The sequence below is a fragment of the Methylobacterium sp. 142-1Y genome (genome assembly GCF_057747795.1).
Genome location: NZ_CM173224.1, coordinates 499682 through 662500 on the forward strand (window position 1 = coordinate 499682; position 162819 = coordinate 662500).

At 68.1% G+C, this 162819-nt stretch carries 148 protein-coding genes, 3 tRNA genes, 2 rRNA genes and 3 pseudogenes (2 of these 156 only partly in view); 63 read left to right on the top strand and 93 right to left on the bottom strand.

Annotated features, from left to right (window positions below):
• Nucleotides 1-315, top strand: partial view of an ABC transporter permease gene (locus AC3AOF_RS02280; RefSeq protein WP_236990931.1) — the 3' end only. Its footprint begins 441 nt before the window's first position; the window shows 315 of its 756 coding nt (coding positions 442-756); the start codon falls outside the window, past its left edge; its stop codon occupies nucleotides 313-315.
• A complete protein-coding gene (locus tag AC3AOF_RS02285) occupies nucleotides 303-1055 on the top strand; it encodes an ABC transporter ATP-binding protein (protein ID WP_488347578.1) in 753 nt (250 codons plus the stop codon). Before AC3AOF_RS02280 ends, AC3AOF_RS02285 begins: the two co-directional genes overlap by 13 nt.
• Before the next feature lie 348 nt (nucleotides 1056-1403).
• Here AC3AOF_RS02285 and AC3AOF_RS02290 read toward each other — a convergent pair whose 3' ends face one another.
• The 4 genes and pseudogenes from AC3AOF_RS02290 to AC3AOF_RS02305 all read right to left on the bottom strand — a co-directional run bounded on the left by AC3AOF_RS02290 (nucleotide 1404) and on the right by AC3AOF_RS02305 (nucleotide 7243).
• On the bottom strand, nucleotides 1404-3932 hold the full coding sequence (locus AC3AOF_RS02290) for a VWA domain-containing protein (protein ID WP_488348948.1): 2529 nt from the start codon (nucleotides 3930-3932) through the stop codon (nucleotides 1404-1406).
• A 411-nt stretch (nucleotides 3933-4343) separates the two neighbouring features.
• A pseudogene (locus tag AC3AOF_RS02295) lies at nucleotides 4344-4793 on the bottom strand (alpha/beta hydrolase family protein); the annotation flags it as partial.
• A gap of 435 nt (nucleotides 4794-5228) precedes the next feature.
• The gene (locus AC3AOF_RS02300; protein WP_488347579.1) at nucleotides 5229-6587 is read right to left on the bottom strand and encodes a pentapeptide repeat-containing protein; all 1359 of its coding nucleotides are present in this window, start codon (nucleotides 6585-6587) and stop codon (nucleotides 5229-5231) included.
• A gap of 2 nt (nucleotides 6588-6589) precedes the next feature.
• Nucleotides 6590-7243, bottom strand: a complete 654-nt coding sequence (locus AC3AOF_RS02305; protein WP_236990934.1) for a GntR family transcriptional regulator — start codon at nucleotides 7241-7243, stop codon at nucleotides 6590-6592.
• Between the two features lie 112 nt (nucleotides 7244-7355).
• Here AC3AOF_RS02305 and AC3AOF_RS02310 point away from each other — a divergent pair, with 112 nt between their 5' ends.
• Nucleotides 7356-7988 (top strand): FAD-binding protein, encoded by a 633-nt coding sequence (locus tag AC3AOF_RS02310; protein WP_236990935.1) that lies wholly within the window; start codon nucleotides 7356-7358, stop codon nucleotides 7986-7988.
• Between the two features lie 463 nt (nucleotides 7989-8451).
• Here the strand turns inward: AC3AOF_RS02310 and AC3AOF_RS02315 are convergent, their stop codons facing one another.
• Together AC3AOF_RS02315 and AC3AOF_RS02320 are read right to left on the bottom strand one after the other, a co-directional pair.
• Nucleotides 8452-9348 carry a dihydrodipicolinate synthase family protein gene (locus AC3AOF_RS02315; RefSeq protein ID WP_236990936.1) on the bottom strand — a complete coding sequence of 299 codons (897 nt, stop codon included), beginning with the start codon at nucleotides 9346-9348 and terminating at the stop codon, nucleotides 8452-8454.
• Nucleotides 9349-9375: 27 nt separating this feature from the next.
• Nucleotides 9376-9534, bottom strand: coding sequence for a hypothetical protein (locus tag AC3AOF_RS02320; protein ID WP_236990937.1), 159 nt, complete (start codon nucleotides 9532-9534; stop codon nucleotides 9376-9378).
• On the opposite strand from AC3AOF_RS02320, the gene AC3AOF_RS02325 reads away from it, so the two are divergent.
• Both AC3AOF_RS02325 and AC3AOF_RS02330 read left to right on the top strand, forming a co-directional pair.
• A complete protein-coding gene (locus AC3AOF_RS02325; protein WP_236990938.1) occupies nucleotides 9533-9820 on the top strand; it encodes a hypothetical protein in 288 nt (95 codons plus the stop codon). The two genes, AC3AOF_RS02320 and AC3AOF_RS02325, sit on opposite strands and share 2 nt — an antisense overlap.
• 214 nt (nucleotides 9821-10034) lie before the next feature.
• Nucleotides 10035-11375 carry a TRAFs-binding domain-containing protein gene (locus AC3AOF_RS02330; RefSeq protein ID WP_488347580.1) on the top strand — a complete coding sequence of 447 codons (1341 nt, stop codon included), beginning with the start codon at nucleotides 10035-10037 and terminating at the stop codon, nucleotides 11373-11375.
• 188 nt (nucleotides 11376-11563) lie between these two features.
• On the opposite strand, the gene AC3AOF_RS02335 is transcribed toward AC3AOF_RS02330, so the two are convergent.
• The 4 genes from AC3AOF_RS02335 to AC3AOF_RS02350 form a co-directional block, all read right to left on the bottom strand.
• Nucleotides 11564-11956, bottom strand: a complete 393-nt coding sequence (locus AC3AOF_RS02335; protein ID WP_488347581.1) for a hypothetical protein — start codon at nucleotides 11954-11956, stop codon at nucleotides 11564-11566.
• A gap of 13 nt (nucleotides 11957-11969) precedes the next feature.
• The gene (locus AC3AOF_RS02340; protein WP_236990941.1) at nucleotides 11970-12818 is read right to left on the bottom strand and encodes an SPFH domain-containing protein; all 849 of its coding nucleotides are present in this window, start codon (nucleotides 12816-12818) and stop codon (nucleotides 11970-11972) included.
• A gap of 71 nt (nucleotides 12819-12889) precedes the next feature.
• On the bottom strand, nucleotides 12890-13840 hold the full coding sequence (locus tag AC3AOF_RS02345) for a hypothetical protein (protein ID WP_488347582.1): 951 nt from the start codon (nucleotides 13838-13840) through the stop codon (nucleotides 12890-12892).
• A 68-nt stretch (nucleotides 13841-13908) separates the two neighbouring features.
• The gene (locus AC3AOF_RS02350) at nucleotides 13909-15612 is read right to left on the bottom strand and encodes a toll/interleukin-1 receptor domain-containing protein (protein WP_488347583.1); all 1704 of its coding nucleotides are present in this window, start codon (nucleotides 15610-15612) and stop codon (nucleotides 13909-13911) included.
• Nucleotides 15613-16087: 475 nt separating this feature from the next.
• On the opposite strand from AC3AOF_RS02350, the gene AC3AOF_RS02355 reads away from it, so the two are divergent.
• The 3 genes from AC3AOF_RS02355 (at nucleotide 16088) to AC3AOF_RS02365 (ending at nucleotide 19766) form a co-directional block, all read left to right on the top strand.
• A complete protein-coding gene (locus AC3AOF_RS02355; RefSeq protein ID WP_488347584.1) occupies nucleotides 16088-18259 on the top strand; it encodes a marine proteobacterial sortase target protein in 2172 nt (723 codons plus the stop codon).
• Nucleotides 18256-18828 (top strand): class GN sortase, encoded by a 573-nt coding sequence (locus AC3AOF_RS02360; RefSeq protein WP_488347585.1) that lies wholly within the window; start codon nucleotides 18256-18258, stop codon nucleotides 18826-18828. Before AC3AOF_RS02355 ends, AC3AOF_RS02360 begins: the two co-directional genes overlap by 4 nt.
• Before the next feature lie 134 nt (nucleotides 18829-18962).
• Nucleotides 18963-19766, top strand: coding sequence for a helix-turn-helix domain-containing protein (locus AC3AOF_RS02365; protein ID WP_488347586.1), 804 nt, complete (start codon nucleotides 18963-18965; stop codon nucleotides 19764-19766).
• A gap of 313 nt (nucleotides 19767-20079) precedes the next feature.
• On the opposite strand, the gene AC3AOF_RS02370 is transcribed toward AC3AOF_RS02365, so the two are convergent.
• A complete protein-coding gene (locus tag AC3AOF_RS02370; protein ID WP_488347587.1) occupies nucleotides 20080-20295 on the bottom strand; it encodes a hypothetical protein in 216 nt (71 codons plus the stop codon).
• 65 nt (nucleotides 20296-20360) lie between these two features.
• Between AC3AOF_RS02370 and AC3AOF_RS02375 the strand changes: the two genes are divergently transcribed.
• The 6 genes from AC3AOF_RS02375 (at nucleotide 20361) to AC3AOF_RS02400 (ending at nucleotide 25247) form a co-directional block, all read left to right on the top strand.
• Nucleotides 20361-20573, top strand: a complete 213-nt coding sequence (locus tag AC3AOF_RS02375; RefSeq protein WP_488347588.1) for a hypothetical protein — start codon at nucleotides 20361-20363, stop codon at nucleotides 20571-20573.
• A gap of 165 nt (nucleotides 20574-20738) precedes the next feature.
• Nucleotides 20739-22046, top strand: coding sequence for a quaternary amine ABC transporter ATP-binding protein (locus AC3AOF_RS02380; RefSeq protein WP_236990949.1), 1308 nt, complete (start codon nucleotides 20739-20741; stop codon nucleotides 22044-22046).
• On the top strand, nucleotides 21962-22813 hold the full coding sequence (locus tag AC3AOF_RS02385; protein ID WP_488347589.1) for an ABC transporter permease: 852 nt from the start codon (nucleotides 21962-21964) through the stop codon (nucleotides 22811-22813). The genes AC3AOF_RS02380 and AC3AOF_RS02385 overlap by 85 nt, the downstream gene beginning before the upstream one ends.
• Before the next feature lie 115 nt (nucleotides 22814-22928).
• Entirely contained in the window at nucleotides 22929-23765 is an 837-nt protein-coding gene (locus AC3AOF_RS02390; RefSeq protein ID WP_488347590.1) for a glycine betaine ABC transporter substrate-binding protein, read from the top strand.
• A gap of 406 nt (nucleotides 23766-24171) precedes the next feature.
• Nucleotides 24172-24744, top strand: a complete 573-nt coding sequence (locus tag AC3AOF_RS02395; protein WP_488347591.1) for a helix-turn-helix domain-containing protein — start codon at nucleotides 24172-24174, stop codon at nucleotides 24742-24744.
• The gene (locus AC3AOF_RS02400; protein ID WP_236993125.1) at nucleotides 24657-25247 is read left to right on the top strand and encodes an IS630 family transposase; all 591 of its coding nucleotides are present in this window, start codon (nucleotides 24657-24659) and stop codon (nucleotides 25245-25247) included. The genes AC3AOF_RS02395 and AC3AOF_RS02400 overlap by 88 nt, the downstream gene beginning before the upstream one ends.
• A gap of 265 nt (nucleotides 25248-25512) precedes the next feature.
• On the opposite strand, the gene AC3AOF_RS02405 is transcribed toward AC3AOF_RS02400, so the two are convergent.
• Nucleotides 25513-26442 (bottom strand): GlxA family transcriptional regulator, encoded by a 930-nt coding sequence (locus tag AC3AOF_RS02405; protein ID WP_488348949.1) that lies wholly within the window; start codon nucleotides 26440-26442, stop codon nucleotides 25513-25515.
• Between the two features lie 330 nt (nucleotides 26443-26772).
• On the opposite strand from AC3AOF_RS02405, the gene AC3AOF_RS02410 reads away from it, so the two are divergent.
• The 5 genes from AC3AOF_RS02410 to AC3AOF_RS02430 are packed head-to-tail and all read left to right on the top strand — an operon-like array spanning nucleotide 26773 to nucleotide 33279.
• On the top strand, nucleotides 26773-28026 hold the full coding sequence (locus tag AC3AOF_RS02410) for a sarcosine oxidase subunit beta family protein (protein WP_488347592.1): 1254 nt from the start codon (nucleotides 26773-26775) through the stop codon (nucleotides 28024-28026).
• A 34-nt stretch (nucleotides 28027-28060) separates the two neighbouring features.
• Nucleotides 28061-28369, top strand: a complete 309-nt coding sequence (locus AC3AOF_RS02415) for a sarcosine oxidase subunit delta (RefSeq protein WP_488347593.1) — start codon at nucleotides 28061-28063, stop codon at nucleotides 28367-28369.
• The gene (locus AC3AOF_RS02420; protein WP_488347594.1) at nucleotides 28369-31353 is read left to right on the top strand and encodes a sarcosine oxidase subunit alpha family protein; all 2985 of its coding nucleotides are present in this window, start codon (nucleotides 28369-28371) and stop codon (nucleotides 31351-31353) included. Before AC3AOF_RS02415 ends, AC3AOF_RS02420 begins: the two co-directional genes overlap by 1 nt.
• Nucleotides 31346-31930: a sarcosine oxidase subunit gamma gene (locus AC3AOF_RS02425; RefSeq protein ID WP_488347595.1), complete on the top strand. Its 585-nt coding sequence runs from the start codon at nucleotides 31346-31348 to the stop codon at nucleotides 31928-31930. Before AC3AOF_RS02420 ends, AC3AOF_RS02425 begins: the two co-directional genes overlap by 8 nt.
• On the top strand, nucleotides 31927-33279 hold the full coding sequence (locus tag AC3AOF_RS02430; RefSeq protein ID WP_488347596.1) for an L-serine ammonia-lyase: 1353 nt from the start codon (nucleotides 31927-31929) through the stop codon (nucleotides 33277-33279). The genes AC3AOF_RS02425 and AC3AOF_RS02430 overlap by 4 nt, the downstream gene beginning before the upstream one ends.
• Nucleotides 33280-33924: 645 nt before the next feature.
• Here the strand turns inward: AC3AOF_RS02430 and AC3AOF_RS02435 are convergent.
• From AC3AOF_RS02435 to AC3AOF_RS02540, 22 genes and pseudogenes are all read right to left on the bottom strand, one after another.
• On the bottom strand, nucleotides 33925-34440 hold the full coding sequence (locus tag AC3AOF_RS02435; RefSeq protein ID WP_488347597.1) for a prolyl-tRNA synthetase associated domain-containing protein: 516 nt from the start codon (nucleotides 34438-34440) through the stop codon (nucleotides 33925-33927).
• A 31-nt stretch (nucleotides 34441-34471) separates the two neighbouring features.
• Entirely contained in the window at nucleotides 34472-35299 is an 828-nt protein-coding gene (locus AC3AOF_RS02440) for an adenine nucleotide alpha hydrolase family protein (RefSeq protein WP_488347598.1), read from the bottom strand.
• A complete protein-coding gene (locus tag AC3AOF_RS02445) occupies nucleotides 35296-36519 on the bottom strand; it encodes an electron transfer flavoprotein subunit alpha/FixB family protein (RefSeq protein ID WP_488347599.1) in 1224 nt (407 codons plus the stop codon). Before AC3AOF_RS02445 ends, AC3AOF_RS02440 begins: the two co-directional genes overlap by 4 nt.
• Nucleotides 36516-38414: a DUF3483 domain-containing protein gene (locus tag AC3AOF_RS02450; RefSeq protein WP_488347600.1), complete on the bottom strand. Its 1899-nt coding sequence runs from the start codon at nucleotides 38412-38414 to the stop codon at nucleotides 36516-36518. Before AC3AOF_RS02450 ends, AC3AOF_RS02445 begins: the two co-directional genes overlap by 4 nt.
• Nucleotides 38415-38684: 270 nt before the next feature.
• Nucleotides 38685-40727 carry an oxidoreductase gene (locus tag AC3AOF_RS02455; protein WP_488347601.1) on the bottom strand — a complete coding sequence of 681 codons (2043 nt, stop codon included), beginning with the start codon at nucleotides 40725-40727 and terminating at the stop codon, nucleotides 38685-38687.
• 66 nt (nucleotides 40728-40793) lie between these two features.
• Entirely contained in the window at nucleotides 40794-41927 is a 1134-nt protein-coding gene (locus AC3AOF_RS02460; RefSeq protein WP_488347602.1) for an FAD-binding oxidoreductase, read from the bottom strand.
• A gap of 4 nt (nucleotides 41928-41931) precedes the next feature.
• Nucleotides 41932-43191, bottom strand: coding sequence for an aromatic ring-hydroxylating oxygenase subunit alpha (locus AC3AOF_RS02465; RefSeq protein WP_488347603.1), 1260 nt, complete (start codon nucleotides 43189-43191; stop codon nucleotides 41932-41934).
• Nucleotides 43192-43350: 159 nt separating this feature from the next.
• A complete protein-coding gene (locus tag AC3AOF_RS02470) occupies nucleotides 43351-44571 on the bottom strand; it encodes a DUF2252 family protein (RefSeq protein WP_488347604.1) in 1221 nt (406 codons plus the stop codon).
• A 158-nt stretch (nucleotides 44572-44729) separates the two neighbouring features.
• Nucleotides 44730-46367 (bottom strand): acyl-CoA synthetase, encoded by a 1638-nt coding sequence (locus tag AC3AOF_RS02475; RefSeq protein WP_488347605.1) that lies wholly within the window; start codon nucleotides 46365-46367, stop codon nucleotides 44730-44732.
• 156 nt (nucleotides 46368-46523) lie between these two features.
• The gene (locus AC3AOF_RS02480; RefSeq protein WP_236990966.1) at nucleotides 46524-47393 is read right to left on the bottom strand and encodes an alpha/beta fold hydrolase; all 870 of its coding nucleotides are present in this window, start codon (nucleotides 47391-47393) and stop codon (nucleotides 46524-46526) included.
• Between the two features lie 104 nt (nucleotides 47394-47497).
• Nucleotides 47498-48166, bottom strand: a complete 669-nt coding sequence (locus AC3AOF_RS02485; RefSeq protein WP_236990967.1) for a YoaK family protein — start codon at nucleotides 48164-48166, stop codon at nucleotides 47498-47500.
• 29 nt (nucleotides 48167-48195) lie between these two features.
• Nucleotides 48196-49575 (bottom strand): alginate export family protein, encoded by a 1380-nt coding sequence (locus AC3AOF_RS02490; RefSeq protein WP_236992843.1) that lies wholly within the window; start codon nucleotides 49573-49575, stop codon nucleotides 48196-48198.
• A gap of 17 nt (nucleotides 49576-49592) precedes the next feature.
• Complete coding sequence (locus tag AC3AOF_RS02495; RefSeq protein ID WP_488347606.1) at nucleotides 49593-50492, bottom strand: VOC family protein; 900 nt, start codon at nucleotides 50490-50492, stop codon at nucleotides 49593-49595.
• A gap of 500 nt (nucleotides 50493-50992) precedes the next feature.
• Nucleotides 50993-52882, bottom strand: coding sequence for an amidohydrolase (locus tag AC3AOF_RS02500; protein WP_488347607.1), 1890 nt, complete (start codon nucleotides 52880-52882; stop codon nucleotides 50993-50995).
• A gap of 73 nt (nucleotides 52883-52955) precedes the next feature.
• A complete protein-coding gene (locus AC3AOF_RS02505; protein WP_488347608.1) occupies nucleotides 52956-53189 on the bottom strand; it encodes a DUF1427 family protein in 234 nt (77 codons plus the stop codon).
• 19 nt (nucleotides 53190-53208) lie between these two features.
• Complete coding sequence (locus AC3AOF_RS02510; RefSeq protein WP_236992844.1) at nucleotides 53209-53859, bottom strand: hydrolase; 651 nt, start codon at nucleotides 53857-53859, stop codon at nucleotides 53209-53211.
• A gap of 732 nt (nucleotides 53860-54591) precedes the next feature.
• Entirely contained in the window at nucleotides 54592-55311 is a 720-nt protein-coding gene (locus AC3AOF_RS02515) for a hypothetical protein (RefSeq protein WP_488347609.1), read from the bottom strand.
• Nucleotides 55312-55472: 161 nt separating this feature from the next.
• Nucleotides 55473-55820 carry a carboxymuconolactone decarboxylase family protein gene (locus AC3AOF_RS02520; protein WP_488347610.1) on the bottom strand — a complete coding sequence of 116 codons (348 nt, stop codon included), beginning with the start codon at nucleotides 55818-55820 and terminating at the stop codon, nucleotides 55473-55475.
• A gap of 437 nt (nucleotides 55821-56257) precedes the next feature.
• Nucleotides 56258-58501 (bottom strand): annotated as a pseudogene (locus AC3AOF_RS02525) (xanthine dehydrogenase family protein molybdopterin-binding subunit).
• A 13-nt stretch (nucleotides 58502-58514) separates the two neighbouring features.
• Nucleotides 58515-58961, bottom strand: a complete 447-nt coding sequence (locus AC3AOF_RS02530; protein ID WP_488347611.1) for a (2Fe-2S)-binding protein — start codon at nucleotides 58959-58961, stop codon at nucleotides 58515-58517.
• 152 nt (nucleotides 58962-59113) lie between these two features.
• Nucleotides 59114-59257: a type 1 glutamine amidotransferase family protein gene (locus tag AC3AOF_RS02535; protein WP_236990975.1), complete on the bottom strand. Its 144-nt coding sequence runs from the start codon at nucleotides 59255-59257 to the stop codon at nucleotides 59114-59116.
• Between the two features lie 154 nt (nucleotides 59258-59411).
• The gene (locus AC3AOF_RS02540; RefSeq protein WP_488347612.1) at nucleotides 59412-60368 is read right to left on the bottom strand and encodes a GlxA family transcriptional regulator; all 957 of its coding nucleotides are present in this window, start codon (nucleotides 60366-60368) and stop codon (nucleotides 59412-59414) included.
• A 280-nt stretch (nucleotides 60369-60648) separates the two neighbouring features.
• On the opposite strand from AC3AOF_RS02540, the gene AC3AOF_RS02545 reads away from it, so the two are divergent.
• Together AC3AOF_RS02545 and AC3AOF_RS02550 are read left to right on the top strand one after the other, a co-directional pair.
• Nucleotides 60649-63522 (top strand): ATP-binding protein, encoded by a 2874-nt coding sequence (locus tag AC3AOF_RS02545; RefSeq protein WP_488347613.1) that lies wholly within the window; start codon nucleotides 60649-60651, stop codon nucleotides 63520-63522.
• A gap of 201 nt (nucleotides 63523-63723) precedes the next feature.
• Complete coding sequence (locus AC3AOF_RS02550) at nucleotides 63724-66237, top strand: MFS transporter (protein ID WP_488347614.1); 2514 nt, start codon at nucleotides 63724-63726, stop codon at nucleotides 66235-66237.
• An 8-nt stretch (nucleotides 66238-66245) separates the two neighbouring features.
• On the opposite strand, the gene AC3AOF_RS02555 is transcribed toward AC3AOF_RS02550, so the two are convergent.
• A complete protein-coding gene (locus AC3AOF_RS02555) occupies nucleotides 66246-67628 on the bottom strand; it encodes a mercuric reductase (RefSeq protein WP_488347615.1) in 1383 nt (460 codons plus the stop codon).
• Between the two features lie 64 nt (nucleotides 67629-67692).
• Entirely contained in the window at nucleotides 67693-68451 is a 759-nt protein-coding gene (locus tag AC3AOF_RS02560) for an SDR family oxidoreductase (RefSeq protein WP_236990980.1), read from the bottom strand.
• Between the two features lie 475 nt (nucleotides 68452-68926).
• Between AC3AOF_RS02560 and AC3AOF_RS02565 the strand changes: the two genes are divergently transcribed.
• Entirely contained in the window at nucleotides 68927-69595 is a 669-nt protein-coding gene (locus tag AC3AOF_RS02565) for a response regulator transcription factor (protein ID WP_236990981.1), read from the top strand.
• A 275-nt stretch (nucleotides 69596-69870) separates the two neighbouring features.
• Complete coding sequence (locus tag AC3AOF_RS02570; protein WP_488347616.1) at nucleotides 69871-70272, top strand: response regulator transcription factor; 402 nt, start codon at nucleotides 69871-69873, stop codon at nucleotides 70270-70272.
• Here AC3AOF_RS02570 and AC3AOF_RS02575 read toward each other — a convergent pair.
• On the bottom strand, nucleotides 70158-70799 hold the full coding sequence (locus AC3AOF_RS02575) for a transposase family protein (RefSeq protein WP_488347617.1): 642 nt from the start codon (nucleotides 70797-70799) through the stop codon (nucleotides 70158-70160). The genes AC3AOF_RS02570 and AC3AOF_RS02575 overlap by 115 nt on opposite strands.
• A 158-nt stretch (nucleotides 70800-70957) precedes the next feature.
• A protein-coding gene (locus AC3AOF_RS02580) for an IS5 family transposase (protein WP_488347618.1) occupies nucleotides 70958-71799 on the bottom strand; the annotation gives its coding sequence in 2 pieces (ribosomal slippage) (nucleotides 70958-71409 and nucleotides 71409-71799; 843 coding nt in all).
• Nucleotides 71800-72174: 375 nt separating this feature from the next.
• Here AC3AOF_RS02580 and AC3AOF_RS02585 point away from each other — a divergent pair.
• Entirely contained in the window at nucleotides 72175-73512 is a 1338-nt protein-coding gene (locus AC3AOF_RS02585; RefSeq protein WP_488347619.1) for a DUF6538 domain-containing protein, read from the top strand.
• Between the two features lie 31 nt (nucleotides 73513-73543).
• On the opposite strand, the gene AC3AOF_RS02590 is transcribed toward AC3AOF_RS02585, so the two are convergent.
• Nucleotides 73544-74143, bottom strand: a complete 600-nt coding sequence (locus AC3AOF_RS02590; RefSeq protein WP_488347620.1) for a recombinase family protein — start codon at nucleotides 74141-74143, stop codon at nucleotides 73544-73546.
• Nucleotides 74144-74491: 348 nt separating this feature from the next.
• Between AC3AOF_RS02590 and hsdR the strand changes: the two genes are divergently transcribed.
• From hsdR to AC3AOF_RS02615, 5 genes are all read left to right on the top strand, one after another.
• Entirely contained in the window at nucleotides 74492-77887 is a 3396-nt protein-coding gene (gene hsdR / locus AC3AOF_RS02595; RefSeq protein ID WP_488347621.1) for a type I restriction-modification system endonuclease, read from the top strand.
• Entirely contained in the window at nucleotides 77887-79377 is a 1491-nt protein-coding gene (locus tag AC3AOF_RS02600; RefSeq protein ID WP_488347622.1) for a class I SAM-dependent DNA methyltransferase, read from the top strand. Before hsdR ends, AC3AOF_RS02600 begins: the two co-directional genes overlap by 1 nt.
• A complete protein-coding gene (locus AC3AOF_RS02605) occupies nucleotides 79374-80837 on the top strand; it encodes a restriction endonuclease subunit S (protein ID WP_488347623.1) in 1464 nt (487 codons plus the stop codon). The genes AC3AOF_RS02600 and AC3AOF_RS02605 overlap by 4 nt, the downstream gene beginning before the upstream one ends.
• Complete coding sequence (locus tag AC3AOF_RS02610; RefSeq protein ID WP_488347624.1) at nucleotides 80837-81760, top strand: restriction endonuclease; 924 nt, start codon at nucleotides 80837-80839, stop codon at nucleotides 81758-81760. Before AC3AOF_RS02605 ends, AC3AOF_RS02610 begins: the two co-directional genes overlap by 1 nt.
• A 69-nt stretch (nucleotides 81761-81829) precedes the next feature.
• Complete coding sequence (locus tag AC3AOF_RS02615) at nucleotides 81830-82333, top strand: hypothetical protein (protein ID WP_488347625.1); 504 nt, start codon at nucleotides 81830-81832, stop codon at nucleotides 82331-82333.
• A gap of 287 nt (nucleotides 82334-82620) precedes the next feature.
• Here the strand turns inward: AC3AOF_RS02615 and AC3AOF_RS02620 are convergent, their stop codons facing one another.
• Nucleotides 82621-82917: a hypothetical protein gene (locus tag AC3AOF_RS02620; RefSeq protein WP_488347626.1), complete on the bottom strand. Its 297-nt coding sequence runs from the start codon at nucleotides 82915-82917 to the stop codon at nucleotides 82621-82623.
• Between the two features lie 168 nt (nucleotides 82918-83085).
• On the bottom strand, nucleotides 83086-84252 hold the full coding sequence (locus tag AC3AOF_RS02625; RefSeq protein WP_488347627.1) for a site-specific integrase: 1167 nt from the start codon (nucleotides 84250-84252) through the stop codon (nucleotides 83086-83088).
• A gap of 172 nt (nucleotides 84253-84424) precedes the next feature.
• On the opposite strand from AC3AOF_RS02625, the gene AC3AOF_RS02630 reads away from it, so the two are divergent.
• The 7 genes from AC3AOF_RS02630 to AC3AOF_RS02660 all read left to right on the top strand — a co-directional run bounded on the left by AC3AOF_RS02630 (nucleotide 84425) and on the right by AC3AOF_RS02660 (nucleotide 90395).
• Nucleotides 84425-84763, top strand: coding sequence for a hypothetical protein (locus AC3AOF_RS02630; protein ID WP_488347628.1), 339 nt, complete (start codon nucleotides 84425-84427; stop codon nucleotides 84761-84763).
• Nucleotides 84764-84879: 116 nt separating this feature from the next.
• A complete protein-coding gene (locus AC3AOF_RS02635) occupies nucleotides 84880-85191 on the top strand; it encodes a hypothetical protein (RefSeq protein WP_488347629.1) in 312 nt (103 codons plus the stop codon).
• A gap of 131 nt (nucleotides 85192-85322) precedes the next feature.
• Entirely contained in the window at nucleotides 85323-86747 is a 1425-nt protein-coding gene (locus tag AC3AOF_RS02640; protein WP_488347630.1) for an ADP-ribosylglycohydrolase family protein, read from the top strand.
• Between the two features lie 432 nt (nucleotides 86748-87179).
• Nucleotides 87180-88166, top strand: a complete 987-nt coding sequence (locus AC3AOF_RS02645; protein ID WP_488347631.1) for a hypothetical protein — start codon at nucleotides 87180-87182, stop codon at nucleotides 88164-88166.
• Nucleotides 88163-88444 (top strand): hypothetical protein, encoded by a 282-nt coding sequence (locus AC3AOF_RS02650; RefSeq protein WP_488347632.1) that lies wholly within the window; start codon nucleotides 88163-88165, stop codon nucleotides 88442-88444. Before AC3AOF_RS02645 ends, AC3AOF_RS02650 begins: the two co-directional genes overlap by 4 nt.
• Nucleotides 88445-88558: 114 nt before the next feature.
• Nucleotides 88559-89533, top strand: a complete 975-nt coding sequence (locus AC3AOF_RS02655; protein ID WP_488348950.1) for a 3'-5' exonuclease — start codon at nucleotides 88559-88561, stop codon at nucleotides 89531-89533.
• A 262-nt stretch (nucleotides 89534-89795) separates the two neighbouring features.
• Complete coding sequence (locus tag AC3AOF_RS02660) at nucleotides 89796-90395, top strand: recombinase family protein (RefSeq protein WP_488347620.1); 600 nt, start codon at nucleotides 89796-89798, stop codon at nucleotides 90393-90395.
• Between the two features lie 31 nt (nucleotides 90396-90426).
• Here AC3AOF_RS02660 and AC3AOF_RS02665 read toward each other — a convergent pair whose 3' ends face one another.
• Nucleotides 90427-91764, bottom strand: a complete 1338-nt coding sequence (locus AC3AOF_RS02665; RefSeq protein ID WP_488347619.1) for a DUF6538 domain-containing protein — start codon at nucleotides 91762-91764, stop codon at nucleotides 90427-90429.
• An 863-nt stretch (nucleotides 91765-92627) separates the two neighbouring features.
• On the opposite strand from AC3AOF_RS02665, the gene AC3AOF_RS02670 reads away from it, so the two are divergent.
• The 4 genes from AC3AOF_RS02670 (at nucleotide 92628) to AC3AOF_RS02685 (ending at nucleotide 95667) form a co-directional block, all read left to right on the top strand.
• Complete coding sequence (locus AC3AOF_RS02670; RefSeq protein ID WP_488347633.1) at nucleotides 92628-93152, top strand: hypothetical protein; 525 nt, start codon at nucleotides 92628-92630, stop codon at nucleotides 93150-93152.
• Nucleotides 93153-93568: 416 nt separating this feature from the next.
• The gene (locus AC3AOF_RS02675; protein WP_488347634.1) at nucleotides 93569-93991 is read left to right on the top strand and encodes a hypothetical protein; all 423 of its coding nucleotides are present in this window, start codon (nucleotides 93569-93571) and stop codon (nucleotides 93989-93991) included.
• Nucleotides 93992-94114: 123 nt separating this feature from the next.
• A complete protein-coding gene (locus AC3AOF_RS02680) occupies nucleotides 94115-95305 on the top strand; it encodes a hypothetical protein (RefSeq protein WP_488347635.1) in 1191 nt (396 codons plus the stop codon).
• Entirely contained in the window at nucleotides 95302-95667 is a 366-nt protein-coding gene (locus tag AC3AOF_RS02685) for a hypothetical protein (protein ID WP_203158424.1), read from the top strand. Before AC3AOF_RS02680 ends, AC3AOF_RS02685 begins: the two co-directional genes overlap by 4 nt.
• Before the next feature lie 25 nt (nucleotides 95668-95692).
• On the opposite strand, the gene AC3AOF_RS02690 is transcribed toward AC3AOF_RS02685, so the two are convergent.
• Entirely contained in the window at nucleotides 95693-95995 is a 303-nt protein-coding gene (locus tag AC3AOF_RS02690; RefSeq protein ID WP_488347636.1) for a hypothetical protein, read from the bottom strand.
• 66 nt (nucleotides 95996-96061) lie between these two features.
• Between AC3AOF_RS02690 and AC3AOF_RS02695 the strand changes: the two genes are divergently transcribed.
• Nucleotides 96062-96310 (top strand): hypothetical protein, encoded by a 249-nt coding sequence (locus AC3AOF_RS02695; protein ID WP_488347637.1) that lies wholly within the window; start codon nucleotides 96062-96064, stop codon nucleotides 96308-96310.
• Between the two features lie 185 nt (nucleotides 96311-96495).
• Nucleotides 96496-96660 carry a hypothetical protein gene (locus AC3AOF_RS02700; RefSeq protein WP_488347638.1) on the top strand — a complete coding sequence of 55 codons (165 nt, stop codon included), beginning with the start codon at nucleotides 96496-96498 and terminating at the stop codon, nucleotides 96658-96660.
• A gap of 7 nt (nucleotides 96661-96667) precedes the next feature.
• Here the strand turns inward: AC3AOF_RS02700 and AC3AOF_RS02705 are convergent, their stop codons facing one another.
• From AC3AOF_RS02705 to AC3AOF_RS02755, 11 genes and pseudogenes are all read right to left on the bottom strand, one after another.
• On the bottom strand, nucleotides 96668-97441 hold the full coding sequence (locus AC3AOF_RS02705; RefSeq protein ID WP_488347639.1) for a DUF5131 family protein: 774 nt from the start codon (nucleotides 97439-97441) through the stop codon (nucleotides 96668-96670).
• Nucleotides 97434-98486 carry a three-Cys-motif partner protein TcmP gene (locus AC3AOF_RS02710; protein ID WP_488347640.1) on the bottom strand — a complete coding sequence of 351 codons (1053 nt, stop codon included), beginning with the start codon at nucleotides 98484-98486 and terminating at the stop codon, nucleotides 97434-97436. The genes AC3AOF_RS02705 and AC3AOF_RS02710 overlap by 8 nt, the downstream gene beginning before the upstream one ends.
• Before the next feature lie 285 nt (nucleotides 98487-98771).
• Nucleotides 98772-98906, bottom strand: coding sequence for a hypothetical protein (locus AC3AOF_RS02715; protein ID WP_488347641.1), 135 nt, complete (start codon nucleotides 98904-98906; stop codon nucleotides 98772-98774).
• 1083 nt (nucleotides 98907-99989) lie between these two features.
• A complete protein-coding gene (locus tag AC3AOF_RS02720) occupies nucleotides 99990-100157 on the bottom strand; it encodes a hypothetical protein (RefSeq protein WP_488347642.1) in 168 nt (55 codons plus the stop codon).
• A 384-nt stretch (nucleotides 100158-100541) separates the two neighbouring features.
• Nucleotides 100542-100662: pseudogene (locus AC3AOF_RS02725) on the bottom strand (MFS transporter); the annotation flags it as partial.
• 197 nt (nucleotides 100663-100859) lie between these two features.
• The gene (locus AC3AOF_RS02730) at nucleotides 100860-101657 is read right to left on the bottom strand and encodes a phosphodiesterase (protein ID WP_488347643.1); all 798 of its coding nucleotides are present in this window, start codon (nucleotides 101655-101657) and stop codon (nucleotides 100860-100862) included.
• Between the two features lie 168 nt (nucleotides 101658-101825).
• Entirely contained in the window at nucleotides 101826-102872 is a 1047-nt protein-coding gene (locus AC3AOF_RS02735; RefSeq protein ID WP_488347644.1) for a HoxN/HupN/NixA family nickel/cobalt transporter, read from the bottom strand.
• A gap of 46 nt (nucleotides 102873-102918) precedes the next feature.
• Nucleotides 102919-105081: a TonB-dependent receptor gene (locus AC3AOF_RS02740; RefSeq protein ID WP_488347645.1), complete on the bottom strand. Its 2163-nt coding sequence runs from the start codon at nucleotides 105079-105081 to the stop codon at nucleotides 102919-102921.
• A 70-nt stretch (nucleotides 105082-105151) separates the two neighbouring features.
• On the bottom strand, nucleotides 105152-105601 hold the full coding sequence (gene nikR, locus AC3AOF_RS02745) for a nickel-responsive transcriptional regulator NikR (RefSeq protein WP_488347646.1): 450 nt from the start codon (nucleotides 105599-105601) through the stop codon (nucleotides 105152-105154).
• A 425-nt stretch (nucleotides 105602-106026) separates the two neighbouring features.
• Nucleotides 106027-106458: a hypothetical protein gene (locus AC3AOF_RS02750; RefSeq protein WP_488347647.1), complete on the bottom strand. Its 432-nt coding sequence runs from the start codon at nucleotides 106456-106458 to the stop codon at nucleotides 106027-106029.
• Nucleotides 106459-106522: 64 nt separating this feature from the next.
• Nucleotides 106523-107983, bottom strand: a complete 1461-nt coding sequence (locus AC3AOF_RS02755) for a hypothetical protein (RefSeq protein WP_488347648.1) — start codon at nucleotides 107981-107983, stop codon at nucleotides 106523-106525.
• Nucleotides 107984-108270: 287 nt separating this feature from the next.
• On the opposite strand from AC3AOF_RS02755, the gene AC3AOF_RS02760 reads away from it, so the two are divergent.
• Nucleotides 108271-108465 carry a hypothetical protein gene (locus AC3AOF_RS02760; protein ID WP_488347649.1) on the top strand — a complete coding sequence of 65 codons (195 nt, stop codon included), beginning with the start codon at nucleotides 108271-108273 and terminating at the stop codon, nucleotides 108463-108465.
• A gap of 193 nt (nucleotides 108466-108658) precedes the next feature.
• On the top strand, nucleotides 108659-109309 hold the full coding sequence (locus AC3AOF_RS02765) for a hypothetical protein (protein ID WP_488347650.1): 651 nt from the start codon (nucleotides 108659-108661) through the stop codon (nucleotides 109307-109309).
• A gap of 287 nt (nucleotides 109310-109596) precedes the next feature.
• Here AC3AOF_RS02765 and AC3AOF_RS02770 read toward each other — a convergent pair whose 3' ends face one another.
• Nucleotides 109597-110118, bottom strand: coding sequence for a DUF1697 domain-containing protein (locus tag AC3AOF_RS02770; RefSeq protein ID WP_488347651.1), 522 nt, complete (start codon nucleotides 110116-110118; stop codon nucleotides 109597-109599).
• A gap of 36 nt (nucleotides 110119-110154) precedes the next feature.
• Between AC3AOF_RS02770 and AC3AOF_RS02775 the strand changes: the two genes are divergently transcribed.
• Complete coding sequence (locus tag AC3AOF_RS02775) at nucleotides 110155-110964, top strand: transporter substrate-binding domain-containing protein (RefSeq protein WP_488347652.1); 810 nt, start codon at nucleotides 110155-110157, stop codon at nucleotides 110962-110964.
• Between the two features lie 346 nt (nucleotides 110965-111310).
• On the opposite strand, the gene AC3AOF_RS02780 is transcribed toward AC3AOF_RS02775, so the two are convergent.
• From AC3AOF_RS02780 to AC3AOF_RS02800, 5 genes are all read right to left on the bottom strand, one after another.
• Nucleotides 111311-112152, bottom strand: a protein-coding gene (locus AC3AOF_RS02780; protein ID WP_442919232.1) for an IS5 family transposase whose coding sequence is annotated in 2 segments (ribosomal slippage) — nucleotides 111311-111762 and nucleotides 111762-112152 — 843 coding nt in all. Because the reading frame shifts where the segments join, the coding sequence is not laid out codon by codon here.
• Entirely contained in the window at nucleotides 112089-113072 is a 984-nt protein-coding gene (locus AC3AOF_RS02785) for a PD-(D/E)XK nuclease family protein (RefSeq protein WP_488348951.1), read from the bottom strand. The genes AC3AOF_RS02780 and AC3AOF_RS02785 overlap by 64 nt, the downstream gene beginning before the upstream one ends.
• A gap of 317 nt (nucleotides 113073-113389) precedes the next feature.
• Nucleotides 113390-113488: a DUF4113 domain-containing protein gene (locus tag AC3AOF_RS02790; RefSeq protein WP_488347653.1), complete on the bottom strand. Its 99-nt coding sequence runs from the start codon at nucleotides 113486-113488 to the stop codon at nucleotides 113390-113392.
• A 244-nt stretch (nucleotides 113489-113732) separates the two neighbouring features.
• Complete coding sequence (locus AC3AOF_RS02795) at nucleotides 113733-114257, bottom strand: hypothetical protein (RefSeq protein WP_488347633.1); 525 nt, start codon at nucleotides 114255-114257, stop codon at nucleotides 113733-113735.
• A 739-nt stretch (nucleotides 114258-114996) separates the two neighbouring features.
• Nucleotides 114997-115072, bottom strand: a tRNA-Glu gene (locus tag AC3AOF_RS02800).
• 134 nt (nucleotides 115073-115206) lie between these two features.
• On the opposite strand from AC3AOF_RS02800, the gene rlmB reads away from it, so the two are divergent.
• The gene (gene rlmB / locus AC3AOF_RS02805) at nucleotides 115207-116040 is read left to right on the top strand and encodes a 23S rRNA (guanosine(2251)-2'-O)-methyltransferase RlmB (RefSeq protein WP_488347654.1); all 834 of its coding nucleotides are present in this window, start codon (nucleotides 115207-115209) and stop codon (nucleotides 116038-116040) included.
• 30 nt (nucleotides 116041-116070) lie between these two features.
• Here rlmB and AC3AOF_RS02810 read toward each other — a convergent pair whose 3' ends face one another.
• From AC3AOF_RS02810 to phnG, 10 genes are all read right to left on the bottom strand, one after another.
• Complete coding sequence (locus AC3AOF_RS02810; protein WP_236991009.1) at nucleotides 116071-117621, bottom strand: CYTH and CHAD domain-containing protein; 1551 nt, start codon at nucleotides 117619-117621, stop codon at nucleotides 116071-116073.
• A 146-nt stretch (nucleotides 117622-117767) separates the two neighbouring features.
• Entirely contained in the window at nucleotides 117768-118301 is a 534-nt protein-coding gene (gene phnN / locus AC3AOF_RS02815) for a phosphonate metabolism protein/1,5-bisphosphokinase (PRPP-forming) PhnN (protein ID WP_236991010.1), read from the bottom strand.
• Entirely contained in the window at nucleotides 118301-119437 is a 1137-nt protein-coding gene (locus AC3AOF_RS02820) for an alpha-D-ribose 1-methylphosphonate 5-triphosphate diphosphatase (protein WP_488347655.1), read from the bottom strand. Before AC3AOF_RS02820 ends, phnN begins: the two co-directional genes overlap by 1 nt.
• 10 nt (nucleotides 119438-119447) lie before the next feature.
• Complete coding sequence (phnL, locus tag AC3AOF_RS02825; protein WP_488347656.1) at nucleotides 119448-120152, bottom strand: phosphonate C-P lyase system protein PhnL; 705 nt, start codon at nucleotides 120150-120152, stop codon at nucleotides 119448-119450.
• Complete coding sequence (phnK, locus tag AC3AOF_RS02830; protein ID WP_488347657.1) at nucleotides 120149-120922, bottom strand: phosphonate C-P lyase system protein PhnK; 774 nt, start codon at nucleotides 120920-120922, stop codon at nucleotides 120149-120151. The genes phnL and phnK overlap by 4 nt, the downstream gene beginning before the upstream one ends.
• A complete protein-coding gene (locus tag AC3AOF_RS02835; RefSeq protein ID WP_488347658.1) occupies nucleotides 120919-121389 on the bottom strand; it encodes a GNAT family N-acetyltransferase in 471 nt (156 codons plus the stop codon). Before AC3AOF_RS02835 ends, phnK begins: the two co-directional genes overlap by 4 nt.
• Nucleotides 121382-122257 (bottom strand): alpha-D-ribose 1-methylphosphonate 5-phosphate C-P-lyase PhnJ, encoded by an 876-nt coding sequence (locus tag AC3AOF_RS02840; RefSeq protein ID WP_488347659.1) that lies wholly within the window; start codon nucleotides 122255-122257, stop codon nucleotides 121382-121384. Before AC3AOF_RS02840 ends, AC3AOF_RS02835 begins: the two co-directional genes overlap by 8 nt.
• Nucleotides 122254-123360 carry a carbon-phosphorus lyase complex subunit gene (locus AC3AOF_RS02845; protein ID WP_488347660.1) on the bottom strand — a complete coding sequence of 369 codons (1107 nt, stop codon included), beginning with the start codon at nucleotides 123358-123360 and terminating at the stop codon, nucleotides 122254-122256. The genes AC3AOF_RS02840 and AC3AOF_RS02845 overlap by 4 nt, the downstream gene beginning before the upstream one ends.
• Before the next feature lie 2 nt (nucleotides 123361-123362).
• Nucleotides 123363-123962 (bottom strand): phosphonate C-P lyase system protein PhnH, encoded by a 600-nt coding sequence (gene phnH, locus AC3AOF_RS02850; RefSeq protein ID WP_488347661.1) that lies wholly within the window; start codon nucleotides 123960-123962, stop codon nucleotides 123363-123365.
• Nucleotides 123962-124375, bottom strand: coding sequence for a phosphonate C-P lyase system protein PhnG (gene phnG / locus AC3AOF_RS02855; protein WP_488348952.1), 414 nt, complete (start codon nucleotides 124373-124375; stop codon nucleotides 123962-123964). The genes phnH and phnG overlap by 1 nt, the downstream gene beginning before the upstream one ends.
• Nucleotides 124376-124536: 161 nt before the next feature.
• Here phnG and phnF point away from each other — a divergent pair, with 161 nt between their 5' ends.
• Together phnF and AC3AOF_RS02865 are read left to right on the top strand one after the other, a co-directional pair.
• Complete coding sequence (phnF, locus tag AC3AOF_RS02860) at nucleotides 124537-125286, top strand: phosphonate metabolism transcriptional regulator PhnF (protein WP_488347662.1); 750 nt, start codon at nucleotides 124537-124539, stop codon at nucleotides 125284-125286.
• Nucleotides 125287-125372: 86 nt separating this feature from the next.
• Entirely contained in the window at nucleotides 125373-125603 is a 231-nt protein-coding gene (locus tag AC3AOF_RS02865; protein WP_236991019.1) for a hypothetical protein, read from the top strand.
• A 10-nt stretch (nucleotides 125604-125613) separates the two neighbouring features.
• On the opposite strand, the gene AC3AOF_RS02870 is transcribed toward AC3AOF_RS02865, so the two are convergent.
• The 3 genes from AC3AOF_RS02870 to ubiE all read right to left on the bottom strand — a co-directional run bounded on the left by AC3AOF_RS02870 (nucleotide 125614) and on the right by ubiE (nucleotide 129441).
• Nucleotides 125614-126846, bottom strand: a complete 1233-nt coding sequence (locus tag AC3AOF_RS02870) for an ABC transporter substrate-binding protein (RefSeq protein WP_488347663.1) — start codon at nucleotides 126844-126846, stop codon at nucleotides 125614-125616.
• A 275-nt stretch (nucleotides 126847-127121) separates the two neighbouring features.
• On the bottom strand, nucleotides 127122-128672 hold the full coding sequence (gene ubiB / locus AC3AOF_RS02875; RefSeq protein ID WP_488347664.1) for a 2-polyprenylphenol 6-hydroxylase: 1551 nt from the start codon (nucleotides 128670-128672) through the stop codon (nucleotides 127122-127124).
• Between the two features lie 10 nt (nucleotides 128673-128682).
• Nucleotides 128683-129441: a bifunctional demethylmenaquinone methyltransferase/2-methoxy-6-polyprenyl-1,4-benzoquinol methylase UbiE gene (gene ubiE, locus AC3AOF_RS02880; protein ID WP_488347665.1), complete on the bottom strand. Its 759-nt coding sequence runs from the start codon at nucleotides 129439-129441 to the stop codon at nucleotides 128683-128685.
• A 120-nt stretch (nucleotides 129442-129561) separates the two neighbouring features.
• Between ubiE and mutM the strand changes: the two genes are divergently transcribed.
• Both mutM and pip read left to right on the top strand, forming a co-directional pair.
• Nucleotides 129562-130452: a bifunctional DNA-formamidopyrimidine glycosylase/DNA-(apurinic or apyrimidinic site) lyase gene (gene mutM / locus AC3AOF_RS02885; RefSeq protein ID WP_488347666.1), complete on the top strand. Its 891-nt coding sequence runs from the start codon at nucleotides 129562-129564 to the stop codon at nucleotides 130450-130452.
• A 5-nt stretch (nucleotides 130453-130457) separates the two neighbouring features.
• On the top strand, nucleotides 130458-131399 hold the full coding sequence (gene pip / locus AC3AOF_RS02890) for a prolyl aminopeptidase (protein WP_488347667.1): 942 nt from the start codon (nucleotides 130458-130460) through the stop codon (nucleotides 131397-131399).
• Between the two features lie 329 nt (nucleotides 131400-131728).
• On the opposite strand, the gene AC3AOF_RS02895 is transcribed toward pip, so the two are convergent.
• From AC3AOF_RS02895 to AC3AOF_RS02920, 6 genes are read right to left on the bottom strand one after another with little or no spacing between them, the layout of a single operon-like run.
• The gene (locus tag AC3AOF_RS02895; protein ID WP_488347668.1) at nucleotides 131729-132478 is read right to left on the bottom strand and encodes an SDR family oxidoreductase; all 750 of its coding nucleotides are present in this window, start codon (nucleotides 132476-132478) and stop codon (nucleotides 131729-131731) included.
• 18 nt (nucleotides 132479-132496) lie between these two features.
• Nucleotides 132497-133153, bottom strand: coding sequence for an ABC transporter ATP-binding protein (locus AC3AOF_RS02900; protein WP_236991026.1), 657 nt, complete (start codon nucleotides 133151-133153; stop codon nucleotides 132497-132499).
• The gene (locus tag AC3AOF_RS02905) at nucleotides 133140-133910 is read right to left on the bottom strand and encodes an ABC transporter ATP-binding protein (RefSeq protein WP_236991027.1); all 771 of its coding nucleotides are present in this window, start codon (nucleotides 133908-133910) and stop codon (nucleotides 133140-133142) included. The genes AC3AOF_RS02900 and AC3AOF_RS02905 overlap by 14 nt, the downstream gene beginning before the upstream one ends.
• The gene (locus tag AC3AOF_RS02910; protein WP_488347669.1) at nucleotides 133907-134839 is read right to left on the bottom strand and encodes a branched-chain amino acid ABC transporter permease; all 933 of its coding nucleotides are present in this window, start codon (nucleotides 134837-134839) and stop codon (nucleotides 133907-133909) included. Before AC3AOF_RS02910 ends, AC3AOF_RS02905 begins: the two co-directional genes overlap by 4 nt.
• A gap of 31 nt (nucleotides 134840-134870) precedes the next feature.
• Nucleotides 134871-135803, bottom strand: a complete 933-nt coding sequence (locus tag AC3AOF_RS02915; RefSeq protein ID WP_488347670.1) for a branched-chain amino acid ABC transporter permease — start codon at nucleotides 135801-135803, stop codon at nucleotides 134871-134873.
• Entirely contained in the window at nucleotides 135803-137143 is a 1341-nt protein-coding gene (locus AC3AOF_RS02920; protein WP_236991030.1) for an ABC transporter substrate-binding protein, read from the bottom strand. Before AC3AOF_RS02920 ends, AC3AOF_RS02915 begins: the two co-directional genes overlap by 1 nt.
• Before the next feature lie 229 nt (nucleotides 137144-137372).
• Between AC3AOF_RS02920 and AC3AOF_RS02925 the strand changes: the two genes are divergently transcribed.
• From AC3AOF_RS02925 to AC3AOF_RS02935, 3 genes are all read left to right on the top strand, one after another.
• The gene (locus tag AC3AOF_RS02925) at nucleotides 137373-138371 is read left to right on the top strand and encodes an SDR family oxidoreductase (protein ID WP_488347671.1); all 999 of its coding nucleotides are present in this window, start codon (nucleotides 137373-137375) and stop codon (nucleotides 138369-138371) included.
• A 42-nt stretch (nucleotides 138372-138413) separates the two neighbouring features.
• A complete protein-coding gene (locus AC3AOF_RS02930) occupies nucleotides 138414-138737 on the top strand; it encodes a YnfA family protein (protein WP_488347672.1) in 324 nt (107 codons plus the stop codon).
• A 135-nt stretch (nucleotides 138738-138872) separates the two neighbouring features.
• On the top strand, nucleotides 138873-140078 hold the full coding sequence (locus tag AC3AOF_RS02935) for an adenylate/guanylate cyclase domain-containing protein (RefSeq protein WP_488347673.1): 1206 nt from the start codon (nucleotides 138873-138875) through the stop codon (nucleotides 140076-140078).
• A 33-nt stretch (nucleotides 140079-140111) separates the two neighbouring features.
• Here AC3AOF_RS02935 and AC3AOF_RS02940 read toward each other — a convergent pair whose 3' ends face one another.
• Nucleotides 140112-140927: an alpha/beta fold hydrolase gene (locus AC3AOF_RS02940; protein WP_488347674.1), complete on the bottom strand. Its 816-nt coding sequence runs from the start codon at nucleotides 140925-140927 to the stop codon at nucleotides 140112-140114.
• A 216-nt stretch (nucleotides 140928-141143) separates the two neighbouring features.
• Here AC3AOF_RS02940 and AC3AOF_RS02945 point away from each other — a divergent pair, with 216 nt between their 5' ends.
• Together AC3AOF_RS02945 and AC3AOF_RS02950 are read left to right on the top strand one after the other, a co-directional pair.
• The gene (locus AC3AOF_RS02945) at nucleotides 141144-142058 is read left to right on the top strand and encodes a helix-turn-helix transcriptional regulator (protein ID WP_236991035.1); all 915 of its coding nucleotides are present in this window, start codon (nucleotides 141144-141146) and stop codon (nucleotides 142056-142058) included.
• 79 nt (nucleotides 142059-142137) lie between these two features.
• Nucleotides 142138-143052 carry a LysR family transcriptional regulator gene (locus tag AC3AOF_RS02950; protein WP_488347675.1) on the top strand — a complete coding sequence of 305 codons (915 nt, stop codon included), beginning with the start codon at nucleotides 142138-142140 and terminating at the stop codon, nucleotides 143050-143052.
• 25 nt (nucleotides 143053-143077) lie between these two features.
• Here the strand turns inward: AC3AOF_RS02950 and AC3AOF_RS02955 are convergent, their stop codons facing one another.
• Together AC3AOF_RS02955 and AC3AOF_RS02960 are read right to left on the bottom strand one after the other, a co-directional pair.
• Entirely contained in the window at nucleotides 143078-144037 is a 960-nt protein-coding gene (locus AC3AOF_RS02955) for a helix-turn-helix domain-containing protein (RefSeq protein ID WP_488347676.1), read from the bottom strand.
• Between the two features lie 228 nt (nucleotides 144038-144265).
• Complete coding sequence (locus AC3AOF_RS02960; protein WP_488347677.1) at nucleotides 144266-145168, bottom strand: helix-turn-helix domain-containing protein; 903 nt, start codon at nucleotides 145166-145168, stop codon at nucleotides 144266-144268.
• A gap of 105 nt (nucleotides 145169-145273) precedes the next feature.
• Between AC3AOF_RS02960 and AC3AOF_RS02965 the strand changes: the two genes are divergently transcribed.
• The 3 genes from AC3AOF_RS02965 (at nucleotide 145274) to AC3AOF_RS02975 (ending at nucleotide 147905) form a co-directional block, all read left to right on the top strand.
• Entirely contained in the window at nucleotides 145274-146830 is a 1557-nt protein-coding gene (locus AC3AOF_RS02965) for a sensor histidine kinase (RefSeq protein ID WP_488347678.1), read from the top strand.
• On the top strand, nucleotides 146812-147195 hold the full coding sequence (locus AC3AOF_RS02970) for a response regulator (RefSeq protein WP_236991039.1): 384 nt from the start codon (nucleotides 146812-146814) through the stop codon (nucleotides 147193-147195). Before AC3AOF_RS02965 ends, AC3AOF_RS02970 begins: the two co-directional genes overlap by 19 nt.
• A gap of 86 nt (nucleotides 147196-147281) precedes the next feature.
• The gene (locus AC3AOF_RS02975) at nucleotides 147282-147905 is read left to right on the top strand and encodes a response regulator transcription factor (RefSeq protein WP_488347679.1); all 624 of its coding nucleotides are present in this window, start codon (nucleotides 147282-147284) and stop codon (nucleotides 147903-147905) included.
• A 43-nt stretch (nucleotides 147906-147948) separates the two neighbouring features.
• On the opposite strand, the gene AC3AOF_RS02980 is transcribed toward AC3AOF_RS02975, so the two are convergent.
• The 11 genes from AC3AOF_RS02980 to AC3AOF_RS03030 all read right to left on the bottom strand — a co-directional run bounded on the left by AC3AOF_RS02980 (nucleotide 147949) and on the right by AC3AOF_RS03030 (nucleotide 158596).
• Nucleotides 147949-149700, bottom strand: coding sequence for a chloride channel protein (locus tag AC3AOF_RS02980; RefSeq protein WP_488347680.1), 1752 nt, complete (start codon nucleotides 149698-149700; stop codon nucleotides 147949-147951).
• Nucleotides 149701-149710: 10 nt separating this feature from the next.
• Nucleotides 149711-150634 carry an aminotransferase class IV gene (locus AC3AOF_RS02985; RefSeq protein ID WP_236991042.1) on the bottom strand — a complete coding sequence of 308 codons (924 nt, stop codon included), beginning with the start codon at nucleotides 150632-150634 and terminating at the stop codon, nucleotides 149711-149713.
• A gap of 32 nt (nucleotides 150635-150666) precedes the next feature.
• Complete coding sequence (locus AC3AOF_RS02990) at nucleotides 150667-151446, bottom strand: amino acid ABC transporter ATP-binding protein (RefSeq protein WP_488347681.1); 780 nt, start codon at nucleotides 151444-151446, stop codon at nucleotides 150667-150669.
• Between the two features lie 15 nt (nucleotides 151447-151461).
• A complete protein-coding gene (locus AC3AOF_RS02995) occupies nucleotides 151462-152127 on the bottom strand; it encodes an amino acid ABC transporter permease (protein WP_488347682.1) in 666 nt (221 codons plus the stop codon).
• Nucleotides 152128-152137: 10 nt separating this feature from the next.
• Nucleotides 152138-152803 (bottom strand): amino acid ABC transporter permease, encoded by a 666-nt coding sequence (locus tag AC3AOF_RS03000; RefSeq protein WP_236991045.1) that lies wholly within the window; start codon nucleotides 152801-152803, stop codon nucleotides 152138-152140.
• A gap of 81 nt (nucleotides 152804-152884) precedes the next feature.
• Nucleotides 152885-153664, bottom strand: a complete 780-nt coding sequence (locus AC3AOF_RS03005; RefSeq protein ID WP_488347683.1) for a transporter substrate-binding domain-containing protein — start codon at nucleotides 153662-153664, stop codon at nucleotides 152885-152887.
• A gap of 107 nt (nucleotides 153665-153771) precedes the next feature.
• On the bottom strand, nucleotides 153772-154485 hold the full coding sequence (locus AC3AOF_RS03010) for a GntR family transcriptional regulator (protein WP_488347684.1): 714 nt from the start codon (nucleotides 154483-154485) through the stop codon (nucleotides 153772-153774).
• Between the two features lie 172 nt (nucleotides 154486-154657).
• On the bottom strand, nucleotides 154658-155080 hold the full coding sequence (locus AC3AOF_RS03015; RefSeq protein ID WP_236991048.1) for an acyl-CoA thioesterase: 423 nt from the start codon (nucleotides 155078-155080) through the stop codon (nucleotides 154658-154660).
• Between the two features lie 299 nt (nucleotides 155081-155379).
• Entirely contained in the window at nucleotides 155380-156246 is an 867-nt protein-coding gene (locus AC3AOF_RS03020) for a GNAT family N-acetyltransferase (RefSeq protein ID WP_488347685.1), read from the bottom strand.
• A gap of 84 nt (nucleotides 156247-156330) precedes the next feature.
• On the bottom strand, nucleotides 156331-157791 hold the full coding sequence (locus AC3AOF_RS03025; protein ID WP_488347686.1) for an NAD-dependent succinate-semialdehyde dehydrogenase: 1461 nt from the start codon (nucleotides 157789-157791) through the stop codon (nucleotides 156331-156333).
• 136 nt (nucleotides 157792-157927) lie between these two features.
• The gene (locus AC3AOF_RS03030) at nucleotides 157928-158596 is read right to left on the bottom strand and encodes a haloacid dehalogenase type II (RefSeq protein WP_236990300.1); all 669 of its coding nucleotides are present in this window, start codon (nucleotides 158594-158596) and stop codon (nucleotides 157928-157930) included.
• Nucleotides 158597-158891: 295 nt separating this feature from the next.
• On the opposite strand from AC3AOF_RS03030, the gene AC3AOF_RS03035 reads away from it, so the two are divergent.
• The 5 genes from AC3AOF_RS03035 to AC3AOF_RS03055 form a co-directional block, all read left to right on the top strand.
• Entirely contained in the window at nucleotides 158892-159842 is a 951-nt protein-coding gene (locus tag AC3AOF_RS03035; RefSeq protein ID WP_236990301.1) for a 2-hydroxyacid dehydrogenase, read from the top strand.
• A 457-nt stretch (nucleotides 159843-160299) separates the two neighbouring features.
• Nucleotides 160300-161783: ribosomal RNA gene (locus tag AC3AOF_RS03040) — 16S ribosomal RNA — on the top strand.
• A 150-nt stretch (nucleotides 161784-161933) separates the two neighbouring features.
• A tRNA-Ile gene (locus AC3AOF_RS03045) sits at nucleotides 161934-162010 on the top strand.
• 39 nt (nucleotides 162011-162049) lie between these two features.
• Nucleotides 162050-162125 (top strand) — tRNA-Ala (locus AC3AOF_RS03050).
• Between the two features lie 267 nt (nucleotides 162126-162392).
• Nucleotides 162393-162819: ribosomal RNA gene (locus AC3AOF_RS03055) — 23S ribosomal RNA — on the top strand (it continues 2376 nt past the right edge of the window).
• The 16S and 23S rRNA genes sit together here with 2 tRNA genes alongside, the layout of an rRNA operon.

Sequence of the window (162819 nt, forward strand, 5' to 3'; positions counted from 1 at the left end):
GACCGCGACCTGATCGAGCTCGCCGCCGCCTTCGGCTTCCGCTCCGCCCCCGAGCGGCTGGTCACGGTGGTGTGGCCGGCGGCGATGCCCGGCATCCTCGTCGGCGTGCGCACCGCCATCGGGCAGGCCTGGATGGCCGTGGTGGCCGCCGAAATCTTCGGCGTCGCGGGCCTAGGCCAGCGGATGATGCAGGCCTCGACCCTGCTCGCGACCGACATCGTCGTCGTCTACATGCTCACCATGGCGCTGCTCTACGGCGTGTTCGATGCCGGCTTCACCGCCCTCCAACGCTGGATTCTCAGATGGCGGGCCTGATCGCGATCCAGGGCCTCGCCCTGACCTTCACCCGCGACGGCATCCGCACCACGGTGCTGTCGGATCTCGACCTCGACATCGAGCCCGGCGAGTTCCTGGCGATCGTCGGCGCCTCCGGCGTCGGCAAGTCGACGCTGCTCCGCGTCATCGCCGACCTGGTCAACCCAAGCGCCGGCACCGTCTCGGTGAGCGAGCCGGAAGCAGGCCGCCGGGCGGTCGCCCTGGTGTTCCAGGATTCGCGCCTGCTGCCCTGGCGCCGCGTCCTCGACAACGTCGCCTTCGGGCTCGAGAAGCTGCGGTTGCCCCGGGCCGAGCGGCGCCGGCGGGCGCAAGCCGCCCTCGACCGGGTGGGCCTCGGTGCACTGGCCGGGCGCTGGCCGTTCCAGCTCTCCGGCGGCCAGCGCCAGCGGGTGTCGCTCGCCCGCGCGCTCGCGGTCGAGCCGCACGTGCTGCTGATGGACGAGCCGTTCTCGGCCCTCGACGCGCTCACTCGCGAAAACCTCCAGGACGAGCTCGCCCGGCTCTGCCGCGCCTCGGGCCAGACGGTCCTGTTCGTCACCCACGACATCGAGGAAGCGGTCTACCTCGCCGACCGGGTCGTGGTGCTGGCGGGGGCACCCGGGCGCATCGTCGCCGCCCACCGGATCGCGACGGCCCAGCCGCGCGACCGGGCGGCGCCGGAGCTGAAGGCGATGACGCAGGTGATCCGGGAGGAGTTGCTGGGGGCAGCCGGGGGATAGGGGTCGAATCCGCATGGCGTCCCTCGATGACGTCGGCGCGCGCGTACCGCGGATGACCGCTCCCGACCCGATCGCGAAAAAGGCCCCGGCAAGGCTGCCGCCGCCCACGCCCCGCAACGCTGCGGTGCCAGGTCTTGGTGTCAAATCAAGTCTTGGTGCCAAGTCGGGTCTTGGTGCCAAGTCGGGTCTTGGTGCCAAGTCGGGTCTTGATGCCAAGTCTTGCCAACGGTCGGCGAGGCCGACCGTTGGCTCCATGCTCGCGCCGTCATCGATCCCGTGCCCGAGCGTCGCTCCGGCACGATTCCGGATGTCGAGCGACATCCGGAGACCGGCGATCGGGTCTTCGGTTCAGACGAAGACGAAGTTGTCCTGGCTGAAGTTCTTGCCCGCGAGGTCCGACAGGGACGAGACGTCGCTGAAGCGGGCGATCGAAGCCGCTTCGTTCACATCCTGCACGTAGAGCAGATTGCCCGTCCCGACCGTCGTGTCGAAGTAGAGGATCAAGTCGCCGGTCTGCTCACCGGTGACCGCGGCCGCCGCGGCGGCGGCGGATGCGAAGCCCTGGTCGGTCAGAACCAGCACGCTCTCGCCTGTCGCTCCTGCCGCGGCGCCGGCGTAGAAGCTGTCGACCCGCGTGGAGGGGCCGCCCGACGCCTTGTTGACGAAGTTCGCTCCGGACTGATCGGCGCCGAGTCCCGCGGCATCGAAGTTCAGGCGGTCGTCCGATGCCTGGAAATCGGCGATCACGGTGTAGCCCGGCAGGAGCGCGCCACCGCCGAGCGCCAGCGGGTTGGCGAACTTGAACTCGAAGATGTCGCGCCCGCTGCCTCCGGTCAGGGTGTCGAACCCGTCGCCCTGATAGAGGATGTCGTCCCCGTCACCGCCGCCGAGACTGTCGTCGGCAAAGTCGCCACGCAGAGCCATGCGTCCGTCGTCGCCGTAGAGGATGTCGTTGCCGTCTCCCCCGTCGAGACGATCGGCACCGGCCCCGCCGATGAGGGTGTCGTTGTCCTGCTCGCCGAGCAGCAGATCGTCGCCCGCATTGCCGAACAGCAGATCGGAACCGAAGAAGCCGGTCACCGTGTCCGCACCGTCGCCGCCCGACACGACATCGTCGTCGACATCGCCGTAGAGCAGGTCGTTGCCCGCACCACCATCCAGCGTGTCGCGTCCGGCAAATCCGTGGAGGACGTCGTCGCCGTCGCCGCCGAGGCCCAGATCGGCACCGTCGCCGCCGTCGAGGTAATCGTTGCCCTGGCCGCCGAACAGCACGTCGTCGCCGTCGCCACCCTCCACGATGTCGTTGCCGTCCCCTCCGTCGAGCCAATCGGCATCCTGCTCGCCGCTGACGAGGTCGTTGCCCTCGCCTCCGCGCAGGGTGTCGCGGCCGAAGAAGCCCCGCAGGGTATCGTCGCCCGACCCGCCGTCGACGACGTCGTTGCCGACGTCACCGAAGAGGATGTCTCCTCCCGCGAGCCCGAAGATCGTATCGTCGCCGCCGAATCCGTGAATGAAATCGTCGAATTCTCCGCCGGTGAGCGAACTCGACGCGTCGGTATCGAGAATCGTCAGCGGCCGGTCGGTGTCGTCGTCCAGAATCGTCAGCACGGCGCTGCCGACGCCGATCGTCGACGGCTGGTTGACCGACACGATGCGCAGGCCGAAGGTTTCGTCGGCCTCGACCAGGCGGTCTCCCTGCACGGAGACCGTGACGGTCCGGGATGTCTCGCCGTCGGCGAAGCTGACCGAGACCGGGATGCCGGCGACATCCTCGGCATCGGCCGTGCCGAAGGCCGCGAGCGTGACGGTGGCGGCGCCGGAAGCGACGTCGCGCGAGACGGTGAACGAGACGTCGCGGGCTCCCGCGTCGCCCTCGGCCACCGATGCATCGCCGAGGCCGATCGAATAGATGGGGGCGGCGAGCACCTTCAGCAGCGTCTCGACCACCGTCGAGGCGTTCGAGGCCGTGAAGACGGCGCCGCCGGATTCCGTCGCGATCGTCCCGAAGGCGGCTGCCGTGCTCGGCTCGCTCCCGATGACGACGGTGTAGATCTGAACCGGCACGACGCCGCTCGATGCCTCCGTCGATGGATCCGCGACGGAGAAGCTGGTCACGAACAGACCGGGCGCCATCGACCGGGTCACCGGTGAGGTGGGCACGTCCACGTTGAGGTTGCGAGCCAGGCGATAAACCTGGGCGGCCAGATCGACGTCCTTCGGAGGAGCATCGCCGAACAGGATGATCCGGCGCGCCGCCGCATCCGTGCGCCAGGTGCCGGCGCGTCCGTCGAGCGCGCGCAGCAGCCCGGCATTGACGGCCTCCGGAAAATCGCCGCCGCCACCGACGCTGATGCGGTTGATCGCGGCGATCGCCGCGCTCTTGCGGTCGTCCGGGTCGGGCTGCTCGGTGAACCGCAGAAAGGTCTCGGTCGCCGGATCGTTGTAGCCGACGACGGCGACCCGCGAGTTCAGCAGCCCGCGGCCGGGATCGAAGATGCCGTTGAGGATGGCCGCCGACTGCGCTTTGACCGCGTCGATGTCGTCGAACATGCTGCCCGTCGTGTCGATCACGAAGGCGACGTCCTGGCCGGGCCGGAGATTGACGGTCAGGTCGGAGAAGCGCGCGAACTCGACGTCCTTGAGAGTATCGACGCCATCCCTGCCGGTTTTGGAGTCGGAAATCACGACCGACCCGTCGGTCATGTATTCGATGTCATAATCGCTATAGGCGCCTGCATATAGGGAGGTGTCGCTCCCAGATCCGCCCTCGATGGTATCGTCTCCTTCTCCGCCGACGATCAGATCGTTTCCTCCGCCGCCCCGGAGCTTGTCGGAACCCGAAAATCCTTCGATGGAATCATTGCCTGTGCCGGCCAAGATATCATCAGAGGCAGCCTCGCGGCCAATATAATAAGTTGCTTGGTTATGGTGACTCGAAGAAACTGATGCGAAATCTGTGACGGGCCCATCCGTATCGACAAAGACGACGTTCGAATCGGGGGTCATCTCGGAGAAGAATTTTGATTTTATGATAATTTCAAGTGCATCTACGTAATTGTTTTTATCGTGCGGCTCTGTGCGGGGAAATCCTGGGAAAGAATACGTATCGTCATACCATAACGTATTATCAGCAGTCGATGAAAATTCGTTACTGGATAAGGGGCTGCTCAACCGCGGCAATATCTTGTATACGATGTCATTTTCAAATCCAATATTCAATATATTTTGACTGTCTGCAACCTTTGGGGTCGCAAATGTGATGTAGCCCGCCGCACTAAATGCGCCGCCATACCTATCGAATGATACATCTCTTAGGATATTTGCAGCGGCCGCGCCAAGACTGTGACCGGTAACAAATAGATGGTTAAATCCAGCCGTTGTGGCATAAGAAGAAACCGCATCTAAAAACGAATTATAGGCATTTATATAGTTATTATTTCCAATGATATCTAAATATGTGACTGCATCAAATTTTTCGTCTGTTCCTCTAAAAGAAATTGTTAAACTGTCTCCTTTTTTAAAGACAGCGGCCGCTGGAAGTCCTAAAAATCCCAGGCCGGCCTCAAAATAATCACCAAAAGACCCGCTTAATACACCGGAAACAAAACCAACATCACTTCCCCTTACGCGCGTCCACTTCTCACCTGGCTCACCTCCATCTGTATATGCAGATCTCGCCAGTTTTGCCATCTCAGCGATTGTCTTAGGGTCTGCCGACAATCCCCCAAAATAGGGCATTTTTCTCTCCCTTGATGCTGAATTGGTCGCTTGTGTGAAATTTTGTCACGATACTGTTTCTGGATATCAGCGGAGGAGCTCACTTGCAAGTCCAGGCGAGAATGCTGGCAAGTTGCACCAATAATGACGACCAAAACAAATGCATTGTTATGGCTGAGACTTTTTAGAGAACATTCAAATTTTCGAAATAAATTTGAAATAAAAATTTAAAGACATGCATATAAAATACATGTAACAATTTATTTTAGATTTTTAATAGTAAAAAATAACATACACTTGTAACGCTTTCGGTTATTGCGGCGCCTACGAAAGACGCAAGGGCATGAGACTCGCCATCGATGTGCCTTTCGCTTTCAGGCAGTGGACCCGACACACGGGTTGCCGACATTTAGGCCTCTGAGGGGCACGGCTACCGCTCGTTCGACTCACGTCGACTCACCGCCGCAACCGGTTCCCCAGCACGAACCCGAACAGCCCCATCAGCACGATCCCGGTCCCGCCCTGCACCCCGACGAGCAGGTTGGTGACCCGGCCGACCGGCTTGATGCCGATCTCCGGCGGGTTCGCCGTCATCATGTTGAGGGCGCTGTAGCTCATGAGATCCAGGAGGTTGTAGGTCGCCGTCGTACCGCCCTCCGGGATCAGCCCGCCGGTGAGGCCGTAGAGCCCGCCGAAGACCGCGATCAGGATCGCGAAGGCGCGGAACAGCCGCGACAGGCTCTCGCCGTAATCGCACAGCCACTCGACGAAATGGTCGGCGAGCCAGCGATAGCCGTGGCGAAGGAATCCCTTGCGGTCGCGGGCGGCCTGAGCGGCGCGAAACAGCGCACCGGCATGGAGGCGGCCCATGCGGCGACGGCGACGATAGGCCCAGCCGGCCTCGTCGTGGCTGCCGATGCTCTGAAAATTCTGCTCGAGGGCGAGATAGCTCGCCTTCGCCGCCTCGTACTCGCCGGCCAGCTCCTCGCCCACCGCCTCGCCGATCTGGGCGGCGCGAAAGCGGGTGCCGTTGAGCCAGGCGCCGGCGAAGCGCGCATGGCGAAGACCGCAGGAGGAGAGATCGAGCCGTACCAGGGTTGCGGCGGAGAGATCCGCACCCGAGAGATCGGCCCCGTCGAGCTTGGCGCCGGTGAGCACGGCGCTGCGCAGGCGCGAGCCGGTGAGTCGCGCCTTGGTCAGGCTCGCTCCCTCGAAATCGGCGTGCGTCAGGTTGGTATCCGTCAGGTTCACCTCGTCGAGGCGCGCCCCGCGGAACTTGGTGTAATCGGCATCGGCGCCGGTGAAGTCGGCGCCCCACAGGTCGGCGCCGGAAAAATCCGCGCCGTCGAGGAGGCTGCGGGGCAGGCGCGCGAAGCGTAAGGCGGCATCGCGAAAACTCGCATCTTCCAGCATCGCCTCGGTGAAATCGGCCTGGCCGCCGGCCACCCCATTGAAGCGGGCGCCGCTGAGATCGGCCTTGCCGAAATCCGCCTCTTCGATCAGCGCGCCGGAAAAGTCCGCCGAGCGGGCGAGCGCGCCCGAGAGCCGCGCCCGCTTCAGGGTGGCGCCGGTGAGGTCGGCCTGTTCGAGGTCGCTGCCCGGGATCTCGGCGCGAGCGAGGTTCAGGCCCCGGCGCTCCGCATCCCACCAGCCCGAGCCGTCGGCGAGCGGCGCGAGACGGTCGCGGCTCAGGTCGGCGTCGCGCAGGTCGAGGGGGCGGCCGTCCCGGCAAAAGGGGCGGCCGTCCTGGCTCGCGATCTCGGCGAGGAGCGCGTCGGTGCGCGGGTCGAGCGGGGGAATCGGCCGGGTCTCCACTCTCACATTTCCTGGTGCAGGCGGATCCGCGCCTTGAACGCCGCCCGGATATGGGTCCGCGCCGCCGCCTCGGCACCGTCGCCGTCATGGGCGCGGATCCGCGCCACGATCGCCGCATGCTCGTCGATCACGGCCGCAGCCCGCTCTCCTTGCGCAAGGGTCGTGCCGGAGAGGAGCACGAGGGAGAGCCGCATCGTCTCCAGCGTGCCCTGTAGGAAGCGGTTATGGGCGCAGGCGTGGATCTGGCGGTGGAACAGGCGGTTGGTGCGTGCCAGCGCCGCCGCATCGCCGAGAAGGCCCCGGTCGCGCTCGACCATCTCCTCCAGGATCTCGACCTCGATCGCGCTGGCATGGATGGCGGCGAGCCGCGCCGCCGTGCCCTCCAGCACCTCGCGCAGGTCGTAGAGCTCGGTCACTTGCGCGTAGTCGAGCCGTGCCACGCTGGCGCCGCGATGCGGCTCGTGCCGCACCAGCCCCTGCGCCTCCAGCCGCGCCAGGGCCTCGCGCACCGGCGTGCGGCTGATCGCGAAGCGCTCGGCCAGCTCCGCCTCGCGCAGGCGGCTCCCGGGGGGCAGCTCGCCCTCCTCGATGGCGCCGAGCAGGCGGTCAAAGGCGCCTTGGGCCCCGCGCGGCCCGCCCGATCCCCGCTCCGTCATTCCACCCCGTCCTCGACCTCGCCCGGGATGTGCGCGAGGGCGCTCGCCGCGACAAGCCGGCAATCTTGCATACAGTCGCATACAATAGCATAACGGATGCAGGAAGAACGCCATGAACACCGGAAGGGACTTCGTCGTCGTCGGCTCCGGCAATGCCGCGATGAGCGCAGCCATCGCCGGGCGCGAGCAGGGACGCAGCGTCCTGGTGATCGAGAAGGCCGGGCGGGACCTCGCCGGCGGCAACACCGCCTACACGGCGGGCGCGATGCGCTTCGTCTATGACGGCGCCGAGGATCGGCTGCCGCGTCTCGGAGGCCCGGACGACCTGCGCTTGAGTCGCACCGATTTCGGCGCCTATCCGGCCGAGCGATTCGCCGCCGATCTCCTGGGCTTCAACGACGGCCGCCCCCGGAGCCGCGAGCAGCAGGCGCTGATCGCCGAGAGCGACGACGCCGTGCGCCGGCTCGCCTCGCGGGGGGTGAAGTTCGAGCCGATCTATGCCCGCCAGTCCTTCGAGAAGGACGGGCGCCACGTGTGCCGGGGCGGGCTGACCCTCGCGACCCGCGGAGGGGGCCACGGGCTCGCCGAATCCGGGCGCGCCGCCTTTCGAGGCGTCCCCGGCCTCCATGCCTGCGGCGAGATGGTCGGCGGCGTGTTCTTAACCGGCCATCCAGGCGGCTCGGGCCTCACCTCCGGCGTGGTGTTCGGGCGGCGGGCCGGGAAGGGGGCGGCGCGGGTGGGGTGAACGAGCGCTGGAGCCTTGCCCGACGGCACCGCCACGATGAATGACAGCGAGGTGCGTCCGCCAAGATCGGATTGTCCACTCGCGACCTCATCCTGAGGTGCCGCAGCGTAGCGAAGGCCTCGAAGGAGGGCTCCAGAGAGCCCTGAGACTTCTGGAGCCCTCCTTCGAGGCTCGCTTCGCTCACACCTCAGGATGAGGTCGAGGGTGGGAAGAGTCGGAGCCGGCCGGGAACGGGTCCCGCCATGGACCGTGTTGCAACGCCACCGGTCGGCGCTGCCGGTTTCGTCCTCCGGCGGCGCGGCGCTCTTATATCAACGATCGTTGAAAACGACCGTTGGTTCCGTTCTCGAATTTTCGCCAAGACTTTGGTTTGGTGTCGAAAATCCGAGATGGGTCAACGGTCCCGTCGATCTCGGGCTTGCCCGAGACCGAATCGATGCGTCAGCATCCTGGGCCGTCGGTATTACGCCTCGTCGAGTTCGAGCGCTCGGATCACCTCCGCCACCCGCCCCCGCGCCTCGTCGCCGAGCGGCAGGATCGGCCGCGGCGGCACGGACTGGGTCAGGCCGAGGAGGTCGGCGCAGGCATACATGACCCGCAGGCTCGAATACTGCCGGAACAGAGCCCAGAGCGGTTCGAGCCGGGCATCGAGCCGGCGCGCCTCGGCGACGTCCCCCCGCCGCACGGCCCGGACGATCGCGACGGCGGCTTCCGGGAACATCCCGGCCACCACGCTGTACCAGGCCTCCGCACCGGCGATCAGCGCCTCGGTCGCGGTCCAGTCGCCGCTATAGCCCAGCGAGAAGCCCGGCGGCACTGCCGCGCGCAACGCCGCGAGGTGACCCGCCACCGCCTGCGGCTCCTGCCCCGGGCTCTTCACCGCGACGATTCCGGGCACCCGGCTCAGGCGGCCGATCAGCTCCGGGCCGAACCGGAAATGGGTGGTCGAGGGATTGTCGTAGAGGCAGAGCGGCAGGCCGCTCTCCTGCGCCACCGTCGCGACATGCGCGAACACCTCGTCGTCGGTGAGCGGCGTGTAGGAGACCGCCGCGAGGAGGCCGGCCGCGGCCCCGGCCGCCCGGGCATCCTGGGCCAGCCGCAAAGCCTCGTCGGTCCGCAGCGCGCCGATTCCGGCCATCACCGGCACGCGGCCGGCCGCCTCGTCGAGCGCCGCCTCGAGCGCCCGGCGGCGCTCCTCTCGCGTGAGGTAGGGATAGGAGCCGGTGCTGCCGAGAAGGCCGATCGAATCGACCCCGCCTTCGCACAGCCGGGCGACGAGCCGGCGCAGGGCCGGGCCGTCGACGCGGCCCTCGGCATCGGCCGGCGTGATCGGAAAGGCGGAGAGTCCGGTCAGATGCATGGACGTCGTCCCTGGTTCGAGCGGGCGTCAGGCGGCGGGCCGCCGCGCGAGGGCGAGGCCGACCCCCAAGGCGATCATCGCGGCGCCCGAGGCCTCGCGCAGGCGGCGGACCGATGCGGGACCGGGCGTGACGGCGAGCACGAGGGCCGCCGCGCAGAAGAGGGCGAAGGAGGTCGGATCGGGCATGACCGTCTCGGACAGACTGGGCGCCGGCTGGCACCCGGCAACGGGGCCAATAGCGGCGATCCGGCGGGTCTCCCACGGCCAGTTCCGTGCGATCGCGCTGGTCCAGTTGACGGGAACGGCGAGCGCCCGGCGAAAGCCGTCTCGTGTGACGCCCGAGGCCGCCGGCCTCAGCGGCGCCGCGGGCCCTGGACGAGCCGATCATGCAACCCGGCCGGCGCCCATGCGATACGGCATTTTTACCGCATCGAAATTTTCGAACCATATTCTTTTATCTGAAATAATATGAATCATTCGCTCATATTCTATTTATAATCGTAAAATTCGGACCTTTCACTGCCGACGCCTCCCTCGAGATCGGCGCAGATTCTATCGCTGTCGAATCTCCTATCGTCATAGCGTGGACGGCGTCGATCGTGTAGACGATGGCCGCACCTCGATACGACCGATCTCGCTCATGGCGGACGATCCGCTCTGCGCTCTATTCTGCGGGAGACTCACTCATGAAGCCCCTCTGCTTCGTCCTGATGCCGTTCGGGACCAAGAAGGACGAGTCCGGCCGCATGATCGACTTCAATGCGATCTACAATCGTATCATCCATCCGGCGGTGATCGCGGCCGGGCTCGACGTCATTCGCGCGGACGAGGAGCATGTCGGCGGCTCGATCCACAAGACCATGTTCGAGCGGTTGATGCTGTGCGAATATGCCATCGCCGACCTGACCACGGCCAATCCCAACGTGTATTACGAGCTCGGCGTGCGCCACGCGCTGCGCCCGCGCTCGACCGTGATCCTGTTTGCCGAGGGGACCAAGCTGCCCTTCGACGTCAGTCCGGTGCGGGGGCTCCCCTACCGTATCGACAAGGGCGTACCGACGGATCCGCGCGCCTGTGCCGAGGCGATCACGCGACGGCTCGTCGTCTTGCGCGACGAGCAGGGCGACGACAGCCCGGTTTTTCAGCTCATCAAGGACATGTTGCCGAACCGCGCGGTCGATCACGAGAAGAGCGACCTGTTCCGCCTCTTCCGCCGGAGCGCCGAGACCGCGCACCGCATCACGGACAGGCTGGCGCAAGCCCGCCTCGCCGGCAAGCAGGCCGTGCTGGACGCCGCGGAGGATCAGGTCTTCGCGGATGTCTCGGTCCTGGAGACCGGCGTGGTGCTCGATCTCTACCTGTCGTTCCGCGACGTGGGGGCGTTCGCCGAGATGGTGTCGCTCTACGAAAAAATGGCCCGCCCGCTCCAGGGCACGCGGCTCGTGCAGGAGCAGTTCGGCTTCGCGCTCAACCGGCTCGGCCGGCACGAGAAGGCGGAGGCGGTGCTGAAGGGCGTGATCGCGCAATACGGGCCGAGCAGCGAGACCAACGGTCTCCTGGGCCGCATCTACAAGGACCGCTGGGAGAACGCCACGAAGGCCGGCAACCGGCCGCTCGCCGACGGTGCGCACCGGCAGGCGGTCGCCACCTATCTCGCCGGCTTCGAGGCCGACTGGCGCGACGCCTTTCCGGGCGTCAACGCGGTGACGATGATGGAAGTCGGGGAGGAGGCGGACCCGCGCCAGGACGTGATTGTCCCGGTCGTGCGCTACTCGGCGTCGCGGAAGGCGGCCGGTGCCTCCGCCGATTACTGGGACCACGCCACGCTGCTGGAGATCGCGGTGCTGGCCCGCGACCGCAAGGCGGCCGGGGCCGCGCTCGCCGACGCGCTGGCCTTCGCCAAGCCGGACGCCCCCTGGGAGCGGGAGACGACGGCCCGCAACCTGCGACTGATCCGAGAGACGCGGGAGAGACGGGGCGAGGAGGTGGAGTGGATCGCCGAGATCGTGGCGGCCTTGGCGCCCTGAGCCCCCGGGCCGGCTTTGCCGAACTGCGATTCCCCTCGCCGCTGCCCCGCCGTCGCGCGGGGCCCGCGGAGCTGGGCCGCACTCGCGAACGTGGCCGCCGGTCTTGCGGCGAAAAAATCCGCGACGCGGCACAATCGAAGATCCGGGGCGGCGCCCGATCGCACGGCGATCGGGCGCCGCTCTCGCGCTCACTGCCAGAGCTTCGTGATGACGAACGACCAGAACGTCTGGATCTGACCCCAGGCGCTCCCCGATGGCGGCTTGAGACCGTAGGCGAGCACGGCAAACCCGACCGTGCCGGCCACCAGGACGAATCCCATGAGCGCCACCCGCGACGGGACGACCGCCATGGCGTCGCCGAGCCAGTGCTGCAGGCCGGGCGGCGCCCCGCCCCGCCGCCGGATCGCGGTCGCGACGACGTAGTCCAGGCGACAATAGAGTGCCGCACCCACGCGCACGATGACGTAGAGATAGACGGCCAGCAGGATCGAGAAGACGACCGCCTGGCCGATGAGCGGCGCTGATCGGCTCACGCCGCGTATCAGATCGGCGATTCCGAACGGCGCGACGACCGACAGCATGGCCCCGCACCCGTCACGACTTCGCGGGCGCGGCGCCGGAGGCCGGCGGCAGGGCGAGGGAGCCCGGCGGGCGCAGGGCCCCGATCGCCGCCTCGATGAGGCCGCCGTAACGCTCGTGCAGGTCGTGCGGCTCGATCACCTTGATGTCGATCAGCAATTTCAGGAAATCGATCTGGCGCTGCCGGTCGCCGGCAAACTGCTCGAGCTTCATGTTGAGCGCGGCGCGGAAGTTCTCGTCCTTGGTCACCAGCGTCTGGGCCAGAAGCTCGTCGGGCGAGTCGAGCAGGCGCACGATCTCCTCGCGGCGGGCCTTGTTGATCCGGGCCTCGGCGGCGTCGGCCTCGCGGACGAGGGTTTCCTCCGCGATCCGGCGCAGGAGGGTCATCGCGTTGGCGTCGGGCCGGACGTCGGCCGTCGCGTCGATGACGCCGATGGCGGGATCGACGGCGAGCGCGCGCAGATCGGTCTCGATCGCGCGCTTGGCCTCGGCTGCGTGGCTCACGTCGGCCCGCAAGGCCCGATCCTCGGCGATGCGCCGGACGCGCTGGGCGAGGAAGCGCGCCGGATCGCCGAGGCCTTCGCTGACGGCCCGGGCCGGATCGACGATCTTCACGGTGAGCTGCACCGCGACGTCGAAGTCGATGCCGGCCCGGACGGAGGCGCAGCGGACCTTCGGCAGGTCGACGGCCTGAGGCCGGACGTCGACGTGGTAGTAGCTGGAATAGCCGCCGAACATGCGCTCGCCCCAGGTCAGGCGTGCACCGCCCGTGAGGGCCACGATGCCCTTGGCGCCGGCCGCCACCACGACGAAACCCGGTTTGTGCGCCGGCATGTCCGGCGTCGGCCCCTCGATCAGCATCATGGATTGCGCACCCTTCAAGAGATGGTCGATAGGATGCCGGCCCGTCCGCGACCGGCCTCGCGGAGGATGGATCAGGAACTGGCGCCGCCGCCGGGCGACGCGGCATCCGGTTTGCCGATTCTATTCGCGAGGCTCGCGATGACCTGTTCCGCCAGTTGTGGATACCGCACCTGGATCTCGTGGGCTTCGATGATGCCTTTCTCCATGGCGAAGGTGAGCATCTTGATCTGCTCGTCGCGCGTCCTCGCCGCGTCGGCGACCATGTCGAGATAGACCGCCCGATAGGTCTCGTCCTTCGTGGCGATCCAGGCCGCCAGGACTTCGCGGGGCGAGCGGAGCGTGTCGAGCACGCCGTCCCGCCTCGCCCGTCCGACGCGCGTCTCCGCACCGATCGCCTGGATGTGCAGGTCGGCCTCGCTCGACCGGCGCATGAGGTCCAGGGCCTTCTCGTCCGAGACGACGCGGCACGAGATGCTCGAGACGGAAACGATCCCGTCGGTCATGCCGTGGGCGAGGGCGCCCCGCAGCCTGTCGCGCACCTTGTCCATCTCCCAGGCGGGGATGGCGGCGGCGATGTCCCGCACCGCCCTGATCAGGGAGGCGGCGTGGTATCCGACGATGTCGCGGATGCCGTTGCGGACCACGGCGGCCGCGTCCTCGACCCGCGCCTCGAAGGACAGCGTCACCCTGAAGGATATGCCCGGGCTCGCCGAATCCACCTCCCACGTCAGTTCGGCCGCCTTCCGGCCGACATCGACCAGGAAGTACCGCTCGCCGCCGCCGAGCAGCCGTGTGCCGAGCGACGATTGCCGGAACGCCGATGCGACCTGCTGGCCGCCCGCCCTGGCCGCCCCGGCGCCGACTTCGGCCGCCTTGCGCATGAACGGCGTGAGCGTGGCCACGACGCGGTTCTCGGCATTGAACACCGACTCGCGCGGCGCGGCCGTCGTCGCGGTCGGGGGCTGCTGCGGCGCCGGGCGGGCGGCCCCGAGCACGCGGGCGCGTGCGCCGTCATAGGCCACGATGACGGTGCCCGGCCGGATGGCCGGCTTCGCGTCGCCGTCGGCGACGATCGGATCGAAGGCAGAGATCATGCGTCGTCAACCGGCGTTGCGGACAGGTCGAGGGAAGGTTCCGCCAGCCGGGTCCGCGTGTAGCGGCGGCGCAGCGTATGGACGAGCCGGTCGCGGTCCCGGTCGGTCGTGCAGGCCACGTAGATCGCGCGGGCCAGCGTGAGGAGCGGGTCCGGGCCGTCCGCTTCGGCGCCCTCCTCCTGCCAGTTCTTCAAGGTGGCCTGTGCCGATTCGCGCGGGCTGAAGGCATCGCTGCCGCCATCGCGCAGGGCCGCCTCGAACACCGCCGCGGTGGCGTTGCGCGTGTCCTCGCGCTCCATCAGAGCCTGGAGGGACAGCAGGCCGTCGACCGTCGCGGGCGCCGTCAGCGGCAGCAACTCCATGAGGTTCAGGAACAGATAGATCGGAAGCCGCTGAGGCGTGCCGTCGTCGGGACGGCATGCCCAGTCCGCCAGCTGGCCGATGAGCTTGCCGAAGTTGAACAAGCTCTGGTCTTCCGTTGCCATGCTCTGCTGGACAAGGTATTCGACCGCCGCCCGCATCACCTCAAGCACCTTAAAGTTTGTGTGCTTCGACTGCGCTACGCGCTTCAGGACGTCGAGGGACAAGCCTTCGATCCGTGAGCCAGTATAGCCGCAGGCGAGTTCGACCGCGGCACGAAGGTGCTTCTGGTCGCGGCTGCCGGTGAGGTCGCGCACGAGGTCCGACACCGCCGATCTCAGCGTCGCGTCGAAGACGGCGATCGACAGGGCGATGTCGGCGACATCCCGGGTCGCCGGATGCTCGTCGAGCATCCAGGGTCGGATGAGATTGTCGTAGACCGACGCGAAGCGATTGCGCGCCAGGGTCCCGATCATCAGCCCGATGCGCAGCCGGGTATCCGCGCCGACCGTATGGGTGAGATGGCCGAGCCAGTCGATCAGCGCGGGACGGAGGCCGTCGAACTCGTCCCAGACATGGAGAAGCAGGTCGTAGGCGCGGTGCGGATCGGCGAAGCGGACGCATTCGATCTCGATTCCGAGCCGGCCATGGGTCTCGGGATAGCGGACGGCGCCGACCGCGGCGAGGCGCTTGGTGCGCGAGGCCAGGATGGTACCGAGCGCTTTCTCGGCACCGGCTTGCGCCCCGAGAACCTCTCCGAGCCGCCTCTCCAGATCGCGGGCGAGGGGTGTCACCGTCGCCAGCGGCGCGCTTTCGGCCACGGCGATCGCGATCGCGGTCGACAGGTCGTCCAGCGATGGACTGGTCTCGAGCCAGTCGCTCGCCGTCTCGGTCTTCGGCTCCTGCGCGATCGTCGTGCCGCGGTTCAACAGACGGCAGACGCGCAAGAACCCTCTGCCCTGCACGAAGCTGTCGAAATCCGGCGTCAGGATGATCTGCCGGTCCTTGATGACCCCCTCGATCCCGATCGACATCGTGAACTCGCCGATCTTCACCGGGATGAGTTTGTCCTGCTTATGGGCCCGCTCGATTTCGACCGCGACGTAGGAATTGTCCGACGCGAACACATTCCGGCTGAGGAAGGCGATGACGTAGTCGGCCGCGTCGATCTCCCGTTCGAGCGCGTCGCTCCAGCGTCGCCCGGGGTCGATCAGCTCGTCCCACCACACGGACAGCCCGGCGCGCTCGAAGGTTTCGACGATCGGCCTGACCTGATCCTGGTCGGCCCTCGAGTAAGAGATGAATAAATTTGCCATGTCGGATTCCTCGATCTCCGCCATAAATTGTGTTTCATCGGGGAAAAAGACCCTTCCAAAAAACGAAAATTCCAGTCGAAAAATAATATGATACGGTGTGCGATTTTGGAAAAATCGTCGATCAAGCGGTTGTTATAATATTGATTTCATCAAAATATGTCTTTTTTGAGAAAAACCGAAGAAAAGAGAAATCGATCCGAAACGCTCGGCCGCCGCACGCCTCGGTCATGCTGACCGATCCCGGGCGCCCGCTGCGGAGCGCGACGGCGCGCGGTCGGCGGAAGGATTGTATGCCGCGAGGGACCGCCGGAAGCGGACACATCCGGACGGACCGGCACCGTCCCGCCGCGCTTGGGGCGGCATCCCGTACCGGCCTGGACCTCCGGTGCGGGAGCCGCCGGACGATTGGCGAAGCGTCCCGTGGCGGCGGGCCTCGGCCCGCGCGAGCCTCAGGATCGGCCGGTCCCCGAACCGGTGCCGACGACGAGGACGACATCCCGTGCCCCGATGCTCCCTTCCCGCCCCCCGCGCGATCCGCGAGCCGCTGCCTCGCAACCTCCTCATCGGCCCGATCGTCGCGGCTCTGCTCGCATTCCTCGGCGGGCCGCCGGCCCGGGCGGAGGAGGGCGGCGGCGGCACCCTGCTCCTGCGCCACGGCGGGCGTGAGCCGGTCGAGGCGCCGCGGCTTGCGACCGATGCGGCCATTGCGGTGAGCGGCCCGACGGCCCGGGCCACGATCACCCAGGCTTTTCGCAATACCACCAGGGAGTGGGTCGAGGGCTCCTACCTGTTTCCCCTGCCGGAGGACGCCGCCGTCGACGCGATGCGGCTCGTGGTCGGAGACCGGGTGATCGTCGCCGACATCCGCGAGCGGCAGGCGGCGCGGCGCGCCTATGAGGCCGCGCGGGACGAGGGCAAGGCGGCGGCCCTGACCGAGCAGCAGCGGCCGAACCTGTTCACCAACGCGGTCGCCAATATCGGCCCCGGCGAGACCGTGCTGGTGCAGATCCAGTACCAGCAGGGCGTGCGGCGCTCCGGCGACACCTACTCCTTGCGCCTGTCGACCGTCGCCGCCCCGCGCTACAATCCGGCCCCGCCGGTGCTGCTGCCTGCCGCGGACCGCCCCGATCGTCCCGAGGGCGAGCCCGACCCCGTGCCCGACCGGAACGCCATCGCAGGCCCGGTGCTCGATCCGGCGCGCCACGCGCCGGTCAACCCGCTGACGCTCTCGATCGACCTCAAGGCCGGCTTTCCCCTCGGCACGGTGGCAAGTGCCACCCATGCGATCACCGTCGAGGCGCCCTCGGCGAGCGAGCGCCGTATCGCCTTGCGCGACGGGGCCGCCGCGGCCGACCGGGATTTCGAGCTGACCTGGACGCCTGCCCCCGGGGCCGCACCGACGGCCGGCCTGTTCCGCGAGCGCAAGGCCGGCACGGACTTCATGCTCGCCGTCGTGACCCCGCCCACGGCGGCGCTCCCCGCCGCCCCGATGCCACGGGACGTGATCTTCGTCATCGACAATTCGGGCTCGATGGGCGGCACCTCGATCCGCCAGGCCAAGGCCAGCCTGCTGGTCGGCCTCGACCGGCTGCGTCCGGGTGATCGCTTCAACGTGGTCCGCTTCGACGACACGATGGAGACGGTGTTTTCCGACCTCGTGGCCGCCGACGAGGACCATCTCGACCGGGCCAAACGCTTCGTCGCCGGGCTCGAGGCGCGCGGCGGCACCGAGATGCTGGCCCCGCTCCGGGCGGCGCTCGAGGACGCGCATCCGGAGGAGACCGGGCGGGTGCGCCAGGTGGTGTTCCTCACCGACGGGGCGATCGGCGACGAGGCGCGGATCTTCAAGGCCATCGCCGAGGAACGCGGGCGCACCCGGCTGTTCATGGTCGGGATCGGCTCGGCCCCGAACGGTCACCTGATGCGCCACGCCGCCGAGCTCGGCCGGGGCACCTTCACGCAAATCTCTTCGGTGGGCGAGGTCGCCGACCGGATGCGCGACCTGCTGGTCAAGCTCGAGAGCCCGGTCGTCACCGATCTTTCCGCGACCTTCTCGGAGGCGGCCGAGGTGACGCCCGCGCAGCTGCCGGACCTCTATCGCGGCGAGCCGGTGACGATCGCGGCGCGGATGGGGCAGGCGAAAGGCACGCTCACCCTCACCGGCCGGACCGGCGACACGCCCTGGCGCACGGTGCTCGACCTCGACCGGGCGGGGGAGGGGGCCGGCATCGGCAAGGTCTGGGCCCGGGCCCGGATCGGCGAGGCGGAGACCGCGCGGATCACCGGCCGGATGACGCCGGAGGCCGCCGATGCGGCGATCCTTCAGCTCGCCCTCGACCACGGCCTGACGACCCGCCTGACCTCGCTCGTCGCCGTCGACGCCACCCCGCGCCGGCCGGGCGCCGCCCGCCTCGCGCGCACCGACCTGCCGCTCAACCTGCCGGCCGGCTGGGATTTCGAAACCCTGTTCGGGCAGGACGTCCCGCGCGGCATCGCGCCTTCGCCCCAGCGCAGAGCCGAAGGCGATCCGGCCGCGTTGATCCCGGCCGCCGCCCGCGGCATCGCCCTGCCGCAGACCGCGACGGACTACGAGGTCCGGCTGATCCTCGGTGCCGTCCTCCTCGGCCTCGCCCTGCTCCTGCGGCTCCGCGGCCGGAGGGTGATGCGGTGAGGGCACTTGCCGCTCTCCTCGCCGCCGCCGGCCTCGTCCTCACGGCCGAGGGTGCCTGGATCCCCGCCAAGGCCGCCCTGGCCCAAGCCCTGCTCGCCCGCGCCTTCGCCCGCAGCCTCGCGGAGGGCGGACCGGTTCGGCCCTGGCCCTGGGCCGACACCGCCCCGGTCGCCCGCATCGGTTTCCCGAGCCTCGGCGAATCCTACCTCGTGCTCGCCGGGGCGAGCGGGCAGGCCCTGGCCTTCGGGCCGGGCCATGTCGAGGGCACGAAGGAGGCGGGCGAGCCGGGCCTGGCGGTCTACGCCGCCCACCGCGACACCCAGTTCCGCAGCCTCGGCCGCCTCGCCCCCGGCGATCCGGTCGAGGTGCAACGGTGGGACGGGCGGATCGTCGCCTTCCGCGTCACCGGTGCGCGGGTCGTGCGCTTCGACCAGTCCGGCCTCGATCCGGACGCGCCGGGGCGGCGCCTCGCGCTGGCGACCTGCTGGCCGCTCGACGCTCTCGTCCCGGGCCCCGAGCGCCTGGTGGTCGAGGCGGTCGCCGAGGCGACGGGGAGGACCGAACCTTGACGGAGGGGAAGACGTGCGGTTTCGTGCGGGTTCGTCCGGAACCCGCCCGGATTCCCGTGAGGGGTCGCGCGGGTTTCACAGGAGCCGGCCCGGATTCGAGAGGAACCCGCCCGGATTCCGGAGGAATCCGCAGGATGCCGCCCCTCGACGCCGCCCCCGAGACCGACGAGGCCGCCCTGCCTGAGGGGCAGAGCCGGGCGGTGGCGGATGCGGTGCGGGAGGCCCTGGCCCGGCGCCGCCTGTCGCGCCAGGCCCTGGCGGATGCGGCGCGGATCAGCCTCTCGACCCTGGAGAAGGCCCTGTCCGGCCGCCGGCCGTTCACGCTCGCCACGACGATCCGCCTGGAGGAGGCGCTGGCGACGCCCCTGCGGCAGGCGCCGCCGCGCCGGGAGGCCGCGCCGCGCCCGGCGCCGGAGGCTTTCGGCTCCTATACCCGGGCGGCGGTGGCCTTCCTCGAAGGACGCTACCTCACGCTTCGGCCGTCCTTCGGGCAGGCCGGCGCGATCTTCGCCTACCGGACCGAGATCGCCTGGGACTCTGAGCGCGACCGGCTGGTCTTTCGCGAAGCCGAGCGGCTGGACGCGCCCTTCGCCCAGACCGGCACCGTCTCGGTGCCCAACCAGTCGGGCCACGTCTACCTCGTCACCGAGTTCCAGGGTCAGTACCGGCTGGCGATGCTCGGCCGGCCGACCATCCAGGGCGAGATGTTCGGCATCCTGACGACCCTCGTCTCAGGGAGAGGCGCGCAGCTCACGCCCGCCGCGACGCCGCTCGCCCTGATGCCGGAACGGACGACGCCGGAGGGCGCACAATACGGCCGGATCGCCGCCGGCATGCCGTGCGAGCCGGACTATCGCCGAATCCTCGACCGGGTGCGGGACGACGGCTTCGCGGCGTTCCCCGGCTGCGTCCCGCCGGGTCTTCCCGCAGGAAACTGAGTTCAGCAGAAACGAAGGATCAGCACGTTTCCCCATCCCCGACCTCATCCTGAGGCAGATAGCGGGATATCGCCTGTTATTCCAGGCATGATCGATGATGCTTGTCAGGCTAGATCATCTTCCGACGAATTTGGCGCCGGACCTTCGTAGAAATTGCGGCAATCAACGATCGAGAGGGCTTCGCGATTGCAGCACGATCGTGACGTGATCTTGCACGCAGCGCGGATTGGACCGGCACGAACATTCTCGCGGGTGGGATGGGCGCTGCCCGTCGTCGGACCGGATCCCGGGCCACCCATCAGACGGCTTGCTGTCAGGCCGCCTGCCGGGCGAGAATGACCACCTCGCAGCTATCGGCCCGCATGCGCCAGTCGGCGAGGCCGGCGGCCTCGCAGAATCGGGCTTGGGCGAGGGCGACGGCCGAGACCTCGCACGGCGCCGATACCACGGATTGCCGCTGGACGACGCGGCGATCATGGCCGAAATCGTCCGGAACGACCTTATGGAAGGTCACGAGATACTTGCGCATGGCGCATCTCCGTCGGCAGGATGCCGCGCCGGGAGGGAGCCTGGACGCGGCTGCGGCGAAGGGCCTTGATCCAGCGCAAGGCCGTCGCCGGCCCCCGGCGCCTGTGCGAAGCCGGTTTCCGCATCGCGACGCGATCAATCGGAAACCGTATGACTCAGGGGCATCGTGCAGAGGCCGGATGCGGGGCCTTGATTGCGCTGCACATCATGTGTTCATCCTCTGCGGATTCTTCCCGCAACATGACGAAACCCGCAGCAATGCTGCGCCGCACCAAATGATTCTCCCTGGCGAAACTCGCCCGTGTCGCCTTCGCGGCAAAAAATGTCGCAGCCGGACAAGCTGCGAGGCCTGCGCCAGCTAATTTTTCATAATACAAGGTAAAGGCCTTCGGTTCTTTCTAGTATCGATCGGCGAAGCACGCTGCTCCAAAGGGGTCATGAGCCATGAGCCACATCGTTTTGGAGGGAGTCAGCAAGATTTTCGGCCATAAGCAGGCCGAGGCGGTCGGTCTCATCGCGCAGGGCAAGCGCAAGGCCGAGATCGCGGCGGCCTGCGGCGCGGTGGTCGGCCTGTGCGACATCTCCTTCGATATCGTCGAGGGCGAGATCCTGACCCTGATGGGCCTGTCGGGCTCGGGCAAGTCGACGCTCCTGCGCTGCATGAACCGGCTGGTGGAGCCGAGCTGCGGCAGCATCCGCGTCGGCGACGTGGACGTGACGAAGCTCGGCCGCAAGGACCTGCTGGCGTTCCGCCAGAAGACCTTCGGCATGGTGTTCCAGCACTTTGCGCTGCTGCCGAACCGGACGATCCTGGCGAACGTGGCGTTCGGCCTGGAACTCAAGAACGTGCCGGTTGCGCGCCGGACCGAGGCGGCCATGCAGGCGATCGAGCTCGTCGGCCTGAAGGGCTGGCACGCCAAGTATCCGCATGAATTGTCGGGCGGCATGCAGCAGCGGGCCGGCCTGGCGCGGGCGCTCGCGGCCGATGCCGACATCCTCCTGATGGACGAGGCGTTCAGCGCCCTCGACCCGCTGATCCGCCGCGACATGCAGTCCGAGCTGCGCGAATTGCAGCGGAAGCTCAGGAAGACCATCGTCTTCGTCTCCCACGATCTCGACGAGGCGGTGGCCCTGGGCGGCCGCATCGTCTTGATGAAGGACGGGGAGGTCGTGCAGATCGGCCAGCCCGAGGACATCGTGGCCCGTCCGGCGACCGAGTACGTCGCGCGCTTCGTCGAGCATATCGACCTCGTGGCGGTGATGCGGGCGGGGCACGTCGCGGATCGCGCCGCGCCGGTCCTGGCGCCCACCCTCACCGTCGCCGAGGCGCGGGAGCGGGTGGCGGGCGAGGGCGGCGACGCCTGGCTGGTCGCCGACGACGAGCGGCGCTTCGTCGGCCGCCTGCGCGCCGGCGCGCTCGCGGGTGCCCGGCCGGCGGAGACCGTCGCCGGCCTGCTCGACCGGGGTGCCGAGCCCGTCGGGGCGGAGCTGCGCCTCGACGGGCTGCTCGCTCGGGTCGCGGCCGAGGGCTGCGTCGCCGTGGTCGACCCGGACGGGCGCCTGATCGGCGGCATCACCAGCCGGGACGTGGTGCGGGCGCTCGCCGCCCGCCCCGACCTGCACCCCACCGAAACCCCGACAATCCCCAAGCCGGCAGGAGCGGAGCGATGGACTGGAGCGTCCCAAAATTCCCCCTCGACACGCTCAGCGACCAAGGCCTCGACTGGCTCACCGACCATGGCGCTTGGCTGACCCGCGCGGTCAGCCGCTCGGTCTCCGACTGGATCGACGTGCTGACCACGGCGCTCGTCGCGGTCCCGCCCTGGCTCTTCATCGGGCTCGCCGCCTTCGGCACCTACAAGATCGGCGGGCGCAGGATCGGGCTGCTGACGCTGTTCGGCCTTCTGTTCCTCTGGGACCTGCGGTTGTGGCAGGCGACGGTCGAGACCCTCGTCCTCGTCACCCTGTCGACCGTCACCGCCCTGGTGATCGGCATTCCGGTCGGGATCTGGTTCGCCCTGAGCCAGCGCGCCTGGCGGGCCTTCTCGCCGATCCTCGACATGATGCAGACGCTGCCGAGCTTCGTGTACCTGATCCCGGCGCTTCCCTTTTTCGGCCTCGGCGCGGTGTCGGCGTGCTTTGCCACCATCGTGTTCTCGGTGCCGCCGGTGATCCGGCTGACGGCGCTCGGCATCCGCAACGTGCCCTCCGAGCTCGTCGAGGCCTCGGACGCCTTCGGCGGCTCGACCGCCCAGAAGCTGTTCAAGGTGCAGTTGCCGCTCGCGCTGCCGACCATCATGGCCGGCGTCAACCAGACGATGATGCTCGCCCTGTCGATGGTGGTCATCGCCGCGATGATCGGGGCCGGCGGCCTCGGCCGGGCGGTGTGGCAATCGATCCAGCGCCTCGAGGCCGGGGCGGGCTTCGAGGCCGGCATCGGCATCGTGATCCTGGCGGTCATCCTCGACCGCTCGACCCAGGCGCTCGCCGCCCGCGCCCGGCCGCACGGCAGCGCCTGAGACACCACCGGCCGTCCGCTTGGCGGGCGGCCTGGAGACAGGTTCCCGGCGCCCGCGGGCGTCGCGGCAGCGTGAAACCCCTCCCGACCACCACAGCCTTCGGATCGATCAGACCATGCGCGCGACAGCTCTCGGCGTCATCCTCTGCCTCGCCTTCGCCCAGATTCCGGCCGAGGCGGCCGGCAAGCAGGTGCGGATCGCCTATGTCGAGTGGAGCGATGCGGTGGTGGCGACCAACATCCTCAAGCAGGTGCTGGAGGAGAAGGGCTTTGATGTGAAGGCGATCCCGCTCGCCGCGGCGGCGATGTGGCAGGCGGTGGCGACGGGCGACGCCGATGCGAGCGTCGCGGCCTGGCTGCCGCTGACCCAGGCCGCCTATTACGAGAAGCTGAAGAACCGCCTCGAGCTGATCGGCCCGAACGTCACCGGCGCCAAGATCGGCTGGGCCGTGCCGGCCTATTCGAAGCTCAACTCGATCGAGGACCTGAAGACCCAGTCGGCCGACGTCGAGGGCAAGGTGATCGGCATCGATCCCGGCGCCGGCGTGATGAAGACCTCGGAAGCCGCGATCAAGGCCTACGGCCTTCCGGTCAAGCTCGTCGACGGCAGCGACGCCACGATGACCAGCGCCCTCAAGGATGCGATCCGCCAGAAGAAGGACATCGTCGTCACCGCCTGGACGCCGCACTGGATGTTCGCGCGCTACGAACTGAAGTATCTCGCCGACCCGAAGAAGGCCTTCGGCGACGACGAGACCGTGAACACGCTCGCCCGCAAGGGTCTGAAGGAGGACATGCCGGAGGTCTACGGCATCCTCAAGAAGTTCAAGCTGAGCATCAAGGACGAGGAAGCCATGATGGCGGAGAACGAGGAGAAGGGCGCCAAGCCCTCCGAGACCGCCGGCAAATGGATCAAGGCCAACCGGGCGACGGTGGATGGTTGGGTGAAGTAAGCCGGGGGATGAGGGTGGCTCCGGATGCGGAGGCCGGTGCCCGCCGATAATCTTTCCCATCCGCGACCTCATCCTGAGGTGCGGCTGAAAGGAGCCTTGAAGGAGGGCTACAGAAACTACGACGACCTCTGGAGCCCTCCTTCGAGGTCAGTCGATCTCTGATCGACTGACACCTCAGGATGAGGTGGATGACAGGATATCTCATACGAAATCCGGAAGATCACTTCCGGATTTCGTATCATCAGCCCGCGCGGCGCCTGAGCGAAGCCGCTTTCCGCATCGCGAAGCGATCAATCGGAAATCGTATGATGTCATACGATTTCCGTATGATTCGATCAGCTTAGCTGTGAACTGACGGGTGTGCTGGCGCATTTGTTGGGCATGCTGTTTGTCGAAGGAGGCGGCGATGGCTGGCCCGGTGGCCCACCTGAGCGTGTCGGAGTTGGCGGAGCGCTTCACGGCCTGCCGTGACGCGCGCACCGCCCGCCAGACCCAGGCGATCTGGCTTCTGGCCAAGGGCCACAGTTTCGCAGAAGCCGCCGCGGCGACCGCCTTCAGCGAACGCTGGGTGCGCCGTTTGTGCGAGCGCTACAACACTGAGGGGGTCGAGGCGCTGGGTGATCGGCGCCGCCACAACGGGGCCGCGGCCAGCCTCCTGACGCCAGATGTCCTCGAGCGATTGCGTCAGCGCCTGGCCGAGCCGCCGCCGGACGGGGGCGTGTGGACGAGCCGCACGGTGGCGGACGTCCTGGCCCAGGACCTGGGGCGCGAGCAGGTGGCGGTGCAGCGCGGCTGGGAGGCGCTCAAGGCGCTGGGCTGGTCGCTGCAACGGCCGCGCCCGCGCAACCCGCGCGCGGCCACGCCCGAGGCTGCGCAGGCTTTTAAAAAAAGTTGGCGCAGGCCGTCGACGAGGAGGAGGCCCGTGAGCCGCGCCTGCCGGTCGTCGTCTACGCGATGGACGAGCACCGCCTCGGCCTGAAGCCGGTCACGCGACGGGTCTGGGCGCCGGCGGGAGAGCGGCCGGTGGCGCTGGGCCAGCATCGCTTCAAGTGGCTGCACGTCACCGCCTTCGTGGCGCCGGCCATGGGCGAGACGGTGTGGTACCTCTCCAACGGCCTGTCCAAGCCGTTCTTCGAGCGACTCTTGGCCGACTTCGCGCGCGAGGTCGGAGCCGGCACGCGCTGCCGGGCGGTGGTGATGCTCGACAATGCCGGCTGGCACACGCAGCCCAATCTAAGCGTGCCCGAGGGTGTGCGGCTCGTCTACCTGCCGCCCTATACGCCCGAACTGCAGCCGGCCGAGACGTTGTGGCCGCTGGTCGATGAGCCGGTGGTCAATCGGTACATCGCCAACCTGGATGAGTTGGAACGCGTGGTCGAGCAGCGGTGCGCGACCTTAAGCGAGCAGCCCGGCCTCATCAGCTCACGCACAAGCTTCCACTGGCTGCCCAAAACCGCAAAGCCAAAGCCCAAGCTGGCCTAATCAACCGGAAAGCGTATCAGTCCCAACTTCAACTTTTCGCAGATCAATTTGCTAAAACAGGCTCTGAGGCGCGACCGTGAGTGAGCCTTGAAAGAGGACTTCCGATCTCACCGAGATCTCAGGAGGCCTCCTTCGAGGCATGTTTCGTGAAATATATATGATCAGCTCGACAATCCTCGCTCTCTCCTCGTCATTCCGGGGCCGCGATAGCGGAGCCCGGAATCCAGAACCACGGATGGTTCAGGATCGAGCGGAGAACGTACGATCACATCTTCCGCTCGCTGCTCGGCGGCCGGCCGAAATGGTCGACGTAGGATTTCGAGAAGTGCGAGGCCGAGGTGAAGCCGCACTCGATCGCGATCGACAGGAGCGGCATCGCGGTCTGGCGGATCAGGTGGCGAGCGTGTTCCAGGCGGATGCGCAGGTAGTGCTTGGCCGGTGAACGGCCGAGATATTTCAGGAACAGGCGCTCCAGCTGCCGCTTCGAGAGGTGGACCGACTCGGCCAGGTCCTGGCTGCCGAGCGGCTCGGCAAAGGTCTTCTCCATCAGGCCGACGACGTGCAGGAGCTTCGGATGCGCCACGCCGAGGCGCATCCGCAGGTCCATCCGCTGGCGCTCGCCCGCCTCGCGGATGCGGTGGTGGATGAGCTGGTCGGCGACGTCGGCGGCGATGTCGGCCCCGTGGTCGCGTACGATCAGGGACAGCATCATGTCGGCCGCAGCTGTCCCGCCCGCGCAGGTGAAGCGATTGCGGTCGATCTCGAACAGGTCGGAGCCGATCTCGAGCCCGTCATGCTCGGAGGCGAGGCTCGCCTGGTTCTCCCAGTGGATCGTCGCCCGGTAGCCGTCGAGGAGTCCGGCCTTGGCCAGCACGTAGGTGCCGGTACAGACCGCGCCGATCGCGCCGCCGCGGATGCAGGTCCGTCTTAGCAGCGTCTGCAAGGTCCGGTGATCCCGGCGCTGGATGTCGATGCCGCCGCAGACGATCGCCATGTCGAGGGCGGGATCGACTCCTTGCGCCTCGCTGAAGCTACCCGCCACCTGGACTTCGACACCGTTGGACGCGGTGCAGCGCGTGCCGTTCTCCGACCACAACGTGTAGCGGTAGAGGTCGCGCCGCGCCGCCCGGTTGGCGAGGCGCAAGGGCTCGATCGCCGACGAGAAGGCGATCATCGAGAAGTTCTCGACGAGCATGAACCCGACGGAGGTGACCTCGTCGGTCACGGCGGCGGTGCCCGCCGCCATGGTGCCGGTCATGCCGGCCGTCATCACCCGATCCATCGCCAGACCGTCATCGCTTCGTCACCCGAGAATGACTCCAGGAAAGAATGACTCCAGGAAAGTCTCGGGGCAAGCAAGATTCGCTCCCTTAGGGCAAGGGGCAGCGGGCTCCAGCCCCACCGGGCGCCCGCAATGTCGCGCCCGGCTCGTCGCCAAGTCGCAAATCCCAAACTCGCGGTCGCCAGCGCGAAAGCCGCGGGGCGCCGACGGCCCGATGATCGGACATCACAGCGAGGCCGACCGATGCGCCGATTTTCCCTCTCGTCGCTGCTCACGGAATCCCTCAAGGGGCACCGGGGCTGGGGCCGCCAGTGGCGGGACCCGCAGCCGAAATCCGCCTACGACGTCGTCATCGTCGGCGGCGGCGGTCACGGCCTCGCCACCGCCTATTACCTCGCCACCGTGCACGGCATCACCAATGTCGCGGTGCTGGAGAAGGGCTGGATCGGCGGCGGCAATACCGGCCGCAACACCACGATCATCCGCTCGAACTACCTCTACGACGAGAGCGCCGCGCTCTACGAGCATGCGCTCAAGCTCTGGGAGGGCCTGTCCCAGGAGCTGAACTACAACGTCATGTTCTCGCAGCGCGGCGTGCTGATGCTCGCCCACAACCTGCACGACGTTCAGAGCTTCAAGCGCCACGTCTATGCCAACCGTCTCAACGGCATCGACAACGAGTGGCTGACCAAGGAAGAGTGCAAGGAGTTCTGCCCGCCGATCGACATCTCGGGCAGCCTTCGCTACCCGGTCCTCGGCGGCGCGCTCCAGCGCCGGGCCGGCACCGCGCGCCACGACGCGGTCGCCTGGGGCTATGCCCGCGGGGCGGATGCCCGCGGCGTCGACATCATCCAGAATTGCGAGGTGAAGGGCATCCGCCGCGACGCCTCCGGCGCCGCGATCGGCGTCGAGACGACGCGGGGCTATATCGGCGCCAAGCGCATCGGCGTGGTCGCCGCCGGCCACACCTCGACCGTGATGGCGATGGCCGACGTGCGGATGCCGCTCGAGAGCTACCCGCTCCAGGCGCTGGTGTCGGAGCCGGTCAAGCCGATCTTCCCCTGCGTGGTGATGTCGAACGCCGTCCACGCCTACATCTCGCAATCGGACAAGGGCGAGCTGGTGATCGGGGCGGGCACCGACCAGTACACCTCCTACAGCCAGCAGGGCGGCCTCCACATCACCACCCACACGCTGGATGCGATCTGCGAGGTCTTCCCGCAATTCACCCGGATGCGGATGCTGCGCTCCTGGGGCGGCATCGTCGACGTGACGCCCGACCGCTCGCCGATCATCGGCACGACCCCGGTCGAGAACCTGTTCGTCAATTGCGGCTGGGGCACCGGCGGCTTCAAGGCGACGCCCGGCTCGGGCCACGTCTTCGCCTACACGCTGGCGACCGGCACGCCGCACGCGATCAACGCGCCCTTCACCCTCGAACGGTTCCGCACCGGTCGCCTCATCGACGAGGCGGCAGCCGCCGCCGTCGCGCACTGATCCCTTAAAAAACCCGGACGCGACGAGGCCCCCGATGCTGCTGATCGCCTGCCCTTATTGCGGCAACCGCCCGGAGACCGAGTTCCGCTGCGGCGGACAGGCCCATATCGCCCGGCCCACCGATCCGGGCACGCTCTCCGACGCGCAATGGGCCGAATTCCTGTTCGTGCGGTCCAACCCGCGCGGGGTGCATGCCGAGCGCTGGAACCACGTCCATGGCTGCGGCCGCTGGTTCAACGCGCGGCGCGACACGGTGAGCGACCGCTTCCTCGAGACCTACAAGATGGGCGAGACGCCCGCATCCACCGAAGCGACTTCCACCCAGGCAGAGGCGAGGGCGTGATGGCACAGCCGTTCAGATTGTCCCGCGGCGGTCGCATCGACCGCACGCGCCCGGTCCGCTTCACCTTCAACGGCCGCACGGTCGAGGGCTTCCACGGCGACAGCGTCGCCTCGGCGTTGCTCGCCAACGGCATCCACCTCGTGGGGCGCTCGTTCAAGTATCACCGCCCGCGCGGCATCCTGAGCCATGGCCCCGACGAGCCGAGCGCGCTGCTCTCGGTCGATCGCGGCCCCGGCCGGATCGACCCGAACAACCGCGCCTCGGTGGTCGAGGCCCGCGACGGGCTCAAGACCCTCTCGCAGAACCACTGGCCGTCGCTCGAGCACGACATCGGGGCGGTCAACGACCTGCTCTCGCCGGTCTTCGTCGCCGGCTTCTACTACAAGACCTTCATGTGGCCCCGGAAGTTCTGGGACAAGGTCTACGAGCCGTTCATCCGCGCCGCCGCGGGACTCGGCAAGGCCCCGGCCGTGCCCGATCCCGACCGTTACGCCAACCGTCACGCCCATTGCGACGTGCTGGTGGTCGGCGCCGGTCCCGCGGGCCTCGCCGCGGCGCTCGCCGCCGCCCGCACCGGCAAGCGGGTGATCCTCGCCGACGAGGGGCCGGAGCCTGGCGGCGCGCTCCTGCACGATGTGACTACCGAGATCGACGGTCGTCCGGCCGCCGAGTGGCTGAGCGCGACGCTCTCCGAGCTCGATTCCCGCGAGAACGTCATCCTGCTGCCGCGGACCACGGCGTTCGGCTACTACAACCACAACCACGTTGCGCTCGCCGAGCGGATCACCGACCATCTGCCCAATCCCGGCACGGCGCCGCGCGAGCGGCTGTGGCAGGTCCGGGCCGGCGAGGTGGTGCTGGCCGGCGGTTCCCACGAGCGCCCGCTGGTCTTTGCCGACAACGACCGCCCCGGTATCCTGCTCGCCGAGAGCGTGCGGGTCTTCATCAACCGCTACGGCGTCGCGCCGGGCCGGCGGATCGTCTTCGCGACGAGCGGCGCCTCGGCCTATGCGGCCGCCCTCGACGCCAAGGCGGCGGGGCTCGCCGTGACGCTCGTGGACCTGCGCAGCGACTCCGAATGCGGGCCCGAGCTGGCCCGCCTCAAGGCGGCCGGGGTGGAGGTCCTGACCGGCCACACCGTGATCGGCGCCAAGGGCTCCAAGCGCGTCACCGGCCTGATCGTCGCCCCCGTCGACCGGGCCGGACGCTGCGGCGCCCACCGCGTGCTCGACTGCGACTGCGTCGGCATGTCCGGCGGCTGGACCCCGGCGGTGCACCTGTTCTCGCAATCCCGCGGCAAGCTCGCCTACAATGAGGGTCTCGACGCCTTCCTGCCCGGTACCTCGGCGCAAGCCGAGCGTTCGGCGGGCGCCTCGAAGGGCACCTACGATCTCGCCGCGGTTCTCGCCGAAGGCTTTGCCGCCGGTGCGGAAGCGGCCGGCTCGCAGGAGCGCCAAAACTTCACCGCGAGCCCGACGCTGACCGGCTTCAAGCCGGTGCGCGCCATGCCGACCGATGCCGACCCGACCAAGGTCCGGGCCTTCGTCGACTTCCAGAACGACGTCACCGCCAAGGACATCAAGCTCGCGGTGCGTGAAGGCTTCCACTCGATCGAGCACGTCAAGCGGTACACCACGACCGGCATGGCGACCGACCAGGGCAAGACCTCGAACATGAACGCCCTCGGCATCGTCGCCGGGCAGCTCGACAAGACGCTGCCGGGTGTCGGCACCACGACCTTCCGGCCGCCCTATACCCCGGTGACCTTCGGCACCCTGGTCGGCCCGGCGCGCCACGCGCTGTTCGACCCGATCCGCACGACACCGATCCACGACTGGGCGGAAGAGCACGGCGCGACCTTCGAGAACGTCGCCCTGTGGCGCCGCGCCTGGTACTTCCCCAAGACCGGCGAGGACATCCACGCCGCGGTCGCCCGCGAATGCGAGGCGGTGCGCAAGGGGGTCGGCATCTTCGACGCCTCGACGCTGGGCAAGATCGAGGTGGTCGGCCCGGACGCGGCCGAGTTCATGAACCGGATCTACATCAACCCGTGGCTCAAGCTCGAGGTCGGGCGCTGCCGCTACGGGCTGATGCTGAAGGAGGACGGCTACATCCTCGACGACGGCGTCGTCGCCCGGATCGCGCCGGATTGCTTCCACGTCACCACCACCACCGGCGGCGCGCCCCGCGTGCTCGCCCACATGGAGGATTACCTCCAGACCGAGTGGCCGGACCTCGAGGTCTTCCTGACCTCGACCACCGAGCAATGGGCGGTGATCGCCCTCCAGGGCCCGAAGGCCCGCGAGGTCATCGCCCCCCTCGTCGACGGGATCGACCTGTCGCCGGAGGCTTTTCCCCACATGGCGATGCGGTCGGGCACGATCTGCGGCGTGCCGACCCGGCTGTTCCGGGTCTCGTTCACCGGTGAGCTCGGCTTCGAGATCAACGTCCCGTCCGACCACGCCCGCGCGGTGTGGGAGGCGATCTGGGAGGCCGGGCAGGCCCACGGCATCACCCCCTACGGCACCGAGACGATGCACGTGCTCCGGGCCGAGAAGGGCTACATCATCATCGGCCAGGAGACCGACGGCACGGTCACCCCGGACGATGTCGGCTTGGCCGGCATGATCGCCAAGGCCAAGAAGGACTTCGTCGGCAAGCGCTCGCTGACCCGGCCCGACGTGGTGGCGAGCGGCCGCAAGCAGCTCGTCGGCCTCGTCACCGACGATCCGAAGCTCGTCCTCGACGAGGGCGCGCAGATCGTCGACGATCCGGGCCAGCCGATCCCGATGCGGATGCTCGGCCACGTCACGTCGAGCTACTGGAGCCCGAATTGCGGCCGCTCCATCGCCATGGCCCTGGTGGCGGACGGGCGCGCGCTCCAGGGCCGCCCCCTCCACGTCACCACGCCGGAGGGTTTTGCCCGCGTCACCGTCGTCGATCCGGTCTTCTTCGATCCCAAAGGCGAGCGCATCCATGCTTGAGGCTCTGTACCGCACCGCCCGCGCGCTCCCCCTCGGCCGCGCGCCGGCCTCCGATCCGGCCCGCTCCGGGATCGTCATCAAGCCCGCCGGGGCCGAGGCGCGCTTCGCGCTCCGGGTCCGTGACGCCGGCGCCTCGGCCGCCGGTCTTCCGCTCGACGGACCGATCAACTCGCTGCGGGGCGACGACCGGCGCTGGATCGCCCGTCTCGGGCCCGACGAGTGGCTGATCGGCAGCGACGAAGCGGAAGCCGACCACCTGCCCTCGGCCATCGCGGCCGATCTCGGCGAGCGGGCGCACGCGATCGTCGACGTCTCGCACCGCAATGTCGGCATCGACGTGAGCGGCCCGCTGGCGGCGGCCGTCCTCAATGCCGGCTGCCCGCTCGATCTCGGAGACGCGGCCTTTCCGCCGGGCTCCGCCACCCGCACCCTGTTCGGCAAGGCGGAGATCGTCCTGATCCGTCATGACGGCGCGACGCCGCGCTACCGGGTCGAGTGCTGGCGCTCGTTCGCGACGTATGTCCACGGCCTCCTCGCCGAGGCCTCCCTCGGGGTCGGCGAAACGGCCCGGCGATGATCAGCGCCTTCGATCTGTTCAAGATCGGCATCGGCCCGTCGAGTTCGCACACGATCGGGCCGATGGTGGCGGCGCGCCGCTTCCGCGACCGCGTCGCCCTCCGCACGGACGTGGCGCGGGTGACGGCCGAGATCTTCGGCTCGCTCGCCTGGACCGGGCGGGGTCACGGCACCGATGTCGCGATCGCGCTCGGGCTCCTCGGGCACGACCCGGCGACCATCGACCCCGACCGGGTCGCCGGCTACACGCAAGGGCTGGCCGAGACCGGTCAGACCGGCCTTCCCGGAATCGCCTTCGCGCCGGACAAGGACCTGATCTTCAACTTCAAGGATCTGCTGCCGCGCCACACCAACGGCATGCGGTTCCGTGCCCACGGTTCCGACGGCGCGATCCTCGACGAGGTGGTGTGCTACTCGGTCGGCGGCGGCTTCGTCGAGAGCGAGGGCGAGGCGGTCGATGCCGGCATCGAGGCGGTGGCGGTCCCGCACCCGTTCGACAGCGGCGCCGACCTCCTGGCGATCTGCGCCGCGACCGGACTCACCATCCCGCAGGTGCAGCGGGAGAACGAGCGGGCACTCCGCTCCGATGAAGCGATCGACGCCGGGCTCGACGCGATCCGCGACGCGATGCTCGCCTGCATCGCCCGCGGCCTGCGGATGGACGGGGTGCTGCCCGGCGGCCTCAAGGTGCGCCGCCGCGCCCGGCGCCTGCATGCGACGCTCGACGCGAACCGGCTCTCCAACAGCCGGCCGGCCCACGAGGTGATGGACTGGATCAGCCTGTTCGCGCTGGCGGTCAACGAGGAGAACGCATCGGGCGGCCGGGTCGTCACCGCGCCGACCAACGGGGCGGCGGGCATCGTCCCGGCGGTCCTGCGCTACATCGTCGATTTCTGTCCCGGCTGGAGCGAGGAACGCGGCCGCGACTACCTGCTGGCGGCAGCGGCGATCGGCGGCCTGATCAAGCGCCGCGCCTCGATCTCCGGCGCCGAGGTCGGGTGCCAGGGCGAGGTCGGCTCGGCGGCGGCCATGGCGGCGGCGGGCCTCGCCACGGTGCTCGGCGGCTGCCCGCGCCAGGTGGCGAACGCCGCCGAGATCGCGATGGAGCACCATCTCGGCATGACCTGCGATCCCGTCGGCGGACTGGTCCAGGTGCCCTGCATCGAGCGCAACGCCTTCGGCGCCAACAAGGCGGTCGCCGCCGCCTCTCTGGCGCTCCACGGCGACGGCGTGCATTTCGTCAGCCTCGACCAAGTCATCGAGACGATGCGCCAGACCGGGCACGATATGCAGGACAAGTACAAGGAGACCTCGCTCGGGGGGCTCGCGGTGAACGTGGCGGCGTGCTGACGGGTGTTTTGCGCAATTATAGTATGTCCTCGGCGCAATATTGCGGAGAATCGGAACGGTCCACCGCGCCAGAACCCTCCCCCCTCTGCGGGGGAGGGTGCCCGGCGGAGCCGGGGCAGCGGGACGAAGTCCCGCCGAGAGGGGAACCCGCTTCCGGAAAGGTCGCGACCATGATGACGGGCGCCATACCCAGGATCGTCGCGCTGCCCCTCTCCTGCGAAGGCTAGCGTGTTCACACTTCTCGGTTCGAGAGCTTCTCCCGGTGAAGGTCGCGCGCCTCTCCTCCCCCCGGCGATCCCGGGCTTGCCCGGAATCGCTGCAAGTTGTGGGGAGGAGCTGGAGGTGGGGGTGGTGCCGGATAGAGCGCAGTGGTGCCTTCTGCACCACCCCCACGCGGGATCTTCGATCCCCATAACCCCTCCCCACAAGGGGGAGGGGAAAGCGCTCGAATCTACAATGAGTTAGGCTTCAGAGACGTTGTGTGAACACGCTAGCCCGCGGAGAGGGGAGGGTTCACGCTCTCGGCCGTCGTCCCGCACCGCACGACCTGCCGTGTCATGGGCAGTAGCGACCCGTGGGGGGCGCAGCGGAGCCCGGAACGAGGCAGCGGGTTCGAAATCGTCAAAGACCAACCGAAACAATCGCTCACGCACCGTCGGCGCGCGCCTCCGGCAGGGCGAACGGCGTCACCTCGTGCCCCTCGTCCCGCAGCGCGGTCACCAGGTCGCCCGGGACCAGGTTGAGGGTCCGGGTGCTCACGAGCGGGTGGACGTTGATTCGCACCTCGTCGAGCAGGCTGTCCTGGAGGAAGACTTTCACGCCGCCCGGCGCTGCGTTGAGGGCGGCGAGCGGCGAGACCGCGCCGCTCTCGACGCCGAGCTGCTCGCGCAACGCGTCGGCACTGGCGAAGGACAGCCCGCCCTTCGCGCCCAGCACCGACCGGAACGCCTTGAGGTCGACGGCCGCGTCGTGGTGGAGCGTGACCAGGAAGTAGGTCTTCTTGTTGTCGCGCAGGAAAAGATTCTTGGTATGGGCGCCGGCAATGTCGCCGCAGACCGCCATCATCGCCTCGACCGTCAGGACCGGCGGATGCTCGAACAGCGTGTAGGCGATGCCGCGCTCGCGCAGCCGGACCAGGAGATCGTCGGGAGTCAGGGGCATGGGTTCCTCGCGATGACGGGATGGACGGCGCTCAGCCGCGCGGAGAGCGGGCGGGGGCCACGACGCCGATCCCGCGCAGATAGGCCAAAATCTCCCGTGCCGCCTCGTCCGGGTCGGGATCGACGAGGAGGCGGCCGCTCGCGGCCGATCCGGACTCACCCGTCGCCGCCTTCAGGCGCTCGGCGGCCGAGCCGCCGGTGGGGGCGCCCTTCACCAGCTTGGGGCGGCGGCGGTAGGGCCGCTCCTCGCTCGCGACGGCCGGCACCGGTGTGTCGGCGGCGGCCGGATCGATTGTTCCGAGCGGCTCGATCGCTCCGCGCCGCGCCTGGCCGAAGGCGTAGGCGAGGGGGGGCGGGGCGTCGGGATGCACCGTCGCCACCACGGGGCCGCGCACCACGACGCGCCGCAAGGCGCCGCGGCCGAGGCTCTGGTTGAGGCGCAGGGTGCCGGCCTCCTCGCCCGGCGCAACCGAGACCACGTCGGGGATCAGCGGCCGGTCGAGCAAGGCTGCCAGCGCGTAGGGAAGGATCCCGCTCTCGCCGCCGCCCTGGCCGCGCCGGCCGGCGAGCACGAGGTCGGGCGCCGTGGCGGCGAGCCGGATGGCGAGCGCCGGCACCGGATCGGCGTCCTCGCCGAGCGCGATGTGCTCGATGCGCGGGAGGCCCTGGCCGAGGGCATCGGCAATGGCCGCGGCGTCCGGCCCGGCATGGAGGCCGTAAGGAGCTTCGAGCCCGTCACGCACTCCGTAGGCCTGAGCGAGCCCGGTCGCGATCCGGATCGCCTGCGCCTCGAGCCGCGGCAGCACGACCGCGCCGGAGACCGGGTGGCGGCCGGCGGAGAGAAGCACGGCGATCCTCACGAGTGATCTCCCGCCTCTTGCGCTTCCTGGGCCAGCAGCCGCAGCAGGGCCGGCATGACCGCTTGTGCGTCCTTCACGACCGCGAGCCCCGCCCGCTCGATCATCGCTGCATGCAGGTCGGTATTGACCGCGACCACATGCTCGCAGCCGGCCACGCCCTGGAGGTGCTGCGGCGCGCCGGAGATCCCGAGCGCGAAGTAGCAGGTCGCGGCGAGTACCGTGCCCGAGGCGCCGACCTGGGACTGGCGCGGCATCAGCCCGGCATCGCACAGGACGCGGCTGGCGCCCGGGGTGGCGTGCAGCGCCGCGACGAGCTGCCGGAAGGTGTCGAGGTCGTGGATGCCGTTGCCGGCCGAGACCACGAACTCGGCGAGGCTCAGCGGCACCGTCGCCGGATCGGCCGGGATGCGCTCGGCCGACAGGATGGCGGAGGCCGGTAGGGTCGCCGGGGCGAGGTCGACCGGGAGCGGCCGCGCCTCCCGGGGCGCGCCGGCGTAATCGGCCACCGCGTCCGGCGCCACGCTGGCAAGCAGGCCGGGTGCGGCGCGCTGCTCGACCCGGCGCCCACGGGCCGGGCGTACCAGGCCGTTGGCGGCGACCACCTCGGCATTGTCGAAGAGCGGCGCCCCCATCCGCACCGCGACCCGGCGGGCGAGGTCGCCGCCATCGAGGGATTCGGGGAACAGGACGTGGCGAGGAGAGATGACCGCGAGCGCCGCCGCGACCCGGGCGGCGCGCTGGTCGGGATCGGCCCTGGCCTCGTCGAGGTCGAAATGACGATCGGCGCCGGCCGGCCCGCAGTCGTCGCAGGGCCCGAGCGAGACGACGACCACGCCGCCCTCGCGCCCCGCCAGCGCCCGGGCGGCGCCGAGCACCTGGCGGTCATGGGCCGAGAGGCGGCCCCCGGCAGCATCCGGTACCACCGCGACGAGGAAGGCGGGATCCTCGACCACCAGGATCGTCGGAGCCGCCTCCGCCACCGGACGCTGCCGGGCCTCGGAGACGACCAGCCCCTCGCTGCGGACGATCTGGCCGAGATCGTAGCGCGGGCGGTCCGCGCCGGGGACGCGCTGGCCGGCGCGCTCGGCACGGGGATCGCGGCGCGGGCGCCCGCCCGCGGCCTTCCCCTTGGCCGTCCGGTCGTAGCGGGGCCGGGCAGTGCCGGAAGCGATCCGGATCGCCGCCCGCTCGGCGCGGGGATCGCGACGGGTCCGGGTCATCGTCCTGCCTCCACGGCCTGGAGCAGCAATTCGGCGACGTCGCGCACCTCGGCCTTGCGGTCGGTCACGCCCTCCAGCATCGCGGTGCAGGAGGGGCAGGCCACCGCCACGATGCCCGCACCCGTCTCCGCGGCCTGGGCCATGCGCAGGTCGGGGATGCGCCGCTCGCCCGGGATGTCGCTCACCGGCGCGCCGCCGCCGCCGCCGCAGCACATCGCCCGCTTGCCCGAGCGGGCCATCTCGATCCGGGACAGGCCGACCGCGTCGAGGATCGCGCGGGGAGCCTCGGTCTCGCCGTTGTAGCGGGCGAGGTAACAGGGATCGTGATAGGTCACCGAGAGGTCGGACAGTTTCCGGGGCGCGAGCTTGCCCGCGCGGATCAATTCCAGCAGCAGGGCGGTGTGGTGGACCACCGTATGATGCCCGCCGAAGGCCGGGTATTCGTTGCGGAGCGCATGCAGGGCGTGCGGGTCGGCGGTGACGATGCGGGTGAACCGATACTTCGCCAGCGTCGCGATGTTCTCCCGCGCCAGCGCCTGGAAGGTGGCCTCGTCGCCGAGCCGGCGGGCGAGGTCGCCGGTGTCGCGCTCCTCCGCGCCCAGAACCGCGAAATCGACGCCGGCCCGGCGCAAGAGCCGCACCAGGGCGCGGAGCGTCCGGCCGTAGCGCAGGTCGTAGGCGCCCTCGCCGAGCCAGAGCAGGATGTCGGCCTGGCCTTTGTCGGCCATCAGCGGCAGGTCGAGGCCGGCGGCGAAGTCGGTGCGGGCGGCGAGGGGACGGCCGCCGGGATCGCCGGCCTGGCGCAGCTCGGTCACCGGGCCGATCGCCTTCTCGGGCAACGCCGCGCGCTCCAGGGTCTGGTAGCGGCGCAACGACACCACCGCGTCGACATGCTCGATCATCATCGGGCATTCCTCGACGCAGGCCCGGCAGGTGGTGCAGGACCACAGCGTATCGGGATGGATGCGGGCATCCGGCCCGATCAGCCGGGCGAGGGGGCCGCGCTCGCCTTGCCCCTCGCGACCGCCCGGATAGGGATTGCCGGCATAAGGCGGCTCGGCGGGGTTGAGGCCGGCAACGAGGTCCTGGATCAGCCGCTTGGGGTTGAGGGGCTGCCCGGCGGCGAAGGCCGGGCAGGCGGTCTCGCAGCGGCCGCACGACACGCAGGCATCGTAGGAGAGGAGCCGGTTCCAGGTGAAATCGGCCGGCATCTCGGCGCCGAGCCGCGGGGCCTCGAGATCGAGGGGCTGGAGTGCGGTGTCGGGCCGGCCCTCGAACCGGCCGGGCCGCGGATGGGCGGCGAGATGCAGCGCGCCGGCGACGGCATGGCGCATCGGGCCTTGCCGCACCTCGAAGGCGAGGCCGAGGCCGCCGGCCGCCGCGAGGCCCAAGGTGAAGGGGAGGGCGATCCCGCCGGCACCCAGCGCCAGCAGCAGGGCGGTGAGCGTACCGCCGATTGCGTAGGCGAGGAGCAGGAGGGGCAGGATCTGGAAGCGCCCGGCCGAGAGGCGCTTCTGCTTAGCGGGGTACCGGCGGGCGCCGACGAGGATCGAGCCCGCCGCCGTCACCGCGAAGGCGATCGCCACGAGGAGCCAGTAGGCCCGGGAGCCGGCGAGCGGCGGCAGGATCGCCAGCGCCGTCAGGAGCGAGGCGGCGAGCAGCCCGCCCGCCACGACGGCATGCATCCGCGAGGCATAAGAATCGCGCGCCACGACGTGGTGGACGTCGACGAGGTAGCGGCGCGGGAGCCGCGAGAGGCCGTGGAGCCAGGCCACCGGTGCGGCCGATCCGACCCGCCACAACGCCGCGCGCCGCGAGGCCTGGACGAGAGCGAGCGCCGCCATGGCCCAGATGAGGCCGGGAAACACCGTGGTCAGGGGCATGAAGCTGGTCATGACGGTGGGCCTAAGGGCTTGGCGATAATGTCGAAATCATTCCTGAAGGCAGCCGCGCCCATACCCTCCCCCCTCTGCGGGGGAGGGTGCCCGGCGGAGCCGGGCGGGAGAGGGGACGCCGCTTCCGGATGAAGCGGAAGCGTTCTGAAGGGCGCCACCTGAATCAGCGTCGCGCTGCCCCTCTCCCGGCCCCCCTTTGGGGGCCACCCTCCCCCGCAGAGGGGGGAGGGTAGAGCGTGGCGCTGCCCGAGTTTTAGCGAGTCGCGGGGCTCACAGATCCTTGCACAATCTCAAGGCGTCATAGATCGCCGCATGGATGTTGCGCCCGGCCACCGCGTCGCCGATGCGATACAGCGCGTAGCCCTGGGAGAGGTCGAAGGGCTGCGGCTCGCCGCGCAGCATCGCGTCCTGGTCGGTCTGGCCGCGATTGACCGACGCGCCTTTCAGCCCGTGATAGAGCGCATCGACCGGCAGCGTGCCGTGATCGACCACGATGCGGTCGACGACCCGCTCCTCCTCGGCGTCGGTCATGGTGTTGCGGAGCGCCGCGACGAACCGGTTGCCCTCCGGATAGATCTCGATCAGCTCCATGTTCGGCGTCATCACGACGCCGAGCTTGTAGAGCTCGCGCAGGTGGATCGGCTGGTTGGTGGTGCCGACCTCCTCCGCCACCATGCGGTCATGGGTGGCGACCTCGACGAGGCAGCCGCGCTTGGCGAGCAGCTCCGCGACGGACGAGGCGTTGTGCTGGCCCATCTCGTCGTAGAGCAGGACCGAGCCGGTCGGCTCGACCGCGCCCGACAGCACCTCGGCCGTCGTCACCGCGTGCTGCGCCGCGCCCTTGGCGTGGCCGCGGGATGGCGTGCCGCCGGTCGCCACGATCACGACATCCGGTTTCTCCGCCAGCACCGCGGCTTGCGTCGCCTCGGTGTTGAGCCGGAGATCGACGCCGAGCTTGGTCACCTGCGCGACGAGCCAGCGCGGGATGCCCGACATCGCCTCGCGCCAGCCGGCCTTGGCCGCGAGCCCGATCTGGCCGCCGGCCTGGCCGCTCTTCTCGAACAGCACCACCGCGTGGCCGCGCTCGGCGCAGACCCGGGCCGCCTCGAGCCCGCCGGGCCCGGCGCCGATCACCACGACCCGCCGACGGACATCCGCCTTGCGGATCTCGTGCGGCATGGTGGCTTCGCGGCCGGTCGCGGCGTTCTGGATGCAGAGCGCATCACCGCCGACATAGATCCGGTCGATGCAGTAGCCGGCCCCGACGCATTGGCGGATGTCGTCGGCCCGTCCCTCGGAGAGCTTCTTGACGAGATGCGGGTCGGCGATGTGGGCGCGGGTCATCGCCACCATGTCGACATGGCCCTCGGCCACGGCGCGCGCCGCGGTCGCCAGGTCGGTGACGCGCTGGGCGTGGAAGACCGGAACATCCACTTCGCGCTTGATCGCGCTCGGCAGGAACAGGAACGGGGCCACTGGGAACGACATGTTCGGCAGCGAGATCGCGTGGGCGATGTGGTCGCGCGCCTGGCCGCCGAGCACGTTGAGGAAATCGACGAGGCCGCGCCTGGCGTATTCCGTGGCGATCGTCAGGCACTCCTCGTGGGAGAGCCCGTCGGCGATCATCTCGTCGCCGGACATGCGGATGCCGATGACGTAATCGTCGCCGGCCGCCGCCCGCATCGCCTCCAGCACCTCGATGCCGAAGCGCATCCGGTTCTCCAGGCTGCCGCCATACTTGTCGGTGCGTTGGTTGACCGAAGGCGACCAGAACTGGTCGATCAGGTGGCCGTGGGCGGCCGAGACCTCGCAGCCGTCGAGCCCGCCCTCGCGGCAACGGCGTGCGGCCTCGGCGAAGCTCTTCACCACCCGGGCGATGTCCTCCTCCTCCATCTCCTTGGGGATGGTGCGGGAGGCGGGCTCACGCCGGGGCGAGGGCGAGATCGTCGGCAGCCAATGCTCGGTGTCCCACTTGGTGCGCCGGCCCATATGGGTGAGCTGAATCATCAGCCTTCCGCCATGGGCGTGGACCCGGTCCGAGAATTCCCGGAAATACGGGATCACCGAATCGTCGGCGACCGAGATCTGATTCCAGGGCGCCGCCGGGCTGTCGGGGGCGACCGAGGAGGAGCCGCCGAACATGGTGAGCCCGATGCCGCCCTTCGCCTTCTCGGCGTGGTAGAGCTGGTAGCGCTCCTGGGGCTTGCCGTCGCGGCCGTAGCCGGGAGCGTGGCTCGTCGACATCACCCGGTTGCGGATGGTCAGGCCCTTGATGGTGAGCGGCTTCAGCAGCGCGTCGGCATTGGCGATCACGGGACGACTCCCGAAGGCAAGGGACCAGGGGTATTGGGCCGGGATTCTTGAGAGAGTGGCAGGCCGTCAGCGCTCGACGACGAGGTCGCTCGTCGGCTTGGAGCAGCAGAGCAGGGCCATGCCGGCATCGATCTCGCGCTGGCGGATGCCGCCGGCATGGGTCATCGCGACGGTGCCCTTGGTGACCTTCGACTTGCAGGTGCCGCACAGTCCCTTGGCGCAGGAGGACGGCAGGCGGATGCCGGCCTTGCGGGCGGCGTCGAGGACCGTCGAATCCTCCGGGCATTCGAGCACCCGGCGGGTCTTGGCGAACTCGACCCGGAAGGTGCGTACCGCCGCCGCCGGGGCTTCCTCGGCTTCGGCATCCAGGGCACGGCCGGCCTCCGCCGCCGCCTGCTGCTCGGCCTCCGGCAGGGCGCCGAAGTCGAAGCTCTCCTCGTGGTGGCGGGCCATGTCGAAGCCGGCCTCGCGCAGCATCGCGCGCACGGCGTCCATGTAGGGCTTCGGCCCGCAGACGAAGACCTCGCGCTCGCGGAAGTCCGGGACCGCTTGCGTCAGGATGTCGAGGGAGAGGCGTCCTTTGGGACCCGACCATGCCTCGTCCGGCGCGTCGGCCTCGCAGACCGCGTGAAAGCGGAAGGAGGGATCGAGCCGGGCCATCGTCTCCAGCTCGGCCCGGAACACGATATCGGCCGGGCTGCGGGCGGAATGGACGAAGGCGACGTCGCGGGGCTCACCCAGGTCGTGGAAGGTGCGCGCCATCGCCATCATCGGCGTCACGCCGCTACCGCCGGACAGGAGCAGGTATTTTTGCGCCGGATGGGTGAAGCAGGAAAAATCGCCCATCGGGCCGAGCGCCCGCACGGTGTCGCCGGCCTTCAGGTTGTCGTGCAGCCAGTTCGAGACCGGGCCGCCGGGCACCCGCTTGACGGTGATCGACAGGGCGTGCGGCCGCGTCGGCGCCGAGGAGATCGTGTAGCAGCGATGGATCGTCTCGGCCCCGACCTCGAAGGCGAAGGTCAGGAACTGGCCCGGCGCGTAGGCGAAGCGCCGGGGCTCAGGGGGGCTGAGCACGAAGGTCTTCACGTCGTGCGTCTCCTGGCGCACGGCGAGGCAGACCAGGGCGTCGTCGGCCTCCGCATCCCAGGAGGCTGAGGCCGCGAGGCGCGCGGCGGCCGGTTCGGTGGAGGCCGAATTCATGGCGCTAGCGCCCCAGATGCGCGGCCATGCGGCCGACATACCAGTTGCAGAACTTTTCCACGAGCATCTCGGTGTTCGGCGAGTACGGGCCGGGCTCGTAGGCCGGGCTCGCGACGCCCTGCTGGCAGATGCCGACGAGTTCGCTGTCCTGGTCGTTGGTGGCTTCCCAGACGCCGATCAGGTTGGCGAGGTCGTAATCGACGCCCTCGACCGCATCCTTGTGGACGAGCCACTTGGTGCGCAGGAGCGAGCGCTCGGCATCGAGCGGCAGCACCGAGAAGGTGACGATGTGGTCGCCGAGGAAGTGGTGCCAGGAATTCGGCTGCGTCCAGACCGAGAGGCCGCCGAGCTTAGGCTTGGTGAAGTCCCCGAGGAGCTTCTTGCAGGCGGCCTTGGTGTCGAGGGTGTGGGATTCGCCCTCGCCGTCGAGCGGCAGGCGCTCGGTGCGGAACGCCGTCACCATCGTGTCGAGTTCGTCGATCTCCCGCGACGGCAGGCCTTCGGCCTCCCATTCGCCGTGACGGGTCTTGAGCAGGCAGCCGTAGCGCTCGGCTTCAGCGCGGTCGTGCTCGCCCATCTCCTCGGGCGCGAAACCGAAGCCGTAGGCGAAGAGCGGCACGGTCAGCTCGGGATGGTTGGCCCCGCAATGATAGCACTCGCGGTTGTTCTCCATCGTGAGCTTCCAGTTGCCCGGCTCGATGATGTCCTTCTGGAACGCCACCTTCGTGTCGCGCACGTTGTGCGGCGCGATGTAGGGCCCGAGCCGCGCCGCCATCTCGTCGAAGTCGGACGGGGCCTCCTCGGCAAGGCAGATGAAGAGCAGGCCTTCGAGCGAGCGGAGATGCACGGGCTTCAGGCCGTGGCAGCCCTTTTTGAAATCCGGACCCATATGCTCGGCATGGATCAGTTCGCCGGTGAGGTCGTAGGTCCAGGAATGGTAGCGGCAGACCAGGTTGCCGACCGTCGACTTCTCGTCGTGGACCAGGCGCGCGCCGCGGTGGCGGCAGACGTTGTGGAAGGCGCGGACCTCGTTGTCGTCGTCGCGCACGATCGCCACGGAGGTCTTGCCGATATCGACGACCATCACGTCGCCGGCCTCCGGAACGTCGGGCTCCACGCCCGCATAGATCCAGTGGCGCCCGAAGATGACGTCCATGTCGGCCTCGAAGATCTCGGGGCTGAGATAGAACGGGGCCGGCAGGGTGTAGCCAGGGCGGCGCTCACGCAGGAGGCGCTGCAGCGGGGTCGGCGTCACGTCGAGCATGGGGCCTCGCAAAGCCATATCGAGCGAGGACGACTATCCCCGCCGGACCGGCTCTCCGCTGCCGCGCCAGCGACATTCCGTTGGCTCGCTGCGACGCCCGCCGATCCTCCCCGAAAAGCCCGGTCGTCCGGCTTCGGGACAGCCCTCGCGTCCGGAGCCTCACGCCACCAGGCGGATGGTGGGTGCCGGTGCGTCGCAGGCGTAACGGCGGCAATGCTGGAGGTAGCCGACCTCGTGGCGGCCGGCGAGTTCGACCACGCTCGACCACAGCCAGGACGGTGCCTCCCCGTCGCAACCCCGGGTGACCTCCTTGCGCCACGCGGCACGGACGCCCTCGTCCATCTGCCGGCCATGGGCCTCCCCGACCACGGTGGCGAGGTAATGGGCGGCCCGCACCGCCTCCTCGCGGCCGAACTGGTCGACGTCGAGCTTCAGGTCCTGAGGAGCCAGTTCGCGCATCACAGCAGGCTTGCCGAGGAGATGCACCGGCAGCATCCGCTCGCCGAGATTCGGCGAGAGCGCCCGGGCGCCGGCGACGACGCGCTCGGCGGCGTCCGCCGGCATCCGTGCGCCGGGGGCGGGCGGGGCCGCGGGTGCCACGGCCTCCTTGAGGTCGACGAGCGCCAGCCGGTCCTTGCCGTGCGGCCCCTCGACCCGCACCAGGGCGGCGTAGCGCAGGAAGCCGAGCGAGCTGCACCCCTTCATCCAGTAGGCCGCATCGATCAGGTGCAGGCCCCGCCCGCCGTCGCGGCCGTGCAGGGCGAGCACGAGGCGGCGCACGTCGTCGCGGCCGAACAGGTCGCGGAGGGCCTCCCGCTCGGCTGCGTCCAGCGCCCAGAACTTGCGGCCGAGGGGAATCTTGGGCTCGACATCCTTCAGCCGCTCGCGGGCGAGGTGCTTCCAGTGCCGGCCGAGCGCCCGGCGCCGCACGGTGTGCACCACCTCCGGCTCGGGCGGGGCCTCGCCGGCCCGCACGCCGCCGAGACCCTGCGCGTAGCCGCGGATCATCTCCTCCAGCATCCGCGCGGTGACGACGCCGGGCAGGTCCGAGCCGCGGGCCGCGCTTGCCAGGGACAGCCCGAGGCGGACGAGGTCGTGGGTCGGGTTGCCGACCACCGTCTGGTCGAGGTCGCGGATCTGGATGTCGACCCGGCCCTCGGCATCGGCGAGCGGCCCGAGATTGCCGAGATGGCAATCGCCGCAGATCCAGACCGGCGGACCCTCCGGCAGGGTGCCGCGGGCGAGTCCGTCGAGCCACTCGTAGAATTTCAGGGTGTTGCCGCGCACGTAGGCATGCGCCGAGCGCGCCATCTTCAGGGTGCGCTGACGCTCCAGGACGGCCGCACGCTCCTCGGGGCCGTAGCTTCGGATCTCGGGCATTCCATCACCTGCGCGAACGCGGCCGACACGCTACCTTGGCCGCACTCGACAACGCGCGAGACCGGCACGGCACCGCGCGTCGTTTCGTCTCCGGTGTGGATGACGGTGGATGGTTGGAACGTACACGGGGTACCCCCCAGGAGGGTCGTCTCGCCGGCTCACGCGCCCTGCCTCTCGTCCCCCGACCAGTCCAGCGCCGCATAGTGCGTCCGCAACTCGCGCTTGAGCAGCTTGCCGGCGGTGTTGCGGGGCAGGTCGTCCTGGAACAGGATCCGTTTCGGCACCTTGAACGGCGCCAGCCCGGTGCGGCAATGGGCGATCAGTTCCTCGGCGCCGGCGCTCGCCCCCGGCCGCAGCACCACGACCGCCGTCACGGCCTCGATCCAGCGCGGATGGGGCAGGGCGATCACCGCCACCTCCGACACGGCGGGATGGGTGAACAGCACCTCCTCGACCTCGCGGCTCGCCACGATGGTGCCGCCGGTCTTGATCACGTCCTTCACCCGGTCGACCACCGTGATGTAGCCGGCCTCGTCCATGATCCCGACGTCGCCCGAGTGGAACCAGCCGCCGCGAAAAGCCTCTTCCGTCTCCTGCGGCTTGTCCCAGTACCCGGCCATCAGCTGGGCCGAGCGGTGGACGATCTCGCCGCGCTCGCCCGGCGCCACGTCCTGCATCGCGTCGTCGACCACCCTCGTCTCGACGTTGAAGACCGGGCGGCCGCAGGAGGCCGGGCGGGCATCGTGCTCCTCGGGCCGCAGCACGGTGGCGAGCGGGGCGATCTCGCTCTGGCCGTAGCAATTGTAGGCGCCCGCGCCGGGTAGGCGGGCGCGCAGCTCCTCCAGCACTGGCACCGGCATGATCGAGGCGCCGTAATAGACCCGGGCCAGGGAGGACAGGTCGCGCCGGGCGAAATCGGGCGAGCGCAGCAGGCTGATCCAGACGGTCGGCGGTGCGAAGAACGAGGTGAGGCGGTGCTCCTCGATCAGGCGCAGGCAGGTCTCGGGCGCGGGCGCCTCGATCAGCACCGTCTCGGCGCCGGCGAGCAGCTGGGGCATGGTGAAGGCGTGCATCTGCGCCGTATGGTAGAGCGGCAGGGCGGCGAGCGCCCGGTCGCCGGGACCGAAATCGAGGGCGATGATGCAGCTCAGATATTCGGCGAGCAGGCCCCGGCTCGTCATCATGGCGCCCTTCGGCGCCGCGGTGGTGCCCGACGTGTAGAGAAGCTGCACCACGTCGTCGTCGGCGATGCGAGCCTCGACCGGCTCGACCGCGCCGTCGCCCTGCGCGAGCCGCAGCACGTCGAGGCCTTGAGCGCCCCCGGCAAAGTCTCGAGCACCGCCGAACAGGGTGCCGAACCACGGGGCCGCCGCCTCGTCCAGGGCCTCCCGGGCGTTCCCGGCGAGAGCCGGATCGACGATCAGCGCGCGGGCACCGGATTGCTCGACGATGTAGCGCAGCTCGCGCCCGGTCAGGGCGTAATTGACCGGGACGTGGATCAGGCCGGCGCGGGCGCAGGCGAGCCACAGGATCAGGTAGGCGTCCGAGTTGCGCCCCAGCGCCCCGAGCCGGTCGCCCCGGGTCAGCCCCGCCTCCGTGAGGCCGTGGGCGACCCGGTCGACGGCGCGGTCGAGGGCGGCAAAGCTCCAGCGCCGCTCGCCGAAGGACAGGGCGTTGCGGTCGCGGTGGCGCCGGGCCGTGCGCCGCAGGGCGTCGGAGATGGTATCGCGCCGTGCGCGCGCGGCCTCGTGCCCCGCACGCGTCTCCTGGCCGGCGAGCGTCCCGTCGGATCCCATGTGGCTCCTCCCTCACGGCTCCGTCGTGCCCCGTCTCCGTCACGGGGCCGCGTCGCTCGTCGGCTTTTGTACCGGCAAGTTGTACCGGCAAGTCGGCGCGGCCTGCCCTTAGACTAACGGCGGATGGCGCATCCCGCCGGTCGCCTCCCGGAGCCGTCAGGCGCCGCCGTCCCAGCCGGCCAGGAAATCGAGGAGGAGCCGGTTGACCTCGTCGGGCTGCTCCTCGTGGGGCAGGTGGCCGCACCGGGCGATCGCCGCCGTGCGCAGGTCGCTCGCCATCTCGGCCCACACCGCCTTCATGTCGAAGGCCTGGCCGACGGCACCGAAATCGGCGCCCCACAGCGACAGGACCGGGCAGGCGATCTTCACCTCGGCATCGACGAGGTCCTGCGCGTTGTCCTCCGCGTTGGCGCGGTAATCCGCCATCGCGCCGCGCACGGCGCCGGGCGCCCGGTAGGCCGCGACATAGGTGTCGAAGTCGGCCCCCGAGATGGCGTGCGGGTTGAAGCACCAATCGGAGAAGAAGTGGCGCAGCCACAGATCCTCGCGCCCGGCGATCAGCGCCTCCGGCAGGTCAGGCACCAGATGGAACAGGAAGAACCAGTAGGCCCGGGCGGTCTGGGCGTTCATGTGGCGCGCCACGATCCGGGTCGGCACGTTGTCCATCACGACCAGCCGGTCGAGGCGGTCCGGATGATCCTTGGCGAAGCGGGTGGCGACCCGCGCGCCGCGGTCGTGCCCGACGAGGGCGATTCTGTCGATCCCGAGGGCATCGAGGAGGGCGACGAGGTCCTGCGCCATCGTGCGCTTGTCGTAGCCGCTCGCCGGCTTGTCGGTCTCGCCGTAGCCGCGCAGGTCCGGAGCGATGACGCGGTAGTGCCGGCCGAGCGGCGGGATCTGGTGGCGCCAGGCGTAGCTCGTCTCGGGAAAACCGTGCAGCAGCACGACCGGCGGGCCCGATCCGGCCTCGAGGTAATGCTGCCGGATGCCGTTCGCCCGGATCGTGTGATGCGTGATCGCCGTCATGTCGCGTCCTTCCGCCTGGTCCGTTCTCGGCGGCCAGCATGGCGAAGGCCGCCGGGCGGTCTTTCAGGATCGCGCGGCGTTTTGGACGCCTCGCCGCTGCCGGGTCAGGCCGCCCGTGCCGGGCCGGAATCCAGGGCGGCGACGAGGATCAGCACCGGCGCGACCGCGATCGCGGCGGCACCGACGAGATAGAAGAACAGCGCCGCCAGCCCGCAGCCGAGGGCGAAGGCCGCGACGGCGGCGCTCATCCGGGCGATCCGGCGCCGCGCCGCGTGCTCGGCCGGCACGCCGCGCAGCAGGTCGGCGAGGTCGATCATGATCTGCGTCGTCGTGCCGGTCATCAGGGTCGAGGGCGGCGCCTCGGGCAGGTGCGCCCGGTGCGCCGCGTTCTGCACCGCCATCGCGACGACCAGCACCATGCCGGTGAGGAGCGCCGCCGGACGGTCGGCATCCGTGAACGGTCCGAGCGCGATGGCGAGGACCGTGCCGAGGGCCAGGAAGGCGCATTGGGTCAGGAGCAGCAGGCGCAAGACCGGGCGGCCGGTCTCCTCCAGGCGGCGGCCGGCGAGCCGGGTGGCCAGCACCGCGACGCAGAAGACCGGCAGCGCCAGGAGCTTCGCCCAGGCGCCGGTGGCGCCGTGCACCATCGCGGCGCCGAAGGTCACGAAGTTGCCGGTGACGTGGGCGGTGAACAGGCCCTGGAGGGCGAGGAAGCCGACCGTGTCGACATAGCCGCCGACGAAGCTCAGGATCTGGGCGGGGGAGGGGCGCATGGGGTCGTCCGTTCGAGGGGGAGGGCGGCTCACCAGGCGTAGCGCAGCTCGACGCCGAGATAGGTGCCGTCCTTGCCCCCGGCCTGGCGGATCGTGTCGCCGGCGGCAAAGCGCACCGCCTCGACCGCGCCGGTGAGGCCGGGAGCGAAGACGTAATCCGCGCGCAGCTGCCCGTAGGCGCCGGTCCAGAGATGCCCGCGCCCGGCAGTGCCCGGGACCGGGTTACTCGGCTGGACGTAGACCGCATCGGAAGTGGTCTGGCGCCATTGCAGGCCGAAGGCGGCGCTGACGGCGAGGCCTGCGGCCGGGTGGACCGTCAGCGACGGCTTGAGGTGGAGGAGGTTGGCGTAGCTCGTGTAGCCGGCGAGCGTGAAGTAGTAGCCGTTGGGGAAGAGCGGGTTGAAGGTGTTCAAGGTGGAATCGCCGCGGCGGGCGTCGCCCGAGGCGGCGTCGCCCTGGAGGCCGAGGCGCGGCCGCCAGGGCAGAGTGTCGAGCGTGTAGCCGACGCGGCTGCCGACCGCCCAGGCGGCGATGTCGGTCCGGCCGACGCTGCCGATCTGGCCCATCGCCTCCAGATCCCAGTCGAACCCGCCCGCGGCCCCCGCGTAGCGGATGTCGAGGACGTGGCGGGACTCGTTTCCGACGGCGTCGAGGAAGCGGGCGCCGTCGCGCTCGTAGAGACCCCAATAGGCGGACAATTCCTGATCGCCGAAGACCTTGCGTTCGACCCGCAGGGTGCTGAAGCGGAAGGCCTTGGTGGAGACGTCGTCGAAGGGCTCATAGATCCGGTATTGTACCGGCTGGCTGACGAAGCCGAGCACCCGCCAGGGCCCGGATTCCCAATCGGCCCAGAGCGCATCGAAGGACTGGCGCACGTTCGGTCCGTCGCGCGAGGAGACGAAGCGCTGCAGGTCGAAGGCGAAGTCCTGCCGCCCGGCCCGGGCCTTGAAGGTCCCGTCCTCGCCCGTCCGGCTGTAGGACAGGAAGGCGAGGCGCAGGTCGAGGATGTTCTCGTCGACCGAGGTGATGACGCGCTTGCCCGGTGCCCGTACATCCTCCACCTGCGCGAAGATCTGCCAGTTCTCGTTCAGCCGCGCGTCGAGGTGGATCTGCAGGCGTTGCAGCAGGTACGCATCGCCCCGCGGCCCGCCGATGCCGAAGGCGGGCGTGCGGTTGCTCTCGAAGCGTTCGCGCAGGGTCAGGCCGAGGGACAGGTAGCTCTTCGGATCGGCGGCGAAGAGCGGGATGTATTTCAGGTCGTCGAAGGGCTGGGTGCGCCGGGCCGGATCGGCCAGGGGCGACCAGTCCTCGGCCCAGCGGTTGGTCTTCGTCGCCGGCCGGGTGATCGGGTCGGAGGCGGCGTCCTCGGCGCACGCGCCCGCGCTCAGCAGGCAGAGCGCGACGAACATCCCCGGCCGGACGACGCTCACCGGGCCGCCATACCCGCTTGGTGGATCTCCGCGACGTAACCGCCGGGGAAGCGCACCATCGCGGCGCTCCGGTCACCGGCGGTGACAGGGGCAACCAGCACGCTCGCCCCGGCCGCCTTCGCCTTGGCCAGGGTGTCGGCGAGGTCCGCGACCTCGTAGCCGGTGGTCTCGTGGCCGTAGGGGTAGGGCAGGTGGCCGTCGGTCACCAGCACGGTCACGCGGCCGAAATCGGAGGCGAGGCGCAGACGGCGATAGGTGTCGCCCGGCCGGCCGATCTCGGCGCCGGGGGCCTTCGTGTCGTCGGAGACGACGCGTCCGTGGGAGAAGCGGCGGAAGCCCGCCACGAAGGCCTCGACGCTGTCGGGCGAGACGTAGACCCGGTTCTCCGGCACCGTCGCGAAGGGAGCGTAGTCCGGCTTCGTATTGTGCCAGTAGAGCTGCATGTTGACGCCGCCCGGCCACTGGATGACGGCGTCGCGGCCGATCGGGTCCGGAAAGGTCTGGACGATCACCGCGGCCCCCGCAGCTCGGGCGGAGGCGACCGCCGCATCCATGTCGGCGACGAGGTAGCCGGTGCGCTCGGTCCCGAAGGGATGGGGGATCGGCGTCTTGAAGCCGAACAGCGACACGGTGCCGACCGGCGTCTGGATCAGCTGCGAGGTGGTGCTCGACGGCGTCGGCGTCACGGTCGCGACGACCTGCTTCGTGCTCTTGCCGCCGAAGGTGGCGGTGAAGCTCCCGACGAAACGGTCGACATCCTCGGGGGCCACGTAGACGTGGGTGGTGTCGTATTGCGGCGCGACGGCGACCTTGGGCTCGGCCGCGGCGTCCCGAGCCCGTGCCGGGCCGGCGAGGAGGGCGGCCGCGAGGAGGGAGGCGGCGAGGATGCGCATCATGGAGGGCTCCAGGCGGTTGGCCGTACGAGGTATTTTCGAATATCGGTGAAGCCCATCCCCAACCCTCCCCCCTCTGCGCAGGGCTGTCCGGGGAAAAGAGTAGCGCGGGTTCTCTCCTCTCCCCGCGGGCGGGGAGAGGGCTGACGACACCTTGTCGTGTCGTCGGCAAGCGGAGGCGCAGCCGGAGCGAGGGTGAGGGGGTGTCTCAGGATGAGACTCCTCCGGAATCACCCCCTCACCCTCGCCCTTCGGGCTCACCGCGCTCCCTGAACGGGAGCGCAGTCCTCTCCCCGCCCGCGGGGAGAGGGGAAACCCGCGCCTTTTACTTTTCCCCGGACGATCCTGCCCTCTGCGGGGGAGGGTGGCGAACGGAGTGAGCCGGAAGAGGGGCAGCGCAACGGCGATCCAGAGGGCGCCCTTCAGAACGGTTCAGTCCTTTCCGGAAGCATAGTTCCCCCCTCCCGGCCTCCCCCGCAGAGTGGGGGGGTCGGGACGGCGCGTCACACCGCCCAGCAGGCACAGCCCAACGCCCCCCAGAAGCTCTTCAGATCCGAGACCGGCGCCTGCGACGACCAGGCGGTGGCATGAGCGTGGCCGTGCAGCCCGCAGGACAGCGCGCAGCCGCACGCCGCGCTCGCCTCCCGCGCCACCACGGCTTCCGCCCGCACCGGGCGCTCGCCCCAGGCGCCGTAGCCCTTGAAGGTGCGCACCGGCGACCAGTCCGGCATCGCCGGGGGCGGCGGGGTCTCGTCGAGGGCCGAGAAGGGGCCGGCGGCGTACACCACCCTGCCGCCGACCACCGTCAGGTCGCTCACCGTGTCGGCGATCTCGGCCTCGGCGCAGGCCAATACGTCGCGGTCCGGCACGATCAGGTCGGCGAGTTGGCCACTGGCGATCCGCCCCTTGCGGCCCTGCTCGTTCGAGAACCAGGTCACGTTCTCGGTCCACATCCGGAGCGCCGTCTCGCGGTCGAGGCAGTTGCGGCGGGGGTAGATCTGCATCCCGCCGACCGTGCGGCCGGTGACGAGCCAGGCGATCGAGACCCAAGGATTGTAGGAGGCGACGCGGGTCGCGTCGGTACCGGCCGAGACCGGCACGCCCTTCTCCAGCATGCGGGCGACCGGCGGGGTCGCCGCGGCGGCGCCGTGGCCGTAGCGCTCGACGAAGTACTCGCCCTGATAGGCCATCCGGTGCTGCACCGCGATGCCGCCGCCGAGCGCCGCGATGCGGTCGATCGAGGCCTCCGAGATCGTCTCGGCGTGGTCGAAGAACCAGTTGAGGCCCTCGAGCGGGATGTCCTGGTTCACGCGCTCGAACACGTCGAGGGCGCGGGAGATCGTCTCGTCGTAGGTGGCGTGCAGGCGCCAGGGCCAGCGGTTCTCGGCGAGCACCCGCACCACGCCCTCGAGCTCGTCCTCCATCTCCGGCGCCATGTCGGGCCGGGGCTGGCGAAAGTCCTCGAAATCGGCCGCCGAGAAGACCAGCATCTCGCCCGCGCCGTTGTGCCGGAAGTAGTCGTCGCCCTGCTTGTAGCGGGACGACCTGGTCCAGGCGAGGAAGTCCTCCTTCTCGGCCTTCGGCTTCTGGGTGAAGAGGTTGTAGGCGAGCCGCACGGTGAGCTGGCCGGCATCGGCCAGCGTCTGGACGACCTGGTAATCCTCCGGATAGTTCTGGAAGCCGCCGCCGGCATCGATCGCTCCGGTCACGCCGAGCCGGTTCAGCTCGCGCATGAAGTGGCGGGTCGAGTTGACCTGGTACTCGAAGGGGAGCTTCGGCCCCTTGGCCAGCGTCGCGTAGAGGATCGCGGCGTTGGGCTTGGCGAGCAGCAACCCGGTCGGGTTGCCCGCAGAATCGCGCAGGATCGATCCGCCCGGCGGCTCCGGCGTGTCCCGGGTATAGCCGACGGCCCGCAAAGCCGCCCCGTTGAGGAGCGCCCGGTCGTAGAGGTGGAGCAGGAAGACCGGGGTATCGGGGGCGACGGCGTTCAGCTCCTCGAGGGTCGGCAGGCGTTTCTCGGCGAACTGGTGCTCGGTGAAGCCGCCGACCACCCGCACCCATTGCGGCGGCGGCGTCACCGCCACCTGGCGCTTGAGCATCGCCATCGCGTCGGCGAGCGAGCGCACGCCGTCCCAGCGCAGCTCCATGTTGAAGTTGAGCCCGCCGCGGATCAGGTGGAGGTGGTTGTCGATGAGGCCGGGCAGCACCCGCCGCCCCTTGAGGTCGACCACCCGCGTTCCCGGCCCGGCGAGCCCCATCACCTCGTGGTCGGATCCGACCGCGGTGAAGACGCCATCGGAGATCGCCACCGCCGAGGCGGTGGGGCGCGAGGGGTCGAGCGTGGTGACGAGGCCGCCGCGCAGGATCAGGTCGGGGTGAGCCGCAAAGCTCATCGAAGCTCCTCGATCGAAAAGGAAAGGCGGTGCCGGCGGGGGGGCCGCCGGCACGCGATGTTGGCTCTGACGGTCAGGCCGGCGGGTTCGCCGGCGCTTTCTGCTCGACCGCGAAGCTCTTGCGGTGGAGCAGGCTCGACAGCACGGCCGGGTGGCCGCGCCAATACGAGACGGCCATCTCCCCGGCCAGGATGCCGAGGAGGCCGACGAGCGCGATGATCGGCGGCGCGGGCGACTTCACGCCGATCAGCCCGTAGGCGACGCCGACCGCGAGGCCGGCGGCAAGCGAGAGGAGGTACGGCAGCATCGCGTGCCGATCGTTCGGCTCAGTGGCCTTCGGAGGCGCCGAACATCGACTTGGCGTAGATGATGCCGAGGCCGTAGGCGCCGCCGTACTTCTTGGCGATGCCGGTGGTCATCTCGTAGGTCTCGGTGCGGGCCCAGTCGCGCTGCAGTTCGAGCATGTATTGCAGCGAGGTCATCGGCTGCACGCCGGCCTGGATCATCCGCTGCATGGCGCGCTCATGCGCCTCGTCGGAGACGTCGCCGCAGGCATCCGCGATGACGTAGACCTCGAAGCCCTGGTCGAGCGCCGACAGGGTCGGGCCGACGATGCAGACCGAGGTCCACAGGCCTGCGAAGACGAGCCGGTCCTTGCCGATCGCCGACACCCGGGCCACCACGGCGGCGTCCTCCCAGGTGTTCATCGAGGTGCGGTCGAGGAGCTTCTCTTCGGGGAAGGCCGAGGTGATCTCCTCGAACATCGGGCCCGAGAAGCTCTTCTCGGCCACCGTCGTCAGCACCGTGGACACGCCGAACCCGGCGGCGGCGCGCGACACCAGGGCGACGTTGTTGCGCAGGGTCACGGCGTCGATGGACTTCGTCGCGAAGGACATCTGCGACTGGAAGTCGATCATGATCAGCGTGTGATCATGCGGCGAGACGAGGCGCTTTCCGGGCGTCGGCGTCGCTTTGATGGCCATGAGTCGGGCTCCTTCACGCTCGTCCTGGCGGACGGTGACCGTTGCGCCACCGCTCATCGGATCGGCGGCAGTGCCCGGCTTCTAGTCCCCCCGGGGACATGCGGATTGGAGGCTTTGCGCGCGGGTTGGACGATTGCGCTGTCGTGAGCGGCAAGGGCGCGGGCCGCGGGGCCCTTTTCCCCGAGGGGCCCGACGGCGTGTCCCGCCGGATGAGGCGCAGACCCGATCTCCGTTTCAACGAGGATGTGCGCCGGGAAATGCCCGAAACCGAGCGGTCCGTGCCGCACCCCTGCATTCACCGCTACGGCATCGCCCCGGCAGCGCAGGTCGAGGAGGTGTTGCCGGTGCCGAGGCGTCTCGCACCCGCCACGGTGACCGTCCGCTCTCGGTCCGGCGGAGGCGGTTCGACGGCAGCCCGGACGCTCCGGCATCGATCCACATGAGCATCACGGCGTCGACCATCGGGGGTCTCCCGGGTACGGGGTTGATGTCGGCAACCCGATCCCGACCCGTCACCGCCGATGGCCATCCCCGCGTGAGATCACGCGAGCCACAGCGCTGGGAAGGCGCGCAGGCAAGCCCTCCCGCTTTCGGTCACGACGCCACTCCAGGGGACACGAGCCCTGGAGGAGTATCATCGTATGACCGGAACCTCGGTGCTGATCTGTCGATGGTGTCATGGGAAGAGCACCTCGGCTGGAGAAGTCTCGGTCGGACCTGAGCCCCTCAGCTCAGCGTGATGGCGGAGAGATCGATGGACACCACGAGCGGCTCGGGCATCGGCCGGCCGTCGGGCCGCCGCGGGAAGATCCGCCGCCGCGTCGGAACCTTGATCCCGGAAACGTCGACGTAATCCGAGAGAAAATGCGCGCCCGGCGTGCTTCCGGCGATCTCGACGTCGTAGTCGTGCCGGGCGATCAGGCCGTCGGCATCGACGTAGAGCGTCTGTACCCGGCTGTGTGTCGCAATGGTGGACGCGAAGGTCGCCCGCAGCCGACGCCAGACCGTATCGCCGTCGCGCCAGGGCTCGATCTCATGCGTCTCGACACCCGGATAGGCGAGCAGGAACGGCATGTTGAGGTAGGTCCACATCGCACAGCCGGCGAAGTAGGCGAGTTGCGGATCGCTCCAAGGCGTCTCCAGGGTGTGAGCCTGGAACGACGCGCGCGGGTCGACGAGTTCCTCGATCATCGACCCCGCCGCATCCTCGATCGAGACCCGATCGGGCGTGAAGCGGGAGCGCCGTCCGTCGCTCCCGAACGGCGCGTGCGAGGCCCATTCGTCGCGCAGGCCCACCGTCACGTCGACCGCATCGAGTAACCCCGCCTTCCCTTTTAGAGCCCAGAGCGCGCCGCCCTGCATGAGATGCGCGTTCATCGTCGAGAATCGGTTCCAGCGTGCGAGGCCGCCATGGGCGTCGAGCATGGTCGCGAGCAGAGTCGTCATGTCGTCAATCCGCTGTTTGGTGGTCGGCGAGGAAGCGGCTGCTCCCGGCAGTCAGGTCCGCCGTGAGCCCGGACCGTGCGGAAATCGAAGCTGGGCCCGGGACCGCGTCGAGGGGGGAGAAGAGCCGCTGGTTCATGGATGAGCGTCCGTTGCGTCCGGGATCAGGCTTCGGCCGAGGCCGCGAAGGCGTCGAGGGCGCGGGTGCCGTAGACGATGGCCGCTCCCGCCCCGAGGCTCGCGGCGCCCCCGAGCGCCTCGTCCAGCTCCGCTTGCGTCGCGCCGAGCTTGCGGGCGGCGTCGGCGTGGACGGTGATGCCGCCATCGCAGCGCAGCGTCACCGCGACGGCGACCGCGATCAGCTCGCGCACCTCGGCTTCGAGGTGATTGGTCTTCTGCCCCGCCGCGCTCAGTGCACCGTAGCCCCCGATCGTCTCCGGGCTGAGCTTGGCGAACCCGCCGACACCGGCCGTCACCTGCTGCCGGTAGAGGTTCCAATCCATCATGTGCATGTCGCTGTTCCCCCGGAGTGCAGCTGGCGGCTCGTCCATGGCCATCAGGGCTAAGCGGTCCGGCGGCCGCGGTCGTGAGAGGCGTCGTGAGACGTCGTGAGGGAGTGTACGGCACCGCTTCTCATGCCTCGCGGGCGCTCGCAGGTCCGAGGATGGCGGGGCGGATGCGACATCGGCGATCGGCCGGGATCGGCGGGAAGGCCGCGTATCGCCGAGGACGGATCAAGCGGAGCCGCGACCCGGAATCGTGCCGGGTCAGGCCGACGCGAGCCGGCGCAGCCCCATTGCGTCGTCACTCCACGATGGGGCATATGCCGGGCGCAGGCCGGGCCGCGGCGCCTTCATGCCACGGCCGGCACGAGAGCATCGGCCGTGACGCCGACGAGCAGGGATCCCTCCCGTCGGCGTATCGTTCGAATGTCGGGTCCTGCTGTCGCTCAGGCCCCGGCGAGCTTCGTGTTGGCGATCGGCAGCGACCGGATCCGCTGCCCGGTCAGCGCCGCGATGGCGTTGAGGATCGCCGGGGGCACGCCCGGCAGGCCCGGCTCGCCGACGCCCCCCATCGGGGCGCCGCTCTCGACGATGCGGACATGGACCGCCGGCATGTGCTCGCGGCGCAGGATCGGGTAGGTGTCGAAGTTCTGCGACTGGCGCAGGCCGTCGCGGTAGACGATCTGCTCGAACAGGACCGAGGAGGTGCCGAGCGCGGCCGCCGACTCGACCTGCGCCTTCACGATCGCCGGGTTGACCACCGAGCCCGGATCGAAGGCGATCCAGAGGTTGTGCACCCGGGCCTCGCCGCCCTCGACCGAGACTTCCGCGATCGTCGCGGTCTCCGACCCGAAGGGCGAGGCGAGCGAGATACCGCGAGCCCGCCGGCCAGCCCCGGCCGCGTAGGGGCCGCGCCGCCAACCGCCGGCGAGGTCGGCGACCTCGCGCAGGAGCCGCAAGTGGCGCGGCTTGTCCTTCAGGAGCGTCATCCGGAGTTCGAACGGGTCGTGCCCGCCGGCCAGCGCCACCTCGTCGAGGAAACTCTCGTAGAAGGTATCGTTCATCGAGTGGCCGACCGAGCGCCAGAACGCGATCGTCACCGGATGGGCGACCTTGGTGAAGGTCATCCGGCGGTTCGCGATCGCGTAGGGCTTCTCGACGATGCCCTCGACGGCGGAAGGGTCGACCGGCGTCTTCATCAGGGCACCGAAGTAGCGGCCGATCGGCCCCTCCCCGACGGTGCGCACCTCGATCGCCGTCGGGTTGCCGGCCGCGTCGAGGGCGGCGCGGAAGCGGCTGAAGCTCAGGGGACGCAGGCCGTCGCGGGCGAATTCCTCCTCGCGCGACCACAGCACCTTCACCGGCCGGCCGGTCGCCTTCGCGAGCAGGATCGCCTGCGGGAACGGGTTGCCGGACTCGTAGGGGAAGTGCCGGCCGAAGAACCCGCCGAGCATCGGCGAGTGGATGCGGACCTTGTCCGGCGACAGCCCCGCGACCTTCGCCGAGATGCCCTGGAACAGCTCCGGCATCTGGTTCGGCAGCCAGACGTCGAGGGTGCCGTCTTGGTTGAAGCGCGCGATCGACGAGGGCGGCTCGAGCTGGGCGTGGGCCAGGTAGGGGGCCGCGTACTCCGCCTCTACCACCTTGGCGGCACGCGCGAAGGCGCCGGCGGCGTCGCCTTCCGCCTCCGCCGCGTGGCCGGCCTCCGTCGCGCCCTTCAGCGCCGCGAGCAGCCCGTCGGAGGAGAAATCGGCCGCGACCGTGTCGAGGCCGGTCGCCTTCGGGGCGCTCCAGCGCACGGTCAGCGCCTCGACGGCCTTGCGCGCCCGCCACCAGCTGTCGGCGGCGACCGCCACCGCCCCGGGGAGGCGGTGGATCGAATGCACGCCCGGCATCGCCCGCACCCCCGCCTCGTTGTCGAGCCCGACCGGCTCGGTGCCGGGATGCGGCGCGTGCGCCACCGCGGCGTAGAGCATGCTCTCGACCTTCTGGTCGATGGCGTAGACGGCGCGGCCCGTCGCCTTGTCGCGCACGTCGATCCGGGCCACCGGCTTGCCGATGTAGCGGAAGGTCTTGGGGTCGCGCAGGGCTGCGGCCTCGTTGGGCTTGAGCGCCATCGCGTCGGCGGCGAGCGCGCCGTAGGCGAGCGTGCGGCCGGATGCGGCGTGGACCACGGTGCCGTCGCGGGTGGTGATCTCGGCCGCCTGCACCTTGAGCCGCGCGGCCGCCGCGCGCACCAGCATGTCGCGGGCGGTGGCCCCGAGCTGGCGCATCAGCGGATAGCTGGAGCGCGTCGAGAAGCTGCCGCCGGTCATGCGGATGCCGTTGACCACCGCCTAATCCGGGCCGGGCGGGGCGCACTCGACCACGAAGCGCGCCGGATCGACGTCCAGCTCCTCGCCGACGATCTGGGCCATGCCGGTGGCGATGCCCTGACCGCCCTCGACGAAGGGCGACAGGAAGCGGACCGTCCCGTCGGGGCGGATCTCCAGGAAGGCCGGGACCCGGGTGCCGGGCTTTTGCGCGATCGCGCCGGCGCCCTCGGCGGGTCCCTGCGCCTCCGCCCGGGCGCGGCCGGGCAGCGCGACGGCGAGCACCAGCGCGCCGGCCGCGGCGCCGATGAGATGGCGTCGCGAGAGGATCGCGGTGCCGGTGGTGGCCCGGGAGGGCGTGCGCAGGATCTGGTCCATGGGTCGCCTCCCCTCAGGCCGCAGCGTGCCGCACGGCGGCGGCGATGGCGTTGTAGGTGCCGCAGCGGCACAGGTTGGTCATCGCAGTGGCGATATCGTCGTCGCTGGGCTTCGGCGTCTCGCGCAGCAGCGCGGTCGCCGCCATCACCTGGCCCGACTGGCAGTAGCCGCATTGCGGCACCTGCGCGGCGATCCAGGCCGCCACCACCTTGCGGCCGACCGGATCGGCCTCCACCGCCTCGATCGTCTCGATCTTGGCCGCGCCGACCGAATCCACCGTGACCTGGCACGAGCGGGTTGCTTGGCCGTCCATCAGCACGGTGCAGGCGCCGCATTGCGCGATGCCGCAGCCGTACTTCGTGCCTGTCATGCCCAGCGTGTCGCGCAGGACCCAGAGCAGCGGCGTGTCGGGCTCGACATCGACGCGGTGGGACTGGCCGTTGATGGTCAGGTCGAACATGGCGGACCTCTCCTGGATGGCGAGAGTGGATGGTGGCCGGGGGTCCGAGCGCCCGCGGCCTGCCGGGATCGTGCGCGTGGAGCCTGTCGTAGGCGCCCTGCCGCGGGGGTGTCGTGCGAGGCCTCGTGAGATTCCGTGAGCCGGCGGCTCGATCAGACCTCGTCGCCACCCTCCGACACGAGGCGGGTCTCGTAGACGCGATCCTTCATCAGGACGTTGGCGGCCTGGAAGACCGCGAGCGCCGCGATCGACATGAGTTGCAGGCCCGGGGCGACCACAACTCCCACCTTCCGCATCGGTCCGCCTGCCTGCTGCCGGACCGGACGGGAGGCGGTCGGGCTTGGGCGTATGTTAGACCATCAAGCGAGGGCGGCAGCGGCGGATCCGGACGTAGACGTCACGATTCCAGACATTCGCGGTCGATCGGACCGGACCATCGGCTTTATCCGGTCACAGGGCGGCGACGGAGCCAGCCCCGGCGCGGACGCTGCGCGGCCCGGCTCCGTAGGCCCGCAGGAACGCCCGGCGCATCCGCTCGCGGTTGGAAAACCCCGTCTCGCGCGCGATCTCCTCGATCGGCAGGCGGCTTTGCTCCAGCATCAGCTTCGCCGCCTCCAGGCGGATGCGCTCCACCGCCTTGGACGGCGAGGTGCCGGTCTCCGCCCGGAACAGCCGGGTGAACTGGCGCGGGCTGAGGCAGGCCACCGCCGCCAGCGCCTCGGTCGTCAACGGCAGGTGGAGGTTGCGTCCCGCATAGGCCAGGACGGCCTGGATCCGGTCGGTGCGGGCGTCGAGATCGAGGAAGGCCGAGTGCTGCGCCTGGCCGCCGGCCCGACGGCGCTCCATCACGAGGCCGCGGGCCACGCTGACGGCGAGGTCGCGGCCGTGGTCGTGCTCGATCATTCCGACCGCGAGATCGATGGCGGCCGACATGCCGGCCGAGGTCCAGAGGGTGTCGTCGACGACGTAGATCTTGTCGATGTCGAGCCGGCAGGCCGGATAGCGCGCGCGGAACTGCGGCGCGAAATGCCAGTGGGTGGTCGCGCGCCGCCCGTCGAGCAGGCCGGCATCGCCCAGCATGAAGGCGCCCAGGCACAGCCCGGCGACCCGCCGCGTCGAGCGGGCGGCCGCGCGGAGATGGTCGGCGAGGACGGGGGAGGTCGTCGGCGGATTGATACCGGCCGCGACGAGGAGCGTGTCGAAGGCCGCCGGGTCACCGAGCGGCTCGGTGGCGAGGTCGGGGCCGAGGCCGGACCGGATCGGACCGCCGCGCTCCGACAGCAGGTGGACGTCGTAGAGCGCCGCCCCGGCGTAGCGGTTCGCCACCACGAACGGCGAGGTCACGGCGAGACCCATGAAGTCGAAGTCGGGGCCGATCACCAGCCCTATGCGGCGCGTCGTCGTCATCGGCTCCGTCCCCTTTCCCGCGTCGCACCATCGGCCCGGACTCCGGCCGTGGCAAGCATGGCGGCCGGAAACGAGGTATGATGATTCCCCGTGGGAAGGCAGGCGCTCAGGCGGAGGAATGTCCGGAAAGGTGGCATCTACGTCCGAGGACCCGGATGATCGGGGATACGGCTGCGCTATGGTGCGCCGGCCGGTTTCGTGCGCAGGGAGCGATCCCCGCCAGGGATGGAGCCGGCGGCGGCTCGGGCGATCGGCGTCGGGCGGATGCGGGAGCGGCGGCATGACGAAGGCAAGCGACGCCACGGCGGGCCCGCCCGGCGCGGCGCGGCCGGAGATCGTGTTCGGCGTCTTCACGCTGCTCCCCGAGCACCGGCGCCTTCTGGCGGGGGAGTCCGCCGTCAAGCTCGGCAGCCGCGCCCTCGATCTCCTGATCCACCTCGCGTCGCGGCCCGGCGAGGTGATCGGCCATCGCGAGCTGACGGCCGCCGCCTGGGCCGGGGCGCAGGTCGAGGAGAGCAACCTCCGATTCCAGATCGGGCAGCTGCGGAAGGCGCTCGCCGAGCATGCGGACGGGGCCGAGTACGTGACGAGCGTGCCCGGCCGCGGCTACTGCTTTACCGCGAAGATGACGCCCGCCGCGTCGGCCCAGCCGGTGCCCATGGTCCGGCTGGCCGGCGCGCCGCTCCTGCCGCCCGCGCCGTCGAACCTGATCGGCCGGTCCGCCGATGTCGAGATCCTGCTCGGATGCCTGGCGCGCCATCGGCTGGTGACGGTGGTCGGCACCGGCGGCGTCGGCAAGACGACGCTCGCCGCCGCGGTCATGCATCGGCTCGGCGGCCCTGCCGGGCCGTCGCCGTCCTTCGTCGACCTGACGACGCTGGACGATCCCGGCCTGGTGCCGAGCGCCGTCGCCTCGGCCCTGGGCGTTCCGGTCGGATCGGCCGATCCGCTGCCGCAGGTCGTCAAGGTGCTGGCGGATACGGACGCCCTCCTCGTCCTCGACAATTGCGAGCACGTCATTGATGCCGTCGCGCTCGCGGCCGAGGCCATCCTGCACGGCGCGCCCGCCGCGCGCATCCTCGCGACGAGCCGGGAACCGCTCCGGCTGTCCGGCGAGGCCGTCCACCACCTCCTGCCGCTGGCGGCGCCCTTCACCGACGCGGACGATCCGCTCGCCTTCTCGGCGGTCCAGCTCTTCTGCGACCGGGCCCGCCTGCAATCGCCCGACCTCGCCCTCGATCCGGCCCAGGCCCGGCTCGTCGGCGAGATCTGCCGGCAGGTCGACGGTCTTCCCCTGGCGATCGAACTCGTCGCGGCCCGCATGCGGACCCTGGGTCTCGCCGGCCTCGTCGAGCTTCTGCGCAACGGCGCCGAGCTCGCCCACCGCAGCGCCGTCCCCCGCCACCGCAGCCTTCAGGCCACCTTCGACTGGAGCTACGCCCTCCTGTCGGAGGCCGAGGCCCGCGCGCTGCGCGCCCTGTCGATCTTCACGGGCCACTTCTCGCTGAATGCGGCCCTGTCGGTCCTCGACGACGGCACGGACCGGTCCGATCACCTGGAGGTCCTCAGCGCGCTCGCCGACAAGTCCCATCTCGTGCTGGAGGCGGCACATGGTCCGGAGCCCGCCCAGGGCGGCGCCCGCTACCGCCTGCTCCAGATGACGCGCCAGTTCGCCCTCCGGAAGCTCCGTGCGGCGGACGAGGAAGCGGGCGTCGCCCGCCGGTACGTCGCCTGCTACGCAGGCCTGCTCGAAGGCGCCCGGGCGGCGAGCGGGACGCGGCACGGTGGCGACGGGGTGGCGGCCCTCGCCTTCGAGATCGGCAACGTCCGCGCCGCGCTGGTCTGGGCGTTCGGGCCGGACGGCGACGCGCGAGCGGCGGTCCGGCTCGCGGCCTGTTCCGCGCCCCTGTTCCTGCACCTGTCGCTGCTCGCCGAATGCGTCGACTGGACCGGGCGGGCGCTCGGGACGAAGGAATTCGCCGCGCTCGGGCCGAAGCTGCGGCTCGAACTGAAGGCGGCACGCAGCGTCGCCCTGCGCTACACCAAGGGCAACGGCGAGGACGCGCGAACCGCGCTCCACGAGGCCCTGGACCTGGCCGAGGCCGAGGGCGATCTCGCCTACCAGATCCGGTTGCTGGAGGGCCTGTACATCTTCGCGCTCCGCCTCGCGGACTTCAAGGCCGCGATGGCCTATGCGGAGCGCGGCCGCGCCGGAATTTGGCACTCGCTCAGCGATACCGGGCTGGCGACCGGCGACTGGATGGTCGGCGTCCTCGATCATTTCATGGGGCGTCAGGCCGAGGCGCGTCTGCGCTGCGGGCACGCCCTGCGCAACTTTCCGCTCCAGCGCCGGCCCGAGGTGGTCCGCTTCGGCATCGACCAGCGCATGCTGGCCCACTGCGCCATCGCCCGCGCGCTGTGGGTGCAGGGCCTTCCCGACCAGGCGGCGGCCGCCGTCGACGGGGTGGTCCGGGAGACCGAGGCGATCGGCCATCCCGTCTCGCTGTGCACGGCGTTGCTCTGGACGGCGCCGGTCGCCCTGTGGTCGGGCGATCTCGACCGGGCGGCGGAGGCGCTGGCTACGGGGCGGGTGCTGGCCTCGCGGCACTCGCTCGTCCCCTACGAGCTTCTCGCCCGGGCGCTGACCGGGCAGCTCCACGCGCTCCGCGGCGATCCGGAGAGCGGCGTCGCGCTCCTGTCCGAGGGCCTGGCGGGCCTCGTCGCGGTGTCGCACCTGACGATGAACTCGGCCCTGCAGCTCGCCCTCGCCGAGGCGCTGATCGAGGCGGGGCGGCCCGGCGAGGCCCTCGCCGAAGCCGGGTCCGCCCTGCTCCGCATCGAGCGCGACGAGGAGCTGACGCTCGTCCCCGAGGCGTGGCGGATCAAGGGCCGGGCCCTCGCAGCGCAGGAAGCGGACCGGGAGGCGGAGCGTGCGGAGGAGGCGTTCCGCCACGCCCTCCGGATCGCGCAGGATCAGGGGGCGTTGTCCTATCGCCTCCGAGCCGCGACGGATCTCGCCGAATACCTCTCCCGCCGGGGTCGTGCCGCCGAGGGAGCGGGCCTGCTCTCGCACGTCTGCGATGCGCTGACGGAGGGCCGTTCCACCCGGGATGTCCTGAGGGCGACGCGGCTTCTCGCGCGCCTGACCGCGTGACGGGGCCGGGCGTGCCAGCGCAGCTCGCTTCGTCCCGTCTCACGGGATCTCACGAGCCCTCTCGGTACATCTCCCGCCCCCGCCGATATCACCGGGGGACAGGTTCGAGCGGGTCGTGGTCACGGCAGACGGTCGCAGGCGGGGCGCCGCGATCCTGAGGGGCAATGAGCCGACCGAAGTGCGAGAGGACGAGGCGAGAGCATGACGGTATCGCACAAGCTGGCTTCCGGGCGGACCACGGCGCGCGTGCTCCTCGCCAGCCTGATCGGCACCACCGTCGAGTTCTACGACTTCTACATCTACGCCACCGCCGCGAGCCTGGTCTTCGGGCCGCTGTTCTTCCCGGCCACGCTGCAATCGGCCGAGCTGATCAGCGCCTATGCGAGCTTCGGCCTCGCCTTCGTGGCACGGCCGATCGGCGGTGCGGTGTTCGGGCATTTCGGCGACCGGGTCGGGCGCAAGGCGACGCTCGTCGCCTCGCTCCTGCTGATGGGACTCTCGACCTCGGCGATCGGCCTCTTGCCGACCTATGCGCTCGCCGGCTGGCTCGCGCCGGCGCTCCTCTGCCTCCTGCGTTTCGGGCAGGGCCTGGCGCTCGGCGGCGAGTGGAGCGGGGCCGCCCTCCTGGCGCTCGAGAACGCCCCGCCGGGTTGGCGGGCGCGCTACGCGATGTTCGCGCCGCTCGGCGCGCCCCTCGGCTTCTTCGTCGCCAACGGGCTGTTCCTGATCCTCACCCTGGCCCTGACGCCGGAGCAATTCGCCGAGTTGGGCTGGCGGGTGCCGTTCCTGCTCAGCGTGCCGCTGGTGTGGCTCGGGCTGTGGGTTCGCACCCATCTCGGCGAGACCGAGGAATTCGCCGCCTCAGTGAAGGAGGCCAAGCCCCCGCGCGCGCCGCTCGTCGAGCTGATGCGCCTCCATGCCGGCCAGGTGGTCGCCGGGATCTTCGGGGTCGTGGCCTGCTTCTCGCTGTTCTGGACCGCGACCGCCTTCGCGCTCGGCTACGGCACGACGACGCTCGGCCATTCCCGGGCGTCGTTCCTCCTCGTCGAGCTCGGCGCGATCCTGTTCATGGCCGCCGCGATCGTCACCGCGAGCTGGCTGTCCGACCGGGTCGACCCGACCCGCGTCCTCATCGTCGGCTGCGCAGGCACCATCGTCGCCGGCATCCTGCTGGCGCCGATGCTCGGCAGCGGATCGCTCGTCACGACCTTCGTGTTCCTGGCCTTCGCCCTCTGGGTGATGGGCTTCGTCAACGGGCCGCTCGGGGCCTGGCTGCCGAGCCTGTTTCCGCCGCGGGTGCGCTACTCGGGCACCTCGGTCGCCTTCAATGTCGGCGGCATCGTCGGCGGCGCGTTCTCGCCGATGATCGCTCAGGGACTTGCCGAGCGCAGCGGCCTGACCGCGGTCGGCTTCTACCTCGCGCTGACCGGCGGGATCAGCCTGATCGCCTTCGACGTGAGCGCCCGTCGGCGCACCCTCGGGGCGCTCGGCCGCAGCGAGCGGCGCTATCGCGGGCTGTTCGAGCAGGCCCACGTCGCGCTCTGCGAAATCGACCTGTCCGCCGCGCACGAGGCGGTGACGGCGTCGCGTGGAGTGCAGGATTCCGGCTCCATCCTCCACGACGCCATCGCGCGCCGCGATGCCTCGCCCGACGTGACGCTGGTCGACGCGAACGACGCGACGGTGCAGCTCCTCGGCGGCGTCTCGCGGGGGGCGGTGCTCGGCGCGATGACCCGCTTCCTGCCGCCGGGCAGCGACCTCCCCGCCATGCTCCTCGCGCGGCTCGGCCAGGGCGGCGGCCGGTTCGAGATGCAGGGGAAGCTCCTGCGGGCCGACGGCCGGGAGGTCACCGCGATCCTCGTCCTGGCGCTGCCCGACGACGATTCGGGCTACGACCGGGTCTCTTGCGCGATGATCGACGTGACCGAGCGCGAGCGCGCCAAGGAGGCGTTGCTCGCCGCCCAGAGCGAGCTCGCCCGGGCCGGCCGGGTCGCGACGGTGGGGGCGATCTCGGCCTCGATCGCCCACGAGGTCAACCAGCCGATCGGCGCCATGGTGATGAGCGCCGAGGCCTGCCTGCGCTGGCTGCGGCGCGAGGCACCCGACCTCGCGGCCGCCGAACGCGCGGCCGAGCGGGCGGTGCGCGACGGCCTGAGGGCGAGCCAGATCGTGCAGCGGACCCGCGAGCAGCTCGGGCGCGACCGGCGCCCTCCTGAGATCGTCGACCTGCGGGACGTCCTCGCCGAGGCCGCACACCTCCTCGACCGCGAGATCTCCGCCGCCTCGGCGAGCCTGCGCATGCGCGTCTCGGTGCCTGGGGCCCGGGTCCTCGGCGACCGGGTCGAGCTGCAGCAGGTCGTCGTCAACCTGGTCGTGAACGGCCTGCACGCGATGCGGGCGGTGCCGGAGGCCCGGCGACGGCTCGATGTCGCGCTCTCCGCCCCGTCTTCGGATCGGGTCCGGCTGTCAGTGAGCGATCACGGCACCGGCATCGCGCCCGACCAGCTGCCGAAGCTCTTCAGCCCCTTCTTCACCACCAAGCGCGACGGGATGGGCATCGGCCTGTCGATCTGCAAGGCGATCGTCGAGGCCCATGGCGGGACGCTCGGAGGCCACAACAACGAGGGACCGGGCGCGACCTTCACGGTCGAGCTGCCCCTTCACGAGGATGCGGCCTGCGCCGCGGCGGCCGAGCCGGCCACCGCGGACGCCTGACACCGCGCTCAGCGCGCCGGCACCGCCGCAAACAGAGCGTTCAGCCCCTCCGCCGTCGTCGGATGCGCCAGGATCGCGTCGCGCAAAGCGGTGTAGGGGAGCCCCGCCAGCATCGCGACCTGGACCGCCGCCATGACCTCGCCGGCGTCGGTCCCGAGCATCGCGAAGCCGAGGATGCGGTCGTCCGGCCCGATCACCGCCTTCATGAATCCCTCGGTCAGGCCCGTGGTCCGGGTGCGCAACACCGCCCGCATCGGCAGCTTGGCGACCCGGATCTCCGCGCCGCCCGCCCGTGCCTCCGTCTCGCTCAGGCCCACCCGGGCGAGTGGCGGGTCAGTGAACAGGCAGTAGGGCATCTGACGGCCGGCGGTGGAGCGCCCGCCGCCCTTCAGCGCGTCCCGCACCACCCGGTAATCGTCGGCCGAGGCGTGGGTGAAGGCGGGGCTGCCGGCGCATTCGCCGATCGCCCAGATCCCCGGCGCCGTCGTGGCGAGGCGATCGTCGACCCGGACCGTGCCGCGCTCCGTCATCGCGACGCCGGCACGATCGAGCCCGATCCCGTCGGTATTGGGCATGCGCCCCGCCGCGACCAGGATGTGGCTGCCCGCCACCACGGATTCGCCCTCGCTCGATCGCACCACGACCTCGACGGCATCGCCCGAGCGGCCGCGCACCCGCACCACGGCGGTGCCGGTCCGCAGCGCGATCCCCTCGGCCGTCAGCAGCCGCGCCAGCGCGTCCGCCACGTCCGCGTCCTCGCGGCCCGCGATCCGCTCGCCGCGCTCGATCACCGTGACGGTGCTGCCGAACCGGCGATAGGCCTGCGCCAGTTCGAGGCCGACATAGCCGCCGCCCAGGACGATCAGGTGGTCGGGCAGGACGTCGAGTTCGAGCGCCTCGATGTTGGTCAGCGGCTCCGCCTCGCGCAGGCCCGGAACGTCCGGGAGCGCCGGACGCGTGCCGAGGTTGAGCACGATGGTGTCGGCGGTGAGCACCCGCTCCCCGCCCGCGTTCAACGCGACCGCGACCGTCTTCGGGCCCGTGAACCGCGCGCTGCCCATGACCAGCTCGGCGCCGCTGTCGCGGTACTTGTCGAGGTGCATCTCGACGAGGCCGGCTACCATCGCCCGCTTGCGCTCGACCACGCGGCGCATGTCGACCCGGACCGGGCCGGTCTCGACGCCGTAGCGGCCCGCGTTGCGGGCGAGATGGGCGATCTCGGCGCTCCAGATCTCGTTCTTGCTCGGCAGGCAGTTGGTGTTGGGGCAGGAGCCGCCGATCCAGCGGCGCTCGACCACCGCGACCCGCTGCCCCGCTTTCGCCAGGTCCCAGGCCAGGAACTTGCCGCCCTCGCCGCTGCCGATCACCACGGCGTCGTATCGTTCGCTCATCGCGTGTCCTCCTCGAAGCGGGTTGTCGTGGGGCGGACCGCGGAAGGTCCGCCCGGGGCGGGTCTCAGACCGGGATCGGGTTGGCGACGAGGCCTGCGTTGAAGGCATTGACCATTGCGTGCTCCTTGGCGCCGGGATTGTCGCGCACGGAGCGCACAGCCTCGACGACGACCTCCTCGGCCTCGGTGCCGAGCCCGGTCATCGTCTCGGCGATGAAGGCGTCGAGGGGCATGGCGCGCGGATCGCCGCTCTTCTTGATGAGGTCGGTGTCGACCCAGGGCGGCGCGATCTCCTGGACGGTGACACGGGTGTTGCGCAGCATGAAGCGTTGCGAGAGCGTGTAGGCATGCAGGGCCGCCTTGCTGGCCGAGTAGACCGCCGTGCTCGCCAGCGGCAGGAAGGCGAGGATCGAGGTGTTGTTGACGATCGTCGCCCGCGGCTGCGCCTTCAGGTGCTCGATCAGGGCGGAGGTCATCCGGATCGGCCCGAGCAGGTTGGTGGTCAGGATCGCCTGCGCGACCGCATCGTCGATGAGTCCGGACGCGTCGTCGAACGGCATGATGCCGGCATTGTTGAACAGCACGTTGAGCGCCGGGAACTCGGCCACGACCCTGGCGGCGGCCGTCTTGATCGCCTCCGGATCATTGATGTCGAGGGCGATCGAGGCCATCCCGGGATTGGCCCGTGTCACCTCGTCGAGGAGCGCCTGGCGGCGGCCCGCGACGATCACCTGATTGCCGAGCCGGTGAAAGGCCTCGGCGAAGCCGCGGCCGATGCCGGAGGTGCCGCCGGTGATGAGGATGGTGTTGCCGGTGAGCTGCATCGTTTGGTCTCCAAGGGTATGGGCCGGATGGTCATGGACCGGACGACCGGAGGCACGCCGCTCGGGGCGGGTCCTCCCGGACGAGGGGATCGGTCGCGTGGCAGGTTCGAGGAGAGCCGGCCCCGTGGATCGATGCCTTGAGGCCGGCGACGAGGATCAGCTTACCGGTTCGGCCCGGCCGCGATATCGACGTCTGGTCTGAGCGCGATCACACCTTGCGCCAGCGTGATTATACAAAAGTGTCAGGCGATGCTCCGCACGCTTCGATTGACGCAAGGACACTTTTTGCTTTGGTGGGCTCGATCTCGTCGCGCGCGGAATCTCGGTCTCGTCGCGCGCGGAATGCGGTGTCACCACGACGAATACGGATCGTCCACCGGAACGGGACGAATAGCTTGGCCGTCACCTTGAGCCGGATTGGTCCGTTGACTATGCCGGTGGGCGAGGGCGCAGCGAGGCTCGCGAGGACTCGGCGATGACGGTGGCAGGCAACATCCGAGGCCCGGGCGCGAGCCCGCCCGCCGTGGCGGCGACGGCCCCGCTGGTGGTCATCGTCGAGGATGACGAGGGGATCCGCGAGGGTCTCCAGGACCTGCTGCGGTCGGTCGGCCTCGACGCGATCGCCTTCGGATCGACCGCCGACCTGCTCGCGGCGAGCCTGCCGGACAGGCCGGGCTGCCTCGTCCTCGATGTCCGGTTGCCCGGCACCAGCGGGCTCGATCTGCAGGCGAAGCTCGCCGCGACGGGCAGCCGCCTGCCGATCATCTTCATGACCGGCCACGGCGATATCCCGATGAGCGTCCGGGCGATGAAGGCGGGGGCGCTCGACTTCCTGACCAAGCCCTTTCGCGACCAGGACATGCTCGACGCGATCGCCGTCGCGATCGAGCGGGACAAGGCCCGGCGGACCGAGAGCGCGGGCACGGCCGAACTCGCCCGCCTGGCCGCGACCCTGACCACCCGCGAGGCCGAGGTGATGCAGCACGTCGTCCAGGGGCTGCTCAACAAGCAGATCGCCCACGCCCTCGGCATCAGCGAGATCACGGTGAAGATCCACCGCGGCAACGTCATGCGGAAGATGCAGGCGGGCTCCGTCGCCGACCTCGTGCGCAAGGCCGAGGCGCTGAAGGTGCCGGAGGGCTGACAGTCCTAAGCAGACTTGCGTTGGCAGGCCAACGCTTCGTCCGCTTAGATCCTTGTTTTATCGTAGATTTTTTCCGCAAAACCGGCGGCCGCTTTTGCGAAATCTGCTTAGCCGCATTTCGCACCCGGCGGGGTTCGTCGATTGTCCCTGCCGAGCGGCACGGGCGGCCGGGCACGATCCGGTCGCACCACACCATCGTATGATTCCGTTCGATCGGCACTTGGCCCATCTCGGGCAGGGCGAGCATGCCCATGGGACACCGGAAAGGACGCCCCTTGTCGGTCGGAAAGGCAACGGTTGCGGTCGTCGACGACGACGAGGGTGTGCTGGACGCGACGTCCGGCTTCCTCGAGTCGCTGGGCTACGAGGCTGTGGCGTTCAGTTCGGGCGCGGCGTTCCTGGCGTCCGACGCGTTTCTGGGCGCCGAGGCGCGGGTGCGAACGGCGGAAACTCTGGCCTGCCTCCTGACCGACGTGGACATGCCGGGCATCAACGGCCTGGAACTGCAGGAGCGCGTGCGGCGGATCCGGCCCGATCTGCCGATCATCATGATGACGGGGTTCTACGACGATGCGATCCGCCGGCGCGCCCTCGCCGGCGGGGCGCGGGACCTCCTGCGCAAGCCCCTCGCAGCCGACGCGCTGATCCGCTGCCTCGAGGACACCGTCCGGTCCTGACCGCGGCCATCCCATCGGATGCGCGGCTCGAACCCGGTCCTGGGCGTCGGTTCTCCCAACGCGGGTCCCCCGGACCGATGTCCGGTGAACCTGGGCATCGGGATGCGGGTGACGAGCCGCAGTACGGTCGCGCGGCTTGCCGGCATGTGGAGGTGCGTGAGGAGACGCGCGCCGCCTGCACCGCCGCAGGCGAGGCCGACCCTGGCCTGCGCCTCGCCAAGCCGCCGCGTGCGCCGGGCGCGCGGTGCGAGGATGGTCGTTGGCGTCTCGGCGAAGGTCCGGCGTCGGCAGGTCGGGTTGAGACAGTAGAACCGCCGCACCTCGATGCGGAGCCTTGTCTGCGATGCCAACACTGGCAGGTCGGCGGGCTCGCGGTGATAGCGGCCATGGACGGACCGGCTCGCATGCCCGCAATCGGGACATCGGCTGCTGTCGGCATCCAGCCTCATTGGGATGACGAGGTGATCCTCGTCTCGTTCAGCGAACCGCGCGACACGGCACTCGGGGATGGCAAGGGAGATATCCATGCCCTCCACTATGGGGGGAGGGCAGGCCTACCCTTCAGCGGCCCGAGTCGATCCACTACCATCCACGCAAAACGAGCAAGAACCCCTCGGTCTTGACGCGGCCGGTTCGCTCATTGACGAGAGCCGCCAGCGCCTCCGGCCAGAGTGTCTGTCCGGGATCATGCTGATTGTTGGCAGAGTTTTCTGAGCATGATGCGGATGGAAGCAAGGCGCAGGAAAGCCAGCGCCTTGCGGGTGCGGCACTCCCAATCCTTCGCCAGCCGCCGGCAGCGATTGAGCCAACCAATCGTCCGCTCCACGATCCAGCGCTTGGGCAGGACCTCGAACCCGACCGCCTGATCCGACCGCTTGACGATTTCCACCGTCACAGACCGGCAGACCCGTTCCAACGCCTCCCGGAACACCGGCCCCTGGTAGCCGCCATCTGCATACAGCTTCAGCAGGAACGGGTAGAGACTAAACAGCGTCGCCATGACCCATACGCCGCCATCACGATCCTGCACGTCGGCCGGATGCACCAGAGCATGCATCAGCAGACCTTGCGTATCGACGAGGAGATGGCGCTTCTTGCCTTTGATCTTCTTGCCCGCATCATAGCCGGACGGGTCGATCGTGCGCCCCCTTTTTCCGCGCTCTTGACGCTCTGGCTGTCAATGATCGCTGCCGTTGGGCTGGCCTCACGTCCTGCCTGTTCGCGGCAGAGAACGTAGAGGGTGTGATGGATGCGCAGGAGAGTTCCGTCGTAATCCCATAAATCGAAGTAACCATGTACCGTCGAGCGAGGCGGTAGATCTTTTGGGATAGCGCGCCATTGGCACCCCGTTACAAGGATATACATCAAGCCGTTGACCACCTCGCGCAGATCAACCGTTCGTTTGTTTCCCCCGCGTCGAGCCGGCGGGAGAAGGGGAGCAACAAGCGCCCATTCCTCATCCGTCAAATCAGTGGGATAGCGAAGCTTGCTGCGGTCGTACCGCTGGCGGTTCTCAGGCGTCCACATCGCTCAAGCATACGCCTGTCGGCGCGAACCGCAACGCGCTCCGAAAAAACAAATTCTTCCCGGACAGACTCAGAGAGGCGGGGCTGGTTTGCCAGCGAGATCGTCAGGCAGGGGAAAGCGAAACTCGTAACGGCCGGCGCGGTGCTGACCGAACTTCATGCGGCCCATCGTACTTGGTCCCGTAGCACGCGCCGACGGGTAAGCATCTGAAAACCAACAACTTCTGGGGTCGCAATGACTTAGCCGCCGCATGGCGCGCCCTACGGGACTCGGTCGCCTTGCTGGAAAATCTTGGGCTAGAGTCGGAAATTCGTTGCAGGATTTCCGATCGGGGGTAGCGTTTTTCGGGGCTGACATTGCGACGGCCCGTTGCCGTTGTCGATCATCGAGGGCCCGCGTTCAAGTATGCCGAGGTTCGCCCTGGTCCCGTTCACCCGGCAAGCGGTTCGGGGCGGCGTCTTTCGGTTTCGGCTTCAGCTTCCCGCCGATGTCGTTGCTCGGCTCGAAGCCCTCGACGTTCCCGATGTAAAGCGCACGGTGACGTTCTCGTTGAAGACCCGCGATCCGCTCGCAGCGCGTAGCCGAGCCTTGCGGGCTGCCGCCGATCTCGGCGACCTGATCCGAGAAGTTCGAGGCGGGGCATCGTTCCCGGCGTGGAGCTTCGACCCCAGCCCGTACCAGCGTGATACGATTGTCCGCCCGAGCGCCGAGCCCGAGCGGGTGGTGGTAGCGCAGCCCGCCGATGGCGACGCCGAGCGCAAAACGCCCGTCCGCACGAAGGCCATGACGCTGCGCCGAGCCTATGAGGAGGTCTACCTGCCTCGCCGGAGCGAGCGCAAAGGTGCTCCGCCTCGACGGCGTTCCCGGCTCGACATCGAGAAGGCGATCACCCGCTTCGAGGCTCAGATCGGCGACAAGGCGATCACCGCCATCACCCGCCAGGATGCCGAGCGCTTCGTGCGCGGCCTGCGCGTCGGCTCGGTCGCCACATTGAAGAAGACGGTGACGGGGCTCGCGACCATCTGCAACGCGGCGGTCGCCGCCGACCTGATCCCGGCGAATCCCTTCCGGGGCCTGGGTCCCGACCGCGCCACCATCACCGACGCGCGGCGCAGCTACCAGCGCTTCGACCTCGACCAACTCGCGCGCGTCTTTGCCAGGACCGAGCGCGAAAGCGGGGCCGTGCTGTGGCTGCCGCGCCTGCTGCTGCTCACGGGCGCCCGCCTGGAGGAGATGGCGCAGCTTCGTGCATCCTGGTTCGTGCGACGCGATGGAGTGGACGTGATCGACCTGCACGAAGCGCGGGTGAAGAGCGCGCACAACCGGCGGCTGATCCCTCTGCACCGGGACCTTCTCGAACTAGGGATCCTGGATCTGGTGAAGCGCGCCGACGATCGCCTCTTCCCCGAGTTGAAGTACCGGGCGTCGGCGGAGCGCTGGAGCGGGGCAATCAGCAGCAAGCTCAACCGCGAGATCGATGCCGCGCTCGGAGCCAATCGACGGCTGACGGTGCACTCACTGCGCAAGACGTTCGAGCACGCGGCCTATGCGGTGGGGGTCCCGAAGCCGTCGATCAACGCGATCACCGGGCACAAGCCCGCCGACGTCTCCGAGGAGCACTACCTGATGCTCCAGGATGACGTCCCGCTTCTCAAGAAGCACATCGACCAGATCACCTTCCCGTTCCTCGTTCGAGAGCGGGCCGCCGCCTAGATGTTGCTGAAAGCGGCCTTGACGTAGAAGGTTATGCTGCACGAACTTCTTCCCGCCCCGTGCGAAGGGCGGCGTAGTAGCTGGAACGGCTGATGCCGAGGACGCGGCAGGTCTCCGGCACCGTCGTCTCCGGATCGTCGTGGGCGAGTAGGACCTGCCGGATCAGGGCGGCGGTGAGCTTCGGCGGGCGGCCGAACCGCACTCCCCTCTCGCGGGCGAGGGCGGCGCCCGCCTTCGTGCGGGCGAGGATGAGGTCGCGTTCCAGGGCGGCGACGCTGCCGACGACGGTGATGAAGAAGCGGCCCATGGCCGAGCCCGTGTCGATCTGTTCGCGCAGGGAGACAAGCTTGGCGCCCTTGGCCTCGATCTCCTCGACGATCTGGAGCAGGTGCAGCGGCGAGCGGGCGAGGCGGTCGAGGGCGAAGACCGCGATCTGGTCGCCCTGACGGAGCAGGTCGAGGACGCGGCGAAGCTCGGTTCGATCGCGTCGGGCGCCACTGGCCTTCTCGCGGTAGACGTCGCGATCGTCGACGCCAGCCTTGGCGAGGGCGTCGAGTTGGATGGTCCAATCCTGGTCCGAGGTTGAGACCCGGCTGTATCCGTACCTACGCCCGACCGTAGCGCCGATCATCGTGCAGAAACTCCCGTACACCACTCCTGACTTTGTGCACGGACTTCCTGGACGATCGTCGCCTTGAGGGCGGGCGTGTTCCGGGCGGCGTGCGGAAAGCCAAGAGTTGTTGCACAGCCAGGGTCGCACGACACGGAAACACCGCAAGCATTTTTAAACCAGCAAGCGGCAAGGAGCGTGGCGAACAATGCCTACATCAGACGCAGCGCATGCCGGGATGAGGTCTCCTCGTCTGAGTGGCTTTTGAGTCGCGCAGTCGCCGAACAGATACCCGAGGGTTCGCATCAAGGTTGTTACGGCCAATCTGGATCGCTACGGTCTCGCTTGGGGTGGAGATGGCACCGTGCGATGCCCACGAACGCGAATTTCGGCTTTCTGGACGAGTACGACGCCACCCTGGTGGCGCTTCCGGCTCAGGCCGAGACCTACTTCCGCACCGATCCCTCGACGGCGCTGATCAAGCTGCGCCAGTTCGCGGAGCTTCTCACAAAGGAGATCGCGGCCCGCCACGGCGCCTATCAGCCTGAGCGCCGGGAGACCTTCGAGAGCATCCTCACCCGACTGTCCTACGAGCGCATTCTTCCGCGCGAGACGGCGGACCTGTTTCACGGCCTGCGTCGGCTCGGCAACGACGCCGTGCACGAGTCTAAAGGCACTCACGCCGATGCCCTGTCAGGTCTGAAGCTCGCCCGTCAGATCGCGATCTGGTTTCATCGCACCTACGGGCGACGCCCGGATTTCCGCCCGGGTCCCTTCGCGCCGCCCGCGCCGCCGATCGATGCGGCGGCGGCCCTGCGCGACGAGATCGTCGCGCTGCGGCAGCGCCTCGTCGAGACCCAGGACGCGGCCGAGGTGGCGAAGTACCGGGCCGAGCGGGAAGCGCGAGAACGCGAGGACCTGAACGCCCTGCTGGCTCAGGAGCAGGAGGAACGGGCGATCTGGGAGGCGCTCGCCCAGGAGAACGAAGCGGCCAAGACCGAGATGGCGGCTCGCCTCGCCACGCTCCAGGCCGACGCCGTTCAGACCCCGAAGGACGTTCGCCATCTGCTTCAGCGCGCCGAAGAGGCCGCCAAACAGATCGATCTCGACGAGGCGGACACCCGCGCCCTCATCGACAGGCAGTTGCGGGATTGCGGCTGGGAAGTCGACACCCACCTGCTGCGCTACAGCGAGGGCACGCGACCGACGAAAGGCCGTAACCTCGCCATCGCCGAGTGGCCGACCGCCAACGGCAAAGCCGATTACGCCCTGTTCGTCGGCACCACCCTCGTCGGCGTCGTTGAGGCGAAGCGCCAGCGCAAGAACGTCTCGGCCGCCATCGATCAGGCCGAGCGGTACGCCCGCGGGATCACGGCCGTCGAGGGTGGTGGGCTGGCGGCAGGCGCGCCGTGGATCGACGGGGCGCATCAGTACGGTGCGCCCTTCGTCTTCGCGGCGAACGGGCGCGTCTACCTCAAGCAGATCGAGACGGAGAGCGGCATCTGGTTCCGCGACGTGCGCAAGCCCACCAACCTGCGCCGCGCTCTCGTCGACTGGCCCACGCCACAAGGGCTTCTCGGCAAGCTGGAGGTCGACATCGAGGCAGCCTCCCAAGCCCTGAAGGCTCAGCCGTTGGAATTCGGCTTCTCACTGCGCCCCTGCCAGCGCGAGGCCATCGCGTCCGTCGAGCAGGCCCTCGAAGCGGGCCGCCGCAGCCTGCTCGTCGCGATGGCCACCGGCACTGGCAAGACGAAGACGGCCATCGCACTGCTTTACCGCCTCCTCGCGGCCAAGCGCTTCCGGCGGGTCTGCTTCGTCGTCGACCGCTCCGCCCTTGGCCTTCAGACCGAGGGCGAGTTCTCGACTACGAAGGTGATCGCGGGCCGCAGCTTCGCCGAGGTTTTCGGCCTCAAGGGGCTAAGGGACATAACCCCGGAGGACGAGACCAAGCTCCACATCTGTACGATCCAGAGCTTGGTCAAGCGCGTCCTGCTGGCGCCCGAGCCGTCGCTGGCGCCCGCGATCGACCAGTACGATCTCGTCGTCGTCGACGAATGTCACCGTGGCTACCTGCTCGACCGTGAACTCTCCGATGCCGAGTTGAGTTTTCGCGATGAGGCCGACTACATTTCCAAGTACCGCCGCGTGCTCGACTACTTCGACGCGGTCAAGATTGGTCTGACTGCCACGCCTGCTCTGCATACCACGGAAATTTTCGGCGCGCCGATCTTCACCTACTCATACCGTGATGCCGTGATCGACGATATCCTCATCGATCACGAGCCGCCGATCCGGATCGAGACGGCCCTGGCGCGCTCTGGCATCAGCTTCAGCAAGTCCGATCAATTGGAGATGTTCAACACGGCAACAGGCGAAGTTGATCTCGCGTATGCGCCGGATGATCTGCACTTTGAGATCGAACAATTTAATAAATCGGTTATCGCTCCAGAGTTCAACCGCGTCGTAGCTGAGGAACTCGCCCGGCACATCGACCCCGCGCTGCCGGGCAAGACCCTGATCTTCGCCGCGACCGACGCGCATGCCGACATTGTGGTAGACCGGATCAAGAGCGCTTTTGCCGCTGCCTTTGGTGAGATCGACGACGCCGCGGTGAAGAAGATCACCGGGAGCGTTGACAAGGTGCAGGATCTGATCCGCGCGTTTCGGAACGACGCCAACCCGAAAATCGTCGTGACCGTCGACCTGCTCACGACGGGGATCGACGTTCCCTCAATCACGAACCTCGTCTTCTTGCGGCGGGTCAATAGTCGCATCCTCTACGAGCAGATGGTCGGGCGCGCGACTCGGCTTTGCCCGAGCATCGGCAAGGAGGTGTTTCGCATCTTCGACGCGGTCGACCTCTACCCGCGCCTGCAAACGGTCACCGCGATGAAGCCCGTGGTCGTCAATCCGACCATCAGCTTCGCGCAACTCGTCGACGAACTCGCGAGCGCCGACACTGAGGTGCAGCGTGAGACCGTGCGAGCCCAGTTGCTGGTCAAACTTCGGCGACGCCTGAAGCACCTGTCCGAAGCTGCGCGGGGCGCCTACGAGGCCGCGGCCGGGGAGACGCCGGAAGCGACGCTCGCACGTCTCCACGCCGCGACAGGTGATGAGCTTATCGCCTGGGTCACAGCGCATCGGAGCATCGGGCCTGTCTTGGACGGGGTCACGCAGTACGGAGCACCGCCCACGGTGCCCATCTCCCCCCACCCCGACAAGGTAGTTGCCGTTACGCGTGGCTATGGGACAGCAGCCAAACCCGAGGATTTCCTCGACGGGTTCGCGGCGTTTGTGAGGGAGAACGTCAACACCATCGCGGCGCTGAAGGTCGTGGTGCAGCGCCCGCGCGACCTCACCCGTGCGCAGCTTCGTGCCCTCCGCCTGGAACTCGACCAGCGCGGCTTCTCTGAGGCCAACCTAAAACGGGCCTGGAACGACGCACGGAACGAGGAGATCGCAGCCTCGATCATCGGCTTCGTGCGACAGGCCGCCCTCGGCGACCCGCTCGTGCCTTATGCCGAGCGCGTCAGCGCGGCGATGCGCCGAATTCTCGGCCGTCGTCCCTGGACAGAGCCCCAGAAGCAGTGGCTCAAGCGCATTGGTGAGCAGCTCGCGACCGAGATCGTCGTGGACCGCGAGGCCCTCGACCAGGAGCCCTTCAAGAAGGATGGTGGCTTCAATCGCCTCAACCGAATTTTCGACGGCGGCATCGAGGCGGTGCTGGCCGACGTGAACGAAGAACTCTGGCAGCAGGCAAGTTGATGGATACGACTACCCCCACCACTCGCGATATCGTTGCCAAGCTCTGGTCGCTCTGCCATGTCCTGCGCGATGATGGCGTGAGCTACAACGAGTACGTGACGGAACTCACGTACCTGCTGTTCCTCAAGATGCTCGCCGAGACCGAGCGGGAGGATCGCCTCCCGGCATCGTACCGTTGGAACACGCTCGTTCAGCGTGAGGGGCTTGACCAACTCGACTACTACAAGCGGCTGCTCCTCGATCTCGGCAATCCGAAGATGGTCGGTGACGCCCTTGTGCTGGCGATCTTCGCCGACGCGCAGACGCGGCTGAAACGGCCGACGAACTTGAAGGCCCTCACCACCGCGATCGACAAGCTCGATTGGTTTTCAGCCCGGGAGGAAGGGCTCGGCAACCTCTACGAGGGTCTACTGGAGAAGAACGCGGCGGAGAAAAAGTCCGGGGCCGGGCAGTACTTCACGCCGCGCCCGCTCATCGACTGCATCGTGCGCTTAATGAAGCCGAAGGCGGGCGAGGAGATCCAGGACCCTGCCGCGGGCACGGGTGGCTTCCTGGTGGCAGCGGACTACTTCATCAAGCAGGCTACTGATAATCTCTACAAACTGTCCGAGGCCGGAGCATTTTTTCAGCGCCACAGCGCCTACAGCGGAGCGGAACTCGTCACCGATACGCACCGGCTCTGCCTGATGAACCTGATGCTGCACGGGATCGAGGGCGGTGTCGCTCACGTCGATACTCTCTCACCGGACGGCGAGGCGCTCGGAGTCGTGGACCTCATCCTCACAAACCCCCCCTTCGGCACGAAGAAGGGTGGCGGGCGGCCGACGCGGACCGATTTTTCGGTCACAGCCGAGACCTCGAACAAGCAGTTGGCGTTCGTCGAGCATGTCGTGCGGGCGCTTAAACCCGGCGGACGCGCGGCTGTGGTAGTGCCCGACAACGTGCTGTTCGAGGACAACACCGGACGCCGCCTGCGCACGTGGCTGATGGACCTGTGCAACGTTCATACGATCCTGCGGCTGCCGACCGGGATCTTCTACGCGCAGGGTGTGAAAACTAATGTGCTGTTCTTTCAGCGTGGGAAGACCGATAAGGGGAACACGAAGTCGGTATGGGTCTACGACCTACGCGCCGACATGCCTGCGTTCGGCAAGACCCGTCCACTCACGGTCTCCGATTTTGCCGATTTTGAGGACTGCTACGGCGCTGACCCGAACGGCGCAGCCAAGCGGATGGACACGGGGGAGGCGGGCAGGTTCCGTTGCTTCACCCGCGAGCAGATCACGACCCGCAATGACAACCTTGATCTCGCGTGGTTGCGCGACACAGAGGCCGACGCTGAAGAAGGTTTAACCGAGCCAGAGGACATCGCAGCGGCAATCATAGGCCACCTCAAGGCTGCCCTGGAGGATATTGAAGCGCTTTCGGACGAGTTGGAAGGTGATGAGAACGGAGAGTACGCGGGTGCATTTGCGGAGGCAGCAGAATGACCGAGCTTCCAAAGGGATGGTCGCAAGCGCCGTTAAGTAAAATAGTAACTCCTCGCTCAATGAAAATTGATCCATCGACAGCAGGCGACTGTCGGTTCGTTGGGCTGGAAGACGTTCAGGCACAAACCGGAGAAATCATAAAAACCCAGCCTATTGACAGCGTCAAAAGCTCGGTTGAGATCTTTCAGAAGCGCGATATTTTGTATGGTCGCCTCCGTCCGTATTTAAACAAAGTGGTCTATGCGCCGTTCGACGGCGCGGCCTCTGCCGAGTTCATTGTCCTGCCTCCAGGTAAGGTGCTGCGACAGGAATTTTTGCGCCACGTCCTCACATCCCTCCCATTCCTCAACTATACCTCAGTGGTGAGCAAAGGAGATCGTCCCCGAGTAACTTGGGAAGCGATCGGACAGTTTAACGTCGCCGTTCCACCAGCCGCAGAGCAACAGCGCATTGTTGCCAAGATCAATAATTTATCAAAGAGGTCAAAGCGTGCGACTGATCACCTGAAGATCATACCACGACTGATTGATAATTATAAAAAAAGATTACTAAATGCCGCCTTCCGGGGTGATCTTACGAAATTTGCTCGGGATAATTTCAGCTTCAATACGGAGGAGTTTTTCTCCACAAAAATCGAGGCGCAGCGCGCGTCGCGTAAGAATGCACCAAAAGGATTCGTAAGTCGGGAAGGTGTCGACTTTCCTGAAATCCCAGATAGTTGGAAGTATTTGACTGTTCATAAGCTTTATGAGCAGGGGTGGCTTCATGATTATGCAGATGGAAATCATGGGTCGCTTTATCCGCGATCAGAAGATTTTTCAGAGATCGGGGAAATATTTGTGACGGCGTCACAGATCGTTGGTGGCTGCATTGACTTCAATAATGCGCCGCGCCTCTCTCATGATAAATCCAAAATGCTTCGGAAAGGCTGGGCTAAGGGGGGAGATGTATTATTAACGCACAACGCTACAGTTGGGCGAGTTGCCGTTGTCGATAAATCGGTAGGAAGTTTTTTGCTGGGAACGTCCGTGACTTATTATAGGCCAGAGCCGTCCGTGCTATGTCCTGAATATTTGTCATTTGCTTTGCAAACTCCTTTATTTCAGAGGCAACTTCAAGTTGTGATGGCGCAAACTACTAGGAATCAAGTCCCAATAACGCAACAGGCGTTTCTAGAAATTCCGGTCGCTCCTGTATGGGAGCAAAAGGAAATCGTAAAAATCATCAATCGCGCCTTTGATTGGGTAGACCGAATTCATAGAGAAGCTGATAGTGCTCGCAAGCTGATCGCTCGCCTTGATCAAGCAGTCGTAGAAACGGCATTCCGCGGTGAACTTGTGCCGCAGGACCCAACCGACGAGCCTGCGAGCGTCCTGCTGGAGCGGATCAATGCGGAGAGGGCGGGCTCATCCCCTACCGAGAAGCGCCGTGGCCGACCGCGTGCGGCGCCCCTGCTCTGATGGCAATCCCGGACTTCCAGACCCTGATGCTGCCGGTTCTCCAGGAGGCCGCTACAGGCGAGGTGCGCATTGGCGACGTCGTCGAGCGCCTCGCCGATCAGTTCAGCCTCACGAGTGAGGAGCGCTCGCACCTGCTGCCGTCTGGGCGTCAGACCACCTTCGCCAATCGCACGCATTGGGCCAAGAGCTACCTGAGCAAGGCAGGGCTCGTCGATCTCACTCGGCGCGCGCACTTCAGGATCACAGCACGGGGTCAGAGCGTGCTGGATCAGTCGCCCGCACGGATCGACATCACCTACCTGAAGCGCTTCCCCGAATTCCAGGCGTTTCGCTTCGCGCAAGATGGGGCCGAGGAGCAAGCCGACACGCTCGTGGAAGCGAGTGGGGCAACGACGAGCCTCACGCCCGACGAGGTCATGCGGGCGGCGGGGCGCCAGCTTGAGGCCGCACTCGCCAGCGAGCTTCTCCAGCGGGTGATGGCGGGCACGCCTGCCTTCTTCGAGAGCCTCGTCGTGCAGCTTCTGATCGCCATGGGGTACGGCGGCTCGGTCAACGACCTTGACCGAGCCCTCGTCGGACGTTCGGGCGATGGGGGCGTCGATGGCGTCATCGATCAGGACCCGCTCGGCCTGGATCGGATCTACGTGCAAGCGAAGCGCTACGCCGAGGACAACAACGTCGGCGCCTCGGCCATCCGCGACTTCTTCGGTAGCCTCGACCGCTTCAAAGCCACGAAGGGCCTGTTCGTCACGACCTCGTCGTTCTCGGCCTCGGCCCGCGAGACCGCGGACCTGCTGAGCAAGCGCATCGTGCTGATCGACGGGCAGCAGCTTGCCCGCCTGATGATCCGGCACGAGGTCGGCTGCCGCGTCGAAGAGCGTCTCGCCATCAAGAAGTTGGACGAGGAGTTTTTCGATGCCTAAACAGCGGACCGTCGCGACTTCGCAAGCGACAATGAGAGCAAAATTAAATCAGGAAGCTCATCAGTTCAGATGATACAATTTGCTTTCCCCAACCAAATCGGCCCCTTCAAAAAGGGTCGTATTGTCTCACACGAAGCGACGCATCCAGGCGCTGGCTATGGAATAGCCTATCATGGCGATCTCGCAGGAGAGGCGACTGTTTACGTCTATGACAACCGGCTAACCAACATTCCTAGCGACCCTATGAGTGAGATCGTCCTTGGCGAGTTTCACGCGACAATGCACGATCTTTATCAGCATTATGTCTCGCAAGGGATCACGCCGGAACTGGTCGGCCAGTATGGCACGGGCTGCCCCACGCGAGGGCCCGAATTTTTGTGTGCAGAGTTTCTGATCCCGAGCACCTCCACCAGGACGTTCCTATATGTGACCGGCGCCGACAACCAGTTCGTCAAGCTAAGGGTGTCGTACCGGGATCGTGGCGAAGCGGATCCGACCGCGAGAAATTTCGCGGATCAGGTGGCCGAGATTTTATGGGCTAACCGCGATGGCGGCTTAGCACACGCACATTGAGCGGTGCCACGCGGGTGAGTGGGCGGTGATGGACACGCAAACCGACCTCCAGATCGGCTGGTGTCAGCGGACTCCCACAGGTTGGTGGATCGAGGAGGCGCTCGACGGGGGATAGGTAGCGGGCCCGTACCGAACCCTGAAGGGGGCGGCTTGGGCGGCCGAGGAGGTCCTCGCGGACCGATGCGGCCAGGGCAATCTGGGTGCGTAGGATTTGCGCGCCTCAAAAGTCTTCCACCTAGAACCCTGCCACTCCACGGCGCCCTCGCTGTCTCCGGACCGCAGAACGATCAGGGGTGCGCCGCGCGATGGCTCCGCCCATGGGCAGGCGTAGAATGGCAGGCGCCGTCCGTCTCGGTTCGGCTCGATTGAACGGTCGCCGTGTAGATCTCGACGAAGCGATCCCGATGGCACTCGCTGTGGAAGCCGACGCCGACCTCCGTCCCGTGGACGTAGACGCCCCAGGCCAACCGATCACCATCGGTCGCTTCGTCGGCCATGAAAGAGAAGGCACCGCAGGTGCTGGCGATGAGTTCGTAGCGGAGGTTCAATCCGATATCCACGGCGTAGGCAAACTCGATATTCATGGGCAATACTTGTTTTGGCTCGGCGCAACGGTGCCGATCAACAAGGCGGTGGTAGATGATAGGGCTACTCGAAATCGAAATTAAAAATCGTATCCCCGTCCGCGTGTCCGACGCTCTTCGCGCGCGGTCGGTAAGAAGGGGGTGCCCCGACTGCAACCCCGCCTGCGCTTAAAGCCCAATTTCCTCGGACAGGTTGCGGGCGAACAACTCGCCGTCCCGGATGTAGCGGCGGACGGTGGCGCTCGACCGATGCCGGGTCTGCTTCATGATCGCCCACTCCTCGACGCCCGCAGCGGCGGCGGCGGTGGCGAACCCCGCCCGGAGCGAGTGCCCGGAGAACTTCTCCCCCTCCAGCCCCGCCGCGGCGGCGCGACGGCGCACGATCTCGGCGACGGCGTCGGTGGAGAGCCGGGCGCCGAGGGTGCCGTGCCGTGTCACGCCCCGGAAAACGGCGCCCTCGCCGATCCCGGCGGCCGAGATCCAGGCCGCATAGGCGGCGGCGGGACAGGTCGCGGTGCCGGTGCGGCCGATGGCGATCACCTGCCCCTCGCCCTCCTGGTCGCTCTTCGAGCGGCGGATGACGATCCGAAGTCCCTCGGGCACGACTGCGACGTCGGGAAGATCGAGGGCAACCAGTTCAGAGCGGCGCAGGGCTGTCGCGAACCCGACCAGCACCAGGGCCTTGTCCCTCACGTCGATGAGGCGCGAGCCGCAGGTCTCGATCAGGCGCCGCACCAGCGGCACGGTCAGGGCCTCGGCGTTCTTCTGCGCGATGCCCTTCTCGCGACGAAGGCCGCGCATGACGTCGCGGATGCCGGGGTGGCGGGTATCAAGGGGGTGACCCGCGAGGCGGTGAGCGACAGCGATGGACGAGAGGCGGCGGGTCAGGGTCGCTATCGAGAACGCGTCGGAATGGGCAGTGAGGTAGAGCGCGATCGTCGACGGCGCCGCGGGCAGGGCGTCGAGGCCGACGCGCCCTGCCCACGCCTCGTAGTGCCGGAAGTCGGAGCGGTATGCCTTGCGGGTGTTTTCCGCCCGCGAGCCCTCGGCGAAGCGCTTGGCCCGCGCGGCGAGGGCGGTCAGGTCGTCGGGAACGCCGATGGTGCCGTCCGGGGTCACGAGCAGCAGGTTTTCGCGAAGGGGGAGCGGATCGTCGCGATCGAGGCGGGCGCGCACGTCGCGCTGGTCCCGCGCCGTCGCGGCGGCCCGGGCCTCGGCCTCGGTGGTGTCCTGCCCGCTCTCGCGCAGCAGGGTGATCAAGTGGGCCTGGGTCGCGGCAAGGTCGGTGAGGGCCGCGAGGCGACGCGCGGCGGCAGCGTGCTTGGTCTCGTCCATCGGCTGCCGTCTCGCCCTGCTGACCCCGGATACATCTTTGTTATCCGAGCCCAGCAAGCCTGTCCATATCGGATTTCAGAAATCTGCCTTCTGACACTTGATACGTAGAACCAACCGTGGCATTCTTCGTTTATCAGATGTCTGGCATCTGATTGCAGAAGGAGGCGAGCCCGTGAGCACCGTCGTGATCTCCGAACTCCAGGCCGTGGCCCGCGACGTCCGCGCCCTCGAAGACGCCGCCCGCCGACAGGCCGAGCGCATCGAACGCCTGCTCAACACTCTCACCCAGGAGGTGGAGCAGCCCGCCCCCGGCACCGACCCGTTCAAGCGCCCGGACGGCAGACTGACCGAAGCCGGGATTGCCGCCATCGAGGCCGCCTTCGCGGCGGGCGCGACCGTCACCGAAGTCTCAAACCAGTTCAAGATCCAGGTCAGCGCCGCCTCGAACCGGAAGAAGATCTGGGAGGTCAAGAAGGCGGAGCAGGAGAAGAAGGCCGCAGCCACCGCGTAGCCTGGATCACCTCCGACTACCATTCCGTTCGTCGGCGGCGCTGACGCGGCGCAACCCGGCGGATCCGCGCGGCCCCGATCGACACGGCCGCATCTCACCCCGAGGAGAGACCACGCATGAGCAGCAACCGCCCCTGGGACCTCGTCAGTGATCCGAACTACTTCCGCGGCGTCCTGGGAACCATGGTCGCGGCGGGCCTCGGCCCGAAGGAGGACGTCTGGGTCCGCATCGGCAAGACCGGAGAGGGCAAGAAGCCCAACTACCAAGTTCAGAGTGTCGACGGGCGCGTCATCCGCTTCAGCGGCGCCAACCACGGCCACTTCCACGAGAAGCCCACCGAGAGCTTCGAGCCCGAGAACCTCTCGGAGGAGGTCTTCACCTATCCCGACATCGTGAAGCTGCTCGCCCGCTGCCTACAGAAAGCGTGACGACGGCAGCTTGTGGCGCATCTCCGGCTAACTCGCCGGGCGCGCCCTGCCGCAGCCGGGCTCGATCGGGCCCGGCTCACTCCTGATCCAACCCGAGATACCCGCCGCCCCGCCGAGGAGACAGGATCCGCATGGCCTCACCCGTTGAAGATCGTGCCCGTGGCGCCTTGTTGGGGCTCGCCGTGGGTGACGCCCTCGGCGCCACCCTGGAATTCGAGCCGCGCGACGCTCATCCGCGGCACACCGATATGACCGGCGGCGGCCCGTTCGACCTGAAGCCCGGGCAGTGGACCGACGACACCAGCATGGCGCTCGCGCTCGCCGACAGCCTGATCGCCGATCCGGACTTCGACGCCGTCGACCTGATGACGCGCTTCGCGGCATGGCTGAAGCAGGGTGAGTATTCCTGCACGGGCACGTGCTTCGACGTCGGCATCACCACCCGGAATTCGATCGGCCTGTTCCGGCGCAGCGGCGATCCGTTCGCGGGCTCCGAGGCCCCCGACACGGCCGGGAACGGCTCGATCATGCGGGTGTCGCCGGTCGCCATCGCGGCCCTGAACGATCCCGCGCTGGCGGCGCGGCTTGCCCGAGACCAGAGCCGTACCACGCACGCCGCCGCCGAGGCTGTCGAGGCATGCGACCTGCTCGTGCTGATCCTGCGCGAGGCGATCCTGGGTCGCGGCAAGGAGGCGCTGCGCCCCCGCGAGTGGGTGGGCACCCGCGCCGTCCAGAGGATCGCCAAGGGTGGGTGGTCGACCAAGGATCGTGCGCAGATCAAGTCGACGGGCTACGTCATCGACACCCTGGAGGCGGCGCTCTGGTGCACGAGCAAGGCCGACAGCTTCGAGGAGGCGCTCGTGCTCGCGGTCAACCTCGCGGGCGACGCCGACACGGTCGGCGCCGTCACGGGCCAGATCGCCGGGGCGGTATTCGGGGCCTCGGCGATCCCAGAGCGCTGGCTTCGGCCGTTGGCGTGGCGGGAGCGGATCGAGGAGACGGCGGGGCGCCTGCTCACCGTGGCATCACGATCAGCGCGTCCCGCCGAGCAGGAGGAGGGTGAGGCGGTCGAAGACAGGACTTTGGGCTCGCCGTTCGCCGCGCCCTGGATGACGGGGGACTGGACGCTTCGGCAGCGCCTGGAAGCCCTGGCCTGCTTCCGACCCGTCTTCGACCGCGACGGGTTCGTATTCGCCGAGGAGATCCCCGCCCAGCACAACGGCAGCACCATGACGGTTGGATGGATGAGGCTCGGAGAGGAGGCGCAAGAGTTCCACCGAACCCTGTTCCGATACGGCTGGGTCCGCATCTGCAACTCGGTGGAGTGGCGCCAGTCCGAGGCTGCCGAGCGCCTGCTCACTGATCCCGAGGCACTCGCCCAGGCGAATGAGGATGATCTCGCCACTATCCTGACCTTCTGCGTCCGCGCCGACCGCTTCTCCGAGGGCTATCTTGCGGGCTGCTACGACTCGGGGCTGCTCGGCCGCGTGGTGGCGCGCGCCGACGTGCTGCTCGGGCTGCTGCGGGAGAAGTTCGTGCCCGATCTTCGCACATGAGACCGAGCGTGCGGGCCCGGGACGACCTCCTTAAGCTCGTGTTGGGCGTCGGCATCGATCTCTGCTGGCAGGAGGGCACCACGTTCCACCGCGAGGCATCCTTGGGACGACCGTCGACAGCCGAAGAAGTCGCGCCAGAGGTCTTAGGGATCGTGAAAGCCGTTTGAACGAGGGAGGATGCGGCCGAGGCGCGGGCAACCGACATCAGCATCACGGCAAAGGTGGCCTCGTAGGGCCGCCTTTTTCATGCCTACCGCCGAGGAGCCGTGACGGCGATGGCGCGCCGGAGCACGCCGCGACCGTTATCCGAGCTTAGAACGCAGGCCCGCGATCGGCCCGCCATTTTGATTATGAAAACGTGCAAAATGTTCGCGTGTATCTCTTGCGGAGCGATCGCCTGCGCCCCATTCTATGAACACGCAAAAATGATGCATGATGATCATGATGGACCGGTGCACCAAGGACCAGATGCGCGAGGAGTTGCGCACCATCCTGCTGGCTCAGGCAGGGGCGATCGGGGTAGCCGCCGGGCGCGACGCCGCTGCGGCCTTCATCGGGTTCGCACCCATCTCTGATGAGTACGCGCCCCAGGATGGGTCGGACGACCCGCTCGCGTTCTACGAACAGGATCCCAGCCGGGTGGATCTCACACGGTTTCCGATCAGCAACCTTTTCGATCTAGCCTACGACTTCGCCTTTCAGCCGAACAAGGCGAGCCATCATTTCGAGAAGGGCGTCGACCGCATCCTGCACTTCATGACAGGAGTTCCGCGCGGGGTGCCCCTGCTGCTCTCCGGACGCATCACCGAGGGCTACCTGAGCCCGGAGGGCTGCTGTCAGACCGTCGCGGACGCAGCCCAGGCCCGATGGAAGATCGAGTTTGCCGAGAATTTCTTCGAGGACGCCTCCACCATCACCTTCACGACACGAGAGCTTGCTCTCCTCGCGAACATGAGCGAAGGCGCGGTTCGGAACGCCATCGCCGATAAGGGTGACGGCGGCCTCACGGCCATTCCCGGCTCAAAGCCCGTCAAGGTCGAGTTCGGAGAGGCGAAGCGGTGGCTCGCAGGTCGGCGCGGCTTCGTTTCACTGGCCGAGGACCCGATCGAGGCTTCATCGGTAGCGGAGCGTCCGCTCGGCGACGTGATCTTCGTCCCCGTCGCCAAGGACGGTAGTTGGTTCGATCCGAAGACCTGCCGCAACCAGCGCGGCTACACCATTGGTCCCAAGGGCGCCGAAATCCCGGTCAGTGACTACCGGGATGCCCTCGCCCAACTCGCCCGGATGCCAACGCCGTATTGGCGGCGCCCGAACGCGGCAGGAAATTGGGGCATCGTCGCCGGAATTTCGTGGCAGCGGCGCGAGATCAGCGATCTTGATCAGGCCCTGTCCGCGAATGCCGCGAGCACCCGCACGTGAGCAGCAGGCTGACACGTCATGCGCGCGAGCGTCTCCAGCAGCGCGCCATCCCGCCAATGATGGTGGAACTGCTGGAGCGGTTCGGCTCACCGGTTCGGTGCGGCAAGGCCGAGCGCCTGATCTTCGACAAGGCGGCGACCCGTCGCCTTCGCCACTACCTCGGCGGCGAACGCGGCATGAAGACCGTCGAGCGCTGGCTGAACGTCTCCATCATCATCGCCGATGGCGGCCACGTCATCAGCACCATGCACCAGGACCGCCGCGTTCGGCGTCCCTGAATTTCTTCCTGCCCGTTCACTCCCCCATTCGAGGTTCACACCGCATGGACATTCAGTCCACGATCACTCGCGCCCAATTTCCGGCTCTACGAGTGGCGCGGCGCCGTGAACGCCATGGAGGCAATCGACACCGACGCCGAGTCCTTCCTCACCACCTCGTTCCGCTTCGGAACGGGTATTGCTGAGGGAGCAACGAAGCTTCTCACCCTCTTGGGCGAGAACCGTCCTTTGCGGGGAAATTCCAGCATCACGAGCCATATCGCGCCGACGCCGTCTGCGAGCACGGTGTTGGCTCGCACGAACGCCTCCACCATCACCGCCGTGATCGAGGCCCTCGATGCGGGGCAGCGCCCTCACCTCGTGGGCGGACCCAAGGACCTCATGGAGATGCTGCGCGGCGTCGCCGACCTGAAGCGCGGCGAGCCGAGCGACGTGCCGGAGTTCTTCGGCTTCGCCAACTGGCCGGAGGTGGTCGAATTTGGATGCAGCGATGAGGGCGAACACCTTCGCACCTTCGTCAACCTCGTCGAGATGCGCGGCGAACGACAACTCATGTGGGCGCTCGGCCGCGTGGCCGAGGCGGATGCGTGTGATCTGATGGTCTCCACAGCGCACAAGGCGAAGGGCCGGGAGTGGCCCAAGGTCCGCCTGATGGACGACTTCTTGAAGAGCAAACCGAGGTGGGAGCGGGATGAGCGCGGCGGCGAGAGGCTGCTGTACGACCCCGGGGAACTGAGGCTGCTGTACGTCGCGCTCACGCGCGCCAAGGTATCCGTGGAGGTGCCGCCCCCGTTGCTGACGCTCCTGGGTCTGTCAGCCTCGCAGGACGCGAACGCTCCTTTGAGTGCAGCCTCTCCGAGCCGCCCGGAACCCACGCCTGAGACGCGATCCGCAGTGTCCCACGCCACCCCGATCCAAGCTGAGGCGCCCCCTGTGGTCCAACCGGCATGGGTGCCGCCTGAGAACTGGAAACCGGAGCCGGTAATGGCTCCAGCGGAGCATCCAATACAGCACCGTTTAGATCGGCCCACGCCAGAGCCCGCTTCCCGCAAACGCGGAGGGTTCCTCGGCTGGCTACTCGGTCGATGAACAGCCTTAGCCAGGGCGACCACGTTAAAGCTCCATCAGCGCCCTTGTAAGCCCGAGTTGACCGCTGCTGATAGTTGTTCTGGCCGCTCCTTGCCGCTTGCTGGTTTAAAAATGCTTGCGGTGTTTCCGTGTCGTGCGACCCTGGCTGTGCAACAACTCTTGGCTTTCCGCACGCCGCCCGGAACACGCCCGCCCTCAAGGCGACGATCGTCCAGGAAGTCCGTGCACAAAGTCAGGAGTGGTGTACGGGAGTTTCTGCACGATGATCGGCGCTACGGTCGGGCGTAGGTACGGATACAGCCGGGTCTCAACCTCGGACCAGGATTGGACCATCCAACTCGACGCCCTCGCCAAGGCTGGCGTCGACGATCGCGACGTCTACCGCGAGAAGGCCAGTGGCGCCCGACGCGATCGAACCGAGCTTCGCCGCGTCCTCGACCTGCTCCGTCAGGGCGACCAGATCGCGGTCTTCGCCCTCGACCGCCTCGCCCGCTCGCCGCTGCACCTGCTCCAGATCGTCGAGGAGATCGAGGCCAAGGGCGCCAAGCTTGTCTCCCTGCGCGAACAGATCGACACGGGCTCGGCCATGGGCCGCTTCTTCATCACCGTCGTCGGCAGCGTCGCCGCCCTGGAACGCGACCTCATCCTCGCCCGCACGAAGGCGGGCGCCGCCCTCGCCCGCGAGAGGGGAGTGCGGTTCGGCCGCCCGCCGAAGCTCACCGCCGCCCTGATCCGGCAGGTCCTACTCGCCCACGACGATCCGGAGACGACGGTGCCGGAGACCTGCCGCGTCCTCGGCATCAGCCGTTCCAGCTACTACGCCGCCCTTCGCACGGGGCGGGAAGAAGTTCGTGCAGCATAACCTTCTACGTCAAGGCCGCTTTCAGCAACATCTAGGCGGCGGCCCGCTCTCGAACGAGGAACGGGAAGGTGATCTGGTCGATGTGCTTCTTGAGAAGCGGGACGTCATCCTGGAGCATCAGGTAGTGCTCCTCGGAGACGTCGGCGGGCTTGTGCCCGGTGATCGCGTTGATCGACGGCTTCGGGACCCCCACCGCATAGGCCGCGTGCTCGAACGTCTTGCGCAGTGAGTGCACCGTCAGCCGTCGATTGGCTCCGAGCGCGGCATCGATCTCGCGGTTGAGCTTGCTGCTGATTGCCCCGCTCCAGCGCTCCGCCGACGCCCGGTACTTCAACTCGGGGAAGAGGCGATCGTCGGCGCGCTTCACCAGATCCAGGATCCCTAGTTCGAGAAGGTCCCGGTGCAGAGGGATCAGCCGCCGGTTGTGCGCGCTCTTCACCCGCGCTTCGTGCAGGTCGATCACGTCCACTCCATCGCGTCGCACGAACCAGGATGCACGAAGCTGCGCCATCTCCTCCAGGCGGGCGCCCGTGAGCAGCAGCAGGCGCGGCAGCCACAGCACGGCCCCGCTTTCGCGCTCGGTCCTGGCAAAGACGCGCGCGAGTTGGTCGAGGTCGAAGCGCTGGTAGCTGCGCCGCGCGTCGGTGATGGTGGCGCGGTCGGGACCCAGGCCCCGGAAGGGATTCGCCGGGATCAGGTCGGCGGCGACCGCCGCGTTGCAGATGGTCGCGAGCCCCGTCACCGTCTTCTTCAATGTGGCGACCGAGCCGACGCGCAGGCCGCGCACGAAGCGCTCGGCATCCTGGCGGGTGATGGCGGTGATCGCCTTGTCGCCGATCTGAGCCTCGAAGCGGGTGATCGCCTTCTCGATGTCGAGCCGGGAACGCCGTCGAGGCGGAGCACCTTTGCGCTCGCTCCGGCGAGGCAGGTAGACCTCCTCATAGGCTCGGCGCAGCGTCATGGCCTTCGTGCGGACGGGCGTTTTGCGCTCGGCGTCGCCATCGGCGGGCTGCGCTACCACCACCCGCTCGGGCTCGGCGCTCGGGCGGACAATCGTATCACGCTGGTACGGGCTGGGGTCGAAGCTCCACGCCGGGAACGATGCCCCGCCTCGAACTTCTCGGATCAGGTCGCCGAGATCGGCGGCAGCCCGCAAGGCTCGGCTACGCGCTGCGAGCGGATCGCGGGTCTTCAACGAGAACGTCACCGTGCGCTTTACATCGGGAACGTCGAGGGCTTCGAGCCGAGCAACGACATCGGCGGGAAGCTGAAGCCGAAACCGAAAGACGCCGCCCCGAACCGCTTGCCGGGTGAACGGGACCAGGGCGAACCTCGGCATACTTGAACGCGGGCCCTCGATGATCGACAACGGCAACGGGCCGTCGCAATGTCAGCCCCGAAAAACGCTACCCCCGATCGGAAATCCTGCAACGAATTTCCGACTCTAGCCCAAGATTTTCCAGCAAGGCGACCGAGTCCCGTAGGGCGCGCCAGCGGTTGTTTTCATTGGCTTTTTTGCTGTTTTTCGGACTCCCCCTAGGGGGGCGTTAGGACTGGTTTTTAGGACCGGTCAGGCGAGTCACGAACAAGCCCTCATCTCGATCGTCAGGCCACTGCGGCCCGCGGGCCCGGTAAGCGGGCCTCCAGCGACAGAAGCATCAGCGTTGCGGCATCCCGCCACGCGCTGATCACCGTCCCCGCGACGATCGCACCTACCGTCCCCACCAACGTCCTGCCGAGCGCACTGCGCGCTACCTTCGACGTTCTCCGCGACGGCCCCGGCACGCTCTTATGACGGCGGAGCCAGGGGTCGGGGGCACGCACGTCCCAGGTGACGAAGGTGCCGACGATCTCGCGGGGGCTACCGACGATCGTCGCCCCGAGCGGCCGGTGCCCATCTCCGGCTTCATGACAGCGCGACGCTCGACGTCGACGATCAGCCAGCTACGCGCGGGCGGCTGGATCGGCCGCCGCATCGCACATCGTGGGGCAGGACGATCCGAGGAGCCTCGCTACGATCGTGGCCGAATCGATCGAAGCGAGGCGCGTGAGATCGCCGCCGCAACGAACTATGCGGATTCCCCGCCTTGATACGACTGGGATTGGTTCGATCAGGGATACAACGTAGCCATCATCCCAATAGGTAGTACCGGGGTTGATGACCTCTTGGAAGGACCGAAAGATCCTGTTACAAACCCGTCCGTGTTGATCGGTAGTACCAGGGAGTAGGACGTGGTGGAGATGAAGCGGAAGGGTCGGGCCAAGGCTGTCCCGAAGGACGACCGGCAGCGGCACGTCTCGATTCTTCTGAAGGGCAAAGACCACCTCTATGCCGCGTTGAAGGACGTGCGGTGCGAGAAGCGGGTCGACCGAGAGGGGCTCTCCCGGGCCGAGCGCATCGACATGATCTGCGAACGCTACCGGTACATGGTCGAGGACGAGATGCCGACCCTCACCGTCTCAGAATGGCTCGGGGTCATGGACGCGTGCAATCCGCGTATGGACTTCAGAAGGGTTTCCCGCCTGGAGGAAGGGGTGGTCGATATGATGAAGGCGGCCCATGATGAAGGTGTTGCCGTCCGCCATGGCTATGACCCCGACGAGTTACTTGCAAAAATCTCCAACAGAACTCCCTACATCGTTCCGATTGCGGAGGTTGCCGACCGCTTCTGGGGTTCTGATTTCGAGGACGAACGCTCGCACGAAGACCGCCTGCGCGACGCCGGAGCGCGGATCGACAAACGAGCGGTCAAGTAGGACCCAGTGTACTACCGCCTGTGAATCGGCCTTCGTCGGCTTCAACGAAGGTGGAGCCTCATGGGTCGGCGCCACGCGATGATCGAGACGGCCGTCGAGACGTAGCGCTCGATGCAGAGGAGTTAAGTCTTTATGGCTTCAGCCTTGCCGCCGCGCTCAAGAGCGCGGGCCTCGACGAGGTCGGGATCAAGGCGAGGCTCTACGAGGAAGCCCAGTACGGCCACTCGCCTCGGGAGCGGAGGGGCGAGATCAAGGGCATCCTCCAGAACCTGCGAAAGGTCGGCAACTCCACCCGAGGGTCGGCGAACCAGTTGGAACGGGCCGCAGCCTGAGCACTAGAAGCCCAACAGCGGGTCACAGAGGCGGGCGCACGATCGAAAGGTCGTCTCGATCGCCTTCCAATGAGAACGTCGAGCATGATGGTCGCCACCCTGGCCGACGCCGCCACCGAGCTTCTCATCACCGGCGAACACGACCTCGGCGGAGTCGTCCTCGTTGATGTGGAGCAAGATCAGTTCACCCCGCTGTTGAGAGTGACCGCCGAGCTATCCGCCGAGCTTCAGCAGGTGATCGTCGCCCTTGCTGCGGCGGGCGTTCATCGCGCTCAGCGCGTCCTATCGGCTTACGTGGCAGCCAGATGCATCCTTGAGGATCCGCCGCCGAAAGCGAAGATGAAGAGCATGGCTCGGGTCCTATCCCACCTCCTCCGGTTCGAAGAAGTGGCAGCGCGAGAGCCCGATCTTGACCGTATCCTGGCGCAAGCGCGAGTGATAGCCAGACGGGTTAAGGCCCGCAAGCTGGCAATCGACTGGAGCTTGTCGAAGCCTATCGCCCGATAGGCTTCATGCCGTCGCGGGACCCAGATCGAGCGGGCGCTATGTAGTTTCTACGTGCTCGAAAATCGTTGCGGAAATTCGGGATTATATCACGCTGGTTCAAGCGGAACATCCACGGAGCTACGCTTGAACCCGACAGGCGCACGTAAGTTTGGGCCCCGCCCCTTCAGCGGGACCTACCTTCAAATCGCCGTGGAACTTGACGCGGTGCATCCTGGACACCTTGGGCTGGCTCTTCACGGATCCGATCTGGCCCGCCAGACGAGGTTCCTGGCGTATGCGGAGATTGCGGCCGGGGGTGCCGCGGCACTCGCAAACCGCCTTGGCAGTGCCGAGGTATCGTCCGCCATCAGGAACGCCGACTCCGATCAGGCGGTGATCGGCAGGGCCCTTGCGGTATTCAAGCCTCGCGAGATCGTCGAGGCCATCTTCAAGGTCGTCCCGAACGCCTTCCTCGGCACTCTCAAGCGCCTCGGCCCCGATCCGCTACCCAACCCCGCTCTGTATCGAGAGCTTTACCAACTTTTCGCGTCTCGCATTCCCGCCGACCGCGCCCGAGTTCGCGTTCTACGGCAGTTGCCGGGCACCATCTCGCCGATGCAGATCGCGATCGTGATGGTCATCGACCCCGTCCTCCTGCATCCCCGCTTCGTGATGAAGATCGAGACGGTCGAGGAGGCTCGCGACCTCAGCGACGCCTTTGCTTACATTCGCGCCCACTGCTCAGCCGCCACCGACGAGGCGATCTGGCAGTCAGTTTCGTCCTTCCCCGAGCAGAAGATCGTCGAAGCATTAGTGCGGCGGTGGGCGAAACGGTTTGACCGATTGCCATTTCCCCTCGAACTTGCCGACCCGTCCCTGGTGGTGTTGAACACGGGGGCTGCGCTACTCGACGCCGGGCGCCGCTACGATAACTGCCTCTCGACCAAAATCCCTGACGTGCTGGTAGGCCGCAATTTGTATGTTGAGGTCAAAACTGGCCGCAGCCGCGGTCTGATTGCCGAACTGAGACGAACCTCTCGATGCTGGGTCCTTCACATGCTCCATCAACGCGGCAATGGGCGGGTCCCCCGAGATCTTGCGGCGGCAGTTCGTAGCAAGCTCGCGGCCCACGGTATCGCAATCTACGACCGCCCCGCGAACGGCATCGCTGGCGTAAATGCGGCAGCCAAGCTGCTTGACATCTACGATTGGAATATCGCGGACGTCAATGAATTTGACACCCCGGAGCCACTCAGTCTCGCAGAGATCGAGGAAGAACTCGACAGCCTTGTTCGGGAATTTGGAGTGGCGGCATCGGTGGCCGAGTTTGCATGATGAAGGCATGGCCGCCGTTCGGCTTAAAGGTCTTTGAGAGAGCGGAAGTTGTTCGAACAAGGCTTCAGCGTCCAGAAGACCATACGACGGTCATGCGGCACAACCTCGAAGTTCTTCGGGGTCTGGTGGATGTTCTTCGAGCACGCGCCAGCACACAGATAGAACTGGAAGCGCTACGCGTCGAGGTCCTTGAAGCGGAGGCGACGATCGCCTCTCTTGTCACTGATCTGGAGCACGAACGTGCATACGCCTCCCACCTAGAAAAGCGGCTTGCCGAATTCGAGGACGCCGCCGAGGCTGCTCAAAGATCACGCCCGCCACTGAGGATCGTGACTTTCAAGAAGGAGCCGAAGGACACCTAAGTTTTCGACCGAGCCGCAAGTCGGATCAACGGTACGAGCGACGACCCAGGAGATTGGCCACACGCATATCCCTGACGATCGCCACGTCGATCTTCTCGATCTCGGAGGCGAGATCTGGGCGAAGGGAAGCCGCTTCGGCCAAGCATGACCTGACCGACAGCACTGTGTGGGGAGAGACCCGGGCCGTCGCGCCCCCGCGCCGTTTGAAGTCGCGAAGGTAGCTGCGATCCCGTCCGCAGAAGTGAACGGAGAACGACTGATGCGAATTTGCCAAGCCGAGCGTGATCACGGCGTCGGCGATCGAAATGAGTTGGTGGCCGTAGAGCATGATTGAATATGGCGAGTGGGATTGCAGGTGGGATAAATATCTTTTTCAACTTATTTAGGTGAAATGATGCCGCCCAATTTCAAAATTAACCCGGTCGTCGATACGGCAACTGGCAGCTTCACATTCACGGGTCCACGCGACCAATGGCTCATCGATCGGACACGCGAGTGGTGTGTGATCCATGTCCAAAACGGTTGGCGGTACAGGATCGACATGGCGGCCGGGACGATCGCGTTCGACTTCGCCGTCCAGGCCGACGCCGATCTTTTTAGGAAGATCACCAAGAGGACGCCGACCTTGATTACCTGCGTTTGAATTGGCGTTTTCGCGAGATGGTTCGCAGCACTGCGTTAGAACGCACCCTTTCAAGTAATTTTCGCCGTCTGCCTCGTTGGGCGCAACTTCGTCGAGAGAGCAGCCGGTTCCAGGGATCCGGCGCCGGGACGAATGCCTTCCAATGGTACGGGGGCATCGCGGGCATCGAACCCGCGATCTCCAACATGGCCGTCGACGCTTCAGATGCGCTGCGCGTGGCGGGTGCACGCCCATCATCCGATGCGTACCGGGCATTCGAGGCGCAGTACGAGGCTGAGGATGAGGGGCGCACACACCACGTAACCGGCGAGATCCGCTGCCACGCGGGCAGCGTCGACGAGGTCCTGTAGACGGTGTTCAACCAATTTGCCCAGCATCGACCAGCCTGACGGCAGGTAGCTCATCCCATGTACGGCCATCGAGATCGCGTCCGGTTCGGCTCTTCACCGGTCCGCCCCATTGCTTAAAGTGGAAAGCCACCCCGGCTTCGATGCAGGTATCTCGAATCGCCCGCACCCATACCGGATCAATTGGCCTTGCGGCCGGGCCGCTCTCCCCACCGACGATGACCCAATCGATGCCGGTTAGATCAAGGCCCGGAACGAGCGGTCCGAGGAGCGGTTCAAGCGACAGAAACTTGACCGCGGCATTTGTGTCGCGGAGTCGATCAATGCGCCAGAGGTAGTCCTCGTTCTCGACACTTACGCCCATCCAGACGTGCTTCGGCCACTTTAGCGCTTGGGAAAGTTCAAGAAGGCGATCGGCCCGTTTGGTAAGGACTTGATAGGTGTGTTGCGGCGTTTCCCTCATGACCTTAAAAACGCTGCGCACGAATGGCAGGGGCACATTCTCATGGAAAAGGTCGGACATCGAGTTCACGAAAACCCGCCGACCTTTGCGCCACGTGCGTGGAGCATCGAGCACGTTCCGGTCTAGAACAATCTTTCCCGTCCACTTCGCCCGACCACCAGTCTTGTGGGTTGTGCCAACATACTTGCTGTGCCCCATGGCCTCACAACGCGCAGCCATTCGCATCGCGTAGCAATTCGTGCAGCCCGGCGAGATGATTGTGCAACCTGCGACCGGGTTCCAGGTCGCGTCCGTCCATTCAATCGACGATGAGCTACCCACGCCTTTGTGCTCCGTTCAGAAAAGTTACCTTTACCGTCTCGGCGAAGGTCCTCTCGCCGTTTCTCATCGGGCGCTTTGCTGCCGGGCGGTCGGCAACGATCCGACTCGCCTCCTCCATCTCGCACAGGACGCGCTTGTAGTTGCGCTCGATGAACGGAGTGTCGACATGATGGGCCTCGAAGATCTCCCCCATCGTCAGGGTCTGGCCTGCGAACCTCATTTCGAGATCTTCTGCAAGCGCGGCAAGTGGCTGGTTCAACGAGAAGAGGAGTGGGGTGCGCGCGTCGGCGGGCGAGTACGTGAACGACGGGACCCCTTGGTCCTCGGTCGAACTCTCGGCCGCCATGATGCCCTTCATGATGTTGTAGCCGAGAATGTGTTTCGACACGAACACCAGGGCATGGGAGGTCCGGCTGCCGTCCGCCCTTTTGAACCGGAACGGTAGAACGTACCGAGCCCCAAGATCTTTAAGAGCATAAGAAAGTTCTTCTAGAATAAAATTTTCTCGATCGCGAGGTTTCATCTCGATCATGATGGAGCGCATGCGCTCAATGCGCTCGCACCCGAAGAGTGCATCCATGTGAGAGCGGACGGCATCATTGTTGATTCCCGCGTTGATGCGCGCATAATTGAAGAAGAACACGCAATCACAGCCCCAATCCTTGACCGCGGCCTGGATGAAGCCGCGGGAAAGGCCCTTATAACCGAATGGGTCTATGAAAGAGAAAGTCGGGCACATGTTGATGCGTTTGAACATGGCTTCAGCATCCGCGCCAACCTCTCCACAGTAAATCTTCGGTTTATGCTTGAGTTTGTCAACATTTTCCATCCCTTCAACCGCCTCGTTCAACGATTTGAAGTTTTTTTCATCCTTATCATTGAACATCGTAACTAGTAATGCGGCAAGTTCCGGCTTGTTTATAGCCTGCTCTAACACCAACAGGGGCGTTGATTTAGAGCCAGTCTCATAACGGCCTGGACCTGCAAATAGATCGATATAGCCAAGGCGATATATGTGAATGCCTTGGCGGCGATTGCCAAGCATAACATTGGCCCAAGCAAAAAATATTTTGCTACGATCCTAGCCTTCGCTGCGGACTGATCACTCTGCTCAACGAAAAAAGTTTCCGATGCCATGTCCACCTCCAGCACGCCTGGATGGTAGACAAAGGCTGAGCGCGCGCAATGGTGGATTTTTTCCGGTCTCGCTGATTTTTCCAATGAACGGGCGTGTCACTTTGGCTTGGCCGCTGATCGTTCCGGCTTGTTTTCATGTCTGGGTTACTCGACTGCCTCCCTGGTCAACTCGACTGTCACCACCGACAACAAGTTAAAGGACGCCAACCAGGATGACGTTCACCGCGGCGATCCCGGTGAGCACGACGAACATCGTGCTGGTCCCGCCCGAGGTAATGACCGCGGCACCTGCGAGCGGGGCGAAAGCCTGGGCGATCAGGTTCGGCATCGCCAGCCAACCCATGATGGGGGCAGCGGTCGGGCCCGAAGAGGGCGAGCGGCAGCGTCCCGCGAGCGATCGAGCAGAGGCCGTTGCCCGCCCCCGTACAGGATCAGCGCGACGGTCGCGCCGAAGGCTTCAAGCCAAAGAAGCACCACGCCGAGGGCGATCAGGCCCATGGCCGCCGTCAACGTTCAGATCGGATGATGCGGCCCGCCTCTAGCGGCTTCGAGGATCCGCGCCGTGAGCCCAGCGACGTCCGGGGCGCCATGAACACTGCCCGGGATGTAGGGCGAAACCTCTGACAGTCTGGGTTAAGTCTCAAAGCACGCCGTAGAACCGGGACGCCAGGACCGCGAAGATCACCAGAACGAAGGCGATGATGCCGAGAACGCCGTCGCCGGATCCCTCGATCAAGCCGAACAACAGCTTGATAGAAATTTTCGGACTCGGAGGCTTGGGCTCTGGTTCAGACGACATGGAGACGCACCACACCCAGAAAATTGGGTGGTGCTTCATTCCCTTCGGGATCTATCCGGTTTTCCGAACGGAGTGCAAGACCCGCCCTGCACTAGATGTATGGTCGTCGTGTTGACGTGCGAAGTGCTCGCTGGTGTCAGCAGCGACCGCATGGGACTGAAATGGACGCGTGAGGACACGCAAAGGGATCGATCGGGCGCGTGAACCTCGACTGTGCGTCAAGCTGACGCTCTTTCTACTGTCTCACCACAGCCCACGCATCGCGCCGAACAGGACGGCGAGAGCAAGCGTAGCCATAACGGCGACGGCGAACATCCCTTCCGCCTCGCCTGCGACAAGACCGTATAGGACGCGGACGACGAGACGGGGCTTGTGCTTCGGAGATCTCGGATTATGAGCCACGGGATGCACCACTCCATTACTAGGTGTGGTGCTAGAACCCTTCGGGTATTAGGGGACAAACCGGCTCGGTTGGCAAGTTCGATAGAATTTATCCAAGCATGATGATGTATTAATGCAACACTTAGGAGTCTTCGACCTAAGTCGAAGATCGAAAGATTTGACTGTTGTCATTGTGCAACTGTCTTCGTGCGCTGTGTTGAGAAATCGGGGTTACCAAGCGCCGAGAACCCGCCCGCCGAGGATCATCATGACCATGATGACCACGCTCGCGACGCCGAGTGCACCGTGGGCGCTGCTCTCGAACAAGCCGTACATGAGCTTGACCGTTATCTTAGGTTCGGTCTTTTCATGCGGCGGTTTAAGAGGTTGGTTGGGCATTCGACGAACCACTCCATTGACTCGGTGTGGCTCGTCATCCCTTTGGGATCTTGTCCGGAAATTCGTTAACGACGCAAGAGGGGGAGCGTGCGCTTCAACCGGCGCTCCACATGTGGACAACCCCAGTGTTCTGCTTTTGTTCTAGATCTCATGGGTTCGCTCCAAGAGTCAACCTTCACCGTGTTGAGCCCATGGGTTCAGTCAAACGACGAGATCGTAGCCTTTGGCGGAGGAGTGTTTTCCGCTTACCGGGCGCCCTGTCCAGTACCCGTTCTTTTCGATGTCGCACCCCGTGTCGCAGGCGGGACTGAGCGCGCCCTGTCAGTAGCGGATCAGGTGGTCGAGGTGTGTCTCGTCGCTGGGCGGGTGGTCGGCATCACCAGACGCGAGCCGCCCCATGATGGGGGCGTAGCGGTCGGGCCGAAGAGGGCGAGCGGTAGTGTCCAGCGAGCGATCGAGCAAATGCCGTTGCCCGCGCCCCATACAGGATCAGCGCGACGGCCATGCCGACACCCTGGCCGAGGGAGACTTCGTTCTCGACGACGACACCAACTTGATGTGGCTTACCGACGAGAATTGCGCCCTGGTATCGTCGCTGCGGCTCGACGACGAGAATACGGCCCTGAGCCCATGAGGGCGCGCCTCTGTCTCCACCCGATGACCGCCCGCAACGGGTGGACAGCGGTGAGTGGTCCGCTGCGGTTAGAAAAACGGCAGCGGACCGGGAAAGGAGCCGATCGGCACAAGGTGTGTCAGGAGCCCGGAGCCCGGTTGCCACTGGTGCAGCAGCATGGCCGGAGGTTCGATGAAGCTGGCGGGCTCAGCGTTGGCACCCAGCCGTAACGCGATGGCTGTTGTGGTGCTGGGCGCTGTCATCAGCAATGTTCCACCGAACCGCCTCTGCATGAAGCGGTGAATGTGTCCGCACAGGATGCGCTCGACGGCTGGGTAGCGACGGACAATCTGCTCTAGCCTTTCGCCATGTAGACAGCGATAGGTGTCGATATAGGAGATGCCGCTCCGGATGGGTGGCTGATGCATCATGACGATGGTCGGGCGTTCTGGCTCCTCCGCAAGGCGTGTCTCCAGCCAGTCGCAGGCGGCATCATCCATCTCGCCATGGTGGACTCCTGGAACTGTCACGTCGAGACCCAGGATGCGTACCGCCCCGAGATCGCCGACAGCGAAGTGAAGAGGACCTGAGGCTGCCAGGGTCGTATGGTGAGGCAAGCGAGCCCTGAAGGTTTCCCGGTCGTCGTGATTACCGGGAATGATGAGGAGCGGTTGACGGAGCTTGCCCAACATCACTGACGCGTTCGCGTATTCGGCCTCGGTTCCATGGTCCACGACGTCGCCGCTGATGAGAATGATATCCGGCTGTGGGTCGAGGTTATTCAAGTGGCTGATGGTAGCCTCGAACATAGAATTCGAGTCGACCAAGCCCTGATATAGGTTGCCGCGGTCCCTCAGGTGCGGATCTGATAGATGGGCGATCAGCATTTGGATCTCCGGCAAAGTGTGGTCAAGTTAGCTCACGACCTTTCATTCGTGCAGGGCGGCGAGGACTGTAACGGGTCGAAAGTGGCCCTGAGACAGGACTAAGCTCGTGGTTGCGGCTGCGCGAGGGTTAGACCCATCGCCGATCTCGGCATTCTCGCCACCAAGCGCTCACCGAGCGGGTTCGAGCTGATCGTACCCCTTGGCACGGTAGATGATGATCGAGGCGATCCACGCCGTCACGAAGATCCCGACGACGGCGAAGCCTGCCTCGCCGAGGTTATCGTTGAGCGTGCCCACCACGCGCCACAGGCCGCCCTCAAGTTCGAGCTTGTCGCCGATCAGGCCCAGAGCCTCCACGCCGCCGATGAACAGCGCGATCGCCGCGGACGCTGCCGTGATGGTTAGGTTGTACCAGAGCTTGCGGATCGGGTTCGAGAGCGCCCAGCCGTAGGCGCCGGTCATCAGCACGCTGTCGGTGGTGTCCATAAGCGTCATCCCCGCCATGAACAACGCCGGGAAGATCAGGATTGCCCAGAAAGACAGGCCCTGCGTGGCCTGCGTCGCGGAGATGCCGAGCAGGGCAACCTCGGTCGCGGTGTCGAAGCCCAGCCCGAAGAGGAAGCCGATCGGGTACATGTGCCACGAGCGCGAGACCACGCCGAAGATCCGGCGGAACACGCGTGCCAGCAGCCCGCGCCCGGCAAGAAGTGCACCCAGGTCCTCGTCCACGACCTTGCCGCCCCGGCGCACGCGGGTGAATGCGGTCCAGACGCCGCGCAGGATGAAAAGGTTGGCGATGCCGACGACGAGCAGGAAGGTTGCCGAGACCGCCGTGCCGATCAAGCCGCCAATGCCGTGGAACTGGTTGAGGCTGTCCTTCATCGCTGCGGCTGTGACTGCGATCAGGCCCGAGGCCAGGATGACGATCGTCGAGTGGCCGAGAGAGAAGAAGAAGCCTACCGCGTGGGGCTTCTTGCCCTCCTGCATGAGCTTGCGCACGACATTGTCGATGGCCGCGATGTGGTCGGCGTCGAAGGCGTGGCGCAGGCCGAAGGAGTAGGCCAGGAAGGCGGTCGAGAGCAGGACGGGCTGGTTGGCGAACACTACGAAGGCGGCGATCCAGGCCGTGATGTTGGCGGCGATCAGGACGGTGTAGACGAGCCCGACCTTCACCCTCAGACGGGCAGGCCGATCGTCGAAGGGGTTGGGCAGCAAGGGTCCGCTCCGGATGGTAGGGCTCGTCTCAGCCAAGGAATGCCCGTCAGAACCGCCCCGCGAGGGTCAGTCGCACCGCGGTCGGTTCGACGGGGTGGAAGTGCCGGTCGGCGACGGCTGCGGCCTCTCCGGGCAGGCGGGACTCGTAGTAGTAGGTGATCTGGTCGGCCTTGGCGTTCGTCAGGTTGAGCACGTCGAGGGCGAGGCTCACGCCGTTGTCGAAGGCGTAGCCGATCCTGCCGTTGAGCAGCGCGGTCGGCTTCGAGCGGACCGAGTTATCCTCGATCAACGGCCGGGGGCCAAAATACCGGAAGCGGAAGCTGCCGAACCAGCCCTGGCCCTCGCCGAAGGTGACACCCGCCGACGCGATGGTGGTCGGCGCCTCTGGCACGCGCTGGCCGACCGGGTCGCGGTCGGAGAAACGCGCGTTGGTGATCGTCAGGTCGCCCTCCAGCCGCAGCCAGGGGGTGACCGCATAGTGGTTGCTCCACTCGATGCCGAAGCGGCGCGTCGGACGGCTCGGCTCGGTGGTGCCGGTGTCGCCCTGAAACAGGTTCTCGGAGGCGAAGTCGAGCCGGAACAGGGCGAAACTGGTCTCCAGCCCGGCGATGGAGCGATTGCGGATGCCGACCTCGTAGCCCGTCGAGGGCACCAGGAAGGGCGAGCGGCTGATGTTGAACAGCGGGCTCGCCGGATCGACCGTCGCAGTGACGCCGCGGGCGTCGTTCGAGTGGAAGCCGCCGCCGTAGTTCAGGTAGATCTCGGTATCGAGCCAGGGCCCGAACACCGCCCCGAGCTTCGGGTTGACGATGCTGTCGCGGGCCCTGCCTGAATTCGCAGGCGTATCGGAGCGGACATCGGCGTAGTAGCCGTCCGCCCGGAAGCCGACGCTGGTGCGCAGCCAGTCGGTCCAACGCACCCGGTTCTCGTAGTAGAAGGCCGCGCTCGCCTCCAGCACCCGGTCGTCGAGCACCGTCGAGCGGTACTGGCGCGCCGTCGTGTTGAACAGGCCGACCCGGATGTCGTCGGTACGGGTCTGAATGCCGATCTCGTTCTCCATGGGTAGACCGAGCAGGTCGCCCTGGAAGACGCGGCCGATCTCGCCGCCGCCGAGCACCCTGGCGTCGCGTTGGCGGAACTGGTCGCCGTTGACGGGGTCGTTGAGGAAGTAGGTGAAGTTGTTCCAGAGGTTCATCTGGTAGCGGATCACGTAGGCCGAGGCCCGGGTGATGCCGCCCGCGTCCGACTGGCTCCAGCGCCCGGACAGCGAGAAGCGCCCGGTGTCGCCGCCATCGGTCGGGTCGAGCGTGCCGTAGCGGCCGATGATCCCCTCCGCCACCGCCCGCTCGGGGATCTGATTGGTGGCGTTCCAGCGCGCCCAGTAGGCCATGCCGGTGACGGCGAAGCCGTCCGTCGCGGTGCCCTGGCTGTAGCGGGCGACGCCGTTGAGCTTGCGCAGAGCGTCGGGCACGACCCACGGACCGTCGTAGGTCTGAGCCTCGCCCGCCACCAGAAGGTTGCCCGCGCCGAGCGGCACCGAGGCGGCCGAGAGCCCGCGCTTGAAGCCAAAACTGCCCAGCGTGGTCAGCGCGATGTTGCGGTCGAGCTTGTCGAGGTAGTCGATCCGCACCGAGCCCGCGGACGCGAAGTCGCCGTCGCGGACGAAGTACGGTCCCTTGTGGAACTCGACCGCGCCGACGAGTTCGGGGATCAGAAAGTTGAGGTCGGCGTAGCCCTGGCCGTGAGCATGGGTGCGCATGTTCACCGGCATGCCGTCGACGTGGATGGCGATGTCGGTGCCGTGGTCGAGGTTGAAGCCGCGCAGGAAGTACTGGTTGGCTTTGCCCTCGCCCGAGTGCTGCGTGATGATAAGGCCCGGCACCTCCTCCAGCACCTCGCCGGGGCGGGTGACGGGTCGGCTGTTGATCTGCGCGCCCGAGATGATCCCGGCGCTCGCAGCATCGACAGGGCGGAGGCCGCCGCCGATGCCGCTGACGCCCCCGACGTAGCCCGCGCTGGCGCCCGGGTTTCCGGGTCTGCGGGGAGCAGCGGCTACCTCGATCTCGGCAAGATCGATGTTCTCGTTCGGTGCCGTCGTCGACGAAGGTGCCGCCCAGGCGCACGGGGCTCCAATTAGCAGCGGGCCCAGCACGGACAGCGGCAGGCGGCCCCATAGGGGGAACGGTCGGTTGGAGGAGCGAGGCGGCATGGTCGTCGTCTGAGTGCGCGGCAGTCCTCTCCTTGTCGCACACCCACAGTATGATGAAGATGCGAAAAGATCACACTGACGGGATGATCCCGTGTTTGTGCACGTGCTCGGCCTGCGTATCGCCTTCGTCAGGGATCAGGTGCAGGTAGCCGTAGCGGACGCCGCGCTGGGTCGTGATCGCGTCGGCGTAGGACTTCAGGGCGTCCGCCGGTCCGCGCAGAACGGCGACTTCGAGGCAGTCATCATGGTCGAGATGGACGTGCATGCTCGCAACGGAAACGCCGTGGTGGTGCCCTTCGTCGGTGAGGCGCCGCGCGAGATCCCGGGTGCCGTGACTGTAGACGTAGCTCAGGGTCGCCGAGCACATGCCGGATCCCGTCTTGGCGGCCCGGGGGGATAGGACGGCATCCCGGACGATGTCGCGCACGGCTTCTGAGCGGCTGTTGTAGCCGCGCTCCTGGCAAAGCTGGTCGACGGTGGCGAGAAGGTCGTCGTCGATCGTGATGGTGATGCGCTGCATGCCAACCCCGAGTGCATACCCCGGCAGGTGGTAGACCTCTGTACCCGACGCGACCAGCCTGTGCGAGACCGCGGAGGCTTTTGGCGACAGTGGTATCCTGACCGCGCGAGGCGGGGGCGTTGCGAATCGCCGAATCTTGCAGGTCCTCGAAGACGCCGGAATCTCGTTCAAGGTCGACATGGACTCGTGCCACACCCGGATCGACTACTTTGGCAGCGACAGCGCCGCCGCAGCACCCTCCAGAGAGGTCCGGGCTGCATTCAGGGACACATTCGGCGTTGACCACCGCTCACGTCTGGACGCATCGGCTCGGCCGATGCACTTCGCGCGTTGGTGATGTTGCTTCATCACTTGCGCGAAGCGCAGTCGATGAAAGGTTACGGTTCGAATGCAATCCGAACCGTAACCTTAATTGTAGTCTTATATTACATGTTGTAGCAGTGAAAGTGATTGTCGTCGATTTTATCGAACAAACTACGGATAATCATTAGGTCACGTCGCCGACAGACAAGGTAAACGAACGTATTTTCGGCTGTTCGGAAGTCCCACTCGATGGAATGGGCGGCAAACATGCCCTGACCGTAGTCGATAAGCTTGGACGTAAGCACGCCAATATCGGCAATTTCGGACTCTCTCATGACGATGACGAGGGCAAAGGGTTTTGGCATCAGAAAAACTTTCATAGCAAAATTAAAATCTAAAAATGGAAATCCGATCTCGATTTGTTGATCGAGAAATTTTCCTGTCGTTGATTTATGGAGTTGGTGCTTCCTCCATGTCTTGAAGATAGCAAAAGGTGAAATTCGGGGGCAATATTTTTCACCAAAAAATGTCGGCGAGATCGTCGTGAGCGGCAACCGGGGCTGTAAAGGACAATAATCAGTCGGGCATGACAGGGTTCTACGCTGCGGGCTGTGCGGGCTACTTCCGCGGACGGCCCCGGCTCCGAAGGGTGCCAGTCTGCCGCTTCTTCTCCCGCTCGGCAGCGCGGGCGCGCCGCTTAAGTTCACGGTTCGCCGCCTTCTTCGCCTTGCGGCGCTCCTCCAACGAACGCGTATCGAGGACATGTCGACCTTCGGCAGAAGCTCCGGGACGCTCGACATTGAGGAGGCCCGCTTCGGAAACCGCGATGGCAACAACGTCGTCGGTGATACCGCTGTCCATCAGCCTTAGTCTCAACGCCTCGGCCTGATCCTGACTGTACACGTAGACGTCATAGTCGTCCCCGTAGTCGGGGTTGCGAATGGCGCCGCGCATGATGAACTGCCAAATATCTTCGTACTCGCGGGCTTTGAGGACTGCTTGGCGATCAAGGCCGAGGACATCGAGTACCGGGTCGTCGTCGGTCTGGGCTTTGTTGGAGTAGATGATGGCGGCGGAGGTGTAGGCTCGAAGGCTGTTGGTCCCTGACTGCCTCGGCTCCCTCCACAGTTCCTTGAAGCGGTGCTGAAAGGCGAGGCGGACCGCCTCGTTGCAGGACCAGTACCCATCGAAGCCGATGCTCGCAAGGTGCTCCGAAATTCCAACAAGGCAGCGCTCGCCTTCGGTGGTTTTCCACCACTCGGTCGAGCCCCTGTGCGTGCAGTAGTAGTGGAGCCGCACGTGCGGTCTCGCCCGAGGCGCAGTCCGAACTCGGACCTCCTCGAACGTGATTTGGTCGCCATGCAGGCAGCGGTGGGCGTGCCAGACGAGGCTGTTCTCAAAGCTGGCCGCAGCGATTGTGACCGACGCACACACCGAAAGATCCGTCAGCGTCCAGAACGAGAACCACCGCACGCGCCGTCCTGGCACGTTCGCATCTTCCCAGGCGCCGATGTCGACCAGCACAGGCCGCCTGGGATCGCGGGCGGCCGTGTGGAAGGGGAACAAGTCATGGCCGTCGCGGCGGAGAGCACCGAGCGAGGGCTGCTCGACACCCTCTCGAAGCTGCACCTCCCACCACCGCCCGCAGACCACCGGAACGAGCTTGTAGTAGAGGTCGAACGACGACCACGTTGTTGTCGCCTCGAACACCCCGCCTTTGACGGCGCCGTCCGGAATTTCGTCGATGCCGACGTGCCAGCCCGTGAGGAGCCTGGGATCGGCTTTGAGGAGCGTCTCGTGGGTGATGGCGATGATCGCGTGCGGGGTATCGGCGTGGGCGCACAGGAGGTCCTCCAGGCGGCGCTCGACTTTCGCGCGTTGGTCTTGCTTGGAGTGGATGGCATCGATGGCGACGAACTTAACGGAAGGTCGGTTCGCTCGAAGGTAGGCAATCTGCTCGTTGATGAGGTCAATGCGGGGTGAGGCCAGCAAATGACGTCCGGTGGTATCGAGCATGGTGTCACACAAAGCGATGGATTTGCCAGATCCGGGAGCCCCGCGCAAAATCTTGTGTCGCATGTCAAGAATTTTCCTCAAATACATTGGCTTAAAAAATGTGTCACATGCCTCTTTAAGAACACAAGATGTGACGCATTATTTGGTGCGATCATTGGATTGAACGCCACCGCGATTTCGAATGTCAAAATTTTCAATCACGCCGAGGTACGCGGGACGAGCCTGCGGCAGCAGGCGAAGGCCCGAGTGCCTCGGCCGCTGGGACAGCGGGCCGCGCTCGGCCTGCTGTCACGGCTCGCCCGCCTTCAACGCGATCTCGCTGATCTCCGTCTTGCCGCTCGCCCCCGCGCTTGCGCACGGGCACGATCGGCAGCCACTCGCTCCCCGACAAGGTCTCGCGCCGCTCGACCTCGCCGCGGCGCATCGCGGCGGCTTCATCGGATCTCGGACTTCGCGACCTCGGACTCGCCTACGTCGGCATCACCGCCTTCGGCTTCGTCGAGATCAGATCTTCTCATTGGCGCCGCAGGCGCCGCGATCCCTAAAACGGCAATGGACAGTTTATCGAACGTGTCCTACGGCACAGGAGGGGGCGATGTTCGTGTAGGTCAATAAAAAACATGCGGAAATCGGAAATTTTGATTTTCGATCCGCCGTTGCGACCTGCTAGATGATGGTCATTGCCCACACGGACTGATTTTTATTATGTGTTCTTTTGATGATTACGTGAGCGCCTGCTTGGCGTCGAGCGAGAGGCTCGATTGTTCTGATGATGAGAAGACGTTCCAGGACGATGATGTGCTCGCTGCTGAAGCGGGCTCGCAACCTGCCCCTGAGAGATGGACCATCTACCGGGTCGCTGAGGCCGCGGCCTTTCTGAGCCAGTACCCGAAGGAGCGTCGCATCGCGAGTCTCGACGAGTGGCCGATTGGGCGCGACGACGGCAGCCTTGCCCCGTTTATGGTGGAGTGGCTTGACCGAAACTGCCCGGGGTGGGGGCTGCTGTCCTCGGCGGATCGCCACGCTTCGGTGAGAGGGGCCATCATCGGGTTCGCGGAAGACGCCCACGTCATGATGTTCGAGGCGGTGCTGTCGATGGTTGAGGTGCATCAGGAGTACCACGGTCGTCGCGATGCCTGGGCGGTCAAGGAGCGCTTCATGCGGGCGTGCGACCTTGATTTCTTCCGGTGGCAGTTCCCACAGTCGCGCCGCCTCCTGGCCAATCATGACTGGTCGATCTGGTCGAGTGGCATGCCACGATTGTGTGACCCCGTTGTCGAGTGGCTCAACGCGGTCTGCCCCGGGTGGCGGCACCTGTCTGGCACGTACTACATCGGCTTCGCCACCGCGGAGGATGCGGATGCGTTCGAGAAGAGATGGCGTCGATGACCGAGGCGGAGACCAGCGCCCCCGCGAGCTACATCACGGCCTGATTGCGACACTGGCTGCCGCCCGTCGCGCCACCACGGAGCTTGCGGATGAGAGTAACGCGCTGAAAAGGACTGAGAAGCCACAAGCCGCGGAGACCTAGATCCAACTCGTGACCAACGAAAACAAGCACGTGGCCGGGTTCGAGCGTCGACAGGGTGAGGGTGAGCGCATGCTTAGGGAGGGATGCGACTCGCAGGCGGAGGCGGCGAAGGTGCCTGCCGTTGGGCATCGACGGCAAGCCACCTCTACCGTTCGAGAGAGCCCGCCGCCATGTGTGCGAGCTTCATCACCGTGTTCATGTTGCGGGCCGTGCCGTTCTCGGCCGCCGAGACGTGAAGCTTCGAGCGGCTCATGCCGTCGACATAGTGGACGTAGATCTCCCGGGTGCCGAGCCGAAGCTCCTCGCCCTGCTGCCCGACGACCATCTCCAACGCGTCAGCCGCAGGCGGCTCGCTCAGGAAGATCGTGACGGAGCGGTTCGGAGCGGCGCCAGGGAATGGGTTGGCTGCCAGCACCGCGGCCATCTCGGCGGCGCTGCGAACGAGAACGCCGATCGGCTTTCCGGCGAAGGCGAGGAGCTTCTCCTCGAGAGCCGCCTTCACCTCCGCCTCGGATGCCTCACTCTCGAAGACAACATTGCCGCTGGCGATGTATGTTCTGACCGCCGCGAAGCCCGCGCTCTCGCACAGCCGCCTGAGGTCGCTCATCGGCAGCTTCCCGGTGCCGCCGACGTTGACGGCGCGCAGGAGGGCGATGAAGACGGTCAAGGCAGTTCTCCAATCCCGACGCGAGGCGAGTGGTCCATGCTACGATCCCGCTCCACGATCAACATCGCCTTGATCGCCCTCGTCTCGTCGCTCGTCATGGTTCCCTCAGATAGCTCCGCTCAGGACGCCGCCCCGGGTGCAGAACTCGCGCCGACCGGAACCTTGCGCGTCGGCCTCGTCGAAGCCCCTACAGACGGCGTGTTGTTCGTGAAGCGCGGCCCAGACGGCGCTGCGCAGGGCGTTACCGTCGATCTCAGCAACGACCTTGCCCAGGCCATTGGTGCCCCGATCGCCGTCACCATCTTCCCGAATACCGGGGCCGCCACCGAGGCGACGCAGGCGGGCACGATCGACGTCACCTTCATGCCGGTGGACGCCGCGCGCCAGCAGATGGTGGCGTTCGGCCCAGGCTACTACGCCCTGGAGAGCACCTACCTCGTCAGCGGCGCCTCCGGCATCACCGACGTGGCCGAGGTTGACCGCCCGGGGCTACGGGTCATCGCCATCTCCAACACGACGACCTTCCGGGCGTCGGCGCGCACGCTGAAGGCCACGCAGCCCGTGGCGGTCCCGTCCGTCGCAGAGGCTATTGAGCGGATGCGCGCCGGGCAGGCGGACGCCTTCGCCCTGTCCCGCGACACGCTGCGGCCGATCCAGGTGCAGGTGCCGGGCTCGCGGATCGTGCGCGGAGCATTCCAGCAGACGCAGGTGGCCGTGGCAGTGCCAAAAGACCGCCCGGCGGCGCTGTCGTATGTCGCGACCTGGATGAAGACGGCGAAGGAGTCGGGGCTCGTGCGTCGCATCTTTGCTGCCCATGGGCTTGATGCGGAAGCCGTTGCGCCCTGACGATCGGTGATAAACTACCAGCCGCCTTCAAGCCTGATTGGGCATTCAACAAGTCGGCTTGGCGGCGGCACACCCAAGCAGAACACGTCATCCTAGATTTCAGGGTCACCAACAGCAGCGGACAGAGCCCTCTTCGCCTCGGCTGCTCGCTTCACGAAGGCTGCGGCCAAGCCCTCGTCACTGGCATCAGACGCCCACGCCCAGAGATCGGGTGGGTTGACGCCGCGACTGCCGCTCGCATCGAGCGACTGCACGTGGTCCCACCACAGCCACCACCCGTCGAGATCGCTTTGCCCCGTTCCGAGCGCCCCGCGAAGCCGTGCGATTTCTCCGTGTCTGTCCGGGATCATGCTGATTGTTGGCAGAGTTTTCTGAGCATGATGCGGATGGAAGCAAGGCGCAGGAAAGCCAGCGCCTTGCGGGTGCGGCACTCCCAATCCTTCGCCAGCCGCCGGCAGCGATTGAGCCAACCAATCGTCCGCTCCACGATCCAGCGCTTGGGCAGGACCTCGAACCCGACCGCCTGATCCGACCGCTTGACGATTTCCACCGTCACAGACCGGCAGACCCGTTCCAACGCCTCCCGGAACACCGGCCCCTGGTAGCCGCCATCTGCATACAGCTTCAGCAGGAACGGGTAGAGACTAAACAGCGTCGCCATGACCCATACGCCGCCATCACGATCCTGCACGTCGGCCGGATGCACCAGAGCATGCATCAGCAGACCTTGCGTATCGACGAGGAGATGGCGCTTCTTGCCTTTGATCTTCTTGCCCGCATCATAGCCGGACGGGTCGATCGTGCGCCCCCTTTTTCCGCGCTCTTGACGCTCTGGCTGTCAATGATCGCTGCCGTTGGGCTGGCCTCACGTCCTGCCTGTTCGCGGCAGAGAACGTAGAGGGTGTGATGGATGCGCAGGAGAGTTCCGTCGTAATCCCATAAATCGAAGTAGCCATGCACCGTCGAGCGAGGCGGTAGATCTTTTGGGATAGCGCGCCATTGGCACCCCGTTCCAAGGACATACATCAAGCCGTTGACCACCTCGCGCAGATCAACCGTTCGTTTGTTTCCCCCGCGTCGAGCCGGTGGGAGAAGGGGAGCAACAAGCGCCCATTCCTCATCCGTCAAATCAGTGGGATAGCGAAGCTTGCTGCGGTCGTACCGCTGGCGGTTCTCAGGCGTCCACATCGCTCAAGCATACGCCTGTCGGCGCGAACCGCAACGCGCTCCGAAAAAACAAATTCTTCCCGGACAGACTCTCCGACGTAGGCCCGCTCCATCCCGCGATTAAATTTGCGGAGACATACGCCTAGTGAAACTTCGCGGAAGTACGTCGCTTGCGCCGACAGAGCAAAATCGAAATTCAAGTTTCCAATATCGATACGCAATATTCCGTCGCGATTACTAGAGAAAAGTGCATACTCGTCTGGAACAGGGCGCAGATACCCCAATCCGGCCGCGACTGCACGCTCTTGCACGAGACCCGCGAAACGGTCGTTGATTGTTGCAGTCAGAGCATCGCGGGCGTCTATGGTGGCGATGGATGCTGCTACAGTCTCCGGAGTGGCGGCAAGAATATTGATGATCTGCTGCACTTTGCGTGCGTCCTTCCCAGCGTAGCGCTTGTCCAGATTCATTTCGAGGTCGTTAAGAAAAGTGGCGACCCTCACAGCCGTTGTTGCCGATTGGCACGCAGCCACCCAGTCGCGCACGTCGGTCCCGAGCTTTAGTGCTCGCGTCCCGGCTCGCTCGATAGCCGCAACAACTGCCCCTTCCCACCCGGCACCTAGAAGAGTGACAACTCGCGCCTGCTCACCGAGGCCGCTCGGTAGGGTACGAGCGTAGCGCTCCAGTTGTTTGTCGCCAAAGCGAGCCAGCGGCTTGTTTTCGACCAGTATGAGAAACCGAGGATGAGAGACTTCGATGTCGATGCGCCCCATCAGCCGCCCCGCCGCATACCGAGGCACTTCAAGACGGACCTTAGCCGATTTGCACTCATCCGGTACGGCGATCCCACAGAGGTCGAGGAAGCGCTTCAGGTAGCAGTCACCATGACCGTGCGTGCCCGCGGGGTCCAGCATCCAGCCGATCACCCGCGAGAGGTCCATCTCGTCGGTTAACAGTAGCGCTGCCGGGCTGAAGGCATCGTGCGCTTGGTCGGGCTGCGCACGCCAAGAGGCGATTGCGTGGGTTAGAGCTTGGATTGCAGGCAGTGTCATTACCAACGTTTGCCACACGGCCGACCTTGAGCACAGTTGCTTGTCTTGCCGCTATGGCAACGAGTGTCGTGGCGCTGTCCGCGCGCCGCGGTTTTCAGCGCGGTTTCGGCCGCAGGCGAGTTGAGTGCACAGCCCAAGGCCCGCTTTCCGGGCGTCCAGCCAATTTTTGTTCACCACCTTCAGCGGCGGTCGACCAAGTTTGGACCTCACGTTTCGGCTGCGACCACCGGCACCTCCGACAGGCGCGTCGTGAACCGCGGCGAGCGCATCTCGAACTTCGTCGACCAATTCCGCTTCTCCAACAAGCCAGCCCGGGCAGGGGCGAGTGGCCGTACTGGGCTTCCTCGTAGAGCCTCGCCTTGATCCCGACCTCGTCGAGGCCCGCGCTCTTGAGCGCGGCGGCAAGGCTGAAGCCATAAAGACTTAACTCCTCTGCATCGAGCGCTACGTCTCGACGGCCGTCTCGATCATCGCGTGGCGCCGACCCATGAGGCTCCACCTTCGTTGAAGCCGACGAAGGCCGATTCACAGGCGGTAGTACACTGGGTCCTACTTGACCGCTCGTTTGTCGATCCGCGCTCCGGCGTCGCGCAGGCGGTCTTCGTGCGAGCGTTCGTCCTCGAAATCAGAACCCCAGAAGCGGTCGGCAACCTCCGCAATCGGAACGATGTAGGGAGTTCTGTTGGAGATTTTTGCAAGTAACTCGTCGGGGTCATAGCCATGGCGGACGGCAACACCTTCATCATGGGCCGCCTTCATCATATCGACCACCCCTTCCTCCAGGCGGGAAACCCTTCTGAAGTCCATACGCGGATTGCACGCGTCCATGACCCCGAGCCATTCTGAGACGGTGAGGGTCGGCATCTCGTCCTCGACCATGTACCGGTAGCGTTCGCAGATCATGTCGATGCGCTCGGCCCGGGAGAGCCCCTCTCGGTCGACCCGCTTCTCGCACCGCACGTCCTTCAACGCGGCATAGAGGTGGTCTTTGCCCTTCAGAAGAATCGAGACGTGCCGCTGCCGGTCGTCCTTCGGGACAGCCTTGGCCCGACCCTTCCGCTTCATCTCCACCACGTCCTACTCCCTGGTACTACCGATCAACACGGACGGGTTTGTAACAGGATCTTTCGGTCCTTCCAAGAGGTCATCAACCCCGGTACTACCTATTGGGATGATGGCTACGTTGTATCCCTGATCGAACCAATCCCAGTCGTATCAAGGCGGGGAATCCGCATAGTTCGTTGCGGCGGCGATCTCACGCGCCTCGCTTCGATCGATTCGGCCACGATCGTAGCGAGGCTCCTCGGATCGTCCTGCCCCACGATGTGCGATGCGGCGGCCGATCCAGCCGCCCGCGCGTAGCTGGCTGATCGTCGACGTCGAGCGTCGCGCTGTCATGAAGCCGGAGATGGGCACCGGCCGCTCGGGGCGACGATCGTCGGTAGCCCCCGCGAGATCGTCGGCACCTTCGTCACCTGGGACGTGCGTGCCCCCGACCCCTGGCTCCGCCGTCATAAGAGCGTGCCGGGGCCGTCGCGGAGAACGTCGAAGGTAGCGCGCAGTGCGCTCGGCAGGACGTTGGTGGGGACGGTAGGTGCGATCGTCGCGGGGACGGTGATCAGCGCGTGGCGGGATGCCGCAACGCTGATGCTTCTGTCGCTGGAGGCCCGCTTACCGGGCCCGCGGGCCGCAGTGGCCTGACGATCGAGATGAGGGCTTGTTCGTGACTCGCCTGACCGGTCCTAAAAACCAGTCCTAACGCCCCCCTAGGGGGAGTCCGAAAAACAGCAAAAAAGCCAATGAAAACAACCGCTGGCGCGCCCTACGGGACTCGAACCCGTGTTTTCGCCGTGAAAGGGCGACGTCCTAGACCGCTAGACGAAGGGCGCTCAAGCGGGGCGAGGGGAGCTATAGTGGGGTTCCGTCGGGAGGGCAACCGGATTGATGGGCTTGACGGGGGGCGAGGGCTCGGTCTTGTCGGCGCCGGGTTGGGCCTTGAACGCGGGCGGGACGACGGATGACGATGAGGCAGGCGCCGCGCGGGGGCGGTTGGAAGGGCGGGCAGGGCAAAGGTGGGCCCGGCAGAGGCGGCCCCGGCAAGGGTGGGCCTGGCAGAGGTGCGCCAGGATGGCGGCCCGGCGGCGACGATCTCGACGGGCCGGCGGTGCTGTATGGCTGGCATCCGGTCTCGGAAGCCCTGCGCAACCCGAAGCGGCAGTTCATCAAGCTGCTTGCCACCGAGAATGCGGCGTTGCGCCTCACCGAGGAGGTCGGCGAGCTGCGCATCACGCCCGAGATCGTCAAGCCCGGCACCATCACCGGGCTGCTCGGGCCGGAGCCGGTGCATCAGGGGCTCTACCTCGAGGCCGAGCCGCTGGAGGGGCCCGCCTTCGACGCGCTGCCCGACGACGCGGTGCTGCTCGCCCTCGACCAGATCACCGATCCGCACAATGTCGGGGCCATCGTCCGCACGGCAGCCGCGTTCGGCGTCACCGCCATCGTCACCACCGCCCGGCATTCGCCGACGGTCACCGGGGTGCTCGCCAAATCCGCCTCGGGCGGGCTGGAACACGTGCCCTTCGTGGTGGTGCGCAACCTCGCCGAGGCCCTGATCGAGCTCGGCGAGCGCGGCTTCACCCGGGTCGGGCTCGATTCGGAGGCCCCCGAGACCCTCGATGCCGTCGGGCCGCGGACACCGTTGGTTGTGGTGCTCGGGGCCGAGGGCAAGGGTCTGCGCCAGCGCACCCGCGAATGCTGCGACGTGATGGCCCGCATTCCGTTCCGCGGGGCGATCCAGAGCCTCAACGTCTCGAACGCCGCCGCGATCACCCTCTACGCGCTGATGCCCCGCGCCTGAGACGGCGCGGGCTGTCAGTGCCGGAGGCGGTCAGCGCCAGAACGGGCGCACGTCGATCAGGGCGCGGTGCGCCTTGTCGGCCTCGGCGAGCAGGCGCTCGGCCCGCGCCTCGGTGTCGGCGGTGGCGAGGCCCGCCGCGAACACCGCGCCCTCCGGCGCGCCCTTGGCGAACTCGGCCGCGAGCGTATGGGCGGTGGCGATGTCGTTGAGGTCGCCGAGATGGTCCTGCAGGTCGGCCAGGGCCTCGACGAAGACCTTGTGGCGCTTCACCGCCTTTTTCCCGGAATCCTTGCCGGTGTAGAGGGCGGCGAAGAACTCGGCGCCGTAGCGCAGCTTCTTGGCGGCGATCCGCACCCGGTGGCGTGCCTCCGGATCGAGGGCGGCGAGGTGGCGCCCGCGCTTCTTCACCTGGCGGCGGCGGCGCTCCAGCTCTCCGGTGGCGAAGGCGCGGGCCGGGCCGTCGCGCAGCGCCGCGTTCGGGTTGTCCGGGCCGAGCCAGGGCCCGGCCTCGATCCAGGCGACGAGGTCGAGGAGGAGGTCGCGCCACTCACGGCTCTCCAGCACCGCCCGCACCGCGTCGTGCGCCGCCGCGCGCTCGGCCTCGAGGTGGCGCTCCAGGATCAGGAGGCCGTTCTCGTCCGGCCGCCGCTCGCGCTCCAGCGGCAGGGTCCGGCCGAGATAGACGTCGAGGTTGCGGGCATGCCCGAAGGACTCGCTCAGGCGTTTCAGCTCGGCCTTGAGCCCCGGCATCCGCCGGTCCTCGATCACGCTGCCGAACAGCGAGAAGGCCGAGCGCAGGCGGCGCAAGGACACCCGCAGCTGGTGCAGGGCCTCGACGTCGCGGCGCGCGAGCAGCACGGTCTCGTTGAGCCGGGTCTGGCGCAGGCAGGCGAAGGCCACGGCCTGGAACGCCTGGGCGGTCGTCATCTCCGGGTGGAGCGGCACCGGCTCGGCCTTCACGGCGCGGCCGAGGCGGCCCTTGATCAGGGCGTCGCCGCGCTCGAACTTGCTCAGCGCGCCGAGGCGCAGGGGCACGTCGGCGCCGAGCGTCCGGGCGAGGTCGAACAGGGCCGAGGGCGTGCCGCCGGTCAGCTCGAACTCGATCTCGCTGATCGGGGAGACCCGGTCGTCCGGCGCCCAGACCCGGCCGCGGTCGAGGGCGACCTCGATGCGGCTGCCGCCCGGTCCCGTATCGGCGAGGCGGCGTACGCTGCGGGTCACCGTCGAGGTGTAGAGCGGGGTCAAGCCCGTCGCGCCGTCGAGGAGCTTGGCGACCGGTGTGCCGGCGAAGGAGGCGGGCTCAGGGCTCGGCCCGGCGATGTCGCTCTCCCATTCCGGCCGGTCGAACAGGCCGACCCCGCCGTCGCCGCGTGCCTTCACGGTCTGGATGTAGCGGTCGCCGTCCTGGCGCACCCGCAGGGTGTAGCCGGCCTCGCGTAAGGAGCCGTCCGGCGTGTCGTAATAGACCGAGGTCAACTCGGTCTCGGTCCAGTCTCCGGCGAGCAGCGGGTGCTCCCGCAGGCGTGCGAGGTCGGAGGCCTCGACATCCAGCTTCAGCTCGGTCTCGCGCGGTTCGCTCATCACGGTGGTCCTGGTCTCCCGTTCGGTCCGCCACATAGGGGAACACGACACGGAAATCATGGACGAGGACCAAAAGTTTCGCAAAGCGCGGCAGCAAACGCGGCTATCCCTGGGTAAAGCAGGTGGCGCGCCGCCACGGGAGCGCGTCAGCGCGCCCGCAGATGGGCGAGGAGCCGAGCCGCCCCGGCCTCCGGCGGGCCGTCATTCACCACCACGAGGTCGGCGGTGACCGAGGCCGAGCGGGAGAGCCGGGCGCCCAGATCCCCGTCCTCCTGCCTGCCGCGGGCGGCGAGGCGGGCGGCCAGCACCTCCGGCGGCGCCGTGACCTCGACCACGGTCACGCCGGGCAGGCGCCGGCGCGCCTCGCCGACCACCCGGCGCGAGACGTTGCAGACCACCACGTGCCCGTCGCGGGCGAGCGCCACGCTCGAAGCCGGCAGGGCGTAGCCGAGGTTATGGGCGCGCCAGGACAGGGCGAAGCGGCCCTCCGCCTCTCCTTCCGCGAACTCCGCCTCGCCGATCGGCAGGTTGTCCTCGTGGGAGGAGGGCGGGCGGGTGACGAGGCGACGCGGAAAGACGTAGCGAGGCTCCCCCGCCAGGGCCTCGCGCGCGAGCCGCAGGAGGGTGTCCTTGCCGGCCCCGCTCGGGCCGACGACGAGGACGAAGCCGCCGTCGCCCATCAGGCGACCCGCCGTCCCTGGCGCCAGACCTGGCGCACCACCGGCACGCCCTCGGCGAGGCGCACCCGGACGAGATCGGCCCGCAAGCGGGGGGCGATGCGGCCGCGATCGTCGAGGCCGGTGGCCCGGGCCGGGTTGGCGGTCACGGTGGCGATCGCCTCCGGCAGGGTGATGGAGTCGACGCGCTCGGGCAGGCTGAAGGCCGCCATCAGGAGGCTCGCCGGCACGTAATCGGAGGAGAGCACGTCGAGCAGGCCGTCCCGGGCGAGCTCTTCCGCCGCGACGTTGCCGGAATGCGAGCCGCCGCGGATCAGGTTCGGCGCCCCCATCATCACGGTGATGCCGGCCGCGTGCGCGGCTTGGGCCGCTTCCAGGGTCGTGGGGAATTCGGCAAGGCGCACGCCCTCAGCCCTCGCCATGGCGACGTCGGCGAGGGTGGTGTCGTCGTGGCTGGCGAGCGCGATGCCGTGCTCCCGGGCGAAGGCCACCAGGGCCGGGCGGTTGACCGCGTTGAAGGCCTGGCCGTCGCGGATCTTGAGCGCGGTGTTGGCCTGGATCTCGACGATCGAGCGGCCGCCGCGGGTGGCGTAGGTGTAGTACTTCTCGATGTCGCGGAACTGCCGCTGGCCCGGCGTGTGGTCCATCAGCGAGATCAGCCCGACGGGGTAGAGCGCCGTGAAGTCCCGCACCATGCCCATCAGGTCGGCGGAGGGGATCTCGCAGCGCAGATGCGTCAGGTGCTCGGCGCGGAAGAGGTCGGCGCTCTTGGCGGTCTCGATCGCGCCGGCGAGCTGCATCAGCTCGGGCCCTAGGCCGCTGCCGTCCGGATCGCTGCCGGCGCGGAGCGAATCGAACACCGTGGTGATGCCGGAGGCCGCGATCTGCGCGTCGTAGGCGAGCACGGCGCCGAGCGGATGCCAGCGTACCTTGGGGCGGGGCGCGTAATGGCTCTCCAGGTGGTCGGTGTGCAGCTCGACGAGGCCCGGGATCAGGTGGTCGCCCTGGAGGTCGAGCCCGCGTTCCGGCGCCCGGCCCTCGCCGATCTCGGCGATGCGGCCGTCGATCATGGCGAGCCAGCCGGTCTGCACCCGGTCGGGCAGCACCAGGGTGGCGTTCTCAAGGATCCGGTCTTGCATGGGAGAGCCCTCAGGCAGCACGTTTCTGGGCGAAGGCGGTGACGTCGACCACCCGGGTCGCTACCGCCTCGCGGACGTCGGTGTCGTGGAAGATGCCCAGCAGCGCCGCGCCGGCCGCCTGGCGGGCGCGGATCAGCTCCACCACCACGGCGCGGTTCTGCGCGTCGAGGGAGGCGGTCGGCTCGTCGAGGAGCAGGATCGGCCGCTCGGCGATCAGCCCGCGGGCGATGTTGACCCGCTGCTGCTCGCCGCCGGAAAACGTCGCGGGCGGCAGGTCCCACAGGCGCTCGGGCAGGTTCAGGCGCGACAGCAGGTCCTCGGCACGGGCGAGGGCCACCTCCGCCGTCATGCCGCCCTCGCGGCCGGCGGCGGCCACCACCTCGCGGGCGCCGACCCGCGGGATCACCCGGAGGAACTGCGACACGTAGGAGATCGTGCGGCGGCGCAAGGACAGGATCTCGCGGGGCGAGGCGGTGGCGACGTCGATCACCGTCCCGGCCTCGCGGACCAGGATTCGTCCGTGGTCGCAGCGGTAATTGCCGTAGGCCATCTTGAGGAGCGAGGATTTTCCCGCCCCCGAGGGCCCGCCGAGCACCACGCACTCGCCCGGATACACGGCGAGATCGGCGCCGCCCATCACCGGCAACTGCACGCCGCCGCGCAGATGCAGGGTGAAGGTCTTGGCCACATCGCGGAATTCGAGAGCCGGTTTCATGCGGCGAGCACCGAGGAGACGAGGAGCTGGGTATAGGGCTCGCGGGGATCGTCGAGCACCTGGTCGGTCAGGCCGGTCTCGATCACCCGGCCGGCCCGCATCACCATCACCCGGTGGGACAGGAGGCGGGCCACCGCGAGGTCGTGGGTGACGATGATCACGGCGAGGCCCAGTTCCGCGACGAGGCCGCGGATCAGGTCGAGGAGGCGGGCCTGGACCGACACGTCGAGCCCCGAGGTCGGCTCGTCCATCAGCACGAGGCGCGGGCCGGTGACGAGGTTGCGGGCGATCTGGAGACGCTGGCGCATGCCGCCGGAGAACCGCGTCGGCGGGTCGTCGATCCGGTCGGCGGCGATCTCGACCTTGGCGAGCCAGTCGAGCGCCGTGCCGCGGATATTGCCGTAGTGGCGGGCGCCGGCCCCCATCAGCCGCTCGCCGACATTGCCGCCGGCCGAGACCGCCATACGCAGGCCCTTGGCCGCATCCTGGCGCACGAAGCCCCAGTCGGTGCGCATCAGGGCACGGCGCTCGGCCTCGGTCAGGTGGCCGAGATCGCGCATCACCCCGTCGCGCATCCGATAGGCGACGCTGCCGGAATCGGGCGCGAGCTCGGTGGCGATCAGCGACAGCAGCGTCGACTTGCCGGAGCCGGATTCGCCGACGATCGCCAGCACCTCGCCGGGGTCGAGATCGAAGGACACGTCGGCGCAAGCCGTGCGGGCGCCATAACGCTTGGTCAGGCCGCGGGCCTGGAGCAGGGCGTCGCTCATGCCGTCGTCTCCTCGTCGCGGATGAAAGGGGGATCCAGGCGGAAGCTGTAGCCGTAGCGCTCGAAGCCGAGGCTCTCGTAGAAGCGGTGGGCGGGCTTGGCATCGACGTTCGACGACAGGGCGAGCTTGTAGCAGCCCTTCTCGCCCGCGAGGCGGCCGGCCGCCGTCATCATCCGCCGGCCGAGGCCGGTGCCACGCTCGCTCGATGAGACCACAACGCTCTCGACGAGGGCGGAGGGCATGCCCCAATGGGCGATGTTGTCGAGGATGACGAGGCAGAAGGTGCCGACGATCCGGCCTTCGACCTCGGCGACGTAGAGCCCGTAATCGGGGTAGGAGGCGAGGCGGGCGAGCTGCGCCTCGGCCTGATCCAGGGCCGCGACCCGGCCGGCGTTCAGTTCGGCGTAGAGGCCGAGGACGGCCGGCAGGTCGGGCTTTTGCGCCCGGCGAACGGTCAGGTCAGACATGGGCCGCCTCCACGCCGCCGGTGCCGACATGGCCGTCCGCCCGGCGCTCCTCGCAATGGTCGGTATCCGAGCAGACGAACATCCGCCCGCCGGCATCGTCGAGCAGCACTTCATCCAGGTAGACCCCCTCGGCGCCGCAGAGCGCGCAGGGACGGTCGAAGGTCTGGACCCGGAAGGGATGGTCCTCGAAGTCGAGGCTCCGCACCCGGGTGTGGGGCGGCACGGCGTAGATCCGCTTCTCGCGGCCGGCGCCGAAGAGCTGGAGCGCCGGGCAATCGTCCATCTTCGGGTTGTCGAATTTCGGCGTCGGCGAGGGGTCCATGACGTAGCGGCCCGCCACCTCGACCGGATACGCGTAGGTGGTGGCGATGTGGCCGTGGCGGGCTATGTCCTCGTAGAGCTTGACGTGCATCAGCCCGTATTCGGCCAGCGCGTGGAGCTGGCGCGTCTCGGTCTCCCGCGGCTCGAGGAAGCGCAGGGGCTCGGGGATCGGCACCTGGTAGACCAGGACCTGACCCTTGGAGAGCGGCGCCTCCGGGATGCGGTGGCGGGTCTGGATCACGGTGGCGTCCCGGGTGCGGGTGGTGACCGCGACGTCCGCCGTGCGGGCGAAGAAGGCGCGGATCGAGACCGCGTTCGTCGTGTCGTCCGAGCCCTGGTCGATGACCTTGAGCACGTCGCTGCGCCCGAGGATCGCGGCGGTGACCTGCACGCCGCCGGTGCCCCAGCCGTAGGGCATCGGCATCTCGCGGGAGGCGAAGGGCACCTGGTAGCCGGGGATCGCGATCGCCTTGAGGATCGCTCGGCGAATCATCCGCTTGGTGCCCTCGTCGAGATAGGCGAAGTTGTAGCCGGTCTCCGCGCTCATTCGGCGGCCTCCTTCATCGCGGGGGCTTCGTGCCGCGCGGCATGTTCGGCGCGAAGCTGCCGCACCAACTCCAGCTCGGCCTGGAAATCGACGTAGTGGGGCAGCTTCAGGTGCTCGACGAAGCCGGTCGCCTGGAGCGCGTCGCAATGCGCCAGCACGAATTCCTGGTCCTGCGCCGGGGCGCCGACCGGCTCGCCCAGCTCCTCGGCGCGGAGTGCGCGGTCGACGAGGGCCATCGCCATCGCCTTGCGCTCGCTCTGCCCGAAGGCGAGGCCGTAGCCGCGGGTGAATTGCGGCGGCACCTCGGCGCTGCCGTGGAACTGGTTGACCATCTGGCACTCGGTGAGGTCGATCTCGCCCAGCGGCACCGCGAATCCCAGCTCCTCCGGCACGAACTCGACCGCCACCGTCCCGACCCGGATCTCGCCGACGAAGGGGTGGGTGCGGCCGTAGCCGCGCTGCGTCGAGTAGCCGAGCGCCAAGACGAAACCCTCGTCGCCCCGCGCCAGGGCCTGGAGGCGGAGGGCGCGGTCGGCCGGGAAGTCGAGGGGTTCGCGGGTGAGGTCGCCCGGGGGCACGCCGTCGTCGGGAGCGGAGGGCTCGATCAGGCCGTCATTCCCCAGGAGGTCGGTGACCCGCGGGGCATGGGCGGCATCCGGCAGCGGCTCGGCCTGTGCCGCCATCGGTGCCTCGCCCTCGGCGGCGAGCGCGAAGTCGATCAGCCGGTGGGTGTAGTCGAAGGTGGGCCCGAGCACCTGGCCGCCCGGAAGGTCCTTGTAGGTGGCGGAGATACGCCGGCGAAGCGTCATGGCGCCGGTCTCGACCGGCTCGGAGGCGCCGAAACGGGGCAGGGTGGTGCGGTAGGCCCGCACGAGAAACACCGCCTCGATCAGGTCGCCGCGGGCCTGCTTGAGGGCGAGCGCGGCGAGATCGGGATCGTGCAACGAGCCTTCGGTCATCACCCGGTCGACGAGGAGCGCCATCTGCTCGCGGACCTGCGCCACCGACAGTTCGGGCACCGCGGTGTCGCCCCGGCGGGTCTCGGCCAGCAGCCGGTGCGCGTTGGCGATGGCGGCCTCGCCGCCCTTTACGGCCACGTACATGGCTAGCCCTCCTGGACGCGGGTGGAGCGCGGCAGCGCGGCGACGCGGCCGGGGGCCGCCAGGATCAGGTCGACCCCTTGCGGGAAGCCCGCATGGTTGCGGGCGAGTCGGGGAAGGATGTCCGCCGGGAGCGGCGAGGCCGACAGGCGGGCGCTCCCCCGGATACCCGGCCCGTCGAGGCGCCAGCCGTCGTTCGACAGGTCGGTGAGCGCGAGAACCAGGGTGGCGGAGCGGTCGGGATAGGCCGGCGTGCCCTGCGCGAAGCTCGCGAAATCCGGGCAGGCGGCGGCATCCGCGATCAGCGCGAAAGCGGCCTCGGCCGGGTCCGGGGTGATGGGCGCACCGGTATGGAAGCGCAGGAACTCCGCCACTGCTGGGTTCCGCGCCAAGCCGGCATCGAGCCAGAGCGGCGCATCGGCATCGCCAAGTGCCAGGGCGATGGCGGCGAGGTCCGGCGTCAGCGGCGCGGGGGGCGTGAGATCCGTGGCGAGCGGCTGGATCGTGCCGGGACGCGCCAGCGCATCCATGACAGCGCGGAAGACGCCCTGGGCGTCGTGGACGGGATCGGCAAAGCCGCGGGCGAGCATCAATCCTCTCGCCATCAGTCTTCTCCCCGGGCCATGGTGAAGAAGGTCACCCGCGTCGCTGCGATCCGGCGCGCTTCCGCCGCGCGCTCCTCGTCCCGGCGAGCGGCAACCGGTTGCAAAGCCGCCTCGACCGCCGCGCGTCGCGCGGGGACCTGCCACAGGGCGTCGAGGGTCGCGGCGAGCCGCGCCTTCGCCCGGTCGCGGCCGAGATGGTAGGCGAAGCCGGTCTCGCCATTGGACAAGCGCACCGCCGCCCGGGTCACCGTCGCCTCGCCGAGGTTGAACGGCCGCCCGTCGCCGCCGATGCGGCCGCGGGTCATCACCAGGCCGGTCTCGGGCGGGCGCAGATCTTCGGGCTCATCGGTGGCGCCGAGCCGCGCCAGGGCGTGGCGCAACTCCTCGGGACGGGCCTCGCCGCAGAGCGCCATCACGGCGCGGCGGGCCGCCAGAGCGGGCTTCTCAGGCTCGGGCGTTTCGGGCCGGCGGGAAGCCGGGTTAGGATCGGGCATCGCGAGGTCCGCTGGCATCTCGGTTGTATAATGGTATAGACAACCGACGAACCGAGGGCAAATGAAGTTTGGATGACGGTATGGGCGCGGGCGGCGACGACACGGTGACGGTTCTGGCGCGCGGCGAGGGCTTGGCGGCCTGGCGCCAGATCGCGGACGGCGTGGCGGCCGATATCGAGGCTGGGCGCCTCGCGGCGGGCGCGCAGTTGCCGACGGAAGCGGCGCTGGCGGCGCGGTACGGGGTCAACCGCCACACCGTGCGCCGGGCGCTGGCGGCGCTGGCCGAGCGCGGCCTGGTGCGGGCGACGCAGGGGCGCGGCACCTTCGTGGAGACGCCGCGCCTCGCCTACCCGATCGGCCGGCGCACGCGCTTCTCGGAGATCGTCACACGAGCCGGCCGCGAGGCCTGGGGCGACCTGATCGCCGGCGAGACCGTCGCGGCCGATCCCGGCACCGCCGAGGCGTTGAGGATCGCGCCCGGGGAGCCGATGCTCGAATTGCTGACGATCCACCGCGCGGACGGCACCCCGCTCTCGACGGCCCGCACCTGCCTGCCGCTGCCGCGCTTCGAGGGCTTCGCGCAGGCCTATGCGGCTTCAGGCTCGCTCACCCGCGCCTATGCGGAGTTCGGCATCGCCGACTACACCCGCCTGTCGACCCGCATCCACGCCCGACCGGCCGCCGCCGACGAGGCCGCCCGCCTCGACCTCGCGCCCGGCCGGGTCTTGATCGTGCTCACCAGCGTCAACGTCGATGCGGCGGGCCTGCCGATCCAGGCGACGCGCAGCCTGTTCGCGGCGGACCGGGTGGAACTGGTGGTGGAGGGGTAGGGGCGATCGAGCCGTGTCGAGGACGAGGCGCGAACTTCCTGCCCCTAAGGCAGTTACCCCCGCGCCTCGCGCCGGAGTTTCCCACGATGCTCGCCCGCCTGACCAGTGCCGCCCTGTTCCTCGCCGCCTGTGTCCTGCCGCTCACGCCCGCCCTGGCCGGACCGGCGCAGGATTACCAGTACCAGCGTCGACAGCTCGGGCGGGGCCAGGTCTGCCGGCCGCCGCTGAAATTCGCGGCCGGCGCCTGTGTGCGGCGTTGCCCGGCGGGCTACCAGGACATGGGCGGCTATTGCCGCCTGCGCAACATGCTGCGTTGAAGGAGCCGCCCTACCTCGTCGCCGCCTTCACCAGCGGGCAGCCGCCCTCGTTGAGCGGCCGGAACGCCTCGTCGCCCGGCACGGTGGCGACGAGCTTGTAGAGGTCCCATTCCCCGGTCGATTCCTTCGGGGTCTTCACCTGCATCAGGTACATGTCGTGGACCATGCGGCCGTCCTCGCGGATCCTGCCGTTCGTCGCGAACATGTCGTTGACCGGGGTCTCGCGCATCTTGGCGATCACGGTCCTGGCGTCGTCGGTGCCGGCCGCCTGCACGGCCTTCAGGTAGTGCAGCACCGAGGAATAGACTCCGGCCTGGTGCATCGTCGGCATCAGCCCGGCCTTCTCCTTGAAGCGGCTGGCGAAGGCGCGGGTCTCCGGCGTGCGGTCCCAGTAGAAGGCGGTGGTGAGCAGCAGGTTCTGCGCCACCTCGATGCCGAGGCTGTGCACGTCGTCGATGTTGATGAGGAGGGCCAGCAGGGTCTGGCCGCCCTGGACGAGGCCGAATTCGTGCGCCTGCTTGATCGCGTTGACGGTGTCGCCGCCGGCATTGGCGAAGGCGATGACCTTGGCGCCCGAGCCCTGCGCCTGGAGCAGGAAGGACGAGAAATCCGCGGTGGCGAAGGGCGCCCGCACCGTGGACAGAACCTTGCCGCCCGAGCGCTTCACCTCGGCGATGGCGTCGCGCTCCAGCGCGTGGCCGAAGGCGTAATCGGCGGTGACGAAGGCCCAGGTGTCGAGCCCCTTCTTCACCGCGGCGTTGCCCGAGACGTGCGACAGCGCGTAGGTGTCGTAGGTCCACTGGATGCCGGTGGGCGAGCATTGCGGGCCGGTGAGATCCGAGGTGCCGCCGCCCGAGACGATGAGGAGCTTGCCCTTCTCCTTGGCGACCTGCTGCACGGCGAGCGCCACCGAAGAGGTCGGCACGTCGAGGATCACGTCGACGCCGTCCCGGTCGTACCAAGCCCGAGCGATGTTGGAGCCGACATCCGGCTTGTTCTGGTGATCGGCGAACACGACCTCGATCGGCTTGCCGTCGAGGGTGCCGCCAAAGTCCTTCACCGCCATCTCGGCGGCGATCACCGAGCCGCGGCCGGTGGAATCGGCGTAGACGCTCGACATGTCGTTGAGGACTGCGAGCTTGACCTTGCCGTCGGAGAGGCGCGGGTCGGCGGCGCGGGTGGGGGCGGTGAGCGCACAGAGGGCGGCCGCGGCGAGCAACGTGGCGCGGAGGGGGGTGAGCATGGGCGTTCTCCCGGGCGCGTCCGCTTCTGGGTGAGCGGATCGTGGCGCCGTGAGTCCATCAGAGAGGGTGCGAGAGCAGGGCGCAAGGCCCGGCTCTCGTTGTCCCACCCTCGACCTCATTCTGAGGTGTCGGCGATCGAAGATCGACTGACCTCGAAGGAGCCCTCCAGAAACCTCAGCGATCCCTGGAACCCTCCTTCGAGGCCGCTACGCGGCACCTCAGGATGAGGTCGTGGGTGGGATGGGCCGTGTTCCAGCAGGCCTCGGAACGCGCCTCACCGCAACGCGATCGCCAGCAACGATCCGGCGATCGCCCAGAGCGCCAGGGTCGACCACACCATCCGTTTGGTCTCGATGCGGATGCGGCGCTCCACGCGGGTCACCTCGCGCAGGCCCTCCTCGTCGAGGCGCACCAGCACGCGCTTCACCCGTTGCGCCAGGTCGGGCACGTCGGCGACCACGTCGGCGAGCGTCAGCACCGCGCGGCGGGCCTGGTCGGCCCGGCCGATCGGGCCGAGGTTGCGGCCGAGCCAGGCGCGCACCACCGGCTCGGCGGTGGTCCACATGTCGAGGCGCGGATCGAGCGAGCGGGCGACGCCCTCGACCACCACCATGGTCTTCTGGAGCATCACCAATTCGGTGCGGGTGCTCATGTCGAAGAGGGCCGTGACGTCGAAGAGCAGGGTGAGCACCTTGGCCATCGAGATCTCGTCGGCCCGGCGCTGGTGGATCGGCTCGCCGATCGCCCGGATGGCTTGTGCGAAATCGTCGACGGAGTGGTGCGAGGGGACGTAGCCGGCCTCGAAATGCACCTCCGCCACCCGGCGGTAGTCGCGCAGGATGAAGCCGAGAAGGATTTCCGCCAGGAAGCGGCGCTCCTTCAGCCCGAGCCGGCCCATGATGCCGAAATCGACCGCGACGAGCCGCCCGGCCGGATCGACGAACAGGTTTCCGGGATGCATGTCGGCGTGGAAGAAGCCGTCCCGGATCGCGTGGCGCAGGAAGGACTGGATCACGGTGCGCCCGAGCGCCGCCACGTCGTGGCCGGCCTCGACGATGGCCGCGCGGTCGTTGAGGCGGATGCCGTCGATCCACTCGCTCGCCAGCACGTCGCGCCCGGTCAGCTCCCAGACCGGCTGGGGCACCCGGAATTCCGGATCGTCCTTGATGTTCTCGGCCAGTTCCGAGAGGGCGGCGGCTTCGAGCCTGAGATCCATCTCCATGGCGACGGAGCGGGCCAGCGTCTCCACCACCTCGCGCGGACGCAGGCGCTCGGCCTCGGGGCGCAGGGCCTCGACCACCCGGGCCATGAAGCGCATCGCCTGGATGTCGCGGGAGAACCGCTCGCGCACGCCGGGCCGCATGATCTTGACCGCGACCACCCGCTCGGTGCCGTCGGCCTCGCGCAGGTGCGCCTTGTGGACCTGCGCGATCGAGGCGGCGGCGATCGGCTCGCTGAACGCGGTGAACAACTCGCCGAGCGGCTTGCCGAGGGTCGATTCGAGGATGCCGACCGCCACGGCCTGCGGGAAGGGCGGCACCCGGTCCTGCAACCGCTCCAGGTCGCGGGCCGCCGCCATGCCGACGATGTCGGGCCTTGTCGCCAGGAACTGGCCGAACTTGACATAGGACGGCCCGAGGCGGGTCAGCGCCGCGGGCAGGCGGCCGGCGCCGAGGCCCGGGCGTTCGAGCTTGCGGCCGAGCCGCAGGACGAGACGCAGATGCGGCGGCAGGGCGGCTTCGTCGACGAAGGAGAGGCCGCCCTCGCGGGCCATCACCCAGCCGACATGGATGCCCCGCGCGAGATGGGCGACGACGCTCAGCACGATTGATGCCTCACGCGAGCTTCCAGCCGGAATGAATGGCGCAGATGCCCCCCGAGAGCGGCCGGTGGGTGACGTGGCCGAAGCCCGCCTCCTCGATCATCCGCGAGAAGCTCCCGGGAGTCGGGAAGCGGCGGATCGACTCGACGAGGTACTGGTAGGATTCCTTGTCGCCGGCCACCATCGCGCCCAGCCGCGGGATCACCTTGAACGAGTAGGCCTCGTAGATCTTGTCGAGCCCCGGCACGTCGACATGCGAGAATTCGAGGCACAGGAAGCGCCCGCCGACCTTGAGCACCCGGTGGGCTTCCGCCAGCGCCAGCTCGATCCGCGGCACGTTCCTTATGCCGAAGGCGATGGTGTAGGCGTCGAAGGTGTTTCCCGGCAGCGGCAGCGACTCGGCGTTGCCGGCGACGAAATCGATGCGCGAGCCGTAGCGGTGGCCGGCCCGCTCGCGGCCGACGCCGAGCATCGCCTCGTTGATGTCGAGCACCGTCACCGTGGTGTCGGGCCCGCCGGCTTGAAGCGTGCGGAACGCGATGTCGCCGGTGCCGCCGGCGACATCGAGCAGCCGGAACGGCCGGGTGCGCGAGGGCCGGAGCGTCGACACGAAGGCGCTCTTCCAGGCCCGGTGCAGGCCGCCGGACATCAGGTCGTTCATCAGGTCGTAGCGCTTGGCCACCGAGCGGAAGACCTCGTTGACGCGGTCCTGCTTCTCCGCGAGCCTGACGCGCTCGAAGCCGAAATCGGTGCTGGTCTCGTCGCCGGCCATGCCTTGAGGTCCCCTGTCGTGGCGGCCTGCATAGCGAAGCCGCGGGGAAAGCACCATCTGGGCCTGCATGTTCGCCAGGTGCGCTTCGTCGCGCCCACCCCCTTTCTCCACGGACGAGAGATGCCCGAACTGCCCGAAGTCGAGACCGTGCGCCGCGGTTTGGAGCCTGCGATGGTCGGCGCCCGCTTCACCGAGGTGGTGCTGAACCGGCCGAACCTGCGCTTTCCCTTCCCGCCGCATTTCGTCGCCCGGGTGAAGGGGCAGGCGGTCACGGCCCTGTCGCGGCGCGCCAAGTACCTCGTCGCCGAACTCTCCTCCGGCGAGGCGCTGATCATGCATCTCGGCATGAGCGGGCGGTTCGACGTCCACCTCCCCGACGGGCGTTCCGTCTCGCCCGGCGACTTCTATCTGGAGGGCGCGCAAGGGCAATTGAAGCACGACCACGTCGATTTCCGGCTCTCGAACGGGGCCCGGGTCGTCTACAACGACGCCCGCCGTTTCGGCTTCATGGACCTGGTGCCGTCCGCCGATCTCGCCACCTGCCGCCACTTCGCCGGCATGGGCATCGAGCCGCTCGGCAACGCACTCTCCGGCGAGACGATCGCGCAGCTGTTCATGGGCAAGCGCACGCCGCTCAAGGCCGCGCTCCTCGACCAGCGGCTGATCGCGGGCTTAGGCAACATCTATGTCTGCGAGGCGCTGCACCGGGCGCGTCTCCACCCGGAGGCGCCTGCGGGATCGCTGGCGGATGCCGCCGGCCGGCCGACCGCGAAGGCCAAGCGCCTCGCCACGGTGATCCGCGACGTGCTGACCGAGGCGGTGGCGGCGGGCGGCTCGACCTTGCGCGACTACGTCCATACCGACGGCAGCGCGGGCGCCTTCCAGCACGCCTTCCGGGTCTACGACCGGGAGGGGCTGGCCTGCACGGCGAAGGGCTGCCGGGGGGTGGTGCGGCGGCTGGTGCAGTCGGGGCGGTCGACGTTTTTTTGTGAGACGTGCCAGCCGGGGTGACGGCCATGATGGACGCCGCGGCCGATCGCCTCGATCACGGCCTGCTCCCCGTCGCAGGGAGCGCCCGGATCTACTGGGAGATGTCGGGCCATCCGGACGGCATCCCGGTGCTGTTCCTGCACGGCGGGCCCGGCAGCGGCCTCGGGCGCGGCGGCTACCGCCGGCACTTCGACGGCACGCGCTATTGCGTCGTTGGAATCGACCAGCGCGGCTGCGGGCGCAGCCGGCCGCTCGCGACCGCGGACCTCGCCGGCCTCGCCGCCAACACCACGAGCGCGCTCATCGCCGACATCGAGGCGGTGAGGGCGCATCTCGGAATCGAGCGCTGGCTGGTCTCGGGCGTTTCGTGGGGCACCACCCTGGCGCTGGCCTACGCGCAGCAGCACCCTAAGCGGGTGACGACGCTCGTGCTGGCCGCCGTCACCACCACCAGCCGGGAGGAGGTGGCCTGGATCACCGAGGGCGTCGGACGCATCTTCCCCGAAGCGTGGCAGGCCTTCGCGGAGGCGTCCGGCCAGCGCGGGGACGAGCGCATCGTCGAGGCCTATGCGCGGCGCCTCGCGGGCGACGACGCGGCGGACCGGCGGCGCGCCGCCCGCGACTGGATCGCCTGGGAGGCGGCCCACATCTCCCTCGACAGACCGTCGCCCGGACTGCCCGACGACCCGGATCGGGACGCGGTATTCGCGACGCTGGTGACGCATTACTGGGCGAATGACGGCTTCCTGCGCGGCCCGGACGCGATCCTGGCGCGGATGGACCGCCTGCGAGACATCCCCGGCATTCTGATCCATGGGCGTCGCGACATCAGCGGGCCGGCCGTCACGGCATGGCGGCTGCATCGGCTCTGGCCGGAGAGCCGGCTCCATATCGTCGAGGGGGAGGGGCATGGCGGGCCCGAGATGAGCGCGCGGATGCGGGAAGCGACGGATGCGCTGGCGCGCTGAGGAAAGCGCCTCAGCGACCGCGCTTGGTGGCAGAGGCGCGGGTTTCCCCTCTCCCCGCGGCGGGGAGAGGCCCGAGCTCCGAAGGGGCTCGGGGAGCCCGCAGGGCAAGGGTGAGGGGGTGTTTCCGGAGGAGCCACATCCTGAAACTCCCCCTCACCCTCGCTCCGGCTTCGCCTCCGCTTGCCGCGTCTCCTGAATGGAGACGCGGCCCTCTCCCCGCCCGCGGGGAGAGGAGAAATCCTGAGCTTTTACAGGCAGCCAAGCAGTCTCGGCACGGGCAGTGAACGTTTCCGACCTCGCCCGGTCTCTCGATCAGGCCCGCCCCGCGCTCACACCGTCCGCCCCCCGTCGATCGGCATCTCCACCCCCGTGATGAACTCCGCCTCGTCCGAGGCCAGGAACAACGCCACGTTGGCGATGTCGGAGGCCCGCGACATCCGCCCCAGCGGAATCGTCGCCACGAACTTCGCCCTGTTCTCCGGCGTATCCGGCACGCCCATGAAGGCCTCCAGCAGGCCGGTCTCGCCCATCACCGGGCAGAGCGCGTTGACGCGGATCTTCCACGGTGCCAGCTCGACGGCGAGCGACTTCGACATCAGGTTCACCGCCCCCTTCGAGGCGTTGTACCAGGTCAGGCCGGGACGGGGCCGGATGCCGGCGGTCGAGCCGACATTCAGGATCACGCCGCCGCCATTGTCGCGCATCGCCGGGGCCAGCGCCCGGACGAAGTGGAAGATCGACTTCACGTTGACCCGGAAGACCCGGTCGAAGGCCTCCTCGTCGACCTCCATCAGCGGCTGGTTGCGGTGGGTGGTCCCGGCATTGTTGACGAGGATGTGAGGCGTGCCGAAGGCCTCGGTGGTGCGCCGCACCGCGGCCTCCACATCCAGCGCGCTGCCGACATCCGCCGCGATGGCGATCGCCGAGGCGCCGATCTCACTCGCCACCCGCTCGGCGGCGTCGCCGCGCAAATCGAGCACCGCGACCTTGGCGCCCTCCGCGGCGTAGCGCTTGGCGATGCCCTCGCCGAAGCCGCCGCCGGCCCCGGTGACGATCGCGATCTTGCCGTTCAGCCTCATGGGATCACTCCTTGAATATCAGGCGGCCGAGATCTCGCCGCGCTCGATCTGGATGGTGGTGTCGACGAGCGCCCGCAGCAGGTCCGGGCTGCTCTCGGTGATGAGGATCGCGACGTCGGGAAGCGCGGCGCGCAGGCGGGCCAGGGCCTCGGCGTAGCGCAGCGCCAGCGCCGGGGCGAGGCCCTGGAACGGCTCGTCGAGGAGCACCGCCCTCGTGCCGACCATCAGCGCGCGGCCCAAAGCCACCATCTTGCCCTGGCCGCCCGACAGGCCCGCCGCCTTGCGGGGGGCGAAGTCCTTGAGTTCCGGCAGGAGCGTGTAGACGGCCTCCAGCCGTCGCGAGACTTCCGTCTTGGGTAGCCCGAGCACCTGGGCCGGCAGCAGCAGGTTGTCCTGCACCGTGAAGCTGCCGAACAGCTTGCGCTCCTCGGGCGCGTAACCGATGCCGAGCCGCGCACGGTGATGCGCCGGGACTGAACCGGCCTCCTGCCCGTCGAGGACGAGCCGGCCGGCCTGGAGGGGGAGGAGCCCCATCAGGGCGCGGAGCGTCGTGGTCTTGCCGGCGCCGTTGCGGCCGATGAGCGCCACGCGCCCGCCCGGCGGCACCTGGAGCGAGACGCCGCGGAGCACGGGCGCGCCCGCGATCTCGACCGCCGCCCCCTCAAGCCGCAGCATGGGCGCCTCCACCGGGAGCGATGCCGATCACCGTGCGCTGCACCTCCGGATCGGCGAGGATCCGGGCCGGGGACCCGAGCGCCGCGATCTTGCCCTGCCCCCAGACCGCCACCCGGTCGGCGAAGCGCCCGACCACCTCCATGTCGTGCTCCACGAACACCGCCGTCACGCCCGCCTCGCGCAGGACCCGCACCAGGGTCTCGACGATGGTCATCTTCTCCGCCGCCGCGACGCCGCTCGTCGGCTCGTCCATCAGGAGGAGGCGAGGGCGCAGCGCCACCGCCATGGCGATGTCGACGAGCTTGCGCGCTCCTTCGTTGAGGGCGTCGGCCCGCACGTCGGTGATGCGGGTGAGCCCGAAGCGCGCGATCAGCTCCGCCGCCTCGTCGCGGAAGCGCGGGCGAAGCAGCGGGTTCAGCACCGACCACACGCCCTCGCGGGAAGCGACTGCCAAAGCCACGTTCTGGAGCACGGTGTGCTCGGTGAAGAGCTGCGGCAGCTGGAAGCTGCGCGCGACCCCGAGCCCGACGATGCGCCGCGGCGACAGGCCGAGGATCGGCTTGCCCTCGAAGGCGATCGAGCCGCCTTGCGGCTTGAGGTAGCCGGTCGTCATGTTGATGAAGGTGGTCTTGCCGGCGCCGTTCGGACCGATGATCGCCAGGAACTCGCCGGCCTCGACGTCGAGGTCGATCCCGTCCGCCGCCTTGAGGCCGCCGAAGGCGAGGCGCAGACCCTTTGCCGAGAGAAGCGCGGTCATGCGGCCCTCCTGCGGCTGGAGATCATCCCCCAGATGCCGCCCGGCGCGAACACGATGACGCCGAGCAGCACGAGGCCCAGCACCAATTGCCAGGCATTTGCGAAGGTGGCCGCGGCATAGACCCGGGTCAGCTCGTAGGCCGCCGCCCCGAGGAACGGTCCGATCACGCTGCCGGCCCCGCCGAGGATCGCGATGAAGACGAACTCGCCGGAGGTGGTCCAGTAGCTCAAGGCCGGGGTGACGTGCCGGGTGGTGAGCGCGATGATCGCACCGGCAAAGCCCGCCATCACGGCGGATGCGACGTAGGCCGCGAGCAGCACGCGCTTCGGGGACACGCCCATGAAGTCGAGCCGGGTCTCGCGGGTCTTGATGCCGGCCAGCGCCTCGCCGAGCGGGGAGGCGAGCGCCACCCGCACGAGCGCGCCGCAGGCGAGCGCCAAAACCAGGGCGAGGCCCAGCACCGTCCACTCGCCCGATTCGCCTGCCAGCGGCCGGCCGAGGAAGGTCACCGGCGGAAGCCGGATGCCGTCGGCGCCGTGGGTCAGCGCGTAGAACTTCTCCAGCACCGAGTAGAACACCATGCTCAGCGCCAGATTCAGCATGCCGAAAAAGATCTCGCGGTAGCGCACCACGAAGAGCCCGATCAGCAGGCCGACGATGCCGGCGAGCAAGGCGGCGGCGGGAAGCAGCAGCAGCGCCTCCGGCACGAGGACCGCGCCGAACGCCACCGTGTAGGCGGCGAGCGCGAGGTAGAGCGCATGGCCGAAGCTGACCTGGCCGGCCCGCAGCAGCAGCAGGATGCCGAGCACCGCCAGCCCCTTGGCGAGGGCGATGGTGAGCACGAAGCGCAGCCACGGCACCGCATAGGCGAGGACGAGGATCAGCACGGCGCCGGCGAGCGCCAGCAGGGTCTCGGAGCGGCGGGTCATCGCGCGGCCCCTCCTTGAGTGAGAGCGCAGGTCATATCCGCCGGGTCTCCGCCACGCCGAACAGCCCCTGCGGCCGGAACAGCAGCACCGCCACCATGATCGCGTAGGGCACCACCACCTCGAATTCCGGAGCCACGTAGACCGCGAAGGAGCGGCCGAGGCCGATGAGGAGTGCCGCCACAGCCGCCCCCTCGATCTGGCCGAGGCCGGCCGTCGCCACCACCGCGAAGGAGAGCACGATGGTCGAGGCGCCCACACCCGGCACCAGCGAGACGGTGGGGGCCGCGAGCGCGCCGCCCAAGGCCGCCAGCGCCGCCCCGACCGTGAAGGTCAGCATCGTCACCTTGGCGGCGTCGATGCCCATGGCCCGGGCCGCCTCGCGGTCGACCGTGACCGCCACGACCATGCGGCCGGTGAGGGTGTAGCGCAGCACATAGGCGAGGATGGCCAGCGTCGCGAGCGCCACCCCCGGCAGTACGTAGAGCTGGTAGGCGGTGAACGGGATGACGTCCGTCCCGAAGGGGACATCGACGGTGCCGAGCCATTTCAGCGGCGCATCGAACACCACCGGCTGCACGCCCCAGACCAGCTTCTGCAAATCCTCCAGGATCATGAACAGCGCGAAGGTGACGAGGAGTTGCAGGACCGGCTCGCGGTCCTGCATCCGGCTCAGCAGCAGCCGCTCGATCAGCGGCCCGAGCACGACCCCGACCAGCACCGACGCCGCGAGCAGGATCGGCAGGCCGAGCCAGGGCGGCGCGCCGAGCGAGGCGGCGAACAGCCCGATCGACGCGGCCGTGTAGCCGCCGATGGCGTAGAGGCTGCCATGGGCGACGTTGAGCACCCGCAGCACGCCGAACACCAGGTTCAGCCCCACCGCCACCATGAAGACGGCGGCGGCGTAGGACAGCCCGTCGAGCAGGGCGAGCCCGACGAGGATCCCGTTCTCCGACAACCAGGCCATCAGCTCTTGAAGGCCTGCGCCTGCGGGAGCTTCGCCACCATGTCGGGGGTCAGCGTCTTCAGCCAGTCGGCGCTCTTCTGGCCGACCGGCGTCGTCACGGACTCGGCCGGGAAGACGATCATGTCGGTGAGCACCGGGAACGGGTACTTGTCGGAGTGCAGGGTGGTGCCGATCAGCTGGTTCTCAAGGCCCTGGCCGTCCTCGCGGATGCGCACGCTGGCGGTGGGGGAGGGGAATTCGAGGCCCTTGAAGGCGGCAGCCAGTTCCGCATCGGTCGGCCAGCCGCCGTTCTTCGCCGCGACCGCCTTCTCGATGCCGGCCTTCATCGCCGAGACGGCCTGGGCCATGTGGAAGCACGGATAGATCGGCCAGGCATTGTACTTGGCCTTGTAGGTGTCGCTGAAGCGCTTCAGCCGCTCGGGATCGGCCGGGGAGGGGTGCAGGAACCAGTGGTCGCCCCGCGCGCCGACGATGTGGCCGGCGGGCAGCGCCTTGCCGACCCGCTGGAGCGAGGATTCGGCGAGCGGCATCACGAAGGTCGCGCGCTCGAACAGCTTGCGGTCCGAGGCCTGGCGGATCAGCGCGTCGAGGTCGCCGCCCCAGGAGGTCGAGAGGACCACGTCGGGCCGCAAGGCGAGCACGCGGGTGATCTCGGTCGAGAAGTCGGTGGCGCCGAAGCGCGGAAACAGCTCGGCCGAGATCTTCACCCCGGGCTTCAGGGTGTTCATCGCGGTCCGAAAAATGTCCCAGGAATCGCGGCCCCAGGCATAATCCTGGTTGATCACCGCGATCGACTTGAAGTCCGGCTTGACCTTCAGCAGGTAGAGAAGCGCGGCGAGGATCTCCGGCGTGGCGTTGGCCTGGGTGCGAAAAGCGTAAGAGTAGCGGTTATCCTCGAAGATGCGCTGGGTGCCGCAATCCCACAGCAGCGTCGGGCGCTTCAGTTCGTCGGCGAGCGGCGCGCAGGCGATGCAATCGGCCGACGAGATCGCCGCGAAGATCAGGTGCACGCCCTCCGACTGCACCAGCCGGCGATACTCGCCGACCACGTGGTCGACGCCCGGGCCCTCGTCGACGAAGATCGGCCGCACCTTGATCCCACTGATCCCGCCGGCGGCGTTGATCTCGTCGAACAGCATCTCGGCGGTCTGGCGGCCGGGCACGCCGAAGACGCTGGCCGGACCCGACAGGTAGGTGGCGATGCCGACCTTCAGCTCGGCGGGCTTCGCGCCCTGCGCGAAAGCCGAACCGCCCGGCAGCATCAGGCTCGCCCCCGCGGCGCCTGCGCCGATCAGCGCTTCGCGCCGCGTGACGTTTCCGGCACGACCCGTCCCTGCCATCGATGTCCTCCCTGACTTGACCGTGCGGACGGGCCCCTCTGGAGATTGGCGTCGGGGGCCTCGCCGCGTGCGGGATCATGGGGGCGCGGTGACCTCCTGTCCAATAGCTTGTTCGGGCTCCTGTCAGAGGTTCGAGATATGGCAGGAACCTGCAAGCGCGCGCCCGAATGAACGAAGCGCGCCCGTCATCGTTAGGGCCTGGATACCCCCATCCTGTACGGAGGATTCCATGAGCCACGCGCACAAGCCCCTCGCCGAGCAGGTGATCGTCATCACCGGCGGCTCCAGCGGCATCGGGCTCGCCACCGCCCGCATGGCGGCGCGGGCCGGCGCCCGGGTGGTGCTCGCCTCGCGCAACGGCGAGGCGCTGGCGGCGATCCAGGAGGAGATCGAGGCGGCGGGGGGCGAGGCGACCCACGTCGTTGCCGATGTCGGCCGGCGCGAGGACGTGCAGGCCATCGCCGACAAGGCGGTGCAGCGCTTCGGCGGCTTCGACACCTGGGTCAACGATGCCGGCATCTCGATCTACGGCCGCCTGGAGGAGGTCTCGGACGAGGACCACGACCGGCTGTTCCAGACCAACTTCTGGGGCGTGGTCTACGGCTCGCTGGTGGCAGCGCCCCATCTGCGCCGGCGCGGCGGCGCGATCGTCAATCTCGGCAGCATCGCCTCCGATCTCGCGATCCCCCTGCAGGGCATGTACTCGGCGAGCAAGCACGCGATCCGCGGGTTCACCGACGCGCTCCGGGCCGAGCTGGAGCAGGACCGGGCCCCGGTCTCGGTGACGCTGATCAAGCCGGCGGCGATCGACACCCCGTTCCCGCAGCACGCCCGCAACTACCTCGACCGCGAGCCGAAGCTTCCGCCGCCGGTCTACCACCCGGACGAGGTCGCCCACGCGATCCTGCACGCCGCGGTTTACCCGCAGCGCGACATCATCGTCGGCGGCGCCGGCCGCGCCATGACCGGGTTCAAGAAGCTCGCTCCCGACACCTTCGACCGCCTGGGCAGCATGATGGCCGGCCAGCAGCTCCGCGCCGAGCCGCCGCGCGATCCGAACGGCGCCCTCCACCGCCCGTCGCAGGACGGTCACGTGCGCGGCGACCATCCGGGGATGGTGCGCCACACGAGCACCTACACGCGTGCGACGCTCAATCCGTTGACCACCGGGGCGGTGATGGCCGGCGTCGGCTTCGCGGCCGCGGCACTTATGAAGCGGCGAGCCTGAGACCGCTTCCGCGAGACGGCACGGCGTGGGAGAAGTCGCGCCATGCCGACCTTCTTCCTCTACGCCGCCGCCGCGCTCGCGGAGATCGCCGGCTGCTTCTCGGTCTGGGCCTGGTGGCGGCTCGGCGCCTCGCCGTTGTGGCTGGTGCCGGGGTGTCTCGCCCTCGGCGCCTTCGCGTTGCTGCTGGCGCTCACCGAGTCGGATGCCGCCGGCCGGGCCTTCGCGGCCTATGGCGGCATCTACATCGCGGCGTCGCTGCTCTGGCTGTGGGGCGCGGAAGGCCAGCGGCCGGACCGGTACGATTGCGCGGGAGCCGCCCTGTGCCTCGCCGGGGCCGCCGTGATCGTGCTGGCGCCGCGGGGGTGAGCCCATGCGTCCGGCAGCCCGACGATTCGGGGCCCGGACCGACAAAACACCGCGGGAATCGACAAGACTCCGGACCGCCGTCATCCGATCCTGCGGCCGCCCGCCGCCCCGGCGGGCGGACCGACCGGGAGGGCCATGATCGAGGATCACGATTCCGGCGGGGGGCCGCCGTCCGGCCTGCGCGATGCGCTCATGCGCTGGCTGCTGCACGATGCGGTGGACGAGCGCTTCCTCGACGACGTCTTCGCGGGGTTCTGCGATCGGCTGCGCCGCCACGGCGTCGCGGTGGCGCATGCGACGCTGCACCTGCGCACCAACCATCCGCAATGGCTCGGGATCGAGATCCTGTGGCGGACGGGCTGCCGCGCGCCGCGCTCGCGCAACCTCGATTACGGGCTGTTCGGGACGGAAGGGTTCCGCGGCAGCCCGGCGGCGCGGATCATGGCCGGCGCCGCGATGGTGCGCCAGCGCCGGGGCGAGACGGGGGACGAGGCGCATCCGGAGGTCGCCGGCCTGATGGCGGTGGAGGGCCTGACCGACTTCGTCGCCTGGCCGCTGCGCTACACGTTGGGCAAGCGCCACATGGCGGCCTTCGCCAGCGACCGGCCGGGCGGGTTCATCCCGGCCGAGGTCGAACTCCTGGCCGAGCTGCTGCCGGCGCTCGCCGTCGTCACCGAGGTGCGCCACAAGAACCGCCTGACGCGCCTCCTCCTCGACACCTATGTCGGACCGCATGCCGGCGAGATGATCCTGAACGGCGCGACGCGGCGCGGCAGCGGCGTCACCGTCGAGGCCGCCATCATGGTGGTCGACCTGCGCGGCTTCACCCGGATCTCCGAGCTGTGGCCGCGCGACGACGTGATCGCGCTCCTCAACGACTATTTCGACGCGGTGTGCTGCCCGGTGGAGCGCAACGGCGGCGAGATCCTGAAGTTCATCGGCGACGGTCTCCTGGCGATCTTCCCCCTCGACGGTCCGGACGTGGGCGGGGCCACGCTCCGCGCCGCCGGGCAGGCGCGCCTCGCCATGCGCGACCTCAACGCGGCCCGCGACGCCGCGGGCCAGGAGCCGCTCGGCTACGGGATCGGTGTCCATGCCGGGGCGGTGATGTACGGCAATATCGGCTCGCGCACCCGGCTCGATTTCACCATCATCGGCCCGGCGGTCAACGTGGCCGCCCGGCTGGAAGGGCTAACGAAGGAACTCGACACCGACGTGCTGGTCTCGGGCGCCTTCGCGGCCCTGCCGGGTGTCTCGTCCTCCCTGACCTGCCTCGGCCGCTTCCCGCTGCGCGGCGTCGGCGAGAAGCTGGCGGTCTACGCCCTCGCGGGCGGGAAGTAGGGCGCGGCGCCGACGGCGCCGCGCGGATGCAGGTCAGCCCTGGATGAAGGCCAGGAGGTCGGCGTTGAGCCGGTCGGCATGGGTCGTCGCGGTGGCGTGCGGCGCGCCCGGATAGACCTTCAGCGTCGCGCCGCGGATCATCTCGGCGGCGAGTTTGCCGGTGGACTCGAACGGCACGACCTGGTCGGCATCGCCGTGGACCACCAGGGTCGGCACGTCGATCTTAGCCATGTCGGGCCGGAAGTCGGTCTCGGCGAAGGCGGTGGCGCAATCGACCGTCGCCTTGATCGACGCCGTCAGGGCGATCTGCAGCGTCTGCTTGAACACGCCCGGCGAGACGGTCATCCCCTTGTTGGTGCCGTAGAAGACCGGGTTGAAGTCGTCGAGGAACTGCGCCCGGTCCTTGACGATCCCGGCCTTCAGGGCGTCGAAGAAGGCCTTGTCCGGCCCGTCATGGTCGGCGGTCCTGCCGAAGATCGGCGTGATGGCGCTGACGAGCGCCAGCTTGGCGACCCGCCCCGAGCCGTGCCGGGCGATGTAGCGGGTCACGTCGCCGCCGCCCATCGAGAAGCCGACCAGCACCACGTCGCGCAGGTCGCGTGCCTCGATCAGGGCAGCGATGTCGTCCGCCATCGTGTCGTAGTCGTAGCCGCCCCAGGGCTGGCCCGACCGGCCGAAGCCGCGCCGGTCGAACGCCACCGTGCGGTAGCCGCGCTCGGCGAAGAACAGCATCTGGGCGTCCCACATGTCGGCCGAGAGCGGCCAGCCGTGGCTGAACAGGATCGGCTGCCCCGCGCCCCAATCCTTGTAATAGATCTCGGTCCCGTCCTTCGTCGTGATCGTCGTCATCGCGAGACTCCCCGTTGGCGGCGGGCACGATAGGGCCGGGACGCTGCCCGGGATTGGACGATCGCGGCGCGGCTTGTGCGGATCCGTCCAGCCGCACCGGGATCCCGGGAGTCCGGACCGTTCGTCCGCTCTGTCCGGACCGGGACGTGGATTTTCGGCGCCCGATGCAGCCGACATACCTGCGCGGATGAAGCCCGACATCGAGACGACGCGGTGGTGACCGGCAGCCCGCCGCCGGCGGACCTGTTTCTCGGCGAGCGGTTCGCCGCGCATCTCGGCGTCGCCGGCGACTGGCTGCATGGCGTCCACCGCGAGGATCACCTGCGGATCGGCGTGACGCGGCTCTCCGGCCGGCACGCCCTGGAGGAGCGGCTGGCGCCGACCGTCGCGGAGGACGCGTTCAGCCTCGTCCACCTCCTGCGCGGCCTCGACCTGCACGAGCGATGGTGCGGGGGCAGACGGGTATTCGGCGGCGCCTACGCGGCCGATACGGTGAGCGTGCTCGACCTGCGCGAGCCGGTGCAGTGCCGGCTCCGCGGCGAGGTCGACGCCGTGCAGTACTACGTCCCCCGGGCGGCCCTCGACGCCTTCGCGCGCGACAACGACGCGGGCCCGGTCGACACGTTGGCCTGGTGCCGGCAGACGCCGGACCCGATCGTCGCGTCGCTGTCGCGGATCCTGCTCGCGGCGCCCGCCGCCGGCCCGGCGAACGGCGTGTTCGTCGAGCAGATCTGCCTCGGCCTGCTCGCCCATTTCGCCGGCACCTACGGCCGGATGCGGCCGGGCACGCCCTGCATCGGCGGCCTGGCGGCCTGGCAGGAGCGCCGGGCGCGGGAGATCATGCAGGCGCGCTTCGCGACGCGGCTGACCATCACCGACATCGCCCGGGAATGCGGCCTGACGGCGAGCCACTTCGCGCGGGCCTTCCGGCGCAGCACCGGCCAGCCCCCGCACCGGACCCTCACCGAGATTCGGATCGAGCGCGCCAAGGCGCTGCTGCGGGACGAGGCCCTGTCCCTCTCCGACATCGCGCTCGCCTGCGGCTTCAACGACCAGAGCTACTTCACCCGCATCTTCACCCGCGCGGTCGGGTCGAGCCCGGGGCAGTGGCGGCGGGCGCATCGGGGGTGAGGGCGCGCGCAGCCGGCGGCTTGTTCCGCCCCCGCCCGCATGGCATCCGGGGGCTCGGCCCGGATCGACGGCAGGGGTGATGGACAAGCTCGCCGGCCTATCGGTGTTCGTGCAGGTCGCGGATTCCGGCTCCTACGCGGCCGCCGCGCGGGTGCTCGGCCTCACGGCGTCCGCCGTCGGCAAGACGATCCTGCGCCTGGAGGAGCGGCTGGAGGTCCGGCTGTTCCACCGCAACACACGCAGCCTCAGCCTCACGGCGGACGGGGTGAGGCTGCTCGAACGCGGCCGCCCGATCATGGAGGCCGTCGCCGCGGCCGAGCGCGAGATCGCCGAGGCGCGCGGGGCCCTGCGGGGCCAGCTGCGCGTCAGCGTCCCGCTGGTCGGCCGGCCGTGGAACCGGGTCTTCCTGGCCTTCATGGCGGCCCACCCGGAACTCGAACTCGAGCTGGTCTCCACCAACCGCCTCGTCGACATGGTGGAGGAGGGGTTCGATGCCGCGCTCCGGATCGGGACGCTGAAGGATTCGCGCCTGCGCACGCGCCGCCTCGGCGGCTTCCGCCTCGTGCTCGTGGCATCGCCCGGCTACCTCGCCCGCAGCGGCGCGCCGGCCACGCTCGACGACCTCGACCGGCACGATTGCCTGCGCAGCCGCAACGCCTCGACCTGCCAGCTCGACGGCTGGCCGCTCGGCCCCGACCACGCCCGGCGCAGCGCCCGCCTGGGCATCCGCTGCATCGCCGACCACGACGAGATGCTGCTGACCGCGGCCCTCGGCGGCGCCGGGATCGCCTGCATCCCGGAATTCTGGGCCTGCGAATCGATCCGGGCCGGCGACCTGCGGATCCTGCTCCCCGACGAGACCGTGAACCGGCGCGAGGTCGCCGCGATCTGGCCGGGCGGGCAGGTCGCCTGCCCGAAGGTCGCGGCCTTCGTGGCCTTCCTGGCCGAGCACCTTCCCCCGGTCCTCGCCGGATCGGAGGTGGCCGGGCCGTGAGCGCTGCCGGAGCGGCGCCCCGAACTCACCGAGAGGCTGGCGCAGGGTTCCGGCTGACGGCTCGTGCCGTCGCCCGGCCATCGGCGACGGCGTACGTCCCCTCGTGGCCGTCGCCATGCTCCCGATGCAGCCGCCGCCACTGCCCCGGGCTGGTGCCGACCGCCTGCGAGAAGGCGCGCGTGAAGTAGCTCTGGTCGCCGAAGCCGCAGAGCAAGGCCACCTCGGCCAGCGGCAGCGCGGTGCCGAGCATCAGGCGCTTGGCCTCGTCGATCCGCAAGGCCGTCAGGTAGCGGTGCGGCGAATGCCCGGTGCTGCGGCGGAACGCGGCGGCGAAGTAGCTCGGCGACAGCCGGCAGGCCTCCGCAACCTCGGTGATCGTCAGCGGCGTGGCGAGGCGGGCCTGCATCAGGTCCCTGGCGCGGCGCTCCTGCCAGGGTGAGAGCCCGCTGCGGACGGGGGCCGGGGCCGGGCCGTCGCCGTAGCGCTCGATCGCGTGGGCGAGGAAGGCCATCGCCACGTGCTCGGCGAACATCGCCCGGGCCGGATCGGGCTCGGCCATCTGCGGGAGCAGCAGGTCGACGAGGCCTGCGGCGACCGGGTCCCGGTCCGCCCGGGGCCAGGCGAGGCGCGAGGGCCGGGCGAGGCCTTCCTCCCGCGCGAAGGAATCGAGGAGGGCGTGGGGCAGGTAGAACTGGACCACGTCGAGGGGGCCGCTCATCGTCGAGACCGGCGAATCCGTCAGGCTGACGACGCTGACGGCCTGTTCCGGCACGCCGCCGCAATGCCGCTGGCGCCCGCCCACCGTGAAGGCGTGGTGCTGCAGCGGCTGGAGCTGCACCACGATGCTGTAGGCCGCCTCCTGCTTCAGCGGTGCGGTCCGGGTGCCGGGGGCGAGCACGCCGCGCAGGCGGGTGACGACGAGGGGGCTGCCGCGATGGGCGAGCGTCAGGGACGAGTCCGCCGCGACGCCGATATGGCGGGCCATGCGCTCGCCGTTCAGGCCGCTCGCCCGGTTCGACGGGAGAGGCCTTGCCCGGTCGGGCCGGCGCGCGGCACCTGATCTCGCCTCGCGGCGATCATGGGATGCAAGGTCAGGGGAAGATCTGGGACAGTCGTTGAGATTCATTCCAATCACCCGGCTCTGACGGGTTCATGATCTCATCCTCTGCGACAAGCGTCTTCGCGATTCCTGCTCTGTCGTTTGCCGTCCTTGCTATTGCGGGCTTTGCTGGCGGCGATAATCCCCCGGGGTGCAGCCGGTGGCGCGCTTGAACGCGCTGGTGAAGGTGGATTGTCCGGAGAAGCCAGAGCGCAGGGCGATCTCGCCGAGCGGCATCCCGGTCCGGGCCAGGAGACGGCGCGCCTCCTCGAGGCGCGCGGCACTGACGAAGCTGTGCGGCGTGCTGCCGGTGACCGCCTTGAACATCCTGGCGAAGTGGAACGGGCTCAGGCAGGCGACTTCGGCGAGTTCCGCCACCGTCAGGTCGCGGTGGAGGTTGTCGCGGATGAAGTCCGTCACCCTGCGGATCCGGGCCTGGCAGGTCGATCCGGCCTCCTCCGCGTCCGCGCCGTCCGGGCGATCGTGGCCGTACATCTGCGCGAGCCGCGCCACCAGGGAGAACGAGGCCGCCTCGACCAGCATCCGCCCGGCGGCGGTCTCGGTCCTGAGCTCGCGGCCGATGGCGAGCCCGAGCTGGCGCACCAGGTCGTCGTCGACATCGGCGAGGTAACGGACCGCGTCGGCGCGGATGCGGGCATCGCCGTAGAGGTCGGCCATGCGGGCGAACCCCTCGGCCGGCAGGTAGACGTGGAGGATGTCATGCAGGGGGCCCGAGATGACGATGTCGTCCTCGGCCACTCCGACCGGGCAGAACCACACCGTGCCGGCCTCGACGGCATTCCGCTGGCGCCTCCCGGCGCCCTTCCGGCTGACATAGGCGCCGGGGCTGCGCCGCGTGGCGATGGTGATCTCCATCTGGGTCGGCACGATCGCCGGCAATTCGCCGGGCGGGTGGCAGCGCAACTCCGCCGCCACGCCCGACCAGCCCCTTCCTTGCGAAGAGGCGACGAGGCCGGCCCTGGGAAACTTGAACGCGCCGTGCCGATGCAGATCCATGCGCGGCAATGTCCAAGCCGCGGAGCCTCGACGCTATTATACACCCGTATCGGCGACGGGGGCGCCCGGCTTCGCCTACACACCGCTCCCCAACTGGATGTCGGCATGAACCAGGGCTCGGCACAGGTCTTCTCGCGGTGGCCCAGCCTCGCTTCCGCCGGCGACGCCTCCGCCGCCGCCGACGCGCTGCCGGCCTGGATGCTCTCCGCGCCGCGGCGCCGTTGGCCGGGTCTCGTCGGGGATGCGGGCAAGGCCGGCCTCGCTGTCGGGATGCCGGCCGTCGTCGTCGGATGCTGGGCGGGCCTCTCCGGCGGGAACGGCTGGATTTCGGCCGCCGCATTCGCCGCCACGGTGCTGGGCATCCTGCACATCGCCGGCCTGCGGCGCCGGCTGCGGGCGAGCGAGGCGCGGTTTTCCGCGATCTTCGAGCGCGCCGGGATCTCGATGTGGCGGGAGGATTGGAGCGCAGTCGGCGAGGCCGTGGCGTCCTTGCGCCGGGCCGGGGTGTCGGACATCGAGGGCCACTTCGCCGTTCGGCCCGCGGAGCTGCGGGCCTTGTGCGGCAGGGTCCTGATCCGGGACGTCAACGCCTTCACGCTGGAGGAGACCGGAGCGCCGGACAAGACGGTCTTCGTCGGCCCCCTCGACCGGCTCCTGCCGCCGACCGACCAGACCTTCGTGCAATGGCTGGTGGCGATCGGCCGGGGCGACCGCTTCTTCCGCTCGGAGGCGCACATCGTGGGGGCCGACGGCAACCAGGCCGACGTGCTGTTCACCGCCATGCTGCCGCGCGATCCCGAGGGCTTCTCCGACATCCTCGTCACCTCCCTCGACATCACCGCCTACAAGCGCGCGCAGGCGCGACTGGCCGAGGCGGAGAGCGGCCTCGCCCGCGCCGCGCGCTCGGTCACCGTGGGGGCGGTGAGCGCGTCGATCGCCCACGAGGTCAACACGCCGCTCGCGGCGATCGCCGCCAACGCCCAGGCCTCCTTGCGCTGGCTCAGGCGGCCGGAGCCGGACCTCGCCGAGGTGACGGCCGCCCTCGAGGACGTCGTCTCCGAGGCCAGGCGCGCCCGCGACGTGGTCGCCCGCACGCGCTCGCTCTTCGGCACGGCCGCCCCGGCGCCGGTGCCGATCGATGTCGTCGAGGCGGCGCGGGAAGCGACGCTGATCGCCGAGCGGGAGCTTCGCGCCAACGGCGCCGCCGTCCTCCTGACCGCCGAATCCGGTCTCCCGCCGGTCGCCGGCGACCTCGTCCAGATCGAGCAGGTGCTGGTCAATCTCCTGGTCAACGCCGCCCAGGCGATGGTGGGATCGCGCGGGGGCCGGACGATCGGGATGAGCGTGCGGGCCGAGCCCGGCGCGGTCCGCGTCACGGTGAGCGATACCGGCCCGGGCGTGGCGCCCGAGGAGCGGGCGCGCATCTTCGCGCCGTTCCACTCCACCAAGGCGGGCGGCATGGGCATGGGGCTGGCGATCTGCCGGACCTGCATCGACGCCCATGGCGGCGACCTCTGGGTCGACGAGGCGCCGGGCGGCGGCGCCGCGTTCCACATCAGGCTCCCGGTCCAAGATACGGGCCAAGATACGGGCCAAGATACGGGCCAAGATACGGGCCAACATCGGGCTCGAGACCCGGCCTCATGCCCGTCGCCGGCCTGACCTCCCGCCTCGTCGCGATCGTCGACGACGATCCCGCCGTCGGCCTCGCCCTGTCCCGGCTGATCCGCTCCCTCGGCTACGCGCCGATGCTGTTCAAGGAGGCCGGGCTCCTGCTCGCCGCCCTCGGCGCCGTCGAGCCTGCTTGCGTCGTCACCGACCTGCAGATGCCGGGCCTGTCGGGCCTCGACCTGCTGCAGCGGCTGCGGGTGCGCCGCCCAGGCCTGCGGGTGATCCTCGCCACCGCCGCGCCGAGCGCCGCGAACCGCCGGCAGGCCCTCGATGCCGGGGCCTTCGCGTATCTTGCCAAACCCTTCGAGGCCGAGGAACTCGCGCGCTGCTTGTCGGACGTGTTCGACACGCCGTGATTCCGTGTTAGACCCCATAAGGTCGCGCTACCCGAAGGGCCCGACGGCGAGCCCACCGCGGGAGACGCAGCGCAAAACCCAGCCTCATGCAGACCGGCACCGTTCACATCGTCGACGACGACGCGGCCCTGCGGACGGCGCTCGTGCGCCTCTGCGTCTCGGCCGGTCTGAAGGCCCTGGGCTACGCCGACGCCTCGGCGCTGCTTGCCGATCCGGGCATCGCCCGGCCCGCCTGCATCCTCCTCGACGTGCGGCTGACCGACGAGAGCGGCCTCGACGTCCAGGCCCGGTTCCAGGCCTCCGGCACCACGATCCCGATCGTCTTCCTGACCGGCTACGGCACGATCCCGATGACCGTGCGGGCGATGCGGGGCGGGGCGGTCGAATTCCTGACGAAGCCCGCCGACGACGAGGCGATCCTGGAGGCGATCGCGCGGGCGCTCGCCCTCGACGCCGCCGCCCAGGCCGCCCAAGCCGCCCAGGCCGCGCTCGCGGGCCGGCTTGCCTCCCTCACTGGCCGCGAGCGCGACGTGTTCGGCCTCGCCATCGGCGGCCTGATGAACAAGCAGATCGCCGCGGAGCTCGGCGTCTCGGAGATCACCGCCAAGGTCCACAAAAGACGGGTGATGGCGAAGATGGAGGCCCGCTCGCTGGCCGACCTCGTCCGGATGGCGAGCGAACTCGGCATCGACGCGCCCCGCCAGCGGTGACCGGCCGTGAGGCCCCGGGCAAGGCCATAGCGGGGCAGGGCGCTCAGGTCGGCGCCAGGTCGCGGCTCGTGCGGTCCAGTTCCTCGCTGTAGCGGCGTAGCGCGTGCTGCTCCGTCAGGAGGCCGATCACCCGCCGGTCGCGGGCACCGGCCACCACCGCGAGCGCATCGGCCTCCGCCCGCTCGAACACCGCGAGCGCCTCCTTCACGTTCATCTCCGGCGTCAGGACCTCGTCGCACAGGTGCAGGACCTCGCCGAGCGCTTCGACCTCGCGCGCTGCATCGTGCAGTTCCTGAACGTAGGCCATGCCGGCATAGAGGCCGTCGGTGCCGAGCACGACGACCCGCTGCGTCGAGCCCAGGGGGAATTCACGCCGGAAGCCCTTGACCGGCATGTCGACCCGCACGGTGCGGATGTCCGGCCGCATGGTCCGTCCGACGGTGAGGCTGCGGATCCAGCCGACATCGAGTGCGCTGCGGATCGATTCGCCGCGCAGGTGGAAGCGCCACGTCGCGAAGGAATAGCCGAAGGTCCGCCGCACCGTCAGCGAGGCGACGACCGAGGCCGCCAGCACCGCGATGGTGAGCGGCAGGCTGCCGGTGGTCTCGAGCGCGAGGAACGCCATGGTGAGCGGACCGCCGAGGATCGCCGTCGCCATGGCGCTCATCCCGACGATGCCGAGCACCACCGCCGGGACCTGGAGCGAGAACAGCGACATCCACGCGAAGGCGACGAGCTTGCCCAGCATCGCGCCGAGGAAGAGCGAGGCGAAGAACAGGCCGCCGCGAAAGCCGCTGCCGATCGAGATGGCGGAGGCGACCGCCTTCAGGACGATCAGCGCGACCAGGAAGGCCGGGGTGTAGAACGCCTCGAACCCGACATGCAGGGCGCTGTGGCCCGAGGAGAGCACGGCCGGGGTGACGAGGGCGAGGGCCCCCACGGCGAGCCCGCCGAGGGCCGGCTGCAACGGGACCGGCACGCCGCTGCGGCGGAAACCCGCCTCGACGAGGGGCACGCCGCGCATCACCGCGATGGCGACGCCCGCGCAGACGAAGCCCATCGCGAGGATCGGCGCGTAGTCGCGAAGCGCCAGCGTCCCGGCGAACCCGATCTGGAACGAGGACGGCTCGACGAGAAGCCGCATGGCGCCGACCGCGCAGATCGACGCCGCGGCGACCGGCGCCAGCGAGCCGATCGCGTAGGCCCCGATCACCAGTTCGAAGGCGTAGAAGGCGCCGGTGAGCGGCGCGTCGAAGGCGGCGGCAATGGCCCCCGCGGTGCCGGCACCGACGATCACCCGCATGTCGCTGCGCCGGAGCCGGAACGCCCGGCCGAGCTTGGAGGCAAGCGCACCCGCCGCCTGGGTGTAGCCCGCCTCCATGCCCACCGAGGCACCGAAGCCGTTCGACAGGAGGGTCTGCGCCACGACGATCAGGCTGTCGCGCCCCGAGATCCGGCCGCCATGGAGGGCGTTGGCCTCGATCGGGTCGACGATGCGGCCGGTCCGGCGGTAGCGGGCGAGCAGAATGCCGAAGCCCCCGAGGAGCAGCCCGCCGAGGGCCGGGACCAGGAGCGCCCGCCAGGGCGCGACCGCCTCGGCCCCGCTCAGCGCCTCGCTCGGCAGGCCGAACAGCCGGACATGCATCGCCCGCGCCGCCAGGACCATCGCGGCGACGACGAGCCCGGCGAGGAACCCGACGAGGCCCGAGAGCAGCGCGACGAGGATCTCCTCCTGCCGCACGAGGCGGCGCAGGACGAAGGAGGGCCGCCACGCGGCCGCCCGGCGCAAGGCCATCGCGGCGATCCTAGCGGAGCGTATAGGCCTGGTAGAGCCGGGCGACCTCGGCGGTGACCGGGCCCGGCGCGCCGGTGCCGATGCGGCGGCCGTCGATCCGGGTCACCGGAGTGATGCCGCCGAGCGTCCCGGTCACGAAGGCTTCCTCGGCGGCATAGGTCTCGGCCAGGGTGAAGTCGAGCTCGCGCACGGTGCCGCCGGCCTCGCGCCAGACCTCCATCACCTTGCGGTGGGTGATGCCCTTGAAGTTGCACCGCCCCGTCGAGGTCCACAGCTCGCCTTTTCGGACGATGAAGAAGTTCGTCGAGTTGCAGCTCGCCACGAAGCCGGACTGGTCGAGCATCAAGGCCTCGTCGGCCCCGCAATTGATCGCCTGGATCAGCGCCTGGATGAAGTTGAGGCGGCTATGCGAGTTGAGCCGGAGGTCGAACACGTCCGGCGTGCTGCACCGGATGGTCGAGGTCATGAGGCTGAGCCCGGCCGCCTTGGCCTCGGGCCGCGGGGTCTTGTACTCGGCGATGATGACGATCGTCGCCCGGCCCAGAGCGAAGCGGGGATCCTGGTTCGGCGTGCGCTTGCGGCCGCGGGTGACCATCAGGCGGATATGGGCGCCGTCCCGCATCCCGTTGCGGTCGAGGGTCGCCCGGATCGCCGCGACTATCTCCTCGCGGGCGAGCCCGATATCGAGGGCGATCGAGCCCGCGCCCTCGTAGAGCCGGTCCATGTGGTCGTCGAGGGCGAGCAGCTTGCCGTTGACGAGGCGCAGGCCCTCCCACACGCCGTCGCCGAGCACGAAACCGGCATCGAAGACCGAGACCGACGCCCGGTCGCGGGGGACGAACTCGCCGTTCACATAGACGAGCACGCCGTCGTTGCGGGGATCGTCGAGATAGCCCTGCGCGCTCGACGCGCTGGTGGTCTGGGTGCCGGACAAAGGAAATCCCTCGAAAGATGACGGGAGGCGCGTCAGAACGCGAATTCGCTGTGGCGGGCGAGGAAGCTGCGGGTCCGCTCGCCGCGCGGGGCTTTCAGCACTTCGTCGGGGGTGCCGACCTCGTCGAAGCGGCCGTCGGCCAGGAAGACCACCTTCGTGGCGAAGTGGTAGGCGAAGCCAAGTTCGTGGGTGACGAGGAGCATGGTGCGCCCTTCCTCGGCAAGACCGCGGATCACCCGAAGCACCTCGCCGACCAGTTCTGGATCGAGGGAGGAGGTGGGCTCGTCGAAAAGCAGGATCTCGGGGTCCATCGCCAGCGCTCGGGCGATCGCCACCCGCTGCTGCTGGCCGCCGGAGAGCCGGCTCGGATAGGCGTCGCGCTTCTCGGACAGGCCGACCTTGCCGAGTTCCGCCTCCGCCCGGGCGCGGGCTTCCGCCCGCTTCATGCCCTTCACGGTGACGAGGCCTTCCATGACGTTCTCGCGCGCCGTCTGGTGCGGGAAGAGGTTGAACTGCTGGAACACCATGCCGACGCGCCGGCGCACCCCGCACAGCTCGCTCTCCGGATAGAGGGTCGCGCCGTCCCGGCCCGGCCGGCCGAGCACACGGCCGTCGAGGGCGATCCGCCCCCGCGTCGGCATCTCCATGAAGTTGAGGCAGCGCAGGAGCGTGCTCTTGCCCGAGCCCGAGCCCGAGCCGCCGATGATCGCGACGCGCTCGCCCGGCATCACCTTGAGGTCGATACCGCGCAGGACCTCGTGCGGCCCGAACGACTTGTGGAGATCGTGAACCTCGATCGACGGTGTGGTCATCGCGGGCGAAATCCTTCAGCTGCGGGCGGCCAGACGCCGCTCCAGGCGGGCGGAGAGGACGCTGCCCGGATAGATCAGGACGAAATAGACGATCGCCACACTCGTCAGAATCTCGAGCGGCCGGTAATAGGTCGAGCTCAAGAGCCGCCCCTGATACATCAGTTCGTGTACCGAGAGCACGGAGGCGAGCGAGGTCACCTTCGCGAGTTCGATGGCGCGATTGGTGAAGGCCGGTAGCATCCGGCGCAGGACCTGCGGCAGGATCACCCGCCGCATCGCATGGGATCGGGTCATGCCGAGCGCCCGCGCGCCCTCGAACTGGCCCTTCGGGATCGACTGGATCCCGCCGCGAAAGATCTCGGCGCAATAGGCGGCGGTGTTGAGGGTGAGCCCGAGCAGGGCCGCCACGAAGGGCGTGAGCTGGACGCCGATGACGATCGGGCAGGCGTAGAAGAACCAGATCAGCTGGATCAGGACCGGCGTGCCCCGGAACACCTCGATAGCGCCGAGCGCCGGCTTCGCGATCCAGCCCGAACGGGACAGCCGGGCGAGGCCGAGGAGAAAACCGAGCACGAGCCCGGCCGCCATGGCGGGAATCCAGAGTTCCACCGTGACGAGGAGGCCGCGCAGCAGCACCGGCCAGTTCTGCACGAGCAGGCTGAAATCCCAGTCGTAGGTCATGTCCGGGACCTCAGCGATAGGCGGTCAGGCGCTGCTCGGCCAGGCGCGCCAGCGCACTCGCGGTGATCAGCAGAACGAGATAAAGGAGAGCCACCACGGTGTAGACTTCGAGCGGCCGGAAGGTCTGGCTGTTGACCTGCATCGCCTGGTAGAGGAGCTCGCCATAGGCGAGGGTGGAGGCGAGCGCCGTGGTCTTCGTCAGCTCGAAGGAGCGCTCGACGAAGGGCGGCACCATGCGGCCGACCGCCTGCGGCAGGATCACCCGGCGCATGACTTGCGCCCGGCTCATGCCGATGGCCTTGGCGCCCTCCCACTGGCCCCTCTCGATCGAGACGATACCGCCGCGAAACACCTCGGCATAGAACGCTCCGGACTGGGTCGAGAGCGCCAGGATCGCCGCGGCGAGGGGATCGAGGCTGATATCGGCCAGAACCGGCAGCGCGTAGAAGAACCAGAAGAAATGCACGATCGGCGGCGTGTTGCGGTAGAACTCGATGAAGCCCGTCGCCGGCGCCCGCACGAGGCGGGACGACGACAGCCGCATCAGCGCCAGAACGAGCCCGAATCCGACGCCGAGCACGATCGACACGGCCGCGATCTTGACGGTGTTCAGGAGCCCGAGCGCCAGCATGTCGAGATGGCGCAGGACGGGCATGAAGTCCCAGGTGTAATTCATGACCGTCCTCCCCGGTGTGGGTCGTCAGGCCCACTTCTCGCGCACGAGGCCGGGGACGGTCGCCGGATCGATGCCTCGGGCCTAGAGGTATTTCGAAAAATACTCCTGCGGCTTGCCGGCAGCGTAGAGGGCGGCGAAGCGCGCGCTGAGCCAATCCTTGAACGCCGGATCGCCGTCCCGGCGGATGCCGGCGCTGGTGGCGACGGGGGTGACCGGCTTCAAGAGCATCACCTTGCCGAGCTTGAGCCGGGCATATTGCACCACCAGGGCCGGATGGAACTGCGCGACGGCATCGACGCGCTTGGCCGCGAAGGCGGCCACCGCCTCGTCGTTGTTCGAGAACCGGCTGATGCTGGCGGATTTCAGGGTCTCGGTCACCGTACGGTCGACCGAGGTACCGAGCGTCACACCGATGCGGATGCCGGGCTTGTCGAGGTCGGACCACGCGGTCGCCGTCTGGTCGGGCCGCACGAGGGCGCCGGCGGCGTAGTAGAAGAGGGGGCTGTCGGGAAAGTCGATCGCCTTGCGGCGTTCCTCGGTCGGGTCGAGGACGAACATGACGTCGATCTGGTCGGCCTGGATCGCCGCGACGCAATTCGCCCAGCTCGTCTCCACCGGCACCATGGTCACGCCGAGGTCGCTCGCCAGCGCGTTGCCGAGATCGATGCCGACGCCGCTCCAGGTCCCGGCCATCGGGTCCTTGAAGAACCACGGCTCAGCCGAGGTGACGCCGATGCGCAGGCGGCCGCTCCGCATGATGCGGTCGAGCGAGTTCGTCCCCTGAGCCGCGGCGGGGCGCAGGCCGGCCATCGTCCCCGCCGAGGCGAGGGCGAGAGCGAGGAAGTCGCGGCGACGGGTCATGGATGCTCTCCTGGGGTGGTTCGGTCGCCGGCCTGCGGCGCGCTTCGTCTCGTCGTCGGCTGCGGGCAGGGCCGAGCCCTTCGCAGGCGGCATGATCGGCGCGGCGTTCACGGGCGCGCCTCCTGCCGGCGCTCGCGCTCGTCGAGGAAGGCCTTGGTCTGCTCGGCGCCGCGACGCATGTGGCTCTCGATCTCGCCGCGCATCGCCTCCCAGTCGTCGCCGAGGGCGAGGCGCAGATAGGTGTCGTGCCCGTCGCGACGGGGCCCGCGCAGCCCGTGGGCGCGGTGATGGGCCGCCCAGTAGAGCTGCAGCCGGCCGCGCAGGCCATGCCAGACGTGCAGCAGGAAGGAATGCCCGGTCGCCTCGTAGACCGCGCCGTGAAAGCTCAGCTCGGCGAGGATGCTGGCCTTGTCGTCACCCGCATCGATCGTCGCCGTGAGGGCCTCGTGCCGGCGCTGCAGTTCGCTCCGAAACGCCGCGCCGCGCCGGTCCCAGACCAGCTCGAACGCGAAAGTCTCCAGGTTGCGGCGGATCGAGTAGATCTCGTCGACGTCCTTGACCGAGATGTCGATGACGTAGGTCCCCGTGTAGGGAACCGTCTCAAGAATGCCTTCCTCGATCAGCTGCCGGATCGCCTCGCGCAACGGGCCGCGGCTCACGCCGAACTGCTCTGCGAGCGCCGTCTCGACGAGCTGCGAGCCGGGCGCGATGTCGCCGCCGAGAATCGCGTTCCGGAGGCTGTCGGCGATGCGGCTTCGGAACGTGTCCTTGGGGACGCGGGCAAAGCCGTCGGTCGCGGGTCTCGGGCGCTGGGCGTTCATCCGTGGCCTCTCTCATCGTCGATTGTCAACAATCGACGGACTGACGCAAGAGAGGGCGTGCACGATTTTCGAGCATCAGCGCCGCGCCCGTACCCGACGTGCGGCCTCTCGACGTGTCAGATGGGCCTTCGGCGGCCCAGGGCCGAGGCCGGACGGGCGTGGGCCTGGAAGCTCACGCCGGACCCGGCGCCTCGGACGCGGCCTCCGGCGGCACCGGGCGCGGGCGCCTGGATTCGTCGATCGCCACGAAGGTGAACAGCGCCTGGGTGACCTTGATGGTTTCCTCGCTCTCCCGGGCGCGGCGCCAGGCCTCGATCTGGATGCGGATCGAAGAGCGGCCCACCGAAACGATCTTCGCGTAGAGGCTGACCTCGTCGCCGACGACGACCGGCTGCAGGAATGTCATGCCCTCGACGGCGATGGTGGCGCAGCGCCCCCGCGCCCGGCGGGCCGCCACATTGCCGGCGGCGAGATCCATCTGCGCCATGAGCCAGCCGCCGAAGATGTCGCCGGCCGGGTTGGTATCGGCCGGCATGGCGATGGTGCGGATGACCGGGGGACCCCAGGCGGCGGCTTCGGGCGGAGTGCTGGGCATCGGCAGGATCTGTTGCAGGAGGACGAGGACGGGATCCTTCTTAAAGCGTACGTCGCCCAGGGTAAGTTCGAAATTTCGGCATTCGGCCCGGCACCCGGGCGGGCATGCTCGAACATTCCATAATCATCCTTATGCGAACTGCATTCGCGGCTGAACTGGGCCGACTGAAGGTGGTCATGTCCCCCGGTTGCAGATCGCAGGAGCGCTTTCCTCGCATGGTAAAGAGGACCGGAAGCATCGCTCCCGATCCTCTCCGGCAGGAGAGTCGGCTGGGCGAGCGCCACCCCGCCGCTCCCCGTTTATCCCAGAGCCTGGTTGGCCAGGGTGAAAGGCCGGGCCGGGCCGATCCGGGGCGGCAGGCCGCGTGTCATCGTCACGGACACATCGACGTTGGCGAGGCCGCAAGCCTCCGCGAAAGCGACGAGCGGCCCGTTGCGCTCCGGCGTATCGATGCGCAGGAACGCGTCGGCACGAGCCCGCACGTGCGGGCTCAGCAGCGCGATGGCGGCCTCGGCGTCCGGTGCCACGGTCGGGCCCGCGATGTGGCCACGGCCAAAAGGCCGGCAGATCGAGAAGCCGGTGATGCGGCCCTCTTCCTCGATAACGAAGGTCCGGGCCACCCCGCGCAACACGTCCAGCAGCCGGGCCCGGTCGCCGCCGACCGCTTCGCGATCGAGCATGGCGATGGCGGGCCAGTCGGCCTCGACCGCCGGGCGCACCCGCGGGTCGTCGACAGCGGCGGACGCGTTCACGATGCCTTGGTACTGCGTGTTGCCGCCGGTCACGCGAAAACCCTCGGATTCGTAGAGGGGCCGGCCCGCGACCGTGGAGGTAAGCCGGATCGTGCGGTCGCCCGCCGCGGCGAAGAGTTCCCGCATCAGCCGCCGACCGATCCCCTTGCCCTGCATCTGCGGCGAGACGATCACCATGCCGATGGTGGCGAGCCGCGCTCCGAAGGGCCACCACATCGCCGAGCCCATCACCCGGCTGGCCTCGTCATAGGCAACCAGGCCGTGACCGACCTCCAGCATCATGCGCCAATCCTCCGCCCGGTGCGGCCAGCGCGCCTCGATCGAGAGGCCGTGCGCCGCCTCGATGTCGGCTTCGGTCATCGGACGGATCGTCGGGGCGGCGTCCGCCGACGCGATCTGGGCTGAATGGGTCATCGCGTCGGGTCTCCTAAGAGCAAGAGATCGAAAGCGGCAGCCCGCTCCGTGTCGAGAGCCGGGGTGCCGGAGGGTTGGAGATGGTCAGAGACCGCCCATATGGAGCGACTTCAGCTCCAGGTACTCGTCGATGCCGTAGGCCGAGCCCTCGCGTCCGAGGCCCGACTGCTTGACGCCGCCGAAGGGCGCCGCCTCCATCGAGACCGTGCCGGTGTTGAGCCCGACCATGCCGAATTCCAGCGCCTCGCCGACCCGCCACGCCCGACGGATGTCGGAGGTGTAGAAGTACGAGGCGAGGCCGAACGGCGTCGCATTGGCGATGGCGATCGCATCCTCCTCGCGGGAGAAGCGCATTAGCGGCGCGAGTGGCCCGAAGGTCTCCTCCACGGCGAGCCGCATCCCCGTATCGGCGCCGGTCAGGACCAGCGGCGGCACGAAGCGACCGCGCACGGCATCCGGATCGCCCGCGACCAGCCGGGCACCTTGCTTGAGCGCGTCGTCGAGATGCGCCGTCACCTTGGCGGCGGCGGCATCGTTGATCAGGGGGCCGACGGTAACCCCGGCCTCGAAGCCGTTGCCGACCTGGAGCTTGGCCGCGGCCTCGGCGAGGCGGGCGGCGAAGCGGTCGTGGATGCCGTCCTGCACCAGGATCCGGTTGGCGCAGACGCAGGTCTGGCCGGCATTGCGGAATTTCGAGGCCATGACGCCGGCAATCGCCTGGTCGAGATCGGCATCGTCGAACACGATGAACGGCGCGTTGCCGCCGAGTTCCAGGCTCAGCCGCTTGATGGTGGGCGCCGACTGGGCCATCAGCAGGCGCCCGACCGCGGTCGAACCGGTGAAAGACAGCTTGCGCACGGTCTCGCTGCCGGTCATCTCGGCGCCGATCGGCCCAGGCGAGCCGGTGACGACGCTGAATACACCCTTCGGCACCCCGGCCCGCTCGGCGAGCACCGCGAGCGCGAGCGCCGAGAACGGTGTCAGGTCGGCGGGCTTGACCACGATCGGGCAGCCGGCGGCGAAGGCCGGCGCCACCTTGCGGGTGATCATCGCGATCGGGAAGTTCCACGGCGTGATCGCCGCGCAGACGCCGACCGGCTCCTTGAGCACCAGCACCCGGCGGTCGCCGACCGGTGCGGTGAACACGTCGCCGGTGATGCGGCGGGCTTCTTCCGCGAACCACTTCACGAAGCTCGCGCCGTAGGCGACCTCGCCGCGGGCTTCCGCCAGCGGCTTGCCCTGCTCGGCGGTCATGATCGCCGCCAGGTCCTCGGCATTCTCGAGGATCAGGGCGTTCCAGCGCTCCAGGATCGCGGCGCGCTCGGCCGGCGAGGTGCGGCGCCAGGCCGGAAAGGCGGCCTCGGCGGCCGCGATCGCCGCACGGGTCTCGGCGCCACCGCAATCCGGCACCGGACCGATGGTCTCGCCCGTCGCCGGATCGGTCACGGCGAGGCTGCCGCCTGCATCGGCGTCGCGCCACTCGCCGGCGATGAAGGCCTGGAAGCGCAGGAGCGCGGGATCGCGCAGGCGGTCCTTGGTGAACATGGGTCGTCCTCGGGGCGTAAAGTCGGGGGGTGGATCGGGCCGTGGCGCGCGTCGAGCCTCGCTCGTCCGGCGGCCGCGCTCCGGGGCTGGATCGCGGCGACCGTTCGGGATCGCGAGATCGGCCGGGCTTGCCTCCTTACAGGCCGAGCAGGCCCGGCAGGCCGCCGATGTCCTTGATCTCGTGGTAGCCGTAATAGGGGTTGGCCGGCTCGTGGCCGCGGTTGACCCATACCTTGTTGGTGATGCGCAAGTCATGCGCGGTCATCAGGTCGTAACGGAAGCTCGAGGAGCAGTGCAGCACGTCCTCGGGGCCGCAGCCGAGTTGGTCGAACATGTACTCGAAGGCTTGCATGCGCGGCTTGTAGGCCTGAGCCTCTTCCGCCGTGTAAGCGCCGTGGAACGGCGCGCCGAGCTTGGCGACCGAGTGCGGGATCAGCTCCTTCATCGAGTTCGACAGGATCACCAGGGGGAATTCCTTGGCGACCTTGGCCAGCCCCTCGACGACGTCCGGATGCGGGCCCCAGGTCGGCACCGCGGCGTAGACCGCGTCGGCGTCGCTGTCGCGGTACGCGACGCCGTTGGCCTTGCAGGTGCGGATGAGAGAATTGGCGACCACGTCCTTGTAGGGCTTCCAAGGGCCGAGGACCTCGTCGAGGCGGTAGGCCGAGAAGTCGGCCACGAAGGCGTCCATCCGCTCCGCCGGCACCCGGTCGGCGTAGAGGCGGCGAGCGACCGGCGCCATCTCGAAGTAGATCAGAGTGCCGTAGCAATCGAAGGTGATGAACTTGGGGGCCAGGCGGGTCATCGGGATCTCCCTGCGGTGTTCAACCGTAGTGGAACCCTAAGGGCCACCGGCTGCGCTCGGACGCCGATGTGCTGCCCTTGGAAGTGGTGTTCCTGCGCTTTCGCCGTTGCCGGACGGCATGTCGTGCCGGGCACCCCGGTGCGGCAGCCTCTGCCGCCACGGGGCGCCCGCCACGTCGTTCCGTCTGACGGCGCCCGGTGATTCAGCGTCTCCCGCGGGTCGAGCCTTCCTATGATCGGTCCATCGGCGGCTCCGCCCGGAGGGCTGCCGCCTCTTCGAGCCAGCGAGGCCCCCGATGACCGCCCCTCTTACCGCTCGGCCCCTCGTCGCCTACAAGTCGGACCCGGTGCGCGGCGCCATCTGGCACGACATCTTTACCCGCGAGGCGCCGGATCTGCGCCTCCTCGACTGGGCGCCGGAGGGCGAGGCGGCCGATGCACCCTATCTCGTCGCCTGGACGCCGCCGGGGGATCTCCCCCGCGCGATGCCGAACCTAGACGTGCTGTTCTGCATCGGGGCCGGCATCGACCACCTCCCCGTCCATGATCTGCCGCAAGCCGTGCAGGTGGTGCGGATGGTCGATCCCAACCTCACCGCCTCGATGGTCGAGTACGTCGTCATGGCGGTGCTGGCGCTCCACCGCGACCTCCCGTTCTACCGGACCGAGCAGGCTGCCGGGCGCTGGACCCCGCGGCCGGTGCGGCCGGCAGCGGAGCGCCGGGTCGGCATCATGGGTCTCGGCGTTCTCGGCCAGGCGGCAGCACAGGCCTTGCGCAGCTTCGGCTTCCCGATCCGCGGCTGGAGCGCGTCGTCGAAGTCCATCGACGGGGTCGAGACCTTCGCAGGCGACGCGACCTTGAGCGACTTCCTGTCCGGCACCGACATCCTGGTCTGCCTGCTGCCGCTCACGGGTGCGACCCGCGGGATCCTGAATCGCGACCTGTTCGCCCGCCTGCCCGCCGGTGCCGCCCTGGTGAATACCGGTCGCGGCGGCCACGTGGTCGAGGCCGACCTGCTCGCCGCCCTCGAGAACGGCCGGCTCTCGGGCGCCGTCCTCGACGTGCTCGCGGCCGAGCCGCCGCCGGCCGATCATTCGCTCCTTGCACATCCCCTGGTGCTCGCGACGCCGCACATCGCGAGTGCCACCCAGCCGGCCGGTGCCGCCCGGCAGGTGATCCAGGGCGTGCGCGCGCATCTGCGCGGCGAGCCGATCGCGCACGCTGTCGACCGCTTGCAGGGATACTGAATCCGGCTCTTGAACGCAGGACGTGCATCCCCATTTTGGGATGCGGTGTCGGCAGGGCGTGGGCAATCCCCTCCCCTGTCGCCCTGGCCGCGATCCTCGGATAGGGCTGTGTTGACAGGCGAGCCGGCTACCCTTAGACAGCCGCTCACCGACGGGGCGCCGACGAACTGGCCGCCGCGAAGGACTTCCCCAGAGATGGTGAAGCAAGGGCCAGGGAAACCCGGCTCGGCTTTCTGTTCTCCGGGGTACGAGGTCTGGCTCCCGGCCCGACCCGCTCTTTGACAAGTTCATACGAGAAAGAGAAGCGTGGACGGCGTCGTCCCTGCGGATCCTGCCTTCGGGTGGGATCATGAGTAGGATGATGCTGATCCGACGTTTCGGTGCTCACACGATCCGGTGGAAACGCCGATCGGTCGTGAGCCTCCGTTTTAGTTGTGATCAGCTATGATCAGCTCTTCAACTTGAGAGTTTGATCCTGGCTCAGAGCGAACGCTGGCGGCAGGCTTAACACATGCAAGTCGAGCGGGCCCTTCGGGGTCAGCGGCAGACGGGTGAGTAACGCGTGGGAACGTGCCCTTCGGTTCGGAATAACTCAGGGAAACTTGAGCTAATACCGGATACGCCCTTATGGGGAAAGGCTTGACTGCCGAAGGATCGGCCCGCGTCTGATTAGCTAGTTGGTGAGGTTACGGCTCACCAAGGCGACGATCAGTAGCTGGTCTGAGAGGATGATCAGCCACACTGGGACTGAGACACGGCCCAGACTCCTACGGGAGGCAGCAGTGGGGAATATTGGACAATGGGGGCAACCCTGATCCAGCCATGCCGCGTGAGTGATGACGGCCTTAGGGTTGTAAAGCTCTTTTCTCCGGGACGATAATGACGGTACCGGAGGAATAAGCCCCGGCTAACTTCGTGCCAGCAGCCGCGGTAATACGAAGGGGGCTAGCGTTGCTCGGAATCACTGGGCGTAAAGGGCGCGTAGGCGGCTGATTTAGTCGAGGGTGAAAGCCCGTGGCTCAACCACGGAATGGCCTTCGATACTGGTTGGCTTGAGACCGGAAGAGGACAGCGGAACTGCGAGTGTAGAGGTGAAATTCGTAGATATTCGCAAGAACACCAGTGGCGAAGGCGGCTGTCTGGTCCGGTTCTGACGCTGAGGCGCGAAAGCGTGGGGAGCAAACAGGATTAGATACCCTGGTAGTCCACGCTGTAAACGATGAATGCTAGCCGTTGGTCTGCATGCAGGTCAGTGGCGCCGCTAACGCATTAAGCATTCCGCCTGGGGAGTACGGTCGCAAGATTAAAACTCAAAGGAATTGACGGGGGCCCGCACAAGCGGTGGAGCATGTGGTTTAATTCGACGCAACGCGCAGAACCTTACCATCCCTTGACATGGCATGTTAGGCGGAGAGATCCGTTGTCCTCTTCGGAGGCGTGCACACAGGTGCTGCATGGCTGTCGTCAGCTCGTGTCGTGAGATGTTGGGTTAAGTCCCGCAACGAGCGCAACCCACGTCCCTAGTTGCCATCATTTGGTTGGGCACTCTGGGGAGACTGCCGGTGATAAGCCGCGAGGAAGGTGTGGATGACGTCAAGTCCTCATGGCCCTTACGGGATGGGCTACACACGTGCTACAATGGCGGTGACAATGGGCAGCGAAGGGGCGACCTGGAGCGAATCCCCAAAAGCCGTCTCAGTTCGGATTGCACTCTGCAACTCGGGTGCATGAAGGCGGAATCGCTAGTAATCGTGGATCAGCACGCCACGGTGAATACGTTCCCGGGCCTTGTACACACCGCCCGTCACACCATGGGAGTTGGTCTTACCCGACGGCGCTGCGCCAACCGCAAGGGGGCAGGCGACCACGGTAGGGTCAGCGACTGGGGTGAAGTCGTAACAAGGTAGCCGTAGGGGAACCTGCGGCTGGATCACCTCCTTTCTAAGGATGCTGTTGGCAGGATGATCGGGTGACCGGTCCTCTCCTCGTACGGCGTCATTGGAATCAGAACCCAGTCAGGGTTCATTTGGCGGGACGCGCCGTCTTCGTTTCTCTTTCTCATCATCCGGACACGCTGGTGGAACCAGCGACGGGCCTGTAGCTCAGGTGGTTAGAGCGCACCCCTGATAAGGGTGAGGTCGGACGTTCGAGTCGTCCCAGGCCCACCAGGATCAGGAGATGACCTCTGCCGATGAGCGGCGTCCCACGGGGCTGTAGCTCAGTTGGGAGAGCGCGTGCTTTGCAAGCATGAGGTCGTCGGTTCGATCCCGTCCAGCTCCACCACCCTCCCCTGCCAATCGGCAGTGAGGTCGAGGGTCGTCCGGATCAAAGAGCTTCGCAACCATCAACGCATCAGCGGGTGGCTGCGGATATCTGACATCGTGAAGAGGGAATGTGCCCGGGCCGTTGCGAAAGCGGCCGGCTCGGGTGCGTTCGGCAAGCATAAGGCAGTCGCTGCGAAAGCGGTGGCTGCCGGTCTTTATCGTGACCGTGGATGGCGGTGACGACAGCTACGGCTGTCGGTCACCACCGGACACCGATCATGAGAGCGATCAAGTGCCTTAAGAGCATCTGGTGGATGCCTTGGCGCTGAGAGGCGATGAAGGACGTGGTACGCTGCGATAAGCCTTGGGGAGCTGCGAACGAGCTTTGATCCGAGGATCTCCGAATGGGGAAACCCACCTTCAGCCACCGTATCGTAGGTCCAGGAGCGATCCTGGGTCTGCGCTACGATGGTTTGAGAAGGTATCAAATCCTGAATTCATAGGGGTTTGAAGCGAACCCGGGGAACTGAAACATCTCAGTACCCGGAGGAAAGGACATCAACGAGACTCCGTCAGTAGTGGCGAGCGAACGCGGACCAGGCCAGCGCCTGGCATGACGCTTACCGGAACGGCCTGGAATGGCCGGCAGGATGGGTGACAGCCCCGTACGGGACAAGCCAATGCCAGGACACGAGTAAGGCGGGACACGTGAA

Coding starts and splice junctions, on each gene's coding strand:
- AC3AOF_RS02285 (WP_488347578.1), top strand. CDS start 303: ATGGCGGGCCTGATCGCGATCCAGGGCCTCGCCCTGACCTTCACCCGC.
- AC3AOF_RS02305 (WP_236990934.1), bottom strand. CDS start 7,243: ATGACGGAGCGGGGATCGGGCGGGCCGCGCGGGGCCCAAGGCGCCTTT.
- AC3AOF_RS02310 (WP_236990935.1), top strand. CDS start 7,356: ATGAACACCGGAAGGGACTTCGTCGTCGTCGGCTCCGGCAATGCCGCG.
- AC3AOF_RS02315 (WP_236990936.1), bottom strand. CDS start 9,348: ATGCATCTGACCGGACTCTCCGCCTTTCCGATCACGCCGGCCGATGCC.
- AC3AOF_RS02325 (WP_236990938.1), top strand. CDS start 9,533: ATGACCGTCTCGGACAGACTGGGCGCCGGCTGGCACCCGGCAACGGGG.
- AC3AOF_RS02320 (WP_236990937.1), bottom strand. CDS start 9,534: ATGCCCGATCCGACCTCCTTCGCCCTCTTCTGCGCGGCGGCCCTCGTG.
- AC3AOF_RS02330 (WP_488347580.1), top strand. CDS start 10,035: ATGAAGCCCCTCTGCTTCGTCCTGATGCCGTTCGGGACCAAGAAGGAC.
- AC3AOF_RS02335 (WP_488347581.1), bottom strand. CDS start 11,956: ATGCTGTCGGTCGTCGCGCCGTTCGGAATCGCCGATCTGATACGCGGC.
- AC3AOF_RS02340 (WP_236990941.1), bottom strand. CDS start 12,818: ATGATGCTGATCGAGGGGCCGACGCCGGACATGCCGGCGCACAAACCG.
- AC3AOF_RS02350 (WP_488347583.1), bottom strand. CDS start 15,612: ATGGCGGAGATCGAGGAATCCGACATGGCAAATTTATTCATCTCTTAC.
- AC3AOF_RS02365 (WP_488347586.1), top strand. CDS start 18,963: ATGCCGCCCCTCGACGCCGCCCCCGAGACCGACGAGGCCGCCCTGCCT.
- AC3AOF_RS02370 (WP_488347587.1), bottom strand. CDS start 20,295: ATGCGCAAGTATCTCGTGACCTTCCATAAGGTCGTTCCGGACGATTTC.
- AC3AOF_RS02380 (WP_236990949.1), top strand. CDS start 20,739: ATGAGCCACATCGTTTTGGAGGGAGTCAGCAAGATTTTCGGCCATAAG.
- AC3AOF_RS02385 (WP_488347589.1), top strand. CDS start 21,962: ATGGACTGGAGCGTCCCAAAATTCCCCCTCGACACGCTCAGCGACCAA.
- AC3AOF_RS02390 (WP_488347590.1), top strand. CDS start 22,929: ATGCGCGCGACAGCTCTCGGCGTCATCCTCTGCCTCGCCTTCGCCCAG.
- AC3AOF_RS02395 (WP_488347591.1), top strand. CDS start 24,172: ATGGCTGGCCCGGTGGCCCACCTGAGCGTGTCGGAGTTGGCGGAGCGC.
- AC3AOF_RS02405 (WP_488348949.1), bottom strand. CDS start 26,442: ATGCTCGTCGAGAACTTCTCGATGATCGCCTTCTCGTCGGCGATCGAG.
- AC3AOF_RS02410 (WP_488347592.1), top strand. CDS start 26,773: ATGCGCCGATTTTCCCTCTCGTCGCTGCTCACGGAATCCCTCAAGGGG.
- AC3AOF_RS02415 (WP_488347593.1), top strand. CDS start 28,061: ATGCTGCTGATCGCCTGCCCTTATTGCGGCAACCGCCCGGAGACCGAG.
- AC3AOF_RS02420 (WP_488347594.1), top strand. CDS start 28,369: ATGGCACAGCCGTTCAGATTGTCCCGCGGCGGTCGCATCGACCGCACG.
- AC3AOF_RS02425 (WP_488347595.1), top strand. CDS start 31,346: ATGCTTGAGGCTCTGTACCGCACCGCCCGCGCGCTCCCCCTCGGCCGC.
- AC3AOF_RS02430 (WP_488347596.1), top strand. CDS start 31,927: ATGATCAGCGCCTTCGATCTGTTCAAGATCGGCATCGGCCCGTCGAGT.
- AC3AOF_RS02435 (WP_488347597.1), bottom strand. CDS start 34,440: ATGCCCCTGACTCCCGACGATCTCCTGGTCCGGCTGCGCGAGCGCGGC.
- AC3AOF_RS02445 (WP_488347599.1), bottom strand. CDS start 36,519: ATGACCCGGACCCGTCGCGATCCCCGCGCCGAGCGGGCGGCGATCCGG.
- AC3AOF_RS02450 (WP_488347600.1), bottom strand. CDS start 38,414: ATGACCAGCTTCATGCCCCTGACCACGGTGTTTCCCGGCCTCATCTGG.
- AC3AOF_RS02460 (WP_488347602.1), bottom strand. CDS start 41,927: ATGAATTCGGCCTCCACCGAACCGGCCGCCGCGCGCCTCGCGGCCTCA.
- AC3AOF_RS02465 (WP_488347603.1), bottom strand. CDS start 43,191: ATGCTCGACGTGACGCCGACCCCGCTGCAGCGCCTCCTGCGTGAGCGC.
- AC3AOF_RS02470 (WP_488347604.1), bottom strand. CDS start 44,571: ATGCCCGAGATCCGAAGCTACGGCCCCGAGGAGCGTGCGGCCGTCCTG.
- AC3AOF_RS02475 (WP_488347605.1), bottom strand. CDS start 46,367: ATGGGATCCGACGGGACGCTCGCCGGCCAGGAGACGCGTGCGGGGCAC.
- AC3AOF_RS02480 (WP_236990966.1), bottom strand. CDS start 47,393: ATGACGGCGATCACGCATCACACGATCCGGGCGAACGGCATCCGGCAG.
- AC3AOF_RS02485 (WP_236990967.1), bottom strand. CDS start 48,166: ATGCGCCCCTCCCCCGCCCAGATCCTGAGCTTCGTCGGCGGCTATGTC.
- AC3AOF_RS02490 (WP_236992843.1), bottom strand. CDS start 49,575: ATGTTCGTCGCGCTCTGCCTGCTGAGCGCGGGCGCGTGCGCCGAGGAC.
- AC3AOF_RS02495 (WP_488347606.1), bottom strand. CDS start 50,492: ATGATGCGCATCCTCGCCGCCTCCCTCCTCGCGGCCGCCCTCCTCGCC.
- AC3AOF_RS02500 (WP_488347607.1), bottom strand. CDS start 52,882: ATGAGCTTTGCGGCTCACCCCGACCTGATCCTGCGCGGCGGCCTCGTC.
- AC3AOF_RS02505 (WP_488347608.1), bottom strand. CDS start 53,189: ATGCTGCCGTACCTCCTCTCGCTTGCCGCCGGCCTCGCGGTCGGCGTC.
- AC3AOF_RS02515 (WP_488347609.1), bottom strand. CDS start 55,311: ATGACGACTCTGCTCGCGACCATGCTCGACGCCCATGGCGGCCTCGCA.
- AC3AOF_RS02520 (WP_488347610.1), bottom strand. CDS start 55,820: ATGCACATGATGGATTGGAACCTCTACCGGCAGCAGGTGACGGCCGGT.
- AC3AOF_RS02530 (WP_488347611.1), bottom strand. CDS start 58,961: ATGTTCGACCTGACCATCAACGGCCAGTCCCACCGCGTCGATGTCGAG.
- AC3AOF_RS02535 (WP_236990975.1), bottom strand. CDS start 59,257: ATGCGGAAGGTGGGAGTTGTGGTCGCCCCGGGCCTGCAACTCATGTCG.
- AC3AOF_RS02540 (WP_488347612.1), bottom strand. CDS start 60,368: ATGACGACGACGCGCCGCATAGGGCTGGTGATCGGCCCCGACTTCGAC.
- AC3AOF_RS02545 (WP_488347613.1), top strand. CDS start 60,649: ATGACGAAGGCAAGCGACGCCACGGCGGGCCCGCCCGGCGCGGCGCGG.
- AC3AOF_RS02550 (WP_488347614.1), top strand. CDS start 63,724: ATGACGGTATCGCACAAGCTGGCTTCCGGGCGGACCACGGCGCGCGTG.
- AC3AOF_RS02555 (WP_488347615.1), bottom strand. CDS start 67,628: ATGAGCGAACGATACGACGCCGTGGTGATCGGCAGCGGCGAGGGCGGC.
- AC3AOF_RS02560 (WP_236990980.1), bottom strand. CDS start 68,451: ATGCAGCTCACCGGCAACACCATCCTCATCACCGGCGGCACCTCCGGC.
- AC3AOF_RS02565 (WP_236990981.1), top strand. CDS start 68,927: ATGACGGTGGCAGGCAACATCCGAGGCCCGGGCGCGAGCCCGCCCGCC.
- AC3AOF_RS02575 (WP_488347617.1), bottom strand. CDS start 70,799: ATGGATATCTCCCTTGCCATCCCCGAGTGCCGTGTCGCGCGGTTCGCT.
- AC3AOF_RS02590 (WP_488347620.1), bottom strand. CDS start 74,143: ATGATCGGCGCTACGGTCGGGCGTAGGTACGGATACAGCCGGGTCTCA.
- hsdR (WP_488347621.1), top strand. CDS start 74,492: ATGCCCACGAACGCGAATTTCGGCTTTCTGGACGAGTACGACGCCACC.
- AC3AOF_RS02600 (WP_488347622.1), top strand. CDS start 77,887: ATGGATACGACTACCCCCACCACTCGCGATATCGTTGCCAAGCTCTGG.
- AC3AOF_RS02605 (WP_488347623.1), top strand. CDS start 79,374: ATGACCGAGCTTCCAAAGGGATGGTCGCAAGCGCCGTTAAGTAAAATA.
- AC3AOF_RS02610 (WP_488347624.1), top strand. CDS start 80,837: ATGGCAATCCCGGACTTCCAGACCCTGATGCTGCCGGTTCTCCAGGAG.
- AC3AOF_RS02615 (WP_488347625.1), top strand. CDS start 81,830: ATGATACAATTTGCTTTCCCCAACCAAATCGGCCCCTTCAAAAAGGGT.
- AC3AOF_RS02620 (WP_488347626.1), bottom strand. CDS start 82,917: ATGAATATCGAGTTTGCCTACGCCGTGGATATCGGATTGAACCTCCGC.
- AC3AOF_RS02625 (WP_488347627.1), bottom strand. CDS start 84,252: ATGGACGAGACCAAGCACGCTGCCGCCGCGCGTCGCCTCGCGGCCCTC.
- AC3AOF_RS02635 (WP_488347629.1), top strand. CDS start 84,880: ATGAGCAGCAACCGCCCCTGGGACCTCGTCAGTGATCCGAACTACTTC.
- AC3AOF_RS02640 (WP_488347630.1), top strand. CDS start 85,323: ATGGCCTCACCCGTTGAAGATCGTGCCCGTGGCGCCTTGTTGGGGCTC.
- AC3AOF_RS02645 (WP_488347631.1), top strand. CDS start 87,180: ATGATGATCATGATGGACCGGTGCACCAAGGACCAGATGCGCGAGGAG.
- AC3AOF_RS02655 (WP_488348950.1), top strand. CDS start 88,559: ATGGAGGCAATCGACACCGACGCCGAGTCCTTCCTCACCACCTCGTTC.
- AC3AOF_RS02660 (WP_488347620.1), top strand. CDS start 89,796: ATGATCGGCGCTACGGTCGGGCGTAGGTACGGATACAGCCGGGTCTCA.
- AC3AOF_RS02675 (WP_488347634.1), top strand. CDS start 93,569: ATGATGGTCGCCACCCTGGCCGACGCCGCCACCGAGCTTCTCATCACC.
- AC3AOF_RS02685 (WP_203158424.1), top strand. CDS start 95,302: ATGATGAAGGCATGGCCGCCGTTCGGCTTAAAGGTCTTTGAGAGAGCG.
- AC3AOF_RS02690 (WP_488347636.1), bottom strand. CDS start 95,995: ATGCTCTACGGCCACCAACTCATTTCGATCGCCGACGCCGTGATCACG.
- AC3AOF_RS02695 (WP_488347637.1), top strand. CDS start 96,062: ATGCCGCCCAATTTCAAAATTAACCCGGTCGTCGATACGGCAACTGGC.
- AC3AOF_RS02700 (WP_488347638.1), top strand. CDS start 96,496: ATGGCCGTCGACGCTTCAGATGCGCTGCGCGTGGCGGGTGCACGCCCA.
- AC3AOF_RS02710 (WP_488347640.1), bottom strand. CDS start 98,486: ATGCTTGGCAATCGCCGCCAAGGCATTCACATATATCGCCTTGGCTAT.
- AC3AOF_RS02715 (WP_488347641.1), bottom strand. CDS start 98,906: ATGCCGAACCTGATCGCCCAGGCTTTCGCCCCGCTCGCAGGTGCCGCG.
- AC3AOF_RS02720 (WP_488347642.1), bottom strand. CDS start 100,157: ATGCCCAACCAACCTCTTAAACCGCCGCATGAAAAGACCGAACCTAAG.
- AC3AOF_RS02730 (WP_488347643.1), bottom strand. CDS start 101,657: ATGCTGATCGCCCATCTATCAGATCCGCACCTGAGGGACCGCGGCAAC.
- AC3AOF_RS02740 (WP_488347645.1), bottom strand. CDS start 105,081: ATGCCGCCTCGCTCCTCCAACCGACCGTTCCCCCTATGGGGCCGCCTG.
- nikR (WP_488347646.1), bottom strand. CDS start 105,601: ATGCAGCGCATCACCATCACGATCGACGACGACCTTCTCGCCACCGTC.
- AC3AOF_RS02755 (WP_488347648.1), bottom strand. CDS start 107,983: ATGCGACACAAGATTTTGCGCGGGGCTCCCGGATCTGGCAAATCCATC.
- AC3AOF_RS02775 (WP_488347652.1), top strand. CDS start 110,155: ATGCTACGATCCCGCTCCACGATCAACATCGCCTTGATCGCCCTCGTC.
- AC3AOF_RS02785 (WP_488348951.1), bottom strand. CDS start 113,072: ATGGACCTCTCGCGGGTGATCGGCTGGATGCTGGACCCCGCGGGCACG.
- rlmB (WP_488347654.1), top strand. CDS start 115,207: ATGAGGCAGGCGCCGCGCGGGGGCGGTTGGAAGGGCGGGCAGGGCAAA.
- AC3AOF_RS02810 (WP_236991009.1), bottom strand. CDS start 117,621: ATGAGCGAACCGCGCGAGACCGAGCTGAAGCTGGATGTCGAGGCCTCC.
- phnN (WP_236991010.1), bottom strand. CDS start 118,301: ATGGGCGACGGCGGCTTCGTCCTCGTCGTCGGCCCGAGCGGGGCCGGC.
- AC3AOF_RS02820 (WP_488347655.1), bottom strand. CDS start 119,437: ATGCAAGACCGGATCCTTGAGAACGCCACCCTGGTGCTGCCCGACCGG.
- phnL (WP_488347656.1), bottom strand. CDS start 120,152: ATGAAACCGGCTCTCGAATTCCGCGATGTGGCCAAGACCTTCACCCTG.
- phnK (WP_488347657.1), bottom strand. CDS start 120,922: ATGAGCGACGCCCTGCTCCAGGCCCGCGGCCTGACCAAGCGTTATGGC.
- AC3AOF_RS02835 (WP_488347658.1), bottom strand. CDS start 121,389: ATGTCTGACCTGACCGTTCGCCGGGCGCAAAAGCCCGACCTGCCGGCC.
- AC3AOF_RS02840 (WP_488347659.1), bottom strand. CDS start 122,257: ATGAGCGCGGAGACCGGCTACAACTTCGCCTATCTCGACGAGGGCACC.
- AC3AOF_RS02845 (WP_488347660.1), bottom strand. CDS start 123,360: ATGTACGTGGCCGTAAAGGGCGGCGAGGCCGCCATCGCCAACGCGCAC.
- phnH (WP_488347661.1), bottom strand. CDS start 123,962: ATGGCGAGAGGATTGATGCTCGCCCGCGGCTTTGCCGATCCCGTCCAC.
- phnG (WP_488348952.1), bottom strand. CDS start 124,375: ATGGCGCTCTGCGGCGAGGCCCGTCCCGAGGAGTTGCGCCACGCCCTG.
- phnF (WP_488347662.1), top strand. CDS start 124,537: ATGGGCGCGGGCGGCGACGACACGGTGACGGTTCTGGCGCGCGGCGAG.
- AC3AOF_RS02865 (WP_236991019.1), top strand. CDS start 125,373: ATGCTCGCCCGCCTGACCAGTGCCGCCCTGTTCCTCGCCGCCTGTGTC.
- AC3AOF_RS02870 (WP_488347663.1), bottom strand. CDS start 126,846: ATGCTCACCCCCCTCCGCGCCACGTTGCTCGCCGCGGCCGCCCTCTGT.
- ubiE (WP_488347665.1), bottom strand. CDS start 129,441: ATGGCCGGCGACGAGACCAGCACCGATTTCGGCTTCGAGCGCGTCAGG.
- mutM (WP_488347666.1), top strand. CDS start 129,562: ATGCCCGAACTGCCCGAAGTCGAGACCGTGCGCCGCGGTTTGGAGCCT.
- pip (WP_488347667.1), top strand. CDS start 130,458: ATGATGGACGCCGCGGCCGATCGCCTCGATCACGGCCTGCTCCCCGTC.
- AC3AOF_RS02895 (WP_488347668.1), bottom strand. CDS start 132,478: ATGAGGCTGAACGGCAAGATCGCGATCGTCACCGGGGCCGGCGGCGGC.
- AC3AOF_RS02900 (WP_236991026.1), bottom strand. CDS start 133,153: ATGCTGCGGCTTGAGGGGGCGGCGGTCGAGATCGCGGGCGCGCCCGTG.
- AC3AOF_RS02905 (WP_236991027.1), bottom strand. CDS start 133,910: ATGACCGCGCTTCTCTCGGCAAAGGGTCTGCGCCTCGCCTTCGGCGGC.
- AC3AOF_RS02910 (WP_488347669.1), bottom strand. CDS start 134,839: ATGACCCGCCGCTCCGAGACCCTGCTGGCGCTCGCCGGCGCCGTGCTG.
- AC3AOF_RS02915 (WP_488347670.1), bottom strand. CDS start 135,803: ATGGCCTGGTTGTCGGAGAACGGGATCCTCGTCGGGCTCGCCCTGCTC.
- AC3AOF_RS02920 (WP_236991030.1), bottom strand. CDS start 137,143: ATGGCAGGGACGGGTCGTGCCGGAAACGTCACGCGGCGCGAAGCGCTG.
- AC3AOF_RS02925 (WP_488347671.1), top strand. CDS start 137,373: ATGAGCCACGCGCACAAGCCCCTCGCCGAGCAGGTGATCGTCATCACC.
- AC3AOF_RS02930 (WP_488347672.1), top strand. CDS start 138,414: ATGCCGACCTTCTTCCTCTACGCCGCCGCCGCGCTCGCGGAGATCGCC.
- AC3AOF_RS02935 (WP_488347673.1), top strand. CDS start 138,873: ATGATCGAGGATCACGATTCCGGCGGGGGGCCGCCGTCCGGCCTGCGC.
- AC3AOF_RS02940 (WP_488347674.1), bottom strand. CDS start 140,927: ATGACGACGATCACGACGAAGGACGGGACCGAGATCTATTACAAGGAT.
- AC3AOF_RS02950 (WP_488347675.1), top strand. CDS start 142,138: ATGGACAAGCTCGCCGGCCTATCGGTGTTCGTGCAGGTCGCGGATTCC.
- AC3AOF_RS02955 (WP_488347676.1), bottom strand. CDS start 144,037: ATGGCCCGCCATATCGGCGTCGCGGCGGACTCGTCCCTGACGCTCGCC.
- AC3AOF_RS02960 (WP_488347677.1), bottom strand. CDS start 145,168: ATGGATCTGCATCGGCACGGCGCGTTCAAGTTTCCCAGGGCCGGCCTC.
- AC3AOF_RS02965 (WP_488347678.1), top strand. CDS start 145,274: ATGAACCAGGGCTCGGCACAGGTCTTCTCGCGGTGGCCCAGCCTCGCT.
- AC3AOF_RS02970 (WP_236991039.1), top strand. CDS start 146,812: ATGCCCGTCGCCGGCCTGACCTCCCGCCTCGTCGCGATCGTCGACGAC.
- AC3AOF_RS02975 (WP_488347679.1), top strand. CDS start 147,282: ATGCAGACCGGCACCGTTCACATCGTCGACGACGACGCGGCCCTGCGG.
- AC3AOF_RS02980 (WP_488347680.1), bottom strand. CDS start 149,700: ATGGCCTTGCGCCGGGCGGCCGCGTGGCGGCCCTCCTTCGTCCTGCGC.
- AC3AOF_RS02990 (WP_488347681.1), bottom strand. CDS start 151,446: ATGACCACACCGTCGATCGAGGTTCACGATCTCCACAAGTCGTTCGGG.
- AC3AOF_RS02995 (WP_488347682.1), bottom strand. CDS start 152,127: ATGACCTACGACTGGGATTTCAGCCTGCTCGTGCAGAACTGGCCGGTG.
- AC3AOF_RS03000 (WP_236991045.1), bottom strand. CDS start 152,803: ATGAATTACACCTGGGACTTCATGCCCGTCCTGCGCCATCTCGACATG.
- AC3AOF_RS03005 (WP_488347683.1), bottom strand. CDS start 153,664: ATGACCCGTCGCCGCGACTTCCTCGCTCTCGCCCTCGCCTCGGCGGGG.
- AC3AOF_RS03010 (WP_488347684.1), bottom strand. CDS start 154,485: ATGAACGCCCAGCGCCCGAGACCCGCGACCGACGGCTTTGCCCGCGTC.
- AC3AOF_RS03015 (WP_236991048.1), bottom strand. CDS start 155,080: ATGCCCAGCACTCCGCCCGAAGCCGCCGCCTGGGGTCCCCCGGTCATC.
- AC3AOF_RS03020 (WP_488347685.1), bottom strand. CDS start 156,246: ATGACCCATTCAGCCCAGATCGCGTCGGCGGACGCCGCCCCGACGATC.
- AC3AOF_RS03025 (WP_488347686.1), bottom strand. CDS start 157,791: ATGTTCACCAAGGACCGCCTGCGCGATCCCGCGCTCCTGCGCTTCCAG.
- AC3AOF_RS03030 (WP_236990300.1), bottom strand. CDS start 158,596: ATGACCCGCCTGGCCCCCAAGTTCATCACCTTCGATTGCTACGGCACT.
- AC3AOF_RS03035 (WP_236990301.1), top strand. CDS start 158,892: ATGACCGCCCCTCTTACCGCTCGGCCCCTCGTCGCCTACAAGTCGGAC.